Annotated in this window: 198 protein-coding genes, 2 tRNA genes, 1 pseudogene and 1 riboswitch (2 of these 202 only partly in view); of the genes and pseudogenes, 107 read left to right on the top strand and 94 right to left on the bottom strand. The window is 73.2% G+C overall.

The annotated features are described in order from the left end of the window. The 7 genes from HT134_RS19250 to HT134_RS19280 all read left to right on the top strand — a co-directional run. On the top strand, positions 1 to 9261 hold the 3' portion of the coding sequence (locus tag HT134_RS19250; RefSeq protein WP_175601808.1) for a type I polyketide synthase. The gene continues 462 nt to the left of window position 1, outside the view; only the last 9261 of its 9723 coding nucleotides appear in the window; its start codon lies beyond the left edge, outside the window; the stop codon is at positions 9259 to 9261. A gap of 147 nt (positions 9262 to 9408) precedes the next feature. After that, positions 9409 to 10254, top strand: coding sequence for a 3-hydroxyacyl-CoA dehydrogenase family protein (locus tag HT134_RS19255; protein ID WP_175601809.1), 846 nt, complete (start codon positions 9409 to 9411; stop codon positions 10252 to 10254). Positions 10255 to 10275: 21 nt separating this feature from the next. Further along, a complete protein-coding gene (locus HT134_RS19260) occupies positions 10276 to 10527 on the top strand; it encodes an acyl carrier protein (RefSeq protein WP_175601810.1) in 252 nt (83 codons plus the stop codon). Continuing rightward, on the top strand, positions 10524 to 11702 hold the full coding sequence (locus tag HT134_RS47685) for an acyl-CoA dehydrogenase family protein (protein WP_312888237.1): 1179 nt from the start codon (positions 10524 to 10526) through the stop codon (positions 11700 to 11702). The genes HT134_RS19260 and HT134_RS47685 overlap by 4 nt, the downstream gene beginning before the upstream one ends. Continuing rightward, complete coding sequence (locus HT134_RS19270) at positions 11699 to 12787, top strand: HAD-IIIC family phosphatase (RefSeq protein WP_175601811.1); 1089 nt, start codon at positions 11699 to 11701, stop codon at positions 12785 to 12787. Before HT134_RS47685 ends, HT134_RS19270 begins: the two co-directional genes overlap by 4 nt. Continuing rightward, a complete protein-coding gene (locus HT134_RS19275; RefSeq protein WP_175601812.1) occupies positions 12784 to 13578 on the top strand; it encodes a thioesterase II family protein in 795 nt (264 codons plus the stop codon). Before HT134_RS19270 ends, HT134_RS19275 begins: the two co-directional genes overlap by 4 nt. A 53-nt stretch (positions 13579 to 13631) precedes the next feature. Next, positions 13632 to 14279, top strand: coding sequence for a 4'-phosphopantetheinyl transferase family protein (locus HT134_RS19280; RefSeq protein ID WP_175601813.1), 648 nt, complete (start codon positions 13632 to 13634; stop codon positions 14277 to 14279). On the opposite strand, the gene HT134_RS19285 is transcribed toward HT134_RS19280, so the two are convergent. From HT134_RS19285 to HT134_RS19305, 5 genes are read right to left on the bottom strand one after another with little or no spacing between them, the layout of a single operon-like run. Further along, the gene (locus HT134_RS19285; protein ID WP_175601814.1) at positions 14242 to 15402 is read right to left on the bottom strand and encodes an acyl-CoA dehydrogenase family protein; all 1161 of its coding nucleotides are present in this window, start codon (positions 15400 to 15402) and stop codon (positions 14242 to 14244) included. The two genes, HT134_RS19280 and HT134_RS19285, sit on opposite strands and share 38 nt — an antisense overlap. 4 nt (positions 15403 to 15406) lie before the next feature. Continuing rightward, positions 15407 to 19339, bottom strand: coding sequence for a type I polyketide synthase (locus HT134_RS19290; protein ID WP_175601815.1), 3933 nt, complete (start codon positions 19337 to 19339; stop codon positions 15407 to 15409). Continuing rightward, positions 19336 to 24033: a type I polyketide synthase gene (locus HT134_RS19295; protein ID WP_175601816.1), complete on the bottom strand. Its 4698-nt coding sequence runs from the start codon at positions 24031 to 24033 to the stop codon at positions 19336 to 19338. Before HT134_RS19295 ends, HT134_RS19290 begins: the two co-directional genes overlap by 4 nt. 59 nt (positions 24034 to 24092) lie before the next feature. After that, positions 24093 to 24911, bottom strand: a complete 819-nt coding sequence (locus tag HT134_RS19300) for an ABC transporter permease (protein WP_175601817.1) — start codon at positions 24909 to 24911, stop codon at positions 24093 to 24095. Beyond that, positions 24901 to 25737 (bottom strand): ABC transporter ATP-binding protein, encoded by an 837-nt coding sequence (locus HT134_RS19305; RefSeq protein ID WP_175601818.1) that lies wholly within the window; start codon positions 25735 to 25737, stop codon positions 24901 to 24903. The genes HT134_RS19300 and HT134_RS19305 overlap by 11 nt, the downstream gene beginning before the upstream one ends. Positions 25738 to 25916: 179 nt before the next feature. Here HT134_RS19305 and HT134_RS19310 point away from each other — a divergent pair, with 179 nt between their 5' ends. From HT134_RS19310 to HT134_RS19320, 3 genes are all read left to right on the top strand, one after another. Further along, positions 25917 to 26597 carry a phosphotransferase gene (locus tag HT134_RS19310; RefSeq protein WP_175601819.1) on the top strand — a complete coding sequence of 227 codons (681 nt, stop codon included), beginning with the start codon at positions 25917 to 25919 and terminating at the stop codon, positions 26595 to 26597. A gap of 40 nt (positions 26598 to 26637) precedes the next feature. Then, entirely contained in the window at positions 26638 to 27141 is a 504-nt protein-coding gene (locus HT134_RS19315; protein ID WP_175601820.1) for a DUF1707 SHOCT-like domain-containing protein, read from the top strand. Positions 27142 to 27600: 459 nt separating this feature from the next. Next, positions 27601 to 28785: an acyltransferase family protein gene (locus HT134_RS19320; protein ID WP_175602209.1), complete on the top strand. Its 1185-nt coding sequence runs from the start codon at positions 27601 to 27603 to the stop codon at positions 28783 to 28785. Between the two features lie 20 nt (positions 28786 to 28805). On the opposite strand, the gene HT134_RS19325 is transcribed toward HT134_RS19320, so the two are convergent. Together HT134_RS19325 and HT134_RS19330 are read right to left on the bottom strand one after the other, a co-directional pair. After that, positions 28806 to 29465, bottom strand: coding sequence for a response regulator transcription factor (locus HT134_RS19325; protein ID WP_312888297.1), 660 nt, complete (start codon positions 29463 to 29465; stop codon positions 28806 to 28808). 35 nt (positions 29466 to 29500) lie between these two features. Next, positions 29501 to 30748 (bottom strand): sensor histidine kinase, encoded by a 1248-nt coding sequence (locus HT134_RS19330; RefSeq protein ID WP_175601822.1) that lies wholly within the window; start codon positions 30746 to 30748, stop codon positions 29501 to 29503. A gap of 287 nt (positions 30749 to 31035) precedes the next feature. Between HT134_RS19330 and HT134_RS19335 the strand changes: the two genes are divergently transcribed. The 3 genes from HT134_RS19335 to HT134_RS19345 are packed head-to-tail and all read left to right on the top strand — an operon-like array spanning position 31036 to position 35392. Then, entirely contained in the window at positions 31036 to 32199 is a 1164-nt protein-coding gene (locus HT134_RS19335) for a monooxygenase (RefSeq protein ID WP_175601823.1), read from the top strand. 23 nt (positions 32200 to 32222) lie between these two features. Beyond that, positions 32223 to 33161, top strand: a complete 939-nt coding sequence (locus tag HT134_RS19340) for a Rieske 2Fe-2S domain-containing protein (protein WP_217708091.1) — start codon at positions 32223 to 32225, stop codon at positions 33159 to 33161. A gap of 56 nt (positions 33162 to 33217) precedes the next feature. Next, the gene (locus HT134_RS19345) at positions 33218 to 35392 is read left to right on the top strand and encodes an MMPL family transporter (protein WP_175601825.1); all 2175 of its coding nucleotides are present in this window, start codon (positions 33218 to 33220) and stop codon (positions 35390 to 35392) included. 23 nt (positions 35393 to 35415) lie between these two features. On the opposite strand, the gene HT134_RS19350 is transcribed toward HT134_RS19345, so the two are convergent. From HT134_RS19350 to HT134_RS19365, 4 genes are all read right to left on the bottom strand, one after another. Further along, positions 35416 to 35739, bottom strand: a complete 324-nt coding sequence (locus tag HT134_RS19350; protein WP_175601826.1) for a YciI family protein — start codon at positions 35737 to 35739, stop codon at positions 35416 to 35418. A 15-nt stretch (positions 35740 to 35754) separates the two neighbouring features. Then, positions 35755 to 36114 carry an ester cyclase gene (locus HT134_RS19355; RefSeq protein WP_175601827.1) on the bottom strand — a complete coding sequence of 120 codons (360 nt, stop codon included), beginning with the start codon at positions 36112 to 36114 and terminating at the stop codon, positions 35755 to 35757. Between the two features lies 1 nt (position 36115). Beyond that, a complete protein-coding gene (locus tag HT134_RS19360) occupies positions 36116 to 36565 on the bottom strand; it encodes a MarR family winged helix-turn-helix transcriptional regulator (RefSeq protein WP_175601828.1) in 450 nt (149 codons plus the stop codon). Between the two features lie 75 nt (positions 36566 to 36640). Continuing rightward, complete coding sequence (locus tag HT134_RS19365) at positions 36641 to 37198, bottom strand: TetR/AcrR family transcriptional regulator (protein ID WP_175601829.1); 558 nt, start codon at positions 37196 to 37198, stop codon at positions 36641 to 36643. A 111-nt stretch (positions 37199 to 37309) separates the two neighbouring features. Here HT134_RS19365 and HT134_RS19370 point away from each other — a divergent pair, with 111 nt between their 5' ends. Next, on the top strand, positions 37310 to 38836 hold the full coding sequence (locus HT134_RS19370) for a carboxylesterase/lipase family protein (RefSeq protein ID WP_217708092.1): 1527 nt from the start codon (positions 37310 to 37312) through the stop codon (positions 38834 to 38836). 249 nt (positions 38837 to 39085) lie between these two features. Here the strand turns inward: HT134_RS19370 and HT134_RS19375 are convergent, their stop codons facing one another. Beyond that, positions 39086 to 39802, bottom strand: a complete 717-nt coding sequence (locus HT134_RS19375) for a FadR/GntR family transcriptional regulator (RefSeq protein WP_175601830.1) — start codon at positions 39800 to 39802, stop codon at positions 39086 to 39088. A gap of 180 nt (positions 39803 to 39982) precedes the next feature. Between HT134_RS19375 and HT134_RS19380 the strand changes: the two genes are divergently transcribed. Genes HT134_RS19380 through HT134_RS19400 form a run of 5 tightly spaced genes read left to right on the top strand, consistent with a single transcriptional unit; the run spans position 39983 to position 46446 of the window. Continuing rightward, on the top strand, positions 39983 to 41590 hold the full coding sequence (locus tag HT134_RS19380) for an ABC transporter substrate-binding protein (protein WP_217708093.1): 1608 nt from the start codon (positions 39983 to 39985) through the stop codon (positions 41588 to 41590). 6 nt (positions 41591 to 41596) lie between these two features. Further along, positions 41597 to 42556 (top strand): ABC transporter permease, encoded by a 960-nt coding sequence (locus HT134_RS19385; RefSeq protein WP_175601832.1) that lies wholly within the window; start codon positions 41597 to 41599, stop codon positions 42554 to 42556. Then, positions 42553 to 44505 (top strand): dipeptide/oligopeptide/nickel ABC transporter permease/ATP-binding protein, encoded by a 1953-nt coding sequence (locus tag HT134_RS19390; RefSeq protein WP_175601833.1) that lies wholly within the window; start codon positions 42553 to 42555, stop codon positions 44503 to 44505. The genes HT134_RS19385 and HT134_RS19390 overlap by 4 nt, the downstream gene beginning before the upstream one ends. Then, the gene (locus HT134_RS19395) at positions 44498 to 45490 is read left to right on the top strand and encodes an oligopeptide/dipeptide ABC transporter ATP-binding protein (RefSeq protein ID WP_312888239.1); all 993 of its coding nucleotides are present in this window, start codon (positions 44498 to 44500) and stop codon (positions 45488 to 45490) included. Before HT134_RS19390 ends, HT134_RS19395 begins: the two co-directional genes overlap by 8 nt. Positions 45491 to 45492: 2 nt before the next feature. After that, on the top strand, positions 45493 to 46446 hold the full coding sequence (locus HT134_RS19400; protein ID WP_175602211.1) for a dihydrodipicolinate synthase family protein: 954 nt from the start codon (positions 45493 to 45495) through the stop codon (positions 46444 to 46446). A 277-nt stretch (positions 46447 to 46723) separates the two neighbouring features. Here the strand turns inward: HT134_RS19400 and HT134_RS19405 are convergent, their stop codons facing one another. Beyond that, the gene (locus HT134_RS19405; protein WP_246364684.1) at positions 46724 to 47101 is read right to left on the bottom strand and encodes a DUF6247 family protein; all 378 of its coding nucleotides are present in this window, start codon (positions 47099 to 47101) and stop codon (positions 46724 to 46726) included. Between the two features lie 40 nt (positions 47102 to 47141). On the opposite strand from HT134_RS19405, the gene HT134_RS19410 reads away from it, so the two are divergent. Next, the gene (locus tag HT134_RS19410; RefSeq protein WP_175601835.1) at positions 47142 to 47483 is read left to right on the top strand and encodes a DUF5713 family protein; all 342 of its coding nucleotides are present in this window, start codon (positions 47142 to 47144) and stop codon (positions 47481 to 47483) included. Between the two features lie 168 nt (positions 47484 to 47651). Here HT134_RS19410 and HT134_RS19415 read toward each other — a convergent pair whose 3' ends face one another. Next, on the bottom strand, positions 47652 to 48077 hold the full coding sequence (locus tag HT134_RS19415) for an IS5 family transposase (protein ID WP_217708094.1): 426 nt from the start codon (positions 48075 to 48077) through the stop codon (positions 47652 to 47654). A 298-nt stretch (positions 48078 to 48375) separates the two neighbouring features. Continuing rightward, positions 48376 to 48843 (bottom strand): MarR family winged helix-turn-helix transcriptional regulator, encoded by a 468-nt coding sequence (locus HT134_RS19420; protein ID WP_175601836.1) that lies wholly within the window; start codon positions 48841 to 48843, stop codon positions 48376 to 48378. Between the two features lie 95 nt (positions 48844 to 48938). On the opposite strand from HT134_RS19420, the gene HT134_RS19425 reads away from it, so the two are divergent. Both HT134_RS19425 and rox read left to right on the top strand, forming a co-directional pair. Further along, the gene (locus tag HT134_RS19425) at positions 48939 to 49115 is read left to right on the top strand and encodes a hypothetical protein (protein WP_175601837.1); all 177 of its coding nucleotides are present in this window, start codon (positions 48939 to 48941) and stop codon (positions 49113 to 49115) included. Positions 49116 to 49286: 171 nt separating this feature from the next. Continuing rightward, a complete protein-coding gene (gene rox, locus HT134_RS19430; RefSeq protein ID WP_175601838.1) occupies positions 49287 to 50720 on the top strand; it encodes a rifampin monooxygenase in 1434 nt (477 codons plus the stop codon). Positions 50721 to 50884: 164 nt separating this feature from the next. Here rox and HT134_RS19435 read toward each other — a convergent pair whose 3' ends face one another. From HT134_RS19435 to HT134_RS19445, 3 genes are all read right to left on the bottom strand, one after another. After that, on the bottom strand, positions 50885 to 51475 hold the full coding sequence (locus HT134_RS19435) for a hypothetical protein (RefSeq protein WP_175601839.1): 591 nt from the start codon (positions 51473 to 51475) through the stop codon (positions 50885 to 50887). Positions 51476 to 51533: 58 nt separating this feature from the next. Then, the gene (locus tag HT134_RS19440) at positions 51534 to 52100 is read right to left on the bottom strand and encodes a TIGR03086 family metal-binding protein (RefSeq protein WP_175601840.1); all 567 of its coding nucleotides are present in this window, start codon (positions 52098 to 52100) and stop codon (positions 51534 to 51536) included. 117 nt (positions 52101 to 52217) lie between these two features. Continuing rightward, entirely contained in the window at positions 52218 to 53447 is a 1230-nt protein-coding gene (locus HT134_RS19445; RefSeq protein ID WP_175601841.1) for an alpha/beta hydrolase family protein, read from the bottom strand. A 91-nt stretch (positions 53448 to 53538) separates the two neighbouring features. Between HT134_RS19445 and HT134_RS19450 the strand changes: the two genes are divergently transcribed. Beyond that, positions 53539 to 54123 (top strand): TetR/AcrR family transcriptional regulator, encoded by a 585-nt coding sequence (locus HT134_RS19450; RefSeq protein ID WP_175601842.1) that lies wholly within the window; start codon positions 53539 to 53541, stop codon positions 54121 to 54123. Here the strand turns inward: HT134_RS19450 and HT134_RS19455 are convergent. Beyond that, on the bottom strand, positions 54120 to 55265 hold the full coding sequence (locus HT134_RS19455; RefSeq protein WP_175601843.1) for an FAD-dependent oxidoreductase: 1146 nt from the start codon (positions 55263 to 55265) through the stop codon (positions 54120 to 54122). The genes HT134_RS19450 and HT134_RS19455 overlap by 4 nt on opposite strands. A gap of 59 nt (positions 55266 to 55324) precedes the next feature. Between HT134_RS19455 and HT134_RS19460 the strand changes: the two genes are divergently transcribed. Next, on the top strand, positions 55325 to 55903 hold the full coding sequence (locus HT134_RS19460; RefSeq protein ID WP_175601844.1) for a TetR/AcrR family transcriptional regulator: 579 nt from the start codon (positions 55325 to 55327) through the stop codon (positions 55901 to 55903). Here the strand turns inward: HT134_RS19460 and HT134_RS19465 are convergent. Together HT134_RS19465 and HT134_RS19470 are read right to left on the bottom strand one after the other, a co-directional pair. Next, positions 55855 to 56367 (bottom strand): NUDIX domain-containing protein, encoded by a 513-nt coding sequence (locus HT134_RS19465; RefSeq protein WP_175601845.1) that lies wholly within the window; start codon positions 56365 to 56367, stop codon positions 55855 to 55857. The genes HT134_RS19460 and HT134_RS19465 overlap by 49 nt on opposite strands. A 119-nt stretch (positions 56368 to 56486) precedes the next feature. Then, positions 56487 to 57641 carry a YncE family protein gene (locus HT134_RS19470; RefSeq protein ID WP_175601846.1) on the bottom strand — a complete coding sequence of 385 codons (1155 nt, stop codon included), beginning with the start codon at positions 57639 to 57641 and terminating at the stop codon, positions 56487 to 56489. Positions 57642 to 57842: 201 nt separating this feature from the next. On the opposite strand from HT134_RS19470, the gene HT134_RS19475 reads away from it, so the two are divergent. From HT134_RS19475 to HT134_RS48105, 6 genes and pseudogenes are all read left to right on the top strand, one after another. After that, entirely contained in the window at positions 57843 to 58217 is a 375-nt protein-coding gene (locus HT134_RS19475) for a DUF427 domain-containing protein (protein ID WP_312888242.1), read from the top strand. Positions 58218 to 58308: 91 nt separating this feature from the next. Next, entirely contained in the window at positions 58309 to 58905 is a 597-nt protein-coding gene (locus HT134_RS19480) for a YdeI/OmpD-associated family protein (protein WP_217708095.1), read from the top strand. 117 nt (positions 58906 to 59022) lie between these two features. Next, complete coding sequence (locus tag HT134_RS19485) at positions 59023 to 59358, top strand: YciI family protein (RefSeq protein ID WP_217708146.1); 336 nt, start codon at positions 59023 to 59025, stop codon at positions 59356 to 59358. Between the two features lie 8 nt (positions 59359 to 59366). Then, complete coding sequence (locus tag HT134_RS19490; protein ID WP_175601849.1) at positions 59367 to 60620, top strand: RNA polymerase sigma factor; 1254 nt, start codon at positions 59367 to 59369, stop codon at positions 60618 to 60620. A 95-nt stretch (positions 60621 to 60715) separates the two neighbouring features. After that, positions 60716 to 61183 (top strand): VOC family protein, encoded by a 468-nt coding sequence (locus tag HT134_RS19495; protein WP_175601850.1) that lies wholly within the window; start codon positions 60716 to 60718, stop codon positions 61181 to 61183. A gap of 22 nt (positions 61184 to 61205) precedes the next feature. Further along, a pseudogene (locus tag HT134_RS48105) lies at positions 61206 to 61346 on the top strand (type II toxin-antitoxin system prevent-host-death family antitoxin); the annotation flags it as partial. A gap of 274 nt (positions 61347 to 61620) precedes the next feature. Here the strand turns inward: HT134_RS48105 and HT134_RS19500 are convergent. From HT134_RS19500 to HT134_RS19510, 3 genes are all read right to left on the bottom strand, one after another. Beyond that, entirely contained in the window at positions 61621 to 62811 is a 1191-nt protein-coding gene (locus HT134_RS19500; protein WP_175601851.1) for a serine hydrolase domain-containing protein, read from the bottom strand. Between the two features lie 336 nt (positions 62812 to 63147). Next, positions 63148 to 64041, bottom strand: coding sequence for a LysR family transcriptional regulator (locus HT134_RS19505; RefSeq protein WP_246364783.1), 894 nt, complete (start codon positions 64039 to 64041; stop codon positions 63148 to 63150). A gap of 194 nt (positions 64042 to 64235) precedes the next feature. After that, a complete protein-coding gene (locus HT134_RS19510) occupies positions 64236 to 64694 on the bottom strand; it encodes a hypothetical protein (protein WP_175601853.1) in 459 nt (152 codons plus the stop codon). Positions 64695 to 64814: 120 nt separating this feature from the next. Between HT134_RS19510 and HT134_RS19515 the strand changes: the two genes are divergently transcribed. Then, positions 64815 to 65159, top strand: a complete 345-nt coding sequence (locus tag HT134_RS19515) for a hypothetical protein (protein WP_175601854.1) — start codon at positions 64815 to 64817, stop codon at positions 65157 to 65159. Continuing rightward, the gene (locus tag HT134_RS19520; protein ID WP_175601855.1) at positions 65156 to 66616 is read left to right on the top strand and encodes an MFS transporter; all 1461 of its coding nucleotides are present in this window, start codon (positions 65156 to 65158) and stop codon (positions 66614 to 66616) included. Before HT134_RS19515 ends, HT134_RS19520 begins: the two co-directional genes overlap by 4 nt. Positions 66617 to 66627: 11 nt before the next feature. Here HT134_RS19520 and HT134_RS19525 read toward each other — a convergent pair whose 3' ends face one another. Both HT134_RS19525 and HT134_RS19530 read right to left on the bottom strand, forming a co-directional pair. Next, complete coding sequence (locus HT134_RS19525; protein ID WP_175601856.1) at positions 66628 to 67335, bottom strand: MerR family transcriptional regulator; 708 nt, start codon at positions 67333 to 67335, stop codon at positions 66628 to 66630. 11 nt (positions 67336 to 67346) lie between these two features. Then, on the bottom strand, positions 67347 to 68234 hold the full coding sequence (locus tag HT134_RS19530; RefSeq protein ID WP_217708096.1) for an alpha/beta fold hydrolase: 888 nt from the start codon (positions 68232 to 68234) through the stop codon (positions 67347 to 67349). A gap of 81 nt (positions 68235 to 68315) precedes the next feature. Between HT134_RS19530 and HT134_RS44745 the strand changes: the two genes are divergently transcribed. The 3 genes from HT134_RS44745 to HT134_RS19545 all read left to right on the top strand — a co-directional run bounded on the left by HT134_RS44745 (position 68316) and on the right by HT134_RS19545 (position 70623). Beyond that, entirely contained in the window at positions 68316 to 68891 is a 576-nt protein-coding gene (locus HT134_RS44745) for a P-loop nucleotide/nucleoside kinase family protein (RefSeq protein WP_217708097.1), read from the top strand. Positions 68892 to 68998: 107 nt separating this feature from the next. Next, a complete protein-coding gene (locus HT134_RS19540) occupies positions 68999 to 69478 on the top strand; it encodes a DUF4232 domain-containing protein (RefSeq protein ID WP_175601859.1) in 480 nt (159 codons plus the stop codon). An 89-nt stretch (positions 69479 to 69567) separates the two neighbouring features. Next, positions 69568 to 70623, top strand: coding sequence for a slipin family protein (locus tag HT134_RS19545; RefSeq protein ID WP_175601860.1), 1056 nt, complete (start codon positions 69568 to 69570; stop codon positions 70621 to 70623). On the opposite strand, the gene HT134_RS19550 is transcribed toward HT134_RS19545, so the two are convergent. Then, positions 70616 to 71281 carry a VC0807 family protein gene (locus HT134_RS19550; protein WP_175601861.1) on the bottom strand — a complete coding sequence of 222 codons (666 nt, stop codon included), beginning with the start codon at positions 71279 to 71281 and terminating at the stop codon, positions 70616 to 70618. The genes HT134_RS19545 and HT134_RS19550 overlap by 8 nt on opposite strands. 89 nt (positions 71282 to 71370) lie before the next feature. On the opposite strand from HT134_RS19550, the gene HT134_RS19555 reads away from it, so the two are divergent. After that, a complete protein-coding gene (locus tag HT134_RS19555) occupies positions 71371 to 72177 on the top strand; it encodes a hypothetical protein (protein WP_175601862.1) in 807 nt (268 codons plus the stop codon). Between the two features lie 67 nt (positions 72178 to 72244). Here HT134_RS19555 and HT134_RS19560 read toward each other — a convergent pair whose 3' ends face one another. From HT134_RS19560 to HT134_RS19595, 8 genes are all read right to left on the bottom strand, one after another. Next, positions 72245 to 73222 carry a sugar kinase gene (locus tag HT134_RS19560; protein WP_175601863.1) on the bottom strand — a complete coding sequence of 326 codons (978 nt, stop codon included), beginning with the start codon at positions 73220 to 73222 and terminating at the stop codon, positions 72245 to 72247. Further along, a complete protein-coding gene (locus HT134_RS19565; RefSeq protein WP_312888244.1) occupies positions 73222 to 73974 on the bottom strand; it encodes an IclR family transcriptional regulator in 753 nt (250 codons plus the stop codon). Before HT134_RS19565 ends, HT134_RS19560 begins: the two co-directional genes overlap by 1 nt. 58 nt (positions 73975 to 74032) lie before the next feature. Beyond that, positions 74033 to 75142 carry a winged helix DNA-binding domain-containing protein gene (locus HT134_RS19570; RefSeq protein ID WP_175601865.1) on the bottom strand — a complete coding sequence of 370 codons (1110 nt, stop codon included), beginning with the start codon at positions 75140 to 75142 and terminating at the stop codon, positions 74033 to 74035. A 70-nt stretch (positions 75143 to 75212) separates the two neighbouring features. Beyond that, positions 75213 to 77966 carry a sugar-binding protein gene (locus HT134_RS19575; protein ID WP_175601866.1) on the bottom strand — a complete coding sequence of 918 codons (2754 nt, stop codon included), beginning with the start codon at positions 77964 to 77966 and terminating at the stop codon, positions 75213 to 75215. 14 nt (positions 77967 to 77980) lie between these two features. Continuing rightward, a complete protein-coding gene (locus tag HT134_RS19580; protein ID WP_175601867.1) occupies positions 77981 to 78796 on the bottom strand; it encodes a carbohydrate ABC transporter permease in 816 nt (271 codons plus the stop codon). Positions 78797 to 78874: 78 nt separating this feature from the next. After that, complete coding sequence (locus HT134_RS19585; RefSeq protein WP_175601868.1) at positions 78875 to 79753, bottom strand: carbohydrate ABC transporter permease; 879 nt, start codon at positions 79751 to 79753, stop codon at positions 78875 to 78877. A gap of 2 nt (positions 79754 to 79755) precedes the next feature. Then, positions 79756 to 81141: an extracellular solute-binding protein gene (locus tag HT134_RS19590; protein WP_217708098.1), complete on the bottom strand. Its 1386-nt coding sequence runs from the start codon at positions 81139 to 81141 to the stop codon at positions 79756 to 79758. A 4-nt stretch (positions 81142 to 81145) separates the two neighbouring features. Further along, positions 81146 to 82336, bottom strand: a complete 1191-nt coding sequence (locus HT134_RS19595; protein ID WP_175601869.1) for a carbohydrate kinase family protein — start codon at positions 82334 to 82336, stop codon at positions 81146 to 81148. Positions 82337 to 82469: 133 nt separating this feature from the next. Here HT134_RS19595 and HT134_RS19600 point away from each other — a divergent pair, with 133 nt between their 5' ends. Together HT134_RS19600 and HT134_RS19605 are read left to right on the top strand one after the other, a co-directional pair. Beyond that, positions 82470 to 83228 (top strand): DeoR/GlpR family DNA-binding transcription regulator, encoded by a 759-nt coding sequence (locus HT134_RS19600; protein ID WP_175601870.1) that lies wholly within the window; start codon positions 82470 to 82472, stop codon positions 83226 to 83228. A gap of 34 nt (positions 83229 to 83262) precedes the next feature. Beyond that, complete coding sequence (locus tag HT134_RS19605; protein WP_175601871.1) at positions 83263 to 84612, top strand: 6-phospho-beta-glucosidase; 1350 nt, start codon at positions 83263 to 83265, stop codon at positions 84610 to 84612. A 33-nt stretch (positions 84613 to 84645) separates the two neighbouring features. Here the strand turns inward: HT134_RS19605 and idi are convergent, their stop codons facing one another. The 5 genes from idi to HT134_RS19630 form a co-directional block, all read right to left on the bottom strand. Continuing rightward, positions 84646 to 85254, bottom strand: a complete 609-nt coding sequence (gene idi / locus HT134_RS19610; RefSeq protein WP_175601872.1) for an isopentenyl-diphosphate Delta-isomerase — start codon at positions 85252 to 85254, stop codon at positions 84646 to 84648. Further along, positions 85247 to 86443: a cytochrome P450 gene (locus HT134_RS19615; RefSeq protein WP_175601873.1), complete on the bottom strand. Its 1197-nt coding sequence runs from the start codon at positions 86441 to 86443 to the stop codon at positions 85247 to 85249. The genes idi and HT134_RS19615 overlap by 8 nt, the downstream gene beginning before the upstream one ends. After that, on the bottom strand, positions 86443 to 87234 hold the full coding sequence (locus HT134_RS19620; protein WP_175601874.1) for a class II aldolase/adducin family protein: 792 nt from the start codon (positions 87232 to 87234) through the stop codon (positions 86443 to 86445). The genes HT134_RS19615 and HT134_RS19620 overlap by 1 nt, the downstream gene beginning before the upstream one ends. Before the next feature lie 29 nt (positions 87235 to 87263). Further along, positions 87264 to 88190: an aromatic prenyltransferase gene (locus HT134_RS19625; protein WP_175601875.1), complete on the bottom strand. Its 927-nt coding sequence runs from the start codon at positions 88188 to 88190 to the stop codon at positions 87264 to 87266. A gap of 319 nt (positions 88191 to 88509) precedes the next feature. Continuing rightward, positions 88510 to 89565 carry a LacI family DNA-binding transcriptional regulator gene (locus tag HT134_RS19630; RefSeq protein ID WP_217708099.1) on the bottom strand — a complete coding sequence of 352 codons (1056 nt, stop codon included), beginning with the start codon at positions 89563 to 89565 and terminating at the stop codon, positions 88510 to 88512. Positions 89566 to 89737: 172 nt separating this feature from the next. On the opposite strand from HT134_RS19630, the gene HT134_RS19635 reads away from it, so the two are divergent. The 7 genes from HT134_RS19635 to HT134_RS19665 all read left to right on the top strand — a co-directional run bounded on the left by HT134_RS19635 (position 89738) and on the right by HT134_RS19665 (position 97948). Further along, positions 89738 to 90787, top strand: coding sequence for an asparaginase (locus tag HT134_RS19635; RefSeq protein WP_175601876.1), 1050 nt, complete (start codon positions 89738 to 89740; stop codon positions 90785 to 90787). Between the two features lie 2 nt (positions 90788 to 90789). After that, positions 90790 to 91671, top strand: a complete 882-nt coding sequence (locus HT134_RS19640; RefSeq protein WP_175601877.1) for a polysaccharide deacetylase family protein — start codon at positions 90790 to 90792, stop codon at positions 91669 to 91671. Positions 91672 to 91713: 42 nt separating this feature from the next. Continuing rightward, positions 91714 to 93057, top strand: a complete 1344-nt coding sequence (locus tag HT134_RS19645) for an MFS transporter (RefSeq protein WP_175601878.1) — start codon at positions 91714 to 91716, stop codon at positions 93055 to 93057. A gap of 26 nt (positions 93058 to 93083) precedes the next feature. Further along, positions 93084 to 93854: an SDR family NAD(P)-dependent oxidoreductase gene (locus HT134_RS19650; protein WP_175601879.1), complete on the top strand. Its 771-nt coding sequence runs from the start codon at positions 93084 to 93086 to the stop codon at positions 93852 to 93854. A gap of 11 nt (positions 93855 to 93865) precedes the next feature. Next, positions 93866 to 94621: an SDR family NAD(P)-dependent oxidoreductase gene (locus tag HT134_RS19655; protein ID WP_175601880.1), complete on the top strand. Its 756-nt coding sequence runs from the start codon at positions 93866 to 93868 to the stop codon at positions 94619 to 94621. Between the two features lie 292 nt (positions 94622 to 94913). Continuing rightward, complete coding sequence (locus HT134_RS19660; protein WP_175601881.1) at positions 94914 to 95969, top strand: hypothetical protein; 1056 nt, start codon at positions 94914 to 94916, stop codon at positions 95967 to 95969. A 92-nt stretch (positions 95970 to 96061) separates the two neighbouring features. Next, the gene (locus tag HT134_RS19665; protein WP_175601882.1) at positions 96062 to 97948 is read left to right on the top strand and encodes a hypothetical protein; all 1887 of its coding nucleotides are present in this window, start codon (positions 96062 to 96064) and stop codon (positions 97946 to 97948) included. A gap of 13 nt (positions 97949 to 97961) precedes the next feature. On the opposite strand, the gene HT134_RS19670 is transcribed toward HT134_RS19665, so the two are convergent. Both HT134_RS19670 and HT134_RS19675 read right to left on the bottom strand, forming a co-directional pair. Further along, positions 97962 to 99827 (bottom strand): protein kinase domain-containing protein, encoded by a 1866-nt coding sequence (locus HT134_RS19670; RefSeq protein ID WP_175601883.1) that lies wholly within the window; start codon positions 99825 to 99827, stop codon positions 97962 to 97964. A gap of 189 nt (positions 99828 to 100016) precedes the next feature. After that, on the bottom strand, positions 100017 to 100502 hold the full coding sequence (locus HT134_RS19675; RefSeq protein WP_246364792.1) for a shikimate kinase: 486 nt from the start codon (positions 100500 to 100502) through the stop codon (positions 100017 to 100019). 58 nt (positions 100503 to 100560) lie between these two features. On the opposite strand from HT134_RS19675, the gene HT134_RS19680 reads away from it, so the two are divergent. Both HT134_RS19680 and HT134_RS19685 read left to right on the top strand, forming a co-directional pair. Beyond that, a complete protein-coding gene (locus HT134_RS19680; RefSeq protein WP_175593838.1) occupies positions 100561 to 100842 on the top strand; it encodes a hypothetical protein in 282 nt (93 codons plus the stop codon). Between the two features lie 53 nt (positions 100843 to 100895). Continuing rightward, positions 100896 to 101282: a ChaB family protein gene (locus tag HT134_RS19685; protein ID WP_175601884.1), complete on the top strand. Its 387-nt coding sequence runs from the start codon at positions 100896 to 100898 to the stop codon at positions 101280 to 101282. A gap of 81 nt (positions 101283 to 101363) precedes the next feature. Here the strand turns inward: HT134_RS19685 and HT134_RS19690 are convergent, their stop codons facing one another. The 3 genes from HT134_RS19690 to HT134_RS19700 all read right to left on the bottom strand — a co-directional run bounded on the left by HT134_RS19690 (position 101364) and on the right by HT134_RS19700 (position 104624). Next, entirely contained in the window at positions 101364 to 103190 is a 1827-nt protein-coding gene (locus HT134_RS19690) for a transketolase (protein WP_175601885.1), read from the bottom strand. Positions 103191 to 103275: 85 nt separating this feature from the next. Beyond that, entirely contained in the window at positions 103276 to 104367 is a 1092-nt protein-coding gene (locus HT134_RS19695; RefSeq protein ID WP_175601886.1) for an SDR family oxidoreductase, read from the bottom strand. 2 nt (positions 104368 to 104369) lie between these two features. After that, positions 104370 to 104624: a hypothetical protein gene (locus HT134_RS19700; protein WP_175601887.1), complete on the bottom strand. Its 255-nt coding sequence runs from the start codon at positions 104622 to 104624 to the stop codon at positions 104370 to 104372. Between the two features lie 56 nt (positions 104625 to 104680). Between HT134_RS19700 and HT134_RS19705 the strand changes: the two genes are divergently transcribed. Genes HT134_RS19705 through HT134_RS19715 form a run of 3 tightly spaced genes read left to right on the top strand, consistent with a single transcriptional unit; the run spans position 104681 to position 106782 of the window. Next, positions 104681 to 105772: a DNA topoisomerase IB gene (locus HT134_RS19705; protein WP_312888247.1), complete on the top strand. Its 1092-nt coding sequence runs from the start codon at positions 104681 to 104683 to the stop codon at positions 105770 to 105772. 43 nt (positions 105773 to 105815) lie between these two features. After that, positions 105816 to 106064, top strand: coding sequence for a BON domain-containing protein (locus tag HT134_RS19710; RefSeq protein WP_175601888.1), 249 nt, complete (start codon positions 105816 to 105818; stop codon positions 106062 to 106064). Then, entirely contained in the window at positions 106057 to 106782 is a 726-nt protein-coding gene (locus tag HT134_RS19715) for a metallophosphoesterase family protein (RefSeq protein WP_217708102.1), read from the top strand. The genes HT134_RS19710 and HT134_RS19715 overlap by 8 nt, the downstream gene beginning before the upstream one ends. Positions 106783 to 107025: 243 nt before the next feature. Here HT134_RS19715 and HT134_RS19720 read toward each other — a convergent pair whose 3' ends face one another. Next, the gene (locus tag HT134_RS19720) at positions 107026 to 107175 is read right to left on the bottom strand and encodes a GPGG-motif small membrane protein (protein ID WP_175593845.1); all 150 of its coding nucleotides are present in this window, start codon (positions 107173 to 107175) and stop codon (positions 107026 to 107028) included. Between the two features lie 89 nt (positions 107176 to 107264). On the opposite strand from HT134_RS19720, the gene HT134_RS19725 reads away from it, so the two are divergent. Next, positions 107265 to 108218: an LLM class F420-dependent oxidoreductase gene (locus HT134_RS19725; RefSeq protein ID WP_175601890.1), complete on the top strand. Its 954-nt coding sequence runs from the start codon at positions 107265 to 107267 to the stop codon at positions 108216 to 108218. Positions 108219 to 108324: 106 nt separating this feature from the next. On the opposite strand, the gene HT134_RS19730 is transcribed toward HT134_RS19725, so the two are convergent. Continuing rightward, a complete protein-coding gene (locus tag HT134_RS19730) occupies positions 108325 to 108810 on the bottom strand; it encodes a DUF1360 domain-containing protein (RefSeq protein ID WP_175601891.1) in 486 nt (161 codons plus the stop codon). 104 nt (positions 108811 to 108914) lie between these two features. Here HT134_RS19730 and HT134_RS19735 point away from each other — a divergent pair, with 104 nt between their 5' ends. Beyond that, positions 108915 to 109511, top strand: coding sequence for a nucleotidyltransferase (locus tag HT134_RS19735; protein WP_175601892.1), 597 nt, complete (start codon positions 108915 to 108917; stop codon positions 109509 to 109511). A gap of 95 nt (positions 109512 to 109606) precedes the next feature. Here the strand turns inward: HT134_RS19735 and HT134_RS19740 are convergent, their stop codons facing one another. After that, the gene (locus tag HT134_RS19740; RefSeq protein ID WP_217708153.1) at positions 109607 to 109951 is read right to left on the bottom strand and encodes a PRC-barrel domain containing protein; all 345 of its coding nucleotides are present in this window, start codon (positions 109949 to 109951) and stop codon (positions 109607 to 109609) included. Positions 109952 to 110089: 138 nt separating this feature from the next. Between HT134_RS19740 and HT134_RS19745 the strand changes: the two genes are divergently transcribed. The 5 genes from HT134_RS19745 (at position 110090) to HT134_RS19765 (ending at position 115787) form a co-directional block, all read left to right on the top strand. Beyond that, a complete protein-coding gene (locus HT134_RS19745) occupies positions 110090 to 110905 on the top strand; it encodes an SAM-dependent methyltransferase (protein ID WP_175601894.1) in 816 nt (271 codons plus the stop codon). Between the two features lie 198 nt (positions 110906 to 111103). Then, the gene (locus HT134_RS19750) at positions 111104 to 111985 is read left to right on the top strand and encodes a DMT family transporter (RefSeq protein ID WP_175601895.1); all 882 of its coding nucleotides are present in this window, start codon (positions 111104 to 111106) and stop codon (positions 111983 to 111985) included. Positions 111986 to 112168: 183 nt separating this feature from the next. Next, positions 112169 to 114364: an accessory Sec system translocase SecA2 gene (gene secA2 / locus HT134_RS19755; RefSeq protein WP_446685760.1), complete on the top strand. Its 2196-nt coding sequence runs from the start codon at positions 112169 to 112171 to the stop codon at positions 114362 to 114364. A gap of 53 nt (positions 114365 to 114417) precedes the next feature. Further along, positions 114418 to 114795, top strand: coding sequence for a VOC family protein (locus HT134_RS19760; protein ID WP_175601897.1), 378 nt, complete (start codon positions 114418 to 114420; stop codon positions 114793 to 114795). 107 nt (positions 114796 to 114902) lie between these two features. After that, positions 114903 to 115787 carry a DMT family protein gene (locus HT134_RS19765; protein WP_175601898.1) on the top strand — a complete coding sequence of 295 codons (885 nt, stop codon included), beginning with the start codon at positions 114903 to 114905 and terminating at the stop codon, positions 115785 to 115787. On the opposite strand, the gene HT134_RS19770 is transcribed toward HT134_RS19765, so the two are convergent. Further along, positions 115690 to 116922, bottom strand: a complete 1233-nt coding sequence (locus HT134_RS19770; RefSeq protein ID WP_175601899.1) for an FAD-dependent monooxygenase — start codon at positions 116920 to 116922, stop codon at positions 115690 to 115692. The genes HT134_RS19765 and HT134_RS19770 overlap by 98 nt on opposite strands. A gap of 94 nt (positions 116923 to 117016) precedes the next feature. On the opposite strand from HT134_RS19770, the gene HT134_RS19775 reads away from it, so the two are divergent. Next, on the top strand, positions 117017 to 117595 hold the full coding sequence (locus tag HT134_RS19775; RefSeq protein WP_312888249.1) for a TetR/AcrR family transcriptional regulator: 579 nt from the start codon (positions 117017 to 117019) through the stop codon (positions 117593 to 117595). Positions 117596 to 117606: 11 nt separating this feature from the next. On the opposite strand, the gene HT134_RS19780 is transcribed toward HT134_RS19775, so the two are convergent. Further along, positions 117607 to 118188: a GNAT family N-acetyltransferase gene (locus HT134_RS19780; RefSeq protein ID WP_175601900.1), complete on the bottom strand. Its 582-nt coding sequence runs from the start codon at positions 118186 to 118188 to the stop codon at positions 117607 to 117609. 125 nt (positions 118189 to 118313) lie between these two features. On the opposite strand from HT134_RS19780, the gene HT134_RS19785 reads away from it, so the two are divergent. Genes HT134_RS19785 through HT134_RS19795 form a run of 3 tightly spaced genes read left to right on the top strand, consistent with a single transcriptional unit; the run spans position 118314 to position 121827 of the window. Beyond that, positions 118314 to 119516 (top strand): acyl-CoA dehydrogenase family protein, encoded by a 1203-nt coding sequence (locus tag HT134_RS19785; protein ID WP_175601901.1) that lies wholly within the window; start codon positions 118314 to 118316, stop codon positions 119514 to 119516. 20 nt (positions 119517 to 119536) lie between these two features. After that, positions 119537 to 120700: an acyl-CoA dehydrogenase family protein gene (locus HT134_RS19790; RefSeq protein ID WP_175601902.1), complete on the top strand. Its 1164-nt coding sequence runs from the start codon at positions 119537 to 119539 to the stop codon at positions 120698 to 120700. Then, complete coding sequence (locus tag HT134_RS19795) at positions 120697 to 121827, top strand: acyl-CoA dehydrogenase family protein (RefSeq protein WP_175601903.1); 1131 nt, start codon at positions 120697 to 120699, stop codon at positions 121825 to 121827. The genes HT134_RS19790 and HT134_RS19795 overlap by 4 nt, the downstream gene beginning before the upstream one ends. Here HT134_RS19795 and HT134_RS19800 read toward each other — a convergent pair. Next, a complete protein-coding gene (locus HT134_RS19800; protein WP_175602219.1) occupies positions 121786 to 122412 on the bottom strand; it encodes a TetR/AcrR family transcriptional regulator in 627 nt (208 codons plus the stop codon). The two genes, HT134_RS19795 and HT134_RS19800, sit on opposite strands and share 42 nt — an antisense overlap. Before the next feature lie 153 nt (positions 122413 to 122565). Between HT134_RS19800 and HT134_RS19805 the strand changes: the two genes are divergently transcribed. Next, positions 122566 to 123330 (top strand): nuclease-related domain-containing protein, encoded by a 765-nt coding sequence (locus HT134_RS19805; protein ID WP_175601904.1) that lies wholly within the window; start codon positions 122566 to 122568, stop codon positions 123328 to 123330. Between the two features lie 18 nt (positions 123331 to 123348). Here HT134_RS19805 and HT134_RS19810 read toward each other — a convergent pair whose 3' ends face one another. The 5 genes from HT134_RS19810 to HT134_RS19830 form a co-directional block, all read right to left on the bottom strand. Beyond that, entirely contained in the window at positions 123349 to 123711 is a 363-nt protein-coding gene (locus HT134_RS19810) for an STAS domain-containing protein (protein ID WP_175601905.1), read from the bottom strand. Then, entirely contained in the window at positions 123708 to 124979 is a 1272-nt protein-coding gene (locus tag HT134_RS19815; protein ID WP_175601906.1) for a cobalamin B12-binding domain-containing protein, read from the bottom strand. The genes HT134_RS19810 and HT134_RS19815 overlap by 4 nt, the downstream gene beginning before the upstream one ends. Further along, positions 124976 to 126604: a PP2C family protein-serine/threonine phosphatase gene (locus HT134_RS19820; RefSeq protein WP_312888251.1), complete on the bottom strand. Its 1629-nt coding sequence runs from the start codon at positions 126602 to 126604 to the stop codon at positions 124976 to 124978. Before HT134_RS19820 ends, HT134_RS19815 begins: the two co-directional genes overlap by 4 nt. A gap of 108 nt (positions 126605 to 126712) precedes the next feature. After that, the gene (locus HT134_RS19825; protein ID WP_175601907.1) at positions 126713 to 128119 is read right to left on the bottom strand and encodes a vWA domain-containing protein; all 1407 of its coding nucleotides are present in this window, start codon (positions 128117 to 128119) and stop codon (positions 126713 to 126715) included. Then, positions 128112 to 128951 carry an AAA family ATPase gene (locus HT134_RS19830; protein ID WP_175602221.1) on the bottom strand — a complete coding sequence of 280 codons (840 nt, stop codon included), beginning with the start codon at positions 128949 to 128951 and terminating at the stop codon, positions 128112 to 128114. The genes HT134_RS19825 and HT134_RS19830 overlap by 8 nt, the downstream gene beginning before the upstream one ends. A 118-nt stretch (positions 128952 to 129069) precedes the next feature. Here HT134_RS19830 and HT134_RS19835 point away from each other — a divergent pair. Further along, positions 129070 to 129143: transfer RNA gene (locus HT134_RS19835), tRNA-Lys, on the top strand. Between the two features lie 56 nt (positions 129144 to 129199). On the opposite strand, the gene HT134_RS19840 is transcribed toward HT134_RS19835, so the two are convergent. Then, a complete protein-coding gene (locus HT134_RS19840; RefSeq protein ID WP_175601908.1) occupies positions 129200 to 129613 on the bottom strand; it encodes a hypothetical protein in 414 nt (137 codons plus the stop codon). A 56-nt stretch (positions 129614 to 129669) separates the two neighbouring features. Beyond that, a complete protein-coding gene (locus HT134_RS19845; protein WP_175601909.1) occupies positions 129670 to 131418 on the bottom strand; it encodes an alpha/beta hydrolase in 1749 nt (582 codons plus the stop codon). Positions 131419 to 131544: 126 nt separating this feature from the next. Here HT134_RS19845 and HT134_RS19850 point away from each other — a divergent pair, with 126 nt between their 5' ends. Then, positions 131545 to 131922 (top strand): VOC family protein, encoded by a 378-nt coding sequence (locus HT134_RS19850; protein ID WP_175601910.1) that lies wholly within the window; start codon positions 131545 to 131547, stop codon positions 131920 to 131922. An 82-nt stretch (positions 131923 to 132004) separates the two neighbouring features. Here HT134_RS19850 and HT134_RS19855 read toward each other — a convergent pair whose 3' ends face one another. Next, positions 132005 to 132430 (bottom strand): YkvA family protein, encoded by a 426-nt coding sequence (locus tag HT134_RS19855; RefSeq protein ID WP_175601911.1) that lies wholly within the window; start codon positions 132428 to 132430, stop codon positions 132005 to 132007. Positions 132431 to 132611: 181 nt separating this feature from the next. On the opposite strand from HT134_RS19855, the gene HT134_RS19860 reads away from it, so the two are divergent. The 4 genes from HT134_RS19860 to HT134_RS19875 all read left to right on the top strand — a co-directional run bounded on the left by HT134_RS19860 (position 132612) and on the right by HT134_RS19875 (position 136475). After that, positions 132612 to 133472 (top strand): aldo/keto reductase, encoded by an 861-nt coding sequence (locus HT134_RS19860; RefSeq protein ID WP_175601912.1) that lies wholly within the window; start codon positions 132612 to 132614, stop codon positions 133470 to 133472. 185 nt (positions 133473 to 133657) lie between these two features. Further along, positions 133658 to 133858, top strand: coding sequence for a DUF5302 domain-containing protein (locus tag HT134_RS19865; RefSeq protein ID WP_175601913.1), 201 nt, complete (start codon positions 133658 to 133660; stop codon positions 133856 to 133858). 199 nt (positions 133859 to 134057) lie between these two features. Further along, positions 134058 to 134196: riboswitch (cyclic di-AMP (ydaO/yuaA leader) on the top strand. 205 nt (positions 134197 to 134401) lie between these two features. Further along, entirely contained in the window at positions 134402 to 135211 is an 810-nt protein-coding gene (locus HT134_RS45755) for a hypothetical protein (RefSeq protein ID WP_246364694.1), read from the top strand. A gap of 403 nt (positions 135212 to 135614) precedes the next feature. After that, the gene (locus HT134_RS19875; protein ID WP_312888253.1) at positions 135615 to 136475 is read left to right on the top strand and encodes an alpha/beta fold hydrolase; all 861 of its coding nucleotides are present in this window, start codon (positions 135615 to 135617) and stop codon (positions 136473 to 136475) included. A 143-nt stretch (positions 136476 to 136618) separates the two neighbouring features. Here the strand turns inward: HT134_RS19875 and HT134_RS19880 are convergent, their stop codons facing one another. The 5 genes from HT134_RS19880 to HT134_RS19900 form a co-directional block, all read right to left on the bottom strand. Next, positions 136619 to 136990, bottom strand: coding sequence for a hypothetical protein (locus HT134_RS19880; RefSeq protein ID WP_175601914.1), 372 nt, complete (start codon positions 136988 to 136990; stop codon positions 136619 to 136621). A 37-nt stretch (positions 136991 to 137027) separates the two neighbouring features. Further along, entirely contained in the window at positions 137028 to 137459 is a 432-nt protein-coding gene (locus HT134_RS19885) for a roadblock/LC7 domain-containing protein (RefSeq protein WP_217708105.1), read from the bottom strand. Further along, positions 137456 to 138628, bottom strand: coding sequence for an ADAM 12 protein (locus tag HT134_RS19890; protein ID WP_175601915.1), 1173 nt, complete (start codon positions 138626 to 138628; stop codon positions 137456 to 137458). Before HT134_RS19890 ends, HT134_RS19885 begins: the two co-directional genes overlap by 4 nt. Before the next feature lie 3 nt (positions 138629 to 138631). Beyond that, positions 138632 to 139009 (bottom strand): roadblock/LC7 domain-containing protein, encoded by a 378-nt coding sequence (locus HT134_RS19895; RefSeq protein WP_175593873.1) that lies wholly within the window; start codon positions 139007 to 139009, stop codon positions 138632 to 138634. Positions 139010 to 139227: 218 nt separating this feature from the next. Then, complete coding sequence (locus tag HT134_RS19900; RefSeq protein WP_175601916.1) at positions 139228 to 140484, bottom strand: DUF4032 domain-containing protein; 1257 nt, start codon at positions 140482 to 140484, stop codon at positions 139228 to 139230. Between the two features lie 22 nt (positions 140485 to 140506). Between HT134_RS19900 and HT134_RS19905 the strand changes: the two genes are divergently transcribed. Then, positions 140507 to 142093, top strand: coding sequence for a DUF885 domain-containing protein (locus HT134_RS19905; protein ID WP_312888255.1), 1587 nt, complete (start codon positions 140507 to 140509; stop codon positions 142091 to 142093). A 46-nt stretch (positions 142094 to 142139) separates the two neighbouring features. Here HT134_RS19905 and HT134_RS19910 read toward each other — a convergent pair whose 3' ends face one another. Further along, on the bottom strand, positions 142140 to 142793 hold the full coding sequence (locus HT134_RS19910; RefSeq protein ID WP_175601918.1) for a class II aldolase/adducin family protein: 654 nt from the start codon (positions 142791 to 142793) through the stop codon (positions 142140 to 142142). A 115-nt stretch (positions 142794 to 142908) separates the two neighbouring features. On the opposite strand from HT134_RS19910, the gene HT134_RS19915 reads away from it, so the two are divergent. Beyond that, a complete protein-coding gene (locus tag HT134_RS19915) occupies positions 142909 to 143985 on the top strand; it encodes a saccharopine dehydrogenase NADP-binding domain-containing protein (protein WP_175601919.1) in 1077 nt (358 codons plus the stop codon). Positions 143986 to 144017: 32 nt separating this feature from the next. Here the strand turns inward: HT134_RS19915 and HT134_RS19920 are convergent, their stop codons facing one another. After that, positions 144018 to 144602, bottom strand: a complete 585-nt coding sequence (locus HT134_RS19920; RefSeq protein ID WP_175601920.1) for a TetR/AcrR family transcriptional regulator — start codon at positions 144600 to 144602, stop codon at positions 144018 to 144020. 75 nt (positions 144603 to 144677) lie between these two features. Between HT134_RS19920 and HT134_RS19925 the strand changes: the two genes are divergently transcribed. From HT134_RS19925 to HT134_RS19955, 7 genes are all read left to right on the top strand, one after another. Next, a complete protein-coding gene (locus HT134_RS19925; RefSeq protein ID WP_175601921.1) occupies positions 144678 to 145643 on the top strand; it encodes a carbohydrate kinase family protein in 966 nt (321 codons plus the stop codon). Further along, complete coding sequence (locus HT134_RS19930) at positions 145640 to 146854, top strand: aminotransferase class III-fold pyridoxal phosphate-dependent enzyme (protein WP_175601922.1); 1215 nt, start codon at positions 145640 to 145642, stop codon at positions 146852 to 146854. The genes HT134_RS19925 and HT134_RS19930 overlap by 4 nt, the downstream gene beginning before the upstream one ends. 187 nt (positions 146855 to 147041) lie before the next feature. Continuing rightward, complete coding sequence (gene ngcE / locus HT134_RS19935) at positions 147042 to 148481, top strand: N-acetylglucosamine/diacetylchitobiose ABC transporter substrate-binding protein (RefSeq protein ID WP_175601923.1); 1440 nt, start codon at positions 147042 to 147044, stop codon at positions 148479 to 148481. Between the two features lie 3 nt (positions 148482 to 148484). Beyond that, positions 148485 to 149399 carry a carbohydrate ABC transporter permease gene (locus HT134_RS19940; protein ID WP_175601924.1) on the top strand — a complete coding sequence of 305 codons (915 nt, stop codon included), beginning with the start codon at positions 148485 to 148487 and terminating at the stop codon, positions 149397 to 149399. Position 149400: 1 nt separating this feature from the next. Beyond that, positions 149401 to 150297: a carbohydrate ABC transporter permease gene (locus tag HT134_RS19945; RefSeq protein ID WP_175601925.1), complete on the top strand. Its 897-nt coding sequence runs from the start codon at positions 149401 to 149403 to the stop codon at positions 150295 to 150297. 10 nt (positions 150298 to 150307) lie between these two features. Then, entirely contained in the window at positions 150308 to 150583 is a 276-nt protein-coding gene (locus HT134_RS19950; protein ID WP_175601926.1) for a 4a-hydroxytetrahydrobiopterin dehydratase, read from the top strand. Positions 150584 to 150679: 96 nt separating this feature from the next. After that, positions 150680 to 151294: a superoxide dismutase family protein gene (locus HT134_RS19955; RefSeq protein ID WP_175601927.1), complete on the top strand. Its 615-nt coding sequence runs from the start codon at positions 150680 to 150682 to the stop codon at positions 151292 to 151294. A 95-nt stretch (positions 151295 to 151389) separates the two neighbouring features. On the opposite strand, the gene HT134_RS19960 is transcribed toward HT134_RS19955, so the two are convergent. After that, positions 151390 to 152211, bottom strand: coding sequence for a spermidine synthase (locus HT134_RS19960; RefSeq protein WP_175602223.1), 822 nt, complete (start codon positions 152209 to 152211; stop codon positions 151390 to 151392). A 51-nt stretch (positions 152212 to 152262) separates the two neighbouring features. Between HT134_RS19960 and HT134_RS19965 the strand changes: the two genes are divergently transcribed. From HT134_RS19965 to HT134_RS19985, 5 genes are all read left to right on the top strand, one after another. Continuing rightward, positions 152263 to 153795 (top strand): penicillin-binding transpeptidase domain-containing protein, encoded by a 1533-nt coding sequence (locus tag HT134_RS19965; protein WP_175601928.1) that lies wholly within the window; start codon positions 152263 to 152265, stop codon positions 153793 to 153795. A gap of 77 nt (positions 153796 to 153872) precedes the next feature. After that, on the top strand, positions 153873 to 154520 hold the full coding sequence (trhA, locus tag HT134_RS19970; RefSeq protein ID WP_175601929.1) for a PAQR family membrane homeostasis protein TrhA: 648 nt from the start codon (positions 153873 to 153875) through the stop codon (positions 154518 to 154520). Positions 154521 to 154608: 88 nt separating this feature from the next. After that, on the top strand, positions 154609 to 155142 hold the full coding sequence (locus tag HT134_RS19975; protein WP_175601930.1) for an HdeD family acid-resistance protein: 534 nt from the start codon (positions 154609 to 154611) through the stop codon (positions 155140 to 155142). Positions 155143 to 155217: 75 nt separating this feature from the next. Next, positions 155218 to 156492 carry an L-lysine 6-transaminase gene (gene lat, locus HT134_RS19980; protein WP_175601931.1) on the top strand — a complete coding sequence of 425 codons (1275 nt, stop codon included), beginning with the start codon at positions 155218 to 155220 and terminating at the stop codon, positions 156490 to 156492. 120 nt (positions 156493 to 156612) lie between these two features. Further along, positions 156613 to 158469 carry a hypothetical protein gene (locus HT134_RS19985; protein ID WP_175601932.1) on the top strand — a complete coding sequence of 619 codons (1857 nt, stop codon included), beginning with the start codon at positions 156613 to 156615 and terminating at the stop codon, positions 158467 to 158469. Between the two features lie 60 nt (positions 158470 to 158529). On the opposite strand, the gene HT134_RS19990 is transcribed toward HT134_RS19985, so the two are convergent. Further along, on the bottom strand, positions 158530 to 159789 hold the full coding sequence (locus tag HT134_RS19990; protein WP_175601933.1) for a nucleotide sugar dehydrogenase: 1260 nt from the start codon (positions 159787 to 159789) through the stop codon (positions 158530 to 158532). A gap of 215 nt (positions 159790 to 160004) precedes the next feature. On the opposite strand from HT134_RS19990, the gene HT134_RS19995 reads away from it, so the two are divergent. The 10 genes from HT134_RS19995 to HT134_RS20040 all read left to right on the top strand — a co-directional run bounded on the left by HT134_RS19995 (position 160005) and on the right by HT134_RS20040 (position 170572). Continuing rightward, entirely contained in the window at positions 160005 to 161060 is a 1056-nt protein-coding gene (locus tag HT134_RS19995) for an ice-binding family protein (protein WP_175601934.1), read from the top strand. Between the two features lie 39 nt (positions 161061 to 161099). Continuing rightward, the gene (locus HT134_RS44750) at positions 161100 to 161831 is read left to right on the top strand and encodes a collagen-like protein (RefSeq protein WP_217708106.1); all 732 of its coding nucleotides are present in this window, start codon (positions 161100 to 161102) and stop codon (positions 161829 to 161831) included. Between the two features lie 115 nt (positions 161832 to 161946). Next, a complete protein-coding gene (rffA, locus tag HT134_RS20005; protein ID WP_312888257.1) occupies positions 161947 to 163101 on the top strand; it encodes a dTDP-4-amino-4,6-dideoxygalactose transaminase in 1155 nt (384 codons plus the stop codon). Next, on the top strand, positions 163101 to 163901 hold the full coding sequence (locus tag HT134_RS20010; RefSeq protein WP_175601935.1) for a GNAT family N-acetyltransferase: 801 nt from the start codon (positions 163101 to 163103) through the stop codon (positions 163899 to 163901). The genes rffA and HT134_RS20010 overlap by 1 nt, the downstream gene beginning before the upstream one ends. After that, positions 163898 to 164410 (top strand): GtrA family protein, encoded by a 513-nt coding sequence (locus tag HT134_RS20015; protein WP_175601936.1) that lies wholly within the window; start codon positions 163898 to 163900, stop codon positions 164408 to 164410. Before HT134_RS20010 ends, HT134_RS20015 begins: the two co-directional genes overlap by 4 nt. 79 nt (positions 164411 to 164489) lie before the next feature. Further along, on the top strand, positions 164490 to 165557 hold the full coding sequence (locus tag HT134_RS20020; protein WP_175601937.1) for a glucose-1-phosphate thymidylyltransferase: 1068 nt from the start codon (positions 164490 to 164492) through the stop codon (positions 165555 to 165557). Between the two features lie 42 nt (positions 165558 to 165599). Then, positions 165600 to 166313, top strand: a complete 714-nt coding sequence (locus HT134_RS20025) for a class I SAM-dependent methyltransferase (protein ID WP_175601938.1) — start codon at positions 165600 to 165602, stop codon at positions 166311 to 166313. A gap of 255 nt (positions 166314 to 166568) precedes the next feature. Then, the gene (locus HT134_RS20030) at positions 166569 to 168503 is read left to right on the top strand and encodes a DUF4082 domain-containing protein (protein ID WP_175601939.1); all 1935 of its coding nucleotides are present in this window, start codon (positions 166569 to 166571) and stop codon (positions 168501 to 168503) included. A gap of 81 nt (positions 168504 to 168584) precedes the next feature. Next, a complete protein-coding gene (locus tag HT134_RS20035; protein ID WP_175601940.1) occupies positions 168585 to 169580 on the top strand; it encodes a fatty acid desaturase in 996 nt (331 codons plus the stop codon). Next, on the top strand, positions 169577 to 170572 hold the full coding sequence (locus HT134_RS20040; RefSeq protein WP_175601941.1) for a methyltransferase domain-containing protein: 996 nt from the start codon (positions 169577 to 169579) through the stop codon (positions 170570 to 170572). The genes HT134_RS20035 and HT134_RS20040 overlap by 4 nt, the downstream gene beginning before the upstream one ends. A 71-nt stretch (positions 170573 to 170643) precedes the next feature. Here HT134_RS20040 and HT134_RS20045 read toward each other — a convergent pair whose 3' ends face one another. The 4 genes from HT134_RS20045 to HT134_RS20060 all read right to left on the bottom strand — a co-directional run bounded on the left by HT134_RS20045 (position 170644) and on the right by HT134_RS20060 (position 178160). Beyond that, positions 170644 to 171630 carry an NAD-dependent epimerase/dehydratase family protein gene (locus HT134_RS20045; protein ID WP_175601942.1) on the bottom strand — a complete coding sequence of 329 codons (987 nt, stop codon included), beginning with the start codon at positions 171628 to 171630 and terminating at the stop codon, positions 170644 to 170646. Between the two features lie 5 nt (positions 171631 to 171635). Next, positions 171636 to 172988: a nucleotide sugar dehydrogenase gene (locus HT134_RS20050; protein ID WP_175601943.1), complete on the bottom strand. Its 1353-nt coding sequence runs from the start codon at positions 172986 to 172988 to the stop codon at positions 171636 to 171638. 238 nt (positions 172989 to 173226) lie between these two features. Further along, positions 173227 to 174216: a glycosyltransferase family 2 protein gene (locus tag HT134_RS20055; protein ID WP_175601944.1), complete on the bottom strand. Its 990-nt coding sequence runs from the start codon at positions 174214 to 174216 to the stop codon at positions 173227 to 173229. A gap of 200 nt (positions 174217 to 174416) precedes the next feature. Next, complete coding sequence (locus tag HT134_RS20060) at positions 174417 to 178160, bottom strand: DUF4082 domain-containing protein (protein WP_175601945.1); 3744 nt, start codon at positions 178158 to 178160, stop codon at positions 174417 to 174419. 561 nt (positions 178161 to 178721) lie between these two features. On the opposite strand from HT134_RS20060, the gene HT134_RS20065 reads away from it, so the two are divergent. The 4 genes from HT134_RS20065 (at position 178722) to HT134_RS20080 (ending at position 186231) form a co-directional block, all read left to right on the top strand. Continuing rightward, positions 178722 to 181169 carry a hypothetical protein gene (locus tag HT134_RS20065; RefSeq protein WP_175601946.1) on the top strand — a complete coding sequence of 816 codons (2448 nt, stop codon included), beginning with the start codon at positions 178722 to 178724 and terminating at the stop codon, positions 181167 to 181169. A 125-nt stretch (positions 181170 to 181294) separates the two neighbouring features. Then, the gene (locus HT134_RS20070) at positions 181295 to 182626 is read left to right on the top strand and encodes a lipopolysaccharide biosynthesis protein (RefSeq protein WP_246364818.1); all 1332 of its coding nucleotides are present in this window, start codon (positions 181295 to 181297) and stop codon (positions 182624 to 182626) included. Between the two features lie 28 nt (positions 182627 to 182654). Further along, the gene (locus tag HT134_RS20075; protein ID WP_175601948.1) at positions 182655 to 183794 is read left to right on the top strand and encodes a glycosyltransferase; all 1140 of its coding nucleotides are present in this window, start codon (positions 182655 to 182657) and stop codon (positions 183792 to 183794) included. A 103-nt stretch (positions 183795 to 183897) separates the two neighbouring features. Further along, the gene (locus HT134_RS20080) at positions 183898 to 186231 is read left to right on the top strand and encodes a hypothetical protein (protein ID WP_175601949.1); all 2334 of its coding nucleotides are present in this window, start codon (positions 183898 to 183900) and stop codon (positions 186229 to 186231) included. Positions 186232 to 186235: 4 nt separating this feature from the next. On the opposite strand, the gene HT134_RS20085 is transcribed toward HT134_RS20080, so the two are convergent. After that, positions 186236 to 187552 carry a hypothetical protein gene (locus tag HT134_RS20085; protein ID WP_175601950.1) on the bottom strand — a complete coding sequence of 439 codons (1317 nt, stop codon included), beginning with the start codon at positions 187550 to 187552 and terminating at the stop codon, positions 186236 to 186238. Between the two features lie 395 nt (positions 187553 to 187947). Here HT134_RS20085 and HT134_RS20090 point away from each other — a divergent pair, with 395 nt between their 5' ends. The 5 genes from HT134_RS20090 to HT134_RS20110 are packed head-to-tail and all read left to right on the top strand — an operon-like array spanning position 187948 to position 193510. Beyond that, positions 187948 to 189105: a glycosyltransferase gene (locus tag HT134_RS20090; protein ID WP_246364696.1), complete on the top strand. Its 1158-nt coding sequence runs from the start codon at positions 187948 to 187950 to the stop codon at positions 189103 to 189105. Continuing rightward, positions 189102 to 190055, top strand: a complete 954-nt coding sequence (locus HT134_RS20095; protein WP_175601952.1) for an NAD-dependent epimerase/dehydratase family protein — start codon at positions 189102 to 189104, stop codon at positions 190053 to 190055. Before HT134_RS20090 ends, HT134_RS20095 begins: the two co-directional genes overlap by 4 nt. 44 nt (positions 190056 to 190099) lie before the next feature. Continuing rightward, positions 190100 to 191089: an NAD-dependent epimerase/dehydratase family protein gene (locus HT134_RS20100; protein ID WP_175601953.1), complete on the top strand. Its 990-nt coding sequence runs from the start codon at positions 190100 to 190102 to the stop codon at positions 191087 to 191089. Further along, positions 191086 to 192126 (top strand): glycosyltransferase family 4 protein, encoded by a 1041-nt coding sequence (locus HT134_RS20105; protein ID WP_175601954.1) that lies wholly within the window; start codon positions 191086 to 191088, stop codon positions 192124 to 192126. The genes HT134_RS20100 and HT134_RS20105 overlap by 4 nt, the downstream gene beginning before the upstream one ends. 4 nt (positions 192127 to 192130) lie before the next feature. Beyond that, on the top strand, positions 192131 to 193510 hold the full coding sequence (locus HT134_RS20110; protein WP_175601955.1) for a tyrosine-protein kinase domain-containing protein: 1380 nt from the start codon (positions 192131 to 192133) through the stop codon (positions 193508 to 193510). Here the strand turns inward: HT134_RS20110 and HT134_RS20115 are convergent. From HT134_RS20115 to HT134_RS20125, 3 genes are read right to left on the bottom strand one after another with little or no spacing between them, the layout of a single operon-like run. Beyond that, a complete protein-coding gene (locus HT134_RS20115; protein ID WP_175601956.1) occupies positions 193488 to 194054 on the bottom strand; it encodes an arsenate reductase/protein-tyrosine-phosphatase family protein in 567 nt (188 codons plus the stop codon). The two genes, HT134_RS20110 and HT134_RS20115, sit on opposite strands and share 23 nt — an antisense overlap. Before the next feature lie 14 nt (positions 194055 to 194068). After that, complete coding sequence (locus HT134_RS20120) at positions 194069 to 195856, bottom strand: DUF4012 domain-containing protein (RefSeq protein WP_175601957.1); 1788 nt, start codon at positions 195854 to 195856, stop codon at positions 194069 to 194071. After that, positions 195846 to 196727, bottom strand: a complete 882-nt coding sequence (locus HT134_RS20125) for an LPXTG cell wall anchor domain-containing protein (RefSeq protein ID WP_175601958.1) — start codon at positions 196725 to 196727, stop codon at positions 195846 to 195848. The genes HT134_RS20120 and HT134_RS20125 overlap by 11 nt, the downstream gene beginning before the upstream one ends. 507 nt (positions 196728 to 197234) lie before the next feature. On the opposite strand from HT134_RS20125, the gene HT134_RS20130 reads away from it, so the two are divergent. Beyond that, on the top strand, positions 197235 to 199508 hold the full coding sequence (locus HT134_RS20130) for a glycoside hydrolase family 3 C-terminal domain-containing protein (protein WP_246364701.1): 2274 nt from the start codon (positions 197235 to 197237) through the stop codon (positions 199506 to 199508). Here HT134_RS20130 and HT134_RS20135 read toward each other — a convergent pair. Further along, positions 199483 to 199863 (bottom strand): MerR family transcriptional regulator, encoded by a 381-nt coding sequence (locus tag HT134_RS20135; RefSeq protein WP_175601959.1) that lies wholly within the window; start codon positions 199861 to 199863, stop codon positions 199483 to 199485. The genes HT134_RS20130 and HT134_RS20135 overlap by 26 nt on opposite strands. Positions 199864 to 199957: 94 nt before the next feature. Between HT134_RS20135 and HT134_RS20140 the strand changes: the two genes are divergently transcribed. Continuing rightward, complete coding sequence (locus HT134_RS20140) at positions 199958 to 200698, top strand: SDR family NAD(P)-dependent oxidoreductase (protein ID WP_175601960.1); 741 nt, start codon at positions 199958 to 199960, stop codon at positions 200696 to 200698. A gap of 228 nt (positions 200699 to 200926) precedes the next feature. Here HT134_RS20140 and HT134_RS20145 read toward each other — a convergent pair whose 3' ends face one another. The 8 genes from HT134_RS20145 to HT134_RS20180 form a co-directional block, all read right to left on the bottom strand. Further along, a complete protein-coding gene (locus HT134_RS20145; RefSeq protein WP_175601961.1) occupies positions 200927 to 201151 on the bottom strand; it encodes a helix-turn-helix domain-containing protein in 225 nt (74 codons plus the stop codon). 157 nt (positions 201152 to 201308) lie between these two features. Beyond that, positions 201309 to 201381: transfer RNA gene (locus HT134_RS20150), tRNA-His, on the bottom strand. Between the two features lie 158 nt (positions 201382 to 201539). Then, positions 201540 to 202133 (bottom strand): oligoribonuclease, encoded by a 594-nt coding sequence (orn, locus tag HT134_RS20155; protein WP_175601962.1) that lies wholly within the window; start codon positions 202131 to 202133, stop codon positions 201540 to 201542. A gap of 69 nt (positions 202134 to 202202) precedes the next feature. Further along, complete coding sequence (locus HT134_RS20160; protein ID WP_175601963.1) at positions 202203 to 203450, bottom strand: DUF2510 domain-containing protein; 1248 nt, start codon at positions 203448 to 203450, stop codon at positions 202203 to 202205. A gap of 69 nt (positions 203451 to 203519) precedes the next feature. Further along, positions 203520 to 205190 carry a protein kinase family protein gene (locus HT134_RS20165; protein ID WP_175601964.1) on the bottom strand — a complete coding sequence of 557 codons (1671 nt, stop codon included), beginning with the start codon at positions 205188 to 205190 and terminating at the stop codon, positions 203520 to 203522. Between the two features lie 20 nt (positions 205191 to 205210). Beyond that, positions 205211 to 206914 carry a serine/threonine-protein kinase gene (locus HT134_RS20170; protein WP_175601965.1) on the bottom strand — a complete coding sequence of 568 codons (1704 nt, stop codon included), beginning with the start codon at positions 206912 to 206914 and terminating at the stop codon, positions 205211 to 205213. 703 nt (positions 206915 to 207617) lie between these two features. Then, positions 207618 to 210152 (bottom strand): serine/threonine protein kinase, encoded by a 2535-nt coding sequence (locus HT134_RS44755; protein WP_217708107.1) that lies wholly within the window; start codon positions 210150 to 210152, stop codon positions 207618 to 207620. A gap of 85 nt (positions 210153 to 210237) precedes the next feature. Next, positions 210238 to 210906 carry a pyridoxamine 5'-phosphate oxidase family protein gene (locus tag HT134_RS20180; RefSeq protein WP_175601966.1) on the bottom strand — a complete coding sequence of 223 codons (669 nt, stop codon included), beginning with the start codon at positions 210904 to 210906 and terminating at the stop codon, positions 210238 to 210240. 72 nt (positions 210907 to 210978) lie between these two features. Here HT134_RS20180 and HT134_RS20185 point away from each other — a divergent pair, with 72 nt between their 5' ends. Next, positions 210979 to 212565, top strand: coding sequence for an aminotransferase-like domain-containing protein (locus HT134_RS20185; protein ID WP_175601967.1), 1587 nt, complete (start codon positions 210979 to 210981; stop codon positions 212563 to 212565). A gap of 89 nt (positions 212566 to 212654) precedes the next feature. On the opposite strand, the gene HT134_RS20190 is transcribed toward HT134_RS20185, so the two are convergent. Both HT134_RS20190 and HT134_RS20195 read right to left on the bottom strand, forming a co-directional pair. Next, positions 212655 to 213776, bottom strand: coding sequence for a DegT/DnrJ/EryC1/StrS family aminotransferase (locus HT134_RS20190; RefSeq protein ID WP_175601968.1), 1122 nt, complete (start codon positions 213774 to 213776; stop codon positions 212655 to 212657). Then, complete coding sequence (locus HT134_RS20195; protein WP_175601969.1) at positions 213773 to 214855, bottom strand: GNAT family N-acetyltransferase; 1083 nt, start codon at positions 214853 to 214855, stop codon at positions 213773 to 213775. The genes HT134_RS20190 and HT134_RS20195 overlap by 4 nt, the downstream gene beginning before the upstream one ends. Before the next feature lie 158 nt (positions 214856 to 215013). Here HT134_RS20195 and HT134_RS20200 point away from each other — a divergent pair, with 158 nt between their 5' ends. From HT134_RS20200 to HT134_RS20210, 3 genes are all read left to right on the top strand, one after another. Continuing rightward, positions 215014 to 216042 carry a phosphotransferase family protein gene (locus HT134_RS20200; RefSeq protein WP_175601970.1) on the top strand — a complete coding sequence of 343 codons (1029 nt, stop codon included), beginning with the start codon at positions 215014 to 215016 and terminating at the stop codon, positions 216040 to 216042. Continuing rightward, entirely contained in the window at positions 216039 to 216785 is a 747-nt protein-coding gene (locus tag HT134_RS20205; protein ID WP_175601971.1) for an SDR family oxidoreductase, read from the top strand. The genes HT134_RS20200 and HT134_RS20205 overlap by 4 nt, the downstream gene beginning before the upstream one ends. 98 nt (positions 216786 to 216883) lie before the next feature. Next, positions 216884 to 218269 (top strand): GH39 family glycosyl hydrolase, encoded by a 1386-nt coding sequence (locus HT134_RS20210; RefSeq protein WP_312888260.1) that lies wholly within the window; start codon positions 216884 to 216886, stop codon positions 218267 to 218269. 18 nt (positions 218270 to 218287) lie between these two features. Here HT134_RS20210 and HT134_RS20215 read toward each other — a convergent pair whose 3' ends face one another. The 7 genes from HT134_RS20215 to HT134_RS20245 form a co-directional block, all read right to left on the bottom strand. Then, a complete protein-coding gene (locus tag HT134_RS20215) occupies positions 218288 to 219517 on the bottom strand; it encodes a DUF418 domain-containing protein (protein ID WP_175601972.1) in 1230 nt (409 codons plus the stop codon). 42 nt (positions 219518 to 219559) lie between these two features. Further along, positions 219560 to 222532 carry a hypothetical protein gene (locus tag HT134_RS20220; protein ID WP_175601973.1) on the bottom strand — a complete coding sequence of 991 codons (2973 nt, stop codon included), beginning with the start codon at positions 222530 to 222532 and terminating at the stop codon, positions 219560 to 219562. Positions 222533 to 222564: 32 nt separating this feature from the next. Further along, positions 222565 to 223881 carry a lipopolysaccharide biosynthesis protein gene (locus HT134_RS20225; protein WP_175601974.1) on the bottom strand — a complete coding sequence of 439 codons (1317 nt, stop codon included), beginning with the start codon at positions 223879 to 223881 and terminating at the stop codon, positions 222565 to 222567. Then, positions 223874 to 224671 carry a polysaccharide deacetylase family protein gene (locus tag HT134_RS20230; RefSeq protein WP_312888262.1) on the bottom strand — a complete coding sequence of 266 codons (798 nt, stop codon included), beginning with the start codon at positions 224669 to 224671 and terminating at the stop codon, positions 223874 to 223876. The genes HT134_RS20225 and HT134_RS20230 overlap by 8 nt, the downstream gene beginning before the upstream one ends. Beyond that, a complete protein-coding gene (locus tag HT134_RS20235; protein ID WP_217708108.1) occupies positions 224668 to 225615 on the bottom strand; it encodes a glycosyltransferase family 2 protein in 948 nt (315 codons plus the stop codon). Before HT134_RS20235 ends, HT134_RS20230 begins: the two co-directional genes overlap by 4 nt. 17 nt (positions 225616 to 225632) lie before the next feature. Then, positions 225633 to 226466, bottom strand: a complete 834-nt coding sequence (locus tag HT134_RS20240; protein ID WP_175601976.1) for a glycosyltransferase family 2 protein — start codon at positions 226464 to 226466, stop codon at positions 225633 to 225635. A 181-nt stretch (positions 226467 to 226647) separates the two neighbouring features. Next, positions 226648 to 227741 carry the 3' portion of a GNAT family N-acetyltransferase gene (locus tag HT134_RS20245; RefSeq protein ID WP_175601977.1) on the bottom strand. Its footprint extends 34 nt past the window's final position, so only the last 1094 of its 1128 coding nucleotides appear in the window; its start codon lies off the right edge, out of view; its stop codon occupies positions 226648 to 226650.

The raw sequence follows: 227741 nt of genomic DNA on the forward strand, positions 1-227741 counted from the left end.
GCCGTCGGGCTGGCCAACGACAAGGACTCCCTCACCACCCGCGTCGCGCACACGCTCGGCCTGTCCGGCCCCAGCTACGGCGTGCAGAGCTACTGCTCGACGTCGCTGGTCGCCGTGTGCGCCGCCGCGACCAGCCTGGCGAGCTTCGAGTGCGACCTGGCGCTGGCGGGCGGCGTCGCCGTGAACGTGCCGCACCGCGTCGGCTACCTCTACCAGCAGGGCGGCATCGCCCCGCCCGACGGCGAGTGCCGCGCGTTCGACGCGGGCGGCCTGGGCGCGCCGCTCGGCAGCGGCGTCGGCGTCGTCGCGCTGCGGCGGCTGGAGGACGCGCTGGCCGACGGCGACCAGATCTACGCCGTGCTGCGCGGCTGGGCGGTCAACAACGACGCCGGGCGCAAGGTCGGCTTCACCGCCCCCGGCGTGCAGGGGCAGGCCGCCGTCATGGCGGAGGCGCTGGCCAGCGCCGGGCTGACCCCCGCCGACATCGACTACGTCGAGGCGCACGGCACCGGCACCGCGCTCGGCGACGCGGCGGAGCTGGCGGCGCTCCAGCAGGTGTTCCGGGACGAGTCCCTTCTCGTCGGGTCGGTCAAGACGAACCTCGGCCACCTCGACCGCGCCGCCGGCGTCACCAACCTCATCAAGGTGGCGCTCTCCCTGCGCCACGACGAGATCCCGCCGACCGTCAACCTGACCGACCCCAACCCGCAGCTCGCCTCCGGCCAGGCCCGGCTGGAGATCGTCACCGGGCTGCGGCGCTGGCCGCGCGAGGCGGGCCGGACCCGCCGCGCCGGGGTGAGCGCGTTCGGCATCGGCGGCACGAACGCGCACGTGGTGGTCGAGGAGGCGCCGCTGGTGCCGCGCACCGAGGAGCCGCCGCGCCCCGAGCTGCTGGTCTGGTCCGCCCGTACGGCCTCCGCCGCCGACGCGATGACCGAACGCCTGGCCGCGCACCTGGCCGCCGACGGCTCCGCGCACCGGCTGGCCGACGTCGCCCACACGCTGCAGACGGGGCGGCAGGTGTTCGCCCACCGCCGGATGGCGGTGGCCTCCTCCACCGCCGAGGCGGCGGAGCGCATCCGGTCCGGGGCGGTGCTCGGCGGCGCCGGGAGCCGCGCCGACCGGCCCGTCGCCTTCCTCATCGCCGGTACCGGCGAGCAGTACCCGGGGATGGCCGCCGAGCTGTACGAGAGCGAGCCGGTGTTCCGGGCGGCGCTCGACAAGTGCCGCGCCGAGCTGCGGCGCCGGACGGGCGGCGAGGACCCGCTCGCCGAGATGATCGGGCCGCGGCGGGGCGGCGAGGGGGACGCGCTCGGCCGGTTGCTCGGCCGCGCCTCCGCGCCCGCCGCGGCGCCCCCCACCCGGGTGCTCCAGCCCGCGCTGTTCGCCGTCGAGTACGCGCTGGCGCGGCTCGTCCAGTCGTGGGGCGTCGAGCCGGCCGCGCTGGCCGGCTACAGCCTCGGCGAGTACGTCGCGGCGTGCCTGGCCGGGGTGATGTCCCTGGAGTCGGCCGTCGCGCTGGTCGCCCACCGGGCCGCCCTCATCGACGAGCTGCCGCCGGGCGAGATGTGCGCGGTGCCGCTCGCCGCCGCCGGCCTGCGGGAGCGCCTGGCCGGCGTGACCGGTGTGGACGTCGCCGCGGTCAGCGGGCCCGAGCTGACCGTGCTGGCCGGCGAGCCGGCGGCGATGGCCGCGGCCAGGGCGCTGCTGGAGGCCGACGGGGTGCCGTGCCGCCCGCTGGCCGCCGGACACGCCTTCCACTCCCGGATGATGGAGCCGCTGCGGGAGCGGCTGACCGCCTGGATCGCCGAGAACGTCCCGCTCCACGCGCCCCGCGTCCCCGTCGTCTCCAACGTCACCGGCGCGCTCGCGACCGCCGCGCAGCTCACCGACCCGGCGTACTGGGCCGAGCACATGTGCGCGACCGTGCGCTTCGACGAGGTGCTGGGCACGCTGCTGCGGCTGGACGGCGACGCGGCGCTGCTGGAGATCGGGCCGGGCCAGTCGCTGGGCGCGATGGCGCGCGGCCACCGCGACTGCCCGCCGGACCGCTGGCCGCTCGTCGTCGCCACCCTTCCGGGGGCGGACGACCCGCGCCCGGCGGGGGAGGTGCTGGCGGAGGCGGCCGGGCGGCTGTGGCTGGCCGGTGCGCCGATCGACTGGTCCGGCTACCGGCAGGACCGGCCGGTGGCCAAGGTGGGGCTGCCGACGTACCCGTTCGAGCGGGAGCGCTACTGGATCGACCCGCCGTCCCAGGGGGCCGCTCCGGCCGCCGTCGCGGTCGCGGCCGGCCGGCGGGCCTCCGACGGAGCCGCGTCCGGCGTCGCCCCGCAGGGAGCCGCGTCCGGCACCGTCCCGCAGGGAGCCACGTCCGGGGTCGCCCCGCAGGCAGCCGCGTCCGGCGTCGTCCCGCAGGGCCTGAACGGCGCCGCTCCCTCCACCGGCGGCCTCGGCGCGGTCCCGGCCCGGCGGGCGCACGTCGAGCTGCTCGTCCCGGAGTGGATCCCGGCCGTGCTCCCCGAGAGCGGGACGCCTGCCCGGGTGGGGCGTTGCGTGCTCGTCTCGGGCGGCGCCGGTGACGGGGCGGTCGCGGAGGACCCGGACGGCCGGGAGACCGAGGCCGACCCGGGTCGTGCGGACGCCCAGGTGGCCGGGGCGCTGGCGCGGTCGTTGCGCGCGCACGGCGTGGACGTCGTGACGGTCACCGGGCAGGACGACTTCGCGGCGCTCACCCGCGGCCCGGACGCCTCCGCCCCGGCCACGGTCGTGGACCTCCGCCTCCTCGCGCCGGCGACGGACGGCGTGGGAGGCGGGCTGGTGCCCGTGGCGCGGCTGCTGGCGGCGCTCGGCGAGCGGGGCGGGGACGGGACCCGGGTGCTGCTGGTCACGCGCGGCGGGCAGGCGGCGGCCGGCGGAGAGGTCCCGGACGCCGCGCACGCGGCCGCGGCCACCCTGCCGATGGTCGCCAACCAGGAGTACCTCAGCCTCGACTGCGCCGCCGTGGACCTCGACCCGGACGCCGGCGTCCAGGCCGTGGCCGACGCGCTGACCGGCGAGATCCTGAACCCGTCCGGCGAGGTCTTCGTCGCCTACCGCGACGGCACCCGCCTCGTGCGCGTCTTCACCCCGAGCGAGCCGCCCGCCTCCGCCTCCGAGCCCCCCGCCTCCGAGCCGCCCGCTTCGGGACCGCTCGCTTCGGGACCGCCCGCTTCGGGACCGCTCGCTTCGGAACCGCTCGCCTCCGAGCCGCCCGCCCCTCCCGCGGCCGGGGGGACGTACCTGGTCACCGGCGGTCTGGGCGACGTGGGCCTGATCGTCGCCGAGCACCTGGCCCGCGCCGGCGCCGCCCGGCTGGTCCTCACCAGCCGCGCCGGCCTGCCCGCCGAGCCGGGCGACCCGCGCCGCGCGGCGGTCGAGCGCATCCGCGCCCTGGGCGCCGAGGTGCTCACCCCCGCGGTGGACGTCACGGACGCCGCCGCCATGCGCGCCACGCTCGCCGGCCTCACGGGTGCCGAGCACGGCGCGCACCGGTTGGACGGGGTGGTGCACGCCGCGGCCGACACGCGGCCCGGCGGGTTCCGCCCGCTGCGCGACCTCGACGAGGAGGCGGTCGCCCGCCACCTCGCCGCCAAGGTGACCGGCGCCCAGGTGCTGGAGCAGGTGCTGGGCGAGCTGCCGGCCGACCGCGCGCCGCGCTTCTGCCTCGTGTTCTCGTCCACCTCGGCGGTCCTCGGCGGCATCACGTTCGGCAGCTACGCCGCCGCCAACGCCGCCCTGACCGCGCTCGCCCACCGCGGCCACTCCGCCTGGGCGCAGGGCCGTACCCCCACCCGGTGGGTCGCGGCGAGCTGGGACACCTGGGCCGTCACCCTCGACCGGCTGGAGGGCGGCATGGGCGCGGCGATGGCCGCGCACTCGATGAGCGCGGCGGAGTCGCTGGCGGCCTTCGACCGGCTGACCGCCGTGACGCGGCCCGGCCTGGTGGTCGCGGCGGGCGGGCTGGACGACCGGCTGCCCCGCTCCGTGCCCGCCGCCACGGCCCTGCTCGCCGGGGCCGCCCCCGGAGCCCGGGCAGGTGAGGAGGGGACGTCCGCGGGCGCCGGCGACCGGTTTCCGCGCCCCGAGCTCCCCCAGCCCTACACCCCGCCGCAGTCGCCGGTGGAGCACGCGCTCGCGGCGCTCTGGTCGGAGGTGCTGGGCGTCGAACCGGTCGGCACCCGGGACAACTTCTTCGACCTCGGCGGCAACTCGCTGGTGGCGCTGCAGATGCTCGCACTGGTGAAGCAGCGGTTCGGGGTGGCGGTGCCCACCGTGGCGCTGTTCGAGGCGCCGACGGTCGGCACCCTGGCCGTCATCCTGGACGAACGCGGCGCCACGACCGCTCCCGAGGCGGCCACGGCCGCGACCGTCGCGGAACCCGCGCCCACGCCCGCCGTCCGCGTCGGCGAGCGCGCCACGCCCGCCGTCCGCGTCGTCGGCGAGCGCGCCAGGAGCGCCACCGAGGACGACCGCCGCATCGCGATCATCGGCATGGCCGGCCGCTTCCCCGGCGCCCCCGACGTGGCCACGTTCTGGCGCAACCTCAACGACGGCGTCGAGTCCATCAGCTTCTTCTCCGAGGAGGAGCTGCTGGCCGCCGGGGCCGACCCCGAGCAGATCAAGGACCCCGCGTACGTGCCGGCCCGGCCCGTCCTGGACGACGTCAGCGGCTTCGACGCGGCCTTCTTCGGCATGAGCCCCCGCATGGCCGCCATCACCGACCCGCAGCAGCGCGCCTTCCTGGAGGTGTGCTGGGAGGCGCTCGAACAGGGCGGCTACGCGGCGCCGGAGCACCGGGGCCGGGTGGGCGTGTTCGGCGGCGCCAACATCAGCACGTACCTGCTGCGGATGACCGACCACCTGCTCGGCGGCGGCCAGAACGAGTTCAGCGGGTTCGAGGTCATCATGGGCAACGACAAGGACGCCCTCACCACGACCGTGTCGTACCTGTTCGACCTGTACGGGCCGAGTGTCGCGGTGCAGACGTTCTGCTCCACCTCGCTGGTGGCCGCGCACCTGGCCGTGCAGAGCCTGCGGGCCGGCGACTGCGAGCTGGCGCTCGCCGGCGGCGTGTCGATCCGCGTCCCCGACCGGGTCGGCCACCTGTACGGGCCGGGCGGCCAGGAGTCGCCCGACGGCCACGTGCGCGCCTTCGACGCCGCCGCCAAGGGCAGCATGTTCGGCGACGGCGCCGCCGCGGTGCTGCTGAAGCGGCTGCCCGACGCGATCCGCGACGGCGACCACGTCTGGGCCGTCATCCGCGGCTCGGCCATGAACAACGACGGCGCGCTCAAGGTCGGCTACACCGCGCCCAGCGTCGTCGGCCAGTCCCGGGTCATCGCCGACGCGATGGCCGACGCGGGCGTCACCGGCGAGGACATCAGCTACGTCGAGGCGCACGGCACCGCCACGGAGCTGGGCGACCCCATCGAGGTGGCCGCCCTGACCCGGGCCTTCGGCGCGACGCGGGAGCGGCGCTACTGCCCGATCGGGTCGGTCAAGACCAACGTCGGCCACCTCGACCGGGCGGCCGGGGCGAGCGGCCTCATCAAGACCTCGCTCGCCGCGCACCACGGGATCATCCCGCCGAGCCTGCACTACACCAGCCCCAACCCGGAGATCGACTTCGACGGCAGCCCCTTCTACGTCAACGCCGAGCTGTCCCCGTGGCGCACCCGCGACGGACGACCGCGCCTGGCGGGGCTCAACTCGCTCGGGATGGGCGGGACGAACGTGCACATGGTCATCGAGGAGCCCCCCGCCCGCGACGCGGGCGCCGCGGGGACCGGGCGCCGGTACGAGGTGGTGGCGGTCTCGGCCCGTACGGCGGCGGCGGCGGACGAGGCGTGCCGGCGGCTCGGCCGGCACCTCGGCGCGGAGCCCGGCGCGCGGCTCGCCGACGTCGCCTACACGCTCCAGGTGGGGCGCAAGACGTTCGAGCACCGCAGAGCCGTCGTGGCGGGCGACGTCGCGTCGGCCGCCACGACGCTCGACGGGCGGCGGGCGGACGACCTGCTGGGCCGGGTCGAGACCGTGCAGGGCCGGCAGGTGGCGTTCCTGTTCGCGGGCGTCGGCGAGCAGTACCCCGGCCTGGCCGGCGACCTGTACCGGCACGAGCCGGCCTTCCGCGCCGCGCTGGACGAGTGCCTGGCCCACCTGGCCGGGGCGCTGGACGGCGTCGTGGACGCGGCCGAGCTGGCCGACCTGCTGACCGGCGAGCGCGGCGGCAGCGGCGGGCTGGCCGCGCTCCTCGGCCGGGCCGCCCCCGCCGGGAACGGCCGGGAGGCCGCGCTGCGGCGGACCGAGGTGGTGCAGCCCGCGCTGTTCGCCGTCGAGTACGCGCTCGCGCGCACGCTCATGGCCTGGGGCCTGCAGCCGCGGCTCATGCTCGGCTACAGCCTCGGCGAGTACGTCGCCGCCTGCCTGTCGGGCGTGCTGTCCCTGCCCGACGCCGTCGCCCTGGTCGCGTACCGGGCCCGGCTCATCGCCCGGATGCCGGCCGGCTCCATGCTGGCCGTCTCGCTGCCGCCCGAGCGGCTGCGCGCCCGCTTCCGGCTGGACGGGCGCGGCCTCGACGTCGCCGCCGTCAACGGCCCGCAGGTCACCGTCGTCGCCGGCCCCGCCGAGGACGTCGAACGGCTGGCGGCGGACCTGCGCGCCGCCGAGGTGCCGTGCCGGCCGCTGGAGACCACCCACGCCTTCCACTCCCGCATGCTGGAGCCGCTGGCCGAGGAGCTGACCCGCTGGGTCACGGCCAACGTCAGGCTCAACCCGCCGGCCCTGCCGTACGTGTCGAACCTGACCGGCGCCGTCGCGGACGCCGCGCTCGTGCAGGACCCCGGCTACTGGGCCCGGCACATGTGCGGCACGGTCCGCTTCGCCGACGGCATCGGCACGCTGCTGGCCGACCCCGGCCTCGCGGTGGTGGAGATCGGGCCGGGGCAGTCGCTCGGCGCGATGGTGCGCGGCGCGGGCTGCCCGCCGGAGCGGTGGCCGCTGGTCACCCACACGCTGCCCGCCGCGAGCGACACGCGGCCCGGCGACGAGGCGCTGGCCGGCGCCCTGGCCCGGCTGTGGCTGTGCGGCGTCACCCTCGACTGGGACGCCTACCACGGCCGCACCCCCGAGGGGCCTCGGGAGGGGCTGCCCGGCCGGGTGCCGCTGCCGACGTACCCGTTCCAGCGGCAGCGCTACTGGATCGACCCGCCCGCGGGAGCGCGCGGGCCGGCCGGCGCGCCCGCGGCCGAGGCGCCCGCCGACCTGTTCGAGGCGATCACGAGCCTGCCCAAGCTGCCCGAGGAGCAGTGGCTGTACCTGCCGGTGTGGCGGCAGACCGCGCCCCCCGCGGCGGCGGAGCGGCAGCCCGGGTCGTGGCTGGTGTTCACCCGCGACGGGCTCGCCGACGAGGCCGCCGACCGGCTGCGCGCCGCCGTCGCCCCCACGGGCGCGGCCGTGACGGTGGTACGGCCGGGCGACGCCTACACCGCGACCGCCGACGGCTGCACGATCCGGCCGGGCGACGTGGCCGACACCCTGGCCCTGCTGCGCGACCTGCGCCTCACCGGCCGCCCCCTGGACCGCGTCGTCCACCTCTGGACCCTGGACGCCTCCGCCACCCCGGAGGAGGCCGTGGACCTCGGCCTGCGCACGCTCGTGGCGCTCGCCCGCGCCGCCGGCGAGTCCGGCATCGGAGCCTGGTCGCTGGACGTGGCCGTCGCCGGGACGCAGCCGGTGCTCGGCGACGAGGTGGCCGACCCGTACGGCGCGACGTTGCTCGGCCCGTGCGCGGTGATCCCGCTGGAGTACCCCGGCGTGACCACGCGCCTGGTCGACCTGCCCGCCGGACCCGGCCCGCGCGACCTGGACGGCCTGGCCGCCGAGCTGGCCCGCCCGCAGAGCGAGCGGACCGTGGCGCTGCGCCGGGGCCGCCGCTGGATCCCCGGCTACGACCCCCTGCCGGCCCCGCCCCCGCGGACGGAGCCCCTGCGGGAGGGCGGCGTGTACCTGGTCACCGGGGGCCTCGGCGGCATCGCGCTGGGCCTGGCCGAGCACCTGGTCCGCGCCTGCCGGGCCCGGCTGGTGCTGCTGGCCCGCCACGGCCTGCCGCCCCGCGCCGAGTGGCCCGGCATCCTGTCCGGCGACACCCACGCGGGGGACACCACCCGGCGGCGGGTCCGGGCCGTCGCGGAGCTGGAGGCGCTGGGCGCCGAGGTCGAGATCGTCACCGGCGACGTCTCCCGGCCCGAGGACGTGCGCCGCGCCGTGGACACGGCCGTCGCCCGGTTCGGGGCCCTGCACGGCGTCCTGCACGCGGCCGGCGTCCCCGCCATGGGCCTCATGCAGTTCAAACGTCCCGAGGAGCTGGACGAGGTGCTGGCGCCCAAGCTCGCCGGCACCCTCGCCCTCGCCGAGGCGCTGCGCCTCGGCCGGCCGGACGAGGTCGAGCTGGACCTCCTCGTGCTGTTCTCCTCGATCACCTCGGCCACCGGCGGCGGCCCCGGCCAGGTGGACTACTGCGCCGCCAACGCCTTCCTCGACGCCTACGCCCACCGGCTCGCCGCGACGGGCCGGCGCGTGGTGTCGGTCGGCTGGGGCGAGTGGACGTGGAACGCCTGGGAGGCCGGCCTGGCCGGGTACGAGGAGGCGCTGCGCGACTTCTTCCGGCAGAACCGGGCCCGCGTCGGCATCACGTTCGACGACGGCTGGCGCTCGCTGCTGCGCGCCCTGGCCACCGGCGAGCCGCGGGTCGTCGTCTCCACCCAGGACTTCCCGACGCTGGTGCGCGGCAGCAGCGAGTTCACCGTGGACGTGGTGACCTCGCCGGCGATGGGCGGCGCGAGCGGCGAGCGGCACCCGAGGCCCGAGCTGCTCACCGCCTACCAGGAGCCGGACGGCCACGCCGAGCAGACCATCGCCGCCATCTGGGGCGAGTCGCTGCGCCTGGACCGGGTGGGGGTGCTGGACAACTTCTTCGAGCTCGGCGGCAACTCGCTGCTCGGCGTCGCCATCGTGGCCGCCGTGCGGCGCGCGTTCGAGCTGGACGAGCTGCCGCCCCACGTCCTGTACGAGGCGCCGACCGTGGCCGCGCTGAGCCGGACCGTCGAGGCGCTGGCCTCGGGCGCGGCCCCGGCGCTGGCCGGTTCGGGCGGCGGCAGCCAGGTGCGCGCGCAGCTGCGCCGCTCGGGCCTGGAGGCGTCGGCGGCGCGCAGGCGAGGACGGTGACCACATCCTGCCCCAGACCCCTACGCGGTGCCGGACGACTTCAGGACGGCACCCCTATCGACGGCCGATCGACCTCCGACCGGCGGATCCTACGAGAAGACCCACAGAGCGATGCGAGAGACCAACGATGAGCGGAACGGAGCGGACATGACCCTTATCGGCGTGATCGGCGCTGGCGTCATGGGAGTCGGGGTCGCCCAGAACCTCGCCCAGACGGGACACGACGTGGTGCTGGTCGACAAGGACGAGCGGATCCTGGCGGACGCGCTGGCCACCATCGCGCGCAACACCCGCATGAGCCGGCTCATGGGCGGCCCCGCCCTCGACCCGGACGAGGTGCTGGCCAGGATCTCCACGGCCGTCGGCGCCGCGGGCGCGGCCAAGGCCGACCTGGTCATCGAGAACGTCACCGAGAACTGGGACGTCAAGCGCGAGGTGTACGAGACCCTGGACCGCGAGTGCGGCCCGGACACCGTCTTCGTCGTCAACACCTCCGCCATCCCCATCACCAAGGTCGGCGCCGTCACGAAGCGCCCCGACAAGGTGATCGGCGTCCACTTCATGAACCCCGTCCCGGCCAAGCCCGCCGTGGAGCTGATCCCCGGCTTCCACACCTCGCCGGAGACCGTCCAGCGCACCCGCGACCTGCTCACCGCCATGGGCAAGAAGGCCGTGGACGTCAAGGACTCCTGCGGCTTCATCTCCAACCGGGTGCTCATGCTCACCGTCAACGAGGCCGCCTACCTCGTCCACGAGGGCGTGGCCGACGCCGAGTCGGTGGACGAGGTCTTCCGCAGCTGCTTCGGCCACCCGATGGGCCCGCTGGAGACGGCCGACCTGATCGGCGTCGACACGATCCTCTACAGCGTCGAGGTGCTCTACGAGCACTACGCCGACAGCAAGTACCGCCCCTGCCCGCTGCTGAAGCAGATGACCGACGCCGGGCTGCACGGCCGCAAGTCCGGCCGCGGCTTCTACACCTACGCCCAGTAACGACACGAAGGAGCTGTTTCGATGACCGACACCAAGAGCCAGATCCTCGGCTTCGTCCGCGACCGGTACCCGCAGGCCGAGATCACCGAGTCGCAGGACATCTTCGCGCTCGGCTTCGTCAACTCGCTGTTCGCGATGGAGCTGGTGATGTTCGTCGAGAAGACGTTCGGCGTCACCATCCCCAACGAGGAGCTGCGGATCGACAACTTCCGCACCGCGAACTCGATGTCCGAGCTGGTGAGCCGGCTCCTGGCCGAGCCGGCCGTCGCGTGACCGTCACCGGCGTGGCGCCGCCCGCCGCCGCTCCGCCGGTCCCGGCCGCCGTCACGGCGCGGGTGACCGACCGGCGCTCCGCGCGGGCGTTCGTCGACACGCACGTGGCGCCGTACGCCGACGCCTACGACCGGGCGGGACGCGTGCCGGAGGAACTGCTGCGGCGGGTGGCGGAGGCGGGCCTGTGGGCGCCGTTCCTGCCGCCCGAGGCGGGCGGGGCCGGCATGGACTGGGTGACGCTCGGCGAGGTCCACGAGGAGGTGGGCCGCGGCTGCTCCTCGCTGCGCAGCCTGCTCACGGTCCACACCATGGCGGCGTGGACGGTGCAGCGCTGGGGCAGCCCGGAGCAGCGCGAGCGGTGGGCGCCCGCGTTCGCCGCCGGTGAGCGGCTGGGCGCGTTCTGCCTGTCCGAGCCGGGCGCGGGCAGCGACACCTCGGGCATCACCACGACCGCCGCCGAGTCCGGCGGCGGCTGGGTGCTGAACGGCGTCAAGAAGTGGACGACCGGCGGCCAGCGGGCGGACGTGTTCCTCGTGTTCGCCCGCACCGCGGCCAGCATCGGCGCGTTCCTCGTGCCGAGGGACACGCCGGGCGTGCAGGTGCGGCCCATCGACGACATGCTCGGCACCCGCGCGTCCATGCTCGCCGAGATCAGCTTCACCGACGTGGTCCTCGACCGGGACGCGCTGCTCGGCCCGAGCGGCTTCACCGCCGGCATGGTGCTCACCGGCACCCTCGACCTGGGCCGCTACAGCGTGGCGGCCGGGTCGGTCGGCATCGTCCAGGCGTGCCTGGAGGCGTCGGCCGCCTACGCCGCGAGCCGCGAGGTGGGCGGCACGCCGCTGGCGAAGCTGCCGCTCATCCAGGCCAAGCTCTCCGACATGGTGACCGACGCGCGGGCGGCCCGGCTGCTGCTGGCCGAGGCCGGCCGCCTGAAGGACGCCGGCGAGGCGTCCACGATCATGGCGACGTGGGTGGCGAAGTACTTCGCCTCCACCGCCGCCGCCCGGCACGCCTCCGAGGCCGTGCAGATCCACGGCGCCAACGGGTGCAGCACCGACTACCCCGTGGCGCGCTACTACAGGGACGCCAAGGTGATGGAGATCATCGAAGGCAGCAACGAGATCCAGCGGATGACCATCGCTGGCCAGGCCGATCGGGAGAGGACCGGATGAGCGTCACCGCGGAGAGCCCGGACGCCGGCGTCGCCCTGCTCGCTCGCAAGCCGGCGCGGGGCCGCATCAAGTGCATCGTGTGGGACCTCGACAACACCCTCTGGAACGGCGTGCTGCTGGAGGACGGCGAGGTGCACGTCCGGCCGGCCGTCGTCGAGCGCATCCACGAGCTGGACCGCAAGGGCATCCTGCACTCCGTGGCCAGCAAGAACGACCGTGACACCGCGCTGGCGCAGCTGCGCGCCCTCGGCCTGGAGGAGATGTTCCTCCACCCGCAGATCGGGTGGAACCCCAAGTCGGAGTCGATCCGCAGCATCGCCAAGGCGCTCAACCTGGGCCTGGACGCGTTCGCGTTCGTCGACGACCAGGAGTTCGAGCGGGCCGAGGTGGCGCACGGCGTGCCGGAGGTCACCTGCGTCGACATCCTCGACCTGGAGGAGGCGCTGGCCCGGCCGGAGTTCCAGCCCCGGTTCGTCACCGACGAGTCGGCGCAGCGCCGCCACATGTACCGGGGGCAGATCGCCCGCGACGAGCTGGAGCAGGACTTCGTGGGCACCAACGAGGAGTTCCTCGCCAGCCTGGAGATGGACTTCACCATCGCCCCGGCCGCCCGCGAGGACCTCCAGCGGGCCGAGGAGCTCACGGTCCGCACCAACCAGCTCAACTCGACCGGCCGCACCTACTCCTACGACGAGCTGGACGAGCTGCGCGAGTCGGACGACCACCTGCTGCTGGTGGCCTCGCTCACCGACAAGTTCGGCAGCTACGGCAAGATCGGGCTGGCGCTGGTGGAGAAGGGCGCCGACGCCTGGCGGCTCAACATGATGCTCATGTCGTGCCGGGTGATGTCGCGCGGGGTCGGCATGGTGCTGCTCAACCACATCATGCGGCTGGCCGCCGAGGAGGGCGCGGCCTTGCGCGCCGACTTCGTCGAGACCGGGCGCAACCGCATGATGCAGGTGACGTACGCGTTCGCCGGGTTCAGGGAGGTGGAACGGGACGGGGCGCACGTGGTGCTGGAGGCCGACCTGAGCGCGGTGCAGCCGCCCCCGCCGTACGTGCGGCTCGAAGTGAGGACGACATGACCGTCGGCGAGTTGGTGAGTGACGAGGCGCTGGCGCGCTGGCTGCCGTTCCGGGGGCTGACCGGCACCGAGCCGGGCGCGCTGCCGATGTACTGCCTGCCGCACGCGGGCGGCGCCGCCTCGGCGTTCCGGGTGTGGCAGCGCAAGCTGCCCGGCGTCGCCGTGCAGCCGGTGCAGCCGCCCGGCCGGGAGAGCCGCCACAAGGAGCCGCCGTACCTGCGGATGGCGCCGCTCGTGTCGGACCTCGCCGACGTCGTGCTCGCCGACGTGGAGCTGTCGGCGGCCGGCCGCCGGTACACCCTGTACGGCCACAGCCTGGGCGCCATCGTGGCGTTCGAGCTGGTCCGGGAGATCCGGCGGCGCGGCGGCCCCGAACCGGTGCACCTGTTCGTGTCCGGCTCCGACGCCCCGCACGTCACGGAGGAGCCGGGGCCGCCGGTCGGCGGGATGAGCCGGCCCGAGCTGGTGGCGCTGCTGCGCGGGCTCGGCGGCACCCCGGAGTGGCTGCTGAACGACCCCGAGGCGCTGGACATGGTGCTGCCGTCGGTGCAGGCCGACTTCACCGTCAAGGAGACGTACGTCTACCAGGAGGAGCCGCCGCTGGAGGTGCCGATCTCGGCGCTGTGCGGGGAGACCGACCCGCGGGTCTCGCCGGTGAAGCTGGCCAGGTGGCTGGACCAGACGGCCCGCGAGTTCCTGCTGCACGGGTTCGACGGCGGGCACTTCGCGGTGTTCGAGCAGGCCCAGCGGACCCATCGCATCCTGGCGGAGGCGCTGCGGCCGTGGGTGTGACGGCCCGTCCGGTGACGGTGCGGGAGTGGCTGCCACTCCCGCACCGTCCGCGTGTGGAGCCCCTGGCGGTCGAGGTGTGGAAGGTGCGGCTCGACCGTCCCGCCCGCCCTGAGTGGCGGGACTGGCTTTCCGCCGCCGAGCGCGACCGGGCGGCGGGCTTCGCCGACGCGGGGGAGCGGCACCGGTACGTGGTGGCGCACGCGGCGCTGCGCTCCGTGCTCGGGCGGCTGTGCGGCGTGGCCCCGGAGGACGTCAGGCTCACGACGGAGGAGTCCGGCCGGCCATGCCTGCCGGCCGGACCTGACTTCAACCTGTCGCACTCCGGCGCGTGGGCCCTGGTCGCCGTCGCCGCGCCGGGCACGCGCGTGGGCGTGGACGTCGAGCGGATCCGCGCCGACCTCGACCATCTGGAGCTGGCCCGGCGGATGTACCAGCCGGAGGAGGCGGAGCGGGTGCGCGAGCGCGGCCTCGAGGAGTACTTCCGGCTGTGGACCGCCAAGGAGGCGTACGTCAAGGCCACCGGCGCGGGGCTGGCCGGCCTGCGCGGCTGCCTGGTCACCGACACGGGAGAGGGGAGCGCGACGGTCTCGTCGCGCTCCCCCGGCCGGGGGCCGTGGCCGGTGCGGTTCCTCGACGTGGCCCCCGGCTACGCCGCCGCCCTGGTCACGACCGCTTGGACACCGGCACCACGTACCGGGTGAACACCAGGTCCCGCAGCACGTCGTCGCCGCCCTCGACGATCGAGACGTACCTCATGTCGCGGGCCAGCTTGCCGATGACCGACTCGTGCGTGTACCCCAGCCCGCCGAACATCTCCGACGCCGTCGAGGCGATCTGCCAGCCGGTCTGCCCGCAGAACATCTTCGTCGTCAGCGCCTGCTTCAGCGTGCCCGTGCGCAGGAACTCCTCGCCCGCGTCCGGCCGGGCCGCGATCGCGTCGTACGCCCGCGCCGCGGCCAGGCACTGGTTGGTCATGACCTCGATCTGCATCTCGAACTGCCCCAGCCGGGAGGCGAACACCGCGTTGGCCGTCAGCGGCGCCCCCTTCACCGACTTGGTCTTGCCGTAGTCCATGCACACGTCACGGATGCGGCGGGCGACGCCGAGCGCCGTGGTGGCGATGAGGATGCGGCTGGCGTTCAGCCCCACCTCCAGCAGGCGCAGCCCGTTGCCGCGCAGCACGTTGGCCGCCGGCACGCGCACCCCCGACAGCGACACCTGGTAGGTGGCCGACGAGCGCAGCCCGATGACGTCCCACCGCTTGTCCACCGTGACGCCCGGGGTGTCGCGCGGCACGAGCACCGCCAGGTAGCCCGACGGGTCCTCCTGGCTGCGCGCGATCACCACGAGGAACTGCGCGAAGCCCGTGTTCGTGGAGAACGCCTTCTGCCCGTCCAGGACGACCGTGTCGCCCTCGACCCGGGCCGTCGTCGTCATGCGGGCCAGCTCGCTGCCCGCCGCGTGCTCGCTGCCCAGCGTGGCGGCGAAGCCGTTCTCCGCCACCAGCCGGCCGAGGTGCCGCTCCTTCAGCTCCTCCGAGCCGTACCAGGTCACCATGCTGGTAGTCAGGATCGGGATGAACAAGGTGAACGCCACCCCGGCGTCGTGGTAGGCCAGCTCGCTGGTGATGCGGACGCTCTCCTCCAGGCCGAGGCCGAGCCCGCCGTGCTCCTTGGGCAGCCACCAGTTGGCCAGGCCCGTCCCGGCGAAGCGCTCGTACAGGGGCAGCGGCGCCTCGGCCAGCGAGTCGAGGTGGGCGTCGTTGCCGGTCAGCTCGCGCCGGGCGAAGCCCTGGACGGCGCGCAGGTACTCGGGCTGCTTCATCGGCTCACTCCTGCTCGTCGCGCGCGTCGAGCAGCTCGGCCAGCTGACGCACCGTCGGGCACTCCAGCAGGCCGGTGACCGGCACGGACGCGTTCAGCTGCTTGCGGACCCGGGTGGTGAGCTCGATCGCGAGCAGCGAGTGGCCGCCGAGCTCGAAGAAGTTGTCCAGCGCGCCGATCGGCTCGATGCCGAGCACCCGCGACCAGATCGCGGCGAGCGTCGCCTCGGTGCCCTCGCGCGGCTCGACGTAGGCGTTGTTCAGCTCCGGACGCGGGTGCCGCTCCTGGTCGTCGTCATCGTCGCCGGCCTCGTGGATGTCGCCGGTGACCCACTGCGCCAGCCGCGCCTCCAGCGGGCCGGTCGAGATGACGAAGTGCCCGGCCCGGTCGGCCGCCGACAGCGCCCGCTCGAACACGGCCACGCCCTCGGCCGGGGTCATCGCGTAGTCGACGACCGCGCCGCTGTGCCCGGCCACCCGGTCGGGGTCGATGTTCCAGGTGTCCCAGTCGACGGTCACCCACCGTCCGGCGCCCTCCGTGCGGGCCGCGCGCACGTAGGCGTCCAGCGCCGCGTTCGCCGCCGCGTACGGGGCGAGCGTCATGCCGCCCAGCACCGACGCGATGGACGACAGCGTGATGCGCCGGTCGGGGCACTGCCCGCCGAGCACCTTCTGCAGCACGTGGAAGCCGGTCACCTTGGCCGCCAGGTGCGCGTCGCACTGTTGACGGTCCATCAGGTGCGCGAAGTTGAAGTACGCGCCGTCCTGCACGCCCGCGCCGTGGACCACCACGTCGATCGCGCCGAAGCGGGCCAGCGCCTCCGCCACGACCGCGCGCATCGCCTCCTCGTCGGCCACGTCGGCCGACAGGGCGAGCACCGTCGCGCCGCGCGCCTCCAGGTCGCGGACGTTGGCGATGTGCCGGGCCGTGCGCTCCGCCCCGGGCGGCACGTCCGCGAGGAAGGCGTCCCACTCCTCGCGCGGCGGCAGCGCCGAGCGGGCCGTGAGCACCAGCCGGCAGCCGTACGTGCTCGCCAGGTGCCGGGCGAGCACCAGGCCGACGTCGCCGAGACCGCCGGTGATGAGCACGGTGTCGCCGTCGCGGAACCCGCGCTCCTCGGGGGCGGGCTCCTCCACCGGGTACTGCCGGTAGTCGCGCAGCCAGGTCTCGCCCGCGCGCAGCGCCACCGGCCCCTCGTGCGGGCAGACCGCCGCGGCCAGCACCTGATCGGCCAGCGCCGCGAGGTCCCGGCCCGGCTCGGCGCCGTCCACGTCCACGCTGCGGCAGCGCAGCCGCGGGTTCTCCTGCTGCAGGCTCGGCGCGAGGGCGGCGAGCGTGGAGTGCTCCGGGTGGCGCAGGTCGGCGCCGGAGACGCCCACCGCGTACGAGGTGAGCAGCACCAGCTCGGCCCGCGGCGCCGAGCCCGTGTTGTCCACCAGCTCCCGCGCCAGGGACAGCGCTGTGTAGAAGCCGCGGGCCTGCTCGGCCGTGAAGTGCTCCACCGGGTCGGCGCCCGGCGCGGCCTCGGGGCTCGCCAGGCTGAAGCCGTGGACGATCGCGCGCGGCGCGCTCACCAGCGAGTGGAACAGCTCGGCCACGTCGTCGGCCTTGCCCGGCCGGATCGTGAAGTCGCCGGCGTCGTCCTGGCCGAACCGGTCGCCGGCGCGCACCGCCGTCACCTCGGCGCCGGCCCGCGTCAGCCGCTCCACCAGGGCCTCGCCGCGCTCGTCGCCGGAGAACACCAGCCACGGGCCCGCCAGGCGCAGCCGCTCGTCCAGGCCCGCGAGGGGCAGCGGATGGGGCCGCCAGGTCGGCAGGTACGTCCAGTGCCGCAGGTCGAAGTCCTTGCCGGGGCCCTGCTGCTGGGCCTGGGCCTGCGCCGCCGGGTTCGGCTTGATCCAGAAGCGGCGGCGCTGGAACGGGTAGGTCGGCAGCTCCACCCGGCGGCCCTCGCCGCCGTGCAGCGCCGGCCAGTCGATCGCCGCGCCCGCCAGCCACAGCCGCGCCACCGTGGCCAGCAGCCACTCGGCGGCCGGGGCGCCGCCGTCCGGCGCGACCACGACCTCCTCGGCGGCCTGCCCGGCGCCGTCGCCCTTCAGCACGTGGACGCCCACCCCGCCGAGCCCGTCGGCCAGCGCGGCCAGCGCCTGCTCCCGGTCCCCGCCCGGCGCCCCGCCCGACGGCGTCCCGGCCGACAGCGTCCCGCCCGACGGTGCCCCGGCCGACGGCGCGGTGATCCTCGCGGCGCCCGAGGGAGAGCCGCCGGTGCGCAGCAGGGCGTCCACGGCCGCCCGCAGCTCCGCCCACCAGGCGTCCGGCACCCCCGAGTCCGGCGCGCTCAGCCGCACCTTCGGGTTGCGCCGCTGCGTCTTGCCGCCGATCCACCGCGACGGGTCGCCCAGCGCGGCCACCGCGTCGTCCCGGTCGCGGCACACCACCGCGCGCCGCAGCGCGAAGCCGCCCCGCGACACCTGCAGCGTGAACGCCACGTCCGCGAGGTCCTCGCCGGCCGCCTCCTCCGCGAGCTCCGTCAGGTGCGCCCGCAGCCGCTCGGTCACGTCCGTGAGCGCCTGCTCGTCGGCCGCCGAGAGCACCAGCAGGTGCGGCCCCGGCCGCGCCGGGCGGGCCGGCCGCGGCGGCGCCTGCTCCAGCACGACGTGCGCGTTCGTGCCGCCCAGCCCGAACGAGCTGACGCCGGCCCGGCGCGGATGCGGCCCCGCCGTCCACGGCCGGTGCTCCCTCAGCACCGTGAACCGGTCCTGGGCGCTCGCCAGAGCCGGGTTCGGCGTCTCGTAGTCGGGGGTGCCCGGCAGCAGCTCGTGCTTGAGCGTCATGGCGGCCCGCATCAGCCCGGTCACGCCGGAGGCGCGGTCGAGGTGGCCCAGGCTCGGCTTCAGCGAGCCGAGCACGCACGGCGTCTCCCGCGTCTGCGCGAACACCCGGTTCATCGCCGCCAGCTCGATCGAGTCGCCCAGCATCGTGCCCGTCGCGTGGCACTCCACGTAGCCGACCGTGTCCGGCTTGACCCCGGCCACGCCCAGCGCCGACTCGATCACCTCGGCCTGGCCGTCCACGCCCGGCGCGGTGTAGCCGGCCCGCAGCCGGCCGTCGTTGTTGGCCGCCGACCCCAGGATGACCGCGTGGATCACGTCGCCGTCGGCCAGCGCGTCGGACATGCGCTTGAGCGCCACGACGCCGGCGCCGCTGCCCATCACGGTGCCGCTCGCCTCGGCGTCGAAGCTGCGCACCCGGCCGTCGGGCGACATGATGCCGCCCTGCTCGTACAGGTAGCCGGACGGCTGCGGCAGCGGCGTGAACGCGCCGCCCGCCACGGCGATGTCGCACTCGTACGTCAGCAGGCTCTGGCACGCCAGGTGCACCGACACGAGCGAGGTCGAGCAGAACGTCTGCACCGACACGGCCGGCCCGCGCAGCCCCAGCTTGTACGACACCAGCGAGGCCAGCGAGTCGCGCTCGTTGCCCACGGCCATGAGCAGCGCGCCGCCCGGCTGGCCGGTGAGGTGCTGGATGTTCTGCACGATGTAGTCGGGGAACCCGCAGCCGCCGAAGACGGCCACCTGGCCGGGCACGTCGGTCGGGCAGTAGCCGGCCGCCTCCAGCGCCTCCCACGAGCACTCCAGGAACAACCGGTGCTGCGGGTCCATCGTCTCGGCCTCGCGCGGGTTGATGCCGAAGACGGTCGCGTCGAAGCGGTCGAGGCCGTCGAGCGGGCCGCCGACGCGCACGTACCGCGGGTCGGCGAGCCGGCCGGGCTCGACCCCGGCCTCCCGCAGCTCCTCGTCGGTGATCGCGCGCAGGCCCTTCACCCCGGCGAGCAGGTTCGTCCACAGCTCGCCGACGCTCGCGGCGCCCGGGAAGCGCCCGGACATGCCGATCAGCGCGACCGCGGAGTCGTAGTCGGTTCCGTTGTCGGTCATGAGGTCCTTCCGCTTCTGAGCATGGTCCGGCGCTGGGCGATGCGGGAGCGCTGCTGGTCACGGGCGTCGGCCGGCTGCTCCTCGGGCTCCTGGCCGGCGCGGGCCGCCTCCGCGAGGGAGGCGATGGTGGGCGCCTGGTAGAGGATGTGCGGCGGCAGGTAGGACAGCTCCAGCGCCCGCCGGACCTCGGCGATGATCTCCATGCCGAGCAGCGAGTTGCCGCCGAGCTCGAAGAAGTTGTCGTGCACGCCGACCTGCTCCAGGCCGAGCGCCTCGGCCCACACGCCGGCGATGGTCTCCTCGGTGGGCGTCTGCGGCTCGACGTACGCGGTGGACAGGTCGGGCCGGGGGTGCCGGCCGAAGGCGTCGCGGATCTTCTTGACCGTGGCCTGGTGGCTCTCGATGGACGACCTGCGGCTCATCGCGACCAGCGGCGCGAAGTCCTGCGTGGAGGCCACCACGTGCCGCTCGCCGCTGGCCAGCACCCGCAGCAGCGTCTGCCAGCCCTGGTCGAAGGTGAGGCCGAAGTTCTCCCGGTACCACGTGAAGTACTGCTTGGAGCCCTCGTCGTAGTTCTCCAGGCCGTCGGTCCAGCCGTTCCACGTCCACTCGCACCAGTCGACCGAGGTGACGTGGACGCCGGGCAGCTCGTCGCTCAGCGCGAACGCGTCGAGGAAGGCGTTGGCCGCGCAGTAGTCGACCTGGCCGGCGCCGCCGCCGGTGGCCGAGGTGGTGGAGGAGTAGAGGGCCAGGAAGTCGACCGGCACGTCCCGCAGCACCTCGGCCAGGGCCAGGGTGCCGCCGACCTTGGGGGCGAGGACGCGTTCGATGTCCGCGGCGGTCTTGAACTGCATGAGGCCGACCGCGGGCACGCCCGCGCAGTGCAGGACGCCGTTCAGCTCGCCGAACCGCTCGAGCGCGGCGTCCACCGCCCGGCGCGCGTCCTCGACGCGCGACACGTCGCCCGCGACGGTCACGACCTCGGCGCCGGCCGCCTCCAGCCGCAGCAGCCCCTCCAGGCGGCGGCGCACCTCGGCGGCCGTGCCGTCGGAGGCGAGGATCGCGGTCCACTGGTCGCGCGGCGGCACGGGGGTGCGGCCGAGCAGCACGAGCCGGGCCTGGAACTGCTCGGCCAGCCGCTCGGCCATGGCCAGGCCGATGCCGCCGAGCCCGCCGGTGACGATGTACGCGCCGCCGGGCCTGACCCGGGCCACCGGGGGATGCTGCTCGATGACCGAGGCGTCCAGGGCCTCGTAGTCGGGGATCCAGCGCCCGCCGCCGCGCAGGGCGACGACCTGGTCGGCCGGCTCGGCCCGCAGCTCGGCCAGCAGCGCCCCGCCGGACAGGCCGCCCGGCTCCACGTCGATGAGGCGGGTGGTGACGCGCGGGTACTCGACGGGGATCAGCCGGGTCGGGCCGAGCAGCGTGCCCCGCGCGGACGCCACCCGGTCGCCGGGGTGGACCCGCTGGCTGCCGGTGGTGACGATGTCCAGCGACCAGCCGGGCAGGCCGAGGTCGCCCGCGGCCTTGGCCAGGCCGACCAGCGTGTGCAGGCCGCGCTGGAGGCAGTCGGGGGTGGACTGGCCGGGGTCGGCGCACCACAGGTGGACGACCCGGTCGGGCACCCGGTCGGTGGCGGCCAGCTCGCGCAGCGCGGCCAGCGCGTCCTCGGGGGAGCCGGGCCGTACGGTCAGCCCGTCCGGCCCGGAGGAGAACGCCTCGCCGGGACGGACCGTCACCACCTCGCGGCCGGTGTCGCGCAGGTGCGCGAGCAGCGGCGCGGCCACGGCGTCGGTCGCGCCGTCCGTGTAGAGGAGCCAGCGGGCGGCCTCGTCCTCGCGGGGCGGCCGGAGCGTGGTCTGCCGCCACACCGGCGTGTGGATCCAGCGGGTGTCGGGCAGCCGCGGGTACGCCCTGGCGATGCTCGTCGGGTCGCTCTCGTCGAACACCGGCGTGCCGCCGGAGGAGCCGAAGGCCGACTCGTCGATCTCCAGCCAGTACTCCTGGTGCTCGAACGGGTAGGACGGCAGCGGCACGCGGCCGGGGGCCCAGCCGGTGTCCTCGTGCAGGGCGGCCCAGTCGACGGTGACGCCGGTCAGCCAGAGCCGGCCGACGGCGGTGGCCAGCGCCGCGCCCGCGTCCTGCGGGTCGTTGGCACCGGGCAGCGTGGTGACGATCAGCGGCCACTGCGCGCGGTCGCACGCCGGATGGCCGCGGGTCAGCGCGCCCAGCGACTGGCCGGGGCCGATCTCGGCGAGCGCGAGGTCGGCGATGCCGAGCACCTTCTCCAGCGCGGCCCCGAACTCGACGGTCTCGCACATGTGCCGCGCCCAGTAGCCCGGGTCGGTGACGACCTCGGCGGTGGCCAGCTCGCCGGTGACGTTGCTGAGGTACGGCAGCGCGGGCGGGTTGAGGGTGATGTTGTCGCTGATCCAGGCGGTCAGCTCGGCGGCCACCGGCCGGAGCATCCGGGAGTGGAAGGCGTGCGTGGTCTCCAGCCGCCGGTGGCCGATCTTCAGTTCGCGCAGCGTGGCCATGGCCGCCTCGACGTCCTCGGCCGGGCCGGCCAGGACCGTCTGGGAGCCGGTGCGCACGGCCACGTCCAGCCGCTCGCCGTACAGGTCGCCGAGGACCGTGCGCAGCCGCCGCTCGTCGGCCGAGACCGCGAGCATGGCGCCCTCGGGCTGGGAGGTGATGAGCTTGGCCCGGTAGGCGACCAGCCGCAGCGCGTCGGGCAGCGACAGCACGCCGGCCAGGCAGGCCGCCACGTACTCGCCCAGGCTGTAGCCCACCATGATCTCCGGGGTGACGCCCCAGCGGATGAGCTGCCGGGCCAGCGCGTACTCGGCGACGAACACGGCCGGCTGCACCAGGTGGGCCTCGGTGGTGGACAGCGGCGCCGCGGGCTCGGCCCGGCCCAGCAGCCGGGCGAGGTCGCCGGCCCCGGTGCCCCGCTCGGCGGGGGTGAACACGTCCGAGAGCTGCGCCGCCTCGGTCAGCCCGAGCACGGCCAGGCACTCGTTGACGTCGGCGCGGAAGCCGGGCTCCTCCGCGTACAGCTCGGCCACCATGCCCGGGTACTGCTCGCCGACCCCGGCGATGAGGAACCCGGTCCGGCGGCCCACGGTCGCGTCGTTGCGGCCGAGCGCCGCGGCCGGGTCGGCGAGGCGGGCCGCGGCCTCCTCCGTGGTGCCCGCGACGACGAACCTGCGGTGGTTGAACACCTTCCGCCCCACCTGGAGCGTGTACGCGACGTCGCCCAGGTCGTCGGCCGTGTCCGTGAGCCGCTCGGCGAGCCGGGCGGCCGAGCGGTCGGCGGCCTCGGCCGAGCGGGCCGAGAAGGGCAGGATCTGCCACCGGCGCGAGCGGGGCCGGCGCGGCTCCGGCTCGGGCGCCTCGGCGACGATGACGTGCGCGTTCGTGCCGCCCATGCCGAGGGAGCTGACACCCGCGATGCGCCGCCGCTCGGGGGTGCGCGGCCAGGGGGTGACGTCGGCGGTGACGCGGAACGGGCTGTTGACGAAGTCGATCTCCGGGTTGGGGGAGCGGTAGTGCAGGGTGCCGGGGATGAGCTCCTTGCGCAGCGACTGCACCACCTTGATCAGGCCGGTGACGCCGGATGCGCGGTCGAGGTGGCCGACGTTCGGCTTGATCGAGCCGAGCACGCAGTACTGCCGGTCCGGGGTGGAGCCGAACGCGCGGGTCAGCGCGGCCACCTCCATCGGGTCGCCGACCTCGGTGGCGGTGCCGTGCGCCTCGACGTAGGAGATCTCGGTGGGGTCCACGCCGGCCCGCTTGATCGCGGCGGAGACGCAGCGGCGCTGCCCGTCCACGCTCGGTGCGAGGTAGCTGAACTTCATCGCGCCGTCGTTGTTGATGGCCGAGCCGCGGATGACGGCGAGCACGGTGTCGCGGGCGGCCAGCGCGTCGGGCAGCCGCCTGAGCATGACCACGGCGGCGCCGTCGCCGAACATGCTGCCGCGGCCCTCGGCGTCGAACGTGCGCACGTGCCCGTCGGGCGACTCCTGGCCGCCCTCCTCCCACAGGTAGCCGATCCGGTCCGGGATGCGCACCGACACCCCGCCCGCGATCGCCATGTCGCACTCGCCGCGCCGCAGGCTCTCGCTCGCCAGGTGGACGGCCACCAGCGAGGTGGAGCAGAACGTCTGCACGGCCACGCTCGGGCCGTCCAGGTCGAAGCGGAAGGAGACGTTCGTGGCCAGCGCGTCCTTGTCGTTGCCGATCATCAGGGCGGAGGTGTCGATGCCCATCTCGAACGCCCTGAGCCGGGTCAGCAGGTAGCCGCTGATGTTCATGCCGGCGAACACGCCCACACTGCCCCGGCCCTCGGGGGTCGCGTACCCGGCGGACTCCAGGGCCTCCCAGACGCACTCCAGGAAGATGCGCTGCTGCGGGTCGGCGAGCGTGGCCTCGCGCGGGTTGTAGCCGAAGAAGCCGGCGTCGAAGCCCCGGATGTCGTCCAGGATGGGCCGGGAGCGGACGTAGTTCGGCTGCTGGAAGGTGGCGGGGCTCACGCCGGCGCTGATCAGCTCGTCGTCGGTGAACCTCGTGAACGACTCGACGCCGGTGCTGATGTTGCGCCAGAACGTCTCGACGTCGGCCGCGCCGGGGAAGCGGCCGGACATGCCGATGACGGCTATGTCGGCCTCGCCCGCTGGATGGTGCTGGTCCATCAACATGCCCCTCTTCAGTGGAGTTGCCTTGCCGTTCGCTTCATGGGGGCCGCCTCGCGTCACATGGGCCCGCCGCGGCCCCAGCCGCGGGCGAGCCGGCGGGCGGCGAACGCGCCGGCCACCAGGCCGATCGCCAGCAGGACCAGGGCGGACGGCACCGCGCCCGCCGCGTCGCCGCGTACCGCGGCCTGCATCATGCTCAGCGCCCAGTAGCCGGGCGAGACGTGGGCGGCGAGCTGCGCCCACTCCGGCATGATGCTGAGCGGCACCAGCGCGCCGCCGAGGGAGCTGAGCGTGAGCGCGCCCACGTCCGAGATGACGCTGAGCTCGCCGTGGCTGCGCACGACCGTGGCCAGCAGCGCGCCGATCGCCAGCAGCGCGAACGCCCAGACCATGATGGCGAGCAGGACGTACACCGGGTTGGGCGGCACGGGCAGGCCGATGGCCAGGCAGCCGTAGACCAGCAGGACCGTCTGCTGGACGACCATCACCACGAACAGCGGCAGCGTCTTGCCGACGAGCAGCTCCGGGGCCGGGGCCCTGCTCACGCGCAGCCGGTCCCAGGTGCGCCAGGTGCGCTCCGACAGGATCGAGTTGCCGACCAGGGAGATGGCGAACACCGAGAACATCACCATCAGGCCCGTCGCGACCTGGGCGGCGCCGCCGTCCACCGCCCGCACGTACAGGGGCTTGAGCACCAGCATCAGCACCATCGGCATGACGATGTAGCTGATCATCTGCCCGGGGTCGCGCAGGCGCAGGGTGGCGTTGTGCCGGGCCAGCGCGCCGATCCGGTACGCGGCGTCGAGCAGGCGCGACGTGCGGGCCGGGGCGCCGGCCGGGCGGGTGGAGTCGCGGGGCGCGGAGTCAAGGAGCATCGTGGACCGCCAGGGAGCGATAGAGGTCGTCCAGGGACGGGTTGCGCACGTCCACCGCGCTGATCGGGCGGTCGATGCGGCGCAGCAGGTCGATCAGGGTGACGGTGGGCTCGGAGGTGGAGACGCTGACCTCCTCGCGGTCGGCGAGGGTCACGCGCACCTCGCCCGGCAGGTCCTTCAGCAGCTCCTCGCAGGTGCCGCGGGCGATCACCCGGCCGCCGCGCGCCACGGCGATCGTGGCCTGCAGCTCGGTGAGCTCGGGCAGGTAGTGGGTGGTGTAGACGACGGCCGCGCCCTCGCCGGCGCGCTGCTTGACCACGTCGAGCATGGCCTGCCGGGTCTCCAGGTCGGCGCCCGCGGTCGGCTCGTCGAGCAGCAGCAGGGCCGGGCGGTGGACGAGCGCGCTCGCCGCCTGGGTGCGGCGCTGCTGGCCGCCGGAGAGCTTGCCGGCCCGCCGGTCCATGATGCCGCCGAGGCGCAGCATGGTGCTCATGTCCTCGACGGCCTCGCGCAGCGCGGCCCGCCGCAGGCCGGCGAGCCTTCCGTACAGCTCCAGGTGCTCGCGGACGGTGGCCGACGGGTACAGGGCGATGTGCTGGGGCGCGACGCCCACCTCGCCGCGGGTGGCCGAGGGCGGCCGGCCGTCGATGGTCACGTGACCGCCGTCCGGGCGGATCAGGTACGACACGATCTCGACGAAGGTCGACTTGCCCGCGCCGTTGTGCCCGACGAGCCCGACGATCTCGCCGGCGGCCACGTTCAGACTGAACCCGTCCAGGGCCTGGATGGTGCCGTACCGTTTGACGAGATCGGTTGCGACCAGCAACGTGTCACCTCCTCAGCCACCCCACAATTGATGGAGTTAGGCGGATAAGTGCGGCAAACCTATGTTCCCTTGCACGATAGCGACGGATATCGCGGCGCCTGATGGCCAGTAATGACCGGCAAAACCGGCCAATTACCAGACGCTTCGCGTATTCCATTTGACGTTCTAATCTGACTGATATGCACGCAGGCTCGTTGATCGCGGCCGGACTCGACTGCGACATCTTCCAGGCGGGGCCCGGTAAGATCATCCGACGCGCCCGCGAGGGCCGCAGCCTCGAACGCGAGGCGTCGGTCATGCGGCACGCCTGGCGCAACGGCTTCCCCGTTCCCCAGGTCTTCGACGCCGACGGTCCCGACATCCTCATGGAGCACGTCGAGGGGACGAGCATGCGGCAGGAGGCGGCCGAGCGGCCGGAGCGGATGCCCGGGCACGGGCGGCTCCTCGGCGAGCTGCTGCGGCGGCTCGCGGCCGTGCGCGCGCCCGGCTGGCTCCAGGCCGCCGACGGCTGCCCCGGCAACCGGCTGCTCCACCTCGACCTGCACCCGGCCAACGTCCTGCTCACCGCCGACGGGCCCCGGGTCATCGACTGGGCCAACGCCGCGCGCGGCGCGTCCGGCGCGGACACCGCCTGCACCTGGCTCATCCTGGCCGCCGCGCCCGTGGACGACCCGGCCGTGGCGGCGGGACGCGAGGGGCTGCTGGAGGGATTCCGCGACGCCGCCGACATCGAGGCCGCGCGGCCGTACCTGAGGGTGACGGGCGAGCGACGGCGTGCGGACGGCAACGTCACGGCCGCGGAACGGGCGGCGATCGACCGCTTCCTGACCCGCGAGGCCCCCGCGCCCGCGGGGGAGTAGACGGGCAGCACGACAGGCGACACCCGGGAAGGCGGGGACGATGGACGAGCGGCGCGAGGTACGGACCTCCGACCGGGAGCGCGGGGTCAGGGCCGCCGACGGCGACCGGGAGCGCGGGGTGAGGGCCTCCGACGGCGACCGGGAGGCGGCGGCCGAGCGGCTGCGCGTGGCGGTGGAGGAGGGCTGCCTCGACATGGGGGAGTTCGACGAGCGGATCGGGCTCGCCTTCCAGTCGGTGACCCGCGGTGACCTGGCCGAACTGCTCGCCGACCTCCCGGACGCGTCCCTCTCCGCCTCCGCCTCCGCGCCGGCGCCCGGCTCAGTGGGGCCTCCCGGACGGGCTCCCTTACCCGGCCTGCTCAAGGTTCTCTGGGGCGTCTGGAGCGTGGCCCTGGTGGTCAGCGTCGTGAGCTGGGTCGTGGAGCTCGTGTCGGACCCGTGCCCGGTGGACTTCTCGCCCGGCGGGCTGGTGGGGCCGGGGATCGTCCTGCTCATCGTGACGGTGGTCGCCCGCCGCCGCGCCACACCTCCTACGGCGGGCTGACCCTTGACCGAACACCACCCCACCCCGGCCCCCGGGCCGCGCCCGGCCCACTCCCCGGCCCCCGGCCTACGCCCGGCTCGCGCGACGCGACCGGCCCCCGCGCCGCGTCCCGCCCCGGCGCCCCGGCCCGCGCCTGCCCCGCACCCCGCCCCGGCGCCGCGCCTCGCACCGCTGTCCGGCCCCGCCTCCGCCTCCGCGTCCGTGCCCCGCCCCCGTACGGCACCCGAGGCGCCGCGCGTCCTCGGAGCGGCACACGTCCCCCAGGGGCAGCCCGCGCCTGACGAAGGGCCCGCCCCTGAGGCGGCATCCGAGCGCGCGGCTCTGCCTCACGGGCAGGCCCTCGGCGGCGGGGCGGTCGCCGGAGGGCGGCCCTCCCCGGACCTCGCCCGTCACGGGCGGCGCGGCGGTGAAACCGACGGCGGTCGAACGGGAGGCGAGGGCACTGGGCGGCGGGCGGAGCTGGACTTCGTGCGGGTGCTCGTGGTGGTCGGCCTCGTGCTGTTCCATTCGTCGCTCGTCTTCGACGCCAGCGACGACTTTTACGTGAAAAACCCGGAAACCACCGGCATAACCACAATTTTCGCTGGATTCGGCGTTTTATGGGCGATGCCGCTGCTGTTCCTCATCGCCGGTTTCGGCGCCTGGCACTCGCTCCGCCGTCGCGGCCCCGGTGGCTTCGTCCTGGAACGGCTGCGCCGCATCGGCGTCCCCCTCGTCTTCGGCACGACCGTGCTGGTGCCCGTGCCGCAGTGGCTGCGGCTGCGCGCCGACCCCGCGTACCACGAGTCGTACCTCAAGTTCCTGCCGCGCTTCTTCCACATCCGGGTGGAGCCGTGGGAGTTCCCGTTCGTGCTCCAGGGCGACAGTTTCGAGACCGGTCACCTGTGGTTCCTGCTCCTGCTGCTCACGTTCGCGCTCATGCTCGCGCCCGTGGTGCGCTGGTACCCGGCCTCGCGGGCGCGCGCGCTCGGCGAGAGGCTGGCGGCGGTCGGGCGGCGGCGCGGCGCGGCGCTGCTGCCCGCCCTCCCGCTGGCGCTGGTCAGCGCCGTCCTCGGGCTGGAGGAGGAGTACGCCGGCTGGAGCCGCTGGGCGTACCTGGTGTTCTTCTGCTACGGCGTGGTGCTCGCCTCCGACGGGCGGCTGCGCGAGGCGCTGCGCCGCGACACGCGCGCGGCCGTGGTGTGCGGCCTGCTGCTGCCGGCGGTGGGCCTGCCGCTGTTCCTGGTCGCGGAGGGTGACGCGTTCACGGACCTGACCCCGATGGCGATGACGGCGCGCGCCCTGTACGGGGCGGCGGGCTGGTGCTGGCTCGTGGTGATCATGTCGCTCCTCCAGCGCCGCCGCCCGGCGCCCGGCAGGGCGACGTCGGACGGCGGGCCGTCCGGCGGCTCCGGGCGGCGGCTGTACGCCTACCTGTCGGAGGGCGTGCTGCCCCTGTACGTGCTGCACCAGCCGATCGTGGTCGTGGTGGCGTTCTGGGTGGTGCGCTGGCCGGTGCCGGGGCCGGTCAAGTTCGTGGCGATCGTGCTGGTGTCGCTGGCGCTGATCCTGGCGGCGTACGACCTGCTGGTGCGGCGGGCGGAGGTGACGCGTTTCCTGTTCGGCATGCGCCCGGCCCGCCGCCGAGCGCAGAGGACGTCCTAGGCGGTTGCGAGGGCCCTGCCTCACATCGCGGGGTCGACCAGTCCTGTCCGGTAGGCGATGACGACCAGTTGCGCGCGGTCGCGCGCACCCAGTTTCGCCATCGCCCGGCTGACATGGGTGCGCGCGGTGGCCGGGCTGAGAAACAGCTCGGCGCCGATCTCGTGGTTGCTCAGGCCCTGCCCCACCAGGGCCACCACTTCGCGCTCGCGCTGGGTCAGCACCGCCAGCCGGTCCTCGGCGGTCCGGGCAGTGGTTCGTCGCGCGGCGAACTGGCCGATGAGGCGGCGGGTGATCCGCGGCGCGAGCAGTGCCTCCCCGGCGGCGACCACCCGGATGGCTTGCAGGAGCTCGGCTGGTCCGGCGTCCTTGAGCAGGAAGCCGCTGGCGCCGGCCTGCAAGGCGTCGAAGACGTACTCGTCGGTGTCGTAGGTGGTCAGGATGAGGACTCGGACCTGCTCCAAGCCGCGTGTTCCGGCGATCTGGGCAGTGGCTCGGATCCCGTCCACCTTGGGCATGCGGATGTCCATGAGGACGACGTCGGGGCGGGTGGCCCGGGCCCGGTCGACGGCTTCGGCGCCGTTGGCGGCCTCCCCCACCACCGTGATGTCGTCCTCGAGGTCGAGCAGCACCTTGAACCCGGATCGCACGAGACCCTCGTCGTCGGCGAGCAGCACCCTGATCGGAGAGCCGGCCGGGGGTGAGGCGGCCGCCGCGTTCACAGGCGCGACGACCCGGTGGGCGCGAGAGGCAGTCGTGCCCTGACCTCGAACCCGCCTCCCGGAGTCGGCCCGGCGTCGAGTTCTCCGCCCAGCAGCCGGCAACGCTCGCGCATGCCGGCGATCCCGCGGCCGGGAACGGCCGCGCCGCTCGGATGCCGGACCGGTGGGCGCGGATCCGCGACGTCATGGCCTGGGGCGGTGCGGCGGCCTTCGTCGGTCACGCGGATCTCCAAGGTCTCGATGCCGGGGTTCAGCGCCACCGTCACCCGCGTGGGGCCGACGTGGCGGATCACGTTGGTGATCGACTCCTGCAGGATCCGGTAGGCGGCACTGCCCACCGCACTGGGCAGCGGCGCCGCGGACGCGCTCTGCTCCAGTTCGACGTCGAGTCCGGCCTCGCGTGCCTTGCCGGCCAGTTCGCCGATCTGCCCGAGCCCGGGGTACGGCCCCCGTCCCTCGTCGTCACCGTCGTCGTCCCGGAGCACTCCGAGGATGGCCCGCATCTCCCGCAGCGCCCGGGAGCTGGTGTGCTCGATGACCCCCAGCGCCTCGCGCGCCGCCTCCGGCCGCTTGTCCAGCACGTGTGCGGTGACACCGGACTGGACGTTGATGATCGCTATGGCGTGTGCCACGGTGTCGTGGACCTCGCGCGCGATCCGGAGGCGTTCGGCGTCCACGCGCGCCCGCGCCTCCTCCTCGCGGGTCCGCTCGGCCAGCTCGGCGCGTTCCTGGGCTTCGGCCGCGATGACCTGCCGGGACCTGACGGACTCGCCGACGGCGGCGCTCATGACCGCCGCGCCGATCCGGAAGTACACCCAGCCGATGGCGGCGCGTGGCTCGATGCCGGCCGCGGCGACCAGCCAGCCGGCGGCGAGCACCGCGGCGCCCACGCCGGCGATCACCAGCGACCGGTGCCCGTCGCCGTAGGCGGTGAGGGTGTACAGGGCGACGCAGAGCCCGAGCGCGGCGGGCCCGTCGGGGAAGTCGAGGCCGTAGTACACCAGGCTGGTGAGCGCTGCGGTGACGAACACCGGTACCGGCCACCGGCGGCGGACGGCCACGACCGCGCCCCCCACGATCAGCAGGAGGTATCCCAGATCTCCGAGGTCGCTGAGGGGGCGCTGCACCACCTCGCCGGCATTGCGGATGATCGTGCCCTGAACCTGCATCACGCTGATGAAGAGCGCGAGCGACACGTCCTGCACCAGCGCAGGCAGACGCAACGCCACTACGTGGTGTTTCATGCCGAGATCCTACGGTTCCCGGGCTTGAGCGGACTCCGTCCAGATGCGGCCGCCCGCCTACGACGACGGACGTAGGCAGGCCCGAGGGGCCTACGCGGAACTGCGTAGAGACTGCCATCCGCCGGCGGAGGCCGCGGCCGCTCGACGCCGCGACGATGAGATCCACAGCCGGGCGACGCTGCTGCCGGCCGTCGCAGCACAGCTCTCCGCCGAGGTGGGCGTGCCCGGGAAGCAGAGATCTCTTCTGGAGACACCCCCGACCACGAAAGGTCGTCATGAGGAAACGGATGAAGCACTGGCGAATGATCGCCCTGGCAGCGTGTTCGGCGGCAATGGCGACGGGGCTCAGCGCCTGCGCGTCGGGCTCCGCAGAGTCTGGGGCGGTCGCCCCGCACTCCGGCCATGGCGCCTCCTCGCCCGCGGCATCGCAGCCGTTGCGGACCGGCGAGCGGTTCCTCAGTCTGACCATGCCGGAGTCGTACACGCCGTCCGCTCCCAACGGCGGCACCGACGACTACCGGTGCCTGCTGATCGACCCACACGTGACCAAGCCGATGTTCCTGACCGGAGCGCTGTTCCAGCCCCAGAACGCGAAGATCGTGCACCACGCCGTCGTCCAGGTGGTCGCACCCGAGGCCGCGGCACGGGCGCATGCCAAGGACGCCGAGACGCCGGGTCCGGGCTGGACCTGTTTCGGCGACACCGGGTTGGGCCGGGTCGCGGGGACCTACGCCAGCGCCTGGACCCCCAACGGCACGGAGAGCGTCCTCAGGCAGGATGTCGGCTTCCCCGTCGCACCCGGCAGCCTGATAGTCGTTCAGGCGCATTACAACCTGCTGGCCACCGACGGCCGCACGGGCGAGACGGACCGGTCCAGTGTCCGGTTGCGACTGACCGACGGCACAGCGGCCACCAGACCGCTGCGTACTCTCCCCCTGCAGGCGCCGATCGAACTGCCCTGCGCCAGTGGTGAGGCCGGTGTGCTCTGCGACCGCGCCGCGTCGGTCGCCGATGTCACGAAGCGCTTCGGCGACAGAGTCGGGAGCATCGCACAGCAACTCCTGGAACTCTGCGGCAACGGCAAGCCGGCGCCCGGCGACACCCAGCACTGTGACTATCCGGTACGACGACCCATGACGGTGTACGCGGCGTTGGGACACATGCACATGCTCGGGCGCTCGATCAAGGTCGAGCTCAATCCCGGCACCGCCCGGGCTCAGACCTTGCTCGACGTCCCCGTCTTCGACTTCGACGATCAGAAGACCCGGCCATTGCCCACCCCCGTCGAGGTCAAGGCGGGAGACACGCTGCGGGTCACCTGTACCCATGACGCCACCCTGCGGCGGCAACTGCCGGCGTTGCGCAAGCTCCCACCGCGGTACGTGGTCTGGGGCGACGGCTCAAGCGACGAGATGTGCACCGGCTTCATGATCACCTCAGCCACCCCATGACCTCGACGCGCGAGCATTCGCCGATGCGGTCACCGCGCTGGGCGCTGCTGCCGCTGCGCGCCTTTCTCGGCGGCACCCTGGTGTACGCCGGTCTTTCCAAACTCCTCGACACGCAGTACCTGGACGACACCGCGCCGCTCGGAGTCCACGCCCAGATGCTGCACGCCGCCGAGACCTCCCCGATCGGCCCACTGGTGTCGCTGGCCGCCGACCACTCGATCGTCACCGGCCTGACGATCGCCTTCGGGGAGATCGCGGTCGGGCTCGGCGCCCTCCTCGGACTGTTCACCCGGCTCGCGGCCCTCGGCGGCGTTCTCCTGTCGGTCAGCTTCTTCCTGACGGTGAGCTGGACGACCCGGCCGTACTACTACGGGGCCGACATCGTCTTCGCCTTCGCATGGACCCCGCTGCTGATGACGGGCGACGCCGGGGCGTTGTCCTTGACCGCCTGGCTGCGTGCGAAGGCGCGTCACAGGCTCGGCCTGCCGACGCACGGCACGCCGGACGAGGACGTGGCCGTACAGAAGGACGTCAGGCGACGCACCATGCTGCGGGGCGGTCTGATCGCGGCGGCGACGACCACCGTCGGGGTGAGCGCCGGGAGCGCGCTGGCACTCGCACGGCGCCCCGCGCTCTCGCCGGGCGAGCCGGCAGGCGCGAAGGTGGGGAGCGGCCAGGTGATCGGTGCCGCCGCCGACATCGCCGTCGGATCGTCGAAGAGCTTCACCGCGCCGAACGGGGCACCCGCCCATCTCCTGCACCCGGCCCCGGACACGTTCCTGGCGTTCAACGCCACCTGCACCCATCAGGGGTGCCCGGTCTCCTATGTCGGACCCGGGTTCCGCTGCCCTTGCCACGGCTCCACCTTCGACGAGAACGGACAGGTGACCGGAGGGCCGGCGCGCGCACCGCTGATCGAGATCCCGGTCGAAGTCATCGACGGCCAGGTCACGATCACCTGATCCAGGCACGCCACCGCCGACCCGACCCGATGAATGACATGACGTGAGGAAGAGAATTGAGAACCGATTCCCGCACCGATGGAGCGCTGGCGAGGTTGGCCCGGTTCTGCTACCGGCGCCGCCGCCTGGTCCTGCTCACCTGGATCATCGCCGTGACGACCGTGGCGTTGGTCGGCTTCGGGTACGGCGCAGCCCCCGACAACGACTTCACCGGCGGAGACTCCGAATCCGCCAAGGCGCAGGCGCTGATCGAGCAGCACTTCCCCGAGCAGCAAGGGGACACGCTGACCCTCGCCATCAAGGCAGAGAAGGGGATCGATGACGCCGCCACCCGGCAGAAGATCGAGAAGGTCATCGCCGAGCTCGCCGGCTCACCTGTCACCGGACCGGTCATGTCGCCGTATCAGGACGACAACCTGGTGACGGACGACCGTCGTATCGCCCGCACGACCATCCCGCTGAGCGACAAGGAGGTGGACAAGACCGAGGTCAAGCCTCTGGTGGACATGGTCAAGAGAACCTCCGACGACAGCGTCACGTTCGGACTGGGCGGCTACATGGCCGAAAAGGCCGAGACGCCCCCGCAGGGTCCCGCCGAGAGCGTCGGCATCCTGGCGGCAGCAGTGATCCTGTTCATCGCCTTCGGGTCACTGGTGGCCATGGGCCTGCCGATCGTGACCGCCCTCCTGGCGATCGTCGGCGGCCTCGCGCTGATGAAGCTGGTCGGGTACCTGGTCCCCGGGCCGGATTTCACCATGGTCTTCGGCGCGATGATCGGGCTCGGCGTCGGCATCGACTACGCCCTGTTCATCGTGACCCGCTACAAGGACAGCCTGCAGGAGGGCGACGACCCCGAGAGCGCCACGGTCAAGGCCATCACCACCGCCGGCCACGCGGTGCTGTTCGCCGGCATCACCGTCGTGATCGCGCTGCTGGGCCTGGTCGTCATGGGACAGCGGCTGATGACCGGGGTGGCCGTCGCCACGTCGGTGATCGTGCTGGTGACCATGATCGCCGCGGTGACCCTCCTGCCCGCGTTCCTGGGCTTCACCGGCCACAAGATCAACGCGCTGCGCCTGCCCCGCCGCACGCCCCGCCGCGACCAGGCGGAGAGCACCCCGTCCCGGCAGCGCCGCACCCTGGCCGAGCGCTGGGCCGGCACGGTGCAACGCAAGCCCGTGATCGCCGCCACCCTCTCCGGCGCGGTCCTGCTGGTGCTGGCCGCCCCCACGCTGTCCATGCGGCTGAGCCAGCCCGACGCCAGTGTCCAGCCCCACGACAGGAGCAGCTACACCTCCTACGAGATCCTCTCCGAAGGCTTCGGCCCCGGCTACGGCGCACCTCTGATCTTCACCACCCGGGTCGACTCCGCCGACGCCGATCTGCGCCCCGTCGTCGCAGCGGTCCGCGGCACCGACGGCATCGCCTCCGCCACACCACCCCGGGTCAGCAAGGACGGGCAGGCCGCCACCTTCGCCGCCTTCCCCACCACCGGGTACCAGGACGAGGCGACCGCGAACCTGGTGCACAGGCTCCGTGACCACGTGCTGCCCCGCGCATCCGGCGGCCAAGCGGTCCTCGTCGGTGGCCCGAACGCCGCCACCATCGACCTGGCCGAGGAGTCCGGCTCACGCCTGCCCCTGATGATCGCGGTCGTCATCGCCATCTCCATGGTGCTGCTGATCGCGCTGGTCCGGTCGGTCACGATCGCCCTGCAGGCCGCCGTGATGAATCTGCTGTCCATCGGCGCCGCCTACGGCGTGATCGTCGCGGTCGTCCAGTGGGGATGGCTGGGCCCCGCCCTCGGCTTCCCCTCCGCCATGCCGGTCACGACCTGGGTCCCGATGATGATGTTCCCGGTCCTGTTCGGCCTGTCGATGGACTACCAGGTCTTCCTGATCTCACGGGTCCGTGAGGAGTACGAGCGGACCGGCGACACCCGCACGGCCGTCGCCCGAGGGCTGGCGCGGACCGCCAAGGTGATCACGGCCGCCGCCGCCATCATGATCGCCGTCTTCACCACCTCCCTGCTCGGCCCCGACATCGCGGTCAAGCAAGGAGGCCTGGGCATGGCGGTCGCCGTGCTCATCGACGCCACCATCGTCCGGATGATTTTCGTCCCCGCGGTGATGGAGCTGTGCGGCAAGGCGAACTGGTGGATGCCCGGACGCCGGGCACCGAAGGCGGCCTCCCTCTCACAGGTCACGGTCGGAGAAGAGACCAGAGTCTGACCGAACTCGATCCGGTGCAGGGCTCAGGGGGCGGGCTCCCGGACCCGTGCGTCGTCGGCCCCCAGCGGTCCCGCCAGCGCCGGGTGCACGCGTCCCGGATCGACCGTGGTGATCGTGTACGCGGCCACCCCGGCCCGCACGAACGGGTCGCCGGCCGCGACGCGCTCCACGTCGGCCCGCTCGCCCCGCGCCAGGATGACCCCGCCGTCGTCCGACGGCACGGTCTGCCCCGACAGCAGGAAGACGCCCTCGCGGTGATGCCGTTCGAGGTAGGCCACGTGCCCGGCGACGTGCGGGCCGGCGTCCTCCTCGGTGCCGAGGTAGCGCAGGACGAGCAGGTGCACCATGGATTCCTCCCTGACTCAGTCGGCTCGTGGGCGGCTCAGCGTGGACATGCCCCACAGCTCGGCGATGCGCCCGTCGCGTACGCGGAAGATCTCCAGCATCGCGGCCGGCGGCCGCCCGTCGCCGTCCGGCAGGCCGCGCAGCGTCGTGCGCACGGCCGCCCGGTCCCCGTCCACGAGCAGGTCCTCGACCTCGACCCTGATGCCGGGGAACATGGCGTGCATCCCCGACCAGGCCCGCTTGACGCTCTCGGGGCCGACCGTGCCCAGGGGGTGGCTGACGAAGTCCGCCGCGAAGATCTCGTCGGCGGCGCGCACGTCACGGGTGTTGAACGCCTCGTACATCCGCCGCGCGACGGCGCGCACGTGATCGGTCACCTCAGCCCCTCCTGTCGTGGTGCGTCCGCACGTTGGCACGCAGGCGGGCCAGCACCCGCAGGACGGTCTCCCGGTCCCGTGGCGGGACGCCGTCGAGGAGCCGCGCCTGGTAGAGCCGGTGCGCGTCGGCGAGCCCGGCGGCCGTGCGCTCGCCCGCCGGGGTGAGACGGGCGAGCGTGTAGCGGTTGTCGCGGGGATCGAGGCGGCGGGCGACCAGCCCGTCGGCCTCGAACCCCTTGACCAGCCGCGTGACGCTCGCCCCGTCGAGCCCCAGGACCTGCCGCAGGTCGCTGTGGCTGGTCTCGCCGTGGCGCCACAGCCGCATCAGGATCTGGAGCCGGGGCCGGCTCATGCCCACGTGGTCGGCGAACGCCTGGCGCACCTCCGCGTAGGCGCCGGTCAGCTCGCGGAAGAACACGTCCTCCGGAGTGTCGTCGGCGCTCTCCGCCATCGGCCCGCCTTCCCTTGATCTAGCCAACCATTGTCATCATCAAGAGTTGTGATGTCAACGGTGGCCGCCGGCCCGTCACTTCTCGGCGAGAGCCACCAGGGCTCGCAGGCCCTCCAGCACCTCAGCCGCCGTGGGAGCGCTGTCCGGGTCGCTGAGGCACTGGATCATCAGGCCGGACATCAGCGCCATCTGCACCATGCCGACAGTGCGGACGGCCCGCTCCGGGACCTCGTCCTCCGGCGTGTTCTCCAGGATCGCGGCCATGCCGCGGCGGCCCTCCCGCGTGCCCTGGGCGAGCTGGTCGCGAAGGTCGGGGCGGCGCTGGGCCTGCAGGAAGAGCTCCACGGAGGCCAGCCAGAGGGCGTGGTTGTCGGCGAACTGCCCGAGCAGGTTCTCCCACATGCCGACGAGGCCGACGTCCGGGTCGATCGCCCGGCCCATCGTGTCGCCCCACTCGTCGAGCAGCGCGAACAGGGCCTGGTTGAGCAGTTTCTCCCGCGACCCGTAGTGGTAGCCGATGGCCGCCATGTTGACTCCGGCGGCTGAGGCGATGTCGCGGACGCTGGAGCGGTCGTAACCCTTCTCCAGCAGACAGCGCTTCGCGGCGGCGAAGAGATCTTCCCGGTTCCCCATGCCCCCGAGCGTAGCAGAGGATTTATTCATGCGAACGCATTATGCGATCGCATAAAAACGAGGTACGGTCAGCGAGACAGCGGGATGAGTCATCGGAACGAGGAGAGATCAGTGCGCAAGCAGACGATGGTGACGTTGGGGCTCGTCGGCGGGCTCGTGACGGCCGCGCCCGCGGTCGCCGCGCCCGTCCAGGAGGCCGCACCGGTGGTCAGGACCGCGGACGGCCTGGTGAGAGGAGTGGCCGGAGCGCAGGTGCGCAGCTTCCAGGGCATCCCGTACGCGGCGCCGCCCGTGGGCGAGCGGCGCTGGACCTCGCCCGCGCCGATCACCCCGTGGAGCGGCGTGCGCGACGCCACGTCTCCCGGCGGGGCGTGCGCGCAGCCGGTGGGTTACCCGATCGGGGTCCCCAGCGACAACGAGGACTGTCTGTACCTCAACGTCACCGCCCCCGCCCGCGCGACGGGCCGGCTGCCGGTGATCGTCTGGATCCACGGCGGCAGCATGATGTACGGCACGGGCGACATGTACGGCCCGCGACGGCTGGCCGCGGGCGGTGCCGTCGTCGTGTCCATGAACTACCGCCTGGGCGTCATGGGGTTCCTCGCGAACGACGCGGTCGGCGGCGGGGCGAGCTTCGGCCTGGAGGACCAGCAGGCGGCCCTGCGCTGGGTCCGCAAGAACATCGCGGCCTTCGGCGGCGACCCCCGGAACGTCACCATCGCCGGCCAGTCCGGCGGCGGGTACGCGGTCTGCGACCACCTGGCGTCCCCGCGCTCGGCCGGGCTCTTCGCCCGGGCGATCGTCCAGAGCGCGCCGTGCGCCACCGACGGCTCCCGCACCATGGCCGAGGCGAAGGCCGACAGCGACCGTGTGGTCAAGGCGGTCGGCTGCGACGGGGAGGGGGACGTGGCGGCGTGCCTGCGCCGTGTCCCGATCGCGTCCCTGCTGAAGGCGTACGGCCCGTTCAACGAGCCGCGGCCCGTCTCGGGGACCCCCGTTCTGCCGCTCAGCCCCGCCGAGGCCCTGCGCACCGGCCGGTTCAACCGCGTGCCCGTCCTGGTCGGCGTCGACCACGACGAGGAGAACGGCAGAGTCCTCGGCCTGGAGCTCGCCCCGGGCGGGGCGCCCATGAAGGACGAGGAGTACGAGCCGGCCGTCAGGAAGCAGTTCGGCGACCGCGCCGACGAGGTGCTCCGGCGCTACCCGTTGAGCAGGTACGACTCCGCCGGTCAGGCGCTGGCCGCGCTCCGCACCGACTCGGCGTGGTCGGTCCCGTCGTTCGACACCGCCGGGATGCTGGCTCGCTGGACGCCCACGCGGATGTACGAGTTCGCCGAGCGGGACACGCCCTGGTTCGCCGGCTACCCCGCTCCGAGCTTCCCCGCCCGTGCCCAGCACATGGCCGAACTGCCCTACATCTTCGACATGAAGCTGTTCGACGCGCTGACCCCCGCGCAGGCCCGGCTCGGTGACCGGCTGATCGGACTGTGGACCGGCTTCGCCGGCGACGGCCGGACGGGCTGGCCCTCGTTCCGGGACGGACGGTACGTGCAGTCGCTGACCTCGGGCGCGTGGCGCCGCACCGCGTTCGCCGCGGACCACGACTACCGCTTCTGGAAGAGCCTGCCCGCCGCGTGAAGCCACGCCGCCCAAGCCCCTGGTGGCCGGGACGGGCGCGGCCTTCGCACCGTGGAGGCCGCGCCCGTCCCGTCACCGATCCGCTCCCTTCTCGGCAGTACGCCCGAACCGAACGCCCGAAGACTCGACCCCGGAGGTCCGCCGTCTCGCCCGAGAGGCCGCCGGACCCCGTCGGCGGGATCGTCTTCGCGTGGAGATACGGCCACGGACGCGCTCCGGCTCAATACGGGGGAGATGTCCCGGGAAATCTCACTGCGGGGGCGGCGGGAGGCGCTCCAGGCGGTTGCGCACGCCCTCGAAGTGGGCCTGGACCGCGGCCGTGGCCGCCGCCCGGTCGCCGGCCGTGACCGCCGTCAGGATGTCGCGGTGTCGCCTGGCCACGTCCTCGGGCGTCTCGTCGGGCGTGCCGAGCTGGTCGCGGAGCTGGTGGTAGACGTCCCAGAACGCGCCGAGGAGCTGGCTGACCAGCGGGTTGCCGAGCGGCCGGTAGAGCAGGTCGTGGAAGAGCCGGTCGGTCTCCGGCGGGACCTCGCCGACCTCGGCCTCGGCCTCCATGCGCGCCATCACCTCGGCCACCGGCCCGAGGTCGGCCGCCGCGCCGAGATCGATGAGGCGCAGCACCAGGCCGCTCTCCAGCACCTCCCGGATGTCGGTCAGGTGGCCGAGGTGGTTGCGCCCGTCCTGGAGCGTGATGCGGCTGTGGAACGCCAGCTCGTCCACCAGTCCGGCCAGCGACATGCGCCCGACGAACATGCCGAAGCCGTGACGGATCTCCACGATGCCCACCGCCTGCAGCGCCTTCAGGGCCTCCCGCACGGAGTTGCGGCTGATGGCCAGCTCCTCCATCAGCTCCGACTCGGTCGGCAGCGGGTCGCCCGCGACCAGCCCGCGCCTGAGAATCAGGTCCTTGACGCCCTCCTGGGCCTCCACGGCCCGGCTGAGCCGGGCGCGCGGGACAGTCGTCATGAAAAATCCCTCTCTGGTAGGCGCTTAGGTAACATTCCGGAAATCTCCTGTTGACCTCAAGCGGCTCCCCCCTCTAGCGTCCACGTTACCCACAACATAGGACATGGGATGTCCCACGTTCTACCCATCGAGCCGCATCCAGCAAAGTGCGCGCACTCACCTGTACTTCAGGAGGCATCCGTGAGCCCTGACCTCAGCCGCCGCGACTTCCTGCGTTACAGCGGAGCAACGGGGGCCGCGGCGTTCATCGCGGCCACCCTCTCCGCCTGTTCCGGGGGCCCGGCCTCCACCGGCTCGGTCGGGGCGGGCTCGAACAAGGATCTCATCACCGCCGTCATCGGGTACGGGAACGACCAAAGCTGGGACCCCACCCAGACCGCCTCGGCCTTCGCCATGGCCGGCATCACCCACGTCTACGAGGGCCTGCTCGACACCGACCCGATCACCCGCGAACCGTACCCGGCGCTGGCGACCGCGCTGCCGTCCGACCTGAACGCGACGAGCTGGAAGTTCACCCTGCGCGAGGGCGCCAAGTGGCACGACGGGCAGCCCGTCACCGCCGACGACGTCGTCTTCACCTACCAGCGCGTCCTCGACCCCGAGGCGAACGTCCTCGTCGGCAACTTCTTCCGCTCCTGGCTCCAGGAGGTCAAGAAGGTCGACGACAGGACCGTCGAGCTGGTCTTCAAGTTCGCCTTCCCGGACGCCGCCCCCCGGCTCACGATCGCCAAGATCATGCCCAAGCACGTCTTCGGGCAGCCGGGCGCCTGGGACGCCGCCAAGGGCGGCAAGGCCGTCGGGTCCGGCCCGTACAAGCTGACCGCGCACAACCCGAAGTCCAACACCACGTTCGAGGCGTTCGACGGCTACAACGGCCCCCGCCCCGCCGCCGCCAAGAAGATGAACTGGCTGAGCATCGTCGACGCCTCCGCCCGCGTCGCCAAGATCTCCGGCGCCTCCGCCGAGGCGCAGATCGCCGACAACATCCCGTACGCCAACGTCGACCAGCTCAAGCAGCAGGGCCTCACGGTCGAGGGCGGCGCCGGCATGAACCACCTGTTCCTCATGTTCAACACCGGCGCCAAGCCGTTCGACGACGTCCGCGTCCGCCAGGCGCTGCACTACGCCATCGACAAGAAGAAGCTCATCGACGTGGCGCTCAAGGGCCACGGCACCGCCTCCAGCTCGTTCCTCAACGAGGGCCACCCCGACCACAAGCGGGCCGCGGTCGTCTACGACTACGACCCCGACAAGGCCAAGGCGCTGCTCAAGGAGGCCGGCGTCGCCAACCTGACGGTCAACCTCATGTCGGTGAACGTGAGCTGGCTCGTGGACTGCCTGCCCACCATCGCCGCCTCCTGGGAGGCCATCGGCGTCAAGACCACGCTGGAGCCGCAGGACACGGCCGCCCTGTTCGCCAAGATGGACCAGTTCCAGGACTACCAGGTGGTCGCCGCCGCCTCGAACCCCAACCAGTTCGGCATGGACGCCGACCTGATCATGCGTTACAACTACGTCTCCGGCGGCCTGTGGATGAAGTACAGCCACTTCGAGGGCAGCAAGGAGGCCAAGGCGCTGTTCGCCCAGATGGACCAGGCCACCAAGGAGCCCGACAAGGCGAAGAAGACCGAGCTGCTGCACAAGTACCTCGACCTGATCGCCGAACAGGCCGTCGTCTACCCGGTCGTCCACACCGAGCTGATGACCGCCTGGGACCCGAAGAAGCTCACCGGCGTGCGCGCCCAGCCGTACCCGGGGATCAACCTGCTCCAGACCAAGCGCGTCTGAGCCGCCATGGTCCTCGTCGCCCGCCTGCTCGCCCGGCGCGTCCTCATCCTGGTGCCCCTGGTCCTGGGGGTCGTCGCGTTCGTCTTCATCGTGATGCGCTTCTCCAACAACAAGCCGGAGTACGCGTACTTCCAGGGCGCGAACCCGACCCCCGAGCAGATCCACCAGTTCCAGCTCGAGAACGGCCTGCTCGACCCGCTGCCGCTGCGCTACCTGCGCTTCGTCGCCGACCTGGCGCGCGGGGACATGGGCACCAGCGTGCTCACCCGCAAGCCGGTCATCGAGTCGGTGACGACGGCGCTGCCGCTGACGCTCCAGCTCACCTTCCTCGGCCTGGCCGTGGCCGTCGTGCTGGCGCTGGTCTTCGGCGTGACCGCCGCGCTGTTCCGCGACCGCTGGCCGGACCAGGTCATCCGCGTCGTGTCGCTGGTGGGCGTCGCGGCGCCGGCGTTCTGGCTGGCGCTGCTGCTGATCCAGTGGCTGGCGGTCGGCGAGGGCCTGTTCCCGACCGGCGGCTACATCAATCCCGCCGACTCCTTCACCGGCTGGCTGCGCTCGATGACGCTGCCCGCCCTGTCGCTGTCGCTGCCGGTCGCCGCGCAGCTCACCCGCGTCATCCGCACCTCCATGGTCGAGGAGCTGGACCGCGACTACGTGCGCACGGCCATCGGCAGCGGCCTGCCGCCCGTCGTCGTGGTCGGCCGCAACGTGCTGCGCAACGCGCTCATCAACCCGCTGACCGTGCTCGGCCTGCGCATCGGCTACCTCATCGGCGGCACCGTCGTCATCGAGCAGATCTACGGCCTGCCCGGCATGGGCCAGCTCATGATCAACGCGGTGCGCGACGGCGACCCGGCCGTGGTGCAGGGCGTCGTGCTGACGATCGCGGTCGGCTTCATGGTCGTCAACCTCGCCGTCGACATCCTCTACCTGCTCGTCAACCCCCGCCTGAGGAGCGCCGCATGAGACGTGCCCTGGGGGAGCGCCTGTCCAGGCCCGGCATCGCCTTCCGGCGGCTGCGCCCGCTGTCGTGGGCCGCCGTCGCCGTCATCGCGCTCGTCGTGCTCGCCGCCGTGCTCGCGCCCTGGATCGCGCCCCACTCCCCGTACGTCCAGGAGGCCGCCGGCGGCGGCCCGTCCGCCGCGCACTGGATGGGCCTCGACAGCGCCAACCGCGACATCCTGTCCCGGCTGCTGTACGGGGCCCGCTGGTCCCTGATCATCGGCCTCGGCGCGACCGGCCTCGCGCTGGTCGCCGGCGCGCTCGTCGGCGCCGTCGCGGCCACCTCCCGCCGGGCCGTGGACGAGACGCTCATGCGGGTGCTCGACGTCATCATGGCCTTCCCGGGCATCGCGCTGGCCGCCGTGCTGGTCGCCGTGTTCGGCGGCAGCATCCCCGTGCTGGTCATGGCCATCGCGTTCCTCTACATGCCGTCCGTGGCCCGCGTCGTGCGGGCCAACGTGCTCGCCCAGTACGGCGAGGACTACGTCGCGGCCGAACGCGTCATCGGCGCCCGCACCCCGCACATCCTGCTGCGGCACGTGGCGGTCAACTGCGCGGCGCCCGTGCTCGTGTTCTGCACCGTCATGGTCGCCGACGCGATCGTGCTGGAGGCGTCGCTGTCGTTCATCGGCGCCGGCGTCCGCCCCCCGAACCCGTCGTGGGGCAGCGTCATCGCCGACGGCAAGAACCTCGTCCTGCTCGGCGGCTGGTGGGCCACCGTCTTCCCCGGCCTGCTCATCCTCGTGACCGTGCTCGCCCTGAACATCCTGTCCGAGGGCGTCTCCGACGCCTGGGCCGCGCCCGCCGCCGGCCGGGCCGCGCCCGTCGCGGACGACCCCGTGGAGCGCGCCGAGCCCGGCTCCGGCGAGCCCGTCGAGCTGCCCGGGCTGGCCGAGGCCGCCCGCCGCCTCGCCGAGCGCGCCCGCCCCCTGCCCTCCGGCCCGCCGATCCTGTCGGTGGAACGGCTGCGCATCGGCTTCACCGAGGGCGTCGACATCGTGGACGGCATCGCGTTCGACGTACGGCCCGGCGAGGTGCTCGGCCTGGTCGGCGAGTCAGGATGCGGCAAGTCGCTGACCGCCCTGACGATCATGGGCCTGCAGCCTCGCGAGGCCCGCGTCAGCGGCCATGTCCGCTTCGACCAGAAGGAACTGCTCTCCCTGCCGCGCAAGGCCCGTCGCCGGCTGCTCGGCCACGACATGGCGATGATCTATCAGGACGCCCTGTCGTCCCTGAACCCCGCCATGACCATCAAGGCCCAGCTCCGGCAGGTCACCCGCCGCGGCGGCCGGCGCACCCCCGCGGAGCTGCTGGAGCTGGTCGGCCTCGACGCCGGCCGTACCCTGTCGGCCTACCCCCACGAGCTGTCCGGCGGGCAGCGGCAGCGGGTGCTCATCGCGATGGCGCTGTCGCGCGAGCCGAAGCTGATCGTCGCCGACGAGCCCACCACCGCGCTCGACGTGACCGTGCAGGCCCAGGTCATCGAGCTGCTGCTGCGCCTGCGCGAGGAGCTGGGGTTCGCGCTGATCCTCGTCTCCCACGACCTCGCGCTCGTCGCCGACGTCACCGACCGGGTCGTCGTCATGTACGGCGGGCAGATCGTCGAGGCCGGCGCCACCCCCGCCCTCGTCGGCGCGCCCGCCCACCACTACGCCCGCGGGCTCCTCGGCTCGGTGCTGTCGCTGGAGTCGGGCGCCGAGCGGCTCACCCAGATCCGCGGCGTCGTCCCGCCGCCCTCGGGCTTCCCCGCCGGATGCCGGTTCGCCGACCGGTGCCCGATGGCGAGCGCCAGGTGCTGGACCGACGCGCCGCCGCTGGAGGGCGACGCGCACCGGCACGCGTTCGCCTGCCACCACCCGGCGACCGGACTGCCGGCCGACCTGGAGACCGCGGGGAGTGACCAGCGTGCTTGAGCTCAACGACGTCCACGTCGTCCACAAGGCGCGCACCGGCGGACTGTTCTCCCGCGACCGCGTCCACGCCCTGACCGGCGCCAGCCTGACCGTCGCCCCCGGCGAGACCGTGGGCGTGGTGGGGGAGTCCGGCTGCGGCAAGTCCACCCTGGCCCGGGTCCTCGTCGGCCTGCAACGGCCCACGTCCGGCACCGTGTCCCTGAACGGCCGCGACCTGTGGGCGATGAGCGACGCCGAGCGCCGCGCCGCCGTCGGGACGGGCGTCGGCATGGTGTTCCAGGACCCGTCCACGGCGCTCAACCGGCGGCTGCCCGTCCGGCAGGTGCTGCGCGACCCGCTCGACGTCCACCGGCGCGGCACCGCCGCCGAGCGCGACGCCCGCGTCCGCGAACTGCTCGGCCTCGTCGGGCTGCCGGCCTCCGTCGCCGAGGCGCTGCCCGGCCGGCTGTCCGGCGGCCAGCGCCAGCGCGTCGCCGTCGCCCGGGCCCTCGCGCTGGAGCCCGCCCTGCTCGTCGCCGACGAGCCGACCAGCGCCCTCGACGTCTCCGTCCGGGCGCAGATCCTCAACCTGCTGCTCGACCTCAAGGACCGGCTCGGCCTGGCCATGGTGTTCGTCTCCCACGACATCCAGACGGTCAGGCGGATGAGCGACCGGGTGGTCAGCATGTACCTGGGGCGGATCGTGGAGCAGGCGCCGGCCCGGGCCGTGCCCCTCGGGGCCCGCCACCCGTACACCCGGGCCCTGTTCTCCGCGACGCCCGGCCTGATCTCGCCCATCACCCCGATCCCGCTGACCGGAGCCGTGCCCTCGGCCACCAGGCCGCCGAGCGGCTGCCCGTTCCGTACCCGCTGCTGGCGCGCGGACGACACGTGCGCGGCGGCCTGGCCCGACGCCACGCCCGACGGCGACGACCACCTCTTCCACTGCCACCACCCGGTGGCGGCGGGAGCGACCGACCTCGACCTGATCCAGGAGCGCTCGTGACGATGCCCGACCCCGCCGGACCCGCCTCGACCCCCGCCGCCGGCGGGCCGAGCGCCCTGACGGGGGTGATCCCTCCGGTGTGCACCCCGATGACCCCCGACCACGAGGTGGACACCCGCTCCCTCACCCGGCTCGTCGACCACCTGCTGGCCGGGGGAGTGGACGCGCTGTTCGTGCTCGGCTCGTCGTCCGAGGTGGCCTATCTGCCCGACGCCCACCGGCGCGCGGTGCTGGACACCGTCGTCGGACACGTGTCCGGGCAGGTGCCGGTGCTCGCCGGCGTCATCGACATGACCACGCCCCGGGTGCTCGACCACGCCCGTACCGCCCTGGAAGCGGGCGTGTCGGGGCTGGTCGCCACGGCACCCTTCTACACGCGTACGCACCCGGAGGAGATCCGCACCCACTTCCGGCTCATCGCCGCGCGGACCGGGCTGCCGCTGTACGCCTACGACCTGCCGGTGTCGGTCCACACCAAGCTCCCGGCCGCGCTGCTGCTGGAGCTGGCCGCCGAGGGGGTGCTGGCCGGGGTCAAGGACTCCAGCGGCGACGACGGCGGCCTGCGCGAGGTCATCCTGGGCCGGGGTCCCGGTTTCAGCGTGCTGACCGGGTCGGAGGTGACCGTCGACTCGGCCCTGTGGATGGGCGCGGACGGGGTCGTACCGGGCCTGGGCAACGTGGACCCCCACGGCTACGTCCGGCTGGCCGCCTGCGCGGGCCGCGGCGAGTGGGAGGCGGCGCGGCAGGAGCAGGAGAGACTGGTCCGGCTCTTCGAGATCGTCCGGGTGGGGGGCACGCGGATGGGCGGCAGCTCGTCGGGGCTGGGAGCCTTCAAGGCGGCGCTGTACCTTCGGGGGATCATCGACTGCCCGGTCACGGCGCCGCCCCAGGTGCCGCTGAACGACGACGAGATCGCCCGCGTCGGCAAGCACCTGGCGGCGGCCGGCCTGCTCTGAACACGTCCACGAAGGTTGGGGGGCTCAAAGCAAGGTCCTCCCCGGGGCGCGCTCCGCGCGACGGGGCTCGGGCTGTGACAGCGGGGGAGCCGAGCTCCCCCACACCCCCTTGCCGGTGGACGAGATCGGTCGTTGGACCATCAGGGGAGCCTGGGAGTTCAAAGCGCGTCGCGCCACTGTTGGGGAAGGCCATGGCGTTGAGGGGGAGCGGATGCCGGGATCGAACGCGGCCGGCGATCTGATCCTCCGCCACGGGATCGAGGACTAGCTTGAACACCTAGACATCGATCCCGCGAGCAGCAAGGATCTCTCGCCACGGCCTGCCCTGAGGTACCGGCTCGCCGGCGAGAGCCTGTCTGGCCCTGGCGTGCATCTGACGACGCCCTTCAGGATCCTTCAGGGTGTCGCACGCGGTGATCCACCAGCGGTGCACGAACGAGTTGAGTGCTCCAAGGTCCAGACTCACCCGTACCTCGTCGAGCACGGCCTTCAGTCCGGCGTCAAAGGCCTCGCGATCTTCCGGGACGACCAGCGCGGCCCGGATGGCCCGCAGGTTCTTCTCGGGCAGAGGTGCACCTAAGGGCCTGTTGTGAAAGTGCTGGCCACGAGCGGGCTGGCGTGCATGGGCGGCGTCGTTGTCAGTGGTGTCGTGCATGATCGGCGCGTCAGTTCTTCTACGAGGATGGGGAAGCGCCATGCCAATCACGAACCAGCAGGTAGCAGGGCACGTGTTCCTGCGGCAGATGTATGCGGACTCATACTTCCCCGATCACGTCGTCGACCGGGGCAGGGCGATCCTGTTGCGGCTGTGCGAGCGGATTGAGGCTGAGCAGCCGTCGGATCTGGAGGCTCTGTATGCGCTCACCCAGGCCGCAACCGAGGAGTTCAACAGTCTGGAAGCGGAGTTCGAAGCAGCCGGGAGTGAGATCGAGACGGTTGCGCGCGAGGTGATCGCTGAGGACTTCTGGTTTGTCGCGTCGGCATACGGGTTCACGGACGTGGATGTAGAGGAGCTGATCGCCACCCGGGACTGGTGAGCGACGACCGGGAGGTCGCCTGCCGGTCAGAGCCACTCGTTGAGGGCTGCGATCAGTACCGTCGCCCCAGGACCGGCTGGAACTGCGGACTGTCGTGCCGCTCGCCAGAAGTGACAAGCAGCGAAAGCGGCTTCTGCCCCTGCTCAACCGCCAGGTGCAGCTTGGTAGTCAGTCCGCCGCGCGAGCGTCCCAGGCCGTGATCGTCGGGTTCGGTGTCGACGCCGCCGGGAGGCTCCTTCTGCAGCGCCCCTTTTCACGCGCCCCGGCGGCGTGCTGATGGGCCCGGGTGATCGTGGAGTCCACGCTGACGTCCCACGTGATCAGGCCCTTCACATCGGCCGCGGCCTGCAGCTGCTCGAAGATCCGCTTCCAGGTGCCGTCGCGCTGCCAGCGCCGGAACAGGTCGTAGGCCCGGTCCCACGGCCCATACCGCTCCGGCACGTCGCGCCACGGGGCACCGGTCCTGGTCCGCCACCGTATGCCGTCTATCAACTGCCGCCGGGTCCACACCGGTGGACGGCCCGGCGTTTTGCCCAGCGGCAGCAAGGGCTCAAGCCGAGCCCACTGGTCGTCCGTCAGATCTCCACGCCTCACGGCAGGTGATCATTCACAACCAAGATCCATTTTCGCAACAGGCCCTAGTGGGGACGAAGTCCTGCGGTTGTGCGGTCATGCTCTGCTCCCTTCTCTCTCCTCGAGAGACTACGGAGGCCCGATAATCAACGCCGGGAACTCGAGGCGTTCGACGACTCGCGGTGAATGCCGGAGCGGCACATAGCTGCCATGGCCTGGCGATCGCCTCAGGGATCGGAACCCGTTCCGCCGCCGGCACGTCCCCGTCGGGATCCCGGCAGGATCTTCCCGGAGAGCCCTTTGACGACGGACAGCGCCTTCACGACTCTCCGGGATCACTGGTGCCGCGTGCTGCCGCGATCACCCGCATCAGCGCCTGGTGCAGGTCCTGCAGCTCGTCCAGGCTCATGCCGAGACGGGCCACGATCGCCGGGGGGATCTTCTCCGCCTCGGCCCGCAACGCCCGGCCGGCCGGGGTGAGGGTCACGCAGAGCGCCCGCTCGTCCTTGCTGTCCCGTTCGCGGTTGATGTAGCCGAGCGCCTGCAGTCGTTTGAGCAGCGGCGACAGCGTGCCCGGGTCGAGCTGGAGCAGCTCGCCCAGTTCCTTGACCGACAGGGGTTCGTACTGCCAGAGGGCGAGCATGGCCAGGTACTGCGGGTGGGTCAGCCCGAAGGGTTGCAGCAGCGGCCGGTAGAGGCCGATCACGCTCCGTGAGGCGATGCTGAGGGCGAAGCACACCTGCCGGTCCAATGCCAGCAGGTCTGTGGTATCTGTCACAGGCTCCATCTGTGGCGCCTCCGGGCACACCTGGTAACTTAGTTGGTGTACAAACTATTATCGCGCAAAGAGAAGACGCGCAAACCGTGTGGAGGGACGCCGTCGTGTTCTATCGCAAGCCGCTGGAGGAGCGCATCGCCGAGCGCCAGGCCAAGATGCGGCCTCTGAAGGAGGGCAAGCACTTCGAGCACGGTCCGGCCAAGTTCATCTTCATCACGCTGATCGTCGTGGTGGTGGTCATGCACACCGTCGGCCTCGCCATCGCCATGCACTTCGCCTGACGGGAAATCCCGAGAGCCAAAAGAAAATGCAAGGAGCGGAAACCATCCGTTCCTTGCATTTTCACTCTATAGCGCATCGGGGGGCTTGCGGCAAGACCCGGGTCGTGCCACAGAATCGCCAGCCGGAGCGAGAGCGAGAGCTCGAGCCGGAGCGAGGGGAACGGGGGATCCGTGATCGACGTGATCATCGCCGGGGGTGGGCCGACCGGTCTGATGCTGGCCAGTGAGTTGCGGCTGCACGGCGTGGGCACGCTCGTCCTGGAGAAGGAGGCGGAGCCGACCAGGTACGTCCGCGCGCTCGGCCTGCACGCGCGCAGCATCGAGGTGATGGACCAGCGGGGCCTGCTGGAGCGCTTCCTCGCGAACGGCACGCGGCATCCGGCCGGCGGATTCTTCGCCGGCATCGCCAAGCCCATACCCGACCGGCTGGACACCGCGCATCCCTACGTCCTCGCGATCCCGCAGCCCGCCACCGATCGCCTGCTGGCGGAGCGCGCCACCGAGCTGGGCGCCGAGATCCGGCGCGGCTGCGAACTGGTCGGACTCAGCCAGGACGATCAGGGGGTGACCGTCGAGCTGGCCGACGGCACGCGCCTGCGCTCGCGCTACCTCGTCGGCTGCGACGGCGGCCGCAGCACGGTGCGCAGGCTGCTCGGCGTCGGCTTCCCCGGTGAGCCGACCAGGGTCGAGACGCTGCTGGGCGAGATGGAGGTGGCCGCCCCGCCGGAGACGGTGGCCGCCGTGGTGGCCGAGGTGCGCGCGACCGAGTGGCGGTTCGGCCTCGCGCCCTTCGGGGAGGACGGCGTCTACCGCGTCATGGTGCCCGCGGCGGGGGTGGCCGAGGACCGCTCGGTCCCGCCGGCTCTGGAGGGGTTCAAGCAGCAGTTGCGGGTGTTCGCCGGCACCGACTTCGGCGTGCACTCACCGCGCCGGCTCTCCCGCTTCGGCGACGCCACCCGGCTGGCCGAACGCTACCGGACCGGCCGGGTGCTGCTGGCCGGCGACGCGGCGCACATCCACCCGCCGGTCGGCGGGCAGGGGCTCAACCTGGGCGTCCAGGACGCGTTCAACCTCGGCTGGAAACTGGCGGCCGAGGTCGCCGGCTGGGCGCCGGAAGGGCTGCTCGACAGCTACCACACCGAACGGCACCCGGTGGCCGCCGACGTGCTGGCCGACACGCGCGCGCAGATGGAGCTGCTGTCGTCCGAGCCGGGTCCCCGCGCGGTGCGCCGGCTGCTGTCGGAGCTGATGCGGTTCGAGGACGTGAGCCGCTACCTCACCGAGAAGATCATCGCGATCGGGATCCGCTACGACTTCGGGACGGGGCACGAACTGCTCGGCCGACGGATGCGCGACATCGGCCTGAAGCGGGGGCGCCTCTACGAGCTGACGCACGCCGGCCGTGGACTGCTGCTCGACCAGACCGGCCGGCTCACGGTCGCGGGCTGGGCGGACCGGGTCGACCACGTCGTGGACGGCGGCGAGGAGCTGGACGTGCCCGCGGTGCTGCTGCGGCCCGACGGCCACGTCGCGTGGGCCGGCGAGGACCAGGAGGACCTGCTCGACCACATGTCGCGGTGGTTCGGCGCCCCCGCCGCCCGTTGAGTCCGCGAGGTCCGTGAACGTCCTGGTCCCCGCCGCGGGACGACACAGCGGTGTCGCCCGGGACGACACAGCGGCGTCGCCCGGGACGACACAGCGGTGTCGCGGCGGGGCGACCGACGGCGGCTCCCGTGCGCCCTCGGTCCCCGACGTGGAAGCAGGCGCGGTCAGGACACCTTGACGCCACCGATGATCTGGTCGAGGTTGCCGACGTGCGGCCGGCCGGCCATCACGGTGACGACGACTCCTTCGCGCTCCACCCAGCCGGCGTAGCGCCCGGCGCCGAGCGCGCCGTCGCCCGGCTTGGTCAGCACCTGGCGACCGCCGATCGTCCTCGTCTTCGTCCCACTCGTGAAGGTGCCCAGGGTGACGGGGAGCTTCTTCAGGTCCGCGAGTTCCCGGGCGCCCGGCCAGCACACCACGCGCACCCACAGGAACCGGCGCTTGAGGTCGATGTCGCTTCGGTCGGCCGTCCACTGGTAGCCGTACTCGGTGACGCCGTCGTGCTTCTGCGCGACGACCTGGCCGTGGGTGAACCCCTTGGGGATGTAGCCGACGTGGACTCCCCTGAGGGCGGTGGCGCCCTTCGCGGGCTTGTCCTCCTTGGCTTCGTACGACCGCTTGATCTCGGCCCTGCTCGGGGCAGGGCATCCGGTCGCGGTCCCGGCGGTTGCCGCGTGGGCCGCCGGGGCCTGGAGCGTCGCCGCCGACAGGAGGGACACGGCGGCCAGCGTCAGAGTCTTGTTGATCGTTCTCATGTAGGGGTTGGATGCGCCAGGAGCGGCTGAAGTTCGCTCGGGGGGAGCGAGCCGCGGATCACCGGGCGAGGTCGCGGCCGAGGAAGGCCAGGAGCCGCCGGTGGGCGGGGGCGTCGTCGGCCGCCGGGACGGCGGGGCCGAACATGCCGGGGCGGCGGAAGGCGTCGAAGTCCATGCCGCGCATGACCGTGAGCAGTTCGGCGCACAGCGCGTCGTCGACGAGGTGTTCCTGGCCGGTGACGAGCGCCAGGTCGGCGCCGTGCACGAGGACCTCGGTGAGGTGGATGAGCGCGGCCATCGGCCCCGGCACCTCGCCGAACCCGAGCCGTACGGGGGTGTCCAGGGCGTCCGGGCGGTGCCAGGCGGCGCGGTCGAGGTCGGCCGCGACGGCGTAGGCGGCCTGCGGGTCGGCGCCGAGCCAGTCGTCCTCGTGCGCGGCGCCGGCGTCGGTTCCGGTGAGCTCGGCGGCGAAGACGCGCATGCCGCCGACCAGGTGGTTGAGCTCGGTGCGCACGTCCCACCCGGGGCACGGGGAGGGGGCGGCGAGCCGGTCGTGGGCGATGCCCTCGACGACGGCGGCGGTCATGGCGAGGGCGCGGTCGATCTGGTCGATCACGGTGGTCATGGCGCAGATCCTCCGATGGGGTGACGGGCCGTGGTCAGGCGGGTGGGCGGGCGCGGCGGCCGGGTAGCGGGTCGGTGAGCCGGGACCCGACGGGTCGGTGAGCCGGGACCCGACGGGTCAGTGAGCCGGGGTCCGGTGGGTCAGGACGTCGTCGAGCCAGTCGTAGACGCGGGCGAAGGCCAGGCGCTGGGCGCCGGACTGGCAGTGGGCGTCCGCGCCCTGGCCGGCGGTGAACTCCAGCAGCGTCTTCGGGCAGGTCAGGTGCTCGTACAGCTGCTCGGGCTGCCCCCGGAAGAAGCCGTCGTCGGCGCCCGCGCACACCAGGGTCGGGCAGGTGATCTTCTCGGCGACGCCGTCGCGCAGGTGGTAGTCGAGGTAGGCGGCGCCGAACGCGCGCGGGGTGCGGACGCCCATGGCGAACATGCCGTGCTCCATGGCCCAGCGCAGCACCGGGCTGCCGGCCATGGCCTCCTCCAGCATCGCGTCCAGCTCGGGATCGTGGGCGGCGCGCAGCCGGCGCTCGGCCTCCGCGCGCGGCAGCGGGATGCCGGAGGTGGTGATGTCGCCCAGGTCGTAGACGCCGTCCAGGCAGATGAGCGCGGCGACGCGGTGGTCGAAGGCGGCGGCGCGCGGCGCGAGCAGCCCGCCCATGCTCACGCCGAGCAGGGCGACGCGGGCCCGGTCCACCTCGGGACGGGTCAGGACGTGGTCGAGGACGGGGCCGACGACGTTCTCCCAGTCGGGACGGAACCCCAGGCCCTGGTGGTGACGGGCGCCCGGCTGACCGGGGCCGTCGAAGGCCAGCACGGTGTAGCCGCGCTCGGCCGCCGCGGCGGCGCCGAAGAAGTGCATCTCCTCCACCGTGCCGTCGAAGCCGTTGTGCATGACCACGGTCGGCCGTGCGGCTCCTGAGTCGTCGGCCCGGTACAGGTAGCCGGGCAGGACGGTGCCCTCGTACGGGATCTCGACGGGCTCGACGGCCGGGGTGAACAGCGCGGCGGCGTGGCGGAAGCAGGCGACCGAGGCGTCGTAGGCGTGCCGGATGCGCGGGTCGGCGGGGTCGCCGTGCAGGAAGAACTCGGCGGCGCGGTAGTAGTTCGAGGCCCGCAGGAAGCCGTCGCGGGCGCTGACGCGGTGCCCGCCCTCCAGGGCCGTCCGGGCCTCGCCGGCCACGCGGTCGGCGGTGGCCAGCCACGCGTCGTGCCAGCCGCCGTAGTCGCCGGGGGTGATCCGCTCGCACGTGGTCACGACCTCGCCGAAGTCGGCGCCGCCGTACGCGATGTGCCCGAGGGTGCGCAGGGTCTCGTACCAGAAGCTCGGGTCGCCGGGGAAGAGAAGAGGTTGCACGTCCACTCCTAAAGCAGTTGGGTGCTGCGTTTAGGACTGTAGGGCGGCGCCATGCGCAAACGCAAGTGGAAGCTGCGTTAAGGTGGGAGGCATGGCGGAACAGCAGCGAGCCCGGCGACCCGGCGGACGCAGCGCCCGGGTCCGCGCCGCGGTGCACCAGGCGGTCACCGACCTGGTCGCCGAACGCGGCTACGGCAGCTTCACCGTCGGCGACGTCGCCGCCCGCGCCGGCGTGGCCGACACCAGCGTCTACCGCCGCTGGGGCACCCTCGAGGCGCTGCTCATGGACGTCGCGATCACGCGGCTCACCACGGCCTCCCCCGTCCCCGACACGGGCAGCCTGGAGCAGGACCTGCGGGTCTACGCCGCCGGTGTGGCCCGCGACGTCAACGGCCCTGACGGGCTGGCCGCGCTGCGGCTGGTCATCTCCCTGTCGACGGCGGGGCCGGACGGCGTCCAGGCGCGGGACGCGTTCCTGGCCGAGCGCGGACGCCAGTTGCAGGCCATGCTCGACCGCGCCCGCGAGCGGGGTGAGCAGCCGCCGGAGGGCCTGGACATCCTCGACCACATCCTGGCCCCGATGTACATCCGCAGCCTGTTCGGCATGGGCCCGCTCACCGCCGCCGACGCCGACACGCTGGTCGATCGCCTGCTGGCCCTTCGGGCGCCGTCCTAGGCGTGCCAGAGGGCGGCGAGCCGGCGGGCGGCCAGCCGGGGCGGCACGGCGCGCAGCAGCATGTCGCGCAGCCACGCGCTGATCCCGGTGCGGGAGGTCATCCGCGACTGCCGGGCCGCCGCCAGCAGGATGCGGTTGGCGCGGGGCCGGCGCTCGGCGTCGTAGCGCAGGAGCCGCTCGGCCGCGTCCACCGGTTCGGCGCCGCTCAGGTGGCGGGTCAGCGCCGCCGCGTCCTCGAAGGCCTGGCTGGAGCCCTGGCCGAGGTCGGGTGACATGGCGTGCGCGGCGTCGCCGAGCAGCGCGATCCGGCCGGCCGCGTACGAGGGCAGCGGCTCGGCGAGGCGGGCGATCGGGTCCACGTAGACGTCCTCGGGCGGCGTGGCCTCGATCAGCGCCGGGACGAGCGGATGCCAGTCGGCCATCAGGGACAGCATCTCCCGGCGCGCCTCCTCCGCGCCGGGCGGCGGGCCGTGCAGGAGGGAGTCGGTGAACCAGTACACCTGGTCCTCGCCGACGGGGAACAGGCCGAACATCGCCCCGTTGCGCCGGTCCACGAGCTGGCTGACGAGCAGGTCCGGCTCCAGGTCGGCCGGGCGGGGCAGCATGCCGCGCAGGTCCATCCGGCCGGTCCGCCGTAAGCCGGGGTGGCCGGGGAAGAGCTGCGCGCGCAGCCGGCTGCCGCTGCCGTCGGCCGCGACCACGGCGTCGGCTCTCGCGACGGGCTCGCCGTCACTGATCACGGTCACGCCGGTGGGGTCGGGGTCCAGCCGCTCGACCGGGGTCGCGGTCCGTACGAGAGCTGAGGGCAGCGGGGCGCGCAGGGCCCTGTGCAGCTCCGCCCGGTCGATCATGGCCGGCGTCCCCATCTCCCGCCGCACCCCGGCCATGTCGGTGATCAGCAGCGGCCGTCCGTGCCGGTCGCGCAGCCCTCCGTGGGTCGCGTGCATGACCCGCCGGCGAACGTCGTCGGCCAGCCCCAGCGTGTCCAGCGCGCGGAGCCCGTTGGGCATGACCACGATCCCCGTGCCCTTCTCCCGGAGCTCGGCGCCCCGTTCGAAGAGCGTCACCTCGTGGCCCTGGCGATGCAGCCCCACCGCCGCCGCCACTCCTCCGAGCCCGGCTCCGACCACCGCGATCCTCATGAGACCTCCCGGCTCATTCACTACGATCGTACTAGTACGGGTATTGGTAGCATGTGGGCATGCCGCCCACGAATCCGGCCCGCCGCCGAGCCCTCGCCGACGCCGCCATCGACCTGCTGGCGTCGTCAGGTGTGCACGGACTGACCCACCGGGCGGTGGAGAAGGCGGCGGACCTGCCGCCGGGCACGGCCTCCAACTACTTCCGCAGCCGGGAAGCGCTCCTGGTGGCCGCCGCCGAGCGCATCCTGGAGCTGCACCACGCCGACACCGACCGGGCCGTCGAGCGGCCCGCGACGCTGGCCGACATGCTGACGGACTCGCTGCTCACCGCGGCGACCACCCTGCGCCGCCGCTATCTGGCGATCTTCGAACTGCACCTGGAGGGCGCCCGCCGGCCGGCGCTGGCCGCCGCGCTGGCGGGCCTGCAGGACACGGCGATACAGGTCACGGCCGGGCACCACGACCAGCTCGGCCTCGCCATCCCGCGCGAGCGGATCCCCGCCATGATCACGCTGTACGGGGGCGCGCTGTTCACCCTGGTCAGCGCGCCGCCGGGGAGCGTCACCAGGGACGTCGTCCGGGACGTGGTTCAGGTCATCGTGCACGGCTGCGCGGGACACACCGAGCAGGGGCCGTGACCCGCCGGCCGCTTCAGGGGCTCCAGGAGCTCCAGGAGCTCCAGGTGTGACCTCTGCATGCCCTCGGGCAGCTCGTCCGGCGAGAACCAGCCCGCCTCCAGCACCTCGAAGGGGTCGATCGTGAGGTCCCCGCCGACGAGGACGGCCTCGTAGGCCACCTCCGCCCGCAGCCGGTAGCCGCTGACCAGCCGCACGAGCCGGCCGACCCGGACGGTCAGGCCGGTCTCCTCGCGGACCTCGCGCACGACGGTGTCCTCGAACGTCTCCGACCTGTTCGCGTAGCCGGTGGGGAACCCCCAGGGGCGCTCTTCCGGCCACAGCCGGTGCCTGAGAAGGAGCAGGCGCCCTTCGCCGTCCCGGACGACGCCCGTCACGCCGACCATGAACGTCGCGTGCTTCAGCCACATCAGACGCCACTGCAGGCGTCCTCCCAGGGACCTCCACAGCCGCGCGATCACCTTCATGGCTCTCTCCTTCTCCGCCCCGTGCTCGTGGGTCTCGAGCCCATGGTGTAACGCGCGGCCGAGGGATGAGCGCGGTCCGGTACGCGCGTCACGGGGCCTGGCGGGAGCCGGGCGACCCGTTATCGGAACACGCCGGTGTGGCCGAGGGAGTAACGTCCGGGCTGGGGGAAGAAGCACAAGCCGTGCGGCCCCCGGCCCACCCTGATCGTGTGTCGCAGCTCGCCCGTCGCGGTGGAGAAGACGTACACGACCCCGTGGTACCTGCCGGACAGCCAGAGCTGCTTGCCGTCCGCCGACACCCCGCCCATGTCGGGCGAGCCGCCGCCCGGGATCCGCCACCGGTCGACCACCTCGCGGCGGGCGAAGGAGACGACGGAGACGGTCCCCTCGTCCCGGTTGGAGACGTAGAGGGAGCGCGAGTCCCTGCTCACGTACAGGCCGTGCGCGCCCTTGCCGGTGCGCAGGAAGCCCACCCGCCGGAAGGTGGCGGCGTCGACGATCCACGTGCCGCCGGCCATCATGTCGGCGACGTAGAAGAGCCGGCCGTCGGGCGAGAGCTTGACGTCCTGCGGCATGTTCCCCGCCCCGACCCCGATCACCTTCCGCACCCGGGCGCGCCTCCAGTCGATCGCCACGAGCTGCCCGGAGAACTCGCAGCTGGCCAGGAAGACGGATCCGTCGGCGGTGAAGTCGCCGTGGTTGACGCCCCGGCACGGCAGGGGGAGGGAGCGGACCAGGCGCATCGTGCGGGGGTCGCGGAGATCGAGGCGGTTGTTGCGCTCGGCCATGACCAGGGCGTACGAGCCGTCGGGGGTGAAGTACAGGTTGTACGGGTCGTCCACGGGCACCGGCCTGCCGGGCCGGCCCGTCACCGGGTCGATGGGGGTGAGCCGGTTGCCCTCGTTCTCGTTGACCCACAGCGTCCTGAGATCCCAGGAGGGCACGACGTGCTGGGGCAGTCTGCCGACCCGGAAGTGGCGCACGACCTGGAAGGTCCGCGGGTCGATCACGTCCACCGTGCCCGACTCGCTGTTGGGGACGTACACGCGAGGGGTCACGTTCCGGACCGCCGGGGCGAGCATCCCCGGCCTGTCGTGGGCGTAGACGTCGGTCGGGGTCGTGCGCGCGGGTGCCTGCGCGTGCTGCCGACGCGGTGGCGACCACAGCGGCGGCGCGGGCTCCCGGGCCGGCGTCATGGGGACGGGCGGCGCACCGCAGGAGGCCACGGCGACGGCGGCCGCACCGAGCATGCTCGTCATCCGCCGCAGTCGCATGCCGGTCAGCCTAGAAAGGCGCGCCGCGACACCGGCCGATCCCGAGGTCAACGACACGATCGGAGCAGGCCAAGGGATGACATGCGCGCCGCCCGCGACCGCGGGAACGGGGCCGCGGTCCCGGTCGGGCATAGTGGTGGCGGGACGGCCTCACGGCGCCGCCCCTTCCCCGGAAAGGCCCGCAGAGAACGGAGACGCCCGGTGCCCCGTGACGTCAAGATCCCCGGTCCCGATCATCCGATCACGGTCGAGGCGGCCTCCACCCGCGTCGTCGTCCGCGTCGGTGAGCGGGTCGTCGCAGACACCACTCGCCCCCTCGTCCTGTCCGAGGCCGCCTACCCTCCGGTTCACTACATCCCGATCGAGGACGTGGACCCGGGCCTGATCCGCCGCAGCGACACCCGTACGTACTGCCCGTACAAGGGGGAGGCGTCCTACTACAGCATCGTCACCCCCGAGGGCGAGGTGGGCGACGCCATCTGGACGTACGAGGAGCCCTACGAGGCGGTCGGCGAGATCAAGGGCCACGTCGCCTTCTACCCGGACCGCGTCCGCCTCACGGTCGAACCGTCCTGAGTCCGGTCTCGTCGAGGAACCGTTCCTTCCTCAATGCCTCCTAGCGTTCCCGTCACAGGGCACGACCGCAGGCACGACGAAGGGAACATCCATGCCGCGAGGATCCGCCACCCCGCCCCCGTCCGGCGCGGACGTCATGACGTTCGAGGACGCCGCACAGTGGGAGGCGTGGCTGGCCGAGCACCACGAGACGCCCGGCGGCGTCTGGCTGAGGATCGCCAAGAAGGGCTCGGGCGAGGTGACGGTGACGCGGGGCGAAGCCCTCGACGTCGCCCTCTGCTACGGCTGGATCGACAGCCACACCCGGTCCTGCGACGAGGCGTCCTTCCTGCAGAGGTTCTCGCCGCGCCGCTCCCGCAGCGTGTGGTCGAAGGTGAACGTGGCCAAGGTCGAGGAGCTCGTCGCCGCGGGGCGCATGCGCCCGCCGGGCCTGGCCGCGGTGCTGGCGGCCCAGGCCGACGGGCGCTGGGACGCCGCGTACGAGTCGCCGCGGAACACCACCGTCCCGGAGGACCTGGCCGAGGCGCTGGAGCGGGACGAGCGGGCGAAGGCGTTCTTCCACACCCTCGGCAGAAGCGACCGGTACCTGGTCATCCTGCCGCTCATGACGGCGCGCACGCCGCGGACGCGGGCGGCCCGCCTGGACAGGATGGTCGCCAGGCTGGCGGCGGGGGAGAAGATGCGCTGAACCGGAGAGAATTCGTCGAGGGGTCGTGTCCATCCGGCCGGGCGCCGTTCGTGGTGATGGTGTGCGGCGGCCCCGCCGCACGACGACTCCACCCGAGAGGGGATCACCGTGAAGTACATGCTGCTGATCAACGCCGGCACCTCCGCCCAGGACGACGACGCCTGCACCGTCGAGGACTGGATGGCCTACGACCAGGCCGTGCGGGAGGCGGGCGTCTGGGTGTCCGGCGAGTCGCTGGCCGACCTGGTGACCGCCACGACCGTGCGCGTGAGCAGGGACGGCGAGCGCAGCGTGACCGACGGGCCGTACGCCGAGACGCGAGAGGTCCTGGGCGGCTTCTACGTGATCGACGTGCCGGACCTCGACGTCGCGCTCGACTGGGCCGCCCGCTGCCCCGGAGCGCGCGGCGGCGGCTCGATCGTGGTCCGCCCGGTCGCCGACTTCGGCATGTGAGATCGCCGATGCGTGAGGTGGAGGCGGTGGAGGCGGTCTTCCGGGAGGAGCGCGGCCGGCTGCTGGCCGCGCTCGTGCGCCGCTTCGGCGATCTCGACCTCGCCGAGGAGGTCACCTCGGACGCCGTCGAGGCGGCGCTGAAGCACTGGCCGGTCGAGGGCGTGCCGCCCAAGCCGGGCGCGTGGCTGATGACGACGGCGCGGCGCAAGGCGGTCGACCGGCTCAGGCGCGACCGGGCCCTGGCCGCCCGGCTGGCCGTCCTGCAGGTGGAGGCGGAGCGCACCGCGTACGCGCCGCCCGCCGACGCGCACGACGACCTGCGCGACCTGCCGGACGAGCGGCTGCGGCTGTTCTTCACCTGCGCCCACCCCGCGCTGCCCGCCGAGGACCGCGGGGCGCTGATGTTGCGCTGCCTCGCGGGCCTCAGCACGCCGGAGGCGGCGCGGGCCTACCTGGTGCCGGTCCAGACGATGGCCAAGCGGATCGTCCGGGCGAAGAAGAAGATCCGCGAGGCTCGCATCCCGTTCCGCGTGCCCGGCGCCGACGAGTTGCCGGAGCGGCTGCCCGGCGTCCTCCAGGCGATCTACTCGATCTTCACCGAGGGGTACGCGGCCAGTTCCGGTCCCGACCTGCAACGGCCGGACCTGGCCGAGGAGGCGATCCGGCTGGCGCGGATCCTGCGCCGGCTGCTGCCCGCCGAGCGGGAGGTCGCCGGGCTGCTCGCGCTGTCGCTGCTGGTCCACGCGCGCCGCGACGCCCGTACCGGTCCCGGCGGCGAGCCGGTGCTGCTGGACGAGCAGGACCGGAGCCGCTGGGACCGGACCATGATCGAGGAAGGGGCGGCGCTGGTGGTCACCGCGCTGAGCGGCGGCCCGCCCGGCGTGTACGGCGTGCAGGCCGCGATCGCGGCGCTCCACGACGAGGCGGCGGACCTGGCCACGACCGACTGGCCGCAGGTCGTGGCCCTGTACGACGTGCTGCTGGCGCTGGACCCGTCCCCGGTGGTCGCGCTGAACCGCGCGGCGGCCGTGGCCATGCGCGACGGCCCGGAGGCGGGCCTGGCGTTGCTGGAGGAGCTGGCCGGCGAGGCGCGGATGCGCGGGTACCACCCGTACCTGGCGGCGCGCGGCGACCTGCTGCACCGGCTCGGCCGCCGCCCCGAGGCCGCCGCCGCCTACCGCGCCGCTCTGGAGGCGGCGGGGAGCGAGCCCGAACGCGCCCACCTGCGGCGCCGCCTGGCCGCCGCCGAGGAAGGCCGATGAACGGGTGACTTCGTCGCGGCGGGCGGGAAGGGAGCGGCCGGTCCGGCGGTTGGTTCAGGCGACACGTTTGGCCATGCTTTTGACAGGAGCCCCTCATGACCGCCCCCGAAGGCACCCCGCCGCCCGTCCGCCAGCTCCGTCTCGTCGTCGAGGCCGAGGACTACGAGGCCGCGCTCGCGTTCTACCGCGACGTTCTGGGGCTCCCCGAGCAGGCCGCGTTCTCCAGCGACGGGGGCGCCCGGGTCGCGATCCTCGACGCCGGCCGGGCCACCCTGGAGATCGCGAACCCGGCCCAGAAGCGGTACATCGACGAGGTCGAGGTGGGACGGCAGGTGGCGCCCACGATCCGGGTCGCGTTCGAGGTGGACGACGCCCAGGCCACCACGGACCGGCTGGTGGCGGCCGGGGCCGAGCAGGTCGCGCCGCCCACGCTCACCCCGTGGCAGTCCCTGAACGCGCGGCTCGACGCGCCGGCTGACCTGCACATCACGGTCTTCCAGGAGACGCTCAGCCTGGAGGAGCGCGAGGCGCTCGACGGCTTCGGCACCGAGGGCGGCGAGTAGCCCTGCCCCCTGGCGGTTTTGGGTGTCCGGGCCGCTGACCGGCCTGGCGGCCCTGCCGCTGTCCACGGCCCGCCGCAAGCTCGGCGACCTCGTACGGCAGGCCACCCTCCCGTACGAGGACGGCCCGCTGCTGCTCACCCGCCACCGCACCCCGGTGGCGGCCCTGGTCGCCGCCCGCACACTGGCCGGCCAGGAAGCCCGTGAGCATCGGCTCGTTCCGGAGGATCTGCTGCGCGACGGCCACACCGTCGTGCTGAGCCGCCTCCAGGGGGTCTTCTCGGCTGTCGTCCGGGCCCCCGACGGCGCCGCCGTGGCCGAAGGGAGCGGCGAGTCCATCGACGCGGCGCTGCGACGCCTGCGCCGCGCGGGGAATGACGCCGCAGGGGACAACGCAGCCCGGAGGAACCACGTGGGGAGGCGCGGACCGCGGTGCCGGCCTACGAGGCGTTCTCGTCACCGCACAGTGCCTGCTGGTGGAAGGCCGCCATCGCGCCGTCGATGGCGTGCGGCTGCGGCTTACCGGAAGAATCCGGCTTGTTCCACCGCGCGAGGTTCACCGCGACGGACATCTGCCGCTTGCCGTCCGCGCTGCTCCACGACGCCGTTCCGGCGCCCCAGGCGGAGCCGTCGTGGCCCCAGAAGGTGCCGCAATCCGTGGACATGACCTGCAGGCCCAGACCGTAGTCGATCTTCTCGCCGGTCTGGGAGTAGACCTTGACCGTGCGCTGCATCTGCGCCAGCGATGACGGCTTGACGATCTCGCCGGCGAGCAGCCCGCCGTAGAAGCGGTTGAGATCCTCCATGGTCGAGACCAGGGCGGCACCGGTGCCCACCCAGGACATGTCGTACACGCTGTAGTCGCGCGGCGGGTCGAGCAGGCCGAGCATCGACTCGTACATCCGGGGGTGCGGCCCCTTGATGCGCGGCCCGGTCGGGAACGAGGTGTGCCGGAGCCCGGCGCGCTCGATGACGTTCTCGGTGATGTACCTCTCGGCCGTGGTGCCGGTCACCCGCTCCAGGAGCAGGCCGAGGATGAGGTAGTTGGCGTTGGTGTACGTCCCCGGGGTTTCTCCGGGAGCTCCGGCGGCGGGGGCCTTGAGCGCCATGTCGATCAGCTCCGCCGGGCTGAACCGCCTGAACCGGTTGTCGTCCAGACTCTTGGGCGACATGTCCGGCACGGAGGGGAACTTCGCAAGGGACGGGAACGCGTAGGGCAGGTACTCCGGAAGGCCGCTGGTGTGGTTGAGCAGCATCTTCACCGTGATCTTCTTGCCGCGTTCGCCCGGCACCAGCTTCGGCAGGTAGCGGCTGATCGGGTCGTCCAGCCGGATCCGGCCCTTCTCCACCTGCTGCATGACCGCGGCGGCGGTGAAGGTCTTGGTGACGCTGCCGACCCGCTGCAGCATGCCGGGCCTGACAGGACGGCCGGTCTCGAGGTCGGCGACCCCGGAGGCGCCGCGCCACACCCGGCCGGAATCGCGCACCTCGGCGTACACGCCCGGCACTCCCGCGCGGTGGATGTCGTCCAGCGCGGACTTCAGCGGCGCGGGATCGGGAGTGCTCGGCGGGCTCGTGTCGGCGGCCGGCACGACCCCCGTCCCCCCGGCCGCGGGACCCGCTGTCACCATTCCCGCTACGACACTCAGCCCGGCCACGCTCACACATGTCACCAGCCGAATCCTCACGGCATCCGTCCTTCATGATCGATGACTGCGACGGGACTCCGCCCGCGCGACTCCGACGTCGCGTGCCCCCTGATGCACCGACCGGGGACCCTCACGATCGGCAATCATCGCCGGGCCGCCGCCCGGGGGCGTCCGTCGGGCGAAGTCATCCGCCGCTACCGCCGCGAGCGCACCGGCCCGCCGGACTACGACGTGAGGAGTAGTCCGCGGGAAGGAACGGATGCCGCGGGGCTTCCCTCGGACGGAGGCGGATTCCTCGGACGAGGCGAAGGAGGACGGCTAGCCCGGGGTGCCGGCGGCGTACAGCACGTCGCGCAGCCCCGGGAGCGTCGCCTCGCGGTCGGCGTGCCAGACCAGGCGGAGGCTGAGGCCGGGCGCCGGGAACGCGAGCCGCCCGAGCGTGCCCGCCCCGAGCGCGGCGGACACCGCGAACCCCGGCAGCAGCGCTATCCCGAGCCCCTGCTCCGCCCAGGCGCGCATCACCTGCACCCCGCCCACCTGCACCCGTTCCGGGCCGGGGCCGATGAGCCGGTCGGCGGCCATGAGGAACGAGCAGTTCGGCGCGTTCACCAGCAGCCGCTCGCCCGACAGGTCGTCCGGGGACACCCGGGGCCGGCCGAGCAGCGGATGGCCGGGCGCGGCCACCAGCACGAGAGGCACGGAGCCGACGTCGAGGAACGTCAGCGGCGCGGGCGGCGGCGCGAAGCCGAGGTCGCCGAGGGCCTCGCCCGTGTCGAGGAGCAGCGCCGCCTCCAGCCGTCCGGCGATCACGTCGGCGAGCAGGTCGTCGCGGCTCACGCTGGGCAGCACCTCCACGCGCAGGCCGGGACGCCGCTCGGCCAGCCTGGCCAGCACACGCGGCACGCACGCGGCCACGATCGTCTCCAGCGCCCCCAGCCGGACGTCCTCCGGCCGCCCGGCCACCTCGCGGCGCGCCTGCTCCGCCTGGTCGAGCAGCCGCCGCGCCCAGCCCTGCAACCGCCGCCCGGCCCCGGTCAGCACCATCCCCCTCGGCGTCCGGTCGAACAGCGTCACGCCGAGGGACTTCTCGAGGACGCGGATCTGCTCGGAGACGCTGGACGGGGCGAGGTCCAGGGCGTTGGCGGCGTCCGTCACCGTCCGGTGCCGCACGACCGCCTCGAAGGTCCGCAACTGACGCAACTCCACGCACATCCCAACCAGCACCGCCGCGGACGGCATTCCGCCGTCGGACGGACGCTCGAAACGCGCGCCGAGCGCGCCCCTGCGCGGAGGACGCCGGTGAGCCTGGTCGCCGACGCCTCCGCTCACGAACTCCGAATGATCACGCGGTGGCCGTCTCCCTGCGACTCCAACGCCTCACGGCACGGGGTGGCGGACGGAGCGCGTCACGGGCACTTCGCGCGCATCTTGGGGCTCCAGCCGTTGTGGACGACGTACTTGCTTCCTGCGTAGTAGCTGACCTGGCCCTGCAGGCGGTAGGTGAAGACGGTCCCCCGCTTGCAGCCCTTGTACAACGTCTTCTTGCCGGCTCCGTACCAGGAGGCGCTGGAGATGTTCTGCCAGCCCCACCAGCGCTTGCGCTGCAGCATGATCTTGGTGCGCTGGTTGCGGGAGCAGCCTATCGCCCAGCCGGTCGCGGCCACGTGTCCCTTGCGCATCTCCGGACGGTACACACGCACCTCACGGCAGGACATCGCCGTCGAGCCGGCCGCCGCGGCGGCCGTGGTGACGGTGGTGGGGGAGGTCTGGGCGCTGGTCTGGACGGAGGCCTGCGCGGGGGAGCCCGCGGTCAGAGCCGCAGCGGCGACCGCCGCACCGAGGACCATCGTGTTGAGCGTTCGCATCGGGTTCTCCTTGGTGCTCGTCGTACTGGACACCGCGAAGGTAGCCAGGCCGATGTTGAGAACCTGTTGAGCGTCTGTTGAGCGAACGATCGGCCGGCACTCCAGTGACACATCGCGATCATGGTGGGGATCGGCGCTGGTGGTGGCAGTGTCGGGCGGCCGCCTGATGACGACGCCGCCAACCGCCGGATCCCGCGGGAGGTCAGCGGTGCGCAGCAGCCGCTGCGGCTTCTGGCCGCGCGCTCCGCGCGGATCGACGTCGGGATCGCGTCGGTGGTGCACGGACATGTGATCACCGGCGAGCCCGAGGCGCGCGTCTTCGCCGAGCGGGGCCGCCGCATGCCGGACCGGTTCGCGGAGCTCGACATCGTGCGGCATCAGCCCCGGCTTTCGGAATATCCGAACGAGCGCTGCGGCCAGGCCGGTGGAGCCGGGGCGGGCGGGAGCCGACAGTGGGCGCCATGACTTCTTCCACCATCGGCGCGCCCCCGCGCGCCCGCGGGCGGGCCGCGGCGCTGCTCGGCGTGTCGCTCGGGTACTTCATGGTGCTCCTCGACATGACCGTGCTCTCCGTGGCCGAGCCCGATCTGGCCGCGTCGCTGCGCACCTCGATCGCCGGCCTCCAGTGGGCCACCACCGGCTACACCGTCGTCTTCGGCGCGCTGCTGCTGTCCGGCGGCGCGGTCGCCGACCGTTACGGGGCCGACCGGGTCTTCCGCGCCGGGGTGGCGGTGTTCGCGCTCGGCTCGCTGCTGTCGGCCCTCGCTCCCGGGCTGGGCGTGCTGGTCGGGTTGCGGGCGGTCCTGGGCGCCGCCGGGGCGGCCTGCGTGCCCGCCTCGATGGCCGTCATCGCGCGGCTCTACCCCGACCCCGGCGAGCGGACGCGGGCGGTGGCGGCCTGGGCGGCCATCAGCGGCGCGGCCGTCGCCGCGGGCCCGGTCGCGGGCGGCGCGCTCGTCGACCTGGCCGGATGGCGGGCGATCTTCCTGGTGAACGTGCCGATCGGCGTGCTGGTGCTCGCGCTGACCGCCCTCAGCACGGCCCCCGGCAAAGCCCCCGGCGTGGCTCCTGGCGAGGCCCCCAGCGTGGCCCCCAGCGTGGCCCCCGGCGCGGCTGCCGGGTCGCCGCGCGGGGAGCGGCGGATCGACTGGGCGGCCCAGCTCGCCGCCTGCGCGGTGCTCGCGCTGCTGACCGACGCGCTCATCGCGGCCGGCTCGCGCTCCTGGGCGCACGCCGCCGGATCGGCGGCGGCGACGGCGCTGGCGGCCCGCGGGTTCGCCGCGCTCGAACGGCGCAGCCACGCCCCCGTGCTGAACCGGGCGCTCCTCGGCAGCGGCGGCGTGCGGGCCGGCCTGGCCGCCGGGGCGGCGGTGAGCTTCACCCTGAACGGCGCCCTGTTCGTGCTGCCGCTGCTGCTCCAGCAGGGCCGGCACCTGAGCGCGGTGGCCAGCGGCCTGGCGTTCCTGCCGCTCACCCTGCCGTTCGCGGTCAACCCGCCGCTGACCGGCCGGATCGTCGCCCGTGTCGGCCCGCGCCCGCCGATCCTGGCCGGGCTGGCGCTGCTCGCCGCGGGCGGCGGCGGGCTGGCGTGGGCCGTCGGCGCCGGCGCCGGGTACGGGTGGCTGGCCGTGGGACTGCTGCTCACCGGCACCGGGGTCTCGCTCGTGCTGCCCGCCCTGGCCGCCGCCGTCATCGCCGCCGCGCCCGCCGGCACGGCCGGTGCCGCCGGAGGGCTGCTCAACGCCGTCCGTCAGACCGGGGCCACGGTCGGGGTCGCCGTCATGGGGGCCTGCGCAGGCCTCGGGACGGTCACCGGCACCGCGCTCTCCCTGGTCGTGGCGGCCGCGCTGTGCGGGCTCGCCGCGGCGTGGTTCGCCCGGCGGAGCTCGCCCGGCAGGTCCCGCGCCGGGGCGTCGCGCTGAGACGGCGGCGGCTACGGGGCGGCGACCAGGCTCATCAGCCGCTCCCAGGCCGGCGACGACGCGGTGAGGTGGGCGTCGAGCAGGGCGCGCGTGTCCGGCCCGACGTCCTCGTGCTCCTGCTGCCGGGCCGCCCACGCCTTCATGTCGGCGGCCAGCCGGACCAGCCGCGGATCGCCGGGGTCCCAGTCGAACGCCTCGTCGCAGGCCAGGTAGAGGCGCATCAGCTCGGCGTCGTCGAAGGAGGCGTTCTTCACGGCGACCAGCTCGGGAAGCAGCTCCGGCGACTGCGCCGCCATCATGATCCACATGTCGCGCTCGACGCGGACGGTCCGCTCGCTGACGCCGAGCGCGCGCAGCCGTTCGAGGACGGCGACGACGTCGGCGGGCAGGAACAGCCGTTCGCCCCCGGCCAGCTCGGCGATGCGCCGCCGCTGCCGGGTCAGGTCGCGGATCCGCGCGCGCAGGTCGGCGTCGATGGCGGCGACGGCGTCGGCGAACTCCTCCTGCCCGGCGTGCAGGAGCTCGTCGACGCGGGCCAGCGGCACGCCGGCGTCCGCCATGGTCTTGATCCGGATCAGGTCGACCACCGCGGCGGCGTCGTAACGGCGGTATCCGGAGGAGTCGCGCTCGGGCTCGGCGAGCAGGCCGCGCTGGTGGTAGTGGCGGACGGCGCGGACCGTCACCCCTGCATGGGCGGCGAGCCGGCCAATGGTGAGCAAGGAGAGCCCTTTCAGCGCACGCGTTGCCAGAGATCGCGGACACCCCGCAGGACGGCGTCCGGTTCGTCCGTGCAGATCGTACTGTGGCGGGCTTTCTCCAGCACGCGGTGCTCGCCCTCGGGCACCGACGCGGCCAGGGCCTCGCCGAGGCGGAGCTTGCCGTCGCCCATCGCGGCCAGGGTCTTCCTCGGCATCATGAGCCTCATCGCGGGATCGACGCCCAGCGCGGTGAACGCGAGCAGCGGCCTGCCGGGCACGGGACCTGCGGCCTTGATCTCGGTGGCCAGCTCGGGCAGGTCGCCGCGCTCCTGCGCGCCGGCCCGCTGCGAGCCGACGGTGAGGTGGCGGGCCAGCAGCGCGTCGCGCACCTCGCGCGGCCAGCCGGCCAGCATCTTCCTGTACTGTCCGCCCGCGAGGAGGGTGACGAGGCGCAGCGTCAGGCCGCCCGGCACCGGCTGCGGCTTCAGGCGCAGGCGCTCGTCGGCCATGTGGACGTCCCAGTCCTCGTTGAACGCGTCGAGGTAGACGACCCCGGCCACCTCGCCGGGGAAGAGCTGGAGGAAGCGCCGGGCGTAGGCGCCGCCGAGGGAGTGCGCCACCAGCACGTACGGGCCCGGCACGTCCGCGGCCCGCAGCAGGTCCCGCAGCTCGGTCGCGACCTCGGCCGCGGTGCGCGGCAGCTCGGCCGGGTCGCTCCAGCCCGTGCCGGCGCGGTCGTAGAGGACGGAGGTGGTGAACGCGGAGACGCGCTCGTGGATGTTGAGGTAGTCCAGCCCGAAGGCGCTGGCGCCGGGCAGGAACACCACGGCCGGCCCGCCCGCGCCCGAGCGGTGCAGGAGCAGCCGGCGGCCGTCGACCTGGTGGAAACGCCCCAGCGGGGGCTGCTGTGAAGTGCTCACCAGGCGATGGTGCAACCCTGACGCGGGGTCAAGGTCAAGCCGGGGATCGGGCGAGGTCGCGGGCTCACTAGGATCGCCCGCATGGAAGATCGGCTCATGGCCGGGCGGGGGCCGCTGCGCCTGCTCGCGGGGGCTCCGGGCGCGGGCAAGACGTACCTGCTGCCGTACCTGCTGGAGGCGGCCGGCGGGCTGGTCGTCATGGACATGGACGAGATCCTGGAGGAGGGCGCCCTGCTCGGCGTGCCCGTCGCCGAGCCCGCGGCCGCCCCGGTGTGGCCCGCCTACGACCGCCTGTGGGGGCGGATCGTCGCCATGGTGCGCCGGGTGGGGCATCCCGTGCTGCTGCTCTGCCCCGTCCCCGACGCGGAGGAGCTGGCGCCGGGCCGGAGGTGGGACGGGCCGCTCCGGTGGGCGCTGCTGGACTGCCCCGACGACGTCCGGCGGCGGCGGCTGGAGGCGCGCGGCTACGCGGAGGCGGAGATCGAGGACGCGATGGCCGACGCCCGGCAGGGGCGCGCGCTCATCCCGACGGCGTTCGCGTCCGTTGGGGCATCCGACGGGGGAGCGGTCGGGGGTTCGCCCGACGGGGGAGCGGCCGTGGATCCCGCCGCGCTGGCGGACCGCGTGCTGGCCTGGGCACGAGGTGACGGCGCATGAGGGGCGTCATGTCCGTTTGCTGGGGTTCCGTGGGGTATCGGGGGCGTTGGGCGGGCTCTGAGGGGGCATAAGTGAGGTTGATGAGGAAGCTGGGGATTGTCGGGATCGTGGGCTTGGGTCTGCTGGTGGCAGGCACCGCCTTCGCCCAGACGCGGCCTGTCTCCCCGGCCGCGCCCCGCGTCGCGGCGCAGGCGGGTCCGGCCGCTTCGGACCCGTGCTCCTCCGATCAGCTGGAGATCCGGTTCGGCCGGATCGACCCCGGCGCGGGCAACCGGTACGTGCCCCTGACCTTCACCAACGTGTCCGGCGCCTCCTGCGTCCTGTCCGGCCATCCCGGCGTCGCCCTGCTCGACGCGGCCGGCGCGGCGCTCGCGGTGACCGTGCGGCACGTGGACGGGCCCGGCGCGGTGGCGACGCTGAAGCCGGGCGGGAGCGTGCGCTCCGTCCTGCACTGGACGGTCGTGGAGCCCGGCTGCGTCAGCCCCGCCGGACTGCGCGCCGAGCCTCCGGCGGGGGGGACGGGCGTGACGCTCCCGCTCCCCGAGGGCAGGGTGTGCGGCGGCGTGGACGTCACCCCGGTCGGCTGACGTCATCGGCGGTCCGCCGAGGTGCGGCGGGCCGGTCCCTCCCATGGAGGTCCTCCGGGACCTAGGCTCGACATGGAAGGGATGCCGTCATGGACATCAACATCATTCTCACCGTTATCGCCTTCTTCGTCATCCTGGTGGTCCTCAGCAGCCTGCGGGTGGTCAATCAGGTCGAACGGGGCATCATCTTCCGCTTGGGCCGGGCCCAGAAGGAGATCCGGCAACCCGGGCTGACGGTGCTCATCCCGTTCGCCGACCGGATGAAGAAGGTCAACATCCAGATCGTCACGATGCCCGTGCCCACGCAGGAGGGCATCACCCGTGACAACGTCTCCGTCCGGGTGGACGCGGTCGCCTACTTCCGGGTCAAGGACCCGATGCGGGCGGCCATCGAGGTGCAGGACTACGTGCACGCGGTGGAGCAGGTGGCGCAGACCTCGCTGCGGTCGATCATCGGCAAGAGCGAGCTGGACGATCTGCTCACCAACCGCGAGGAGCTGAACCGCGGCCTCGCCCTGATGATCGACAGCCCCGCCCTCGGCTGGGGCATCCACATCGACCGGGTCGAGATCAAGGACGTCCAGCTCCCCGAGACGATGAAGCGCTCCATGTCGCGCCAGGCCGAGGCCGAGCGCGAGCGGCGGGCGCGGGTGATCGTCGCGGACGGCGAGCTGCGGGCCGCCCAGAAGCTCGCCGACGCCTCGGGCATCATGTCGCAGACGCCGGGCGCGTTGCAGCTGCGCCTGCTGCAGACCGTGGTGGAGGTCGCCGCCGAGAAGAACTCCACCCTGATCATGCCGCTGCCGGTCGAGCTGCTGCGCTTCTTCGACCGGGCCGCGCAGACCGCTCCCCAGAGCGCCGGACGGACGGCTGGGCAGGCCGGGGAGGCGCAGGCGGCGGAAGCACCGCCCGGACCCGGCGAGATCGAAGGGGGCGATCAGCCGAGCCTGGAGCAGGCGCCCGCCGGGGAGACACCCGCGCTGACGGAGGCCGCCACCCGAGAGGCCGCCACCCGAGAGACCGCCACGCCGGAGGCCGCCACACGGGAGGCCGCGCCGGAGCCCGCGGTGCGGGAGGCCGTCGTGCCGGAGCCCGCGACCCCGGAGTCGCGCAACGCGCACCCGAGCGGCCGCTCGTTCACGTGACGCCCTCCTGCGGGGCGAACGCCGCCGGGTTGTTGCGGGCCGCCGCGGCGCGGCTGCGGCGCCCGTAGGCGATGGTCCAGGTGACGAGCGCGGCGGTGACGGCGATCGGCAGCACCGCGGAGACCGTGACCATGGCCGAGGTGGACAGCGCGTACGACAGGGCGAAGCGGGCGACCGCCTCGGCCAGGTAGACGACGCCCCAGACGAGGGTGAGAACCCGCTGCACCCGGCGGAACCCCGCGTACTGCCACAGGGCGTTCCACCGGGCCAGCCCCTCGTCGGTGCCGTCGGTCCCGAACTTGCGCCCGAAGTAGAACATCAGCGGCCGGGGCGTCAGCAGGGAGCCGAGCAGCACCAGCCCGAACAGCCCGGTCACCGCGGACTCCTTGACCAGCGCCAGCCGCGCGTCCTGGAACACCAGCGAGCCGACCACGCCGAGCCCGACCACGATCAGCGCGAGCACGCCGAAGTCGTCGAGGCGGCGCCGGATCAGCAGGACGCCGAGCACCTCGACGGCCGGCCAGACCGCCGAGACCGCGAGGGCCGCGACGTCGGACATGCCGCGGTCGGTCAGCAGCGTGTACGTCAGCCAGGGCAGGACGACGTTGAACGCGATCGTCGGGCCCCAGTTCAGGGCGACAGCCCGTAATTTCGCCATCGAACCCTCCTCATTCCGTCGAGACAAGATCGCATCGTGATGTGTCGCATAAACTCACGACCGTGAATGAAAACGTATCACCGCCTCGGTTGACCGCAAGACCCTCCCGAGGCCGGTCGGTCGCGCTCGTGCCGTTCCTGTTCGGGGCCGCGGGCCGGGAGGAGCTGTCCGGCACGGCGCTGACCAGGCTGCTGGGCGACCTCGGCCTGACCGAGGCCGCGGCCCGGGCGCTGATCGCCCGCATGCGCAAGGAGGGTCACCTGACCGGCGAGCGGCGCGGCGGCGGCACGCGCTACCGGATGGCCGGCGACCTGGCCGCCGGTTTCTTCCGGATCCGGCAGGGTTCCACGGCCGCCGTCCCGGAGTGGGACGGGCGCTTCCACGCGCTGCTCTACCAGGTGCCGGAGGGACAGCGCGCCTACCGCGACGCGCTGCGCCGGGCCGCGTTGCTCACCGGGTACGGGCTGCTCCAGCAGGGGGTGCTGATCGCGGTCACCGACCGCTCCGCCGGGCTCGGGGCGCTGCTCACCCCGCCCGAGGGCGTGCGGCTGCACCGGGCCACGCTCGCCATGGAGGAGGCCGAGGCCGCCCGCGCCGCCTACGACGCCTGGGGCCTCGGCGCGCTGAGCGACCTGTACGACCGGCAGGCCGAGTTCCTGGAGGCGGCGGCGCGCTCGGCGCCCGAGCGGCCGGCGGCCGACGCGGAGGCGCTGCGGACGTTGAGCCGCCTGCTGGGCCGGACCATGGTCGACACCCTGCGCGCCCCCCAGTTGCCGGAGCCGCTGCGCCCGGCCGGGTGGTCACTGCCCCGGCTGCAGGCCGCGATCGGCCAGGTGCTCCAGATCTACAGCCCGCCGGCCGTCGCGTACGTGCACCAGGTCCTGGGCGACGAGTGACGCGCCCGGCGGATCCGCCCTGCACGGCCACCCGCTGACGCGTCCGCGGCCCGCCGCTCCGGTGCGGTCACCTGTCGACGCCGTCCGGCGCGCGCCGCTGGAGCAGCCGCAGGTCGGCGGTGCGGGGCAGGCTCTCCCAGTCGCCCTGCGAGGTGACCGCGAACGCGCCCGCCGCGCAGGCCGTGCGCAGCCGTTCGTCCGGATCGCTGCCCGACAGCCACCCGGCCAGCCACCCCGCCGCGAACGCGTCGCCCGCCCCCACCGGGTCCACCTCCGTCACCCGGTACGGCTCCGCGTGCCGCACGACGTCGCCGGACAGCTCCAGGGCTCCCTCCGAGCCCGCCTTGACCAGCACGTGCCGCGGGCCGAGGGCGGCCAGGGCGCGGGCCAGTCCGGCGGGCTCCTCGACGTCGGCGATCAGCCGGCCCTCGGGGCCGGTCACGAACAGCGCGTCCACGTCCGCGACGGCCTCGCGCAGCCACGCCCCGGCCTCGGCAGGAGACCAGAGCGCGGCCCGGTAGTTGACGTCGAGCGACACCAGCACGCCCGCCGAGCGGGCCAGCGTCATCGCGTGCCGGACGGCGTCGCGGGCGGAGGCCGACAGGGCGGGCGTGATGGCGGAGACGTGCAGGACCCGGGCCCCCGTGATGAGCCCCGGGTCCAGGTCGCCGGGCGTCAGGCGGGAGCCGGCGCTGCCGGCGCGGTAGTAGCGGACGTCGACCAGGTCGGCCGTGCGTCTGCCCTTGATCATCAGCCCGGTCGGGGCGGCGGAGTCGGTGATGGCGCGGGCGTCCACGCCCTCGCCCAGCAGCGTGGAGCGGATCAGGTCGCCGAACTCGTCCGCGCCCACCCGGCCGACCCAGGTCGCGCAGTGCCCGAGCCGCGAGACGCCGATCGCGACGTTGGACTCCGCCCCGCCCATCCCGAGGTCGAAGTCGCGCGCGAAGCGGAGGGGGCCGGTACGGCGCGCGGTGAACAGCGCCATGCTCTCGCCGAACGTCACCAGATCGGGGGCCGCCGCCGGGGGAGTGGTCGGTGTGGTCATCAGCTCGTCGCTCCCAGCTTTCCGGAGATCCGCGCCGCCGCGGCGGCCACCCGCGGGCCCAGCTCGCGCACCCGCGCGGCGGTGACGCGCGAGGTGAGCCCGGAGACCGAGAGGGCGGCCACCACGGCCCCGGTGTGGTTGAAGATCGGCGCGCCGACGCAGCGCACCTCGGGCTCGTTCTCGCGGTCGTCCACCGCGTAGCCGCGCCGCCGGACGCCCGCCAGCTCGCGCCGCAGCCGGTCGGGGTCGGTGATGGTGTGCCGGGTACGGGACTCCAGCTCCAGCCCCTCGACCGGGTCGCCCGGCTGGAACGCCAGGATCGCCTTGCCCACGGCCGTGCAGTGCGCCGGCCCGCGGCTGCCGATGCGCGAGGCCATGCGGACGTTCGTCTCGTTCTCCACCTTGTCGATGTAGACGACGTGCGGCGGGTCGTGGACGACCAGGTGGACGGTCTCCCGCGCCTCGGTCATCAGCCGGTGCGACTCCTCGGCGGCCACGGCGCGCAGGTCGAGCGTGGCGAGGTACGCCTGGCCGAGGCGCAGCGTGCCGTGGCCGAGCCGGTAGACGCCGCTCCTGTGGTCGCGTTCGAGGAGGCGGGCCTCGATGAGCGGCGCGGTCAGCCGCAGCACGGTGCTCTTGGACAGGCCCACGCCCTCGGCGAGCCTGGTCAGGGTGAGGCCGCTGTTGTCGCGTACGTGGTCGAGCACGGCCAGCGCCCGGCGCAGCGAGGTCGACTGGTTCCGCTCCGGCACGCCCGCCACCCTACGGCCCGCGCCGTCCGGAGTTCACCGTATGCAGCACATCGTTGTGCTATGCAGCACTGATGGAGGGGCCGTCGAGGACCGCGACCCGGTGCGCGTCACCCGGTGCCAGGAACTCCAGCAGCCGCCGCGCCTCCGCCTCCGCCTCGTCCAGGCGGGCGATCGGCTCCCACCGGTGCAGGGTGAGCGTGGAGACGCCCCGAGCCCGGGCGACCGTCCAGTCGCCGGCCGCGAAGCCGTCCACCAGGAGGAGGCGCGGCACCACGTTCGTCCCCGTGAACGCGCCGAGCGCGGCCCGGCCCCGCTCGGTGATCACGCGCGTGCGGTCGGCGTGCGACAGGAACAGGTTGTCGAAGTCGTACATGAGGCGGACCGGCGCCGGCACGTCCTCGCCGGGCCGGGGCGCGTCGGGCAGGTCGTGGTACGTGCGGCCGTCCTCGTCGCGGAAGCGCACCAGGTCCAGCCCCTCCACGACCTCAGCCAGCCGGGTCAGCCCCGACCAGGTCTGCGCGTCCTTCACCGTCGCCGGGCCGAACGCCGCGAGGTAGCGCCTCACCAGCTCGGCCGCCGTCATGGCGGGCACCTCCGGGCTCCCCAGCCAGGTGTCGGCCGGCGCGTGCGCGACCGGGCCGCTCCTGCCCCACAGCCCGCGCGGCGGCACCTGCGCCAGCGGCACGAGCCAGCGCACGCCCTGCCCGAGGGCGTGCGGGTCGTTGCCGGGCCACCGCTCGGCGAGCGCGCGGCCCAGCTCGGCGAACGTCATCGGCCGCGCGCTCAGCAGCGCCCGGCCGGTCGCGGCCAGCTCGTCCAGGTCCACGCCCGCGAGGCGCCGGCCGAACGTCGTACGGGTCATCCGTTCCGTCACCACCTGGAGGAGGGGCCGCATGGCCAGGCAGTCGCGCGCGCTCACCAGGTGGATCGTCGAGCGCTGCAACGCGACGCGCACCAGGGCGCGTGACTCCAGCAGCGCGGAGGCCGAGGCCGGCTCGAAGCCCTCGATCCGGTTCCACAGGCCGGTGTACCAGGTGTGCGGGGTCTGCGCCTGGAGGCCGCCGAGGCGCTCGACGACGTCCACCACCGGCAGGGCGGCGCGACGCAGCAGGAGCTGCCGGTCGAGGGTGGCCCGGTTGAGTGCGCGGCGGCTGATCAGGGGATCCATGCCGGAAGGCTAGAGGCCATCGCGGAAGATGACCTTCCGCGATGGCCTCCGAGGTGGTGGTGGGAACCGGTCAGCGGACGGCGGCTCGCGACGCCGTCGTCCCGCCGCCTGGAGCCAGCCACCCGGCCACGACCGCCGGGTCGGCCCCGAGCGCCCGCGTCACCGGCACGCTCACCGTCGTGACGCCCTTGCCGCCGACCTTGACGACGCGGCTGCCCGCGGTGCCCTTGTCGTCGCGGACGAACAGGTGCGCCTCACCGGGACCGGCGGCCCGCAGCGTCACCTTGGCCGCTCCCTGGCCGCCCGTGGCGGAGGTGGCCCGGCCGCTCTCCGACGCCTTCGCCGCCGGGCCGCCCGCCAGCGGGAGCCCGAGCCGGACCGCCTGCTCCAGCGACTGCGGCGAGTCCAGGCTGGACAGGCCGGTGGCCGGGATCACCGGGTCCGGCGGCGTGGTGGGCCGGCCCGCCGGCGGCTGGTAGCCGGGCAGCGTCGCGACGCCCCACCGGTACGGGTCGCCCTGCACGCCGCCCCACGTCGACCACCCGATCCGGGTCTGGCCGGTCTTGTCCTGGGTGTCGGAGTCGTAGACGAGGATGTTCAGCCCCAGGTGGGCCGGATCGACCGCGCCAGGGAGCTGCTCCATCGGGATCGCCAGCTCCACCGCGTACGCGCCGGACGACACCTTGGACGCGATCCGCACGCCCGTGGCCGGCCCCTGGTGGTTGTCCGCGTCGCGCAGCGCGCACGGCGGGCCCTCGGCGGTGACCGGCAGCACGGCCGTCTTGAACGTCGTGGAGGTGTTCTCGGACGTGCCGCGCGGGTCGATCGTCACCTCCACCGCGTCGGTGCGCCAGTGCCGCTTGCAGTCGGAGGCGGCCAGCCGGGTGCCGAGGACGTCGTCCTTGACCTGGACGAGCAGGTAGAGGGTGTCGTCGTGCCAGGTGACCTTGGCCGTGCCGGAGCAGTCGGCCGCCGAGGCGCAGGCGGTGCCCTCCCACAGGCGCGAGATGTCCAGGGCCGGTCCGGCGTACTCGCCGTCGCCCTCCGCGCCGTCCACGGCGGGCGCCGCGGCGGCCTTCGGGATGACCGCGGCGGGGACGAGCTCCAGGGCCGGCCTGCTCACGCTGGAGCCGTCGCCGCTGGTCGTGGTGATGGTGTAGGCGTAGTCGCCGCCCTCGTTGGAGGTCTTGAGCGAGGTGTCGGTGTTGGTGACGGTGAACGTGACCGTCGCCGACGCGCCGGCGGCGAGCCCGCTGTAGGGCGCCTCGGCGCGGTCGGCGCTGAAGCCCTTGGGCAGGTCCAGGCGCACGGTGCCGGACTGCGTCGTGCCGCTCACGTTGGTGACGACCACGCCGACCTGGCGCGAGCCGCCGGACGGCAGCGTGAGCACGGGCGTGACCAGGCCGCGAAGCTGCGGCACGCCGACCTCGGCGGACCACTTCTCGTACTGGCCGACCTGCGGCAGGAGCTGCTGCGTCGCGCGCACGGCCGGACTGACCTCGACCTGCCGGTCGGTGTAGCCGGAACCGCGCTCGGTCGTGAGCGTCGCGGCGAGCCGCGCCCGCTCGCCGGGAGCCGCGCCCTGCGGCGGGGTCACGGTGAACGTGGCCGTCCCCGTGCGTCCGGGCGCGAGGCGGCCCAGGTCGCCGGAGCCGGAGACCTTCCAGCCGTCGGGCACGCGCAGTGCCGCCGACGAGCGGCCCAGCGGCTCGCGGGGCGGCGCGGTCGCGCTCACCTTGACGCTGAACGCGGTGCCGGGGCGCACGTCGAACGTGCCGGGCCGCAGCGTGAGCTGCGTGCCCAGCGGCGCCGCGCCGTCCGCCCGCACCAGGGCGCCGTCCAGGACGGCCGTGGGCGCCGCCGCCGCGGCGCTGCCCGGCTCGGGGAAGGGCACCCGCGCGTCCACCTGGGTGAAGAAGTCGCAGCCGAGCTGGGCCGGGTCGGACGGCACGTCGGGGAAGACGGCCCAGCCCTGCGAGGCGTACGCGCGCTGGGCGTCGCGCTCGATCGCCGCCCACGTCCGGCCGCCCTGCGCCGCCGAGGAGCGCCCGCTCCAGACGCCGTAGACGTTCTGCGCCGGGTTGGCGGGCCGGAAGGTGGCGGCGCAGTCGGGCCCGGTGCGCGACGTGCCGCGCGCGCCGCCCTGCAGCAGCCGGGACGGCGCGAACGGCCGCAGCCCCTCGCGGGTGATCTGCTCGGGGTAGGCCGCGGGGTCGGCGGCGGCGTAGAACGCCTGCACCGCGAGGCGGGCGGCCTGCTGGTGGTTGCCGTGGTTGCCGGGGGAGGGCGCCGGGTCCATGGTCAGCAGCACCTCGGGCCGGGTCTGCCGGACGATCCTGACGACCTTCTCCAGCGTGTCGTCGCCCCAGATCTGGTCGGTCAGCGGCGCGCTGACCGTGTAGTAGAAGTCGACGTCGTCGAGGTTGAAGACGTCGCGGACCCCGGCCTTGCCGACGGCCGTGCGCTCCTCGGCCTCGCGGATGAGGCCGAGCGCGGGGCCCTCCTCGGGGCCGACGGCGTTGCCGCCGCCCTCGCCGCGGGTGACGGTGACGACGCCGGTGCGGACGTGATGGTCCTCGTTCCACTGGCCGAGCGTCGAGAGCGTGAACGCCTCGTCGTCGGGGTGTGCGCCGACGAACAGCACGTCGAGGTCGGCGGACCGGCCGCCGGACGCGTCCGCCGCCGGCTCGGGTTCGGCCCGCGCCGAGGCCGGGGTCATGGCCGAGGCCGGGGCGGAGAGCGCGGGCAGGGCCGCGAGGGCGAGCGAGGCCGCCGCGGCGGCCACCGCCCATCGGCGCGGCGTGGGGGGTGAGGGTCTGCGCATGAAACCTCCGGTGATTACTCGCGGACCGCGCCCTGGAGCAGCCCGCGGACGAAGTGACGCTGGAGGAACAGGTAGAAGACCACGACCGGGGTGGCCACGATGACCGACCCGGCCGCGAGGAGCGTGAAACCCGAGGTGTACTGGCCCTGGAAGAACGCCAGGCCGAGCGGCGCGGTCCGCAGCGACTCGCTGGTCACCATGATCAGCGGGATGAGGAACTCGTTCCACGTCCACATGAAGACCAGCACGGTGAGCGTGACGATGGCCGGCCGGGCCGGCGGGACCAGCACCTGCCACAGCGTGCGCCACGTCGAGGCGCCGTCGATGCGGGCGGCCTCGGCGATGGCCCGGCTGCTGGCCCGGAAGTAGGCCCGCATCCAGAACGTGCCGAACGCCACCGACAGCGCCACCTGCGGCAGCGCGACCGACCAGAACGTGTCGATGAGGCCGAGCGTGCGCAGGTCGAAGTAGAGCGGCACCGCGATGGCCTCGCTCGGCATCATGATCCCGAGCATGAACAGGTAGAACAGCACGGCCTGGCCGCGGAAGCGCATGGTGCCGAACGCGTACCCGCTCATGATCGACAGCACGACGCTGACCACGACGACGAACACCGACACGGTCAGGCTGGTGCGCAGGTACGTGCCGAACCGGCCCGCCTCCCAGGCCGCCGCGAAGTTGCCCAGATGCGGCCCCCACGCCTGCCCGGCCGGGCCGGCGTCGTCGGGGCCGAGCGCGGCGCCGAGGATGGTCACGATGGGGAACAGCGCGAACGCGGCGAACGCCGACAGGATGACGTAGTTCGCCACCCGCTCCGCACGGGAGATCACGACACCCTCCTCCGGCGCGCGAACGCGGCACGCGACATCACGACACCCTCCTACAGGACCGGCCGGGGACGTCCGCGCTCACGTCGTCCCCTTGTCGGCCAGCCGGTTGATCGCGAACGAGATCGCGAAGATGACCACGGTCAGCGTCACGCCGATCGCCGCCGCCGAGCCGACCTGGCCGAGCCCGAAGGCCCGGTGGTAGACCTCGAACGACGGCACCGACGTCGAGTCGCCGGGCCCGCCGCGCGTGGTGACGTACACCAGGTCGAACGTCCGCAACGCGGCGATCACCGTCAAAGTCAGCGCGACCGCGATCTCCCCGCGCACCGACGGCAGCGTGACCGCGAAGAACTCCCTGACCGCGCCGGCCCCGTCGAGCCGGGCCGCCTCGTAGAGCTCCATCGGCACGCGGCTCATCCCGGCCAGCAGCAGCACGGTCACCAGGCCGCTCTCGAACCACGTGCCCACGACGCCGACCGCCGGCAGCGCGAACGTGTGGTCGCCCAGCCAGCCCCGAGTCAGCCCGTCCAGGCCGAGCGCGCCGAGCAGCGCGTTCAGGGTGCCGTCGGGCGCGTACACGCGCCGCCAGGCGACGGCCACCACGACCATGGCCACCACCTGCGGCAGGAACACCACGGTCCGGAAGAACCCGAGCCCGCGCACCTTGGCGTGGTTGAGGATCGCCGCCAGCGTCAGCCCGATGGCCAGCGGGATCACCGCGTAGAACACGATCAGCACCAGCGCGTGGCCGAAGCCCGCCCGCAGCCGCTCGTCCGACAGGATCGCGGTGTAGTTGTCCAGGCCCGCCCACCGGCCGAGGGTGAGACCGTCCCAGTCGTACAGGGAGATCTGCACCGCGCGGCCGATGGGGTAGAGCAGGAACGCCGCGTAGAGGACGAACGCCGGCAGCAGGTACAGGTAGGCGACGCGGCCGGGCTCCCCCGGAGGTCGGCCCATGCTCACCCGTTGCTCTCGGCGAAGGTCTTGTAGTCCTTCTCCAGCGTGTCGAGGAACTCCTTCGGCGTGGCCTTCTTGGCCAGCAGGTCCTGCAGCGCCGCGCCGAGCGTGTCGGCGAAGGTCGGGGTGGCGTAGTCGAGGTACGGCACCAGCCCGTCGTCCTTGGTCGCGGCGCCGAACGCGGTGAAGACGTCCTGCTGCGGACCGGCCTGGACACTCTGCTGCGCGGTGTCGGCGACCGGCAGGTTGCCGGTGGAGGTGAGCACCTTCATGGCGTCGGCGTTGGTGATGAAGTCGATGTAGGCCGCCGCCGCGTCGGGGTGCGGGCTCTTGGCCGTGATCGCGAACGGCAGGCCGGTGCCGCCGGTCGTGACGGGAGGGGCGCCGGCCGCGGCGCCGGGCGGCAGCATGAACCCGAGGTCCTTGCCAAGCGCCTTCTCCAGGTCGGCCAGCAGCCAGGTGCCCGCGATGAGGAAGACGCCCTTGCCCTTGCCGAACGCCTGCCAGGCCGGGTCGTAGCCCTGCCCGTTGAAGCCCGGCTCGAAGTAGCCCTTGTCCACCCAGCCGACCAGCTCCTCGGCGGCCTTGACGTTCTCGGGCGTGGTCCAGGAGGCGCCCTTGCGGCCGAAGGCGAGCGTGGAGATCTGGCCGGCGGGCACGTGGCGGCCCTGCACGGTGCCGAACACGTGGATGGCGGGCCACTTGTCGAGGTTGCCGAGCTGCATCGGCACCTCGCCCCCGGCCTTGGCCTTCTCCAGCGCCGCCTGGAAGTCGGCCCACGTCTTCGGCGGTTCCAGGCCGAGCTTGGTGAGCTTGGCCCGGTTGTAGAAGACGCCGACGACCTCGCCGACCTGGGGCAGGCCGTACAGGTTGCCCTCGCCGAACACCTTGCCGTCGGCGCTGTAGCGCGAGTAGCGCAGCACCGAGTCGGGGTAGCGGGTCTTCCAGCCGTACGCGTCGGCGTAGGCGTCCAGCGGCAGGAGCTGGCCGGCCTTGACGAACTGGCCCATCGACGAGCGCCCGTTGTTGGCCTCCACCACGTCCGGCGGCTCGTTGCCGCTCAGCGCCAGGCGCAGCGTGGTGTTGAGGTCGTCGAACGAGCGCGACACCCGCTTCAGCTTGATGTTGGGGTACTTGGCCTCGAACGCGGCGTTGAGCTGCTTCATCTGGGCGGCCTGACCGCCGCGCACCTCCTGGTCCCAGACGGTGAGCGTCACGTCGCCGAGGGAGGCGGCGTCGGTGCGCACCGCCGAGGCGGCCGTCTTGGCCGGTGAGGGCGCGGGCGGGGCCGACGACCCGGGCGCGCACGCGGTGGCGGCGAGGGCCAGGACGCCGGCGGCGAGCACGGCGAACGTCCGCGGACCGCGGGGGCTACGGCCCATGATCATGGTGTTACTCCTTCTGAGCGGGCACGCGCTGCGCGGCCGGTACCTCGGGCTCGGTGGGGTCCGCCGGGGCGGGCGGCTCAAGGTCGGCGTGCCGGGCGATCGTGGCGGCGGCCCGGCGCACCGCGCCCACCGGCACGGTCGGCACGAGCCGGTCGAGGAAGGCGTAGCGGCGGGCCAGCGAGTCGCCGTAGGCGCCGCCCCGCCCGGCCGCGCCGCGCACCTCGTGCCACCAGTCCGCGATGTCGCCCCAGCCGGGGGCGGCCAGCGACCCGCCGAACTGCTGGACGGCCAGCCCGGCGCACACTCCGGCGAAGGCCAGCCGGTCGGCCAGCGGCCACCCGGACAGCGTGCCGAGCACGATGCCCGCGCCGAAGACGTCGCCCGCGCCGGTCGGGTCGAGCGCGCGCACCCGGGGGGCGGGCACGTACGCCTCCTCGCCGGTGGTCGAGTCGATGGCCATGGCGCCGTTGGCGCCGTCGGTGACGACGGCCAGCGGCACCTTGTCGGCGAGGCTGTAGAGGGCGTCGCGCGGGTTGTCGGTGCCGGTGTAGGCCATCGCCTCGACCGCGTTCGGCATGAACGCGTGGCAGACGGCGAGCTGGTCGAGCAGCGACGGCGACCAGGCGCCCGACGGGTCCCAGCCCACGTCGGCGAAGATCAGGGCGCCGTCGCGCTGGGCCAGCTCGGCCCAGTTGCACGCAGTGCCGGGTGGCGCGCCGAGCGGCTCCTCCGTGGAGAGCGTCACGATCACGGCCCGGGACCGGGGCGGTTTGCCGATCATCTCGGAGGCCGACATGGGCGCGGGGTGGCCGTGGGTCACCATGCTCCGGTCGCGGTCGACGGCCATGGAGACCGTCACCGGCGTGTGCCACTGGTCGAAGCGGCGCGACTTCGACAGGTCCACCGCCTCCTGCTCGGCGAGGGTGCGCCAGCAGAAGTCGCCGTAGTCGTCGTCGCCGAACGCGGCGGCCAGCGACGTGCGCAGGCCCAGCCGGCTGGTGGCGATGGCGAGGTTGGCGATGCCTCCGGGGCAGGAGCCCATGCCCTCCGCCCACGTCTCGGTGCCGGCGGCGGGCATGGCGGGCAGACCGGTGAACACGATGTCGAGGAACACGGTGCCCGCGAGGAAGACGTCGAACTGCGGGGCCTCGGGGCTCCGCAGATCGGCGAGAGGGTCGTAGGCCTGGGCAGACACGGGTAAGAGACCTCCTCGACAGTACGAGATGTGCGCAATCTTGCATGTTTACTCGCAGACATCAAGTGTTTTGGTGCGAGCAATTGGTAGAAGATGCTCGTTCATGCGCGCGTTTGACTGTTAGAATCCGATCGTGCTCCAGCACCTCAGGCATGCGGAGATCATGCGCCGAGTCCGGCTCTCGGGGGCGACCAGTGTCCGTGACCTGGCGGCCCAGCTCGGCGTGAGCCCGTCCACCATCCGCCGCGACCTGGAGGTGCTCGACCGCGACGGCACGCTCAGGCGCGTGCGCGGCGGCGCCCTGGCCGGCGCCGACGCCGACACCGACCGGCCCTTCGCCGAGGTGGCGGCCGTGGACGAGCACGACAAGGAGGCCGTGGCGGCGCGCGCCGCCGGGCTCGTCGGCGACGGCGACGTCGTCCTGCTCGACATCGGCACGACCACGATGCGGCTGGCCCGCTGCCTGCGCGGGCGCCGCGTCACCGTGGTCACCTCCAGCCTCGCCGTCCTCGACGTGCTGCGCGACGACCCGGTGGTCGAGCTGCTGCTGCTCGGCGGCATGCTGCGCCGGCCGTACCACTCGCTGGTGGGCGTGCTCACCGAGGAGGCGCTCGGGCAGGTCTGCGCCGACCGGGTCTTCCTGGGGGCGAGCGGGGTCCGCGCGGACGGCCAGCTGGTGGACACGACGCTCGCCGAGGTGCCGCTGAAGCGCGCCATGATCGCCGCGGCGGGCCAGGTGGTGCTGCTGGTGGACCGGCACAAGTTCCCCGGGACGGGCGCCCTTCGGGTGTGCGGGCCCGAGGACATCGACGTGCTCGTCACCAACGAGGGCGCCGACGCGTCCACCCTGCGCGCCTGCGCGGACGCCGGCGTCGAGGTCCTGCTCGCGTGAGCGCCGGAGCGAGGTCCGGCGGTGAGGAGATCGGATGAGACTGGCCGTTCTGGGAGGCGGGGGCTTCCGGGTCCCCCTCGTGTACGGCGCGCTGCTGCGCGACGCCGGCAAGCCCCGCGTGGAGGAGGTGGTGCTGTACGACGTGTCGCCCGAGCGGCTGGAGGCCATCGGTCACGTCCTGGAGCAGCTCGCCGCCGGCCACGACGACCCTCCCGTGGTGCGCGTCACCACCGACCTCGACACCGCGCTGCGCGGGGCCGACTTCGTCTTCTCCGCGATCCGGGTCGGCGGGCTGGCGGGCCGCACCGCCGACGAGCGGGTCGCGCTGGACCTCGGTGTGCTCGGCCAGGAGACCACCGGGCCCGGCGGCGTCGCCTACGGCCTGCGCACGATCCCGGTCGCGGTGCGCGTGGCCGAGCGGATCGCCGCGCTCGCCCCCGGCGCGTGGGTCATCAACTTCACCAACCCGGCCGGCATGGTCACCGAGGCCATGCGCCGCGTCCTGGGCGAGCGGGTGATCGGCATCTGCGACTCGCCGATCGGCCTGGTCCGGCGGGCCGCCGCCGCCCTCGGGCTCGACCCGGCCCGCGTGTCGCCCGACTACGTGGGGCTCAACCACCTCGGCTGGCTGCGCGGGCTGTCGCACCAGGGCCGCGACGTGCTGCCCGAGCTGCTCGCCGACGACGGGGCGCTGCGGCAGGTGGAGGAGGCGCGGATCTTCGGCGCCGACTGGGTGCGCGGCCTGGGCGCGCTGCCCAACGAGTACCTGTACTACTACTACTTCACCCGCGAGGCCATCGCCGCGACCTCGGGCCGCACCCGCGGCGAGTCGCTGCTCGGCCAGCAGGAGCGCTTCTACGCGGCGGTCCGCGAGCGGCCCGGCCAGGCACTGGCCGAGTGGACGAGGGCGCGCAGGGAGCGTGACGAGTCGTACATGGCCGAGGCCCGCGACGTCACCGAGGCCGGCGAGCGCGACGCCGCCGACCTGGAGGCCGGCGGCTACGAGGGCATCGCGCTCGCGCTCATGGCGGCCATCGCCCGGGGCGAGCCCACCACCATGATCCTCAACGTGCGCAACGGCGCGGCCGTGCCCGGGCTGCCCGCCGACGCGGTGGTCGAGATCCCGTGCGCGGTGGACGGCTCGGGGGTCAGGCCGCTGGCCACCCGGCCGCTGCCCGGGCGCTTCCTCGGGCTGGTCCAGCAGGTGAAGGCGGTGGAGCAGACGGCCATCGAGGCCGCCCTGTCGGGCTCGTCGCGGCTGGCGGTCGAGGCGTTCGCGCTGCACCCGCTGGTCGACTCGGTGAGCACGGCCCGCCGGCTCCTCGACGGCTACCGGGCCCGGGTCCCGCAGCTCGCCGAGGTGCTGGACGGCGGGCTGCTCTGACAGCCGGGCCCGGCTCCGGCGGCCGGGCCCGCCCTAGCGGACCAGCCCGCTCCGGTGGGCGAGCGCCGGGGGCAGCGCGGACTCCGGCGCCTCCGGCCACTGCGCCGGGCGGCCCAGGCACTCCAGTTGCTCCATCTGCAACCGGAACCACGGCGAGCTCTCGCTGTGCCCGGCCAGCTCCCGGCACTCCTCCCAGGAGAGCCAGGCGGCCATGGAGACCTCGTCGAGGTTGAGCGAGAGCCGCTCGTCCGAGGCGGTCGCCCGGACGACCGGGCACAACTCGTGCTCGACCGTCCCGTCGTCGGCGACCGCCCGGTAGGAGAAGCGGGGCAGGATCACGGTCACCTCGCGCAGCGTGATGCCCAGCTCGGTCCTGACCCGCCGCGCCACCGCCTCCTTCAGTCCCTCCCCGGGGGCGGGGTGGCCGCAGCAGCTGTTGGTGAGCACGCCGGGGAAGGTCTTCTTGCCCGCAGCCCTGCGGGTGATGAGCACCTGCCCGGCGGCGTTCACGATGTAGGAGGAGAACGCCAGGTGGTACGGCGTGTCGGCATGGTGGGCGGACAGCTTGGCGGCCGAACCGATCGCCTGACCCTCGGGATCCAGCAGGACGACTCTCTCCTCGTGCGCTGTTGCCTCATGCACTGTTCGATCCTCGTTCTCGCTCGTAGCGGATCGGGAGCCGGGCGGGGCCCTGCAACGATCGCGGCGGCCTCCAGGACGGCGGGCCCGCGGGTTCCAGGCGGGAGACCCGGTCCAGGAGCGTGCCCAGCGCCTCCTGGATCTCGACGCGGCCGAGCTGGCCGCCGAGGCAGTAGTGGGCGCCGCCGCCGAAGCTGAGGGTCGCCGCGGTCGCCGGGCGGTCCAGGTCGCAGGCGTGGGGGTCGGGGTAGACGTCGGGGTCCCGGTTCATGGCGGGGACGGCGAGGACGATCCTGGTGCCGGCGGGGATGTCCAGGCCGTTGACGGTGGTGTCGGCGGTCGCGACCCGGCGCAGGAAGCTCGCGACGGGGGCGAGCCTGGCCATCTCCTCCACCGCCGCCGGGAGCAGGCCGGGGTCCCGCTTGAGCGCCGCCCAGAGGTCGGGGCGCCCGGCCAGGAACTCCAGGCAGCTCGCGAGCTGGAGCCGTGTCGTGTCGGTCCCGGCCATGATGAGCGCGGAGACGAGCGCGGTCAGGTCCTCGGTGCCGAGGTCCTCCTGCTGCCGGATCAGATCGGTGATGAGGTCGTCCGCGGGTTCGGCCCGGCGCGCCTCGACGAGCCGCCGCACGTGGGCGTCGAGCTCGTCATGGGCGGCCAGGCCCGCCGGCACCGCGCTCGCGTCGAACAACGCCAGCGTCCAAGCGTCGGCGATGCGGGAGTAGAGGGGCAGGTCCGCCGCCGGGATGCCCAGGGCCGAGCAGATGACGGGGATCGGGTACGGGTGGGTCCACGCGGCGACGGCGTCCACGACCGGACCGGGGATCGTCCGGTCGAGCAGCTCGCCGAGGGTCCGGCGCATCAGCGGGCGCATCCGCTCGATCGCGGCCGGCTTGAAGGCGGGCGACGCCAGGCGCCGCATCCGGGCGTGCTCGGCCCCGCTCAGGTGCAGCAACGACCGGCGGCGCCGCGCGACGTAGCGGGGGTCCAGGCCGGACCCGAGGTCCTCCAGGATCCCCTGCTCGAACGCCCGGCTGCCGAGGACGGCGCGCCCGTCGGCGTGCCGCAGCAGCACCAGCGCCTCACCCAGGCGCGCCGTCCGCAGCCCGTCGGGCAGCTTCCGCAGCCGGGTCCACAAGGGTCCGGAGGAGGCGGTGAGCAGGGGTTCGAGGTCGACCAGCTCGCTGGTGCGCATCAGTCGCCGGAACCGAACAGATCGGGGTCGCTCTGCGCGATCTGCAGGTACATCGGCTGGAAGCTGTTCCAGGCGATGAGGTGGTTGCCGATCTGCTGCCGGGTCAGGCGGGCGATCTCCGGCGGGATGAGGGTGAGCGGGCCGGCCGCCTGGGCGAGCAACTGGGCGTGGCAGCACCGGTCCATCGCGACGAACCACCAGGCGGCCGCGTCGACGGTCTCGCCGACCGTGAGCAGCCCGTGGTTGCGCAGGATGACCGCCTTGTGCGGGCCGAGGGTCTTGGCGATCCTCCTGCCGTCCTCGCCGTCGAGGACGATGCCCGTGTAGTCCTCGAACAGGGCGTGGTCCTCGAAGAACGGGCAGGCGTCCTGGGTGATGGGGTCCAGCGGGCGGCCGAGGGCGGAGAAGGCCCGCCCGTGGATGGAATGGGTGTGCACGACCGCCGCGGCGTCCGGCCTGGCCTGGTGGATCTCCCGGTGGATGTTGAACGCGCCCAGGTTGATCTGGTGCCGCCCCTGCACGATCGCGCCGTCCCCGTCCACGAGGACGAGGTTGTCCACGGTCATGTGGGCGAAGGGGATGCCCATGGGGTTGACCCAGTAGTGATCCGGCGTCTCCGGGTCGCGCACCGTGACGTGCCCGGCGAGCCCCTCCTCGTAGCCGAGGCGTCCGAAGATCCGCATGGTGGCGGCGAGCCGTTCCTTACGGTGGCGGCGCTCCTCGGCGAGGCTTGTGAACACCGGGGGCTTCAGGAAGAGGTCTTCCGGCGGGAGTTTCTGTGGCGTCGTCATCGTGGATTTCCCTCCGAATGCGTGACGGTTCAGCCGAGGACCGGGTCTTTCTGCGTGCTGCCGCTGAAATAGCAGTCCCAGTCCGTGAGAAGCGCCGACATGTCGCCGAGGTAGCCCTTCTCCGCCTTGATGTACGTGCCGCCCCGGCGCCCGAAGGACCAGCCGACGGCGTTGACCGTGGTGTCGTCATAGGAGGGGGCCTCGGCGAAGAACTGCGCGATGCGTTCCGGAATCGCGGGAAATCGTCCGGGGGGCAGCTTCAACGCGTAGAAACAACACCGTTCGAGCGCGCCCGTGGTCATCGAGGCGGTCACGGCGACACAGAAATCCTCGGGCACGAATGCCCGGATGTCGGCGAGCTGCGCCTCGTCCGGCGGCGCGGCGTCCACCAGGCGGAGGATCTCGGCGCAGCGGTCCATCGTGATGGGCCCGCGGGTGCGGAAATAGAGGTTGACGCTCTGGTGGCGGTGGTCGACCGCGACGAAGCGGAGGTAGTCGAGCCGGGCCGCGCGGAAGGCGTCCAGGTGCCCGCGCAGGGCCGCCGGGACGAACGACGGGCCCAGGACGTCCTCGGCCGGCCGCATGCCGCCCAGGTAGAGCCAGGTCTTGGCCAGGCCGTTGGCGGCGTCGAAGTCGCACGACTGCGTGGCGGCGCCGCCCTGTGCCTCGGTCCAGTCGCGGATCAGGCGCGTGGCGCCCGACTCCTCCGCGAGCAGGCCGGCCTTCAGCGCGGTCGCGACGGTGTCGTTGCGCGCCCGGGCGAAGAACCGGTAGCACAGATGGTCGCCGGGGCGGCCGGTGGTCTTCCACACGGTGGCGCCGTCGCGGAACCCGTCGCCGAAGGTGTCGAGCACCTTGCGGGTGAGGTCTTCCTCGTAACGCGCGCCGAGCGCGGCGGCGGTTCTTTTGATGTCGTCCAGGAACAGCGATTCCGAGAAGGACACGGTCTGACCCATAGGGCGTCTCCCTAGCTCCATGACGCAAACGGCAACCATTTCGCGCCGCATTGTTTCGCGGGCGTGAAAAAGCCCGCACGGGCGCGTGGGAAATGTGCGAAATTGCAGTGGCGAAACAGGGGAATGACACGAGACCGTGGTCTCTCCGCGAGATCCTAAGGACGGATTCCGCTCACCGTCAAGGGGCAGGTAAACACGCCGAATGACTGCTCAGCGCGTTTATTTACTGACCATGGGTGAGCCGGAACGGTCCATCTCGCTCGGCGTCCGGTCGGAAATTACCGTGAGCCGTGCTCACGAAAAATCGCCCTCTTGGGCGTCAGCCGGCCACCTTGGCCATCAGCCGCTCGTACTGCGCGCGGTCGCTGGACGCGCGGACGATCAGCTCGGGCCGCAGCAGCTCGGTCTCGCCCGGCTCGCCCGCGAGGACGCGGACGAGCTGCCGCAGGCCCCGGCGGCCCATCTCCCGCATCGGGGAGCGGACCGTGGTCAGCGGCACCGGCAGCTCGGCGGCCAGCGGCGTGTCGTTGAAGCCCACGACCGCGATGTCGGCCCCGACCCGCAGCCCGTGGTCGCGCAGCGCGCCGATCGTGCCGATCGCGCCGAAGTCGTTGACCACGAACACGGCCGAGGGCAGCGGGCCGGTCGCGAGCAGCCGCTCGGTGCCCGCGCGCCCGCCCTGGGCGTCGAAGCGGGAGTGGACGATCCGGTGCTCGGGGATCGGCAGCCCCGCCTCCCGGAAGCGGTCGGCGAAGCCGCCCGTGCGGTCCACGCCGGTGCTCGCGTACGGCTCGCCGGCCACGACCGCGACGTCCTGGTGCCCCTGCTCCAGCAGGTGCTCGGCCACCATCCGGCCGCCCAGGTAGTCGTCGCACACGACCGCCGGATGCCCGCCGGCGCGCCGGTTGACCAGCACGAACGGCACGCCCCGCGCGGCCACCTCGTCGAGGAAGCCCGAGTCGGAGTGGGCGTCACCGAAGATCATGCCGTCGACGCGGCGGCCGAGGACCATCTCGGTGCGGGCCCGCTGGACCTCGGGGACGTCGCGGGTGTTGGTGACGAACGTGGACAGGCCGTGCTCGGCGGCGGCCTCCTCGATGCCCTCGTAGATGGTGGCGAGGACCACGTCGGACAGGCGGGGGACCAGGACGCCGATGAGGTTGCTGCGCTGCGTGCGCAGGCTCATGGCATGGGGGTTGCGCTGGTAGCCGAGCTCGTCGGCGAGCCTGCGGACCCGCTCGACGGTCGGGCTGGACGCCGCCCGCAGCCCCTCGCCGGGCTTGGCGTGGAGGACCCGCGACACGGTGGAGACGTGCAGGCCGAGCTGGTCGGCGATCATCTGCAGGGTTACCGGTCGCGCCTTCTTCGCACCCAATGCCCCTCGGCCTCCGGTGAACTCGGGCTCGCCTGTTCGTGCGCCGCGGCGGGCGGCCGGCTGTTTTCTTGATTTTAACGCGGAGTTATTGACATCACGTAGGCGCAGGTCAGATGCTACCAAACGTTTGGCCCAAACGTTTGGGTAACCGCGCTTTCGAGGAGGCCGTCGCGTGTCCAAGGTCATCGTCCTGTCCACAGGAGGGACCATCGCCACCCGCCGTGACGTGCAGGGAGTGGGCCTCGCCAAGGACGGGGCGGGCGAGCTCCTCGGCCGGCTCCCGGCCGATCCCGGGGTCGAGGTGGACGGCGTGGACGTGCTGTGCGCCGGCAGCTACCTGTTCACCCCGGCCGACATGCGTGAGGTCGTCCTGGCCGTCCGCGACGCCCTCGCCGACCCGGACGTGCGGGGCGTCGTCGTCACCCACGGCACCGACGCGATGGAGGAGACGGCCTACCTCGCCGACCTCTTCCACGCCGACCCGCGGCCGGTCGTCTTCACCGGCGCGCAGCGCCCCGCCGACGCCGTGGACGGCGACGGCCCGCGCAACCTCGCCGACGCGATCACCGTCGCGGCGTCCGGCGCAGCGCGCGGCCTGGGCGCGCTGATCTGCTTCGACGGCCGCGTCTACGCCGCCCGCGGCACCCGCAAGACCCACACGCTGGCCCCGGCCGCGTTCTCCGCGCCCGACGGCGGCCCGCTTGGGCGCGTGCGGGCCGGGGAGGTGGACATCACGCTGACGCCGTCCCGGCCCGAGCCGCTCGACCTCGGCGGGTACGACCTGGACGGCGTCCGGACCGACATCGTGGCCCTCTACCCGGGCTGCGACGCCGGCGCGCTGCGCGCGGCGGCCGACGCGGGCGCCACCGGCATCGTGCTGGAGGCGCTCGGCGCGGGCAACGCCAACCCCGCCGTCGCCGCCGAGGTGGCCCGGCTCACCGGGGCCGGCGTCGTCGTGGCGCTGTCCACCCGCGTGGACGCCGGGCCCGTCGCCGCCCTCTACGGCAACGGCGGCGGCGCCGACCTCGTCGCGGCCGGCGCGATCCCCACCGGGATCCTGCGCGCGCCCCAGGCCCGCGTGCTGCTCGACGCCCTGCTCGGCTGCCACCGCGACCCCGCCCGGGTGCGCGCGGAACTCGCCGCGCGCACCGGCGCGGCCACCGCCACGGGCCGCACCCGGCCCGGCGATCCCACCGAAGACTCGACCGAAAGGACGAAGTGACCATGCCCAAGGAGATTCTCGTCGCGTACGGCGTGGACGTCGACGCCGTCGCCGGCTGGCTCGGCTCGTACGGCGGGGAGGACTCCCCGTGCGACATCTCGCGCGGCCTGTTCGCCGGCGAGGTCGGCACCCCGCGCCTGCTGCGCCTGTTCGAGAAGTACGACCTGCGCACCACCTGGTTCATCCCCGGCCACTCCATCGAGACGTTCCCCGACCAGACCCGCATGGTCGTGGACGGCGGCCACGAGATCGGCGTGCACGGCTACTCCCACGAGAACCCGATCGCGATGAGCCGGGAGCAGGAGAGCGCGGTCCTCGACCACTGCATCGACCTGGTCGAGCGGTACGCGGGCCGCCGGCCGACCGGCTACGTCGCGCCCTGGTGGGAGTTCTCGCCCGTCACCAACGAGCTGCTGCTGGAGCGGGGCATCAAGTACGACCACTCGCTCATGCACGACGACTTCAGCCCCTACTACGTCCGCGTGGGCGACGCCTGGACGAAGATCGACTACTCGCGGCCGGCGGCGGAGTGGATGAAGCCCCTGCGGCGGGGCGAGGAGACCGACCTGGTCGAGATCCCCGCCAACTGGTACCTCGACGACCTGCCTCCCATGATGTTCGTCAAGGCCAGCCCGAACAGTCACGGCTTCGTCAGCCCGCGCCACCTCGAAGAGATGTGGCGCGACCAGTTCGACTGGGTGTACCGCGAGTGCGACTACGCGGTGTTCACCATGACCATCCACCCCGACGTGTCCGGCCGGCCGCAGAGCCTGCTCATGCACGAGCGCCTCATCGAGTACATCAGCGGCCACGAGGGCGTGCGCTGGGCCACCTTCGACGAGATCGCCGACGACTACAAGACCCGCTTCCCGCGCCGGCGTTAGCGCGGCGCGACCCCCCACCACGCTCTCCGAAAGGGCTCCGCCATGACCACGACCTCTCCTGACGTCCCGGGGAGCGGCACCGCTCCCGGCACCCGGCGTCTCCCGCGCGTCGGGGTGCGGGAGACGCGCAAGGCCACCGTGATCGCGCTGTTCGCGTGGATCTTCGCCGTCTACGACTACATCATGTTCGGCACGCTGCTGCCGGAGATCTCCGCGCAGTTCGGCTGGGCCCCGGCCGAGGCGTCGCTGTACTCCACGCTCATCTCGGTGGGCACCGCGGTCGTCGTCCTCGGCGTCGGGCCGCTGGTCGACCGGCTGGGCCGCCGCAAGGGCATGATCATCACGGTGTCGGGCACGGCGCTCGCCTCGGCCGTCTCGGCCGCCACGATGAACGCCGCGTACCTGGTCGGGGTGCGCTCCATCGGCGGTCTCGGGCTGGCGGAGCAGTCGGTCAACGCGACGTACCTCAACGAGATCTACGCCGTGACCGAGGACGAGAAGATCAAGAAGCGGCGGGGCCTGATCTACAGCCTGGTCCAGGGCGGCTGGCCGCTCGGCACGCTGCTCGCGGCGGCGTTCATCGCGATCTTCCTGCCGCTGGTCGGCTGGCGCGGCTGCTTCCTGCTGGCGACCTTCCCCGCCGTCGTCATCGCGCTGCTGCGGCGCGGCCTGCGCGAGACGCCGCAGTTCGAGCTGCAGCAGCGCATCGAGCGGCTGCGCAAGGAGGGACAGGCAGAGCAGGCGGCCACGCTGGCCCAGGAGCACGGCGTCCAGGAGAGCCAGGCGGCCCCGTTCCTGGAGATCTTCCGTGGGCCCGCGCTGCGCAACACGCTCGTCCTCGGCTTCGCCTGGTTCGTCAACTGGTTCGGCATCCAGGTGTTCAGCGTGCTCGGCACGACCGTGCTGACCGAGGGCAAGAGCGTCGGGTTCACCAACTCGCTGCTCATGTTCATCGTGATCAACGCGGTCGGCTACCTCGGGTACGTCTTCCACGGCTGGGCCGGGGACCGGTTCGGCCGGCGCAACGTCATCGCGTTCGGCTGGATGGCCTCCGGGGTGCTGTTCGCGCTCATGCTGCTGGTCGCGCAGGGCACGCTCGCCGTGGTCCTGCTGTACTCGCTCGGCATGTTCTTCCTGGTCGGTCCGTACTCGGCGATGCTGTTCTACATGGGCGAGTGCTACGACACCCGCTGCCGCGCCACCGGGACCTCCTTCATCAACGCCATCAGCCAGCCGGGCGCCATCGCCGCCGGAGCGATCATCACGGCGATGCTCGTGGCGGGCTCCGACTGGAACCAGGGCGCGCTGATCGTGGGGGCGCTGGGAACGTTCCTGTCCGGCTTCGTGATGTTCGGCGCCCGCAAGGTGCCCGCCCTCTCCCAGTGACCGCCCCAGCACTTCCTGGAGAACACATGACCTCCCCCGAGAAGCGGGTCGCCGTGATCACCGGCGCCGCCAGCGGCATCGGCCGGGCGCTGGCCGTCGCGTACGCCTCCCACGGCGTGCGCACGGTCATCGGCGCCTACCCCGGCGACCCGCACGACCCCGCCGAGACCCTCCGCCAGGTCGAGCGGGCGGGCGGCTCCGGAGTCGTCCACGAGGTGGACGTGCGCGACGCCGCGCAGGTCGAGGCGTTCGCCCAGCGCGCGCTCGACGAGTGGGGCCGCCTCGACGTCGCCGTGGCCAACGCCGGCGTCCTGCGCCGCGCCGCCCTCGCCGAACTGACCGACGCCGCGTGGGACGACCTGCTCCAGGTGGACCTGACCGGTGTGCTGCGCACGCTGCGCTCCGCCGCCGCCCGGATGAGCGGGGCGGGCGCGATGGTCGCCGTGTCGTCCATCGCGGGCGGCGTGTACGGCTGGGGCGAGCACGCTCACTACGCCGCCGCGAAGGCCGGGGTGCTCGGGCTGTGCCGCAGCCTCGCCGTCGAGCTGGCGCCCCGCGGCATACGGGTCAACTCGGTCATCCCCGGGCTCATCGTCACCCCGCAGTCGTCCGACCCCGTCAACTCCCTGGGCCCCGACGGCCTCGCCCGCGCCGGCCGGGACATCCCCTGGGGCCGCGCCGGGCGGCCGGAGGAGGTGGCCTCGGTCATCCGGTTCCTCACCTCGGACGACGCGGCGTACGTCACCGGCCAGACCATCGTCGTGGACGGCGGGCTCACGGTCCGCATGCCCGCCTGAGGAGGAGCACCATGTCACCCACCCGTCCCTCCGGAGCCCTCGCGGGCCGGACGGCGCTGGTCACGGGCGGCGCCAGCGGCATCGGCCGGGCGATCGCCGAGGCGTACGCCCGCGAGGGGGCCGAGGTCGTCGTCGCCGACCTCGACGCCGCCCGCGCGGCCGAGGCCGCCACCACGGCGGGCGCGGCCGGCCACGTCGCGGTCGACGTCGGCGACCCCGGCTCGGTCGCCGAGGCCGTGTCCACGGTGCTGGACCGGCTGGGGCGCATCGACGTGCTGGTCAACTCGGCCGGCATCCTGACCGAGGCGCCCCTGGTCGAGATGGACCCGCAGGTGTGGGACCGCACGATCGCCGTCGACCTGACCGGCGTCTTCCTGTGCTGCCGCCACGTCGTCCCGCACATGGTGGAACGGCGGTGGGGCCGCGTGGTCAACATCGCCTCGCAGCTCGGCATCAAGGGCGGGCGGTCGCTCAGCCACTACGCGGCGGCCAAGGCGGGCGTCATCGGCCTGACCAAGTCGCTCGCGCTGGAGGTCGCCGAGCACAACGTGCTGGTCAACGCCATCGCACCCGGCCCCGTCGAGACGCCGATGGTCGCCGGGATCACGGACGCCTGGAAGAGCGCCAAGCGGGCGGAGCTGCCGCTGGGCCGCTTCGGCCGCCCGGAGGAGGTCGCCCCCACGGCCGTCCTGCTCGCCTCGGACCCGGGCGGCAACCTCTACGTCGGCCAGACCCTCGGCCCCAACTCGGGGGACGTCATGCCGTGACCGGCGCATGACCGAAGCCCTCCTGGCCGTGGACGCCTGTGGGTGTCGGGGGGTCGCGGGGGTCGAGGAGAGCGTGGAGATCGTGCGTGGCGGGGGTCGCGGAGGTCGCGGACATAGTGGGTGGCGGAGGCCGCGGAGGTCGCGGAGGTCGTGGAGGTCGTGGGTGGCGGGGGTCGCGGAGGTGGTTGACGTCGTGGGTGGCGAACAGCGTGGAGGTCGCGGACATCGTGGGGTGGCGGAGAGCGTGGAGGTCGCGGGGGAGCGGGTGTGGTCGGCGTGAAGGGGGGCGGTGATGTGCGGGGCGTGCGGGGTTGATCGCGGTGGCGCCGACTGGGCGCGGCCGTGGGTCGCCGGCCCCGCAGCCCGCGCGGCCGTGGCCGCCGCCGTCTCCCGGGTGCGCCCGTCGTCCCGTACGCGGATCTCACCGGTCGCCGGCGGATGGCTGGTCGCCCGCCCCACCGGCGGCTCGGCCGTCTGCGGCACGCTGGGCGAGCTGGTCGCCGCCGTACGGGCCGCGTCATCCGGACCGGAGGCGCCCGTGGACCCGGCACGCCCCTCGGGACCGCTGGCCGTGCCCGCGACGGCGGACGGCCGTACGGGTGTCGTCCTGCGCGTGGATCCCCACACCCACCCCCGCGACCTCGCCACCGCCCTCTCCGAAACCGCCCACCCTGACGACCCCGCCCACCCCGAACGAGCCGCCCGCCCGGAGGCGGACCCCCGCCCCATGAGGGCCGCCCGCCCCGAGAGGCGCTCGGGGTCGGATGAGGCCGCCCGCCCCGAACGGGCCCCCCGCCCTGAAGAGGACGCGCGCCCTGAAGAGGACGCGCGCCCTGAAGAGGACGCGCGCCCCGAAGAGGACGCGCGCCCCGAAGAGGACGCGCGCCCCGAAAAGGACGCGCGCCCCGAGGGGGACGCCCGCCGTGCGAGGGATGCCCGGCCCGAGGGGTGCTCGGGCTCGGGTGAGGTCGCCGGTTTCGGTGAGGCGGCCCCAGCGTTGGTCGTCGTGCCCACGGAAGGTGACGCGCTGGACGTCCTGGCCGCGCTCGCCGCACCCGCGTGGCTGCGGCGCGCCTACCTCGTGCGCGTCGAAGGGGCCGGGGCCGCGTGGGCTGCGCGGCCCGCGCCCGCCGGAGGGCGCGGCGACCCGCCGGTACCGCGCGAGCCCGGGTTCGGCGCGGACGTCGTCGTCGGGCTGGAGTGGGCCCGCCAGGAGGGCCGGTTCGACGGTACGGCCGTCGCTGTGCGGTGGCCCCTCGGCGGTGGCGCGCTGCTGGACGTGGAGATCCGCGCCGGCCACCTCATACGGGCCCGCACCCTGCACGGCGGCACCGGCACGGCTCTGTGACCCCAGGGAGAAGCGTTACAAGAGAGACACAAGTGATTTCCAAGACGCTTCCCGCATGATGGCTCCCTTTCCGACAGAGAAAGGGACCCCCGATGAAACGGACAGCGTTGCTGCTGGGCGCGGTGATGCTCAGCGGGCTGCTGGCCACACCCGCCTCCGCCACCGCCGCGCCCCGCCACGTCACGGCGGCGCCGCCGGCCGGAGCAGCCTCCGCCGCCGCGCCGCTCGTCGCGACCGCCGTGGCCAAGGTCAAGGCCGCCCCCGCCCGGCAGTCGGCCGCCTGCCCCACCACCGTCGCCTTCTCCGCCGCCGTGGCGGCCAAGGGCCGGGGCACCGTCCGCTACCGGTGGGTGCGCGGCGACGGGAGCAAGGGGGCCGTCAAGAGCTTCCGCGTCAACGGCAGGCGCACCGTCGTGGTCAAGGACCGCCAGACGTTCGACCGCACCACCTCCGGATGGCAGGCCGTCGAGGTGCTCGGCAGGCGCGGGCTGTCCGGCAAGGCGCGCTTCAGCGTCACCTGCGCCGGGCCGGTCAAGGTCTACGACGTCGCCACCCCGCTGCCCGCCGGGCCGGACGAGCCGCTGGTCGCGGCGGCCGACGTGGACGTCCGCCCGGCGTCCTACACGGGCGCCTGCCCCACGAACGTCGTCTTCACCGCCACCGTCCAGGTGTCGCGCACCCCGGCCAGCGTCGCGTACCAGTGGATCGACTCCGCCACCGGCGAGGGCCGTCCCGAGACGCTCACGTTCGCCGCGGGCGGCCCGCGCGTCCGGCAGGTCGTCCTCCCGCTGAGCGTGGGCTCCTCCACCGGCGGCTGGAAGGCCGTCCACCTGCTCGGCCCGAACGGACACGACTCGGCGCGCGCCGCCTACCAGGTGACCTGCCGCCGCACCCCGCCGACCGACCCCTCGCCGACGCCCACGTCCACCCCGACGTCGACGCCCACGTCCACCCCGACGTCCACCCCCTCGACCACTCCGACCTCGACCCCCACCACCACGACGACGCCGACCACGCCGCCCGCCCAGCGTCCGGCGACGCAGATCACCGCGGTCACCCCCGGCGACTACGAGGGCCCCTGCGCCGAGCCCGTGGCCTACCAGGCCGCCGGCCGCGTCACCCTGCCCGCGGGCGCGGCGCAGAAGGTCACGTACTGGTGGACGCTCGACGGCGCGGCCTGGCAGCGCCAGAGCGTCGACTTCCCGGCGAGCGGCCTGCCGCGTTCGCAGGACGTCAGCGCCGGATGGAACCTCGGCTCCACCGACACCGGCGCCCACAAGCTCGCCCTCCTCGCCGAGGGAGCCACGGCCACCGGTGAGCGGACGTTCACCTTCACCTGCGGCGCCGACCCGGGCGCCGCGGACCTGAAGCTGAAGTACGTGCTGACGTCCCAGTACAGGGGCGTCTGCGACGGCCCCTTCGCCCTGCACGCGAGGGCGCTGCTGTCCACGGACCGCGAGGCCGAGGTCAGGTACCGTTTCGTCGTGGACGGCAAGCCCGGCGCCGTCAGGACCGAGGTGCTCAAGCCCGGCGTCCAGCAGACGATCAGCGACTTCTGGTACAGCAGGGCCACGGCCACCGGATCCGGCGTCGTCCGCCTGGAAGTGCTGAACCACAACCGGATCGTCAAGGAGAACCCGTACTCCTGGACGTGCGTGGCGAAGAACCCCTCGCCCGGCACGGTGGACCTCGTCTCGATCCTCACCACGCCCTACTTCGGCGACTGCGTCGAGGCGCCGTACGTGACCGCTCACGGCGCGTTCCGCGCGGCCGCCGGGACCCAGATCACCTGGCGGTGGGTCATCGACGGCGTGCCGGACGCCGAGCGCACGGCCACCGTCGAGGCGAGCGGACTGCTCCAGGTGCAGTCGGCGTACTGGCACCGCACCACGAAGACCAGCGGGACGGTCCGCCTGGAGGTGCTGAACCACAACAAGCCGTCCGCCGAGGAGACCTACCCGGTCACCTGCAAGAACTGACCGGGTCCGCCGGTCAGCCGAAGGCGAGCCGCTCGCGGCGCCGGTAGCCGGGGCGGGTCAGCGCCAGGAACACCCTGGACGAGCGGCCCGCCGCGGCCAGGATCCGCTCGGTCTCCTCGCCGGTGGCGTGCCGGTCCAGCCACGGCACCCGGAACGCCATCTGCCGCACCGGGACCTGACCGGCGACCCGCCTCTCGGCGCGCGCCCAGGCCGTGGGCGGGACCCGTTCCGTGATGATCGGGAACAGCTCGGCCTCCTCGCCGGCGATGTGCTCGGCGAGGAGGTCCAGCACCGGCTTCAGCTCGCGTCCCAGGCGGGCGAGATCGCCGTCCACGGCCGCGCGGCAGCGCTCCATCAGGGGGCCGAGCGCCTCGTGGCCGCCGGCGTAGGGGGACAGGTCGAAGGCGTCGCCCGCGGCGCGGGCGACGAGCGGCCACAGGGCCTCGTCGCCGTGGACGTGATGGTGGATGGCCGACAGCAGCGACCTGGTGTACCAGCGGGTCGCGGACGCCCGCGCGGCGGAGACGGCGCCGGCCTCCGGCAGCAGCTGGGTCAGGCGGCGCAGGTCGGACAGCATGGCCCGGTGGGCGACGTAGAGCCCGGTGAGATCGGGCGACCCGGTGACATCGGGCAGGGCGGTGACGTCGGGTAGAGCGGTGACATCCGGTACGGCGGTGACGTCGGGCGACGCGGTGACGTCGGGGGGAGCGGCGGAGCCGGGGTACGGGGAGACGGCCGGCAGGCCGTGACCGCTCGCCACGGCCCGGTCCCTCCCGGCGGGCGCGCCCGGCGCGGGGCTCCGCCCGGCCTCCCACGCGCGTAACCGGGGCCAGGCGCGGGCCAGCGCGGCGCTGGCCGGCTCGACCCGTTCGCCGCTGACGGCCACGAGCGTCCCCGCCTCGGCCGGGACGGGCGGCACGGCCACGCTCGGCCGGACGAGGAGGCCGGCCTCGGTGAGCCGGTCGAGGACCCCGTGCTCGTCGCGGCACACGGCGTCCCCGTCGAGCAGGCGCAGCAGCAGCCCGGGAGCCTCGTCCCGCTGGAGCGGCGTCAGCGACGCGTAGGCCCGCTCGGCCACCTCGCCCAGCGACGGCGGCCCCGCCAGCCCCTCGGGCGCCCCCAGCGTGTACGGCGGCTCGGGGGAGTCCCCCATGCCGGCCAGGAGCTCCCGCGGCGACGGGCGGTCCGCCGGGTTCTTGGCCAGGGCGCGCCCGACCAGGGAGCGCAGCGGCTCCGGCAGCGCGTCCAGGTCGGGGTCCACGGCCAGCAGCCGGTGCATCACGCCGCCCAGGCTCTCCCCGCGGAACGGGTCGTGGCCCGTGGCGGCGAACAGCGTCACCCCGCCCCAGGCGAACACGTCCGCCTCCGGACCCGGCCGCTGCCCGGTGAAGACCTCGGGCGCCAGGTACGTACGGGTGCCGACCGTGCCCGGGACCGTCACCCCGAGGTCGATCACGGTGGGCCCGTCGGGGGAGAGCAGCACGTTCTCGGGCCGCAGGTCGCGATGGGCGATGCCCACGGCGTGCAGGGAGCGCAGCGCCGTCGCCATGCCCGCCGCCAGCGCGGCCAGTTCCCCGCCGGCGTACGGCCCGTGCCGCTCCACCGCCTGCCGCAGGTCGGGCCCCTCGACGAACTCGCTCACGATGTACGGCACGACGCCGTCCATCCCGACGCCCACGACCCTGGCCAGGTGCCGCGGCGAGACCCGCCACACGGCGTCGGAGAGCTGGCCGTCGACCTCGCCCCGGGGCACCTTGACCGCGAAGCGGCGTCCTTCGTCGTCGTAGGCGTCGTAGACCACGCCCCGCCCGCCGGCACCCAGCCGTCCGGCCAGCCAGTAGCCGCCGAGACTCATGGGGTCGCCCGGCACCAAGCGCATCGTCACTGATGCTTAGATGCGGCCGGGACGGGATTGGTTGTGCCCGTTCGGGGCCTTCCGCCGCCGGATCCCGGTCCGGCGGGGGCACGGGGTGGGGAAGGGGACGTCACAGGCCCTCCGCGCGCCTCGGAGGACCCGTGCGTCATGATCATTATGCCAGCGTCCGGGACACGGACGGCCACACCGCGATCAGCCACCGTCACGCGCGGGTGATCGCAGTGCCCGCAGCGTGCCCTCGGCCACCTCCTCGGGCGTCGTCGTGCTCACGTCGAACGTGATGTCGGCCACCTCCCGGAAGTACGGCTCGCGCCGCGCCCGCATCACCGACGGCGCGAAGTCCGGCCGGTGGTCGCCGGAGCGCATCCGCTGGGCCAGGACCGCGTCGGGCGCGTCCACCCACACCACGAACGCCTCGCGCAGCGCCTCCCGCACCCGGGGATCCTCCACGGCGCTGGCCGCCGCGGTGATCACCTTGGGCTCGCCGGCGAGCTCCGCCAGGACGTGCTCGGCCTCCCGCTGATGCAGCACGTCCGCGCCCTCGCTCGCCGCGATCTGCGCCGCCGTCGCTCCGTACCGCTTGCGCAGGAACGGGTCGCTGTCGCTCAGGGGCAGGTCAAGGGCCTTGCTGATGAGGCGTCCCGCGGACGTCTTGCCCGCGCCCATAAGCCCGACCATCACTACTGGTTTGTTTTTTGCCATGTGGATAGAGGTTCCTCTTGTCAAGGAGGTACTAATGACCATCGCCGGAAGCATCATCCTCATCATGCTTGGCGCGATCCTCACCTGGGCCGTCGAGTTCGACCTCGCCGGTCTCGACATCAACGTCGTCGGCGTCATCCTCATGCTCGGCGGGCTGATCGGGCTCCTGTTCGGCATCTACCGGATCCAGGTGACCCGCAGGGCGGTCGGGCCCATCGACGAGCCGGTGACCCGCCACGAGATCTACGAGGAGCCCGAGGCGCGCCGGACCACCGTGTACGAGGAGCGCCGCCGCTACGACGAGCCCCCGCTGTAACCCCCACCACCGAGCCACGCGTGGGACGAAGCCATCGCAGGAGGTGAACCGACATGCCCGCCAAGGAGGAACTGCCGTCGACGATCCGGCGCTCGCCCAAGAAGGCGCAGGACACGTGGATGAAGGCGCACGACTCGGCCGTGCAGACGTACGGCGAGGGTCGCCGCGCCCACATGACGGCCTTCGCGGCGCTGAAGCACTCGTTCGAGAAGGTCGGCGACCACTGGGAGCCCAAGGCCAGGAAGGGACCCTCGGACCAGGGCGCCAAGGACCGCTCCGGCCGCACGGCCGAGGGCGTCGACGCCAACGCCAGCAAGGAGCACCTGCAGAAGGTGGCCTCCCAGCTCGGCGTCACCGGCCGGTCGAAGATGACCAAGCAGGAGCTGGTGGACGCCATCAAGAAGGCCAACCGCCGGGCCACCGCCAAGGCCCGCGGCTAGCTCCCGTCCGCGCTTCAGGCCCGCCAGGCTCGCCCGGCGGGCCTTCGTCCGTGCCACGGCGTCCCCGCGCGGCGTCCGACGTCAGAGGAGTCGCTTGACGGCCTCGACGATGGCGCGCCGGTCGATGCGCGCGTCGGCGAGCTGCTCCGCCGGCGTGGCCGATCCCGGCAGCCCCCGTACGGCCAGCTTCACCACCCGCGGCCCCAGCTCGCTCACCGCGTCCGTCACCGCGTCGCCGAGCCCGCCCTCGGGCCGGTGGTCCTCGACCGTGATGAGGTTGCCGGTCGTGGTGGCGGCGGCGGTCAGCGCGGCCTTGTCGACGGGCTTGACGGAGTAGAGGTCGATGACGCCCACGGGGATGCCGTCGGCGGCCAGCTCGTCGGCCGCCGCCAGCGCCTCGTGCACGGTGATGCCGGCGGCGACGATCGTGGCCCGGTCGGCCGGCGTGTGGCGCAGCACCCGCGAGCCGCCCACGGGGAAGCGCTCGCCGGGCGGGTAGACGACGGGCGTGTCGCCGCGGGTGGTCCGCAGGTAGGAGACACCGGAGATGCCGGCCATCTCGGCGGTCAGGGCCGCGGCCTGGTTGGCGTCGCAGGGGTAGAGCACCGTGCTGCCGTACACGGCTCGTAGCATCGCCAGGTCCTCCAGCCCCATCTGGGAGGGGCCGTCCTCGCCGATCGCCACGCCCGCGTGCGAGCCGACGAGCCTGATCGACGCCTGGCTCACGGCAGCCATCCGGATGAAGTCGTGCGCCCGGGTCAGGAACGCCGCGAACGTCGCCGCGTACGGCACGAAACCGCGTGCCTGCATGCCGACGGCGGCGGCGACGAGCTGCTGCTCGGCGATGTACATCTCGAAGAAGCGGTCGGGGAACGCCTTGGCGAACTCCTCGGTCTTGGTGGAGTCGGCCACCTCGCCGTCCAGGGCGACCACGTCGCCGCGGGCCGCGCCGAGGGCGGCCAGCGCCTCGCCGTACGCGGTGCGGGTGGCGACGCGGGTGCCGGGCTCGTACTCGGGCAGCGTCAGCGTGCCGTCGTCGAACCGGTACGGCTGCGGCATGATCTCCGGCCGGTGCACGTCCACGGTGAGGGTGCGCACGCCGCCCAGCTCGGCGACGGCCGTGTCCGGGTCCTTCAGCGCCTTGCCGTGGGCGCCCTCGCGGTTCTCCACCTCGACGACGCCCTCGCCCTTGCGGGTCTTGGCCAGGATGACGGTGGGCCGCCGGCGGGTGTTGCAGGCGTCGCCCAGCGCGAAGTCGATCTGCCCCGGGTCGTGGCCGTCGATCTCGATGGTGTGCCAGCCGAACGCGCCGAACCTGCGCGCGTACGCCCCGGTGTCCCAGCCGTGCCGGGTGGGGCCGCGCTGGCCGAGCCGGTTCACGTCCACGATGAGCGTCAGATTGGCCAGCCCCTCGTCGCCCGCGTGCTCGGCCGCCTCCCACACGGAGCCCTCGGCCAGCTCGCTGTCGCCGCACAGCACCCACACCCGGTACGGCAGGCGCTCCAGCCGCCCGGCCATCGCCATGCCCACGCCGACCGGCAGCCCCTGCCCCAGGGACCCGGTCGCCACGTCCACCCAGGGCAGGCGCGGGGTCGGGTGCCCCTCGAGCCGGCTGCCCCGCTTCCTGAAGGACAGCAGCTCCTCGTCGGTGATGGCGCCCGCCGCCTTGAACAGGGAGTACAACAGCGGCGAGGCGTGCCCCTTGGAGAAGATCAGATGGTCGTTGGCCGGGTTGTCGGGGTGCTCGAAGTCGTAGCGCAGGTGACAGGCGAACAGCACCGCCATCAGGTCCGCCGCCGACATCGACGAGGTGGGGTGACCCGACCCCGCGGCGGCCGAGCTGCGCACGGAGTCCACGCGCAGCTGGCCGGCCAGTTCGGTCAGGTAGTGCAGGTCGCGTTCAGGCATGGTCAGGGCCTCCTCTGGTCGTCCGCCGCCTACCCCTTCTCGGCCGCTTAACGCGGGAGTCCGCGCTCGCGGAGGCCTTGACCGGTCAGCGCGAGCGCCGGAGGAGCGCCACCGCCGCGGCGGCTCCCGCCGCGAGGCCGAGCAGGACCGGCCGGCGGTGCTGGGACAGCCAGAGCTGCGGGCTGCGCGCGTGCGAGCGCCGGTCGAAGCCGCCGTGGGCGCCGTAGTCCTGGTCCTCGTCGGCCGGCTCCCACAGGTTGGCCACGCCGGTCGGCGCCTTGTCGTCCGTGACCTGGGACTTCGTTCCCGTACGAGCCAGGTAGCGGTCCACCAGGGCCGGGGCGATCCGCTGCGCGACGAGCGTGGCGGCGGTGGTGACGCCGACCCAGTACTCCTTGCGCTCCGGGTGCTCGGCCGCGTAGACGATGCCGTTCGCGGCGACCTCGGGTTGGTAGATGGGGGGCACCGGCTGCGGGTGGCGGCGCAGCTTGGACAGCACCCAGTCGAACTGCGGCGTGTTGACCGCCGGGAGCTGCACCATGGTGATCTTGATGTCGCTGCCCTCGCTCATCAACTCGGTGCGCACCGAGTCGGTGAAGCCCTTGATGGCGTGCTTGGCGCCGCAGTACGCCGACTGCAACGGGATGCCGCGGTAGGACAGGGCCGAGCCGGTCTGCACGATCGTGCCCCGGCCGCGGGGCCGCATGAGGTCGAGGGCCACGCGGGTGCCCCACACGTAGCCGAGGTAGGTCACGGCGGTGGTGCGCTCGTACTCCTCGGGGGTGATGTCGGTGAACTTGGCGAAGACCGAGGAGAACGCGACGTTGATCCACACGTCGATCGGCCCCATGTCGGCCTCGATCTGCTCGGCGGCCCGGCGGAGCTGCTCGTAGTCGGCCACGTCGGCCTCGAACACCTTCCCGCTGCCGCCGGCCACGCCTACGTCCACGGCGGCGGCGCCGAGCCCGGTCGTGCCGCGCGCGATGAGCGCGACCTTCGCGCCCTTCGCGCCCAGCTCACGGACCACGGCCCGGCCCACGCCGCCGCTCGCGCCCGTCACCACGACCACCTTGCCGCGCAGGTCGTGGGGGCGCAGCCCCTCGGCCGTCTCGGCGACGGCCCCGGAGAGGGACCCCGCCTCGGTCCCGGAGCTCACGTCGGTTCGCTGCGGAGTCATGCTCACCCTGCCTCTCCCACGTTCCTGCGCTTCTGCCGCCGTACGGCGAGCACCATGTCGATGACCGTGACCACGGCGACGACGACCGCGATGCCCGTCAGCACCGGGAGGTGCGCGATCAGGCCCAGCACCGCCATCGCGAAACAGAAGACGAGGATGAAGGACCCCGCCCTGATGTGCACCACGTCCCGCGGTGTCGCCGGCACCATGGGTTTGCCCGTCGCCGAGCGTTCTTCCCACTGGTTGTTGTCAGACATGGGCTCTCACCTGCCCGCGCCGTTTGGAGGTTAACGTTCGGGGTAGCCGCGCAGCCGTGTCCGAGCTGCATCCCAGTGACCGCAACGAGCCGGGGATCGTCCGCCGGCGCCGCGGACGGGGCTTCAGCTACCACCACGCCGACGGCGGGCCCGTGGACGCCGGGACGCTGGCGCGGATCAAGGCGCTCGCCATCCCGCCCGCGTGGACCGACGTGTGGATCTGCGCCTCGCCGAACGGCCACCTGCAGGCCGTGGGCACCGACTCCGCGGGACGCCTCCAGTACCGCTACCACGACCTGTGGCGCGAGCAGCAGGACCGGATCAAGTTCGACCGGGTGCTGGAGCTGGCCGACCGGCTGCCCGGCTTCCGCAAGGCGGTGGACGAGGGACTGCACGGCAGGGGACTGACCCGGGAGCGGGTGCTGGCCGCGGCCGCGCGGATGCTGGACGTGGGCTTCTTCCGCGTGGGCGGCGAGAGCTACGACACCTACGGCCTGGCCACCCTGCGGATGGAGCACGTGGCGTGCGCCCGCGGCACCATCACCTGCTCCTACCCGGCCAAGGGCGACATCCAGCGGGAGGTGGCGATCGCCGACTCCGACGTGTGCTCGGTGATCAGGGCGCTCAAGCGCCGCCATCCCGAGGGGGAGCTGCTGCGTTACCGGCAGGGGGGCCGCTGGGTCGACGTGCGCAGCGACGACATCAACGACTACCTGCGCGAGACGATCGGCGACGACTTCACCGCCAAGGACTTCCGCACCTGGCACGCGACCGTGCTGGCCGCCGTCGGCCTCGCGGTGTCCACGCACGCCGGGGAGGGGCCCGGCGGGACGGGAAAGGCGACCGGGAAGAGCGGGAAGGCGACGGGGAAGAGCGGAAAGGCGGTGGGGAAGCCGGGGAAGGGGCCCGGGAGGACGGCGCGCAAGCGGGCGGTCGCCCGGGTGATGCGCGAGGTGTCGGAGTACCTGGGCAACACGCCGACGGTCGCCCGGGAGTCGTACGTGGACCCGCGCGTGGTCGAGGCGTACGAGCGGGGCCGCACGATCGCGCCGGTGCTGACGGAGCTGGGCGCCGAGGCGGACTTCGGCCAGCTGGCCACCCACGGCGCCGTGGAGCGCGCCGTTATCGACCTGATACGCGCCGTTTGAGGGATTAGTCCCCGGGCATGCGGCGTCAAGGAAGGAGGAACCCATGGAAGCTCCGCAGTACGTCGCGGCCCGCATCCAGCAGGCGCTGGCCGAGGACGCGCGGACCCACGAGCTCGGCATCCACGTCGATGTCAGAGGGGATCAACTGTTCCTGCGCGGCCAGGTGAGCGGGAACGACCAGCGCGTGAGGCTCGGTGAGGTGGCGCACGAGGCCGCCCCCGACCTGAGGATGCACAACGAGATCAAGGTCGTCGTCGTCAACGAGCCGGGGGAGGATGAGCACCTTGACTGAAGTCCGCATAGCGGCCGTAGGCGACATCCACCTGGGCGAGGACGTCCGCGGCGAGTACCGCAAACGCCTGGAGGGCATCGAGGAGCGCGCCGACGTGCTCATGCTGGCCGGGGACCTCACCCGGCACGGCACCCTGGAGGAGGGCCGGGTGGTCGCCGACGAGCTGCGCGACCTGCCCGTCCCGGTCGTCGCGGTGCTCGGCAACCACGACTACCACTCCGACCTCCAGCACGAGATCGCCAGTGAGCTGCGCGACGCCGGGGTGACGGTGCTGGACGACGACGGCGTGGTCATCGAGTGCGGCGGCAGCAAGCTGGGGGTCGTCGGCGGCAAGGGTTTCGGCGGCGGGTTCGCCGGCAAGTGCGCGAGCGAGTTCGGCGAGCGCGAGATCAAGGACTTCGTGGCGCACACGCGGTACATCGCCGAGAGCTGGAAGATCGCGCTCAAGGAGACGCAGGCCGACCGGCGGGTCGTCCTGTCGCACTACTCGCCGATCAAGGAGACCCTCGAAGGCGAGCCGCTGGAGATCTACCCCTTCCTCGGCAGCTACCTGCTGGCCGAGGCCGTGGACACGGCCGGGGCCGACCTCATCCTGCACGGCCACGCCCACAAGGGCACGGAGAAGGGCCTCACCCCGGGCGGCATCCGGGTCCGCAACGTGGCGCTGCCGGTGCTGGGCAAGGCGTACGCGGTGTACTGCCTGGAATGCGGAGAATAACGCCGTACTCCGGTTAACACCGAGAGGGCGGTCGCTCCGGATGGAGCGACCGCCCTCTCGGTGTGGTTGCCTAAACGATAGATGATCTTTTTCGGCTGATTTTCTGTTGCTTCGATGACATTTCAGCTCACGCCGCATAAAGCGGCGAAGCGGGTAACACGTGACGACACAGCCTGACGGATTGGTCCACCGGGCCGGCGTCCACCGGCCCGGTGGGGGTCGAAGGGGGCGTTCGCGGCGCCCCTAGACATTGAAGATGCTGACACCGCCGGGGCCCACGAGGAAGCCGAGGACGATCAGGACGATCCCCCAGAGGAGATCGCGACGGGCCAGAATCACATAGATCCCGGCGATGACGAGAACGACCGCGATGATCCACAGCAAAGTAGCCATGGCCCGCTACTGCCCGTGCCGAAAGACATTTAACATCCTTTCCCGATGCGTGACATGTTTTCCGGGGTCGCGGCGGGAAGTGGACGTTCATGACTGCTTTCGGATACTTCCTTTCCTGCGAAGAGCACGGCCCCCAGGAACTCGTCCGGCAGGCCAAGGCGGCCGAGCGGGCCGGATTCGAGGCGTTGTGGATCTCCGACCACTTCCACCCCTGGCTGGACGAGCAGGGACAGAGCCCGTTCGTCTGGTCCGTGATCGGCGCGATCGCCGAGGCCACGTCCCTGCCCATCACCACGGCCGTCACCTGCCCCCTGATGCGCGTCCACCCCGTGATCGTCGCCCAGGCGGCGGCCACCTCCGCGGCCCTGTCCGGCGGCCGGTTCCGGCTCGGCGTCGGCACCGGCGAGGCGCTCAACGAGCACGTCGTCGAGTCCCGCTGGCCGCCCGCCGACGAGCGGCTGGAGATGCTGGAGGAGGCCGTCGGGCTGATGCGGGAGCTGTTCACCGGCGAGCAGGTGACGCACCGCGGCACCCACTACCGGGTGGACACCGCCCGCCTCTACACGCTGCCGGACGAGCCGCCGCCCATCTACATGTCCGGCTTCGGGCCCAAGGCGATCGAGCTGGCCGGCCGCATCGCCGACGGCTACATCTCCACCGGGCCGAGCGCCGAGATGGTGGAGCAGTTCCACAAGGCCGGCGGCGCGGGCAAACCGGTGCTCGGCGGCCTGAAGGCCTGCTACGCGCAGGACGAGGCCGAGGCGCGCAGGACCGTCCACCGGCTGTGGCCCAACCAGGGCATCCAGGGCGAGGCGTCGCAGCTGCTGCCCCTGCCGCGGCACTTCGAGCAGTTCGCCCAGTCCGTCACCGAGGAGCAGGCCGTCGGCTCCAGCCCGTGCGGCCCCGACGTCGACACGCACGTCCAGGCGATCCAGGCGTACGTGGACGCGGGCTTCGACGAGGTGTACGTCAACCAGATCGGGCCCGAGCAGGACGCGTTCTTCGACTTCTACGCCCGCGAGGTCCTGCCGCGCCTGCGCTGAGGGCCGGATCCCGCGCCGAAGCCTGGGCCGGGCCCCGCGCCGAAGCGCCCCGTGCCGCGGCGAAGGCCTCACCGGAAGCCCGGGAGGCCCTCGCCGCCGGAGCGGGTCAGGACGCCGAGCGCTGCAGCTTGGCGTAGGCGAGCTGCAGCCAGTCGGAGACCGCCACCGCGGTCATCGTCGCCCCCACCAGCCGCGTGAACCGGGGCGCGATCACCAGCCCGGCCGCGTAGGCCGTGGCCGTCCACTGCGCCAGGCAGAACGGGCACGACAGCAACTCGCCGACCGAGTTGCGCGGCTCCTCCTTCAGCTCCGCGGGGCCGCCCGTCCCCTCGTAGCGGGTGAAGGGCGCGCGCAGCGGGCTCGTCACCGGGTCCTTGGCGATCAGCCGCGACGCCTTGTGGGTGCAGCCCGCCATCAGCGCGAGGTCCAGCACGCCCACCTGCTCCGGCATCTTGCGCCCGGTCAGCGCCGCCAGGCCCGCCGCCGCGGCGACCGCCCCGCCGTACACGGTGAGGATGCGCAGGTAGCCGCGCAGCGGCCGGTCGTGCTCGCCCTGGTACTCGCGTTCGGTCTTCTCCAGGAAGTCGGTCATAGGGCCTGGCGCTACCCCCGCTCCCCGGCTCTAGTCGCGCCCCCGCCGCCGCTCCCGCGCGTGATCCGACGTCTAGCCGGGGGCCGCGAGGGTAGCCCGATCACATGAGCAGCCACAGTCATGAAGTCACCGACGCGATCCTCGACACGCTCAAACGCGCCAGCTCGGGGTTGAAGGACGCGGGCGTGAAGTTCGCGCTCGCCGGTGGATGCGCCGCCTACGCCCGGGGGGCCGCGCCATCGCTGCACGACGTGGACTTCGTGCTCACCGAGCACGACGTGCCGGCCGCCCTGGAGGCGCTGCGCGGTCTCGGCTTCGAGACGGCCAAGCCGCCGGAGGACTGGCTGGTCAAGGCGTACGACGACGGCCGCCTGGTGGACCTGATCTTCCGCATCTCCGACCGGCCGATCACCGCCGAGCTGATCGAGCGCGCCGAGCAGATGAAGGCGTCGGCGGTGATCGTGCCCGTGCTGGAGGCGACGGACCTGGTGATCTCCTGGCTGATGCCGCTGTCGGAGCACGCCTGCGACTACGGCGCGCTGCTGCCGCAGGTGCGGGCGCTGCGGGAGCAGGTGGACTGGCAGCGGGTGGCGACGGTGACCGCCGACTCCCCGTACGCGGCGACCTTCCTGACCCTGCTGGAACGCCTCGGCGTGCTGGAGGCGCCGGTCGAGCCCAAGGGTGACCCCTCCTGGCCCTGACCCCGGTCCGGCTCCGGCCTCCCGGAGCCGGAGCCGGACCCCGGAACGACGAAGGGCCGCACCCCGAGGGGTGCGGCCCTTCGCCTTGGGTCAGGTCAGTGCGTCCAGCGGCCGTAGTAGTCGCCCACCCGCGTCCGGTACTCGGGCTCCTTGAAACGAGCCTCGTCGAACTCCGGAGCGTTCTTGATCTCTTCCTTGGTGCGCGAGACGTACACCTCGCGCTCCTGAGGATCGATCCGGGTGATGACGCTCGCCGGCAGCATGACCTTCTTACCGAAGATCCACGGACCGGTGTCGACGACGACGTAGCTCTCGCCGACCTCGTACGTGGCCTCATCGACGGAACCGATCTTTCCGTCGGTGGCGTGGACGTGGTACCCGGTGATGTCCAGCGCCTGGCCGCGGTCGTAGACGTCAGGTCGATAGTCCCAGAGCTGCATGGAGCTCACGTCCTTTCTTCTTCCGTCTCGTACGTTGGCCCCCTCCGACTACCCGGAGGTCCGGCGACAAACCTCAGGCCAAGAATTCGTCAAGAAATGCCGCTACGATCCCGCCACGACGATCGAAGGAGAGCCCGGATGAGCGAGTGGCCGCAGGAGGAGTGGGCGCCGGCCGGCGTCGATCCGTCCACGCCCAGCGTCGCCCGCGTCCACGACGCCCTCCTCGGCGGCATGGAGAACTTCGCCGCCGACCGGTCCGTCGCCCGGCGGCTGAAGGAGGCCGTGCCCGAGGTGGTGGACCTGGTCTGGTGCGACCGGGCGTTCGTCGGCCGGGTCGTCGACTTCCTCGTCCGCGAGGCCGGGATCCGGCAGCTCGTCGATCTCGGCGCCGGCCTGCCCACCGTCGAGAACACCCACGAGGTCGCCCAGTTCGCCGACCCCTCGACCCGCGTCGTCTACGTGGACGTCGACCCGATGGTGGAGCCGCACGCCCGCGCCATCCTCGGCGGCAACCCGTACGCGACCGCCGTCACCGCCGACGCCCGCGACGTCACCGCCGTGCTCGGCCACCCCGAGCTGCGCCGGCTCATCGACCTGTCGCGGCCCGTCGGGGTGCTCGCGATCGGGCTGCTGCACCTGTTCCCCGACCAGGACGACCCCCACGGCGTCGTCCGGCGCTACATGGACGCGCTGCCGTCCGGCAGCCACCTGGCCGCCTCCAACATGCTGGCCTCCGCCAACCCGAAGGCCAAGGCGCTGGAGGTGATGCTCCAGGCCACGATGGGCACCGGCCACTTCCGCACCCGCGAGGAGATCGGCCGCTACTTCGACGGGCTGGAGCTGGTGGAGCCCGGCCTGGTCCACTTCCCCGAGTGGCGGCCCGACGAGCGGCTGCCCCACCCGCTGGCCAGCTGGGAGCAGCTCCTCCTCGGCGGCGTCGCCCGCAAACCCTGACGGATCGGCGCGCGGTGACAGGGGTGTGCCCGCGCCGCTAGGGTGGGGGACGTGCCGCGCAACCTGATCTGCTCCCCGCCGCCCGCCCTGTAGCGGGCGGCCTCCTTCGCTGACATCTCGCCGGGTCTGAGCCGATCCGGGGATGGTCGCCGCCCGCGTACGGGCCCCTTCCGACCACTCCACCCGGAGAGATCTGTCATGACTGCTGTCCCCGCTTCCCTTTCCGCGCGCCGGGGAGCCCTCTACATGTCCGCGGCGGCGGCCGCCTGGGGAACCGGCGGCGCCGCGGGATCCCTGCTGTTCCAGACCGCCGGGCTCGGCCCGGCCGGCGTCTCCCTGTGGCGCTACGCCCTCGGCGCGCTGTTCCTCCTCGGCATCCTCCGGCTCACCGGCGGCTCCCTCCCGCGGCTCAGCGCCCGGGTGGTCGTCGTGGGCGCCGGGATGGCCGTCTACCAGGCCGCCTACTTCGCCGCCATCGAACGCTCCGGCGTCGCCGTCGCGACCGTCGTGACGATGGGCGCCACCCCGGTCATCACCGAGCTGGGCGGGCGGCTGCTGCTCGGCGAGCGGTCCGGCCGCACCGGGCTGCTCGCGCTGGCCGCCGCGCTGGCCGGGCTGTTCCTGCTCACGGGCGAGAGCGTGCTGGCGGGCGGCGGCCGGCTGGGCGGCGTCGGGTTCGCCCTGCTGTCGGCCGCCGGGTACGCCGCGGTGACGCTGTACTCCCGGCGGCACCGGGACGACTCCGGCGCCATGGCCGTGGGCGGCTTCGTCGTCGGCGCGCTGTGCCTGACGCCGTTCGCGCTGGTCGGGGGCGCCGTGCCCGAGCCGAGCCTGACCACCGCGGCGCTGCTGCTCTATCTCGGCGCGGTGCCGACGGCGCTGGCCTACGCGCTGTTCTTCCGGGCGCTGACCACGCTGCGGGCCGCCACGGTGTCGGTCATCTCCCTCGGCGAGGCCGTCTTCGCGGCCGTGCTCGGCGTGCTGCTGTTCGGCGAGCGGCTGAGCGTGCTCGGCTGGGCGGGCTGCGCGCTCCTCACGGTCGCCGTCGTGCTGCCGGCCGTCCGTCCCGAGCAGCGGTGACGGGCTGAACCGGGGAGCGGGGCGGCGGCGCGGGAGGCCGTGCACCTCCCCGTATGGGTTAGGGTCCGGTACGGCGACGCATGCCGTACCGTCGCTCCGCTCCCCACTTCGGACACACTTGTGGAGGTGGGCACGAGGGGAACGCGGCCGGGCAGAGCGCGCGTTGGAGGGACTGTGGCGTCGATTTCCGGAATCTTGAAGAACCTCCTGGACCGTCCGGGAGGAGTGAGTCTGGGCCCGTACCAGAAGGTCGTGAAGGCGGCCGGCGCGCTGGCCGGTTCGATCGGCGCCCTGGACGAGCTGCCCCGCCCCGCGATGGACGACCTGGCGAGGTTCTGCGCCGTCGCCCGGGAGGCCGCCGACCGCTCGCTCGGGCTCAGGCCGTACGACGCGCAGCTCCTCGGCACGCTCGCGCTGCTCGACGGCAAGGTCGCCGAGATGGCGACCGGCGAGGGCAAGACGCTGTCCGGCGCGATGGCCGCCGCCGGCTACGCCCTGCAGGGCAGGCGTGTGCACGTCATGTCCGTCAACGACTACCTGGCCCGGCGCGACGCCGAGTGGATGGCGCCCTTCTACGCGGCCATGGGCGTGACGGTCGGCTGGGTCGGGCAGTCGTCCACCCACGAGGAGCGCCGCGAGGCGTACGCGAAGGACGTCACCTACGGCGCCGTCAGCGAGATGGGCTTCGACGTGCTGCGCGACCGCCTGCGCACCGACCCGGCCGAGCTGATCGTGCCCGCCCCCGAGGTCGTGCTGGTGGACGAGGCCGACTCCGTGCTGGTGGACGAGGCTCGCGTGCCGCTCGTCATGGCCGGCGCCTCCGACGCGGGCAGCGCCGTGCCCGAGATGGCCGCCCTGGTCAGGCAGCTCGTCCGCGGCTACCACTACGAGGTGGACGACCAGGCGCGCAACGTCTACCTGACCCCCAAGGGCGCCGACACGGTCGAGAACCTGCTGTCGGTCGACCTCTACGACGAGAACGAGCCCGGCACGCTCATCGAGCTCAACCTCGCCCTGCACGCCCACGTCCTGCTCACCCGCGACGTCGACTACATCGTCCGCGACGGCAAGGTGCAGCTCATCAACGCCTCCCGCGGCCGGGTCGCGCTGCTCCAGCGCTGGCCCGACGGCCTGCAGGCGGCCGTGGAGGCCAAGGAGGCGCTGGCGCCCAGCGAGAAGGGCGAGATCCTCGACTCCATCACCGTGCAGGGCCTCATCCGCCGCTACCCGCAGATCTGCGGCATGACCGGCACGGCCGTCGCGGTCAGCGAGCAGCTCGGCGAGTTCTACGGGCTCAAGGTCGCCGTCATCCCGTCCAACCGGCCCTGCGTCCGGAAGGACGAGCCCGACCGGGTCTACCCGGACGTGCCGGAGAAGGAGGCCGCGCTCGTCGAGGAGATCCAGGCCGTCCACGCCACCGGCCGGCCCATCCTCATCGGCACCCTGGACGTGGCCGAGTCGGAGAACCTGGCCCGCCTGCTGCGGCGGCGCGACCTCGACCCGGTCGTGCTCAACGCCAAGAACGACGCCGAGGAGGCGTCGATCATCGCCCGGGCCGGCGAGCGCGACGCCATCACCGTCTCCACGCAGATGGCCGGGCGCGGCACCGACATCCGCCTCGGCGACGGCGTGGCCGAGCTGGGCGGCCTGTACGTCATCGGCTCCGGCCGCCACGCCAGCAGCCGCCTCGACGACCAGCTCCGCGGCCGGGCCGGACGGCAGGGCGACCCCGGCGGCTCGGTGTTCTTCGTCAGCATGCGCGACGACCTGGTCACCCAGTTCGCGCCCGACGAGCGGCCGCCCGCCCCCGACGCCGACGGCGTGGTCCGGCACCGCCGCGGCGCCTACGTCGTCGCCCACGCCCAGCGCGTCGCCGAGGGCGTCAACCTGCAGATCCACCGCAACACCTGGCGCTACACCCGGCTGCTGGAGCAGCAGCGCGAGCTCATCCTGGAGTGGCGCGACAAGGTCCTGCACGGCGACGCCGCCGCGCGGGCGCTGGCCGAGGGCGACCCCGAGCGGTGGGCGTCCATGCCCGAGGACACCCGCGAGGAGACGGCCCGGCAGATCGTGCTGCACGCCATCGACCGCTGCTGGACCGAGCACCTGGCGTTCCTCACCGACCTGCGCGAGGGCATCCACCTGCGGGCCCTGGGCCGGATGAGCCCGATCGACGAGTTCCACCGCGAGGCGGTCGCCGAGTACAAGGCGATGCTGGAGGAGGTCGAGCGGCGCTCGCTGGAGGCGTTCGAGGCGCCCGAGCCCGACCTGAAGCGGCCCACGGCGACGTGGACGTACATGGTGCAGGACAACCCGTTCGGCACCGAGTGGGACCGCATCCTCAAGCGCATGGGACCGGACAGCCGCCGTCGCGGATGATCGCTCGCCGTACCTGACAGAAGATGGCAGGTACGGCTGGCAGGCTTTGAGCCATGACAACGAAGGCGAAGCTCCTGGCCGTCACCATCGACTGCGCGGAGCCCAAGAAGCTGGCCGAGTTCTACCACCAGGTCACCGGCCTCGACCTGCAGTACGCCGAGGAGGAGTACGCCGCGGTCGGCGACGGCACCACGAACATCTACTTCGGCCGGGTCCCCGAGCGCGAGCCCGCCCCCTGGCCCGGCCCGGCCAAGCAGTTCCACCTCGACTTCCGGGTGCCCGACGTGGAGAAGGCGGCCGAGGAGTACATCGCGCTGGGGGCCACCAAGCCCGACTTCCAGCCCGGCGTCAGCGAGGAGGGAGGCGTCCGCTGGATCGTGCTGCGCGACCCCGAGGGGCACCTGTTCTGCGTGTGCCCCGAGCAGTCCTGAAGCCGCCCGGGGGCCGGGATTGTCCTAAAGGATGATTCCCGCGCTCCGCTTCCCTCATAAGCTGGAGCAATGCTCCTCCACTTTCCCCTGCCCCTGCGTGGGCGCCGATGACCTGGGCCGGACTCCTCATCGCCCTGCTCGGCGCCCTGGGATACGCGCTCGGGGCGGCCCTGCAACAGTACGAGGCCGTGGCGGCCGGCGCCTCGCTCAAGCTCGTGCGACGGCCCCGCTGGTGGATCGGCGGAGTCATCGGGTTCACCGGGGCCAGCCTGCACGCCGTCGCGCTCAGCTTCGCGCCGCTGGTCGCGGTGCAGCCCATCAGCGTGGCCACGCTCGTGTTCGCCGTGCCGCTGGCCGCGCTGATGTACGGGCGGCGGCCGTACCGGGCCGAGGTCCTCGGCTCGATCGCCGTGGCCGTCGGGCTCGTGTGGCTCATGCTGCTCGTGCCGGCCCACAACGTCGTCCCGCACCTCAGCGACGGCGCCGCGCTCGCGTTCATCGGCGTGATCGCGGTCATCGCGGTGGCCGCCGAGCTGGTCTCCCGCCGGCTGCGCGGCCCCGCCAAGGCGCTGCTGATGTCGGTGGGCGCGGGGGCCGTCACGGCCAGCGTGTCCACGTTCGTGCGCGTGGTGGGCGGCGGCATGCAGGGCGACTGGAGCAGGCTGCTGCACTGGTTCACGCTGGCCGTGCCGGTGCTGCTGGTCTGCGCCGTGGTGCTGCTCCAGCGCTCGTACGCCGTCGGCTACTTCGGCATCGCGTACGCGGGCGTCCAGGTCGTCGACCCGGTCACCTCCGTGCTGGCCGGCGCGATCCTGCTGGGCGAGCCGCTGCCGGCCAGCCCCTCCACGGCCATCCCGGCGCTGCTCGCCGGGGCGCTCACCGTCGCCGGCACCATCACGCTCGGGCGGCTGGCCCCCGACCACTCGCGGCCGGCCGCGGTGGAGTCCATTCCAGCACCCCCCGCACTGACCGCAGCATCAGAGCGGAACTGAACCGGGCCGCGAGGGCCATGCCGGCGTCGCGCAGCGACACCGCGACCGGGTTGCGGATCTTCGTCGCCCGGCAGATCGCCGTCGAGCGCCGCGTGATCGCGGTCGTCCGCTCCAGCCGGGCGGCCGAGTAGGCGGCGAGACCACCCCCCACCACGGAAGCCGGCCCCTCTCCGACCGCGTGCGCCGGCCCCTCTCCGACCGCGTGCGCCAGCCCCTCTCCCACCGCGTGCGCCAGCACGACCGCGTCCTCGATGGCCTGGCAGGCGCCCTGGCCCAGGTTGGGCGTCATCGGGTGGGCCGCGTCGCCCACCAGCGCCACCCGGCCCCGGTGGTAGGCCGGCAGCGGCGTGGCGAACGCGTGGACGTCATTGCGCACGATCCGCTCCGGCCGGACGGCGGCCAGCAGCGAGGGGATCGGCTCGTGCCAGTCGCCGAACCGGCGCAGCAGCTCCTCCCGCTCGTCCCCGTGGACGGCGCCCTCGGGGGACAGGTCCGTGGCGTAGAAGTAGACGACGTCGTCGGCCAGGAGATGCACGCCGAACACCCGGCCCCCGCCCCACGTCTCGGTGCTGCGCAGCGGGCGGCCGTCCCACGGCACCAGTCCGCGCCAGGCCGTCACCCCCGCGTACACGGGGCCCGGATGCCCGGGGAAGAGCGCGCGGCGGGTCGCCGAGCGGATGCCGTCGGCGGCCACGACCAGATCGGCCGCGTGCTCGCCCCGGTCGGTGCGGACCACACCGGTGCCGGCGTCCACGCCGGTCACGGTGACGCCCAGGCGCAGGGCGTCCGCGCCCAGCGCCGCCGCCAGCAGGTCCACCAGCGTCGCCCGCGCGAGCACCACCACCGAGTCGCCGAACTCCTCCTGCGCCCGCTCCGCCGTCGTGTGCGCCAGCCACCGGCCGTCCGGGCGGCGGATGCCCACCCGCCCCTGCATCCGTGACAGTTCGCGCGCCCGGTCGCCGAGGCCGAGCGTGTCGAGCGCGCGCAGCGCGTTCACCGCGAGAGCGAGCCCTGATCCGACCGGCTCCATCCGCTCGGCGCGCTCCAGCACGGTCACCTCCCATCCCGCCTGGCGCAGCGCGATCCCCGCGCTCAGCCCGCCGATCCCCGCCCCGATCACCACAGCAGCCGGCATCGCCGCCTCCTTAACTACGTCTGTAGTCTCACTGTACTACCGCTGTAGTGAGCGCGACTACGGGTGTAGTCGGCGCCTCGTAGGATCGGTGACCGTGAAACGTTCAGAGGCGGTCGCGGAGGCGGCCATCACGCTGCTGGCCGAGCGCGGCATGCGCGGCCTGACCCACCGGGCCGTGGACGAGGCCGCCGGCCTGCCGCCCGGCTCCACCTCCAACCTCGCCCGCACCCGCGCCGCGCTGCTCGAACTCACGCTGACCCGCCTCGTGGAGCTGGAGGAACGCGCCCTCGGCCCCGCCCTGGAGGCCGGGCCGGCCGCGCTCGCCCGCCGGCCGTCGCGCGAGGCCCTGACGGAACTCCTGGTGGAGGCGCTGCACGTGCAGATCGCCGACGCCCGGCGCACGCTGGCCCGCTACGAGCTGGCCCTGGAGGCGACCCGGCGGCCCGAGCTGCGCCGCGTCTACGACCGGGCGGGCCGCCGCTTCCGCGACCCGGCGGTGGCGCTGCTGGCCGTTTTGGGCTCGCCCGATCCGGTACGGCACTCCCGGCAGCTCGTGGCGTTCACCGAGGGCGTCATGTTCGACGCGATCGCCGGGGCGGGGGAGCGGCCGTCGCGGGAGGACAGCCGCGCGGCGATCCGCGAGCTGCTCGACGGCATGCTGGGGCCCGCCTGAGCCGTCCCGGTTCAGGCGGTGGCGGTGAGGCGGGCGCGGTGGGCCGGCCACTCCTCCTGGAGGATGCCGAAGACGACCGTGTCGCGCCAGGTGCCGTCCGGCCGCCTGCGGTGGCGCCGCAGGGTGCCCTCGTGGACGCCGCCGATCCGCCGGATCGCGGTCTGGGAGCGCGTGTTCAGCACGTCGGTCTTGAGCATGACGCGGTTGTAGGCCGGCTCGCCGAAGGCGTGGTCGATGAGCAGCACCTTGCAGTTCGTGTTCACGGCCGTGCGCCAGACCGCCCTGCCGTACCACGTCCAGCCGATCTCGACGCTCTCGTCGAAGCCGGGCACGTCGCAGTAGGTGGTCCAGCCCACGGCCCGGCCGCTCGCGCGCGGGACGACGGCGAGCGGGACGTGCTTGTCGTCCGCGATCAGCCCGGCGGCCACCTCGCGCAGCTCCTCCTCGGTCCCGGGGCGCGTGGGCATCCAGCGCCACACCTTCGGATCGCCGCCCCCGGCGGCGAACAGGTCGGGGACGTGGGCGAGGGTGAGCGGTTCGAGCCGGACGACGTCGTTCTCGAGCACCACGGGGGAGGGCAGCTTCGCGGTCATGGCCGCCAGCCTAAGGGGGTGGCCGTAATGCCGGTTATGGCCACATCGCGGCTTTTGTGAAGAACCACAGGTTCGCGGACGGCCGCTGTCGACACGCATACCGGCCGGTCGGTAGGCTCGGCGCCATGGACTTCGCCTACGACAGCGTCACCGAGGAGTTGCGCGAGCGGCTGCTGCGCTTCATGGACGAGTGCGTCCTTCCGGCCGAGCCCGCCTTCGCCGAACAGGCCGCCACCAGCGGCTGGAGCGCGCCGCCGCTGCTCGCCGACCTCAAGGACGAGGCGCGCAAGCGCGGCCTGTGGAACCTGTTCCTGCCGGGTGCGGACGGCGCCGGGCTGACGAACCTCCAGTACGCGCCCCTGGCGGAGATCATGGGCCGCAGCCCCCACCTCGCGCCCGTCGCGACCAACTGCGCCGCGCCCGACACGGGCAACATGGAGGTGCTGTCGATGTTCGGCAGCGCCTGGCAGCGCGAGGAGTGGCTGCGCCCGCTGCTCGACGGGGAGATCCGGTCCGCGTTCGCGATGACCGAGCCCGACGTGGCCTCCTCCGACGCGACCAACATCGCCACCTCGATCGTGCGCGACGGCGACGAGTACGTGATCAACGGCCGCAAGTGGTTCATCTCGGGCGCCATGAACCCCGAGTGCAAGATCTTCATCGTCATGGGCAAGACCGACCCGGAGGCGCCGTCGCACCGGCAGCAGAGCATGGTGCTGGTGCCCCGCGACACGCCCGGCATGCACATCAGGCGCGGCATGACCGTGTTCGGCTACGACGACGCCGACCACGGCGGCCACGCCGAGATCGTGTTCGAGGACGTGCGCGTGCCGGCCGACAACCTCATCGGCGAGCAGGGCGGCGGCTTCGCCATCGCGCAGGCCCGGCTCGGGCCCGGCCGCATCCACCACTGCATGCGCCTGATCGGCATGGCCGAGCGCGCCGTCGAGCTGATGTGCCGGCGCGCGCTGAGCCGCACCACGTTCGGCAGGCCCGTCGCCCAGCAGGGCGTCGTCCAGGACTGGATCGCCGAGTCCCGCGTCCGCATCGAGCAGCTCCGGCCGCTCGTCCTCAGGACGGCCTGGCTCATGGACACCGTCGGCAACCAGGGCGCCCACACCGAGATCCAGGCCATCAAGATCGCGACCCCGGCGGCCGTCGAGTGGATCCTCGACAAGGCCATCCAGGTCCACGGGGCCGGCGGCGTCTCCCAGGACTTCCCGCTGGCCGGCCTGTGGGCCGGGGCCCGCTCCCTGCGCCTGGCCGACGGCCCGGACGAGGTCCACAAGCGTTCCCTGGCCTACCGCGAGCTGAAGAAGTACATGTGACATCGATCGGAGGGTCCCGAGTGGAGGAAGCACGGCTCAGGGAACTGGCGGCGGAGTTCCTCGCCCGCCACGACCCGGGAGGCGACCGGCTGGAGTTCCTGCGGGCCAGGTTCGACGCCGGGCTGGCCTGGGTGTGGTACCCGGAGGGCCTCGGCGGCCTCGGGCTGGCGCCCGAGCTGCAACGCGTGGTGGACGAGGAGCTGGCCGGCACCCCGCAGATCGACGTCGGCCTCCAGGGCATCGGCCTCGGCATGGCGGCCCCCACGATCCTCACGTTCGGCACCGAGGAGCAGCGGCGCCGCTTCCTGCGCCCGCTGTGGACCGGCGAGGAGATCTGGTGCCAGCTCTTCAGCGAGCCCGGCGCCGGCTCCGACCTCGCCACGCTCGCCACCCGCGCCGTCAGGGACGGCGACGAGTGGGTCGTGGACGGGCAGAAGGTGTGGACGTCCGGCGCCCACCACGCCCGGTGGGGGATCCTGGTCGCCCGCACCGACCCGGGCGTGCCCAAGCACCGCGGCCTGACGTACTTCGTCTGCGACATGCGCGCCCCCGGCGTCGAGGTCCGCCCGCTGCGCCAGATCACCGGCGAGGCCGAGTTCAACGAGGTCTTCCTGACCGGCGTGCGGCTGCCCGACGAGCTGCGGCTCGGCCAGGTCGGCGACGGCTGGCGGGTGGCCCAGACCACGCTCATGAACGAGCGGGTCGCCATCGGCGGCGCCCGGGTGCGGCGCGGCGGCGGCATGCTCGGCCCCGTCCTGGACACCTGGCGCGAGCACCCCGAGCTGCGCACCCACGACCTGCACCAGCGGCTGCTCGCCCTGTGGGTGGAGGCCGAGGTGACCCGCCTGTCCGGCGACCGGCTGCGCGAGCAGCTCGCCGCCGGCCAGCCCGGGCCCGAGGGGTCGGGCATGAAGCTGTCGTTCGCCCGGCTCAACCAGGCCATCTCCGGCCTGGAGGTGGAGCTGCGGCGCGACCTCGGCTACGACGACTGGACCTTCCGCCGCTCCGACACCGTCGACTTCTACGGCCGCGGCGCGGGCTACCGCTACCTGCGCGCCAAGGGCAACTCCATCGAGGGCGGCACCTCCGAGATCCTCCGGAACATCATCGCCGAGCGCGTCCTCGGCCTGCCCGCCGAACCCCGCGTCGACAAGGACGTCCCCTGGAAGGACCTGCCGCGATGACCCTGCTGTACTCCGAGGTCGAGGAGGAGCTGCGGGCCGCCGTGCGCGCCGTGCTCGCCGACCGCTGCCCGCCCGCCGCCGTCCTCGCCCGGGCCGAGTCCGAACCGTACGACCCGAGCCTGTGGAAGACGCTCGCCGTCGAGGTCGGCGTGGCCGGCCTGCTGGTGCCGGAGGAGCACGGAGGCGCCGGGGCGACGGCCAGCGAGGCGGCGGTGGTGCTGGAGGAGCTGGGGCGCGGGGTGGCGCCGGTGCCGTTCTTCACCAGCTCGGTCCTGGCCACGTACGCGCTGGTGCGGGCCGGTGAGGCGGGCGCCGGTGAGGAGGTGGGCGGGCTGCTGGGGCGGCTCGCTGAGGGGCGGGCGACGGCCGCGCTGGTGGTCCCGTTCGCGGCCTCGCCCTACCGGCCCTGGCCGGTCCGCGGCGGCGTGAGCGAGGCGGCGGACGCGACGGGGGAGCGGCTCTCCGGGAGCGTGGCCGGGGTGGCGGGGGCGGACGTGGCCGACGTCCTGGTCGTCCCGGTGCCCGGCCCGGACGGGACGGCGGTCCTGTACGCCGTGGACCGCGAGGCGGCGGCCGTCGAGGCGGCGCCGTCGCTGGACCTGACGCGGCCGGTGGCCACCGTGACGCTCGACGGGGCGCCGGCCGCCCGGCTGGGCGTCGTGGACCTGGCCGAGGTGCTGCGGTTCGGCGCGGGGCTGCTGGCCTCCGAGCAGCTCGGCGTGGCCGAGTGGTGCCTGGAGACCACGCTCGCGTACGTCAAGGAACGCCGCCAGTTCGCGCGGCCGGTGGGCTCGTTCCAGGCGGTCAAGCACCGGCTGGCGGACCTGTGGCTGGACGTGGTCAGGGCCAGGGCCGCCGCGCGGGCGGCCGTGTCGCTCTCCGGCGAGGCGCGGCCCGACCCGGTGGCGGTCGCCGTGGCCCAGGCGTGGAACGGCGGCGTGGCGGTCCACGTGGCCGAGGAGGCGCTCCAGCTCCACGGCGGGATCGGGATGACCTGGGAGCACCCCGTGCATCTCTTCCTCAAACGCGCGAAGGCCGACGAGATCGCCCTCGGCACGCCGGGCGACCACCGCGAGGCGCTGGCCTCACTGGCCGGCGTGCCCGGCCCCGTCCCTGTCTCTGAGTGAGGTGAGCAGCAGGTCGGCGAAGTGCCGTCCCACCTGGGCGCCGGTCAGCGGCCCGTCCGCGTGGTACCAGGTGCCCAGGTGGTGGACCGAGCCGAAGAAGTAGTCGACGACCAGATCGGCCGGGACCCGGTCGCTGAACGTGCCCTCGCGCTGCCCCTCCGCCACGAGAGCGCGGAAGCGCTCGTGGTAGCGGCGGCGCTCGGCCCGCACGCTCTTCTGCGTCTCGGGCGCGAGCAGGTGCATCGACCGGAAGAAGATCTTGGAGTCGTCGAGGTTGGCCGTGGTGGTCTCGACGACGTCGGCCGCGGCGGCGTGCAGCCGCTCGGCGACCGTGCCGGGGCCGTCGGCGATGCGGGTGAGCCGGTCCATCTGCATGCGCAGCACGCGGGCGTAGATCTCGTGCAGCAGATCATCCTTGGAACTGAAATAGTGGTACATGGCGCCCTTGGTGACGCCTGCCGCCAGCACGATCTCCTGCACGGAGGTGCCCTCGAAGCCCCTCTCGGCGAACAACCGCGTCGCCGCGCCCAGCAGCCGGCCGCGTACCGGTTCTTCCTTCACGTGTCCCCCTTGGTCACCTCCGATAGGATACCGACTGGTCGGTTGATTGGTCTTCGCGGTGCTATTTCCGTCACCTTAGGGTGCCCTTGCCTCAGGTGGGGTATTACTTGACGTGGCGAGGGATCTTCGGCGTGGCAGATCCCGTTTGGTTCCGACTCATCATTCGGGGAGTTTGCCGTGCCCGGTGGCTCTATCTACGTGCAGCAGGACGCGAAGTACGCCGGCTCGTCGCCGCAGTGGTACTACGAGAAGTTCTGGCGTGAGGCGGCCAAGAGCCGCCAGCGATCCCGGATGATCAAGGCGGCCGTGGGGTTCGTGGCCGGCATCGGCCTGGCCCTGCGCTTCGGCCTCGACCCCGTGCCCCTCTACGGCCTCGCGCTCGCGGGCGTCGTCGCCGCCGCCGACTGGTGGTGGGCGTGGAACAGCTTCCGCGCCACGGCGGTCTGGCGCGGCCGGCGGCGCGGCGAGGTCATCACCGGCCGGCTGCTGCGGCGCTCGCTGCGCAGGCGCGGCTACAAGGTCCTCGACGGCCGCGCCATCCGCGGCCAGGCGTCCATCGACCATCTCGTGATCGGCCCCGGCGGGGTGTGGATCGTCGACAACGAGTCGTGGAGCCCCGACGTCGAGATCGCCGCGTACGCCGGACGGCTGTTCTTCGGCGAGAAGTACGGCACCAGCGTCGCCAAGCCGCTGGTCGACACCGCCGACGCGTTCGCCGAGATGCTGACGCGCGAGACCGGGATCGCCGTGACGATCACGCCCCTGCTGGCGGCGCACTCCGGCTCCCTGCCGCGCGGCGGCAGCGTCACGGCCGAAGGGCTGACGCTGCTCAAGCCCCGGCTGGTGGCCCGCCGGATCAGGGCGGCGCGTGAGGTCGTGCTGGACGACGCCCAGATCGAGCTGCTGGCCCGTACGGCGGCCCGCGAGCTCCAGCGCTCCTGACCCTCTCGCGGGCGTGACTCAGGCGCGCTCGTCGCGGCGCGCGGCGGGCTCCCCGGTCAGGTGGTCCAGGGTGCCGGTCACCTCCAGCAGCCGCTGGAGGGCCGGACCCCGGTTGTCCAGGCGCAGCCGCGCGCCCGTCTCGTCCGCCCGGCGGCGGGCCAGGAGCAGCGCCGACAGGCCCCTGGAGTCGCACAGCCGCAGCCCGGCGGCGTCCAGGCGGACCTCCCGGGGCGGGCCGGCGACGGCCAGGGCGGCGTGGACGGCGGCGAGGAACTCGTCCGCGGTCGTGTGGTCGAGGTCGCCGCGCAGGGCGACGCGCAGGGTGCCCGGCTCGGGCGTCTCCAGGGCGAGCTCCAGCGGCTCGGGCGCGAAAGCCCTCACGCCCCTCCTCCGCTGCCGTCGTCGGCGGGCGCGCGCCTGGCGTCGGTGGTGGCGGCGCGCAGGGTCTCGTGCCCGTACGCCAGCATGCCGCTCGTCCGGGGGAAGTCGGTGAGCCGCTCGGCGAGCAGGTCCAGCGCGGGCAGCAGGACGCGGGCGGGCACGCCCCGCGCCGCCAGGATCTCGCCGGTCCACGCCAGGAACCCGCCGAACAGCTCCGGGTCGTCCAGGTAGAGCGCGGTGCCGAGGAACTCCACGATGTGCGCGACGTCCTCGGCGGTGTGGCGGAGCTGCTGGGGCGTGTAGGCGGCCATCGCGGGGATCCGCTCGCGCAGCCCGTCCATGACCTGCCTGACCAGCCGCCGGGCCGACTGGACGACCAGCGTGTACTCCTGGTCGTCCAGGTGCGGCAGGTCGTCCACGGCCTGACGGCCCGGCGCCGGGCGGGGCGGGAGGCCGGCGTCCAGCCCGTCGGCCGCCGAGCGGGCGTCGGGCGCCCAGGCGTCGGCGCCCAGCAGGCGGGCGTAGCGGCCGTCGGGCCCGAACGCGGCGCCGCCCGCCAGCACCGGCGTCCCGGTGGCCTGGCAGGCCGTGATGGCGGCGTGCGCGGCGGGCAGCCGGGTGGCGATCGAGCTGGACAGCGCCACGACGTCCGGGCCCGTGCGGTGCAGGTGCGCGATCAGGTGCGGCGTGGGCACCTGTGCCCCCAGGTGGTCCACCCGCCAGCCGCGCAGGCGCAGCACCTCGGTCAGGATCCGCGCGGGGAACGCGTGCCACTCGCCGTCGATGCACGCCACCGTGACCCGTCCCCGGGGCCGCGCGGGCGCGGAGCCGTGGGGTGCGGGGCTGCGGGGCGCAGGGCCGTGGGGTGCGGGCCGCGTGGGCGCGGAGCCGCGGGCGGCGGGGTGGAGCGCCAGGGCGGCCAGCACCCGCTCGTTGACCGCGGTGATCGTGTGCTCCTGCGCGACCGTGATCCGGTTGGCCGCCCACTCGCGGCCCACCCGGGCCTGGACGGGCGCCACCACGTCCATGAGCAGGCTCTCCATGTCCATGCCGTCGTCGAGCGCGGCCACCACCACGTCCACCGCCGCGTACTCGTCGCCGGCCGCCGCGGCATCCCACAGCAGCCCGGCGCGGCCCACCGCGTCGCCCGTCGGCTCGCCCACCGCGTCGCACGTCGCGTCGCCCACCGGCTCGCACGTCGCGTCGCCCACCGGCTCGCCCGTCGCGACGCCGCCCGGCGCGCCGGGCAGGTCGGCACGTGCCGTCATGAGACGCCCACGCCGGGAGGGAGGGTTCCACGGCCCGCTCGGGGAGCGGTGATCGCGATGACCGCGACGTCGTCGTGGTCGCCGCCGCCCGTCCACTGAGCGGCCAGCATCTGGACGCGTTCGGTCAGCGCCTCGGGCGGCATGCCCGCGCACTGCTCCAGCTCCTCGCGCAGCCGCTGCTCGCCGAACAGCTCGTCGCCCAGCGGCCCGCCGCGCGCCTCGGTCACGCCGTCGGTGTAGAGCAGGCAGGTGTCGCCCGGCTCCAGCTCCACGGTGACGGTGGTGGCGGTCACGGTCTCCAGCATGCCGATCAGCGTGCCCCGCGTGGCCACCTCCTCCACCCGGCCGTCGGCCCGCAGCACCAGGGGCGGCAGGTGTCCCGCGCTGGTCAGCCGTACCGTCGCGCGTGGCCCGTCCCGCCGTACGGACGCCAGCACGAGGGTGACGAACGTCCTGCTGTCACCCCGCAGCAGCACGTCGTTGAGCAGCCCCAGCAGCCGCCCGTGGTCGCCGGCCACCGGCAGCAGCGCGTGCAGCGTGGTGCGGATCCGGCCGGTGAACACCGCCGCCTCCAGGCCCTTGCCGCACACGTCTCCGAGGACCAGCAGCGACTCCCCGCCGGGTTCCGCGGCCGGGTGCAGGTCGTAGAAGTCGCCGCCGACCAGCTCCGTGGCCCCCGCGGGCCGGTAACGGGCGGCCAGCTCCACCCCGTCCAGGCCGCGGGTCGCCGGCGGCAGGAGCTCCCGCATCAGGGTCTCGGTGATCGCCGCCTGCTCGGCGTACAGACGGGCCGCGGACATGGCGGCCCCGGCCCGGGCGGCGAACAGCCGCGCGAACACCTCCTCGCCCTCCGAGAAGCTCGCGTGGTCCGAGCGCCGCAGCAGCACCAGCGCCCCCGCCGGAACCCCGTGGCCGGGCAGGGCCGTGACCACCATGGAGCCCGGCTCGCCCAGCTCGTCGCGGGCCAGCCAGCCGGGGGCCGCGGCGGGGTCGATCCAGCGCGACGGCACCGGCGGGAACCCGCGCAGCGCCTCGGCGAGCCCCGGCACCTCGCGCGGGTCCACGACCGGGTTCTCGCGGACCACGCGGCCGTCCGGCCCGCAGTACGCGACGGGATGCCTGCGCCCGGCCGCGGGCAGGATCACCAGGGCGGCGTCGGCCAGGTGCCGGGCGGCCAGCCGGACCGTGACCTCCATGCAGCGGTCGAGGTTCAGGGAGGAGAGCAGTTCGTTGGACGCCTCGGCGAGGAACGCGGTCCGTTTGCGCTCCAGCCGCAACGCCTCCGCCACTCGCTCGTGGTCGGTGGCGTCCACCAGCCACCAGGTCACCCGGGAGCCGCCGCCGGGCGCGGGATGCGCCTCGAACGCCCGGTCGCCGATGAGTCCCCGTACGGGCGCGGCGGAGCCGGACGCGTCCTCGGTGACGAGGCGGTGGGCTTCCGCGAGCCAGGCCGGCACGGCGTCCGCCAGGGGCACCCCCGGCGCGGCCATGGCCGGCAGCGCGCGCGCCGCGTCGTTGACGTGCTCTATGACGCCGTCGCCGCCGACCAGCAGCACCGGGTACGGCGCGCTTCGCCAGACGGTCCCGGCCGGACCGTGTTCCGCTTCGCTGGTTGCACCCGTCACAATCGCGAGCCCTCGACGCGGGCTCTGCCTCCTAGATCACCTAGTGCGCTTGAAGAGCGTTTTGCCCACTGTAGCCCACTCTGTCGCTCTCCCTACCTGACGGTAACGTCAGGCCAGGCCCTCGATGAACGCCGTGAGCTGGGAGACGTTGCGGCATTCGGTCATCGGCACGACGGCCGCGTACCCGCTGGCGACGGAGTCCCCCGTGTCCCACTGGGCCCGCGGCTCGGGGTTGAGCCAGTAGGCGTTGCGGGCCCGCCCGGCCAGGGCCTTCAGGGTGTCCAGCGCGGGCGGCTGGTAGTTGGAGCGGGCGTCGCCCAGGATCAGCAGCGACGTCTTCGGGCCGACGGCGTCGCCGTGGCGCTCGGCGAAGCGCTCCAGCGCGTACCCGTAGTTGGTGCGGCCGAAGCGGACCATGTCGGCCTCGTTCGCCATCCTCGTCATGGCGTCCACCACGTCCGTACCGCGCTGGAAGAACCGGGTGATCTCGTCCACCGTGTCCACGAACCCGAACGCCCGCACCTTCGCGAACTGCTCCCTCAGCGCGTACGTCAGCAGCAGCGTGAAGTGCGCGAACGACGAGACCGAGTCGCTGACGTCGCACAGCACGACCAGTTCGGGCCGGTGCGGCCGGGGCGGACGGAACGACGGCGTCAGCGGCACCCCGCCGCTCTGCAGGGACGTCCGCACCGTCCGGCGGAAGTCGAGCCGCCCGCGCCGGCCCCGCCGCCGGCGGATCGCCAGCCGCGTCGCCAGCCGCCTGGCCAGCGGATGCACCTCCCGGCGCAGCCGCGACAGGTCCTCGCGGGTGGCGCGCAGGAAGTCGACCTGGTCGAGCGGCGGGCGCACGGCCGAGCGCGCGATGCGCTCGACGCCCGACTCCTCGGCGATGCGGCGGCGGACGTCGGCGGCCACGGCCTCCTCGAAGCGCCGGATCCCGGCGTTCACCTGGTCGCGGACCGCCCGCTCCGCCAGGCCGCCGCGCTCGCGCCCGGCCAGCGCCTCGCGCAGGATCCCGGCCATCAGCGTCTCGGGGGACAGGGCCCGCATGACGCTGTACGAGAACCAGTTCTGGCGTCCCGGGCCGGCCTGCTGCCGGCCGTACCGCTCCACCATGGCGCGGGCGAACTCCCGCATCTCCGCGTCGCTCCCGCCGGTCAGCAGCCCGGCCAGCCGCGCCCGCGCCTCGGCGGTCCGCTCGGCGCCCTCGGCGGTCTGGGCGCCCCCGGCGGTCTGGGCGGTCTTGCCGGCCTCAGCGGCGCCGCCGGGCCGAGCCGGCGCACCGGACACCACCGGCGGGAACCACAGGTCGAACAGCACGTCGAACCCGGGCCGATGGGCGGGCCGCTTGACCAGCGTCGCCGCGTAGGCCGCGCGCAGCGACTCGCGCTCGGCCAGGTCGATCACCCGCAGGGCGCGCACCGCGTCCAGCCCCTCGGCCACGGACACGGGCACGCCCGCCTCGCGCAACGCCCGCACGAACCCGACATGCCGGTCGATCAGCGACTCACCCACCGGCGAGGCCCAGTTCCTTGACCGCCCGCCGATGGTCGGAGTCGTGCTTGAGCACCACGCCCAGCGTCCCGGCCACGGTCGCCTCGTCCAGCTCCTCGCGTCCCAGGGCCAGCAGCGTGTTGGCCCAGTCCACGGTCTCGGCCACCGACGGGGCCTTCTTCAGCTCCAGCCCGCGCAGGGTCGCCACCGTACGGGCGAGCTGCTCGGCCAGGTCGGCCCGGATGGTCGGCACCTGCGCGAGCACGATGTCCCGCTCCCGCTCGGGCGCCGGGTAGCCGATGTGCAGGTACAGGCAGCGCCGCTTCAACGCCTCCGACAGCTCGCGGGTGGCGTTGGAGGTCAGCACGACGTACGGCCTGCGCACGGCGGAGACGGTGCCCAGCTCGGGGATCGTCACCTGGAAGTCCGACAGCAGCTCCAGCAGCAGCCCCTCGACCTCGACATCGGCCTTGTCCGTCTCGTCCACCAGCAGCACGGTCGGCACGTCGGCCCGGATGGCCTTCAGGAGCGGCCGTTCGAGCAGGAACTCCTCGGTGAAGATGTCCTCGTCCGTGCTGGTGGCCTGGATGCGGAGCAGCTGCTTCTTGTAGTTCCACTCGTACAGCGCCCGGGCCTCGTCCAGCCCCTCGTAACACTGCAACCGGATGAGCTGGGACCCGCTCGCCCGCGCCACGGCCTTGGCCAGCTGCGTCTTGCCCACCCCGGCGGGCCCCTCGACCAGCAACGGCCTGCCGAGCGCGGCGGCCAGGAAGACGGAGGTGGAGATGGCGTCGTCGGAGAGGTATCCCGCGGCGGCCAGCCGCTCGCCGACCTGGGCGGGGGAGTCGAACATGAAGGCTCCTGTCGTCACAGCCGAACCTTATTCTAGTCTCGGGTCCGCCCGTCAGAAGAAGCCGGACTCCGGCCGATTCGACCAGGATGCCGAGTGCCGGTATATTCCTCTCAGCAACGCGCCGCTAGCTCAGTTGGTCAGAGCAGCTGACTCTTAATCAGCGGGTCCGGGGTTCGAGTCCCTGGCGGCGCACCGCCACAAGACCCCAGGTCGTCGGGAGACGGCCTGGGGTCTTCTGTGTTGAGGGGTCATTCGGACGGGCGCCCGTCCGGCCAGACGCAGGGGGAGGCGGCTCCTAGGTAGAGGTTGTCGCCTTCTGCCCAGGTGAGGGTGAGGGTGAAGCCGTCGGGCCGGGACTCGCCGCTCAGGTCGGGGTTACCGGCTCGCCCGGACGCGACGATGCGATGGCCTGCGGCTTCCCAGTGGGCGCGGACCTGCTGTGAGATCGACATGTTCTCGCTCTTGGGCACGTCACGTAGCCAGTAGGCGCGACCGACGACCACCTTGCCGTCAGGCTGATCGTCGCTGAGGCAGGCATGTGGTGCCACCGAGCTCTCGATCAGTTCCAATCGTGGTTGAGTGGCGAGAGCGTCTGCCGTGTCACGGATGAGCTGTTCTGCACGAGCGATGGCTTGAGCTTGACTGAGCGCGGGTTCGTTCACACTGCATCCCGAGAGTAGAAGTGCCAGCAAGACAAGGACAGAGCGCAGCACGGCGGTCACCTCTCAGTCGGGTCGCCTAGTTCGGGCATGAGCAGTTGGGGCTGCGTGTTGAGAGGTGCCGGTTGCACGATCTTCTCGTACTGGCCGTTGATAATCCGTCCCATGTTTTGCAGCGAAGCCGAATAGGGCTGCCAGTAGCTGCTGTGTGCCGCCGTGAAGACCTCTCTCCCCACGGGCATGTGTCGTCCTCCGAACGATGCATCGCCCGGGTCTGACCCGAAGCGCCCGAGAGCCGCGACAGGGTCGTTACCGGCCTCGCCCACCCAGACGTGCTCCGCCCTGACGCCCAACTGCCGAGCGTGATCGACTCCGACCCCAGGGCTGCCGATGAGGATGACATCGTCCGCGAAGCGCCCAGGACGTAGAACGGCGGCACGACCGGTGGTCAAGGACCCGTAGCTGTGACCGATGACGACAGCACGGGCATTGCCCGACGGCCTGTGGGCCGCGTGAAGGCCATCGCTGAAGGAGGCGAGCGCTTTACCGCCCTCCGCCGCGGCCGAGCCGAAGGCGACGGACTTGGCCGGATCCATGAGCCCCGGATCGAGTTGAGGGGCGTCGTAGCCCAGCCAGGTGATGGAGGCGATGGCGCGGTCCCCGCTGTAGTACGAGGCTTGCTGCCACAGTGCCCGCGACCGCTCCAGATCCCCGTGCGCCGCGTCCAGGCCCGACGTGAGTCCCGACACCGACGTGACCGTGATGTCCGCCGTATCCGGATCCCCCCACGAGACCACGAGCCGTCCCTGGCCCGTGACGTCGAACGCCAGCAACAGCGGCTCCGGGTGCCCCGGCACCGGCCGCAGTTCGGCCTCGATGAGGTCGATGCGCCGGAGCCGGGCCGCGATGCGTTCCCAGCCGCCCAGCAGGCCCGGGTCCGCCAGTCGGCCGAGGTCGGCCGTGGCCGTCGCCAGTTCCCGCTCCAGCCGTGCCCTCTGCTCGGCCAGCCAGCGGCGGTTCGCCCGGTCGCGGACGGTCGCCGGCAGGCCGTTCAGCAGTCCGAACCGGGGCAGCGCCGTCAGCCGTTCCCGTGTCCCGGCCGAGAGCGTGGCCCACCACGCGGCGATCCGCGCCGCCAGGCCCGTGTCGGCGCCGCCCTCCTGGACGGACAGCAGGCGCGTCACCGCCTCCTCGTCCCCGGCGCCGGCGCGGGCCAGCAGGCGCTCCGCCCCGCCGGGGTCCGCGGCGTGGGCGCCGAACAGGCCGTACGCGGCGAGTCCCGACGGCAGCGAGAGTCCCGGTACGGTCTCGCGGATGCGGTGCAGCCGCCGTCGCAGGTCGTCGCTCTGGGCCGCGGTCCAGGTGGCGATGCGGCCGAGCGCGTGGCCCGGTTCGGCGGACAGGGCCTGACCCGACAGCTCGGCGGCCAGGCGTGCCCCCGCGACGGGCAGCGTGTGCGCGGCGCGCCCCAGGGACGCCACCAGGGCGGTCATGGCGTCCGCGTCGATGCCCTGGAAACGTCCCGGGACGGGGGCCAGGGTCGTCACCGGCGTGGTCAACGCCGGCACCGCCGGGGCCGGGCCGCCGTGCCGTACGACGAGGAGGGCGAGGGCGTGCAGCGCGCCCGCGAGCGAGGACTGCAGGGCGGAGCGGTGGCGCGAGAGGGCGTCGGCGAAGGCGGGGGCGCCGCCGCCGACCCAGGCGTGGGCGTGCGTGAGCCGCGTCGCCGGGTCGAGGTCGGTGTGGTGGCCGGCGGCCAGCGCCGCGGCCCGTTCGTACGCCGCGAGCGCCGCCCTGTGATCCGCCATGACGCGGCCAAGAGTGCCAGGTCAGCCCGGTGGTTCTCAGGCGATCGGCGACTCACCCGGGTAAGTGCGTTCTTGGCTGGTTCGTCCGGAGGCGTGGCGGGAGTGATGAGGGGTAACGGAGGGGACATGGCGTGTCGGATCACTGAGTTGGTGCTGGACTGTCGCGATCCGGAGAGGTTGGCGGCGTTCTGGTGTGAGGTGCTGGGCTACGTCGTGCTTGAGCGGATCGACGGGTCTGTGGAGATCGGCCCGGAGAAGACGGAGGCCGGCGGGCTCCTGCCGATCCTCGTGCTCAGCCCGACCGACGAACCGAAGAGCGGCAAGCTGCGGCTGCACATCGACGTGAACGCGACCGACCGCGACCAGGACACCGAGCTGGAGAGGCTGCTCGCGGCGGGAGCCAGGCCGGTGGACGTGGGGCAGAGCGGGCAGGAGAGCTGGCACGTGCTGGCCGACCCGGAGGGCAACGAGTTCTGCCTGCTGCGGAGGAGGGTGGACGGGTGAGGCCGGGCTCTTCCCGTTCCGGGCTGGACTCTTCCCGTGCCGGGCCGTGCTCTTCCCGTTCCGCGCTGTGCGCCGGCCGGGGTCATCCACGGTCGCCGGGCGGTTCTCCGTCCTCCCGGCGGGGGTCGCCGAGCAGGCGGAGGAGCAGGCGCGGCTCGCCCGGCCAGGCCTCCAGCAGGACCTCGCGGGGGACCTGCCGGGCCGCGTACCGCAGCGCCAGGGCGACCACCACGATGTCGTCGAGCGGACCGATGACCGGCAGGAACTCGGGGATCAGGTCGACCGGGCTGGCCACCCACACGCCCGCGATCATGACGGCGACCTTGGCGCGGCGCGGCACGGCCGGGTGACGGCGGAGCCTGCGGACGGCGGTCAGGCAGTCAGGGATGAACGCGGCCAGATCCCGCAACACGCCGGGCGGCAGCCTGCGCGCCAGGAGGACCAGCACGCCCCAGGAGGCCGCCACGCACACGACCGTGACGGCGAGCCCGATCAACCAGCCCCGCACGCCGCCCCCTCATCTCACTTCGGTTCCCGGCCACGCTTCCGTTCCGGGCCTGGCCTCCGTTCCGGCCTCGTTCCCGGTCCCGGCCTCTCCGGTACGGCCTCACTTTACGGTCCGCACTTCACAGCCGGCACGGGGTAAGGGCTCCTTCCTCTTTCGACAGGTACGAGAGGAGGATGTGGGCATGAACAGGCGACCACTCGGACAGATCACCGTCAGCTCCATCGGTCTCGGCGCGATGCCCATGTCGGTGGCGGGACACATGCCCGACGAGGCCCAGTCGGTCCGGACCATCCACGCGGCCCTGGACGCCGGTGTGACGCTGATCGACACGGCTGACGCCTACACCCCCGCCCACGACCAGGTCGGGCACAACGAGCGGCTGGTCGCCAAGGCGCTGGCGAGCTGGGGCGGCGACCGGGACGCGGTGCTGGTGGCGACCAAGGGCGGGCACACGCGCGTCCCCGGAGGGGGCTGGGCCGTCGACGGCCGACCGTCGTACCTGGTGGAGGCGTGCGAGCGGTCCCTCAAGGCCCTCGGCGTGGAGGCGATCGGGCTCTACCAGCACCACCGGCCCGACCCGTCCGTGCCGTACGAGGAGACGATCGGCGCGCTGCGCGACCTGCTCGACGCCGGGAAGATCCGGATGGCGGGGATCTCCAACGCCGACCCCCGCCAGATCCGGACGGCCTACGACATCCTGGGCGGCCGGCTGGCGAGCGTGCAGAACCAGTACTCGCCCGCCTTCCGCTCCTCGGAGCCGGAGGTGGACGCGTGCGAGGAGCTGGGGGTGGCGTTCCTGCCGTGGTCGCCGCTGGGCGGGATCGGCTCGGCGGGGCGGCTCGGCGGGGAGTACGAGGCGTTCGCCAAGGTGGCCGAGGGGCGCGGGGTGTCGCCGCAGCGCGTCTGCCTGGCCTGGGAGCTGGCCCGCAGCCCGGTCGTGATCCCCATCCCCGGGGCCAGCCGGCCGGAGAGCGTCCTCGACTCGGTGGCGGCGGCCGATCTCGTGCTGACCACCGAGGAGCTCGCGCTGCTCGACGGCTGATCCAGGAGGGAGCGGTGCTGCTCGACGGCTGGATCTTCGATGGGCCCGGGTTTCGCGACGGCTGGTTCTCCGGCGGGTCCGGCTTGACCGGCGTTTGACACGCCCGGCGCCGCGCGGTCGGCCGGTTTCGCACGACGGGTACGGGCGTGCGAAGCTTTGAACGTCCCCAACACCAGGAGGTCCTCATGACGGAAACACCGGAGCCGGAAGTCAGCGAAACTCCCGAGGACGAGATGAAGCGCAAGTTCCGGGAGGCCCTGGAGCGCAAGCGCGCCCAGCAGAGCGGCTCGGGCGCTGGTGGCAAGGGCGGCGACGCTTCCAAGATCCACGGCGCTCACGGGCCGGCCGCCAGCAAGCGTTCCTTCCGCCGCAAGAGCGGAGGCTGACGCGCAGCGGGCAGGCGTCGTGAGCACGCGCTGAGACCTGGTTTTCTGGAGGGGTACGGCATGCCGTACCCCTCCTTTTCTTTGCCTGCAAGGTAGATCTTCACCCGTTTTATGGGGTTTCCTTTGCTATTGTCCGGTTCGCTGGCTAGAGTCGAACGCATCAACCGGTCAGTGACGTAGCCCTTCGCCAGGAAGCGGCGGCTGACCGGCGCCGAATCCCGCGCCAGCGGGAACCGGGGACCCAAACATCTGGGGTGAATCCGGCCCAACTCGGGCCGGTAGGGCATCTCCACGTCCGAACCCGTCAGCTAACCCGGTAGGCGAGATGGAGAGGACACGACTTCTATGCGCTACCGCGTACCCCCGGACGGGGCAGTGACACCAGCCGCCTGCTGAGCGGCACCCCCTTCCCCTGATCTTCCCTTTCGCGCTCCCGCGTAGCGCCCGTTTGGCGATCTGCCCGGCTACGCCCCCATCTGAGCGAGCGCGCCCTCCTGTACCCCACGTAAAGGACTCTTCCGACACATGTCCGCACGACTTGGCATGCGTTCTTTCTCCCTCCTGACGGCGGCCGTACTCGGCGCACTCACCATCGGAGCCGGCACTGCGGCCCACGCCGACACCGACGACGACCAGAAGGTTCTCCTCAAGGGCTCCACCACGGCCTCCTACTTCTGGGACGACTCCTCCGGCCGCGCCGGCGACACCGGCCTGCCGGCCAGCGGCAAGCCCATGCAGAAGGGCCTGGTCGCCAGCCCGAGCTGGCCCCTCATGACCGAGGGCTACGTCGTCTACAAGGGCAAGAAGGCCCCCTTCTTCGTCGGCGACCGCGGCCCCGGCATCCCCTCCAGCAGCGGCGTCATGCTCGACCTCGACGCCAAGACCTTCGCCGAGCTCACCGGCGGCCGTTTCAACTCCGAGACCCTCGGGGTGGACGGCGTCGGCGGCCAGGGCCACATCAAGGTGAGCTACGTCATCACCAAGTGGGGCAGCGGCCCGGGCAAGAAGAACCTCCCGGTCTCCTTCGCCTCCGGCGCCTGGCGGCGCGTCGACCGCAACCCGGCCAAGCCGCCGCTGCTCGCCGAGGACAAGTCCACCGCTCCGAAGGAGTCCGGCGCCGGCTCCGCCGGTGAGACGGCCTCCGTCTCCAAGCGGGACAAGGGCGACGACTCCGGCGTGGTGACCGCCTCCGAGCACACCTCGGGTCGCTCCACCGCCGAGGCCGGCGACGCCACCTCCGGCGACCAGGGCCTCAGCACCTCGGCCGCCCTCGCCCTGACGGGCGTGGCCGCGCTCGGCGGCGGCGCGTACCTCGGCCGCGACCGCCTGCGCAAGCTGCTCGTCAAGAGCTGACGCCGCGTGCGCGAGCTGCTCGTCACGAGCTGACCCCCGCCTGCGCGAGCTGCTCGTCACGAGCTGACCCCCGCCTGCGCGAGCTGCTCCTCGCGAGCCGACCCCCGAGTCGTCGAGCGCTGACGCCGCCCGGTCGTCAAGCGCTGACTCCTCCCGGCCGGCCGTGCCCCCCAGGCGGCATGCCGGCCGGCATCCGACCACACGGCCGGGTCCGGACGCCACCCCGTCCGGTCCGGCCCTCCCCCAGGGGCCTGCCTGCCTCTCCATCCGGGCCCCTGGTCACCCCGCTCCGGACCGCCGCCGCCCCGGCGGTTCCGGAGCGGGGTGACGCATGTCCGGCGCTCCTCACCGCACGGTCCGGCGCCCTTTACCGCCCAGTGATCCGAATGTCATTCTGTTCAACGTGATCGCGCGCGCGAAGGCCAACGGCATCGAGATCGCCTACGAGAGCTTCGGCACCCCCGGCGCCCGTCCGCTCCTGCTCGTCATGGGGCTGGGCACCCAGCTCATCCACTGGGACGACGACTTCTGCCGCCTTCTCGCCGAGCAGGGGCACCACGTCGTCCGCTTCGACAACCGCGACGCGGGCCTGTCCACGCACCTGCACGAGTTCGGCCGGCCGGAGCTCGGCGGCGCCGCGCCGTACCTGCTGGACGACATGGCCGACGACACGGCGGGGCTGATGGACGCGCTCGGGTGGCCCGCCGCCCACGTGGTGGGCGCCTCGATGGGCGGCATGATCGGCCAGGTGCTGGCCATCCGGCATCCCGGACGGGTGCTCAGCCTCACCTCCATCATGTCCACGCCCGGCCCGCGGGCCGCCCCGCCCACGCCCGCGGCGAGCGCGGTGCTGCTGGCCACGCCGCCCGCCGGGCGCGAGGAGGCCATCGCGCGGTCCCAGGCGGCCTGGGACCTGATCGGCTCGCCCGGCTACGAGCCGGACCGGGCGCGCATCGCGGACGTGGCGGGCCGCGCCTTCGACCGCTGCTTCGACCCGGCGGGCACCGCGCGCCAGCTCGCCGCCATCGTGGCCTCGGGCGACCGCACCGAGGCGCTGCGCGGGCTCGACGTGCCGGCGCTCGTGGTGCACGGCGAGGCCGACCGGCTCGTGCCCGTCTCGGGCGGACGGGCCACCGCCGAGGCCATCCCCGGGGCGAGGCTGCTGACCTTCCCCGGGATGGGCCACGACCTGCCGCGCCCGATCTGGCCGGACCTCGTCGCCGCCATCACGCGGCTGACCACCGGGCGGCCGTCCCCGCCATGACCCGGCTGACCACCGGGCGGCCGTCCCCGCCATGACCCGGCTGACCGCCGGACGGCCGCCCCCCATCACCCGGCTGACCGCCGGACGGCCGTCGCCCCCGCCCCCGCCGGCCGTCGGTCGCCGTCGCGCGGCTCGACGGCGGGCTAGACGTCCAGCTTCTCCTCGATGGAGCGCAGCTGGTGCCTGGCCATCGCCAGGTTGGCCCGGCTCCGGTCCAGGGCGAGGTAGAGGAACAGTCCCTTGCCGCCGCGCCCGCTGACGGGCCGGATGATGTGGTACTGCGAGCCGAGCGTGATGAGGATGTCCTCGATCGTGTCCTTGAGGCCGAGCGAGTCCATCGTGCGCAGCTTGGCCTTGACGACCTCGGTGTTGCCGGCGCCCGCGACCTGGAGGTCCAGGTCCTTGGAGCCGCCGAGCGCGCCCAGCGTCATGCCGCTGCCGTGATCGACGACCGCCGCCCCGATGGCGCCGTCGATCGTCATCATCTCTTTGAGCGAGACGTCCATGCTGGCCATGTCACTTCTCCGTTCTGTGGTGATTTCCTGGGGTGGGTCATCGCATCCGTGCTGCGATGGCGGCCACGGCGGCCGCCGTCTTGCGGCCCTCCAGCCGGAGCAGCCCGAGGTTCGTGCCGGGCTGGGCCAGGACTGTGAGGACGATGGTGGGGCCCGCGGCGTAGAACGCGGCGAACCCGGCCGTGCCCGAGATGAGCGTCTCCTCCAGGTCGCCCCTCCCGGACATGGCGAGCATGCGCCTGCTCATCGCGAGCAGGGCGGCGGTCAGCGCGGCGGTCCGCTCGCCGTTGTCGACCACGGGGTCGCAGGCGACGGCCAGCCCGTCGACCGTGCAGGCGACGCTGCCGCTGATGTCCGGGGTGCGCTCCCGGAGGAGCACCATCTCCTTGAGCACCTCGTCGTGCAGCTCCACCGGCGGCCTCCTTCTGAACGAGGGCAGTCTCACGACGGTGAGTGGGGGGAACCTCATGCGAGCTCCTCCAGGGCCTTCTTCAGCCGCATGAGCAGGGCCAGGTCCCTCGGGTCCGCCGTCACCGCCGGACCGAAGGACCGCCCCCGGCCGGACAGGCCGTGCGGGCCGGACAGGCCGTGCGGGCCGGGCGGGCCGGACAGGCCATGCGGGCCGGACGGGCCGGGCGGGTCAGGCGGCCCGGCCGGTGCCGCGAGTGGCCCGCCTCCGGGCGGAAGGGCCGGATCCGGCGGCTGAGGCGGCGCATCCGCCGGATCCGGGGTCTCGGGGGAGGGGCGGGCGCGCCGCCCGCCGCCGCGTGCGCGCTTGGGCAGCGCCGCCCCGCGCCGGCCACCGGCCTCGGGCGAGGGTGGGGGTGCGGCGGGCGCGGTCCCGGCCGCCTGAGAACCGGCGGCCCTGGACGCGGCGGGATCGACAGGAGCGGCAGGATCGGCGGAGCGGGCGGGGCTCGCCGTACGAGCGGGATCGGCCGACCCGGGAGAACGAGTGGGATCGGCGGCCCCGGCTGGATCGGCGGAGGGGGTGGGGTCGGGGGGCGTGAGGAGTCCGGAGGCGGCCAGTCGCCGTACCGCCAGCAGTACCGAATACCCCGAGCGGCCCAGCAGTCGCGCCAGGTCGAGCGGTGTCGCCTGTTCGTCGGCGCGGGTGACGATCTCCCACTGGACGGCGGTGAGCGTCACGCCCTGACCGGACAGCCGGGACGCCGGCCGCACCGGGGCGGTGTCCACGTCGGCCGACGGCCAGATCCGGGCGAGCTGCGCCCGGCGGCGCGCGCACTCCCGCACGAGCCCCGACACCTCGAAGTACCACCGGCCGCCCAGCCAGTGCCGCTCGCCGGGCCGGAACTTCGGCCGCGTCCCCGTGGCGGGCAGCAGGAAGAACGCGGCGTCCAGCACGGCGCCCAGCACGCAGAACTGCAGCTCCCCGAGCGTCACCGGCCCTTCGGCGAGCAGCCGCTCGCAGCCGCCGTCCGCCTGGATGCGGCGCAGCGCCTCCTCGGGCAGGCGGCCGCGCGCGGTCAGCAGCCGCTCGACGCCGGGCGTCTGGGCGCACTCCATGTACGTGATCCGCCCCTCGTCGAGGAAGACCGTGCCGGCCCGGCCGACGCGCAGGGCGCCGGTGGGGCGGTCGTTCGCGAGGCTCGCCAGCAGCGTGTCCAGGGTGGCCATCGGTCACGCCAGCAGCCGGCCGGAGATGTCCCGCAGGCGGTGGCGCGCGAGCGCCAGGTTGGAGCGCTCCAGGTCGAGGCGGACATAGATGACCAGCGGCCCCTCGAACACCGTCTCCATGAGCCGGAGCAGGTGGTGGCCGCGGTCCGTGGTGACGAGCATGTCGTCGATGCGGACGGTGTCGCCGGGACACGAGCGCGCCAGGCCGTCCATGGTGGCGCGCAGCGTCTCGGTCAGGGCGGCGGCGGAGCGCTCGGTGTCCACGCCCTGGGGCGCCCCGCTGGCGGCCACCGCCATGCCGCTGGTCTGGTCCAGCAGCATGGCGTCCAGCGCGCCCGGTATGGCCATGACCTCGGTCAGGCAGTCGTCCAGTCCGAGCACGGTTCCTCCCCTCGCCGTCTTGAAGACTGGGACAGCGTAGGAGCGGCACGGGTGTCACGGAGCGGAGCCGGGTGGCGGCGGTACGAAAGCTATACGGCGCGGAAGGAGAAAAACCCCACTGGGGCGCAGATTTCTCCGAGTTATCCGGATTGAGGCTGACTTAGGCGAATATTCTTCGTCTTTCCGCAGGTCAGCGGACCAGCCGACCTCTCAGCGGATCAGCCGGCCTTCTCCTCGGCGTCGTCCGCCTCGGCGTCGTCCGCGAGCCCCTCGGGCGGCTCGTCCGGGAGGACCGCCTTCTCGTCCGGCTTGTAGACGAGGACGTTCTCGATGTACGACTTCACGGCCGCCGCGAGGCCCACGTCGCCGTCGGCCTCCTCCGACAGGTACCACCGGTGGTCGAGGATCTCGTGGAAGACCTGGGCCGGGTCCAGCTTGGCCCGCAGGTCCGGCGGCAGCGCGTCGACCGTCGGCTGGAACACCTCGGCCAGCCAGCGGTGCGCCACGATCGCCTCGTCCTCGTGCCGCAGGCCCTTGGCCACGCGGAAGCCGTCGAGGTCGTTGAGCAGCCGCCGCGCCTGGTTCTCCTCCACGTCCAGGCCGGTCAGGCGGAGCAGGCGGCGCTGGTGGTGGCCGGCGTCGACCACCTTGGGCCGCACGATCAGCCGGCCGGTGCCGACCTTGCGCCGCACCATCATCTCGGCCACGTCGAACCCGAGCAGGTTCAGCCGCCGGATCCGCTGCTCCACCCGGTGCCAGTCGACCTCCTCGATGATCTCGTCCTGGGTGATCTCGTTCCACAGCCGGTGGTAGCGGTTGACGATGTCCTCGGCCGTCTCCATGGGGTCCACGGACGGGTGCAGCAGGCCGCCGGCCTCCAGGTCCAGCATCTCGCCGAAGATGTTGGTGTGGGCGACGTCGATGTCGGCCAGCCGCTGCCCCTCGCTGATCATCGGGTGCATCTCGCCGGTCTCGGCGTCCACCAGGTACGCGGCGAACGCCCCGGCGTCCCGGCGGAACAGCGTGTTGGACAGCGAGCAGTCGCCCCAGTAGAACCCGTTCAGGTGCAGCCGCACGAGGAGCACGGCCAGCGCGTCGAGCAGCCGGGTCAGCGTGTCGGGCCGCAGCGTGCCGGACATCACGGCCCGGTACGGGAGCGAGAACTGCAGGTGGCGGGTGATCAGGGCGGCGTCGAGCCCCTCGTCGCGGCCGGTGACGTAGGCGACCGGCTCCACGGAGGGGGCGTCCAGGCGGGCCAGGTCCCACAGGAGCTGGTACTCGCGGCGGGCGTACCGCTCGCTGATCTCCTTGATCGCGTACACCTTGCCGGAGAGCCGGGCGAAGCGCACGACGTGCCGGGAGATGCCCCGGGGAAGGTCGACGAGGTGGTGCTGGGGCCAGTCGGCCAGCGGGCGGTCCCACGGAAGCCCGATGAGGTCAGGATCTTCGAGCGCTCCGGTGATCTGCAGCGGCATTTCTACAGGATATTGTGCGGCGGTGGACGAGTTTCTCAAATGGTACTTTTCCGGCCGTCCGGTGATCGCCAGCGTTCTCGGCGCCGACGGCTACGACCACACGCTCGGCGACTTCTCGGCCGAGGCGTGGACCACCCGCGCCCGCGAGACCGAGGCCTGGCTGGAGCGGCTGTCCGCCACGGAGCCCTCCACCCTCGACGACGAGCTCGACCGGGACCTCGTCGTCTCCCAGCTCAGGGGCGCGGTCGCGCTGGAGTCGTGGCCCGAGTGGCGCCGCGAGCCGGCCGCGTACCTGAACCCGATCTTCGGTTCCCTGTTCACCCCCTTCCAGCAGCGGCTCAAGCCCGAGGCCGAGCTGGTGGACGCCGCCATCGCCCGGCTGGCCGAGGTCCCCGCCGTGCTCGCCGCGTGCCGCGCCAACCTCGACCCCGACCTGGCCGCGCCCCTCCTGGTGCAGCGGGCGCTGGGGCAGGCGCGCACCGGCCGCAGGTTCCTCACCGAGACTGTGCCCGGCATGGTCGCCGACGAGGCGGCCCGGGCCCGGCTGGCCGAGGCCGCCAAGCCGGCCGGCCACGCCTTCGACGAGCTCGTCACGTTCCTGGAGGGCTTCCGGTGCGGCGGCACCTGGCGCATGGGCGAGAGCCTGTACTCCACGCTGCTGCGTGAGCGCGAGATGCTCGGCTACGGCGCCCCCGAGCTGCACGAGAAGGGCAAGGCCGCCTGGGCGGAGCTCGACGGGCGGATGCGCGAGGTGGCGCGCGGAGTCAACGGCACCACCGACTGGCGGGCCGCCATGGAGTCCCTCATGGACGACCACCCGCCGACGCTGGCCGACATGCGCGCCGAGTACGAGGCCGAGACGCGCCGGGCCCGGGAGTTCGTCCGGGAACGCGACCTCGTCACCTTCCCCGAGGGCGAGGAGTGCCTGGTCCTGCCCTCGGCGGAGTACAACCGGCCCATCGTGGCCGTGGCCCACTACCTGGCCCCGCCGCCGCTGACCAGCTCGCGCACCGGCGTGTTCTTCGTGCCGTACACGCCGGACGGCTTCACCGACGAGCAGGTGCGGCAGCGGCTGCGCACGAACTGCCGGGCCCAGATGCCCTCGATCGCCGTCCACGAGGCCTACCCCGGGCACCACTGGCACCTGTCGCACATGGCGGCCAACCCGCGCACGGTGCGCAAGGTGTTCCGCACGCCGTACTTCACCGAGGGCTGGGCCCTGTACGTCGAGAAGGTCCTGCACGAGGAGGGCTACTTCGACACGCCCGCCACCGAGCTGGCCCACCTCGACTGCCGCATCTTCCGGGCCGCCCGGATGGTGGTGGACACCGCGCTGCACTGTGACGACATGACGATCGAGCAGGCCGAGGAGTTCATGTCCACCAAGGCGTCGCTCTCGCCGGGGACGGCCCAGGGCGAGGTCAGCCGCTACTGCGCCTGGCCCACGCAGGCGCCGTCGTACCTGACGGGCGCGATCGAGATCGACCGCGTCAGGCAGTCGTACGCGGGGTCGCCGAAGGAGTTCCACGACCTGATCGCCGGCTCGGGCGGCATGCCCCTCGGGCTCGCGGAGAAGGCCGTTACGGGGTCCTCCGCCCAGCAGAGCTGAGCGAAGCCCCGGGGCCAGAGGCCGTGCGGGTCACAGGCCGTGCGGGTCACAGGCCGTGCGGGTCAGCGGGCCGGCGGGGGAAGTGGGGCGGGTTGACCGCCCGCTCCACGACCGCGTCGAGCTGCTCGGGCGTCAGGACGGCCGGCCGGCCCACCCCGAGCGCCCGCACGTACACCTCGCACAGCCACTCCAGCAACCGCGTCGCCTCGAACGCCTGCTCCAGCGTGGCGCCGATGGTCACCCCGCCGTGATTGGCCAGCAGCGCCGCCTGCCGGCCGTCGAGCGCCGCGCGCACGTTCGCGGCCAGCTCGGGCGTGCCGTAGGTGGCGTACGGGGCGACGCGGACCGTGCCGCCGAGCAGCAGCGTGTTGTAGTGGATCGGCGGCAGCTCGGTCATCGTCGTCGCCACCACCGTCCCGAACACCGAGTGCGTGTGGACGACCGCCTGCGCCGTCGTGCTCGCGTAGACGGCCAGGTGCATCGGGGTCTCCGAGGACGGCTGGAGGTCGCCCTCCACCAGGTGGCCGTCCATGTCCACGACCGGGCACATCTCCGGGGCGAGCCGGTCGAGCGCCACGCCCGACGGGGTGACGGCGACCAGGTCGCCCTCGCGGACGCTCAGGTTGCCCGAGGTGCCGATCACCAGGCCCAGCTCGACGGCGCGCCGGCCGTACGCGCACAGCTGCTCACGGGGGCTCATGGGCGGCAATGTAGTCGGTCGTCCGAAATACATCAACGGCATTGACGGTGCGTCGTCGCGAACATACGTTCGGGGAGTCGTGGTTGCATACCCGGAGTATGGAAGAGGTCCCGTCATGGACGCACCGACCGTCGCGATCTACGGCGCCAACGGCCACACCGGACGGCTGGTGGCCGCCGAGCTGCTGGCCCGCGGAGCGCGCGTCCTGCTCGCCGGCCGCGACGGGGCCGCCCTGGACGCCCTCGCGGCCGAGCTGGCCGAGCTGGCCGATTCCACCCGGGACGCTGCGGAGGCCGCGCCGGCGGACGGACCCGCCCGGGTCCGCACGAGAGCCGTGTCCCTGGACGACCGTGACGGGCTGCGCGGACTGGCGGAGGAGTGCGCCGTCGTCGTCCACTGCGCCGGGCCGTTCGCGGAGACCGCCGTGCCCGTCGCGGAGGCGGCCGTCGCGGGCCGCTGCCACTACGTCGACCACGCCGTGGAGCCACACCCGGTGAAGAAGCTGTTCGACACGATGGGGGCGGCGGCCGAGCGGGCCGGGATCGTCATGGTGCCGCAGCTCAGCTTCTACGGCGGCGTCGCGGACCTGCTCGCCGCGGCGGTGACCGAGGGCATGACCGGGGTCGACCGGCTGACCGTCGGCTACTCGGTGACGGGCTGGCGGATGACGCCGGCGGCCGTGCGGACCGCCGAGCTGCTCATCGGCGAGATCGACCGGGTGACGTTCGCGGACGGCGCGCAGCGCGTGGGGCCGGTGGAGATCCGCAACACGGTCTTCCCGTTCCCGCCGCCGGTCGGGCCGCGCACCATGATCGCGCCGTTCCCCTCGGGGGAGGTGGTGACGATCCCGCGGCACGTACCGGCCCGGTCGGTGGAGTCGCAGCTCACGGCGAGCACGTTCGAGGAGCAGCAGGTCTTCACCAGCCAGGACGCGACGCCCGAGGAGCGCGCCCGCACCGAGTTCACGGTGGCGGTGCAGGCCACCGCCCCCGGCGGCGGCGGGCGCAACGGCCACGTGCGCGGACGCGACATCTGGTGGGTCGGCGCGCTGGCCTCGGCCGAGGCGGCGGTGCGGCTGGCGCGGGGCGAGGGGCCGAGCAAGGCCGGCGTGCTCAGCACGGCGGAGGCGTTCCCCGCGGTGCCGTTCCTGCACCGCCTGGAGGAGCTCGGCGCCTTCACCCTGCACCTGTGATCCCCGCTGTGCGGACGTGAGGGAGACAGGGGTCAGAGGCGGTCGAGGTGGGCGAGCATGAGGCGTTCGAGGTCCACCCGCGTCAGGCGGCCCGGGTAGAGGAGCAGGTGCAGGCTCAGCCCGTCCACCAGGGCCAGCAGGTGCTCCGTGACGTCGTCCAGGTTGTCCTCCGTGGACAGCTCGCCCGCCTCGCGCGCCTGCGCGAGCAGGCCGCGTACGGCGGCGCGCAGCTCCTCGGCCTCGGCCCGCTGCACCTCGGCCAGCCGCTCGGCGGCCAGGCTGCGGCTCCAGAAGCTGACCTCCAGGCGCGTCTCCTGGGTGCGCTCGGCGTCCAGCGGCAGGTTGTCGAGCAGCAGCTCGCGCAGCGCGGCGAGCCCTGTGACGCCCTCGACCCGGCGGGTGATGCGCTCGCGGATGCGCTGGTGGGACTGGCGCAGCGCCGAGAGCAGGATCTCGTCCTTGTCGGCGAAGTAGTGGGCGAGCACGCCGTTGGAGTAGCCCGCCTCCTTCGCGATGGCGCGGGTGGTGGCGGCGTCGATGCCGTCGCGGACGATCACGCGGCGGGCCGCCGACAGCAGTTCGCGCCGGCGCTCGTCGTGGTCAACGATCTTGGGCAAGGCGCCGTCCCCCTTCGTGCGTCGTACACCTCCCAGCATATTGACTTTTTATTCGGACGTCTGTCTATTTAGACCATGACCGTCGCCACCGTCGGCGTGCACATCGTCGACATCCTCGCCAGGCCCGTCGAGCGCATCCCCGCGGGCCAGGACACCGTGCTGGTCGACCAGATCCGGCTGACCGCCGCGGGCGCCGCGGCCGGCACCGCCGTGGACCTGGTCAAGCTGGGCAACGACGTCGTCACCATGGGCGCCGTCGGAGACGACGAGCTCGGCGACTTCCTGCTGGCGGTCCTCGCCAAGCGGGGCGTCGACGCCTCCCGGCTGGTGCGGCGGGCGGGGGAGCAGACCGCCGCGTCGATCCTGCCGATCAGGCCGGACGGCGGGCGGCCGAGCTTCCACGTGCCCGGCGCCAACCTGGGCGTGACGCTCGCCGACCTCGACGTGGAGGTGCTGCGCGGAGCGCGCGCCGTCCACCTGGGCGGCGTGGACGTGACGTTCGGGCTGGGCGAGCCCGCCTTCTTCGCGCTGCTCGACGAGCTGCGGGCAGGCGGGACCATCGTGACGATGGACCTGCTGTCGGAGCTGCCGGACCTGCTGGGGATGGCCCGCGCGTTCCTGCCCCACGTCGACTACGTGCTGCCCAACGCGTCCCAGGCGCTGCTCATGACCGGGCTTGGCGGCGATGACGGCGACGGCGGGAACGGCGGCGACGGCGGTGACGTGGCCGAGGCGGCGCTGGCGCTGCTCGCCGACGGGCCGCGCGGCGTGCTCGTCACGCTCGGCGGCGACGGCAGCCTGGTCGCCACCGCCGACGGCGTCGAGCACCTGCCGGCCCTGAAGGTGGAGGTCTCCGACACGACCGGGTGCGGCGACGCGTACTGCGCCGGCTTCATCACCGGCCTGCTGCACGGGCGGGACGTGCCGGAGGCCGCCCGCTGGGGCACGGCCGCCGCCGCCCGCGTCGCCACCGGCCTCGGCTCCGACGCCGGCATCACCGACCTGGACTCCACCCTCGCCCTGCTGAAGGAGATTCGATGAAGGACGCCGAGCTGCGCGCGCGGGCCGCGAAAGTCGTCCCGGGCGGCATGTACGGCCATCTCAACGCCGCCATCTTCGCCCCCGGCTACCCGCAGTTCTTCGAGCGGGGCGAGGGCTGCCGGCAGTGGGACGTCGACGGCCGCGAGTACATCGACTTCATGTGCAGCTGGGGCCCCGTCGTGCTGGGCCACCGGCACCCGCGCGTCGAGGAGGCCGCGGCCCGGCAGCTCGCCCAGGGCGACTGCCTGAACGGCCCGGGCCCCGTCATGGTGGAGCTGGCCGAGCTCCTGGTGGACCTGATCCCCAGCGCGGACTGGGCGATGTTCTCCAAGAACGGCACCGACGCCACCACCCAGGCGCTCATGGTGGCCCGCGCGGCGACCGGCCGCACGAAGGTGCTCATGGCGCACGGCGCCTACCACGGCGCCGACCCGTGGTGCACGCCCTCGCCCGCGGGCACCACGCCGAACGAGCGGGCCGACCTGGTCGAGTTCGCCTACAACTCGCTGGAGTCGCTGGAGGCCGCGGCGGCGACGGTCGAGGGGGACGTGGCGGCGATCATCGTGACGCCGTTCAAGCACGACTCGTTCGAGGACCAGGAGCTCGTGGAGCCGGCCTTCGCCAGGGGGGCGCGGGCGCTGGCCGACCGGCTGGGCGCCGCGCTGGTGATCGACGACGTGCGGGCGGGCTTCCGGATCGACCTGCGCGGCTCGTGGGAGCCGTACGGGGTGCGCCCTGACCTGACGGCGTGGTCCAAGGCCATGGCCAACGGCTACCCGATCGCCGCCGTGACCGGCACCGACGCGTTGCGCGGCGCGGCCCAGACCCTGTACTCGACCGGCTCGTTCTGGTTCTCGGCGGTGGCGATGGCGGCGGCCAAGGCCACGATCGAGACGCTGCGCGACGAGGACGGCATCGCCGCGATGGAGCGCGCCGGCAGCCGCCTGCGCGAGGGCCTGTACGCGCAGGCCAAGGCGCACGGCTTCACCGTGAACCAGACGGGCCCGGTGACGATCCCGTGGCTCAGCTTCGACGGCGACGCGGACCTGTCCACGGCCCTGTACTGGAGCGACGCCTGCCTGCGGCACGGCGTCTACATCCACCCGTGGCACAACTGGTTCATGTCGGCGGCGCACACGGAGGAGGACGTGGCCCGCGCCCTCGAAGGGACGGACCTGGCCTTCGCCGAGACCCGCGCCCACCTCGGCTGAGCGGGCCCTTGCCCTCGCCGCCCCGCGTGGATGATCCTGTCAGCCAGCCGGGGGGACGCGAGGGCGGATGTCGCGGGGTCACGGCGAGGTCACGTCTCGATCGCGGCCCCTTGACGCAGGTCGGGGGGCGTCCGTACGTTCGGGCAAACGTTAGGAAACTTTCCTAATCCGCCCGTCAGGAGCCCCCATGACCCATCCCGGCGAGATCACCCGAAGGCAGCTCATCCGGCGCGTCGGCCTGACCGCGCTGGTCGTGGGGCCCGGAGCGGGCCTGCTGAGCGGCTGCGCCACCGGCGGCGGTGAGGAGCCGGCCGCGCCCGTCACCTCCGCCGCCGGCTCGGCCGACCCGCGCAACCCGTTCGGGGTGGACGCCAAGAAACCGCTGAAGGTCACGATCTTCAGCGGCGGGTACGGCGACGCGTACGCCAAGGAGATCCACGAGGCGCTGTACAAGAAGGAGTTCCCCGGCGCGGCCGTCGAGCACGACGCCACCCAGCAGATCAGCACCCAGCTCCGCCCGCTGTTCGTCAGCGGCGACGTGCCCGACGTGGTCAACAACTCCGGCCCCCAGGCGCTCGACCTCGTGGCGCTGGCCGAGCAGGGGCACCTGGCCGACCTGACGGGCCTGTTCGACGCCCCGTCGATCGACGACCCCGCCAAGAGGATCCGCGACGTCGTCACCCCGGCCGTCCTCGACAACGCCAAGATCGACGGCAAGGACCTCGTCCTCAACTACACGGTCTCCCACCGCGCCCTGTGGTACAACGCCAAGCTGTTCGCCGCCAAGGGCTGGGCGGTGCCGAGAACGTGGGCCGAGTTCACCGCCCTGGGCGACAAGGCCAAGGCCGAGGGCATCCTGCTCTTCGCGTACCCGGGGCAGAAGGGTCCGTACTACCAGCTCTGGAACGTCCTCTACACGGCCGCCAAGATCGGCGGCAACCAGGCGATCATCGACATCGACAACCTCGTCGACGGCGCCTGGAAGGCGGAGCCGGTCAAGCAGGCCGTCACCGCCTGGGCCGACATCCAGGCGAAGTACGGCGACAAGGCGTACTTCGGCCTCGACCACACCCAGACCCAGGTCAAGCACCTCCAGGACAAGCTGCTCTTCTACCCGGTCGGCTCCTGGATCGAGAACGAGATGGCCAAGGACAAGCCCGACGGCTTCGAGTACGCCATCGCCCCCATCCCCGACGTCACGGCGGCGGACAAGATGCCGTACGGCGCGATCCAGGTCGGCGTCGGCGAGAACTTCTTCGTCGCCGCCCGCGGCAAGAACCCGCAGGGCGGCCTGGAGTACCTGCGGATCATGCTCTCCAAGGAGGGCGCGCGCGGCTTCACGGAGAAGACCCAGAACCTCACGGTGGTCAACGGCGCGGCCGAGGGGCTCGACCTGCCGCCCGGCCTGCGCAGCGCGGCCAAGGCCCAGGACGCCGCCGGGCAGAACATCATCACCGACGCCCGCTTCGAGGGCTGGTACAAGGAGCTGTTCGACTACGGCACCGAGCAGATCAACGTGGTCATGGCCGGGCGGATCACCCCCGACGAGTTCTGCTCCCGCATGCAGGCCAAGGCGGACGCCATCAAGAAGGACTCGTCCGTGCCCAAGCAGACGCGGGGCGAGTAGCCCATGGAGCGCTGGCGCACGTACGGCTTCGTCGCCGGGTTCCTCGCCGTCCCGATGGTCCTGTACACGGTGTTCGTCATCAGCCCGTACGCCCAGGCGTTCCAGATCTCGCTGACCGACTGGAACGGGGTCTCCGCCCGGCTCCACTACGTCGGGCTGGACAACTTCGGGCGCCTGCTCGGCGACGAGGTGTTCTGGCGCGCCCTGCGCAACCACGGCATCCTGCTGCTGGTGCTCCCGATCGCGACGATCGTGATCGCGTTGTTCTTCGCGTTCCTGCTCAACCTGGGCGGCGGCGCGCGCGGGCCCGGCATGGCCGGCGTGCGAGGTTCGGCGTTCTACCGCGTCGTGTTCTTCTTCCCGCAGGTGCTCGCCGTCGCCGTGGTCGGCGTGCTGTTCAAGGCCGTCTACCGGCCCGACGAGAGCGGCGTGATCAACGGCGCGCTGATCAGGCTCGGCCTGGAGCCGGTCGGCTGGCTGATCGAGCCGGACCTCGCGCTCTGGGCGATCATCGCGGTGATGGTCTGGCAGGCGGTCGGGTTCTACGTGGTGCTGTTCTCGGCCGGGATGGCGGCCATCCCCAAGGACTACTTCGAGGCGGCGGCGCTCGACGGGGCCGGGCGGGTCCGGCTGTTCTTCTCGATCACCCTCCCGCTGCTGCGCGACACCGTGCAGGTGGGGTGGGTGTACCTGGGCATCGCCGCCTTCGACGGGTTCGCGCTGATCCAGGTGCTGGCCGGGGACAAGGGCGAGCCGGACGGCGCCACGACCGTGCTGCCCATCGAGATCTGGAAGAACGCCTTCTCCTACTCCAAGGTGGGCTACGCCTCCGCCATGGGCGTGGCGCTGTTCTTCCTGACCGTGACGTTCGCGGTGCTGACGCTGCGCACCACCCGGCGGGAGAGGATCGACCTCTGACATGGCCCCGGACTCCCTCGACTCCGTCCGCCCGGTCCGCTCCTCCCGGAGCGTCCCCGCCGACCGGCCGCGGCCCGGCGTGCTGAACGGGCTGTCGCACGCCGCGCTGGCCGTCTGGGCGCTGCTGATCGTCGCGCCGCTGCTGTGGACGTTCCTGGCCTCGTTCAAGAGCAACACCGAGATCTTCGGGGACGCGCTCCAGCTGCCGGGCGAGCTGCGGCTCGACGCGTGGGGGCGGGCCTGGGGCAAGGCGCACGTCGGGCGGTACCTTGCCAACACCGCCGTCGTCGTCGCCTTCAGCACGTTCGGCACGATGCTGTTCGGGTCGATGGCCGCGTACGTGCTCGCGCGCTACCGCTTCCCGGGCAGCCGGGTGATCTACTACTACTTCACGGCCGGCATGGCGTTCCCGGTGTTCCTGGCGCTCGGGCCGCTGTTCTTCGTGGTCAAGCGGGTCGGACTGCTGTACACGCACACCGGCGTCGTCCTGGTCTACATCGCGTACTCGCTGCCGTTCACGATCTTCTTCCTGGCGGCGTTCTTCCGCACGCTGCCCGAGAGCGTGGCCGAGGCGGCCCGCATCGACGGCGCCTCCCACACCCGCACGTTCTTCCAGATCATGCTGCCCATGGCCCGGCCCGGCCTGGTCAGCATCACGATCTTCAACGTGCTCGGCCAGTGGAACCAGTACCTGCTGCCCCTGGTGCTGCTCGCCCGCGACGAGAAGGACTGGGTGATCACCCAGGGCATCGCCAACATCTCCACCCTGGCCGGCTACGAGGCCGACTGGCCCGGGTTGTTCGCCGCGGTCTGCATGGCGATCCTGCCCGTGCTCGTCGTCTACGTCGTCTTCCAGCGCCAGATCCAGTCCGGGCTCGGCGCCGGGGCACTGAAGTAACGTGACCTGCATGGACGTCGAGAAGATGCTCGCCGGGGTGCCCGCCTGGCACCGCGAGGGCGAGGAGATCCGCCGCACGGTCACCGCGCCCGACTTTCCCACGGCCATCCGCATCGTGGACGCGATCGCGGTCAAGGCCGAGGAGCTGAACCACCATCCCGACATCGACATCCGGTGGCGCAGACTGCATCTCGCGCTCACCACGCACGACAAGGGACACCTGACCGAGACGGACTTCCGGCTGGCCGCCCTCATCGACGGGATCGTCGCCGAACACGGTGCGTAGTCGCATCGTCACCCGCTAGAGTGGTGGCCCTCCACGAGCCGGCCGTACCCGCTCGTGACGCATCCTTTGTCACCACCCCGGGGGTTTTCCATGCGCATGCCCGTACCCATAGTGCTGTTCGCCCTGCTGGCGGCAGGCTGTGCGCCCACCACGGCCGGCCAGGCCGGCACCGCGCAGAGCCAGGAGTCGCCGGCCCAGGAGGCCGCCGCCCACACGCCGTCGCCGGAGCCCACGCCCGGCGCCGAGGGCGCCGCGAAGGCCAGGTCCGGCTCGCTGTCGTCCAGCGGCAACTTCACGGCCGACGGCAAGCGGGCCGTCGTCTACGCCCGCAAGCTGGCCCCGGAGGGGGCGCGGGCCAGCATCACCGTCGAGTCGTCCAGCGGCCAGACGCTGTCGTCGCTCGTCGTCGAGGGCCTGCTGCCCAACCGCACCTACGGCGCCCACCTGCACACCAAGCCGTGCGGTCCCAAGGCCGACGACGCCGGCCCGCACTACCAGCACGAGAAGGGCGAGGTCAGCGCCGCCAACGAGGTCTGGCTCGACTTCACCACCGACGCCTCCGGCGCCGGGCGCGCCACCGCGCGCAACTCGTGGACGTTCGCCCCGGGCCGGCGGCCGCACTCGCTGGTCATCCACGCCAAGCCGACGACCGCCAACGGGCCGAAGGCGGGCGAGGCCGGCGAGCGCGTCGCCTGCCTCACCCTGGGCTGACCCCGACGAGGCTCTGGCCGGTGCGACGCCGCCGGCCGGGGCCTCTTCGCTTCACTGCCCGGCCGGGCCACCGGTCCCCGCGCCGGGACGGCGGGTCAGCCGAAGACGGCGGGAGGCGGGACGGGGGCCAGCACCGGCTCGCCGTCCCGGATGGGGGCCGCCCCCGCCACGAAGCGGGTCAGCGCGTCCCCGTGCAGGCACCGGGCCTGGGTGAGCCCCCCGGCGGCGCGGCGCGTGAGGAGGTCCACGGGCAGGGCCGTGCGCGAGGCGGCCAGGATGAGGTTGCCGAAACGGCGTCCCCGCAGCACACCGGGCTCCGAGAGCAGCGCGACGTGGCCGAAGGTGTCCTGGACCGTGGCCGTGAGCCGCCGCGCGAAGGCCAGTCCCTTGCCGTCGGCGAGGTTGACGAGCAGCGTGCCGGACGCCCGCAGCACCCGGGCGAGGTCGCCCATGTACTCCGCGGTGGCCAGCTCGACCGGCATGGTCGCCCCGGCGAACGCGTCGAGCACGACCAGGTCGGCCGAGGAGTCCCAGACCCGGGCCGCGCCCTCGCGGCCGTCCATGACCAGCACCTTCAGCCGCGGCACCGACCGCAGGTCGAGCTGCTCGCGGATGAGGTTGACGAGCAGGCCGTCGGGCTCGATGACGATGTGGCGCGAGCCCGGCCGGGTGGTGGCGACGTAGCGGGGGATCGTGCAGGCGCCGCCCCCCACATGGACGCAGCTCAGCGGCCCCTCGGGAAGGACGTCGATGACGTCCGCCATGAGCTGCACGTACTCGAAATCCAGATATGTGGGGTCTTGTAGGTCCACATAGGACTGCGGTACGCCATCCTTGGACAGCACCCAGCCGTCCTGCCGGTCCAGATCCCGGAGCAGTTCGATCTCGCCGAAGGTCACCGGGTACAGGCCGGGCATCGGTTCGCGCTGTGCTCGTGCCACGTTGCTGCCTCCCTGGGAGAACACCGTATGCGACGAAGAAGGCTGATCGTGCTCGTCGTCGCGGTTCTGGCGATTTTGGGTGCGTACGGCTTCGCGGTCGCCGCGGCCGGCCGGGTGCGGGGCAGCGCCGGGCAGACGGCCGAGTCCTACTTCCGGGCCTGGCGGGAGGGGGACGTGCGGGGCATGGCCCGCCTGGTCTACCAGCCGCCGGCCGACTTCGTCTCCCGCCACCTGGCCCTCACCAGGGACCTGGACGTGGAGAAGATCGAGCTGCGGCCCGGAGCGGTCAAGGGCACGGGGGAGGGCACCGCCGAGGTGCCGTTCACGGGGGTGCGCACCTTGCGCGGCTTCGGGGCCTGGCCGTTCGCGGGCACGCTGCGCCTGGCCGTACGGGACAAGGTGTGGAAGGTGCTGTGGGCTCCCGAGACGCTGCACCCGCTGCTGGCCGCCGGCGGCGCGCTGGAGATCGTGGACCTGCCGGACGCGAAGGCCGAGATGCTGACCAGCGAGGGCGACCGGATCCCGCACGACAGCTACGCCGACGCCTATCTCGACCGGCTGGCCCCGGAGTTCGCGGCCACCGGCGGAGGCCGGGCCCTGGTGGCCACCGCGCCCGGGAAGCCGCAGCAGCGGCTGCTGACCAAGGCCACCGATCCGAAGACGCAGCGGACCACCCTGTCCCGGCCGGTGCAGGCGGCGGCGGCCCGCGCGCTGGACGGCGTGGCGGACGCGGCGGTCGTCGCTCTGCGGCCGAGCACCGGCGAGGTGCTGGCGGTGGCCGACCGCCTGGCCGACGGCCAGAGCGCCTTCGACACCCTGTACCCGCCCGGCTCGACGTTCAAGACCATCACCGCGGCGGCGCTGCTCGGCGGCGGGCTCGATCCGGCGGCCGAGCTGCCCTGCCCGGCCGACTACCAGATCCCCTTCCACCGCTCCTTCCAGAACGCGGGCCTGCAGGACCACGGCGCCGTCACCTTCGCCGACGCCTTCGCCCTGTCGTGCAACACCACGTTCGTCGAGCAGGCCACCACCCGCCTCGGGCCGGGGGAGCTGCGCACCACGGCGGGGGAGTGGGGGTTCGGCCGCGCGCTGCCCACGGGCGTCGGCGGCACCTGCGGCACGATGGAGGAGCCGGAGGACGAGGACGTGCTGGGGGCCGACGCCATCGGCCAGGGGACCGTGCAGGCCACCCCGCTCTGCATGGCCGCGGTCGCCGCCGCGGTGCAGAGCGGCACCTGGCGCTCACCGCGCCTGCTGCCCGAGAAGGAGGCGCGGCGCGTCGACGGGCCGCAGCCGGAGCCGGTCGCGCTGGACCAGGGCGCCGTCGAGGCGCTGCGCGGCATGATGGCGGCCGTCGTGGACCACGGGACGGCGAGCCAGGCGGGCCTGCCGGCGGGGGTGGCGGGCAAGACCGGGACGGCCGAGACGCCCGACGGCGCCGACCACGGCTGGTTCATCGGCTACCGCGACGACCTGGCGTTCTGCGTCTTCGTCCGGCACGGGGGAGCGGGCCGGACGGCGGCGCTGCCGATCGCCGCCCGCTTCCTCAACGGTCTGTGACCTCCGCGGCCCGCGACCTCTGACGGACGCGTTCCGCCGACCGTTGGAAGCGCATAAGTTACGGTACCGTAGGTTTCATGACGACCGTCGCCGTGAAGCCTCGACTGCGTGGCTGGTTGCATACCGGAGCCCTCCCCGTGACGCTGGTCGCCGGCTTCGTGCTCGTGGCCCTCGGCCCCACGCTCCAGGCCCGCCTCGCCTCCGCCGTCTACGCCATCACCTCGGGCCTGCTCTTCGGCGTCTCGGCCACCTACCATCGCGGCACGCTCGGGCCGCGCCTGGCCGAGGTGCTGCGCCGCTTCGACCACGCCAACATCTACCTGATCATCGCGGGCACCTACACGCCGTTCGCGCTGCTCGCGCTCACCGGCGCGGCGCGGATCGCCGTGCTGTCGGTCATCTGGGGCGGCGCGCTGGCCGGCGTGGTGTTCCGGGTGTGCTGGATCGGCGCGCCGCGCTGGCTCTACACCGTCCTCTACCTCGCCCTCGGCTGGACGGCCGTCTTCGTGATGCCGCAGCTGCTGGAGGGCGCGGGGGTGGCCGCCGTGGTGCTGGTCGCCGTCGGCGGCGTCCTCTACAGCGCCGGCGCGATCGTGTACGGCCTGCGCCGCCCCGACCCGTCGCCCGGCTGGTTCGGCTTCCACGAGGTCTTCCACGCCTGCACCGTCGCCGCCTACCTGGTGCAGTACATCGCGGTGTCGATCGTCGTGTACTCCCACATGTGACTCCGCGCGACCTGGGCAGGCCGGGCGATCGCCGACTTTTGACCCGCCGCTGGTCTGCTCTCGGGATCCTTCTGGAGATCACACCAATATGGACCAACTCGCGCGCATCTGGTGGCTCATCCTCGTACGGGGCATTGTGGCCATCATCTTCGGCATCCTCGCGCTCATCTGGCCCGCCATCACGCTGCTGGTGCTGGTGATCATCTTCGGCGCCTACGCCCTCGTGAACGGCATCTTCTCGATCGTCGCCGGCGTCCGGCACAACGCCACGTCGCGGGCCTGGCTCATCATCTCGGGCGTCCTCGGGGTGCTGGCCGGCATCGTGGCCTTCGTGTGGCCCGGTGTCACGTCGCTGGCCCTGCTCTACGTCGTGGCGTTCTGGGCCATCTTCAGCGGCGTGTCGGAGATCGTGGCGGGCATCCAGATGCGCAAGGTGATCCAGAACGAGTGGATGCTCATCATCGGCGGCGCGCTGTCGGTGATCTTCGGCATCCTGCTGCTGGTCTGGCCGGGCGCCGGGCTGCTCACGCTCGTCTGGCTGCTCGGCATCTTCGCCATCATCTACGGCATCACGATGGTCGTCCTGTCGTTCCGGGTGAAGAAACTTCCGGCAACGGCGTAGATATCCAGAAATTTTCCGGATGAATGGGGGTAGGGGCGGGCAAGTATGTCCCTGTCGCTTCGTCGTGGAGGAGTCATGGACGTACACGCCCGTCTCGCCCGCCATCTACTCGTCGACGGCTACCACCTCGTGCTCGACCTCGACCGCAGCCAGGGCTCCTGGCTCGTGGACGCGCGCGACGGACGCCGGTACCTGGACTTCTACACCTTCTTCGCCTCCGCGCCGCTGGGCGTGAACCCGCCGCTCGACGCCGGCAGCGCCGAGCTGCTCGGCCGGGTCGCGCGCAACAAGCCGGCCAACCCCGACATGTACACCGAGCAGCTCGCCGACTTCGTCGAGACCTTCATGCGCGTGCTCGGCGACCCCGAGCTGCCCCACCTGTTCTTCGTGGAGGGCGGCGCGCTCGCCGTCGAGAACGCGCTGAAGACCGCCTTCGACTGGAAGAGCCGCCGCAACGAGGCCGCCGGCCGCTCGCGCGACCTCGGCACCCAGGTGCTGCACCTGTCCCGGGCCTTCCACGGCCGCAGCGGCTACACCCTCAGCCTGACCAACACCGAGCCGGGCAAGACCGACCGCTTCCCGAAGTTCGGCTGGCCCCGCATCGACGTCCCGGCGGTCCACCTCGGTGACGTCGAGACGGCCGAGGCACGGGCGCTGGGGCAGGCGCGGACCGCCTTCGAGCGGCACCCGCACGACATCGCCTGCTTCATCGCCGAGCCGATCCAGGGCGAGGGCGGTGACAACCACATGCGCCCGGAGTTCCTGCAGGCCATGCAGAGCCTGTGCCACGAGTACGACGCGCTGTTCGTGCTGGACGAGGTGCAGACCGGCGGCGGCACCACCGGCACGCCCTGGGCCTACCAGCAGCTCGGCCTCGCCCCGGACATCGTGGCCTTCGCCAAGAAGGTACAGGTGGGCGGCATCATGGCGGGCCGCCGGGTGGACCTGGTGCCGGACAACGTCTTCCAGGTCAGCGGCCGGATCAACTCCACCTGGGGCGGGGGACTGGTGGACATGGTCCGCTCCCGCGCCCTGCTGGAGATCATCGAGCGGGACGGCCTGATCCCGCGGGCCGGCCGGCTGGGCGCGCTGGTGGTGGAGCGCCTGACCAAGCTGCAGGCCGAGCGGCCCGAGGTGGTGTCCAGCGTGCGCGGGCGCGGCCTGATGTGCGCCTTCGACCTGCCCGACCGGGAGCGCCGGGACGCCCTCGTGACCCGGTTGCGTGAGGAGCAGGGGGTGCTGGTGCTGCCGTGCGGGCCGCGTTCGGTGCGACTGCGCCCGGCGCTCAACATCACCGAGGACGAACTCGACCACGGCCTGCGGGCGATCGCGGCGGCACTGGACACCTGACGCACGACCCCCTTTCCCGGCCTCCCGGCGCTCCCCGAAACCGCCAAGCCTTGGCAAGAACATCGCCGCGGGCGGGCTTTCCGGCATCGGGGAGGCCGGGACGTCGCCAGGCTTTCCCGCATGGCCGAAGCTCCACCGTTCCCGCGTACCGCGCCCCTCGCCGCCGAGCCCCTGACGGAGGGCTCCGCCGCCCCGCCCCCGCTGCGGCCCGCCGGCTGGCTGCCGGCGCTGGCCGTGGCCGGATGCGTCGGGGCGGTCCTCGGCTACCACGGCGTCGCCTTCGCCGACCTGGCCGTCTTCACCGTCTACGCCGGGCTCGGCCTCACCCTGCCCGGCGTGCTCTGGGTGCGGGTGCTCTACCGCCGCCCGCACACCCTGCCCGAGGAGCTGGCCCTGGGCCTGGCCCTCGGCTACGCGGCCGAGGTCCTCTGCTACCTGCCCGCCCGCGCCATGGGGATGCCGCTGCTCGTGGCCGCCTGGCCGATGGGCACGTACGCGCTGTTCGCCGCCGTGCCGCGGCTGCGCGCCCACTGCCGGCGGACGCGCCGGGCCCGCGCCCCGCTGTGGTGGTCGTGGTGCCTCGCGCTGGGCGTGATCGGCCTGACCCTGTGGATCGGAGCCGGCTACTTCGCCGCCCACCCCGTCGCCGCGCCGCCGGCCGCCGCCCTGCCGCACCTCGACATGGTGGCCCGGCTCATGAGCCACGGTCCGGACGGCGGGCCGTTCGGCCACGACTGGTTCGTCCACGCCCACCTGGCCGCCGCGAGCTGGGTCACCGGCGTCGCGCCGTCCGTGCTGCTCCTCCGGCTGGCCGCGCCGCCCATGCTGGCCGCGCTGGTCGTGCTGCTCGCCATGGCGGGCCGCCGCTTCACCGGCTCGCGCCGCCAGGCGCTGGCCGCCCTGGCCGCCGCGGTGTTCGTGGCGGCGCCCGTCCTGTACACCGGGAACGCCGCCGGCGTCCTCGCCTGGACCCCGCCGCAGGAGTGGGCCGCGCCCGCGCAGACCTTCGGCGCGCTGCTGTTCGCGCCGCTCGTGGTACTGCTGGTCGACCTGTTCGGCGGCCGGGCGCCGGGGCGCGGCGCGTGGCTGGTCTTCGCCGTGCTGCTCGCCGCGCTGGCCGGGGCCAAGGCCGTGTACGTGCCGCTGCTGGCCGCCGGGCTGCTGGCCGTCGTGGTGGTCGAGACGGTCAAGTGGCTGTCGCCGCCCCGCCGCGTCGTCGTCGCGCTCGGGCTGACGGGGTGCGCGCTCGCGGCGCAGGCGGCGCTCCTCGGTGACGCCTGGCAGGGGACGGCGGTCCGGCCGCTGGAGTTCGTACGGGCGACCTGGGCCGGGCTGACCGGCGCGGCGGACACGGCCGGGGCGCCGATGTCGTCGCTGGCCGGCGTCGCCGCGCTGGGCCTGCTGTGCGGGGCGATCACCTGGAGCGGCGTGCTCGGGCTGGTCCGGCGGCCCCGGCTGCTGGGACGCCCGCCGGTCGTGCTGGCGCTCGGCATGGGCGCGGCCGGGCTGGGCGCGGTGCTGCTGCTCGGCGACCCGTACCTCGCCCAGGGCGACTACCTCCAGGCCGCCTGCCCGTACCTCGCGATGGCGGCCGTCCACGGCCTCGGCTGCGCGGCGCGCAGGGCGCACGTCACGCTCACGGCGGGCCTGTGCGCGGTGCTGGCCGGCGCGGCGGCCGCCTGCGCCGTCCGCTGGGTCTTCGGCGTCCACGTGCCGCTGCGGCCGGGGGCCGGGGAGCTCGCGCTGTACCTGCCGTACCTCACGCTGGCGGGCGTGGTGCTCGCGGCGGGGGCGCTGCTGGCGGCGGCCGGCCAGCCGCGGGCGCGCGTCCTCGCGCTGACGCTCCTGCTCGTGACGGCGGCGGGCACGCCGGCCGCCTGGCTCGGCCGGGCGCTGCCGGTCGCGCCCCCCGTCGCGACCGCCCCGGCGCAGCCGGCCGGTCCCGGAGAGGTGACCGGGCCCGTCTCCGGGACCTGAGGCCGCGGACATGGCGAAGGCCCTCCGGCCACCGGCCGGAGGGCCTTCGCGCGCGTCACGTCACAGCACCTCGACGTTGGGGCCACGGCAGCGGTTGCGGGTGTCGAAGACGTACGGGCTGACCTCCTGCACCAGCTCGTAGTCGAACACGTCGTGGTCGGTGAGCACCAGGACCGCGTCCGCCTCGGCCAGCTCACGGCGCGTCGCCTCGACGATCTCGATGCCCGCGGGCAGCCGGCAGTCCGTCACGTGCGGGTCGGCGGCCCGTACCCGGGCGCCCAGCTTGTGCAGCGACTTGACCACGTCGATGGCCGGGGACTCGCGGCAGTCGCCGGCGTTCTTCTTGTACGCGAGCCCGAGCACGACCACCCGGCTGCCGTTGAGCGCCTTGCCGCGCTGGTTGAGCGCCAGCATGAGCCGGTGGACGACCCGGTCCGGCATGTGGTCGTTGATGTCGTTGGCCAGCTCCACGAACCGGAAGTTGTGCCCGAGGCTGCGCTTGACCTTCCACGACAGGTACGACGGGTCGATCGGCAGGCAGTGGCCGCCGACGCCCGGGCCCGGCGTGAACCGCATGTAGCCGAACGGCTTGGTCGAGGCGGCGTCGATGGCCTCCCAGACGTCGATGCCGAGCTGCTCGGCGAAGATCGCCAGCTCGTTGACCAGCGCGATGTTGACGTGCCGGAACGTGTTCTCCAGCAGCTTGCACAGCTCGGCGACCTGGAGCGAGGACACCGGCACGACCCGGTCCACGACCCGCTGGTAGAAGCCCTGGATCCGCTTCAGCGAGGCCGCGTCGATGCCCGAGACGACCTTCGGCGTGTTCTCCAGGCGCCACACGGCGTTGCCGGGGTCGATCCGCTCGGGGCTGTAGCCCAGCAGGAAGTCCTCGGGGGCGCGCAGCCCGGAGCCCTCCTCCAGGATCGGCAGGAGGTACTCCTCCGTGGTGCCGGGATAGGTGGTCGACTCCAGGACCACCGTGGCGCCCGGCCGTACCAGCGGGGCGATGGAGCGGCCGGCCGAGGCGATGTGGCAGAGGTCGGGGGCGCCCTCCGACAGCGGGGTCGGCACCGTGATCACGCAGAGGTCGAAGCCCTCGGCGTCGGCGTAGTCGGTGCTGGCGAGGTAGCGGCCGCCGCGCAGCGCGGCGGCCACCTGCTCGTCGCCGATGTCCTCGACGAACGACTCGCCGGCGTTGAGCCGCTTGACGCGCCACTCGTCGACGTCGATCCCCACGACGTCGAAGCCGGCCTCGACCGCCCGCATCGCCAGCGGCAGGCCGACGTATCCCTGGCCGACGACTACGAGTTTCTCTCCCATGTCTGGACCCCCGTCACTTCGAGATGAGATATCACCTGACTGTAGGAGTCAGGTGATCTCGCACCGCCGATTCGGCGAGAGGCCCGGCGTGTCGCCGTGGGCCCGGGCAGGGGGCGGACGGCGAAGGTCGCACCACAGGCAAGGACTGGCAAGAAGATCGCCGAGGTGGGATGTACGCGCGGGTCGCCGGTGAGCTCCTCGCCACACTTGCGGGCATGGCCAATCTTTCGCCGCGTTCATGGCTGTCCGTCGGGTTGACCGGCGTCCTGGCCATGGGCCTGCTCACCGCCTCCACCTGGAGCGCGGACGCCCGCCAGGAGCCGATCGACCTCGGCGAGGCGTGGGGCGTCGCGGTGCTCGCGGCCCTCGCCGTCAACAGCGAGGAGCTGACGCGCGTCACCGGTGACGTCGCGGTCAGCCCCGGAGGCGTCGTGACCGGCTTCCCGCCGGGCGTGGTGCTCGGCCGGATCTACCGGGGCAACGGGGAGGCGGCCCGGATCCGCGGGGACGTGCAGTCGGCCTACCAGGAGGCGCAGGGGCGGGCGGCCAACGGCGTCATCCCCGCGCAGCTCGGCGGCCGGACCCTGGGGCCCGGCGTGTACTCCAGCAAGAGCGGCGCCTTCGTGATCGACGGCACCCTCAAGCTGGACGCCAAGGGCGACCCCGACGCGGTGTTCATCTTCCAGGCCGACACGACGCTGAACACCGCCGAGGTCAGCAACATCGACGTCCTCAATGGCGCCCAGGAGGACAACATCTTCTGGGCCGTCGCCAACACCGCCAGCCTGGGGACGCTGTCCACCTTCCGCGGCAACATCCTGGCCCGCAACGGGATCGTGGTGGACGACGGCGTGCAGATGGTCGGGCGGGCGATGTCGCTCGACACGTCCGTCAGCATCGACGGCACCGAGACGAGCCCGAGGACCCTCATCTCGATGCCGAACCGCCCGCCGACGGCCGCGACCCTCACCTCGTCGCCGAACCCGTCCCGCCTGCGCGAGCCGGTCACCTTCACGGCCGTCGTCGACGGCGACGTCAACGGGGTCAAGCCGGGCGGCGAGGTGATCTTCAAGGACGGGGCCACGGTGATCGGCTCCGCCCTGCTGGACGACCGGGGCGTCGCCCGGTTCACCACCGACGAGCTCACCAGGGGCGTGCACCAGATGAGCGCCGTCTACCTGGACGAGGGCAGCGCCGTCAACGAGGCCTGGGTCTACTGGCAGCCCAGCCAATCCCCCGTCATCGAGCACCAGGTGCTCAACCGCCGATAGGACCTGACCGACACAGGGGGACGTGCAGTGTTTCGTGGGATGAGAACGCCGGCGCTGGTGCTGACGATGGCCTGCGCCGCCTGGGGCCTGGCCGGAGTGGACCCGGCCCCGGCAGGAGCGCGGGCGGCGACCGGCACGGCCGCTGCCGCCGGCGAGAGGGCCGGGAAGGGCTTCGCCGCGCACGGGCGCTGCCGCAGGCACCACTGCGGGTGCCGGCGCGCCTGGTGCGGGCGGCCCTGGCCGGGGCCGCCCGGACCGCCCGGACCGCGCGGGCATCGGGGCGCCCGCGGTCCGCAGGGCGTGGCGGGACACGAGGGCGCCCCCGGCAAGGACGGCGCCAGCGGGCCCCAGGGGCTGCAGGGGCCGCAGGGGCCGCGCGGCCCCCAGGGGCCCGCGGGTCCGCGGGGCCCGGTGGGCCCGGCCGGCGGCGACGGACCGAGCATCGGCACGACGCTCGTCTCGCTCACGTTCCCGCCGTTCGACACCAACTTCGCGGGGTACGCCCGGGGCGGCGACACCTGGATCCGCGACCCGCGCAGCGACGCGCCGTGGCACAGCCTGAGCCAGGTGGACAACTACCCGGGCGACGTGGTCGGCGTCGCGGTGACCGAGGCCGTGCCGCTCGACGCCCTGCTGGTCACCGTGGTCACCGCGGACGGCCGGCTGGCCGAGACGACCTGCCGGTTCAGCGAGGGCACGCCGCCGCCCCCCGGGCCGGCCTGGGGCACCACCTACTGCGACGACTTCCGCCCGATCACCCCACCGGCCTGACGGACTCGCCCGACCGGCCGCGGCCGGTCGGGCGCGGGTAAGGCTTGCGCAACGGGTGCGTCACGCGCGGTGGCGCGCCGCCTGCCCGGGCGCGGCGCCGGGTTTCACTGCGGCTGTGAGCACCACCGCGGTGAGAACCGTTCCCTTCAACCGGCCGTATGTGAGCGAGCGCGAGCTCGACTACGTCGCGGAGGCCGTCCGCAACGGGCGGACCTGCGGCGACGGGCCGTTCACCCGCCGGGCGAGCGCGCTGCTGCGCGAGCTGACCGGCGCCCGCCACGCGCTGCTGACCACCTCCTGCACCCACGCCCTGGAGATGTCGGCGCTCCTGCTCGACCTGCGGCCCGGCGACGAGGTGATCGTGCCGTCGTTCACCTTCATGTCCACGGCCAACGCCTACGCGCTGCGCGGCGCCGTGCCGGTGTTCGCCGACTGCCGGCCCGACACGCTCAACCTCGACGAACGCCTCGTCGAGGAGGCCGTCACCGAGCGGACCCGGGCCATCGCCGTCGTCCACTACGCGGGCGTCGCCTGCGCGATGGAGGAGCTGGGCAAGCTCGCCGACCGGTACGGCCTCGCGCTGGTCGAGGACAACGCGCACGGCCTGGGCGGCTCCTACCGGGGCAGGCCGCTCGGGTCGTTCGGCGACATGGCCGCGCAGAGCTTCCACGAGACCAAGAACGTCCAGTGCGGCGAGGGCGGGGCGCTGCTCGTCAACGACGACGAGCTGGCCGCGCGGGCCGAGATCGTCCGGGAGAAGGGCACCGACCGCGGCCGGTTCTTCCGCGGCCAGGTCGACAAGTACCGCTGGGTCGACATCGGCTCCAGCTACCTGCCGTCGGACCTGCTCGCGGCCCAGCTCACCGGGCAGCTCGAAGCGTTCGGCGACATCCAGCGCCGGCGCCTGGAGGTGTGGCGGGCCTACCACGAGGGCCTGGCCGGCTGGGCGGCGGCCAACGGCGTCGGCCGGCCGACCGTGCCGGAGGGCTGCGAGCACCCCGCCCACCTCTACTACCTGATGTTCCGCGGCCTGGACAGCCGCCAGGCGTTCATCGCCCACCTCGCCGAGCGGGGCGTGCAGGCGCCGTTCCACTACCAGCCGCTGCACGACGCGCCCGCCGGCCTCCGGTACGGGCGACCGGCGCCGGGCGGCTGCCCCGTCACCGAGCAGGTGGCCGACCGGCTCGTGCGGCTGCCCCTCCACGCCGGCCTCGGCGAGGAGGACGTGGCGTACGTCATCGACGCCGTCCGGGAATTCGAGGTGCGCTGATGGCCTGGCAGGACGTGATCGAGTCGCGGGAGGTCAGGGCGGTGCCCTCGCCGCTGGAGTCGGCCCGCTTCGGCCGCCCGGTGGAGCGCCTGACCGTCGGCGCCGACGCGGAGGAGGCGCTGGACGCGGTCCGCGAGGCGGTCCTGGAGTCGGCGGCGGACGTGATCGTGCTGCGCTACCCGGCCGAGCGCGTCGGCTGGTTCGCCGGGCTGACCGGCCTCGGCCGGACCGCGATCTTCGCCGACTGCCTGGTGTACTGGAGCCTGCGCGCCGGCCGGGGCCGCCCGCCGGCTCCGGCGCCCGGCCTGCGAACCGGCCCGCTCGGCGACCCGGACGCCGTCGGCGCGCTGGTCGCCGACATCTTCGCCGCGTACGGCAACCACTACCTCGCCGACCCGCTCCTCGACCCGGCCGCCGCGCTGGCGGGCTACCAGGAGTGGGCGGCGCGCTCCGCCGCCGAGGGGAGCTGCGTGGCGCTCCACGACGGCGCGCGGGCGCTGGGGATCGCCACGCTGGAGGACGACGGCCCCCGCACCGAGATCCTGCTCGCCGGCGTGGTCTCCGCCGCCCAGGGGCGCGGCCTGTACGCCCACCTGCTCAAGGCCGTCGAGGACCACGCGCTGGCCCGCGGCGGGAGCGAGGTCGTCATCTCCACCCAGAGCCACAACACGCGGGTGCAGCGGGCCTGGGCCAGGTACGGGTTCGTCCCGGTGCAGGCGCACGTCACCGTCCACCTGGTGCGGACGGCGCTGCTGAGCTCGGCGGGCGGGACGGCGCCGCCGCGCCCGGCGGGCGCGTGAACGCCCTGACCCGGCCGCCGGCCGCCCGCCCGGCCGCCCGGCCTGGCATGGCGCACCGGCTCGCCTACCTGGCCGGGGGCGGCGCGACCGCCGTCATGTACTACGGCATCCTGGCCGCGGCCCTGGCGGTGACGGGGGAGCGGGTGCCGTACCTGGTGCTGGTGGTGGCCAGCCACCTCGTCACCGTGGTGATCGTGTACCCGTGGTACCGGCTGGTCGTCTTCCCCGGAGCGGGACACGGCTGGGTGGCCGGCTACCTGCGCTTCTACGCGGCCGGGCTGAGCATCCTGTCGGCGTCCCTCGTGGGGCTGCCGATCCTGGTGGAGCTGGCCGGGCTGCCCGTGCTGGCCGCCCAGGCGCTGATCATCACCATGACGTTCTCGCTCAGCTACGCGCTGCACCGCGCCTGGACGTTCCGCCGGGGCAGACCGTCGCGGCGGGGCCGGGAAAGGTCCGGCAACCCGCCGCACAACCTTCGGCCAAACCGCAGCGCGGCGAGGACCCGGTGATCCGGGCCGTTCGTAGCTTCGGGACCGACATGCTCGATCACCACGGGCCACGCGCTCGTCGCGAAAGGACGCCACGGCGATGAAGGCGCTCGTGCTGGCAGGAGGCAAGGGGACGCGGCTGCGCCCGCTCACCCACACGTCGGCGAAGCAGTTGGTGCCCGTCGCGAACAAACCGGTCCTGTTCTACGGCCTGGAGGCCATCCGGGCGGCCGGGATCACCAGCGTCGGCATCGTGGTCGGCGACACGGGGGCGGAGGTGCGCGAGGCCGTCGGCGACGGCTCCCGGTTCGGGCTGGAGGTGACCTACATCCCCCAGGAGGCGCCGCTCGGGCTGGCCCACTGCGTGCTCATCGCCCGCGACTTCCTCGGCGACGAGCCGTTCGTGCTGTACCTGGGCGACAACTTCCTCATCGGCGGGATCGCCGACCTGGTGGACGCCTTCGGCGCGGCCGGCCACGACGCCCAGATCCTGCTCACCAAGGTCGCCGAGCCGCAGTTCTACGGCGTCGCCGAGCTCGGCCCCGACGGGCAGATCCTGCGGCTGGAGGAGAAGCCCGCGAACCCGCGCAGCGACCTCGCCATCGTCGGCGTCTACACCTTCTCCCCGGCCATCCACGAGGCCGTGCGCTCCATCGAGCCGTCCGCGCGGGGCGAGCTGGAGATCACCGACGCCATCAAGTGGCTCATCGACCACGGCTACAGCGTCCACTCGCACTTCGTCAGCGGCTACTGGAAGGACACCGGGCGGCTGCAGGACATGCTGGAGTGCAACCGGATCGTGCTGGAGGCGATCGGCCCCGACATCCGGGGGAGCGTGGACGGCGCCTCGGAGATCAGCGGGAACGTCGTCGTCGAGCCCGGGGCGTCGGTGGAGGGCTCGGTGATCCGGGGGCCCGCCGTCATCGGCGCCCACACCGTGATCCGCGACTCGTACGTCGGGCCGTACACCTCCATCGGCGAGAGCTGCCTGATCCGCGACAGCGAGGTGGAGTACGCGATCGTGCTGCGGGACTCCTCGATCACGGGGATCTCCCGGCTCACGTACTCGCTCATCGGGCGCAACGTCGAGGTGACCCGGGCCCAGGGCATGCCCAACGCCTGCCAGCTCATGGTGGGCGACCACAGCAAGGTCCAGGTGCGGGCCTGACGGCACGGCCACCGTACCGCGTGGCCCGATCGAGGAGAGGTCATGGAGGCTACGGAGATCCGCCGCACGGTCGAGCTGGAGGACCACCACTGGTGGTACCGCGAGCGGCGCGCCATCCTCGCCCGGGAGCTGCGCAGGCTGCGCCGGTACGGGCCGCCCGGCCGGGCGCTGGACATCGGCGCGGCCGGCGGCGGCAACACGCGGGTGCTCGTGCGGCACGGATGGGACGCGCTGGTCGCCGACCACTCCGAGCTCGCGGTGGAGCTGGCCCGCGAGCGGGGGCTGCGCGCCCTTCACGCCGACGCGCGTGAGCTGCCGCTGCCCGACGACTCCTTCGACCTGGTGTGCGCCTTCGACGTGCTGGAGCACATCGAGGAGGACGGCCGCGCGGCCGCCGAGATCGTCCGCGTGCTCAGGCCGGGCGGCACGGCGCTGATCACCGTGCCGTGCGACATGGCGCTGTGGTCGGCGCACGACGTGGCCTCCGGTCACGTCCGCAGGTACACCCGGCCGACCCTGCGCGCCCTGCTCGCCGGCCAGGGGCTGGTCCTGGACCGGATGTGGAGCTGGAACGTGCTGCTGCGGCCCGTGGTCGCCCGCCACCGCAAGAGCAGCTCCGGCTCGGACGTCATGGAGCTGCCGTACCTGGTGAACCTCGGGCTCATGGCGGTGATCACGGCCGAGCGCTACCTGCCGGTGCGGTCGCTGCCCGGCGTGTCGCTGATCGTGCGGGCGCACCGCCCGGCGCACGGTTAGCATGACGTTCCATAGCGGCTCAGTTACTCAGAGCAGTATGTGCAGTACAACAGGGGTGTGATTCACCCGGAGGGGCGCACCCCCGCGACACCCGCCCCGTCGCACCGCACTCCAGGGCCGATCGGCTCGCCGTCACGGACGCCGCTCGCCCGTCTCCGCACCCGCCGCGCGCTACCGGCGCGCGGGCCGGGCGCCCGCCGCCCCGCGCTCGCGGCGATCCTCTCGGCCGTCCTCGCGACAGGTCTCCTCGCGGTGATGCCTGACAGAGCCGTCGCCGCGCCGCTGATCCCGCTCGGGAACGCGGCGGGCTTCGCGGTCCTGGCGGGCGGCGCGGTCGTCAACACCGACAACACCACCGTCACCGGTGACCTGGGCACCAGCCCGGGCACCGTGGTGTCGGGGTTCCCGCCCGGTCAGGTGATCGGCACGGTCCACGCCGGCGACGCCACGGCGGCCTCGGCCAGGACCGACGCGGTCGCCGCCTACAACAACGCGGCCGGGCGCGGGGTGACCGACAACGCGCCCGCGCAGCTCGGCGGCACGACCAAGGAGCCGGGCGTCTACGTCCCGTCGTCCGGCACCACCTTCCAGATCACCGGCACGCTCACGCTGGACGCGAAGACCGACCCGAACGCGATCTTCATCTTCCGGGCGGCCACGCTGACCACCGCCACGGTGAGCAACATCAACCTGGTCAACGGCGCCCGGACGGACAACGTCTTCTTCCAGATCACCGGCACGGCCACGCTGGGCGTCGACTCGACGTTCCGCGGCAACGTGCTGGCCAACAACGCGGCCACGGTCAGCTCCGGCGCGGCGGTCACCGGCCGGGTCTTCGCCCTGACCAACAACGTCACGCTCCAGGGCACCACCTCCGGGCCCAGAACCCGGGTCTCCCTGCCGGAGGAGCTGGCCTCCCACACGTCGCTGACCGTCTCACCCTCCGGCTCCGCCGCCGAGGGGCAGCAGGTCACGCTCTCGGCGGAGGTCGGCCCCCAGTCCGGCACGGTGATCCCGCAGGGCAAGGTCGCCTTCAAGGACGGGACCACCCTGCTCGGCACGGACTTCGTTGACGAGAACGGCGACGCCCAGCTCCAGACCACGACGCTGCCCGGCGGCAACCACCGGCTCACGGCCGTCTTCCTCGGCGGTGAGACCTTCGACGGCGAGGCGCTCGTCTACTTCGCCCCGAGCACCTCCTCCGGGGTGAACCTCACGGTCACCGAGTCGCTGTGGTCGAACTCCGCGACCCCGGCCGTGGCCAACCAGCCCGACAACGACCCGATCACGCTGGGGGTCAGGTTCGCCTCCTCCACCTCGGGGCTCGTGCGGGGCATCCGTTTCTACAAGGGCTCGCAGAACACCGGCACCCACGTCGGCAGCCTGTGGACGACGGGCGGCACGCAGCTCGCCAGCGTGACGTTCTCGGGGGAGAGCGCGAGCGGCTGGCAGGAGGCGGACTTCTCCACCCCGGTCCCGATCAACGCCGGCACCGTCTACATCGCCTCGTACTTCACGTCGTCGGGGCACTTCTCGTACACGCAGAACTACTTCACCACCGAACGCGACAGCCCGCCGCTGACCGCCCCGGCCAGCGCGCCGGGGGCCCGCAACGGCGTCTACACCCTGGGTGCGGCGAACGCGTTCCCGACCAGCACCTTCCAGGCCACCAACTACTGGGTGGACCCGGTGTTCGTGCGCTCGGACACCGTCTGGACGGACGCGGCGAAGCCGGCCGTGCTCAACGACCCCGACACCGACCCGGTGACGCTGGGCATGAAGTTCCGGGCCGACACGGCGGGGGTCGTGCGGGGCATCCGCTTCTACAAGGGCGCGCAGAACACCGGCACCCACGTCGGCACCCTGTGGACGGCGGGCGGCACGCAGCTCGCCAGCGTGACGTTCTCGGGGGAGAGCGCGAGCGGCTGGCAGCAGGCGTATTTCTCCTCGCCGGTCAGCGTCTCCGCCGACACCACCTACATCGCCTCCTATTTCACCTCTTCGGGGCATTTCTCGTACACGTTGCAGGACTTCTTCGACGCCCAACGCAATTACCCGCTGACCGCGCTGGAGAACGGCGGCGTCTCGGGCGCCAACGGCGTGTACGCATACGGGGCGTCGAACACGTTCCCCACCAACCCGTACCAGGCCACGAATTACTGGGTTGACGTATTGTTTGACATCAGTTAATCGGCCGTCCCGCACGGCGGTCCCCGATATCACCGAGCCGCTGGTTAGAGTTCCGGAAGGCTCAGCAGAAGGGGGACCGCCGTGCAGGTGGACGCCGAGGCTCTGGACATCGGAAAAGTACGCCATTCCACGCTGGTCGATTCCGCCGGAACGCGTTACGTGGATTTCCGGCGTTCCCTCACGCCGCGCTGGAGCACGGTCTGGACGACGCTGCTCTGCGGGCATCTCGCGCTCGCCCTGTCCGCGGCGCTGGTCGCCGCCGTGGGCGGCGCCATCGACGCCGGGTGGGCCGCCTCGGCCGGGCTCGCCGTCGCCGGGGGAGCGCTGATCGGCTTCTGGCTGCACTACCTCATGACGTACCTGCACGAAGGCGCCCACTACAACCTGGCGCCGGACCGCGAGACCAGCGACAGGCTGACGAACGCGTTCGTCGGGCTGTTCGTCGGCATGAACGTCAAGTCCTACCGCAAGGTCCACTTCGAGCACCACCGCTGGCTCGGCACGACCCGCGACCCCGAGCGCAGCTACTTCGCCCCCCTCGACCTGCGCTTCCTGGTCGAGGGGTGCACCGGCGTCCGGCTCGTACGGGCGCTGAAGGGCTACCGCGAGGTGGTGCGCGGCAAGGCGCGGCCGGAGGACGGGCAGGCCGGGGGCGGCTCCGTGGACGGCGTGCTCGTCGTCGCCGTCCTGTTCAACGGCGCGATCGTCGGCTGCTCGCTGTGGGCCGGCGCCGTCGTCCTCGCCCTCGCCTGGGCGACGGGGCAGCTGCTGTTCCTGCCGCTGCTCAACACCGTCCGGCAGGTGCTGGAGCACCGCAGCGAGTTCGCCGACGACCTCACCGACTACAGCGTCGTCCCGCACGGACCGGTCAACCGGCTGTTCGGCGACGGGCTGTTCGCGGCCGTGTTCGGCGCGGCGGGCTTCAACCGGCACCTGCTGCACCACTGGGACCCCAGCGTGTCCTTCACCCGGTTGAAGGACGTGGAGCGCTTCCTCATGGACACCGACGTCGCGCCGCTGCTCCAGCGCCGGCGGACCACCTATTACCGCACGTGGCGGCAGTTGGACAGGATATGAACGCACACACCGACATGGTCCCCGGCCGGGCGCCGGACGCCGCGGACGCCGGCACCCGTACGAGGTGCCCGGCGTGCCGGGAGACGGGGGCCGCCCCTTGGGCATCCGCCCGCGACGTCGAGTACCGCAGCAGCGACGACGAGTTCACGTTCTACCGCTGCGCGCGCTGCGGGGTCCTCTTCCTCGACCCCATGCCGGTCGACCGGCTCGCCGAGATCTACCCGGCCAACTACTACGCCTACGCCTCCGACGAGCAGTCCTTCGCCCACCGCGTCAAGGACCGGCTGGACGCGCTGCGCCTGCGGCGCATCCTGTCGGGGCTGACCGGCGGCGAGCTGAAGGTGCTCGACGTCGGCGGGGGAGACGGCTGGCAGCTCGACGTGATCCGCGGCCTCGACGCCCGCGTGTCGTTCACCCAGGTCGTCGACCTGGACCCGGCCGCACAGGAACGGGCCGTGGCGCGGGGACACCGCTTCTTCTGCGGCCGGGTCGAGGACTTCTCGACCGAGGAGCGCTTCGACCTCATCCTGCTGATCAACCTGATCGAGCACGTGAGCGACCCCGGCGAGGTGCTGCGGACGCTCGGCCGCCACCTCACGCCGCAGGGCGTGATCCTCGTCAAGACGCCCAACACCGACAGCATGGACGCCCGCCTGTTCCGGCACCGCGACTGGGGCGGCTACCACTGCCCGCGGCACTGGGTGCTGTTCGACCGGCGCAACTTCACCAGGCTCGCCCACGCGTGCGGCTTCACGGTGCGCCGCTTCTCCTACACCCAGGGCGCCCCGTTCTGGGGCACCAGCGTCCTGGCCGCGCTGGCCCGCCGCGGGTGGGTGACGGTCACCGCGGAACGCCCCATGACCCGGCACCCGCTCTTCCCGATCCTCGCCGCCGGCTTCGCCGGCTTCGACCTGGCCCGGCAGCTCCTCGGGGGACGGCCGTCGCAGATGTTCGTGGAGCTCGTCCCGGCGCGGGGGAGCGCCCGCCGCTGAGGGCGCTGACGGACTGACGGACGAACACGGGGACGGCACCGGAAGGTGCCGTCCCCGCGCGCGTCACCGGGTCAGGACTGGCCGCTGTCCTCCTGCGCCAGCCACCACGGGGTCGCCCGCGCCCACGCGATGGTCCGCGACAGCCCCTCCCGCAGCTCGGTCGAGGCCCGCCAGCCGAGCACCTCGTACGCCTTGCGGGCGTCCGGGATCCTGCGGCGCAGGTCCTGGTAGCGCGGGCCGAGCCGGGCGCCGGTGTCGAGCGGCACGGCGGCCGGGCCGTCCCCGGTGAGTTCGAGGATCAGCCGCACCACCTCGCCGACCGTGGTCTCCTCCGAGCTGCCGATGTTGAAGCACTCGCCGTCGGCCTTGTCGCTCGCGCCCGCCGTCAGGGTGGCGTCGATGGCGTCGTCCACGTACGTGAAGCACCGGGTCTGGCCACCGTCGTCGTAGACGATCGGCGGCAGGCCGCGCAGCGCCCGGTGGACCGTCCGGCTGACGACGAACGCGGGCCGCTGGCGCGGGCCGTAGACGTTGAAGTAGCGCACGATCGTCGCGCGCAGGCCGCGCTGCCGGACGAAGGCGAACGTCAGGTGCTCGGCCAGCGCCTTGCTGGAGGAGTAGCTCCACCGGTCGACGGACGTGCTGCCGAGCACCCGGTCGTCGTTCTCGGCCCAGGGCACCGCCGGGTTCTTGCCGAAGACCTCGCTCGTGCTGGCCAGCACGACCTTGGCGCCGGCCCGCTCGGCCAGCTCCAGGACGTTGCGGGTGCCGATGAGGTTGATGTCGATGACGTCCAGCGGCTCGTCGAGGTAGCGGTCGACGCCCACCACCGCGGCGAGGTGGTAGACGACGTCGACGCCGGGCTCGACGACGGCGGCGACCTGGGCGCGGTCGCGGATGTCGCCGCTGACGTACCGGGGCGCGTCCGCGCACCGGACCAGGCCGGGCGGCGGGGCGCCGTGGTCGAAGACCGTGGTCTCATGGCCCTCGGCGACGAGCCGCTCGACCAGATGGCTTCCGACGAATCCGCTGCCGCCCGTGACGACCACTCGTGCCATGGCGGTCACCGTCCGATCCCGCGGTAGGCGAAGCCCAGCTCGCGCAGGCGGGCGATGGTCTCGCGCGGGTAGTAGGCGCGCCCGTCGATCACCGCGCACGACGGGGCCACCTGCCGGCGCAGCCACGCGAGGTCCAGCTCGCGGAACGGCTTGTGCCAGGCCAGCACGGCCAGGCAGTCGGCGTCGCGCACCGCCTCCTCGACCGAGGCGCACGGCCGCAGGCCGAAGGTCTTCTCGGCCTCGTCCTCGTCCACCAGCGGGTCGTGCAGGGTGACCTCGGCGCCGGCCTCGCGCAGCGCCGCGATGACCGGCTGGGTGGGCGTGGCCCGCAGGTCGCCGGTGTCGTTCTTGAACGCCAGGCCCAGCACCGCGACCTTCGCCTGCTCCGGCGCGCGGCCGAGCTTGGCCAGCTCCTCCACGATGAGGCCGAAGGTGTAGCGCGGCATGCCGTCGTTGACCTCCCGCGCCGCGGGGATCGTGCGCAGCGACAGGCCGCGCTCGCCGGCCGAGCGCCACACCATCCACGGGTCCTTGGTGAGGCACGAGCCGCCGACGCCGACGCTCGGCAGCAGGATGTTGACGCTCCCGCTGCCCTTCTTGATCGAGTTGGCCGCGGCGATCACGTCGAGCACGTCCACGCCGACCGTGGCGCACACCTGGGCGAGCTCGTTGGCCATCGCGATGTTGTGGTCGATCCACCAGTTGTCGGCCAGCTTGACCATCTCGGCCGTCTCCAGCGACGCGCAGCGGATGATCTCGACGCCCAGGGCGCGCCGCCAGAACTCGGCGGCGGCGTCGGCGCTCTCGTCGCACCAGCCGCCCACCACGATGGGGAAGGTGCGCAGCTCCCGCAGCGCGTTGCCCTCGGAGAGCCGCTCGGGGCAGAAGGCCAGGCCGAAGTCGGTCCCGCAGGTCAGGCCGGAGCGCTCCAGCAGGGGCAGGACGAGCTCGCGCGTCATCCCGGCGGGCACGGTGCTCTTGAAGATCAGGAGCTGGCCGGGGCGCAGGTGCCTGCTCAGCTCCTCGCAGGCGCTGCGGAGCTGGAGGTCCATCAGCACGCCCTGGTCGCGGATGGGCGTGCCCACCGTGACGATGACCACGTCGGCCGCGGCGAGCGCCGCGTACTCCGTGGTGGCCTGGAAGGCCGCCGTGCCGGCCAGGCGGGAGACCAGCTCGGGCAGTCCCGCTTCGCTGAACCGGCAGTGTCCGCCGGTCAGCTCCTCGACGAGCGCGGCGTCGGTATCCACCCCGATCACGCCGACGCCGTTGTCGGCGAGGGTCGCGGCTATGCACGATCCGACATATCCCAGGCCGACGATTCCGGCCGTGATGTGTTCCTGAGCGGGCAAGAAACGCACACTCACTCCATTCGACGAGTGTTTCACCGAGCCGGTGGCATTTCGGGGCCGATCGTTTGACAATCGGCTCGTGAATGCGAAATGACGTCGGCCGATTTCCTGTTTTCGTTTCTAACCCGTGCCTGTTCGAGCGGGCCTCGGCGGCGCGCGCCGGGCGCGTTCGCGGGCGATAGCTTGGCCGGTTGGTGGAGAGCCGATGACTCGGTGGAGAATCGGTGCGCGGGCGCGTCCGGAGTCGTCAGGGATTACGCGCGCCGACCTCGGCGGCGCCGCTCCGGCGGGGTGGCGCGAGCGGGGCGCCCGAGCCGATCCGCTCCCGGACCACGTAGGTCGGGTGGCCCATTCCGCTGCCGTGAATACGGCCCACGTATTCGCCGAGGACGCCGATGGCGATGAGCTGCGCCGCCGAGAACAGGGCCACCATCGAGGCGATCGTGGTGAACCCGGCGACGGTCGTGCCGCCGGTCGCGAAGTGCCACAGGACGGCCGCGCCCAGCAGCAGCCCGAACACCCCGGCGGCGAAACCGAGGTAGCTGGCCAGGCGCAGCGGCGCCGCGCTGTATCCCAGCACCATGTTCGCCGTGTGCCGCACCAGCAGGGGCAGCGAGTAGTTGGACCGGCCGTGCTGGCGGTGGTTCATGTGGACCGACGCCGAGCCGATCCGGGTCGTGGCCCACGACAGGGCCACGTCGATGGACGCGTGCGGGCCCGAGAGCTGGGCGAACCCGTCGCGCAGGTGGGTGCGGAAGGCCCGGAACGCGCTGATCTTGCGGGCGCCGCGGAAGCCCAGCGTGGCCGACATGCACGCCTTGACCGTGCGGGAGGCCAGGCTGCGCAGGTAGCCGTGCTCCTCCACGTGCGGCACGCCGTAGACGAGGTCGAGGCGGTCGCCCTCCAGGGCCGCCAGCAGGTTCGGGATCTGCTCGGGCAGGTGCTGCAGGTCGTCGTCCATCGTGACGACCACCTGCGACGCGGCCTCCCTGATGCCGGCGACCAGGGCGTTGTGCTGGCCGTAGTTGCGGGACAGGTGGATCGCGCGCACGCCCTCCACGTGCCGGGCCAGCTCGGCGGCGGCCGACCAGGTGTCGTCCGGGCTGCCGTCCACGACGAGGATCACCTCGTAGCGCACGCCCAGCTCGCCCAGCACGGAGACGACCCGGGGCACCAGCATCGGGAGCGTGCGCGCCGACCGGTAACACGGGATGACCACCGACACTGACTCCGACATGGATCCTCCGATATCGCGGCGAAGGCGCGCGCGGTGGACGCGCCTCCGGGGAACGGTCCTCTGCGCCAGGGGCTCCTGGCGGTCATCGCATCACACGGCCGGTCCGTCCGCCATGCGGGACGTGGCCCCTTGCGCTCTTCTTGGTGCGGTATTACCCGGTGCGGTGGCGCCCGGGGGGCGCGAGCCCCCCGGGCGCGGGCTCAGTCGGCGTCGAAGACCACGTCGACCCAGTAGTTGCTGGCCTTGTACGTCGTGGTCGGGAACAGGTTCTGCGAGGTGTAGCGGTACACGCCGTTGCCCTCGACGCCGCTCGCGGGCGCGATGAGCGGCGGGCTGTTGTACTGCGTGGTAAAGAAATTCTGGTTGTACGAGAAACGCCCCACCTGGGTGTTGTAGGAGGCGACATAGGTGGTGCCGGGATCTATGCGGACCGGTGTGCTGAACAGCACCTGTTGCCACCCGGACGCCGTCTCGTTGGTGAACGTCGCGGTGGCGAGCTGCTGGCCGGTGTTGGACCACAGGGTGCCGATGTGCGTACCCGTGTTCTGCGAGCCCTTGTAGAACCTGATGCCCCTGATCGTGCCGGGCACCAGCGCCCGGAACCGCACGCCCAGCGTGACCGCCCTGGCGTCGGAGGCGTTCACCACCGCGGGCACCGACGTGCTCGGGAACAGGCTGGTCGGCGAGAACGACACGTCCACCCAGTAGTTGGACGAGCGGTACGTGCTCGTCGGGAAGGCGGTGCCGGAGCCGTACCGGTAGACGCCGTTGCCGCCGGCCGCGGTGCTCGTCGGGGCGGTCAGCGGGCCGTTGACCCGGGCCGAGGTGAAGTAGTCCTGGTTGAGCGCGTAGTGGCCGGCGGGCGCGAAGTACGAGGCGACGTACGTGGTGCCCGGCGTGACCTGCACCGGCGCGGGGAAGTCCACCTGCTGCCACCCGGTGGCCGTCTCGTTGGTGAACGTGGCCCGGGCGAGGAGCTGGCCCGTGCTGGTCCACAGGTTGCCGACGTGCGTGCCGGTGTTGCCCGCGCCCTTGTAGAACCTGATGCCGAGGATGGCCCCCTCCTGCGACGTCTGGAACTTCACGCCGAGCTCGACCGAACGCGAGTCGGGCTGGGCCAGGACCGCCGGAACGGTCGTCGAGGGCCACAGGCTGCAGGGGCAGCTCCCGACCACCGTGACCGGCCGCGAGTCCAGGGTGGTCTGGAGGTTGCCGATGTCGTCCACGGCCCGCACGAGGAGGGTCGTGTCGCCGGCGGTCTGCGGCACCCAGGTGTACTGCCAGGGGCCGAACCCGGTGGCCGCCTGCCAGCTCGCGCCGTTGTCGGTCGACACCTCGACGCCCGCGACGACGCCGCCGCCCGTGTCGGAGGCCGTGCCGCTGATCGTGACGCTCCGGCCGGTCACCACGGTCGAGCCGCCGGCCGGGGCGGTCAGCGCGGACGTCGGCGGCGCGGTGTCGGTGGACTGGGTCGCCGGGACCAGGTCGGTCTGCAGCGTCGCCGGCTGCAGGCCGAAGTCGGCGAACAGGTTGACGGTCGCCTGCTGGATGCGGATGTCGATCGGCGCGCCGTCGCGGTCGTGCACCGCGTCCAGCCCCCACGGCCACTGGATGGTGCCCGCGCCGAACACCAGGCCGCCGCCGCTGGGCTGCCGGTAGAGGGTCAGGTGGTGGGTGGCGGAGCCGGCCCCGTACGTGCTGCCGAAGTCGAGCAGGACCTTGTTGGTGTAGCTGAGGGTGGTGCTGGAGTAACGCGCCAGCCCGGGCGGCGCGACGCTGTTGTCCGGCTGGTTGTCCCACTCGAAGCCCAGGGTGCCGGAGGAGAGGGTCGCGACGTCGCCGGGCTGCAGGTTCGCGATCGAGGTGTTGCGCCACAGCCGCATGGCCGCGTACTGGGAGGGCACCTGGATCGCGTCGTTGACGACGCCGTTGATGATGAACAGGGTGCCGGTGAGCTGGTTCTCCGGCCTGCCGCCGTTGGACGGCGGCGAGAAGCGCGGGTCGCGCCAGGTCCCCGTCCACTGCGGGCTGGGGTCGATCTTGGCGTTGGCGAGCGTCTCCTTGTAACAGGTCATCGTGCGGAACGGGGTGTCCGACCCGTCGATGCTCGGCTCCCAGCGGGTCTTCCAGAACACCTCGTTGGCCGAGAAGAAGGCGACGTCCACGCCGTCGTCGCGGGCCGCCGCGAAGTTGTCCCGCATCTCCTCCGACCAGTACTCGTCGTGGCCGACGGACAGCAGCGCCTCGTGGCCCAGCAGCAGGCCGGGACGGACGACGGCGTCGATGCTGGAGATGTAGCCCACGTCGTAGGCGTTGCGCTCGATCCAGCGCAGCATCGGGTACTCGGAGTTGAAGAAGTAGTTGGGCGGGCCGTTGGAGACGCCGCGCGTGGTGATCGGGCGGTTGTAGCTGACCTTGTAGGCGCGGTTGGCGGGCTGGCCGAAGTACAGGCTGTTGCCGCCGTACCGGTTGTAGGCCTGCCACGTCGTGTCGGAGGTCTTGAACACCACCGCCGAGGAGCGCTGGTCGTCGCGGACGACGAAGAGGATCTGGCTGTCGCCGGCCGTGCCGTCCTCGCGGACCAGCTTGGCCTCGTAGACGCCGGTGACCGCCGTGGCCGGCACGGCCCAGGAGGCCGACACCGCCCAGGTGCCGCAGTCGACCAGCCCGGTCGCGGCGTCGCTCACGCAGTCCGGCTGGGTCTGGGGCAGCGGGACGGACGGCTGGATCGTGGTGATGAGCCGGGCGCCCATGCCGCCGTACCAGCCGAAACGGTAGATGTCGAGGCGGTAGTCCGTCGCCGGGGTGTTGATCTTGAAGTCGATGGTGTCGCCGTGGTTGACGCTGATCTGCGTGGGATAGCCCTGGATGTCAGGGCTGCCGGCGCCGACGACGTCCCATTCGCTGGGCGGGTTGCCCGGCAGCTCGTTCTCCAGGCAGATGATCGAGCCGGGCGGGCAGTTCTGCCGGGCGCGGCGGGCTGGCTTGCGGCGGGGCTCGGCGGGTTCTCCGGGCGCCGCGACCTTCGCGACCTTCGCGGTCTTCCGCGGCGCCGAGGTGAGGGCGGCGCGTGCCGGAGCTCCCGTCGCCGGTCCGGTGGCCGCGACGATCCGGGGACCGGCGCCGCCGGACGGCGCGGAGACGCCCGCGGACGCGGGGCGCGTGGCGGGGGAGCGTCGCGTGGCGGCCCGGTCCTCGGCGAGCGTGGCGGGGAAGCGCTGCGCGGCGGCCTGCGGCGCGGTGAGCGTTCCCTGGCGGTGCATGGCGTCGATCACCGCGCGCCAGCGGGCGCGCAGGTCCGTGACCGGCGCGGACGCGGCGTCGCCGGCCGGGTCCTGGCGCCGGATCGCGGCGGCCAGGTACGCGCCCTCGGACACGCTGAGCTCCTGGACGTCCTTGCCGAAGAACGCCCGCGCCCCCGCCTGGAGCCCCCGTGAGCCGCCGAGGTCGAGCACGTTGAGGTACCTCTCCAGCACCCACTCCGGCGAGCGGGACAGAGCCGCCTTCACGGCCACCGCGACATCGGCGACCCGGCGCGGGAACGAGTGGTCCTGCGGGTGCTGGCCGGCGGCCATCCGCTGGGTGATCGCGAAGTCGCCGGTGCCGCGCCCGGTGAGGGCGAACCACAGGCCGCGCGCCAGCCCCTCCAGGGTCACGCCCGCCTCCGGCGCGGGCGCCGCGGCCTCGGCGGCGAGGACGGCCCGCACCACGTGGTCCGGCACCTGGTTGAGCTGGACGCTTGAGCCGCGGTCGCGCGCCGTGGTGTTCGCCTCTCCGGACACGGGGGCGGTCAGCGGGTCGACCGGTCGCGTGTCGCCGGGCAGAGGCGTCAGCACCCAGGCGCTCCAGAGCAGGGCGGCCAGGACGGCGACACCCCCGAGGACGATCAGCGCCACGCGAGGTGGACGCCGCCTGCGGCCGATCTTCTCCTTGCCGTCCGGCATGCGAAACTCCCAAGAACGCGTTTGCTAGCTAAAACAGGAGCAAAGGCGATGTGTATGCACCTCGGAGCAGAGTAGGGATGAAATCGGGCGGTGATCGCGCGGCGCGGACAATGACAGCACTCGATAGGGGATGGGCGTGTCGGGAGACAAACATCGGTTGCGGTAATGCGTCCGTTTTTGCGGTCAAGCTTTCCGGTCGCACCGGGAAAGCGGCGCCTGAGGGGGCGCCGGTGCCCCTTGCCGGCTCCGTGAGTCGGTCGCGGCAAAGCCGTCGCAAGGAGACGGTCCCGCTCGGTGCATTCGGCCGCCCGGCGCGGGAAGCGTCGCCAGGCTGGAGCGCATGGCCGCCGCCCGCCCCGCCCGCACGTTCCACGACCGTCCCAGGACGAGCCGTGCGAAGGACGGACGCCGCCCGGGCCGCGCGAAACCGGGCCGCACGCAACCGCGTCGCCGGCCGAGCCGCGCGCAACCGCGTCGCCGCCCGAGCCGCGCGCAACCGGGTCGCCGCCCGGGCCGCGCGTGGGGGAGGCGCCGCCCCGCCGCCGGGGACCGCTGACCCGGGTGTCACGGTGGCTGCCCGCGGCGGCCGTGCTGGCCTACGCCGTGGTCGCGCTGCGGCTGTACGGCGTCGGCGCGCGGGACACGGCCGCGTTCGCCCTGTACGCCGCGCTGGCTCTGGCGCTGCCGGGCCTGCTGTGGGCGCGGGCCCTGTACCGCCGCGCGCACGCGCTGCCCGAGCAGGTCGCGCTCGGCCTGACCCTTGGCTACGCGATCGAGGTGCTCACCTACCTGCCGGCCCGCGCCCTCGGGCTGCCCCTGATGGTCCTGGCGTGGCCGCTCGGCACGTACGCGCTGTTCCTGGCCGTCCCCCGGCTGCGCGGGCACTGGCGGCGCGGACCCGGGGCGCGCCCCGTCCCGCTGTGGTGGTCGTGGACCCTCGCGCTCGTCACGATCGCGGTCGTCGCCCTGGTCGCCGCCGGCTGCTACGCCCGCCAGCCGCTCACCTGGCCGGCGCTCCTGTCGTCGCCCGTGGACATGCCCTTCCACCTGGCGCTGACCGGCGAGCTGCGCAACCACGTGCCGCCCACGATGCCGGCGGTCGCCGGTGAGCCGCTGGCGTACCACTGGTTCGTCTACGCGCACCTGGCCGCCGCGAGCCGGGTCACCGGGATCGAGCCGTCCGTGCTGCTCTTCCGGCTGGCCGTGCTGCCCATGCTGGCGGCGTTCGTCGTGCTGCTCGGGATGGTCGGGCGCCGCCTGACCGGCTCGCGGAGGGTGGCGGCCGGCGCGGTGGCGGCGACGGTGTTCGTGGCCGCGCCGGGCCTGTACGCGGGGTCGGTCGCCGGGCTGCTGACCTGGACGCCGCCGTACTCGTGGGCCAGCCCCACCCAGACGTTCGGCGCCCTGCTGTTCGTCCCCGTGATGCTCCTGCTCCTCGACCTGTCCGCGGCGGGCCGGCGCGGCCGGGGCTGGTGGGTCCTGCTGGCGGTGCTGCTGGTGGCGCTGGCGGGGGCGAAGGCCACGTACCTGCCGCTCCTCGCGGCCGGCCTGCTGACAGCCGCCGTCGCCGAGGCGCTCACCCGGTTCCGGACGCCCCGGCGGGCGGCGGCCGTGCTCGGGCTGACGGCGGCGTGCCTGGCGTTCGCGCACGTGGTGCTGTTCGGCGGCGCCCGGCAGGGCATCGTCGTCGATCCGCTGTCGATGGTCAGGGTGACCTGGCGCAACCTGACCGGCGCGGGCGTCGCGGAGCCCGTCGCGTGGCCGGCGACGCTCGGGGCGACGCTGCTGTGCCTGCTCGGCGCGGCCGTCGCCTGGTGCGGGGCGCTGGGCCTGCTGTGCCGGCCGCGGCTGCTCGCCCGCCCTCCCGTGGTGCTGGCGCTCGGCATGAGCGCGGCCGGGCTGGGCGCGGCGCTCCTGCTCGGCCATCCGTCGCTGTCGCAGGGGTACTTCCTGCAGGCGGTCTTCCCCTACCTGGCGATGGTCTCCTGTCACGGCCTGGCCGTCGCGGTGCGGAGGGCGAGGCTGCGGCCCGCCATGGCGGCGGGCGCCGCCTGCGCCGGGGTGGCCGCCGTCGTGGCGATCCGCGTGCTGCTCGGCGTGCGGGTGCCGCTCGGCCCCGGCGTGGACGCCGCCGTGCTGTACCTGCCGTACGCGGCGCTGCTCGGGCTCGTGGTGGCGGCGGGGATGGCGCTGCGCGCGCTGGGCCGGAGCCGGACCGCCACGTTCGCGCTGCTGCTCTGCCTGGTCACCGCGGCCGGGACGCCGGCGGCGTGGGCGGCGCAGCTCGCGCTGGGCGCCGCGAAGGGCCCGTTCCCGGCAGCGGCGCACCGCCGGCCGGGCCCGGACGCGCCCCGGGGGGCGGTCGCGGCCGGGCGATGGCTGCGCGCGCACTCGTCTCCCGACGACCTGGTCGCCGCCAACGCGCACTGCCGGTGGGGCTTCGAGTCGCCGTGCGACAGCCGCGCCTTCTGGGCCAGCGCGCTGAGCGAACGGCGCGTGCTGGTCGAGGGATGGGCGTACACGGCGACCTCCCTGGCCGGCGCGCGCCCCGAGGAGGAGGCGGAGCACCGCCCGTTCTGGGACCAGGCGCGGCTGCGCGCCAACGACGCCGTCTTCCGGCAGCCGTCGCCCGAGACGGCCCGCGTGCTGCGCGAGCGCTACGGCGTGCGGTGGCTGTTCGTGGACGAGACCCGGCTGCCGGCGGGCGTCCGCCTGGACGCCGCGGCCACGCCGCGCTTCCGCTCCGGGGACCACGCGGTCTACGAGCTGGCCGGCGACGCCCCCGCGCCCGTCGTGACCCCGGCGCCCCCGACCCCCGCGCCCCTGACCCCGGCGCCCCCGACCTCCGCGCCCCTGACCCCGGCGTCCCCGACCCCCGCGACCTCGGCCACCCGCGCCCCCGCGCCCCCGCAACCCGCACCCCCCGCGGCGTCGGCCCGCCGCCACCCTCGCGACCCCCGCGACCGCGGGCTGACCGGCGGTCCGGCGACCAGGGCCGCCACGACGTGACCGGACAGATCTGATCGGTATGGCCCGGGGCACGGGCGGGCAATGTTTCGCGCGGCCGGGGCGCGGGCCGGAGCGCCGCCACCGTCACCGGCCGTCCGGTGGCGATGATGACGCCCGTGAAGGTCATGACGTCCTCGGCGGCCCTCGCTCTTCGCACGCTGGCCACGCGCGGGGTCAGGCTGGGCCTGGAGACGGTGACAGGGGTGGTCATCGCGCGCACCCTCCAGCCCGAGGGCAGGGGCGTCTACGCGGTGATCAGCACCGCGGCGTTCGCCGCCGTCGTCGTGGGCCACCTGTCGCTGGAGAAGTCGCAGATCGCCCTGTGGGAGGACCGTTCGCGGCATCCGGCGCTGGCCACCAACGGCCTGGTCCTGGGCCTGGTCCTGGGCTCGCTGTCGGCGCTGGGCGCCCTGGGGATCGTCGCGCTGACCGGCGCCCAGGGAGGGCTCGCCCTGTGGGCGCTGGCCCTGTCGGTGGTGCCGCTCGGCGCGGCCTCCGTCAACCTCAACGGCATCATGACCCTGCAGTCCCGGATGGACGTCGTCAACCGCAAGTCGCTCCTCGCCGCGCTGGCGCGGTGCCTGCCCATCCTGGCGCTCGCGGCCCTGGGACATCTGACGCTCGCCGGCGTGGTGGCCTGCTGGGCGCTCTCGATCGCCCTGCCGTTCGTCCTCGTGGCGGGCGGGATGCGGCCGATCCGCCTGCGCGTGGACCGGACGCTCGCGCGGCGCCAGCTCGGCCTGTCCGGCAGGTACCACGTGGGCTGGGTGGCGCTGTACCTCATCGTCACCATCGACGTCCCGCTGCTCAGCGCGCTGGACTCGCCGGCCGCGGTCGGCATCTACACCGTCGCGGTCACGATCATGACCCTGACCCGGATCCCGTGCGAGACGATCGCGCAGATCGCGCTGCCCAAGCAGGCGTCCTGCGACGTGGAGGAGGCCAAGCACGTCACCGTCCGCGCGCTGCGGCTCATGCTGCTCGTCTCCTCCGGCTTCGTGGTGGTGCTCGTGGCGGCCTCGCCGTGGATGATCCCGCTGGTCTACGGCGACTCCTTCGCCGGAAGCGTGGCCCCGCTGCTCGCGCTCGCTCCGGGAACCGTCGCCCTCATGCTGGTCAGGGCCGTCGAGCAGCATCTCGTACGGCTGGAGCGCCCCTCGACGATGACCGCCGTCTCCGTCGGCGTGCTGTGCGCGAACGTGCTGCTCAACCTGGTGCTGATCCCGCGCTGGGGCGCGGTGGGCGCGGCGGTGGCGTCCACCGTGACGTACGTCGTGCTGGCCGCCCTGGAGATCACCCGCTTCGTCCGGTTGACCGGGCTGCCGGTGAGGGCGCTGGTCCCCGGCCGGGCGGAGGTCCATTCGGTCGTGATGCCCTTGCTGGCGGTAGCTTCCGGAAATGCGCGACACGCCCCACGGCATCCGGCGGCGCACCGCCCGAATTCCTACTCTGAGTGATGACCATCTCGCTGACAGTGGAGGATTCATGACCACGTCCGGAGAGCCGTCCGGCCTCAGGCGCGTCGCGCTGCTCATCGGGCAGCTCGGCCTGGGCGGCGCGGAGAAACAGGTGTCCCTGCTCGCCCGCGAGCTGCACAGCAGGAACATCGCCGTGGACGTGCTGCTGCTGTCGAAGGGCGGACCGCACGAGGTCACGCTGCGCGCCGCCGGGATCGACGTCCACCGGCTCGGCTTCACCAGGACGGCGTCGGGCAGCATCGCGGACCCGCGCAACGTCGTGGCCTTCGCCCGCCTCGTCCTGCTGCTGCGCCGGCTCCGGCCGGACGTGCTGCACGCGTTCCTGCTGCACAGCTACCTGATCGGGGCGCCCGCGGCGCTGCTGGCGCGCGTGCCCGTGATGGTCGCCGGCCGGCGCGGGCTCAGCGACATCAAGAAGAGCAAGCAGGGGCGGCTCTTCTCGGCGGGCAGCGCGATGACCGCGATCACCGACCACGTCGTCGCCAACGCAGCGGCGGTCGCCGAGGACGCGCGGACGGTGGAGGGCATCCCGCCGCACAAGCTGAGCGTCATCTACAACGGCCTTTCCGACGCCGCGCTGGAGGTCGTCGAGCCCGCGACCGTGGACACCCGGCTGCCCGTCGTGGTGTGCCTGGCGCGGCTGCGGCCCGAGAAGGGGCACGACTGCCTGCTGGACGCCGCCGCCCTGCTCGCGCGGGAGGGCCGCCGGTGCACGTGGCTGCTCGTCGGCGACGGCCCGGAGACCGAGCGGCTGCGGGCCCGGGCCCGCGGGCTGGACGCCGACGTCCGCTTCTGGGGAGCGGTGACCGACCCCCGGCCGCTGCTGGCCCGGGCCGACGTCGTCGTGCTCCCCTCCGTCTCCGAAGGGCTGAGCAACGCGATCATGGAGGCGATGGTCCAGCGGCGGCCGATCGTGGCCACCGCCGTGGGCGGGACGCCGGAACTGCTGGGCGACGACCGCGGCGTCCTGATCCCGCACTCGGACCCGGCGGCTCTCGCCCGGGCCGTGGCGGGCCTGCTCGACGACCCGGGGCACGCCGCGCGCCTGGGCGCCGAGGCCCGGGCCTGGGTCCTGAAGAACCTCGACGCGACCACCATGGTCGAGGAGCACATCGCGCTGTACCGGCGGCTCCTCGCCCGGCGCTGAACGGCGTTCCGCCGGCTCATGGCGCCACCAGGTAACGGCAACGACTCCGTCCAGCGCAGAGCGCCTGCCCGGCTGTGATCGCGGGCGCGTCCAGACTCCCCCCATGGCCATATCTCGACCCGGTTACGCGCTCCCAGAGCAGACGACCACACGACCGGGCCGCCGCGCCGGCGAGGCGGGGGGCTCCCCTCACCTCGGGCGGGCGCGGCGGCTGCTCCGGTGGGCTCCCGCCGTGCTCACGGCCGGCTTCGTCGCGGCCGTCCTGTACCGCTACGGCGTCTCACTCCCGGACCTGGGCCGCTACGGCGCGTACGTCGCGCTGTGCCTCGCCCTCCCGGGCCTGCTCCTCGTCCGCGCCCTCTACGACGGCAGCCGCACCCTGGCCGAGGAGCTGGCGCTCGGCACGGCGCTCGGCCTGGCCGTCGAGCTGGCGGCCTACGTCGCGGCCCGGGCGGCGGGCCTGCCGCTGCTCGTCCTGGCCTGGCCGGCGCTCACCTACGCCGCGTTCCTCGCCGTACCCGGGCTGCGCAGGCACTGGAGGGCGGGCCGCCCGCGGCCGGCCGCACCCGTCTGGTGGTCGTGGGCGCTGGCGTCGCTCGTCTGCTACCTGGTGGCCAAGGCCGCCTACAGCCACTTCGCCGCCGCGCCGCTCACCTGGCCGGAGCTGGCGGCGTACTCGGACGACACGCCGTTCCACCTCGGCCTGATCGGCGAGCTGAAGCACCACGTGCCGCCGACGAGCCCCATCGTCGCCGGCGAGCCGCTGTTCTACCACTGGTTCGTCTACGCGCACTGGGCGGCCGCGAGCTGGATCACCGGCGTCGAGCCGCTGGTGCTGCTGCTGCGCCTGGGCATGCTGCCCGTGCTGGCCGCGTTCGTCGTGCTGGTGGCGATGCTCGGGCGCCGGGTGACGGACTCGTGGACGGGCGGCGCGCTCGCGGCCGCGGCCACGCTCTTCGTGGGCGCCTCCCGCCTGTTCCTCGGCTCGCTCGGGACGTTCACCTGGGGCGGGATCCACGACGCGGCGTGGGGCAGCCCGACGTTCGCCTTCGGCGCGCTGCTGTTCGTGCCCGCCGTCCTGCTGCTGACCGAGCTGCTGCACCACCGCTGGTACGACCTGCGCGCCTGGCTCGTCCTGGGCGTCTTCCTGCTGGCGGTCATGGGCGCCAAGGCCACCTACCTGCCGATGCTGCTCGTGGGGCTGGCGGCCGTGGCGGCGGTCGAGGGGGTGCGGCGGCGCCGGGTGCCGTGGCCCGCGCTCACGGCGCTCCTGATGACCGGGACGTGCCTGGTCTTCGCGCAGCTCGTGCTGTTCGGCGGGCGGCGGCAGGGCCTGCTGGTCGCGCCCTTCTCGTTCATGCGCACCGTCTGGCAGGACCTGACCGGCATGCCGGTGGACGCCGTTCCCCCTCTGGCGTCGCTGGCCGGCGTCACGGTGGTGTACCTGCTGGCCTGGGCCGTCACCTGGAGTCCGATGCTGGGGCTGCTGAGCAGGCCGCGGCTGTTCGTCCGGCCCGACGTGGTGCTCATGATCGGCATAGCGGCCGCGGGGCTCGCCGGGATGATCGTCTTCGACCATCCGGGGCGGAGCCAGATCTACTTCCTGTGGGGCTCGCACCCCTACCTGGTGATCCCCGCCGTGTTCGGCGCGCTGGTCGTCCTGCGCCGGGCCCGGGTCCCGCGCGCCCGGTCGCTGTGCGCGATCGGGGTGGGGCTGGCCGGGGCCTACGCGATCCCCCTGCTGCTCGGCGTCACGGCGCCCCTGGAGCCGGGTGAGTCCGACGCCGTCCTGCTCCTGCCGTACCTGACGCTGGTGGCCTTCGTGGCGCTGGCGGCCCTGGTCGTCGTGGTCACGCGGTCCCGGCTGCGCGGCTGGGCCCTGGTGGTCGTGGCGCTGGCCGCCATGGGCCTGCCCGCCGCGCACCACGTGCGGGTGATCTCGGTGCTGTCCGGAGCGAGCCGGTCGGCGGCGGCCCCGGCGGAGCAGGCGCCCCCGGCTCCGCCCGGGGCGCTGACCGCCGCCCGCTGGCTGCGCGAGCACTCGTCGCCCGACGACCTGGTCGCCACGAACGTGCACTGCCGCTGGGGGCTGGACGACCCCTGCGACTCGCGTCAGTTCTGGATCTCCGCGCTGACCGAGCGGCACGTGCTGGTCGAGGGATGGGCGTTCACGGTGAAGAACGCCGACAGCTGGCAGCCCGGCCGGCTGGAGCAGCACCAGCCCTTCTGGGACCGCGACCGGCTCGCCGCCAACGACGCGGCGTTCCTGTCGCCGTCCACGGCCACGGTCCAGGGACTGCGGGACCGCTACGGCGTCCGCTGGCTCTTCGTGGACGAGCAGCGCCCGGAGGTGAGCCCGGCCCTGGCCGACTTCGCGCGCTTCCGCTTCCGCAGCGGGGCGTTCGCCGTCTACGAGACGGAGCCCTCCGGGGTCTGACCCGTCATCCGGCCGGCGGCTTCCGCGAGCCGCCGGCCGTCTCCAGCCCGTCCCGCCCGTCCAGCTCCTCCAGCCCGTCCAGCTTGTTCAGCTCGTCCAGCTCCTCCGGCTCCACCGGCGGAGCGGGCGACCGGTCCCGTGCCGACCGGGTCCAGGCCACCGCCGCGAGCAGGCTCGCGACCAGGACGATGGGCAGGCGCTGCCGGAAGATCAGCCCGATGTTGGCCATCGTGGTCGCGTAGGCGATCGTCCCCGGCACGAGGAACAGCAGGAAGATGAGGAGCGTCCTGCGGTCCCGGCGCCACAGCTCCCGCCCGCCCCGCATCGCGCCGTACAGCAGGACGTACCAGATGACCACGTCGATCTTCCCCAGGTGCAGCGTGAGGCTGCCGCTCTGCCAGGGGAAGGGCGACAGGAGCGTGTAGACCACCTTCGTCCCCAGACCGCTCCACCGGTCGCCGCCGTCGTCGAAGTGCACCCCCGAGGCGTTCTCGGCGTTGGAGCGCATGACGGCCTCCGACTGGCCCTGGTCCATCTGCCGCTCGGCCAGCTCCAGCGGGGTGTTCTCGTACACGCCGCCCGCGAACAGCATGGCGACCATGAGCAGCGCGCCGAAGGCGAAGAGCTTGCGCACCGAGAACGCCGACTTCGAGGCCACCACGCCGCAGACGATCGGGATCACGGCCATGAAGACCATGTACGGGCGGACGTGCCACAGGCACCACAGCAGCGGCACGGCCAGCAGCAGCATGCCCGTCCTGAACCGCTGGGCGAGGGAGGCGCCGATGCCGACGCACGCCACCACGAGGAAGGCGTTGAACCCGTCCTTGTAGGTGTCGGAGGTGTGCAGCAGGAACGCCGGGGTGAAGGCGGTCACCAGGAGCAGCCGGTGCGCCGCCCGGTCGTCGGCCCCGATCAGCCGGGCGATCCGGTACATCACCACGCACAGCGCGCACGCCAGCAGCGCCACCACGGCCGTGCACGCCAGCGGCGCCAGGCCGCCGCACAGGAACATGACCAGCGCGAAGATGTTGCACGGCACCGCCGCGGTCCCGAGGATCTCCATGTCGGCGGCCGTGACGAAACGGAAGCCGTCCAGCTTCCAGGAATTGAGGATCATCATCCCGCGGACCTCGTAGCCCAGGTTGTCGCCGCCGTATTCGATGAGTCCCGAGCGCACCACCAGCACGTGGACGGCGAGGCGCGCCGCGAACGCGGCCAGCAGGACGGGCATCGCGCGCCGGGCCGCCGGCGCGTCCAGATGCGCGTTGACCAGCATGATGAGGGCCACGGCGGCGGCCGCGACGATGACGAGTTCCATGGAAGGCGACTTTCCGTCCACCTGAGCATCTCGCTCCGATGCCCAGAAGCCGAACCGGACCGCCGGCAGGCGGGTCGGCGACGACGACGCTAGCGGCGGGGGCCGCGCACATCACTTCCCGGAGTGTCTCCATGGCGTGCTGATTACCCCGCTTGGCGGACTCTTTCCGGTAAGGCGGCTTTCCGGCTGCGCTGCTTGTCCGGGGAAGCCCCACAAATCCCAAGGACAGTAAGTGCCGACTCTCCGAGATAACGGCCAGGTAGGGAGCGAGAAAACATTTCACCACTGACCGCGACGCCGTAAGCCGAAATCACCGATACCGAAGCTAGCTTCGCGGACGTGAGCCAGATTCGTCCTCTAGGAGCCGCATGAAGCCGGACAGTCGGATTCGTGTCATGGAAATCATCGCCCGGATGAACGTGGGCGGCCCCGCGACTCAGGTGCTGGGACTTTCCGAGCGGCTCAACCCGGACGTTTTCGCCCACCGGCTCTACACGGGCCACGTCGGCGACGACGAGGCCGACCACCTCGGCCTGCGGAGGTCGGGCACGCGGGTGCACCGCATCCCGGGCCTGGGCCGTTCGGTCCGGCCCACGGACGACTGCCGTGCCCTGTTCGCGCTGGTCTCCGCCATGCGGGCCTTCCGGCCGCACATCGTCCACACGCGGACCGCCAAGGCGGGCGCGCTCGGCCGGGTGGCGGCCACGCTGGCGGGCGTCGGCGCGGCCCGCGCCCACGTCTTCCACGGCCATCTGCTCGACGGCTACTTCTCCGGCGCCAAGCGCGCGGTGTACGTGCGCTCCGAACGGGTCCTCGCCTCCATGTCGGACCGCCTGGTGACCGTGGGCGCGCGCGTGCGTGACGACCTGCTGCGGGCCGGCATCGGCCGGCCGGAGCAGTACACCGTCATCCCGCCCGGCGTCCGCCTGGGGCACGTCCCCGACCGCCTGGAGGCCCGCCGCGAGCTGGGCCTGCCGCCGGAGGCGCCCGTGGTGGCCTACGTCGGACGGCTCACCGGCGTCAAGCGGCCCGACCGGTTCGCCGAGGCGGCGCACGAGGTGCTGCGCCGGGTGCCCGGATGCCACTTCGTCGTCTGCGGCGGCGGCGAGCTGCAGGAGCGGCTGGAGCAGGACATCGCGCCCGCCCGTGACGCCTTCCACCTGGTGGGCTGGCGCAAGGACGTCGAGACGGTCTACGCCGCCGCCGACGTGGTCCTGCTGACCTCCGACAACGAGGGCACGCCGCTCACGCTCATCGAGGCCCAGATGGCCGGCACGCCGGTCGTCTCCACCCGGGTGGGCAGCGTCGCCGAGGTCGTCCAGGACGGCCGCACCGGGCTGCTGGCCGGCACCGACCCCGCGGAGCTGGCGGAGCACACCGCCCGGCTGCTGACCGACCCGCTGCTCGCCGGCCGGATGGGCGAGGCCGCCCGCCGGTGGTCAACCGCCTCGTTCGACGTGGACCGCCTCGTCGCGGACACCGAGGCCCTATACCGATCGCTGGCCGAGCTCCGCCGGGATCGACGTGGCACTACAGGAGGGAAGAACAGGTGAAAGTCCTGGTAACCGGCGGCGCCGGGTTCATCGGCGCGAACCTGTGCCGGGCGCTCGCGGCGCGGCCCGAGATCGACGGCATCACGGTGCTGGACGACCTGAGCACGGGCGACCTGACCAACCTCGACGGCGTCGACGTGGAGTTCGTGCTCGGCAGCATCCTGGACGCCGACGTGCTGGCGGACCTGGTCGCGGACGCCACGACCGTCGTCCACCTCGCCGCGCGCCCGTCGGTGCCCCGGTCCCTGCTCGACCCGCTGGCCTCCCACGAGGTCAACGCGACCGGGACGCTGCGGGTGCTGGAGGCGTGCCGGCCGGCCCGGCCGCACGTGGTCCTCGCCTCGTCGTCGTCGGTGTACGGCGACTCGGCGGCGCCGGCCAAGCACGAGGACCTGCCCACCAGGCCGCTCAGCCCGTACGGGGTGAGCAAGCTGGCGACCGAGGCGTACGCCCTGGCGTACGCGTCCAGCTTCGGCCTGCCGGTGCTGCCGTTCCGCTTCTTCAACGTGTACGGACCCCTGCAGCCCGCGGGGCACGCCTACGCGGCCGTGATCCCGGCGTTCGTCTCGGCGGCCCTGGAGGGCGCCCCGGTGCCGATCCACGGCGACGGGCACCAGGCCCGCGACTTCACCTACGTGGGCTCGGTGACACAGGTGCTGTGCGACGCGGTCGTGCGCCGCGTCACCAGCGCCAAGCCGGTCAACCTGGCCTTCGGCGCGCGCGTCACGCTGCTGACGCTGAAGGACGTGCTCGCCTCGGTGCTCGGCCAGCCGGTCGACGCCGTCTTCCTCCCGCCGCGCACCGGTGACATCCGGGAGTCGCAGGCATCCCCCGACCTGCTGCGCGAACTGTTCCCCGGGGTGCGGCCGGTCTCGCTCGAGGACGGGCTCCGCATGACGGTCGCCTGGTTCCGCCAGGCGATGACCGCGAGCCCCGGCGTGCGCGCGTGAAGCGCCGCCATCCGCAGCCAACGATCGTGTCCAGAGGGGAAACCATGAGCAACGCAGCCACGTCCACGTACTTGATAACGGGCGGCAGCGGATTCGTCGGCTCGCACCTGACCGACGCCCTGCTCGCCCGCGGCGACTCCGTGGTCGTCCTCGACGACCTGTCCACCGGGCGGCGGGACAACCTGCGCCCGCACCCCGCCCTGCGCTTCGTGCGCGGGTCCATCCTGGACGAGCTGGTCGTCGACGAGCTGGTCCACGAGTGCGACGTGGTGGTGCACCTGGCCGCCGCCGTCGGCGTCAGGCTGATCGTCGAGCAGCCGCTGAGGTCGCTCATGACCAACATCAGGGGCTCCGAGAACGTCATCGAGGCGGCGCACCGGTACCGCAAGAAGATCCTCATCGCCAGCACGAGCGAGATCTACGGCAAGAACTCCACCGGCCCGCTGCGCGAGGACGCCGACCGCATCCTCGGCAACACCGGCGTCGTGCGCTGGGCGTACAGCACGGCCAAGGCCGTGGACGAGATCCTGGCCAACGCCTACCACCACGAGCGGGGCCTGCCCTCGATCGTGGTCAGGCTGTTCAACACCGTGGGGCCGCGGCAGAGCCCGGCGTACGGGATGGTCATCCCGCGCCTCGTGCGGCAGGCGCTCAGCGGGGCCCCGCTGACGGTCCACGGCGACGGCACCCAGACCCGGTGCTTCGCCCACGTCGCCGACGTGGTGGACGCCCTGCTGCGGCTGCTCGGCGACGAGGCGGCCGTCGGCCAGACCTTCAACATCGGCTCGGCGGAGGAGGTGAGCATCCTGGAGCTGGCCAAGCTGGTCATCGAGCACACGGGATCCACCTCGGGCGTCGACCTGATCCCGTACCACGAGGCCTACCGCAAGGGCTTCGAGGACATGGTCCGCAGGGTGCCGGACACCACCAAGATCCGTGAGCTGACCGGATGGACGCCGCGGCGCACGCTGGACGAGATCCTCACGGAGGTCGTCAGGGAGGCGCGCGAGGAGCTCGCGGTGGCGATGCCGTGAGCGGCGTGCTCACGCCGGCGGCCTGCGGCGCGGCCTGCGTCCTCACGGCGCTGACCTCCGTGCCGCTCAGACGCCTGGCGCTGCGGTGGGGCCTGACCGACCGCCCCGGCGGCCACAAGGCCCACGCCCGGCCGACCCCGTACCTGGGGGGCATCGCGATCGCGCTGGTCACGGTCGTGACCACGGTCACCGTCGCGGGCCTGGCCGACCGGCGGCTCACCGCGATCCTGCTGGCGGCCACCGCGGTGGCCGCCCTCGGGCTGATCGACGACATCGCCTCGCTGCCCGCGCTCACGCGGCTGGTCGTGGAGACGGTGGCGGCCACGGGCGTCGTGCTCGGCGGCGTCCAGCTCACCGTCACCGGCGGCTGGCCGGACGCGCCGCTGACGATCGTGTGGATCGTCGTGGTGACCAACTCCTTCAACCTGCTCGACAACATGGACGGCGCGCTGGGGGCGGTGACGGCCGCCTCGGCCGCGTTCCTGGCGGCGATCGCGTTCCTGCTGACGCAGCCGGCCCTGGGACTCTTCCTCGCCGTCCTGGCGGGGGCCGCGCTGGGCTTCCTGCCCCACAACTGGGCGCCGGCCAAGATGTTCATGGGCGACGCCGGCTCGCTGTTCATCGGCTTCGGCCTGACCTGCTCGGCCATCGTCCTGGTCAGCGGGCGCGGCCCGGACACCGTGGTCGCGGGGCTGCTGCTGCCGACGTTCGTGGCGACGGTCGACACCGGCGTGGTGTTCCTGTCGCGCCTGCGGGCGGGACGCTCGCCGCTGGCGGGGGGCACGGACCACGTCTCGCACCGGCTGCGCCGGCTGGGCTTCGACACCCGCCTGGTCGCGGTCGTGCTGGGCCTGATCGCCATGCTCGCCGGGGCGCTGTGCACCTCCATGGTCGTCGGCCTGGTGCCGCCGCTGACCGCGGCGATCGTGGGGGCGGGCACGGCGGTGGCCGCCATCACCCTGCTGCAGGGCGTGAACGTCCACCGGCCGCGCCGGGCCCTCGACAACCCTCCACGAATCCGCGAAAGGCGGCGATGATCTCTTGGACCTGCTCTCCTTCATCCGGCTGGCTCGCAAGAGCTGGTGGCTGATCCTGCTGTCACTGGTCGTCTCGGTGGGCGCGGCGCTGGTCATCACCGCGAACATGCCGCCCAAGTACGCGGCGACGACCACCATGCTGTTCTCCAGCCACGACAAGCAGGGCGGCTTCTCGCCGGCCTACCAGGTGAGCACTCTGTCGCAGGGCGTGCACTCCTACGCCAGCCTGCTCACCAGCCGCCGCATGGTGAGCCAGGTGACCACGCCCGACGACGTGGCCCGCCTGCAGCAGAACATCACGGTCGACGTCGTGCCGGGCACCGTGCTGTTGCGCGCCATGGTCACCGACGAGAAGCCCGAGCGGGCCGCCGCGCTGGCCAACGCCCTGAGCACGAAGTTCGCGCGGCTGGTGAGCCAGATCGAGCGGCCCACGCCCACCAGCAGGCCCACGGTCAAGGTGACCGTCGTCGACAGCGCCGAGGTGCCGAAGACGCCGGTCAGCCCCATGCCGGTGGTCAACGTCCTGGTCGCCATGCTGGTCGGGCTGGTCGTCTCCGTCAGCTCGCTCATCCTGCGCGAGCGCCTGGACACCACCGTCAAGAGCAGCAACGCGCTGCAGGAGGCGGCCGGCAGCTCCACGCTCGGCATCATCGGCTACGAGCGGGACGCCAAGCGCAACCCGCTGGTCGTGCGCCGCAAGGGACGCTCGTCCCGGGCCGAGGCGTTCCGGTCGCTGCGCACCAACCTGCAGTTCATCGGCGTCGACCGCAAGCCCAGGTCGCTGGTGGTGACGAGCTGCCTGCCCAACGAGGGCAAGTCGTCCACCTCCGCCAACCTGGCCATCACCCTGGCCCAGGCCGGCTGGCGGGTCCTGCTCGTGGACGGCGACCTGCGCCGCCCCCGGCTGCCCGACTACTTCGGCATCGAAGGCGGCGTCGGCCTGACCGACGTGCTCATCGGCAAGGTCAGCCTGGAGGGCGTCGTCCAGGCGTGGGGGGAGCCGCGCCTGTTCGTGCTGCCGTGCGGCCAGATCCCGCCGAACCCGAGCGAGCTGCTCGGCTCCGACGGCATGCGCCAGCTCCTGGCCGACCTCACCGCGGACTACGACATGGTGATCATCGACGCGCCGCCGCTGCTGCCCGTCACCGACGCGGCCACGCTGTCCGCCCTGTGCGACGGGACCATCCTGGTCGCCAGGTACGGCCGGACCCGGCACGAGCACGTCGTGCGCGGCATCGAGCTGCTGGCGTCGGTCAGCGCCCGCGTCGTCGGCACGGTGCTCAACTTCGTGCCGGCCAAGGCCAGCCGCTACGACGGCTACGGCTACGGCTACGGGTACGAGTCGCCGGCGCAGCCCGAGGTCAGGACGCCGGCGGGGGTGTGAGCAGCCGCAACGGCGCCGCCAGCGCCTCGGCGATCCGGCGCCCGGCCGCCCGGTAGGCCCACCGGGACCGGCCGTACGGGTCGGCGATGTCGGGATGATCCACTCGGACCAGGCCGCGCAGCGCCGCGGCCTGGTCCACGAGCGTCCGGGCCCGGCGCACGGGGTCGCGCTCGCGGCGCACGGCGTCGCCGTCCGCCTCGGCCGCCAGCACGCCGAACTCGGCGATGGTGAACGCCCGCGTGGCCGCCGGCAGGTGCAGGGCCACCACCTCGGCCCGGTGCAGGACGGTCGCCGCCAGCACCAGATCGGCCCCGGCCACCAGCGCGGCCGTCAGCGGCCGGGAGGCGAAGCCGGAGGGGTCGCCGCCGAGCCGCAGCAGCGCCCGGCGGGCGTGCTCGGGCATGGGCATGCCCGGCGCGGCGCGGGTGCCCGCGCTCTCCACCAGGAAACCGGCGCCGAGCGCGGCGCGGGCCAGCCGCTCGGCCAGCGGCGAGCGGCACAGGTTGCCCGTGCACACGAACAGGATGCGGAAGGTGCCGGTCATGGCGCCGCCTGTCATCAGCTCTCCGGCGGGGCGGCGGCGCAGCCGGTGGGGTCCTGCAGGACCGTCGTGGCCTGCGGCCGGACGAGCGGCTGCACCGGCACCGCCGGCGCCGCCGCCGAGGCGGGCTCCAGCAGCATGAAGTCGAGGGTGCGCGCCTGGCCGGGGGCGAACTCCAGCACCGTGGAGTAGACGGGATGCGAGCGCTCCACCTCGCGGATGGGCTCGATCCGCTTGCCGTCCACCCGGGCCTCGGCCAGCCGTGAGCCGACGCTCGCGTACATCGACACCCACAGCAGCGTGGAGCCCTCGGCGTGCTCGCGTTGCGGCGAGTCGAGGCGGGCCGTCACGTAGGCCGGCAGCCTGCGGCGCGGCACGTCGTTGTCCAGCCGCACATGCACGCGCGAGGCGCGCCATCCGCCGCCGCACCGCCCGAGCCGGTACTCCAGCGAGCGGCCGAGGTAGTAGTCCAGCTTGTTGCCGGCGGAGTTGTTGACGACCAGCCCGGCGAACGGCCCTGGCGCGCTCGGCAGCACCCCGCCGAGTGGGGTGGCGGCCAGGCGGCGCTCCTCGGCCTCGTGGCGGCTCCAGATCTGGATCCGCCGCTCCTCCACCATGCGCGACAGGGCGGAGACCGCCTTCAACGGGTCGGGGCGGGCCTGGAACATGGCCTCCACGACGGCTCCGGCGACCTTGATCAGGTAGCGCTTGCGGCGGCGCGGGTCGTCGAAGCGGGCGTACGCCTCACGCTCGGTGAGGTCCACGACGTTGCGGGCGGTCACCATCTCGCCGCTCGGGAGCCGGACCGGGCCGATGAGCTCCAGCATGCGCGACAGGCCGACCGGGTCGGTGGCGATCGCGCCGTCCAGCCGCTGCCCGGTGTGCCGCCGCCACAGGCCGGTCCAGGTGGCCGCCGCGTACGGGAAGTGCGGGGAGAGGTTCGAGATCGACAGGAGCTCGGCCGCGCCCGGGCCGTAGCGGGCGCGGTAGGCCGGGCCGTGGTCGGCGACCGGCACGGGGCTGCGGGGCAGGGCGTTGTTGGCGGACAGCCGCGTGATGCCGATGCCGTCGCGGCCGGCGTTGAGGATGCCGAAGGCGCCCACGAGCCCGCCGGTGCCGCGGGCCTCGGCGTTGGTCTGGAAGGCCAGGAAGTAGTGGCGCGGGCCGTCGTGGCCCAGCATCGGGGGGAACAGGGCGGCGGCGCCGGCCCCGGCGCGCAGGTAGCCGAGCAGGCGGTCGGTCTCGCGCAGGGCGCTCGCGCGCGCCGTGTCCAGCTCGGCCAGGCCGGTGGCCGCCGGGGTGGCGGCCAGCGACTGCCTGGCCCGGTCGATCCGGGCGGCGGCGGCCTCCAGCTTCGGCGCCGCCACGGCCAGGTCGCCGAGCAGGCGGGGGACGTCCCGCATGGACAGGCCGCCGGGCCGCACCAGCCCCTCGCCGGCCTGGTGGACGGTGGCGAGGACATCGGTGAGCTCGGCGGCGGTGCCCGCCAGGCCGCGGACGGCCGTCGCGCCGTCCCCCAGGAAGGGGGCGTGGGTGAGCAACGACCAGTCCGGGCCGGCGGTGAGCCGGTGCGCCTCGGCGGCGTGCCGGCGGGCGTCCGCGAGCGCCTCGCCCATGAGGTGCGGGGCGCTCGCGGGGAGCCGTTCCAGCGCGTCCCTGGCGGCCTGCAGGTGCTCGCGCACGTCCAGGCCGAGACGCGCCTCCCAGGCGCCGGCCAGCGTGAGACACGCGGCCGGGCCCAGCAGCCCGGCGACGAGGAGCCGGCGCCGGTTGCTGCTTGACTGGCGGTGGTTCTTACTTGGCATCGGAGGAGCGGCGACGCCTCACGGCGATGACGGTGCCGGCGATGCCGACGAGCAGCAGGCCCGTGCCCGCGGCCACCATCGGCCGGACGTCGGCGCCGGTCATCGGCAGCTCGGCGGCCTCCTTCTTCCAGCACTCCACCTCGAAGCAGCCGCCGTCGGGGCCACCGTCGGGGCCGCCCCACGGGCCGCCGTCGTCCCACGGGCCGAGGTCGACGGTGAAGTGCTTGTCGATGTCCTGCGGCGTGGGCGTCGGGGTGGCTTCCTCGTCGTCGTCGTCGACGTGGTCGGTGTCGTCCGCGCCCGCCTCGTCGTCCAGCGGGTTCTCGGTCAGGCCCGCGTCGGCGAGGTCGCCGGTGATGTCGTTCTCACCGGTGACGCCGATCCCGGCCGGGTCGTTGGCCGGGCCGTCCTCGTCCTCGCCGGTGCTGATGCCGCCGGCCACCGTCTCGCCGTTCTCGGACGAGGTCGACGACGTGCAGGCCTCCTCGTCGCAGCCGGGCGTCACGAGGTTCGTGAGCGGCTGGGGCGCGGAGGAGTTCGACAGGACGTCGAGCTGGCTGAAGTCACCGAGGTCCGCGTTGTCGGACTGCTGACCGTTCGTCGTGGACGCGTTGGTCTGCTCCTCCTCGTTCTCGTTGGAGTCGACCGCGACGGCGTCGGCGCCGGCGGCGTTGTCGTTGTTGGCGACGTTGGTGTTGTCGATGCAGCCGACCAGGTTGACGTCACCGCCGTCCGAGCGGGGGCACGGCGGGTACTCGGGCTGAAGGAGCGGTCCGCGCGTGACCGTGGTCGCCTGCACGGCGGCTGCCGTGTGCGCGACGGCCGTGGCCAGCCCCGCGGTCCCGAAGGCGATCCCACCTCCCACCGCCACGGCCGCGAATATCGTTTTCCTGACTTTTTCTGCCATTTCGGACTCCCCGAGACGGTAGTGCGGGCCATAGAACATTTCGCCCGGAATATTCAGCGACATGTTCACTACGGAACCCGTTATATGCGCCGGGTCTCGCGACGCTCCGCGCGGCACACGAGCCTTACCGAAGGATCAGGCATCGTTCGCCGGGCGTTGACGCTGTGGTCCCAGGGGTTTTCGGGGATGGTGCGCCGCGTCCCTTTTCTCGCGGGTGGCGCCGCGTTCGCGGCTGCTCCGTACGGTAGGAGTGGCTATGCGCGGTAGTTTTACCTTTCGTCCGGTTAGCTGGAACAGCTCGCGAGGGCGATAACCCGCGTAAGCGGGGAAAAGCGGGCATATCGCAACACGCTCACTGCGAGCTGTTTCACACCTTGGCTATTTCAGCACGCGATCGCGGAGTGAGGGGCGCGCCACGCGCGACATCCCCGCGCGAGACGGCCGTCGCCGGCCCCACGCGGCGACCTCCTGATGAGCGCCGCCGTCCACCCGGATCTCGATCGCTTCCCGCTCGCCCGCTCCTGGGCGATGCTGTGGGTGAAGGAGAAGGCGCCGCCCTCGCCGGCGGAGCGGGCCGCCACGAAGGGGTGGGCAGTGAACCTCGACCAGAAGGCCTCCCTGCTGTCCGGCAAGGACATGTGGACCACCGAACCCGTGGACGGCCTGCCGCCGGCCGTGCTCGGCGACGGGCCGCACGGCGTGCGCCGGCAGGCGGAGGACGCCGACCACCTGGGCATTCACGACAGCCTGCCCGCCACCTGCTTCCCGCCCGCCGTCGCGGTCGGCTCCAGCTGGGACCCGGCGGTCGCGGGCCGCCTGGCCGCCGCGGTGGCCGCCGAGGCCCGCGCGCTCGGCGTCCACGTGGTGCTCGGACCCGGGATGAACATCAAGCGCTCGCCGCTGTGCGGGCGCAACTTCGAGTACTACTCCGAGGACCCGCTGCTCACCGGCGTGCTGGCCACCGCTCACGTACGGGCGTTGCAGGCGGGCGGCGCCGGCGCGTCGGTCAAGCACTTCGCGGCCAACAACCAGGAGACCGACCGCATGCGGGTCAGCGCCGAGGTCGACGAGCGCACGCTGCGGGAGATCTACCTGCCCGCCTTCGAACGGGTCGTCAAGCAGGCCCGGCCCGCCACCGTGATGGCCGCCTACAACAAGGTCAACGGCGTCCCCGCCAGCCGGCACCCGTGGCTGCTGACCACGCTGCTGCGCGAGGAGTGGGGGTTCGACGGCGTCGTGGTCTCCGACTGGGGAGCCGTCGACGACCGGGTCGCCGCGCTGAAGGCCGGGCTGGACCTGGAGATGCCCGGCAACCCCGGCAACGACGCCAGGATCGCGCGGGCCGTCCGGGACGGGTCGCTGGAGGAGGCGACGGTCGACCGCGCCGTGGCCCGGGTCCGGACCATGGTCGGGCAATGGCGGGCGGAGCGCGGGGACTTCGACGCCGACGCCCATCACGCGCTGGCCCGCGAGCTGGCCGCCGAGTGCGCGGTGCTGCTGAAGAACGACGGGGGCGTGCTCCCGATCGGGCCGCGGGTCCGGACCGTCGCCGTCGTCGGGCCGTTCGCCACGAAGCCCCGCTTCCAGGGCGGCGGCAGCTCCCACGTCAACCCCACCCGCGTGGACGTCCCCCTGGAGGAGATCAGGAAGCTGGCCGGGGACCGGATCGTCACCACCGACCCCGCGGGCGCCGACCTGGCGATCGTCTTCGCCGGGCTGGCCGACGCGGACGAGTCGGAGGGCTACGATCGCACCACCATCGAGCTCCCCGCCGAGCAGGTGCGGCTCATCCGCGCCACCGCCGCGGCCGCCCGCCGTACCGTCGTGGTCCTCTCCAACGGCGGCGTCGTGTCACTCGAGGGCTGGCACGACGACGTCGACGCCGTCATGGAGGGCTGGCTGCTCGGCCAGGCCGGCGGCGGCGCCGTGGCCGACCTGCTCTTCGGCGTCACCGCCCCCTCCGGGCGGCTCGCCGAGACCATCCCGCTGCGCCTGCAGGACACCGCCTGCCACCTCAACTTCCCCGGCGAGCAGGGCGTCGTCCGGTACGGCGAGGGCGTCATGGTCGGCTACCGCTTCCACGAGACCGTCGAGCGGCCGGTGCGCTACCCCTTCGGCCACGGGCTCACCTACACCGGCTTCGCGGTGAGCGGCCTGGCCGTGGAGGTCACCGGCGACGACACCGCGCGCGTCCGCCTCACCGTCACCAACACCGGTGACCGGCACGGCAAGCACGTCGTCCAGCTCTACGTCGCCACCTCCGCCGGCCCGGTGCGGCGCCCGGCGCGCGAGCTGCGGGCCTTCACCAAGGTCGCGCTCGACCCCGGCGCGTCCACCACCGTGACCCTCGACCTCGACGCCCGCGCCTTCGCCTACTGGGACGTCCTGGAAGGCCGCTGGCTGGTGGCGCCCGGCGCGTACACCGTCCAGATCGGGGAGAACGCCTCGACGATCGTCGCCGAGGAGACCGTCGAGCTCGCCGGCGAGGTGCTCGCCAAGGAACTGACCCTGGACTCCAGCGTCGGCGAGTGGTTCGCCCATCCGGCCGTCGGGCCCGAGCTCATGAGGCGCCTGGCCGCGGGCACGACCGAGGAGCGGCACACGGGGGCCGCCGAGCGCGCCGGGCTGCTGCGCATGGTCGAGTCGCTGCCGCTGCGGCAGTTCCTCGGCTTCCTGCCCACCCCGCTGCCCGAGGGGACGCTCACCGAGCTGATGGCCCTCAGCAGGCGTGGGGGCCGGACATGACCGGCGACGCCGTGTCGATCACTTCGTCCAGGACGTCGCGGGAGCGGATCAGATCCGTGATCATGCGGTTGATGCGGTCGCGCTCCGCGGTGAGCTCGCCGACCAGCTTCGGGGTGGCGACCTCGTTCGGGCGGCCGTCCTCGTCGCGCATGCAGGGCAGCAGTTGCGCGATCTTCTCGCTGTTCAGGCCCGCGGCGTAGAGGGTCTGGATGCGGACGACGCGGTCGACCGCCCACTCGCCGTAGTCCCGGTGGCCGCCGGGGGTGCGCTGCGCGCGCAGCAGTCCCTGGGCCTCGTAGTAGCGCAGAGAACGCTCGCTCACCCCGGTGCGCCGGGCCAGCTCGCCGATCCGCATGCCCTCACCTCGCGTGACGACGACTTGAATCTGACATTGATGTCAACTTCTACCATGCCGGGACGACGAGCACACCGTCCATGGAGGAAGCAAGATGAGTGACCTGACCGGCAAGGTGGCGCTGGTGACCGGGGGCAGCCGCGGGATCGGCGCGGCGATATCCCGACGGCTGGCCGGCGCGGGGGCAGCGGTCGCGCTGACCTACGTCCAGGCGGCCGACCAGGCGCGCGAGGTCGCCGCGGCCATCGAGGCCGACGGCGGCAGGGCCGCGGTCGTCCAGGCCGACCTGACCCGTCCGGACGCCGCGGCGGAGGCGGTGGAGCGGACGGTACGCGAGCTGGGCCGCATCGACATCCTGGTGAACAACGCGGGCTTCCTCGCCTACGGCCCGCTGGCGGAGGTGACCGCCGAGGACCTGGACCGGGCGCTCGCCGTGGACGTCCGGTCGGTGTTCCTGGCCGCCCAGGCCGCCGCCCGCCACATGGGCGACGGCGGGCGGATCATCAGCATCGGGTCGTGCTTCAACGGGCGCGTCCCCGGCTCGAACTTCGTCGTGCAGGCGATGGCCAAGTCCGCGCTCGTCGGGCTGACCAAGGGGCTGGCCCGGGAGCTGGGGCCGCTCGGGATCACCGCCACGGTCGTGGACCCGGGCCCCATCGACACCGACATGAACCCGGCCGACGGCGAGACCGCCGGCTTCCAGCGCTCCCTCACCGCGCTGGGACGGTACGGCGAGGCCGAGGACATCGCCGCCGCCGTGGCCTATCTGGCGGGTCCCGGGGGCCGCTACGTCACCGGCACCGCCCTGGCCGTGGACGGCGGCTACACCGTCTGATCGGCGGCCGCGCCGCCCGACCTGATCGGCGGGCCGCACCGCCCGACCTGATCGGCAGGCCGCCCCGCCTGACGGCAGGTGGCCGGTCGGCCCGCTCGCCTTCGGCAGCACGAGACCGGCGTGACGCGTTGACCGAGATCGGCGCCCGGACCGGCGTCCACCTGGTCATCGCCGCCCACGAGGCGCGCCTCGCCCGGGTCCGGCCGAGAGCAGGCGACGTCGCCGGGTTCAGCCGTTGCGGGACAGCCAGAGGCCGATGGCGGTGACGCGCGAGTCCACGCCGAGCTTGGCGTAGATGCGGTTGACGTGGTTCTTGACCGTCTTCTCGCTGAGGAAGAGACGTCGCGCGATCTGGCCGTTGGACTGACCCGTGGCGATGAGGTCCATGACCTCCGCCTCGCGCTTGCTCAAGGACGTGAACACGCTCTCGAACGCTGCGTCGTCGACTCTCATCCGGCCTCCGGGGGCGCGCAGACGGTCAGAATCGCCGATGCCCCCGTGCTTCCGGCGTTAGCGGTAGACAGCGAGCATAACTCGCATTGTCATGGTTTGGGGACGATAAGGAGAAAAACGGCAACGGCCGGTCCCGGGGGACCGGCCGTGCGCTCGGGGTGAGTGAAGGGACTTGAACCCTCGACATCCAGGACCACAACCTGGCGCTCTGCCAACTGAGCTACACCCACCATGGCCGCCTCGTGAGGCGGCACAGGAAAAGTGTAGCGGTGTTCGGGAGTCTTTTCGCCATCGGCGACGCACCGACACGTGTTCACCGGCTCACACGCGATCCCGTTCACCGGCTCACACGCGACCCCGCCGAGTCAGGGCCGGGACCCGCGGCGGGTCAGCCGCTGACGCGCTCCGCCAGCGTGCGGGCCGTCGCCGAGTCGGGGCCCGGCTGGGCCACGAACACCGACGCGCGGTAGTAGCGCAGCTCCCTGATGCTCTCCGTGATGTCGGCCAGCGCCCGGTGCCCGCCCTGCTTCTCCGGCGCCGCGAAGTACACGCGGGGGTACCAGCGTCGCACCAGCTCCTTGATGGACGACACGTCGATCATCCGGTAGTGCAGGAAGGCGTCGACCGCGGGCATGTCGCGCGAGATGAACGTGCGGTCCGTGCCGATGGAGTTGCCGCACAGCGGCGCCTTCTTCGGCTCCGGGACGTGGCGGCGGATGTAGTCGAGGACGAGCGACTCGGCCTCGGCCAGCGTCACCCCGCCCGCGAGCTCCGGCAGCAGCCCGGAGGCGGTGTGCATCTCGCGGACCACCTGCGACATCTGCTCCAGCGACTCGGGCGGCGGCTTGATGACCACGGCGACGCCCTCGTCGAGCTGGTTGAGCTCGCTGTCGGTGATGACGCACGCCACCTCGACGAGCGCGTCGCGGCCAAGGTCCAGCCCGGTCATCTCACAGTCGATCCAGACCAGCACGTCACTCATTCGTTCTCCTCGCCCAAGCGGCTCGGAGCGCCCGCCCGCTTGCTCTCAGGACCAGCCTAGTGCCAAGCGTCAGGCAGGCTTGAGTGAGCTCAGAACCTTGGCGACGACGTCCGTGCCGAGATTGTCGGGAACCGACACGTAAAGGATGGACGGCCGCTCGCCCTCACCGCGATCCATGAGCACGATCGCGCCGTTCTCCTTGTTCCACTTGTAGCCCTTCTGCTTCGAGATCTTGCTGAAGTCGTGCTGGAACTGGAGCACCCAGGCGTCCTTGTCGCCGATCTTGATGGCCTTGTCCTGCACGATCTTGGTCGTGTGCTGGATCTGGTAGTACTTGGCGAAGTCGATGAACACCGTCTTGGCCGTCACGCCGAGCCGGCTCTTGCCCTCGTAGGGGTAGACCTCGTTCAGGGTGCCCGTGTAGATGTTGCCGATCCAGTTGTTGTCGCCCTCGTACTTCTCCTGCGCGATCCTCTCGACGCCGCTCGACCAGCGCTGCTGGGCGGGGTCGGCGTTGGGGCCGGTGCCGTTGATGTCGGCGTAGCCGGGCACCGTCCAGCCGTCGGGCACGGCGTACGAGATGCCGGCCTGCGGGTCGGAGACGCGGCCGTCCTGCGCCTGCGGCAGCTCGGTCGTGGTCGGCGTGGGCTGCGTGCTCGGCGGCTGCGACTCGGACGGCGACTGCGACTCGGTCGGCGTGGCGGACGGCAGGGCGACCGTCGGCTTGTCGCGGTTGATGAAGAAGATGCCCGCGACCACGAGGAGCGCCACCACGACCAGCGCGGCCAGGCCGCCGAAGATCCACGGCATGGGGTTGCGCGGCTTCGGCGACGGGCCGTAGCCCGGGCCCGGCAGTTGCGCGCCGCCCCACTGGCCGGGCTGGCCCTGCGGGTAGGGGCCGGGCTCGCCGTACGGACCCTGGCCTCCGTACGTGGGGAGCACCTGGGTGGGCTGCGGCGAGCCGAAGGCGGGCTGACCCGGACCGCCGGGCTGGCCGGGACCGCCAGGATGGCCCGGGCCGCCGGGCTGGCCGGGGGGCTGCTGCTGGCCGGGGCCGCTGGGCTGGCCGGGGCCGCTGGGCTGGCCGGGACCGTACGCCTGGCCGGGTGCGCCGGGCTGGCCGTACTGCAGCGTCGGGTTGGCGGGGGTGGCCGACCAGTCGTGGCCGGGCTGCGACCCCGAGGGCGGCTGCTGCTGTGGCGCCGCCCCGGGCTCCTGCGGATGCGTGGCGTCGGTCCACTGGGCGCCGTCCCACCAACGGAGTTGGGGCGATCCGTAGGGGTCCGGGTACCAGCCCGCGGGGGTCTGCGTGGTCATGCTGGCCAGATTAGTAAGAACCGCATTGATATGCATTGTCGGCGGCGGCCCCGCGGCGCGGGCCGCGCGTCAGCACTTGTACGTGAAGCTCGCCTTGTCGCTGCGCACCGGCCCCGGAGCCAGGATCCGGAGCGTGGCCGTCGCCTTGACCGTGGACTTCCCCTTGAGCGTCCACCGCAGCGGCACCTGGTACGAGGTCCGGTCGGAGGTGGTGCGCAGGGTCTGCTTGACGACCTCCTTGTCGAGGTTCTTGCGCCATTCGTACTGGATCTCGCCCACGCCGCCGTTGGTCACGATGGTGCCGGTGACCACGACGGCGCTGTCGCAGCCCTGCGTCTTCTTCGGCGCGGCGACGTCCACCGACGCGACGGCCAGCTCCGGCCCGCCGCCGCCCAGCCTGAGCCAGGCCAGGATCGCGCCCGCGACGACCACCGCGAACAGCGCCGCGGCCAGGACCGTGCGGCGGCGCCGGGCCCGCGAGGCGCGGGCGGCGCGTACGCCGTGGACGGTCGGCTCCTCCCTGCCCTCGCGCCAGATCCGCTCGGCGGGGGTCTCGGTGCGCTGCTCGTGCGTGTCCACGCCGGGACCGAACCGCATCGGCGCCGCACCCTGGGCCGGCCCGCCGTGGGCCCCGCCCTGCTCGTGAGCCGCGCCCTGGCCGTAGGCTCCGCCCTGCTCGTACGGCCCGCCCTGCTCGTAGGGCCCGCCGTGCTCGTACGCGCCCTGCTCGGGGCCGCCGTACGGTGCTCCCTGCGCGGGCCCTCCGTGGGGCACGGGGGAGCGGCCGGGCACGTGCAGGAGCGTGACGATGTCGCCCTCGTCCACCGGCGCCGGCGGGTACGGCAGTGCCCGCGGCGGCGCCTGGGCGAACGCCGAACGTCCGCGGGCCGCCTGGGCCAGCCGCTCACGGCTGATCGTCCCGCCCGGAAGCGCGCCACGGCCCGCGAGCAGCGTGTCACGCGCGGCCGCCAGTCCCTGGGTGGTCGCCGTGGCAGCCGCATGTTCGAAGAGCTGGGCGGCCGCCGGCGCGTCGCGCGTCGAGGCCGCCAGCGCGCGCGCCAGCGCGGCCCACGACTCCGCGTCCCGCGCGGGCGGTGAGACCTGGCCGCGGATCGCGTCGCTGAGCCCGCGCTCCGACAGCAGGGCGCCGCCGTCGGCCGCGATGACCACGGTCCCCGGGTGCAGCGAGCCGTGCGTCACCCCGGAGGCGTGCAGCGCCAGCAGCGTCTGCGCCGTCTCCAGCAACACCGACGCGGCGCCACCCGGATCGACCAGGCCCGCCCCATGCTGAGCCGACCCGATACCGCCCTGACCCGCCGCATGAGGCGCCGACCCGGTACCGCCCTGGCCCGCCGCATGTGGCGCCGACCCGGTACCGGCCGGACCCCCGCCGCGCGGCGCCGGCGCGGCGCCCGGGCCGGCGGACGCCGCCCCCAGCAGGTCGGCCAGCGTGGGGCTGACCGCCTGCGCGGTGAGCAGCCACACCTGCTCGCCGGCGGCCACCACGTCCGCCACCGGGATCAGGCCGCCGAGCCCGCCCAGCACCAGCCTCTGGTCGGCCATGACCGTGGCCACGACCCGGTCGCGCACCCCCGGCAGCCCGACCACCCTCGGGTCGAAGAGCAGCGCCCCCGCCCGGCGGCCGTCCGGCGAGATCGCGTCGATCCAGTTGCCGACCTCGGTGATCCAGGTGTGTTCGGTGAGCCGGAAGCCGGCGATGCCGTCCCTGGCGTTCTCCATCCCCGTAGCCCCCCGACCCGTCAGCGCTTCCTCCGGTGCCGCCCCGCCATGCGGCGCCTCACCGCAAGTGTGACCGGAACGGCTCCCCACGTCACCAGCCCGGCCGCGAGCAGCGCGCCCGCCGCGCCGTCCCGCTCCTCCGGAAGCGCGCGCGGGACCTCGCCGTCGCCGACGGTCGGCTCACCCCCGGTGGGCCCGCCGACCGTGGGCTGGCCCTCGCCGCCGTCCCCTCCGCTGGGGGAGGGCTCGACCGTCTGGGACGGCGGTGTGCGGGTCGGCATGGACAAGGTCGGCTGCGGGCTCGTGGCCGGGGGCGAGGACGGCCGCGGCGCGGTCGTGACGCCGTCCTGGTCGCCGGCGGTGGCCAGCACCTGCGGCTCGTCCGAGGCGGTCGGGGTGGGCGTCCTGGTCGCCCGCGTCCGCGTCGGGGTGGGGGTCACCTTCGGCGTGCGGCGCGGGCTCGGGGTGGGCGTCACGGTCTTCGTCCGCACCGGGGCGGCGGTCGCCGTCGGCTCGGTCGCCGGGGTGTCCTCGGCCGTGGGCGTCGGGTCCTCCGTGGGTTCCTTCGTCGGCTTCTCGGACGGTTCGTCCGACGGCTCGTCGGAGGGCTCGTCGAGGCCCGGGTCCCCGGCGGCGGGCGAGGCCGTGGTGGGCGTCACCGTCGTGATCTGCGCCCGCAGGGTCGTGTCGCTGTCGAACACGTTGACCGCCACCAGCGCCACGCCGACCAGCACGCCGACGCAGGCCGTACCGATGACGATCTTCGACGACAGCTTGGCCAGCAGCCGCGACGGCTCGGGGAAGCGGGTCTCGGCCAGCGAGGTCTGCGCCTCGGCCGCGGGCTCCGGCGGGTTCGGGAACAGCGCCAGCAGCAGCGCCGCCAGGCTCGACAGGCGGCGGCGTCCGCGCTCCTCCCAACCGGCGCCGTACGCCTCGGCCGCCACGGCCTCCAGCTCCGTCAGGAACGCCTCGGCGGACGGTGGCCGCTCGGTGGCGTCCTTGGCCAGGCCCCGCCGGACCAGCTCCTGCAGCGGCGCCGGAACCTCCTCGATCGGCGGCTGCGCGCTCTGGTGCTGCCGGGCGAGCGCGGCCATGTTCGTGGCGCGGAACGGCCGGGTGCCGGTCAGGCACTCGAAGAAGACCACGGTGGCGGCGTACACGTCGGTGGACGGCGCGGCGGGCGCGCCCGACCACTGCTCGGGCGCCATGTACGGCGGGGTGCCGGCGGCCGCGGCCTCGTCCCCGGCCCGTGCCGCGATGCCGAAGTCGACCAGCTTGCTCGCCCCGTCGCCCTGGACCATGACGTTCTCGGGCTTGAAGTCGCGGTGGACCACGCCGATGGCGTGCGCGGCGGCCAGCCCCTTCAGCGAGCCCTTGAGCACCGTCAGCGCGGCCTCGGGACCCGTCGGGCCCTCGGACCTGAGCAGCTGGCGCAGGGACACGCCGTTGACCAGCTCCATCACGATCGCCGCGCCGGCGCCGGTCTCGACGTAGTCGATCAGGCGGGCGTTGTACGGGCTGCGCAGCGTCCCGAGCAGCCGGGCCTCGTGCCGGAATCGCGCGACGAACCCCACGTCGGACCTGAGCTCGTCGGACAGGTACTTCACGGCGACCTCGGCGCCGTCGTGCTCACGCCGCGCCAGCACCACCCGGCCGGCGGCTCCGCTGCCCAGCTCTCGTACGGTGCGGTACCCGGGGACCTCCCACAGCGCACCACCGTTCATAACGGTCTCCTCTGCACACTTCCGGGCCCCCACCCTGAACAAACGCACCGTAGCTTAACCAGCGGCAAACGCTTTCTGGGCCTGGTTATCCCTATAAGTCGGAAATCACAATCTCGCACCACGCACACCCTCCGCCATCCGACAACCAGGAAGCCCGCCCACACCGCTGTCTCGCGCCTTCCTCCCCCCGCCCGCGGCCGTCCCACGACCTCGCTCCCCACCCGGCGACCTCACCCGGCCACCACTCACCCGGGCCGCCTCCGCGGTCACGCCGGGTCGGGCCGCGTCGGCACGGGCCGTCGGGAGCGACGAGGGCTGCGCCTGGCCGAGTCGTGCCCCGCCAAGTCGTGTCGCGCCCAAGCCACGATGAGCCGCGCCCTGCCAAGCCGCGCCGCGCCGCGTCCGGCCAAGCCGTGCGCCAAGCTCCCAAGTCGCACCGGGACGCGCTCCGCCCGGCCAAGCCCCGCCCCGACGGGCCAAGCTCCACCCCGGCGCCGGCACGGCCGGGTGGAGCGACGAGGGGCTGCGGCTGGGCGCGGGCTGGCGACGGTGGGGAGCCGGGCGTGGGGAGCGGCGCCGGCCCGCGCCTCGGCCCGCACACGCTCTCGGACTCGGCGCCCCGTGGTCGCGAGGCGGGTCGGCGGGGGAGCGCACGGGCCTCGGGGCGTTCGCTGGACGAGGTATGTGACCCGATGCCGTGTGGTCAGCGCGGCTCCCCAGGAGCGGGCTGGTCGCCGCTCGGCTCCTCGCGGGGCGACGGCGTCGCGGACGGGGTGGACCTGGGCGGCGGGTCGGCGGACGGCTCCTGGCTCGGCTCCTCCTCCGGTTCGCACTCCGGCGTGACGCCGCTCGCCTGGGCGCCGCCCCCCGTCGCGCGCGGTTGCGTCGTCGCCCGTACGACCCAGCGGGCCCCGCACGGCACCTCGCCGAACGCGTGGCTCAGCGTACGGGTGTACGCCGTGTCGCCCGACAACGTCACCAGCTCGGTGTGCTGCCTCCCCCCGACCGAGAACGTGACCGACAGCCGTACCGGACGCTCGTTCAGGGTCGAGACCGTGACCACGGCCACGGCGCCGCCCCGGCCGTCGACGGCGGCCCGCGCGATCGACACCCGGCGGACGCCGGGCGGGCAGGCCACCCGGGTCCGCGCGCTCGCCTGCTCGTCGCCCGCCGTGACCGCCACGGACACGGTCGCGTCGCACGGCCGCGTCCTGAAGCCCTGGTCGAACGAGCGAGCGTAGGAGGTGCGCCCGGTCAGCGTGGCGGTCCTGCTGCCGACGGTGTCGCCGTTCAGCGCGAACCTGACCCGCACCGGGACGTCACCCGTGCCGCTCGTCGTCACCCGCACCCGCGCGGTGGCCTCGTCGCCCGGCGAGGGCGCCATGTCCAGCGACACCCGCAGCCCCGTCACGCTCGTGGGGCACGGCGGCACGTTCAGCGTGGCCGTCCGGGCGCCCCCGGGCGCGGCCGGGGTGGTGGCGACGGTCAGCGTGACGGTCCTGCCGCAGGGACGCTCGGCCAGCGTGTGGCTGAGGGCGCGGGTGTACGACAGGGCGCCGCCGAGCCTCAGCCGTTCCGTGTGGACGGGGTCGCCCGCGACCGCCCAGGTGGCGGTGAGGCCGACGGGCGCCGTGCCGCTGGCGCGGACCGTGACCGTGGCGCCGGCGGCGGCGTCCTCACCCACCGTGAGGTCGCCGACGGCCAGCGCCGCCACCGAGACCGGCGGCACCGGCGTGGGCGTCAGCGTGACCGGAGGCCGGGTGGTGGGCGGGAAGGGGGTCGGCGTGGTGGTGACCGGAGGTCGGGTCGTGGGTGGGAACGGGGTCGGCGTGCTGGTCACCGGGGGTCGGGTGGTGGGCGGGAAGGGCGTAGGCGTGATCGTTCGAGGGGGACGCGGGGTGGGAGACAGCGTCGTCGGCGGCTGCGTGACCGGGGCCTGGGTGGTGGGCGGCGGCGTCGCCCGCTGCGTGGTGCGGGTGGGCCGCGGGGTCGGTGTCCGATCGCGGGTGGCCGGCGTCGTGGGGCCGTCGCCGGTCGGCGGGACGATCGCGGGCCGGGTCGCGCTCTCCGGCGGTTCGGGGCTCGGGGTCGCGCTGTCCGTGGCCCCCACCGGCGTGGCGGGCGGCGAGACCAGCTCGGCGGGCCCGGGGGAGTCCGACGGCGCGGCGGCGGCCACGTCGAACGGCTTCGGCAGCCGGTCCCGGCTCGCCAGCACGAACACCGCCGCGACCGCCACCACGACGGCCAGGCCGGCGCCCGCGGCCATCCGCGCCGCGTTGTGCCGCGCGGCCCGAGCCAAGGCGCGGCCCAGCCCGTGCCCGCCCCGGAACACGGTTCGCGCCAGCGACGTGCCGGCCTGCGCGGGCGGCGTCTGCGGCGTCGGGAGCAGCAGGGCGAGCAGCGCGACCAGCCCGGCCAGCCGCCGCCTGCCGCGCTCCTCCCAGTCCTCGCCGTACGCGGCCCGCGCGGTCTCCTCCAGCTCCGCCACGAACGCCTCGGCGCTGCGCGGCCGCTCGGCCGGGTCCTTGGCCAGGCCGCGCATGATCAGCTCGCGCACCGGCTCGGGCGCGTCCTGGACCGGGATCGGCGCGTACACGTGCTGGTAGCCGAGCACGCTCGGCTCGGTCGAGCGGTAGGGCCGGTGACCGGTCAGGCACTCGAAGAAGACGGCCGTGGCCGCGTACACGTCGGTCGCGGGGGAGGCGGGGGCGCCGGCCCACAGCTCCGGAGCCATGTACGGGGGCGTCCCCTCGGGACGCGAGGCCGAGCCCTCCCGTACGGCGATGCCGAAGTCGACGAGCTTGCTCACCCCGTCGTCGCGGACGATGACGTTCTCCGGCTTGTAGTCCTTGTGGACCAGGCGCAGCCGGTGCGCCCGCGCGAGGCCGAGCAGCGACCCCTTCAGCACGGCCAGCGCCGCCTCCGGCCCCGTCGTGCCGTTCTCGCGCAGCAGCGCCCGCAGCGACACGCCGTTGACCAGCTCCATCACGATGGCGGCGCCGTCATGGTCCTGGACGTACTCCCACATCGTGGCGATGTGCGGGTCGCGCAGGGTGACGAGCAGGCGCGCCTCCGACTGGAAGCGCGCGAGGGACTCGGGGTCGCGCCGTAACTCCTCGGAGAGGTACTTGATGGCGACCTTGACGCCCGTCTCGTCGTGGACGGCCAGCACGACTCTGCCGCTGCCGCCCGACCCGAGCTGCTTGACCTGCGTGTAACCGGGAGCGCTCCACTCCATTTGCCTCTCCCATCAGGAGCCGGCCCACCTGATGAGACGCGTGATCTAGGAGGATGGTTTGCCAGGTGGTTCCTGATTCATGGAACTACCGACGGCCGCCGATGTGAACAGGCACATCGATACCTTCTCGGAGCGCCGCGTCGGGCACCGGGGTCCCCCACTGCGTGACCAGGGGGAGCACGCCGGCCCAGACGGGCAGGTCGTAGTCCTCCTCCTCGTCCACCGGGCCGCCTCGGCGGATCTTGACCGACGCCTCGTCCAGCGGCAGGGCCAGCACGGCCGTCTTGGCCAGCTCCTTGCGGTTCGGGAGCCGGGCGTAGTCCCACTGGCCGGGGGCGAGCCGTTCGGTCAGCACGCGCAGGCCGGTCAGCCGCTCCTCCTCGCCGGTCACCAGCCGCGCCCGGCCGTAGATCATGGCCGAGCGGTAGTTGACGGAGTGGTGGAACACCGAGCGGGCCAGCACGATCCCGTCCAGGTGGGTCACGGTGACGCACACGTCGCTCTCCTCGGTGGCCCGCAGCGAGCGGGCGCCGGTGGAGCCGTGCAGGTAGAGCGTGTCGCCGTCGCGTCCGTAGCCGGTCGGCACCACCATCGGGCCGCCGTCGGCCACGACGCCGAGATGGCAGATCAGCCCGGCGTCCAGGATGTCGTACAGGTCGCCGCGGTCGTCGCTGGCGCGCTCCTTCGAGCGGCCGAGCCGGGTACGGGGCGTGGAGGAGAGCGGTGTGCCGGTGGGCGACGTGGTGAAGGCCATGGACGCGACGGTAGTCCGCGAGTGGACCTATCCTGTAGGGCCACTATCCGTGCCTTCCTGGAGACCACTTCCGTGCGCAGCCTGCTCGACCTGCCCGTTTCACTGGAGCGGAACTCACCCGTGCCGCTCTCGGCCCAGCTCGCCGGGTGGCTGCGCCAGGCCATGCTGGCGGGCACGCTGGCGCCGGGGGAGCGGCTGCCGTCCTCGCGCGGGCTGGCCGGGCAGCTCGGGGTGAGCCGTACGGTGATCACGGAGGCGTACCAGCAGCTGTACGCGGAGGGGTGGCTGGAGGGCCGGCACGGGTCGGGCACGTTCGTGGCCGACCTGGAGGAGGCCCCTCCCGGCGCCCCGCCCGACCGGGCCCCTCGCTCCGTCGCCGCCCCGCCCGGCCGGGCCCCTCGCTCCGTCGCCGCCCCGCCCCTCGCCCCCGCCTCCTGGACCTCCGCGCCCGCCGCCCCTGCCGGTGGGACGGTGCGATCCGGCGGGACCGCGCCCGTGCCCGCCAGCGGGACGGGGCGGCCCGGGGTGACCGCGCCGTCCCACGGGCGGCCCGGGGTGACCGCGCCGAAGCCCGACCGCGTGCCGGGACCCGCCCCGAGGGCCCCGATCGACCTGCGGCCCGGCAAGCCCTGGGTGCGCGACTACGACGTCGCCGCCTGGAAGCGGGCCTGGCGCCGGGCCGCCGACCTGCCGCCCGGCGACTCGCCCGACCCGTACGGCCTGCCGCGCCTGCGCGAGCTGCTGGCCGGGCACCTGCGGCGGGCCAGGGCCGTGGCCGTCGGCCCGGAGAACATCATCGTCACCCGCGGCACCGGCAACGGCCTCGACCTGTGCGCGCTCGCCCTGCTCGGCGCCGGCACGCGCGCCGGCGTCGAGGACCCGGGCTACCACGTGGCCCGCACCGTGTTCGCCGCCCGGGGCGCCGAGGTCGTGCCGTGTCCGGTGGACGAGGACGGCGTGGTCTCCGACGGCCTGCCCGGCGACCTGCGCCTGCTCTACACAACGCCCGCCCACCAGTACCCGCTGGGCGGGCGGCTGCCGATCCCGCGCCGCGAACGGCTGCTGGCCTGGGCCCGGCGCACCGGCGCGATGATCGTCGAGGACGACTACGACGCGGAGTTCCGTTACGACGTCGCCCCGCTGCCCGCGCTGTACGGGCTCGACCCCTCCCGGGTGGTGCTGCTCGGCACGCTGTCGAAGACGCTGGCGCCGGACGTCGGCGTGGGCTGGCTGGTCGGGCCGCCCGAGCTGGTGGACCGCATCGCGGGGCTCCGCCGGGCGGTGGCCGACCGCACGAGCGGACCGGTGCAGCAGGCCGTCGCCACCTTGATCGAACGCGGCGACCTCGACCGTCACCTGCGCCGGATGCGCCTGGAGTACGCCCGTCGCCGGGCCGCCGTGGTCGAGATCCTGGGTCCGCTCTGCCGGCTGCGCGGCGACACGGCGGGCCTGCACGTGCTGGCCGAGCTGCCGCCGGGCGCGATCGGCCGCGTGGTGGAACGGGCCGCCGAGCGGGGCGTGCTGCTGGACGAGCCGGAGCGCCACCGGCACCGGCCGGGCGCGCCGTTCGGCCTGGTCATCGGGTACGGCTCGGCGTCACTGCCGGACGTGCGCCGCGCCTGCCGCGTCGTAGCCGACCTGATCAGCCGCCCGAGCTGATCAGCCGCCCGACCCGATCAGCCGCCCGACCCGATCAGTCCGACCTGATCACGCGGCCGGGCTGATCGGTGGTGGCTCAGGAAAGGTCGTCAGACCGGTGGCGGCGGCGCCGGGGGCAGGTGGCGCACGACCGGCAGGGCGCGGGTCGCGTAGACGGGATCGACCGGCAGCACGTGCCGGGCCCACCAGCGGGCGACCTCCGGGTACGGCGACGGCTCGGTGAACCCGGGCGCGTAGTCGTCGTACGGCGGGTCGTACAGGTAGCCCACCGCCACCCCGTGCCGCTCCAGCGCGGCGATGGCCGTGTCGCGGTCGTCCACCAGCAGCGGCACCCGGAACAGCGGCTGGTCGAGCTGGTCGCGCACGCCCTCGGCGACCGTGGGCAGCTCGGCCAGCAGCCGCACCCCGGCGAGCCGCCGCTTGCGCTCCGCGGCGACCCCCGCCAGGCGGGCCTCCTGGTAGCGCCGGGCGATCCGTCCCTTGCGCACCCGGTAGTCGTGCAGGTCGGCCCGCACCCACGGGTCGAACGGCGCCAGCTCGGGCACGTGCTTCATGGTGCGGCGCAGCTCGTCGCCGCGCAGCTCGATGCGGTAGCCGAGGCGCTCCTCCTGGAGGCCGAGCGCGCGGGCCAGCCGCAGCGCCGGGCGGACCAGGTCGAGCCGGAGCGCGGCGCGCCGCGCCGCCGACGTGGCGACGGCGAACAGCTCCTGCCGCCACGACCCGGGCTCCAGGATCAGGTCGCGGGCCTGTTCGAGGGCTCGCAGGTCGTCCTCGCGCTCCACGGCCAGCACGCCGCCGGACCCGGCGCCGCAGTGCTTGGACAGGCTGTAGACGCCGGCCTGGCCGAACGTGCCGAGCGGGCGCCCGTCCACGGACGTCTCCAGGGCGTGGGCGACGTCCTCGATGAGGATCTTCCCGGTGAAGGCCCCGACCCGGTCCGGCAGGCCGTACATGTTGGTGGTGAGGACCGCGTCCACGGTGGACAGATCGACCCGTCCGACGTCGATGTTGCCGTCACGCGGCGACAGCGGCGCCATGACCGGCCGCAGGCCGGCGGCGATCACCAGGAACAGGATCTCGTCGGCGGAGACCGGCGACATGAGCAGCCGCTGCCCGGGCACGCACCAGTGGCGCAGCGCGAGGTAGAGGCCGAGGCGGTTGGAGGGAAGCACCAGGCAGTGGCGCCCGGTCCGCTCCGCTAACCCCGTCATGACTGCAGGGCCGTGCGCAGACGGCCGAACGTCTTGAGCACCCGGTCGGCCGTGCGGTGCAGGACGGGGTTGGCCAGGACCGTGGCCCGCGTCTTGCGCACCGGCACGCGCATCAGCCAGTGGACGCCCGCGACGGGCCCGGCCGTGGCGACGCGGCCCTCGGCGACCTCGTACTCGCCGTTCTTCAGCTTGTCCTTGTACTCCTTCTGGCCCCGCCCCATGTCGATGACCTGGATGCCGGACTCGGCGGCCCGCTCGGCCATGGCCAGGTGGTGGATGAGGCCGGGGGAGTACTTGGCGTAGGCGGTGTCGTAGGCCGGGAACCAGCCGACGAGCGTGGTGCGGGTGCGCAGGCCGAAGTGGCCGGCGATGGGCACGTCGCCCGCGTGAACCATGTCGAGCACCCCGGCGAAGTGCTCGGTGTCGGTGGCCTGCAGCCGTTCGACCAGCTCGACGATCCACCGGTGCGCGAACCGGTCGGTGCGCCCGGTGCGGCGGTACTGCTCGGCCTTCCAGCCGATCAGGGTGTGCAGGGGCGCCACGTCGGAGGTGGCGTAGTCGTGGCGGATCGCGCCGGCCTCGCGTTCGAGCTTGCGCTGCTTGGCGAGCGTCGTCTTGTAGGTCTTGCCGGAGTGCTCGCGCAGGAAGGCGGTGTAGGTCTCGTAGCCGTCGCGCAGGTCGATGATGGGCGACGGGTGGCGCTCGTGCCGGACGGCCAGCATGGGCTGGCCGGAGACCAGGTGGTCGAACTCGTAGACCGACAGCCCGCACAGCCGCAGCAGCCGGTGCGGGTCGATCTCGACGTCCTTGGCGTGCACAAGGCCCTGCGCGTCGGTCAGCCCCGCCGCGACCGGTTTGCCGATGCCGAGCGGATGTCGCTCGAACGGGAAGAACCCCACGATGTCGGCGCCGTCGTAGATGACGGCGACGCGCACGAGGTCGCGCAGTTCGCCGACGGTGACCGTGAATTCAGGCGACAGGAAGGGGTTGTCGAACCCCTCGTGCGCCTCCTGGAGCGCCCGCCACCGGTTCAGCTCCGGGGCGCCCAGTTCGCGGGGGTGTGCAAGTGAGACGCGCATGGGCTCCTACTGGCGATATGCCGTGTGCTGTCGAGCTTGGAGGGTCCGCCGTGCAAGGAAAGGTTAACCGTTGCTCTCTTATGTCATTCACGCAGGTCCGGAACGTTACACAACTCTAAGCTGGCATTCATAACCGAGTGACGTTCTAATGTGTTTCCATGACGGTCCCCGGAATCGACCTGCCGCGCCTGACCGCGTGGATGGCGAACCACGTGCCCGAAGCGGGCGAGCCGCTGTCAGTGTCGCTGATCTCGGGGGGCAGGTCCAATCTGACCTACCTCGTCGAGGGCCGCGACCGGCGGGTGGTGCTGCGCCGTCCGCCGCTCGGCCACGTGCTGCCCACCGCCCACGACATGCGGCGGGAGTGGCGGGTGATCTCCGCCCTGGCCCCGACGCCCGTCCCGGTGCCCGAGCCGGTCGCCTTCTGCGCCGACGAGGACGTCATCGGCGCGCCGTTCTACCTCATGGGGTACGTCGAGGGCGCGGCCGTGCGCACCCGGGAGGAACTGGGCGAGCCCGCGCCCGAGCAGGCGCGGCGGCTGTCGGAACGGCTGGCCGAAGTGCTGGCCGCCATCCACGCCGTCGACCACCGCGAGGTGGGGCTGGAGGGGTTCGGCCGCCCCGACGGGTACCTGGCCCGCCAGCTCGACCGCTGGTGCCAGCAGTGGGAGCGCTCGAAGACCGCCGACCGGCCCGAGTACGACCGGCTGGTGGCCCGGCTGCGCGAGCGCCTGCCCGCGGCGTCGGCCGGCACGCTGGTCCACGGCGACTACCGGCTCGACAACACGCTCGTCCGGCTCGCCCCCGAGCCCGACATCCTGGCCGTCGTGGACTGGGAGATGTCCACGCTCGGCGACCCGCTGGCCGACCTCGGGCTGACGCTCACCTACTGGCAGGACCCCGGTGACGAGGAGCGCGCCGCGATCCCGGTGGCCGGCGACGTGACGCTGGCGCCGGGCTTCCTGACCGCGGCCGAGTTCGCGGCCCACTACGCCAAGGTCTCCGGCCACGACATCGAGGACCTGGGTTTCTACGTCGCCTTCGGCAACTTCAAGCTCGCGGTCATCGTGGAGGGTATCCACGCCCGCTTCCGCCAGGGTAAGACCGTGGGGGAGGGCTTCGAGGAGATCGGCTCCGCGGTGCCCGTCCTGATCGCCCGCGCCCACCGCATGCTGGAGTCCGCATGAGCACTGTCGCGTTGATCACCGGTGCGGCGAGCGGCATCGGTGCCGCCGTCGCCCGCCGCCTGTCGGCCGGCGGCGCCCGGTGCGTCCTCGTGGACCTCGACGGGGAGGGCGCCGAGCGCGTCGCCAAGGAGACCGGCGGGGTGGCGCTGGCCGCCGACGTCAGCACCCAGGAGGCCAACCACGAGGCCGTGGAGCTGGCCGAGCGGCGCTTCGGCAGGCTCGACGTCGTCCACCTCAACGCGGGCGTCGCCGCCGGCGTCGACCTCGGCGCGTTCGACGTGGCCCGCTACCGCACGGCGGTGGGCGTCAACGTGGACGGCGTCGTCTTCGGCGTCGTGGCCGCCCTGCCGCTGCTGCGGCGCTCCGGCGGCGGCGCGATCGTGGTGACCTCCTCGCTGGCGGGGCTGGTCGGCTACGACGGCGACCCGGTCTACACGATGACCAAGCACGCGGTGGTGGGCCTGGTCCGCGCGCTCGCCGTGCCCCTCGCCGCCGAGGGCGTCCGCGTCAGCGCCGTCTGCCCCGGCTTCACCGACACCCCTCTGGTGGCCGGGGCGCGGGAGACCTTCCTGAACGCCGGCTTCCCGCTGCTCACCGCCGAGGACGTGGCCGCGGCCGTCGAGAGCGCCTGCTACGCCGACCCCGGCACGTTGCTCATCGTGCAACCGGGCCGGCAACCGATGCCGTACCGTTATGCGGGCGTGCCCGGGCCGGCGGGTGGCGAGCGCCCGCCGACGCCCTGATGTCATACGCAAGCACCTTGCAAGTGGCATAGATACGGTAATACGTGCGGAGAGGTGTCCAACCGGACACCGCGCAGGCGTGAGGGGTGGAGGTTCCCGTGATTCCCACCGATGGTCGGCATGCCCGCAGGCGGTCGCCGTGGCCGCTGGCGGTGGGCGCGGGCGTCGTGGCGGTGCTCCTGGTCGTGGGCATCATGGTGTACGCGGGGACACGCGGCTCGCGCGACGAGTTCAAGGGCGGCGAGGTGGCCAAGGCCGGCCCGTCGCAGCCCGCCCCCACCCTGGCGCCGCCGCCGAAGCTCGACAACTGGCCGCGCTGGGGCGTCACCCACACCCAGTACAGCGCCGACACCGCTCCGCGGCCCGTGACCGAGCAGGCCAAGGGCATCCTGGGCCGCGTCCCCCTCCTGCAGAACCAGCACATCATGGGCTGGGGCGCCGGCAACCCCGAGCCGAGCCCCGGCCAGTACAACTTCACCGAGCTCAACCGCCGGATGTCGTTCATCGCCTCCTCGCGCGGGATGCCGGTCATCACGCTCTGCTGCGCCCCCGACTGGATGAAGGGCGGCCAGGCCGGCCGTACCGACTGGAGCAAGAACCACACGGTCGCCCCCGAGCGCGAGCACTTCGACGACTACGCCAAGCTCGCGGCCAAGATCGCCCGGCAGTACCCGACCGTGAAGCACTTCATGGTCTGGAACGAGTTCAAGGGCTTCTGGGACCCCACGACCAACCGGTGGGACGCCGAGGGCTACACCGAGCTGTACAACAAGGTCTACGACGCTCTCAAGCGCGTGGACGGCGACATCCAGGTGGGCGGCCCGTACGTGCCGATCGAGACCACCTCGGCCCCCGGCCCGTCCGAGCTGAGCGGCCCCTGGGGCACGGTCGACCAGCGTGCCCTCGACGCCATCGAGTACTGGATCGAGCACAAGAAGGGCGCCGACTTCATCGTCGTCGACGGCGCCACCATGACCACCGACAAGGGCAACGTCCCCGACGACTTCGCCGCGCAGGCCAAGTTCGGCGCGATCACCTCGTGGCTGCGCAAGAAGGCCAACGACATGCCCGTCTGGTGGGCCGAGTGGTACGTCGAGCCGGAGAACTCCGGCTGGAGCGAGGCCAAGCGCACCGCCGTCCAGGCCACCGCCATGATGGAGTTCGCGCGCGGCGGCGTCGCCTCGGCCCTCTACTGGAACCCGCAGCAGAAGGGCGGCGTCCGCGAGTGCCACGGCTGCGTGTGGGACGCCGAGGGCCGCGAGATGCCCATGGCCGGGCTGCTCAGCGGCTTCACGCGGTGGTTCCCCGCCGGGGTGGCGCTGGAGCAGGTCCAGTCGTCCGACGCGCGGGTCAAGGTGCTGGCGCAGGCCCAGCAGCTCGTCATGGTCAACACCGCCGAGCGCGACGTGACGGCCACCGTGGACGGCAAGCAGGTCACGCTCAAGCCGTACGAGATCAGGTGGAGCGGGCGCGGCCAGGGCTGAGCCCCAGAGCGTGAGCCGTCAGGGCTGGGCGGCCTGCGGGGCGGGGGCGGCCTCCATGGTCCGCCCCGGCCGGTTCCAGTACGTGAGGTAGCGCAGCACCCACTCCACCGGGCCGTACCGGTGCCCGCGCAGCCACACCCAGCTGTAGACCACCTGCGCCGTGAAGATGCCGAGCGCGATCAGCACCTCCGAGGGCGGGCTGACCCGGTCCACCAGCGCCAGGCCGTACCCGGTGAAGATCAGGCCGCAGAACAGTGACTGGGCGAGGTAGTTGGACAGCGCCATGCGGCCCGGCGCCGCCAGCAGGGCGCCCAGACGCGGCACGTGCGGCAGCAGGCGCAGGAACGTGGCCGCGTAGGCGGCGGCGAGCAGCGGCGCGGTGACGAGGTCCAGGGCCTCGCCGAGGAACTTGTGCACCGTCCCGGTCCACGCCGACATCGTGTAGACGGCCGCGCCGCCGAGCCCGACGGTGAAGCCCACCCACTGCAGCCGCCGCAGCGCCTTGGTGTGCGCCGACGGGTCGCGCAGCAGCCCCAGCTTGCCGACCGCGAGGCCGATCAGCGCGGCGGCCAGCACGGCCGGCCCCTGGAACAGCAGGCGCAGCAGGACGATGAGGGACAGCTTGCGCACGTGCTCGGAGACGATCTGGCCGGCCGAGCCCGCCAGCGACCGGTCGGACTTGATCGCCTCCGCGACGCCGTGGGACACCGTGCCGGCGGTGTCCAGGCCCAGCGCCGCCAGCCCGGCCAGGAACACGAAGCCCAGCGCCAGCAGGCTGGTCAGCACGACCGCCAGCATGATCGCGTTCTTCGGCGAGAGCTTGCGCAGCAGCAGCAGCGCCAGCCCCACCCCCGCGTACGTCGTGAGGATGTCGCCCGGGAACAGCAGCACGGCGTGCGCGATGCCGATCAGGAACAGCCCCGCCACCCGTCTGAGGAACATCGGCGTGAACGGCATGCGCCGGCGCACCGCGGAGTCGAGCTGCAACGTGAAGCTGTACCCGAACAGGAAGGAGAACAGCAGGTAGAACTTGTTCTCCAATAACAGTGTCACGCTCCAGCGCACGCCCCAGTCCAGCGAGGACTGGAACGCGGGCTCCGCCATCCCGGCCATCCGGTAGCCGGAGGCCAGGAAGGCGATGTTCACCAGGAGGATCCCGAGCAGCGAGAAGCCACGGAGGGCGTCGACCGAGGTGATCCTCGACGCCCTCGCGCCCTGCATGGCGCCGTCTGTCCGTTGTGCCGTCATCAGGGAACATCATCCCGCATAACCTGAGAGGTTCCTGTGAGTTCAGTTATTTAGTGCGATGTAGATGAAGCGCTCCGCTATCACGCCGACCGCCACCACGAACGCGGGGATCGCCACGAACAGCAGCCGCCTGCGCGCCCTCGGCGCCCGCGTGGGCCCGTGGAGCCGGATCACCTCGTAGGCGAACAGCGTCACCCAGGTCAGCGCCAGCGCCGCGATGCCGACGGGCGTCCACGGCGACGTGGGGTCGCCGCGGCCCTTGTACGGCTGGGGATCGGGGATCTCCGTGCCTCGGACGAACTTCTTCAGCGTGTACAGCGCGGCGTCGCCGTTGGAGTACACCCGCTTCACCTCCGGCGAGGCGTCGAGCGCCGCCCGGAACTTCTCGCCCCAGCCCTCCGGGAACCCCTCGTTGAGCTGGAGGTAGCTGACCTGGCCGCGCGTCACCGCCAGGAACGTGTTGCGCGGGCTCGCCTTGAGCTTCGCCAGCGCGCCGGTGATGTTCGAGGGGTCCTTGTAGACCAGGGCCTGACCGTTGAAGTTCACCAGCTCCACGTCCTTCTCGCCCCAGGGCATCGTGGGCGTGACCTCCGGGCCCTCCTTGGGCACCAGGTAGAGCACGCGGGCGCTCGGCTTGTCGTGCGCGTACACGTAGTGCATGGCCGCGACCTCGCCGGCGGTCACCCGCTCGAACTTCTCGTTGCCGTAGCGGGCCACGAGGAAGGCCATCGCGAACAGCACCGCGAACCCCGCTGCGAGCAGCACCGACAGCTTCCGGGTCAGCTCGGGGTTGAGGCGCACGTTGCGCCGGCGGATCGGCACGGTCTCCTCGCGCACGTCCGCGCTGTCGGCCGGCAGGTTCGGGAAGAACGCGTACGAGGCCAGCAGGCACGCGCCGGGCAGCGCGAACATGTAGATGCGCAGCCCGATCTCGCCGCCGTAGCTCTGCAGCCCCAGCGCGAGCACGGGCACGCACAGCAGGATCAGCGCGGCCCGGTCGAACACCCCGCGCCGCAGCCGGCGCAGCAGGCCGGTGGCGGCCAGCGAGAGGATCACGACCAGGATGCCGAGCCGGGCCTTCAGCACCATCGCGTGCGCGGGGTCGCTGCCCGCGATGCGGTCGCCGGTGTTGCGCTGGAGGTTGGTGAGGATCTTGCCCAGGCCGCCGAAGATCGCGTCGATCTGGCCGGCCCAGAAGCCCACGGTCTCGTAGCTGATCCAGGCGAGCACCACCAGGCCGAGGAAGAACGGCAGCGCCCAGGTCAGCGACGTGCGCTTGAAGATCAGGAACGCGGTGATCACGCCGAGCATCATGAACGGCGTGATCTGGTGCGAGGCCGTCGAGGCGAAGAACAGCGCCAGCAGCAGCGTCAGCATGAGCAGCTTGTCGGCGCGGAACGTGCCGGTGTTGACGATCTCGCCCGGCGTCATCGCGTCGAGGCGGCCCAGCCACTTGCGCCAGCCCTTGTCCGGCACCGGCTTGGTGCGCGGCTCCACGCGCCCGAACCAGCGCAGCAGGATCGCCACCCACGCCAGGTACAGCGCGAACGTGAAGCCCTGTGGCGAGAAGTAGTCCTGGCCGATCCACTGCACGAGGACGAACAGCAGCGCCGCGAACCAGCGCGCCCGCGTGGTCGCCACGACCTGGCGCAGGATGAGCACGAACGGCAGCAGGTAGAGCAGGTTGGACAGCAGCGGCGTCCACATGAGGATCGGCGTCATGTCCGTGATGCCGGCCGCCTTGGTGACGAACGCGAACAGCGCGAAGAAGCCCGGCCAGCCCATGCGGGCGTCGATGCTGATCGCCGTCTCACCGGTGCGGCCGATGAAGTCGACGAAGCCCGCGTGGATGTAGGCCGTGGGGAAGCGCGGCTCGGTGGCCACCAGGGCGCCCGCGCCGTGCAGCGCGAACGTGATCGTGGCGATCTGGAACAGCAGCAGGAACTTGCGGTCGGTCGACTGGGCGACCGTCACGAAGAACGCCACCAGCATGATGAGGATCGCGGCGAACGCGCTGGTGGGCAGGGCCGAGATCAGGCCGAGGCCGTTGATGTCGGTGGGGTCGACCCCGCGCAGCGGCCCGGGGGGCACGCGCAGGGCGAGCACGTACAGGATGAGCCCTTCGACGGTGAGCAGGGCGGGCAGCCACCTGGGCGCGCTGCTCACGAGCGCGCCCAGACGCGCCATGAGGCCCTGGGGGGCCGCGGCGGCGGCGGGGGTGGCGCCGGCGCTCTTCGCGGGCGCCTTGCTCTCCTGAGCCGCCTCCGGGCGCGCCTGTGCCGGCGGCTGCGGAGACGCCGGCGGGGCCGCCTGTGCCGGCGGCTCCGGAGACGCCTGCGGGGCCGCCTGAGCCGGCGGCTGCGGGCTCGCCCCTGCGGGGGGCCGCGGGGACGTGTCCGCGGGGGGCGGGGGCGCCTGCGGGGGCGTGGCCCTGAACGGTGTGGTCGGCGGCGCCTCCGGCCGCTCCGCGGACGTGAGGTCGGGGGCGGTCGGCGGGCCGCCCACGCGGAAGCCGGCGGGCAGCCGGATCGCCGTGGTCGTGTCGGCGTCGGCGTCGTCCTCCACCTCGGCCCCGGCCTCGGCTCCGGACTCGCCTTCGGCCTTGTCGTCGGCCTTGTCGGCGACCTGGTTCCCGGCCTTGTCCTCGGTCGCGGGGGCGGCGCCGGCCACGGGCTTGGCGTCGGTGACGGTCTCGGCTTCGGCGTCGGTCTCGATGCCGGCCTCGGCCTCGGTGTCAGTCCCGGCGTCACCGGCAGCCGGCGCCTCAGGAGCGGCCTCGGGGACCTCGGCGGCCTCGCCGTCGCCGTCGGCCGCGTCCCGCTCCGAGGAGGCGTCGTCGGCCGCCGTCTCCTCGTTGTCCTTGTCCTTGGCCTTGCCGGAGGAGGCGCCGTCGGCGGAGCCCAGATCGAGGATGATCCGCGGGATGACCCCCGTGGCGTCCGGATCGAAGGGCGCGCCCGGCTCCTCCTCCGTCTCGCCGTTGAGCTCGGAGGAGCCTGTGAACCCGGTTGTCATTCCATCGCCGTCCCGTTGCCTCACGTTGACCATCATGAGGCCCCGTGCGACCCCTGGGCGACGCGTGGCGGTTCTGTTTCGCCGTAAGTGAGAACTTTACGAAGTTTTCCGAAGATCAAAGCCGCCACCAGCAGCTCGCTGAACAGCATGCCGTACCCCACCGCGTTCACGTTGGCGAACGGGAACAGCACCATGATCGAGACCAGCACCAGCGCCGCCAGCCCGATCTGGACCAGCGCCAGGGCCCGCGCCTCGCTGCGCGCCCGCAGCGAGCTGAGGTAGACCTCGATGAGCACCCGCGGCAGCACGGCCAGCGCCATGAGCCGCAGCAGCGTCGAGCCCTCGGCGGCGAACTCCGAGCCGAAGATCGTGAGGATCAGCGGCGCGCCCAGGACCGTCACGGCGATGATCGGCGTGATGATCATGAACGCCCGCCGCAGCGCGCGGCGGCAGTTGTCGGCGAGCTGCGAGCGGTCGAAGGACCCCTCGACGGTCAGCGACACCGCCATGTTCATCGCCAGCAGCTCGATCATGCAGCCCAGCGTGTGGGCCATCGAGAACCGGCCGAACGTGGCCTCGCCCACCTGCGTGGCCACGGCCACCGGCACCAGGTAGACGATCGCCAGGATCGACAGCGTGCCGGGGAAGTCGCCCGCCAGGAAGCGTCCGACCTCGCGCATCGTCGGCGGCGCCGCGACGTCCTCGGAGTCCTTGACGTGCCGGGGGATGACCACCGAGAAGATGAACCAGTTGACCGGGATGAGCGCGAGCGCGGTCGGCACCATCCACGAGACGAAGATGCCGCCCTCGGGCAGCGCGCCCGCCAGCGCCACCAGCAGGCCCATCTTGACCACGCCGAAGACCAGGTTGTTGAGCGGCACCCAGGTGGCCTTGCGCAGGCCCGTCAGCACCACGTCCTGGAGCGTGAAGACCGCCCAGACCAGCACCGACCCGAGGAAGAACAGGCCCGGGCCGAAGCCGCCCAGCGTGGAGTACGTGCGGCCCCACATCGGCAGCGTGAGCAGGAAGCCCACCGCGGCCACCCCGCCCGTCGCCGCCGCCAGGCCGTAGCCGCGCAGCACCAGTTCGGGCGTGCGGCGGCCGGCCAGCGGCAGGAAGCGGGCGAGCGCGCCCACGAAGCCGAGCGCGGTCAGCGACGCGAACAGCCGCATCGCGGTGATCACCGCCTGCCCGCGGCCGAACTCCTCGGGCGAGTAGTAGTGCGCCGCCAGCAGCCAGTAGCCCATGCCGAGCGTGGCGGTGATCGCCGTGTTGGCCATGAGCGCGTACCCGTTGCGGAACAGGGGATTGCGCAGGTCGTGCAGCAGCCGCCGCCAGAGCCTAGACATTTCCGCGCACCCGCTGCAGGCCGTACCTCGTCCGCCGCACGACCGCGTACCCCTTGGTGAGGACGCGCTCGCGCAGGTAGATCAGGGGTACGGCGCTGCCCTCGACGGCGCGCCGGAACATGCCGATGGTGGTGTGGCGGGCCACCGTCAGCCGGGGGATGGCCAGCATGTCGTGCCGGTCGGCGGCGATCGCGTTGTTCACCGCGCAGGCCGCGAAGTAGCCGGCCTTGCGCACCTCGCGGCGCACCCGCGCGCTGGAGTAGCCGTAGGGGTAGGCCATGGTGGCGACCGGCGCGCCGATCTTCTCCTCCAGCAGCCCCTTGTTGCGGCGCAGCTCCTGGCGCAGCTCCTCGGTGGGGAGCTGGTCGAGCTGGGGGTGGCTGTGGCTGTGGCCGCCGAACTCGATGCCCGTCTGGGCGATCTCGCGGGCCTGACCCCAGCTCAGCATGTCGTCCAGCGGTCTGCCCGCCGCGTCGGCGCCCGCGTCGGCGACCCAGCCGCTGGTCAGGAAGACCGTGGCGGGGAACCGGTGGCGCTCCAGCAGGGGCAGCGCGTGGGTGTGGAAGTCGGCGTAGCCGTCATCGAAGGTGACCACGACTGGTTTGACGGGCATGCCGGTGTTCTTGTTCAGCCTGGAGACCAGATCGCCCAAGGTCAACGGGGTGAACCCGCTCTCCGCCAGGTACGAGAGCTGCTCGTCCAGATCGGACGGGCGTACCGAGTGGGGACGGGTCTCCTCGTTGGGGCTGTCGGTCACCGAGTGGTACATGAGGATGGGAACCCTGATCACGAGCGGGCTCCCTTGAGCCGGGCGGACCCGACCACGTATCCCCATGTCGTCCAGGCGAGCCCGACGACGATCGCGACCGAGCGGCCGAGGCCGCCCACGTCGCCGCGGACCGCCTCGCCGAGCCCGCGCAGCGCGCCCAGGGGCAGCGTCTTCAGGGCGTGGGCGCGCTCGCTGGCCAGCCCGTCCTGGGTGCCCACCTCGCGCGTCACCAGCGCCTTCGACAGCCCCTCGGCGTAGCACCGGGACCTGAAGTAGGCGAAGCGCTCGCGCTGCGCCGACACCTTGTGCCCGATCACCGCGCGCGGCTCGTACAGCATGACCGAGCCCGGCTTGCGCTGGCTGAGCCTGATGCAGAACTCCGTCTCCTCACAGCCCAGGGGCCTGCTCTTGCGCCCCTGGACGCTGCGGCCGATGCCGCTGTGGAAGCCGCCCACCTCGGAGACGACCTCCCGCCGGAAGGCGGCGTTGCCGCCCATGACGTTGCGGATCGGCGCCCGCACCTGCGGCATGCCGCGGTACGTGCAGCCGACGGTCCAGTCGAACTCGTACGGGAACCACCGGGGCCGCCGCCGGGAGGCCCACATCGGGTCGGTGCGTCCGCCCACGCCGACGACGGCCGGGTCCTGGAAGCCCTCCTCCAAAGCTTCCAGCCAGCCGGGGTCGGCCACCGCGTCGTCGTCCAGGAACGCGACGATGTCACCGGTGGCCGTGGCCACGCCGGTGTTCTTGCCGCCGGACAGCCCGCGCTCGTGCGTGTTCTCCACCACAATGGCCTGTGGATAGGTCCGCTTGAGCTTCAGGTGCAGGTCCGGATTGTGGTCGACCACCAGGATCAGCTCGTGCGGCCGGCGGCGCTGCCGCTCGACCGACTCCACGGCCTGCCTGATGTCCTCCCACCGCTCCTCGGTGTAGACGCAGATGACGACAGACGTTCTCACTGCCATCCCTCTTCCAGTGCTGGTCAGGCGACGCCCCGGTCGGCGGCGGGCGCGGCGGCCGGCGTCGGCTGCGGGATCGTGGGCTGGCGCCGCCACTCGCGCAGGATCGTCCGGAGCACGCGCAGGCCGTCGCGCACGGCGTGCAGGTTGCTCTCGCCGTGGATGCGGCAGCGCTCGTGGCTCGGCACCTCGTGCACCTTGAGCCCGGCCTTGGCGGCGCGGACGTTCATCAGGGTCTCCACCTCGAAGCCGTCGCAGTCGAGGTCGAGCACGTCGAGGTGGCGGGCCCAGAAGGCGTTGTAGCCGTAGCACAGGTCGGTGTACTGGGTGCCGTACATCATGTTGACGAGGCCGGTGAGCACCTTGTTGCCGAACTTGCGGCTGAAGGTCAGGTCGTCGCTGCCGCCGCCGGCCGCGTAGCGGGAGCCCTTGACGAAGTCGGCGCCGGTCACCAGCGCGCCCACGAACGAGATGATCTCGTGGCCGTCGGTCGAGCCGTCGGCGTCGATCATCACGATGATGTCGCCCGTGCAGGCGGCGAAGCCGGCGGCCAGGGCGTCGCCCTTGCCGCGGCCGGTCTGGGTGACGACCTTCACGTTGGGACGCAGGCGCTTGGCCACCTCGACCGTGTCGTCCACCGAGTTGCCGTCGACGAGCACGATCTCGTCGATCCACTGGGGCAGGGTGGCGAAGACGTGGGGGAGGTTCTCGGCCTCGTTCATTGCCGGGACGACCACGCTGACGGTCGGCGAGATGGCGATGTGCGGTGTGATCGGGGTGAACCGCTCGATCGGTGGCATCGAGCGCAGCGGCGTGATCTGCGCCTTGCCGTTGTACTTGGTGCTCTCGGGACTCATGGTGAGCTAAATCCTTCCGGGACCCGCCTCCACGCGAGCCTGGGCCGACCGTCCCCGGGTGCTGGTGGGAACAGCCGATCCGTGATCGGCGCACGGGTCCAGTGGAGTGAGGGTGGTGCGTTACGGGTGCTCTGCTGCTGCTCTGGTGCTTTGGTGCTGTGCTGCTGGGCCGGGACGGGGGTCAGCTCGCTCCGGTGGGCTCCTTGACGACCGAGTTGGACGACTCCTGCTGGATGGAACTGCGGACACGCCCGAAGCCCTTGAGGACTCGGTCGGCCGCCTTATAGAGAGACGGCCGATCAAGGACGATTGTTCGCGCCTTGTTGAAGGGAACTCGTCCCATCCAGTGGACGGCCGCCGCGGGCGAGGGGCGGGAGACCCGTCCCTCGGACACGTACAGCTCGCCGCTCTTGAGCCAGTCCTTGTACTCCTTGCCGCCCTTGCCCATGTCGACCATCTGCACACCGGCCTGCGCCGCCGCCTCCGCCATGCGGAGGTGGTGCACGATGCCCGGCGAGTACCGCGCGTACTCGGTGTCGTAGGCGGGGAACCAGCCGACGATGGTGGTGGCCGTGCGCAGGCCGAAGTGGCCGGCGACCGGCGCGTCCCCCGCGTACAGCATGGTGAGGACGCCACTGAAGTCGGCCGAGCGCTCCGCGTGCATGAGGTCGATCAGCTCGACGATCCAGGGCTGCGCGAACCGGTCGACGCGGCCCGTCCGCCGGTACTGGTCGGACTTCCAGCCGAGCAGGACGCGCAGCACCTCCGGGTCCGCCGAGGCGTACTCGAAGCGCAGCTCGCCCTGCTCCCTCCCGAGCTTGCGCTCCTTGTAGCGCACGGTCTTCAGGTTCTTCGGGGAGTTGGCCTTGACCTGCTCCAGCCAGGCCTCGAAGCCCGCGGTGAAGTCCATGACCGGCGCCGGCCGGACGTCGGACTCGTAGGCCGCGAAGGTCGGCTGCCCCGCCACGAGGTGGTCGAAGTCGTAGACGGTGAGCCGGCAGGCGCGCAGCAGCGCCCGCACGTCCACCTTCAGACCGGGGACCGAGATCAGGCCGTGGCAGGTCGTCAGGAAGCCGCCGAGGGGCTTGCCGATGCCGAAGCTGTGGCGTTCGTACGGGAAGAACCCGACGATGCCGGTGCCGTCGTCGATGACCGCGACCCGGACGTAGTCCCTTAACCGGTCCATGGCCACGGCGAACTCGACGGACAGGAACGGGTTGTCCAGGCTCGGATCGGCCTTCTGCAACGCGCGCCAGCGGGCTCTCTCGGACTCTC

This window comes from Nonomuraea rhodomycinica (assembly GCF_013363995.1).
Lineage (GTDB): Bacteria > Actinomycetota > Actinomycetes > Streptosporangiales > Streptosporangiaceae > Nonomuraea > Nonomuraea rhodomycinica.

Bases quoted from the DNA above. Each gene is read 5' to 3' on its own strand.
- HT134_RS19255 (WP_175601809.1), top strand. From the start codon at position 9,409: ATGACCCTTATCGGCGTGATCGGCGCTGGCGTCATGGGAGTCGGGGTC.
- HT134_RS19260 (WP_175601810.1), top strand. From the start codon at position 10,276: ATGACCGACACCAAGAGCCAGATCCTCGGCTTCGTCCGCGACCGGTAC.
- HT134_RS19270 (WP_175601811.1), top strand. From the start codon at position 11,699: ATGAGCGTCACCGCGGAGAGCCCGGACGCCGGCGTCGCCCTGCTCGCT.
- HT134_RS19275 (WP_175601812.1), top strand. From the start codon at position 12,784: ATGACCGTCGGCGAGTTGGTGAGTGACGAGGCGCTGGCGCGCTGGCTG.
- HT134_RS19285 (WP_175601814.1), bottom strand. From the start codon at position 15,402: ATGAAGCAGCCCGAGTACCTGCGCGCCGTCCAGGGCTTCGCCCGGCGC.
- HT134_RS19290 (WP_175601815.1), bottom strand. From the start codon at position 19,339: ATGACCGACAACGGAACCGACTACGACTCCGCGGTCGCGCTGATCGGC.
- HT134_RS19295 (WP_175601816.1), bottom strand. From the start codon at position 24,033: ATGGACCAGCACCATCCAGCGGGCGAGGCCGACATAGCCGTCATCGGC.
- HT134_RS19300 (WP_175601817.1), bottom strand. From the start codon at position 24,911: ATGCTCCTTGACTCCGCGCCCCGCGACTCCACCCGCCCGGCCGGCGCC.
- HT134_RS19310 (WP_175601819.1), top strand. From the start codon at position 25,917: ATGCACGCAGGCTCGTTGATCGCGGCCGGACTCGACTGCGACATCTTC.
- HT134_RS19315 (WP_175601820.1), top strand. From the start codon at position 26,638: ATGGACGAGCGGCGCGAGGTACGGACCTCCGACCGGGAGCGCGGGGTC.
- HT134_RS19330 (WP_175601822.1), bottom strand. From the start codon at position 30,748: ATGAAACACCACGTAGTGGCGTTGCGTCTGCCTGCGCTGGTGCAGGAC.
- HT134_RS19335 (WP_175601823.1), top strand. From the start codon at position 31,036: ATGAAGCACTGGCGAATGATCGCCCTGGCAGCGTGTTCGGCGGCAATG.
- HT134_RS19340 (WP_217708091.1), top strand. From the start codon at position 32,223: ATGCGGTCACCGCGCTGGGCGCTGCTGCCGCTGCGCGCCTTTCTCGGC.
- HT134_RS19350 (WP_175601826.1), bottom strand. From the start codon at position 35,739: ATGGTGCACCTGCTCGTCCTGCGCTACCTCGGCACCGAGGAGGACGCC.
- HT134_RS19360 (WP_175601828.1), bottom strand. From the start codon at position 36,565: ATGGCGGAGAGCGCCGACGACACTCCGGAGGACGTGTTCTTCCGCGAG.
- HT134_RS19365 (WP_175601829.1), bottom strand. From the start codon at position 37,198: ATGGGGAACCGGGAAGATCTCTTCGCCGCCGCGAAGCGCTGTCTGCTG.
- HT134_RS19375 (WP_175601830.1), bottom strand. From the start codon at position 39,802: ATGACGACTGTCCCGCGCGCCCGGCTCAGCCGGGCCGTGGAGGCCCAG.
- HT134_RS19385 (WP_175601832.1), top strand. From the start codon at position 41,597: ATGGTCCTCGTCGCCCGCCTGCTCGCCCGGCGCGTCCTCATCCTGGTG.
- HT134_RS19390 (WP_175601833.1), top strand. From the start codon at position 42,553: ATGAGACGTGCCCTGGGGGAGCGCCTGTCCAGGCCCGGCATCGCCTTC.
- HT134_RS19400 (WP_175602211.1), top strand. From the start codon at position 45,493: ATGCCCGACCCCGCCGGACCCGCCTCGACCCCCGCCGCCGGCGGGCCG.
- HT134_RS19405 (WP_246364684.1), bottom strand. From the start codon at position 47,101: ATGCACGACACCACTGACAACGACGCCGCCCATGCACGCCAGCCCGCT.
- HT134_RS19410 (WP_175601835.1), top strand. From the start codon at position 47,142: ATGCCAATCACGAACCAGCAGGTAGCAGGGCACGTGTTCCTGCGGCAG.
- HT134_RS19420 (WP_175601836.1), bottom strand. From the start codon at position 48,843: ATGGAGCCTGTGACAGATACCACAGACCTGCTGGCATTGGACCGGCAG.
- HT134_RS19435 (WP_175601839.1), bottom strand. From the start codon at position 51,475: ATGAGAACGATCAACAAGACTCTGACGCTGGCCGCCGTGTCCCTCCTG.
- HT134_RS19440 (WP_175601840.1), bottom strand. From the start codon at position 52,100: ATGACCACCGTGATCGACCAGATCGACCGCGCCCTCGCCATGACCGCC.
- HT134_RS19450 (WP_175601842.1), top strand. From the start codon at position 53,539: ATGGCGGAACAGCAGCGAGCCCGGCGACCCGGCGGACGCAGCGCCCGG.
- HT134_RS19455 (WP_175601843.1), bottom strand. From the start codon at position 55,265: ATGAGGATCGCGGTGGTCGGAGCCGGGCTCGGAGGAGTGGCGGCGGCG.
- HT134_RS19460 (WP_175601844.1), top strand. From the start codon at position 55,325: ATGCCGCCCACGAATCCGGCCCGCCGCCGAGCCCTCGCCGACGCCGCC.
- HT134_RS19465 (WP_175601845.1), bottom strand. From the start codon at position 56,367: ATGAAGGTGATCGCGCGGCTGTGGAGGTCCCTGGGAGGACGCCTGCAG.
- HT134_RS19470 (WP_175601846.1), bottom strand. From the start codon at position 57,641: ATGCGACTGCGGCGGATGACGAGCATGCTCGGTGCGGCCGCCGTCGCC.
- HT134_RS19480 (WP_217708095.1), top strand. From the start codon at position 58,309: ATGCCGCGAGGATCCGCCACCCCGCCCCCGTCCGGCGCGGACGTCATG.
- HT134_RS19485 (WP_217708146.1), top strand. From the start codon at position 59,023: ATGCTGCTGATCAACGCCGGCACCTCCGCCCAGGACGACGACGCCTGC.
- HT134_RS19490 (WP_175601849.1), top strand. From the start codon at position 59,367: ATGCGTGAGGTGGAGGCGGTGGAGGCGGTCTTCCGGGAGGAGCGCGGC.
- HT134_RS19495 (WP_175601850.1), top strand. From the start codon at position 60,716: ATGACCGCCCCCGAAGGCACCCCGCCGCCCGTCCGCCAGCTCCGTCTC.
- HT134_RS19500 (WP_175601851.1), bottom strand. From the start codon at position 62,811: ATGGTGACAGCGGGTCCCGCGGCCGGGGGGACGGGGGTCGTGCCGGCC.
- HT134_RS19505 (WP_246364783.1), bottom strand. From the start codon at position 64,041: ATGTGCGTGGAGTTGCGTCAGTTGCGGACCTTCGAGGCGGTCGTGCGG.
- HT134_RS19510 (WP_175601853.1), bottom strand. From the start codon at position 64,694: ATGCGAACGCTCAACACGATGGTCCTCGGTGCGGCGGTCGCCGCTGCG.
- HT134_RS19515 (WP_175601854.1), top strand. From the start codon at position 64,815: ATGGTGGGGATCGGCGCTGGTGGTGGCAGTGTCGGGCGGCCGCCTGAT.
- HT134_RS19520 (WP_175601855.1), top strand. From the start codon at position 65,156: ATGACTTCTTCCACCATCGGCGCGCCCCCGCGCGCCCGCGGGCGGGCC.
- HT134_RS44745 (WP_217708097.1), top strand. From the start codon at position 68,316: ATGGAAGATCGGCTCATGGCCGGGCGGGGGCCGCTGCGCCTGCTCGCG.
- HT134_RS19545 (WP_175601860.1), top strand. From the start codon at position 69,568: ATGGACATCAACATCATTCTCACCGTTATCGCCTTCTTCGTCATCCTG.
- HT134_RS19550 (WP_175601861.1), bottom strand. From the start codon at position 71,281: ATGGCGAAATTACGGGCTGTCGCCCTGAACTGGGGCCCGACGATCGCG.
- HT134_RS19560 (WP_175601863.1), bottom strand. From the start codon at position 73,222: ATGACCACACCGACCACTCCCCCGGCGGCGGCCCCCGATCTGGTGACG.
- HT134_RS19570 (WP_175601865.1), bottom strand. From the start codon at position 75,142: ATGGATCCCCTGATCAGCCGCCGCGCACTCAACCGGGCCACCCTCGAC.
- HT134_RS19575 (WP_175601866.1), bottom strand. From the start codon at position 77,966: ATGCGCAGACCCTCACCCCCCACGCCGCGCCGATGGGCGGTGGCCGCC.
- HT134_RS19585 (WP_175601868.1), bottom strand. From the start codon at position 79,753: ATGGGCCGACCTCCGGGGGAGCCCGGCCGCGTCGCCTACCTGTACCTG.
- HT134_RS19590 (WP_217708098.1), bottom strand. From the start codon at position 81,141: ATGATCATGGGCCGTAGCCCCCGCGGTCCGCGGACGTTCGCCGTGCTC.
- HT134_RS19605 (WP_175601871.1), top strand. From the start codon at position 83,263: ATGAGACTGGCCGTTCTGGGAGGCGGGGGCTTCCGGGTCCCCCTCGTG.
- HT134_RS19615 (WP_175601873.1), bottom strand. From the start codon at position 86,443: ATGCGCACCAGCGAGCTGGTCGACCTCGAACCCCTGCTCACCGCCTCC.
- HT134_RS19620 (WP_175601874.1), bottom strand. From the start codon at position 87,234: ATGACGACGCCACAGAAACTCCCGCCGGAAGACCTCTTCCTGAAGCCC.
- HT134_RS19625 (WP_175601875.1), bottom strand. From the start codon at position 88,190: ATGGGTCAGACCGTGTCCTTCTCGGAATCGCTGTTCCTGGACGACATC.
- HT134_RS19640 (WP_175601877.1), top strand. From the start codon at position 90,790: ATGCCCAAGGAGATTCTCGTCGCGTACGGCGTGGACGTCGACGCCGTC.
- HT134_RS19645 (WP_175601878.1), top strand. From the start codon at position 91,714: ATGACCACGACCTCTCCTGACGTCCCGGGGAGCGGCACCGCTCCCGGC.
- HT134_RS19650 (WP_175601879.1), top strand. From the start codon at position 93,084: ATGACCTCCCCCGAGAAGCGGGTCGCCGTGATCACCGGCGCCGCCAGC.
- HT134_RS19655 (WP_175601880.1), top strand. From the start codon at position 93,866: ATGTCACCCACCCGTCCCTCCGGAGCCCTCGCGGGCCGGACGGCGCTG.
- HT134_RS19660 (WP_175601881.1), top strand. From the start codon at position 94,914: ATGTGCGGGGCGTGCGGGGTTGATCGCGGTGGCGCCGACTGGGCGCGG.
- HT134_RS19665 (WP_175601882.1), top strand. From the start codon at position 96,062: ATGAAACGGACAGCGTTGCTGCTGGGCGCGGTGATGCTCAGCGGGCTG.
- HT134_RS19670 (WP_175601883.1), bottom strand. From the start codon at position 99,827: ATGCGCTTGGTGCCGGGCGACCCCATGAGTCTCGGCGGCTACTGGCTG.
- HT134_RS19675 (WP_246364792.1), bottom strand. From the start codon at position 100,502: ATGGTCGGGCTTATGGGCGCGGGCAAGACGTCCGCGGGACGCCTCATC.
- HT134_RS19680 (WP_175593838.1), top strand. From the start codon at position 100,561: ATGACCATCGCCGGAAGCATCATCCTCATCATGCTTGGCGCGATCCTC.
- HT134_RS19685 (WP_175601884.1), top strand. From the start codon at position 100,896: ATGCCCGCCAAGGAGGAACTGCCGTCGACGATCCGGCGCTCGCCCAAG.
- HT134_RS19690 (WP_175601885.1), bottom strand. From the start codon at position 103,190: ATGCCTGAACGCGACCTGCACTACCTGACCGAACTGGCCGGCCAGCTG.
- HT134_RS19695 (WP_175601886.1), bottom strand. From the start codon at position 104,367: ATGACTCCGCAGCGAACCGACGTGAGCTCCGGGACCGAGGCGGGGTCC.
- HT134_RS19700 (WP_175601887.1), bottom strand. From the start codon at position 104,624: ATGTCTGACAACAACCAGTGGGAAGAACGCTCGGCGACGGGCAAACCC.
- HT134_RS19710 (WP_175601888.1), top strand. From the start codon at position 105,816: ATGGAAGCTCCGCAGTACGTCGCGGCCCGCATCCAGCAGGCGCTGGCC.
- HT134_RS19720 (WP_175593845.1), bottom strand. From the start codon at position 107,175: ATGGCTACTTTGCTGTGGATCATCGCGGTCGTTCTCGTCATCGCCGGG.
- HT134_RS19725 (WP_175601890.1), top strand. From the start codon at position 107,265: ATGACTGCTTTCGGATACTTCCTTTCCTGCGAAGAGCACGGCCCCCAG.
- HT134_RS19730 (WP_175601891.1), bottom strand. From the start codon at position 108,810: ATGACCGACTTCCTGGAGAAGACCGAACGCGAGTACCAGGGCGAGCAC.
- HT134_RS19735 (WP_175601892.1), top strand. From the start codon at position 108,915: ATGAGCAGCCACAGTCATGAAGTCACCGACGCGATCCTCGACACGCTC.
- HT134_RS19740 (WP_217708153.1), bottom strand. From the start codon at position 109,951: ATGCAGCTCTGGGACTATCGACCTGACGTCTACGACCGCGGCCAGGCG.
- HT134_RS19745 (WP_175601894.1), top strand. From the start codon at position 110,090: ATGAGCGAGTGGCCGCAGGAGGAGTGGGCGCCGGCCGGCGTCGATCCG.
- HT134_RS19750 (WP_175601895.1), top strand. From the start codon at position 111,104: ATGACTGCTGTCCCCGCTTCCCTTTCCGCGCGCCGGGGAGCCCTCTAC.
- HT134_RS19760 (WP_175601897.1), top strand. From the start codon at position 114,418: ATGACAACGAAGGCGAAGCTCCTGGCCGTCACCATCGACTGCGCGGAG.
- HT134_RS19765 (WP_175601898.1), top strand. From the start codon at position 114,903: ATGACCTGGGCCGGACTCCTCATCGCCCTGCTCGGCGCCCTGGGATAC.
- HT134_RS19770 (WP_175601899.1), bottom strand. From the start codon at position 116,922: ATGCCGGCTGCTGTGGTGATCGGGGCGGGGATCGGCGGGCTGAGCGCG.
- HT134_RS19780 (WP_175601900.1), bottom strand. From the start codon at position 118,188: ATGACCGCGAAGCTGCCCTCCCCCGTGGTGCTCGAGAACGACGTCGTC.
- HT134_RS19785 (WP_175601901.1), top strand. From the start codon at position 118,314: ATGGACTTCGCCTACGACAGCGTCACCGAGGAGTTGCGCGAGCGGCTG.
- HT134_RS19795 (WP_175601903.1), top strand. From the start codon at position 120,697: ATGACCCTGCTGTACTCCGAGGTCGAGGAGGAGCTGCGGGCCGCCGTG.
- HT134_RS19815 (WP_175601906.1), bottom strand. From the start codon at position 124,979: ATGACGGCACGTGCCGACCTGCCCGGCGCGCCGGGCGGCGTCGCGACG.
- HT134_RS19830 (WP_175602221.1), bottom strand. From the start codon at position 128,951: ATGTTCGACTCCCCCGCCCAGGTCGGCGAGCGGCTGGCCGCCGCGGGA.
- HT134_RS19845 (WP_175601909.1), bottom strand. From the start codon at position 131,418: ATGGCGGATCACAGGGCGGCGCTCGCGGCGTACGAACGGGCCGCGGCG.
- HT134_RS19850 (WP_175601910.1), top strand. From the start codon at position 131,545: ATGGCGTGTCGGATCACTGAGTTGGTGCTGGACTGTCGCGATCCGGAG.
- HT134_RS19860 (WP_175601912.1), top strand. From the start codon at position 132,612: ATGAACAGGCGACCACTCGGACAGATCACCGTCAGCTCCATCGGTCTC.
- HT134_RS19865 (WP_175601913.1), top strand. From the start codon at position 133,658: ATGACGGAAACACCGGAGCCGGAAGTCAGCGAAACTCCCGAGGACGAG.
- HT134_RS45755 (WP_246364694.1), top strand. From the start codon at position 134,402: ATGCGTTCTTTCTCCCTCCTGACGGCGGCCGTACTCGGCGCACTCACC.
- HT134_RS19880 (WP_175601914.1), bottom strand. From the start codon at position 136,990: ATGGCCAGCATGGACGTCTCGCTCAAAGAGATGATGACGATCGACGGC.
- HT134_RS19885 (WP_217708105.1), bottom strand. From the start codon at position 137,459: ATGAGGTTCCCCCCACTCACCGTCGTGAGACTGCCCTCGTTCAGAAGG.
- HT134_RS19890 (WP_175601915.1), bottom strand. From the start codon at position 138,628: ATGGCCACCCTGGACACGCTGCTGGCGAGCCTCGCGAACGACCGCCCC.
- HT134_RS19900 (WP_175601916.1), bottom strand. From the start codon at position 140,484: ATGCCGCTGCAGATCACCGGAGCGCTCGAAGATCCTGACCTCATCGGG.
- HT134_RS19910 (WP_175601918.1), bottom strand. From the start codon at position 142,793: ATGAGCCCCCGTGAGCAGCTGTGCGCGTACGGCCGGCGCGCCGTCGAG.
- HT134_RS19915 (WP_175601919.1), top strand. From the start codon at position 142,909: ATGGACGCACCGACCGTCGCGATCTACGGCGCCAACGGCCACACCGGA.
- HT134_RS19925 (WP_175601921.1), top strand. From the start codon at position 144,678: ATGACCGTCGCCACCGTCGGCGTGCACATCGTCGACATCCTCGCCAGG.
- HT134_RS19930 (WP_175601922.1), top strand. From the start codon at position 145,640: ATGAAGGACGCCGAGCTGCGCGCGCGGGCCGCGAAAGTCGTCCCGGGC.
- ngcE (WP_175601923.1), top strand. From the start codon at position 147,042: ATGACCCATCCCGGCGAGATCACCCGAAGGCAGCTCATCCGGCGCGTC.
- HT134_RS19940 (WP_175601924.1), top strand. From the start codon at position 148,485: ATGGAGCGCTGGCGCACGTACGGCTTCGTCGCCGGGTTCCTCGCCGTC.
- HT134_RS19945 (WP_175601925.1), top strand. From the start codon at position 149,401: ATGGCCCCGGACTCCCTCGACTCCGTCCGCCCGGTCCGCTCCTCCCGG.
- HT134_RS19950 (WP_175601926.1), top strand. From the start codon at position 150,308: ATGGACGTCGAGAAGATGCTCGCCGGGGTGCCCGCCTGGCACCGCGAG.
- HT134_RS19955 (WP_175601927.1), top strand. From the start codon at position 150,680: ATGCCCGTACCCATAGTGCTGTTCGCCCTGCTGGCGGCAGGCTGTGCG.
- HT134_RS19960 (WP_175602223.1), bottom strand. From the start codon at position 152,211: ATGCCCGGCCTGTACCCGGTGACCTTCGGCGAGATCGAACTGCTCCGG.
- HT134_RS19965 (WP_175601928.1), top strand. From the start codon at position 152,263: ATGCGACGAAGAAGGCTGATCGTGCTCGTCGTCGCGGTTCTGGCGATT.
- trhA (WP_175601929.1), top strand. From the start codon at position 153,873: ATGACGACCGTCGCCGTGAAGCCTCGACTGCGTGGCTGGTTGCATACC.
- HT134_RS19975 (WP_175601930.1), top strand. From the start codon at position 154,609: ATGGACCAACTCGCGCGCATCTGGTGGCTCATCCTCGTACGGGGCATT.
- lat (WP_175601931.1), top strand. From the start codon at position 155,218: ATGGACGTACACGCCCGTCTCGCCCGCCATCTACTCGTCGACGGCTAC.
- HT134_RS19985 (WP_175601932.1), top strand. From the start codon at position 156,613: ATGGCCGAAGCTCCACCGTTCCCGCGTACCGCGCCCCTCGCCGCCGAG.
- HT134_RS19990 (WP_175601933.1), bottom strand. From the start codon at position 159,789: ATGGGAGAGAAACTCGTAGTCGTCGGCCAGGGATACGTCGGCCTGCCG.
- HT134_RS19995 (WP_175601934.1), top strand. From the start codon at position 160,005: ATGGCCAATCTTTCGCCGCGTTCATGGCTGTCCGTCGGGTTGACCGGC.
- HT134_RS44750 (WP_217708106.1), top strand. From the start codon at position 161,100: ATGAGAACGCCGGCGCTGGTGCTGACGATGGCCTGCGCCGCCTGGGGC.
- HT134_RS20010 (WP_175601935.1), top strand. From the start codon at position 163,101: ATGGCCTGGCAGGACGTGATCGAGTCGCGGGAGGTCAGGGCGGTGCCC.
- HT134_RS20020 (WP_175601937.1), top strand. From the start codon at position 164,490: ATGAAGGCGCTCGTGCTGGCAGGAGGCAAGGGGACGCGGCTGCGCCCG.
- HT134_RS20025 (WP_175601938.1), top strand. From the start codon at position 165,600: ATGGAGGCTACGGAGATCCGCCGCACGGTCGAGCTGGAGGACCACCAC.
- HT134_RS20030 (WP_175601939.1), top strand. From the start codon at position 166,569: ATGCCTGACAGAGCCGTCGCCGCGCCGCTGATCCCGCTCGGGAACGCG.
- HT134_RS20040 (WP_175601941.1), top strand. From the start codon at position 169,577: ATGAACGCACACACCGACATGGTCCCCGGCCGGGCGCCGGACGCCGCG.
- HT134_RS20045 (WP_175601942.1), bottom strand. From the start codon at position 171,630: ATGGCACGAGTGGTCGTCACGGGCGGCAGCGGATTCGTCGGAAGCCAT.
- HT134_RS20055 (WP_175601944.1), bottom strand. From the start codon at position 174,216: ATGTCGGAGTCAGTGTCGGTGGTCATCCCGTGTTACCGGTCGGCGCGC.
- HT134_RS20060 (WP_175601945.1), bottom strand. From the start codon at position 178,160: ATGCCGGACGGCAAGGAGAAGATCGGCCGCAGGCGGCGTCCACCTCGC.
- HT134_RS20070 (WP_246364818.1), top strand. From the start codon at position 181,295: ATGACGTCCTCGGCGGCCCTCGCTCTTCGCACGCTGGCCACGCGCGGG.
- HT134_RS20075 (WP_175601948.1), top strand. From the start codon at position 182,655: ATGACCACGTCCGGAGAGCCGTCCGGCCTCAGGCGCGTCGCGCTGCTC.
- HT134_RS20080 (WP_175601949.1), top strand. From the start codon at position 183,898: ATGGCCATATCTCGACCCGGTTACGCGCTCCCAGAGCAGACGACCACA.
- HT134_RS20085 (WP_175601950.1), bottom strand. From the start codon at position 187,552: ATGGAACTCGTCATCGTCGCGGCCGCCGCCGTGGCCCTCATCATGCTG.
- HT134_RS20090 (WP_246364696.1), top strand. From the start codon at position 187,948: ATGGAAATCATCGCCCGGATGAACGTGGGCGGCCCCGCGACTCAGGTG.
- HT134_RS20100 (WP_175601953.1), top strand. From the start codon at position 190,100: ATGAGCAACGCAGCCACGTCCACGTACTTGATAACGGGCGGCAGCGGA.
- HT134_RS20115 (WP_175601956.1), bottom strand. From the start codon at position 194,054: ATGACCGGCACCTTCCGCATCCTGTTCGTGTGCACGGGCAACCTGTGC.
- HT134_RS20120 (WP_175601957.1), bottom strand. From the start codon at position 195,856: ATGCCAAGTAAGAACCACCGCCAGTCAAGCAGCAACCGGCGCCGGCTC.
- HT134_RS20130 (WP_246364701.1), top strand. From the start codon at position 197,235: ATGAGCGCCGCCGTCCACCCGGATCTCGATCGCTTCCCGCTCGCCCGC.
- HT134_RS20135 (WP_175601959.1), bottom strand. From the start codon at position 199,863: ATGCGGATCGGCGAGCTGGCCCGGCGCACCGGGGTGAGCGAGCGTTCT.
- HT134_RS20140 (WP_175601960.1), top strand. From the start codon at position 199,958: ATGAGTGACCTGACCGGCAAGGTGGCGCTGGTGACCGGGGGCAGCCGC.
- HT134_RS20145 (WP_175601961.1), bottom strand. From the start codon at position 201,151: ATGAGAGTCGACGACGCAGCGTTCGAGAGCGTGTTCACGTCCTTGAGC.
- orn (WP_175601962.1), bottom strand. From the start codon at position 202,133: ATGAGTGACGTGCTGGTCTGGATCGACTGTGAGATGACCGGGCTGGAC.
- HT134_RS20160 (WP_175601963.1), bottom strand. From the start codon at position 203,450: ATGACCACGCAGACCCCCGCGGGCTGGTACCCGGACCCCTACGGATCG.
- HT134_RS20165 (WP_175601964.1), bottom strand. From the start codon at position 205,190: ATGGAGAACGCCAGGGACGGCATCGCCGGCTTCCGGCTCACCGAACAC.
- HT134_RS20170 (WP_175601965.1), bottom strand. From the start codon at position 206,914: ATGAACGGTGGTGCGCTGTGGGAGGTCCCCGGGTACCGCACCGTACGA.
- HT134_RS44755 (WP_217708107.1), bottom strand. From the start codon at position 210,152: ATGGAGTGGAGCGCTCCCGGTTACACGCAGGTCAAGCAGCTCGGGTCG.
- HT134_RS20180 (WP_175601966.1), bottom strand. From the start codon at position 210,906: ATGGCCTTCACCACGTCGCCCACCGGCACACCGCTCTCCTCCACGCCC.
- HT134_RS20190 (WP_175601968.1), bottom strand. From the start codon at position 213,776: ATGACGGGGTTAGCGGAGCGGACCGGGCGCCACTGCCTGGTGCTTCCC.
- HT134_RS20195 (WP_175601969.1), bottom strand. From the start codon at position 214,855: ATGCGCGTCTCACTTGCACACCCCCGCGAACTGGGCGCCCCGGAGCTG.
- HT134_RS20200 (WP_175601970.1), top strand. From the start codon at position 215,014: ATGACGGTCCCCGGAATCGACCTGCCGCGCCTGACCGCGTGGATGGCG.
- HT134_RS20205 (WP_175601971.1), top strand. From the start codon at position 216,039: ATGAGCACTGTCGCGTTGATCACCGGTGCGGCGAGCGGCATCGGTGCC.
- HT134_RS20215 (WP_175601972.1), bottom strand. From the start codon at position 219,517: ATGACGGCACAACGGACAGACGGCGCCATGCAGGGCGCGAGGGCGTCG.
- HT134_RS20220 (WP_175601973.1), bottom strand. From the start codon at position 222,532: ATGACAACCGGGTTCACAGGCTCCTCCGAGCTCAACGGCGAGACGGAG.
- HT134_RS20225 (WP_175601974.1), bottom strand. From the start codon at position 223,881: ATGTCTAGGCTCTGGCGGCGGCTGCTGCACGACCTGCGCAATCCCCTG.
- HT134_RS20235 (WP_217708108.1), bottom strand. From the start codon at position 225,615: ATGGCAGTGAGAACGTCTGTCGTCATCTGCGTCTACACCGAGGAGCGG.
- HT134_RS20240 (WP_175601976.1), bottom strand. From the start codon at position 226,466: ATGAGTCCCGAGAGCACCAAGTACAACGGCAAGGCGCAGATCACGCCG.